The 230,686-nt window shown below is 58.9% G+C and carries 197 protein-coding genes, 3 tRNA genes, 7 pseudogenes and 2 riboswitches (2 of these 209 cut by a window edge); of the genes and pseudogenes, 121 read left to right on the top strand and 86 right to left on the bottom strand.

All coding sequences use genetic code 11. The features are described 5' to 3' along the window. Both ACA072_RS14120 and ACA072_RS14115 read right to left on the bottom strand, forming a co-directional pair. Positions 1 to 391, bottom strand: partial view of an NAD(P)/FAD-dependent oxidoreductase gene (locus tag ACA072_RS14120; protein ID WP_497624825.1) — the 5' end (the start) only. Its footprint begins 1,016 nt before the window's first position; the window shows 391 of its 1,407 coding nt (coding positions 1-391); it begins with the start codon at positions 389 to 391; its stop codon lies beyond the left edge, outside the window. Between the two features lie 50 nt (positions 392 to 441). Continuing rightward, positions 442 to 1,257, bottom strand: coding sequence for a helix-turn-helix domain-containing protein (locus ACA072_RS14115; protein WP_497624824.1), 816 nt, complete (start codon positions 1,255 to 1,257; stop codon positions 442 to 444). A 263-nt stretch (positions 1,258 to 1,520) separates the two neighbouring features. Here ACA072_RS14115 and ACA072_RS14110 point away from each other — a divergent pair, with 263 nt between their 5' ends. Further along, complete coding sequence (locus ACA072_RS14110; RefSeq protein ID WP_027923219.1) at positions 1,521 to 1,796, top strand: DUF1652 domain-containing protein; 276 nt, start codon at positions 1,521 to 1,523, stop codon at positions 1,794 to 1,796. A gap of 69 nt (positions 1,797 to 1,865) precedes the next feature. On the opposite strand, the gene ACA072_RS14105 is transcribed toward ACA072_RS14110, so the two are convergent. After that, positions 1,866 to 4,340 (bottom strand): UvrD-helicase domain-containing protein, encoded by a 2,475-nt coding sequence (locus ACA072_RS14105; protein ID WP_497624823.1) that lies wholly within the window; start codon positions 4,338 to 4,340, stop codon positions 1,866 to 1,868. A 280-nt stretch (positions 4,341 to 4,620) separates the two neighbouring features. Between ACA072_RS14105 and ACA072_RS14100 the strand changes: the two genes are divergently transcribed. After that, complete coding sequence (locus tag ACA072_RS14100; protein WP_497624822.1) at positions 4,621 to 5,316, top strand: pirin family protein; 696 nt, start codon at positions 4,621 to 4,623, stop codon at positions 5,314 to 5,316. Positions 5,317 to 5,470: 154 nt separating this feature from the next. Here ACA072_RS14100 and pgm read toward each other — a convergent pair whose 3' ends face one another. From pgm to ACA072_RS14080, 4 genes are all read right to left on the bottom strand, one after another. Continuing rightward, complete coding sequence (gene pgm / locus ACA072_RS14095; protein WP_497624821.1) at positions 5,471 to 7,117, bottom strand: phosphoglucomutase (alpha-D-glucose-1,6-bisphosphate-dependent); 1,647 nt, start codon at positions 7,115 to 7,117, stop codon at positions 5,471 to 5,473. A 120-nt stretch (positions 7,118 to 7,237) separates the two neighbouring features. Beyond that, positions 7,238 to 8,638, bottom strand: a complete 1,401-nt coding sequence (locus ACA072_RS14090; RefSeq protein WP_497624820.1) for an aminotransferase-like domain-containing protein — start codon at positions 8,636 to 8,638, stop codon at positions 7,238 to 7,240. Positions 8,639 to 8,702: 64 nt separating this feature from the next. Further along, complete coding sequence (locus ACA072_RS14085; protein WP_497624989.1) at positions 8,703 to 10,181, bottom strand: hypothetical protein; 1,479 nt, start codon at positions 10,179 to 10,181, stop codon at positions 8,703 to 8,705. A 557-nt stretch (positions 10,182 to 10,738) separates the two neighbouring features. Next, positions 10,739 to 11,761, bottom strand: a complete 1,023-nt coding sequence (locus tag ACA072_RS14080) for a zinc-dependent alcohol dehydrogenase family protein (protein WP_219094102.1) — start codon at positions 11,759 to 11,761, stop codon at positions 10,739 to 10,741. 269 nt (positions 11,762 to 12,030) lie between these two features. Between ACA072_RS14080 and ACA072_RS14075 the strand changes: the two genes are divergently transcribed. From ACA072_RS14075 to ACA072_RS14060, 4 genes are all read left to right on the top strand, one after another. Beyond that, positions 12,031 to 12,948, top strand: coding sequence for a LysR family transcriptional regulator (locus ACA072_RS14075; protein ID WP_008026287.1), 918 nt, complete (start codon positions 12,031 to 12,033; stop codon positions 12,946 to 12,948). 311 nt (positions 12,949 to 13,259) lie between these two features. Continuing rightward, positions 13,260 to 14,513, top strand: a complete 1,254-nt coding sequence (gene mexE, locus ACA072_RS14070; protein WP_497624819.1) for a multidrug efflux RND transporter periplasmic adaptor subunit MexE — start codon at positions 13,260 to 13,262, stop codon at positions 14,511 to 14,513. Between the two features lie 15 nt (positions 14,514 to 14,528). After that, positions 14,529 to 17,711 (top strand): efflux RND transporter permease subunit, encoded by a 3,183-nt coding sequence (locus tag ACA072_RS14065; protein ID WP_497624818.1) that lies wholly within the window; start codon positions 14,529 to 14,531, stop codon positions 17,709 to 17,711. Further along, a complete protein-coding gene (locus tag ACA072_RS14060) occupies positions 17,708 to 19,129 on the top strand; it encodes an efflux transporter outer membrane subunit (RefSeq protein ID WP_497624817.1) in 1,422 nt (473 codons plus the stop codon). Before ACA072_RS14065 ends, ACA072_RS14060 begins: the two co-directional genes overlap by 4 nt. 148 nt (positions 19,130 to 19,277) lie before the next feature. Here the strand turns inward: ACA072_RS14060 and ACA072_RS14055 are convergent. Continuing rightward, positions 19,278 to 19,460 (bottom strand): annotated as a pseudogene (locus ACA072_RS14055) (HlyD family secretion protein); the annotation flags it as partial. A gap of 95 nt (positions 19,461 to 19,555) precedes the next feature. Here ACA072_RS14055 and ACA072_RS14050 point away from each other — a divergent pair. From ACA072_RS14050 to ACA072_RS14040, 3 genes are all read left to right on the top strand, one after another. After that, positions 19,556 to 20,611 (top strand): tetratricopeptide repeat protein, encoded by a 1,056-nt coding sequence (locus ACA072_RS14050; protein WP_497624816.1) that lies wholly within the window; start codon positions 19,556 to 19,558, stop codon positions 20,609 to 20,611. A gap of 127 nt (positions 20,612 to 20,738) precedes the next feature. After that, positions 20,739 to 22,241, top strand: coding sequence for an ATPase domain-containing protein (locus tag ACA072_RS14045; RefSeq protein WP_497624815.1), 1,503 nt, complete (start codon positions 20,739 to 20,741; stop codon positions 22,239 to 22,241). Continuing rightward, positions 22,238 to 23,908, top strand: a complete 1,671-nt coding sequence (locus tag ACA072_RS14040; protein WP_497624814.1) for an ATP-binding protein — start codon at positions 22,238 to 22,240, stop codon at positions 23,906 to 23,908. The genes ACA072_RS14045 and ACA072_RS14040 overlap by 4 nt, the downstream gene beginning before the upstream one ends. Positions 23,909 to 23,938: 30 nt before the next feature. Here ACA072_RS14040 and ACA072_RS14035 read toward each other — a convergent pair whose 3' ends face one another. The 5 genes from ACA072_RS14035 to ACA072_RS14015 all read right to left on the bottom strand — a co-directional run bounded on the left by ACA072_RS14035 (position 23,939) and on the right by ACA072_RS14015 (position 30,483). After that, positions 23,939 to 24,316, bottom strand: a complete 378-nt coding sequence (locus ACA072_RS14035; RefSeq protein ID WP_338923265.1) for a response regulator — start codon at positions 24,314 to 24,316, stop codon at positions 23,939 to 23,941. Positions 24,317 to 24,393: 77 nt separating this feature from the next. After that, positions 24,394 to 25,575 (bottom strand): hybrid sensor histidine kinase/response regulator, encoded by a 1,182-nt coding sequence (locus ACA072_RS14030; RefSeq protein WP_497624813.1) that lies wholly within the window; start codon positions 25,573 to 25,575, stop codon positions 24,394 to 24,396. Continuing rightward, positions 25,569 to 26,162: a chemotaxis protein CheB gene (locus ACA072_RS14025; protein ID WP_497624812.1), complete on the bottom strand. Its 594-nt coding sequence runs from the start codon at positions 26,160 to 26,162 to the stop codon at positions 25,569 to 25,571. The genes ACA072_RS14030 and ACA072_RS14025 overlap by 7 nt, the downstream gene beginning before the upstream one ends. Then, entirely contained in the window at positions 26,159 to 26,992 is an 834-nt protein-coding gene (locus ACA072_RS14020) for a CheR family methyltransferase (RefSeq protein ID WP_497624811.1), read from the bottom strand. Before ACA072_RS14020 ends, ACA072_RS14025 begins: the two co-directional genes overlap by 4 nt. Next, positions 26,992 to 30,483 carry a response regulator gene (locus tag ACA072_RS14015; RefSeq protein ID WP_497624810.1) on the bottom strand — a complete coding sequence of 1,164 codons (3,492 nt, stop codon included), beginning with the start codon at positions 30,481 to 30,483 and terminating at the stop codon, positions 26,992 to 26,994. Before ACA072_RS14015 ends, ACA072_RS14020 begins: the two co-directional genes overlap by 1 nt. Before the next feature lie 258 nt (positions 30,484 to 30,741). Between ACA072_RS14015 and ACA072_RS14010 the strand changes: the two genes are divergently transcribed. From ACA072_RS14010 to ACA072_RS13935, 16 genes are all read left to right on the top strand, one after another. Continuing rightward, positions 30,742 to 31,101, top strand: coding sequence for a response regulator (locus ACA072_RS14010; RefSeq protein ID WP_497624809.1), 360 nt, complete (start codon positions 30,742 to 30,744; stop codon positions 31,099 to 31,101). Positions 31,102 to 31,283: 182 nt separating this feature from the next. After that, positions 31,284 to 35,051, top strand: a complete 3,768-nt coding sequence (locus tag ACA072_RS14005) for a hypothetical protein (RefSeq protein ID WP_497624808.1) — start codon at positions 31,284 to 31,286, stop codon at positions 35,049 to 35,051. A gap of 108 nt (positions 35,052 to 35,159) precedes the next feature. Beyond that, complete coding sequence (locus tag ACA072_RS14000) at positions 35,160 to 36,455, top strand: glycosyltransferase (RefSeq protein WP_497624807.1); 1,296 nt, start codon at positions 35,160 to 35,162, stop codon at positions 36,453 to 36,455. Positions 36,456 to 36,604: 149 nt separating this feature from the next. Continuing rightward, positions 36,605 to 37,471, top strand: coding sequence for a phosphatidylinositol-specific phospholipase C domain-containing protein (locus ACA072_RS13995; protein ID WP_497624806.1), 867 nt, complete (start codon positions 36,605 to 36,607; stop codon positions 37,469 to 37,471). A gap of 189 nt (positions 37,472 to 37,660) precedes the next feature. After that, on the top strand, positions 37,661 to 38,548 hold the full coding sequence (locus ACA072_RS13990) for a phosphatidylinositol-specific phospholipase C domain-containing protein (protein WP_497624805.1): 888 nt from the start codon (positions 37,661 to 37,663) through the stop codon (positions 38,546 to 38,548). An 81-nt stretch (positions 38,549 to 38,629) separates the two neighbouring features. After that, entirely contained in the window at positions 38,630 to 39,535 is a 906-nt protein-coding gene (locus tag ACA072_RS13985) for an AraC family transcriptional regulator (RefSeq protein ID WP_497624804.1), read from the top strand. Between the two features lie 329 nt (positions 39,536 to 39,864). After that, the gene (locus ACA072_RS13980) at positions 39,865 to 41,175 is read left to right on the top strand and encodes an ABC transporter substrate-binding protein (RefSeq protein ID WP_497624803.1); all 1,311 of its coding nucleotides are present in this window, start codon (positions 39,865 to 39,867) and stop codon (positions 41,173 to 41,175) included. A 226-nt stretch (positions 41,176 to 41,401) separates the two neighbouring features. Beyond that, the gene (locus tag ACA072_RS13975; protein WP_461982061.1) at positions 41,402 to 42,328 is read left to right on the top strand and encodes a carbohydrate ABC transporter permease; all 927 of its coding nucleotides are present in this window, start codon (positions 41,402 to 41,404) and stop codon (positions 42,326 to 42,328) included. Between the two features lie 10 nt (positions 42,329 to 42,338). After that, positions 42,339 to 43,169, top strand: coding sequence for a carbohydrate ABC transporter permease (locus tag ACA072_RS13970; protein WP_007936731.1), 831 nt, complete (start codon positions 42,339 to 42,341; stop codon positions 43,167 to 43,169). Positions 43,170 to 43,202: 33 nt separating this feature from the next. After that, positions 43,203 to 44,306 (top strand): ABC transporter ATP-binding protein, encoded by a 1,104-nt coding sequence (locus ACA072_RS13965; RefSeq protein ID WP_497624802.1) that lies wholly within the window; start codon positions 43,203 to 43,205, stop codon positions 44,304 to 44,306. Positions 44,307 to 44,321: 15 nt separating this feature from the next. Continuing rightward, complete coding sequence (locus ACA072_RS13960; protein ID WP_497624801.1) at positions 44,322 to 45,794, top strand: mannitol dehydrogenase family protein; 1,473 nt, start codon at positions 44,322 to 44,324, stop codon at positions 45,792 to 45,794. A gap of 128 nt (positions 45,795 to 45,922) precedes the next feature. After that, entirely contained in the window at positions 45,923 to 47,419 is a 1,497-nt protein-coding gene (xylB, locus tag ACA072_RS13955) for a xylulokinase (RefSeq protein WP_497624800.1), read from the top strand. Between the two features lie 13 nt (positions 47,420 to 47,432). Continuing rightward, entirely contained in the window at positions 47,433 to 48,377 is a 945-nt protein-coding gene (locus tag ACA072_RS13950) for a carbohydrate kinase family protein (protein ID WP_497624799.1), read from the top strand. A 391-nt stretch (positions 48,378 to 48,768) separates the two neighbouring features. Beyond that, positions 48,769 to 50,964, top strand: coding sequence for a type VI secretion system Vgr family protein (locus tag ACA072_RS13945; RefSeq protein ID WP_497624798.1), 2,196 nt, complete (start codon positions 48,769 to 48,771; stop codon positions 50,962 to 50,964). A gap of 1 nt (position 50,965) precedes the next feature. Then, positions 50,966 to 51,526 (top strand): lysozyme family protein, encoded by a 561-nt coding sequence (locus tag ACA072_RS13940; protein WP_497624797.1) that lies wholly within the window; start codon positions 50,966 to 50,968, stop codon positions 51,524 to 51,526. Continuing rightward, on the top strand, positions 51,523 to 52,056 hold the full coding sequence (locus tag ACA072_RS13935) for a hypothetical protein (RefSeq protein WP_497624796.1): 534 nt from the start codon (positions 51,523 to 51,525) through the stop codon (positions 52,054 to 52,056). The genes ACA072_RS13940 and ACA072_RS13935 overlap by 4 nt, the downstream gene beginning before the upstream one ends. A 75-nt stretch (positions 52,057 to 52,131) precedes the next feature. On the opposite strand, the gene ACA072_RS13930 is transcribed toward ACA072_RS13935, so the two are convergent. Then, positions 52,132 to 52,428 (bottom strand): hypothetical protein, encoded by a 297-nt coding sequence (locus ACA072_RS13930; RefSeq protein ID WP_497624795.1) that lies wholly within the window; start codon positions 52,426 to 52,428, stop codon positions 52,132 to 52,134. 533 nt (positions 52,429 to 52,961) lie between these two features. Here ACA072_RS13930 and ACA072_RS13925 point away from each other — a divergent pair. Both ACA072_RS13925 and ACA072_RS13920 read left to right on the top strand, forming a co-directional pair. Then, a complete protein-coding gene (locus ACA072_RS13925) occupies positions 52,962 to 53,228 on the top strand; it encodes a DUF2790 domain-containing protein (protein ID WP_497624794.1) in 267 nt (88 codons plus the stop codon). A gap of 90 nt (positions 53,229 to 53,318) precedes the next feature. Next, a complete protein-coding gene (locus tag ACA072_RS13920) occupies positions 53,319 to 53,714 on the top strand; it encodes a hypothetical protein (protein WP_497624793.1) in 396 nt (131 codons plus the stop codon). On the opposite strand, the gene ACA072_RS13915 is transcribed toward ACA072_RS13920, so the two are convergent. Continuing rightward, entirely contained in the window at positions 53,711 to 53,986 is a 276-nt protein-coding gene (locus ACA072_RS13915) for a DUF1652 domain-containing protein (protein WP_497624792.1), read from the bottom strand. The genes ACA072_RS13920 and ACA072_RS13915 overlap by 4 nt on opposite strands. 386 nt (positions 53,987 to 54,372) lie before the next feature. On the opposite strand from ACA072_RS13915, the gene eco reads away from it, so the two are divergent. Further along, a complete protein-coding gene (gene eco, locus ACA072_RS13910; RefSeq protein ID WP_497624791.1) occupies positions 54,373 to 54,855 on the top strand; it encodes a serine protease inhibitor ecotin in 483 nt (160 codons plus the stop codon). A gap of 33 nt (positions 54,856 to 54,888) precedes the next feature. On the opposite strand, the pseudogene ilvA reads toward eco, so the two are convergent. Continuing rightward, positions 54,889 to 55,890 (bottom strand): annotated as a pseudogene (gene ilvA, locus ACA072_RS13905) (threonine ammonia-lyase, biosynthetic); the annotation flags it as partial. A 199-nt stretch (positions 55,891 to 56,089) separates the two neighbouring features. Here ilvA and ACA072_RS13900 point away from each other — a divergent pair. Then, a pseudogene (locus tag ACA072_RS13900) lies at positions 56,090 to 56,275 on the top strand (DUF2834 domain-containing protein); the annotation flags it as partial. Positions 56,276 to 56,400: 125 nt separating this feature from the next. Here the strand turns inward: ACA072_RS13900 and ACA072_RS13895 are convergent. Further along, positions 56,401 to 57,324, bottom strand: a complete 924-nt coding sequence (locus ACA072_RS13895; RefSeq protein WP_497624790.1) for a magnesium transporter CorA family protein — start codon at positions 57,322 to 57,324, stop codon at positions 56,401 to 56,403. Between the two features lie 7 nt (positions 57,325 to 57,331). Further along, the gene (locus ACA072_RS13890; protein ID WP_497298982.1) at positions 57,332 to 58,906 is read right to left on the bottom strand and encodes a RimK family ATP-grasp domain-containing protein; all 1,575 of its coding nucleotides are present in this window, start codon (positions 58,904 to 58,906) and stop codon (positions 57,332 to 57,334) included. A 92-nt stretch (positions 58,907 to 58,998) separates the two neighbouring features. Here ACA072_RS13890 and ACA072_RS13885 point away from each other — a divergent pair, with 92 nt between their 5' ends. After that, on the top strand, positions 58,999 to 60,093 hold the full coding sequence (locus ACA072_RS13885) for a peptidase C39 family protein (RefSeq protein ID WP_497624789.1): 1,095 nt from the start codon (positions 58,999 to 59,001) through the stop codon (positions 60,091 to 60,093). Positions 60,094 to 60,215: 122 nt separating this feature from the next. Here the strand turns inward: ACA072_RS13885 and ACA072_RS13880 are convergent, their stop codons facing one another. Both ACA072_RS13880 and ACA072_RS13875 read right to left on the bottom strand, forming a co-directional pair. Further along, positions 60,216 to 61,367, bottom strand: coding sequence for a PQQ-dependent sugar dehydrogenase (locus ACA072_RS13880; protein ID WP_497624788.1), 1,152 nt, complete (start codon positions 61,365 to 61,367; stop codon positions 60,216 to 60,218). 50 nt (positions 61,368 to 61,417) lie between these two features. Continuing rightward, a complete protein-coding gene (locus ACA072_RS13875; protein WP_497624787.1) occupies positions 61,418 to 61,765 on the bottom strand; it encodes a hypothetical protein in 348 nt (115 codons plus the stop codon). Positions 61,766 to 61,958: 193 nt separating this feature from the next. Between ACA072_RS13875 and ku the strand changes: the two genes are divergently transcribed. After that, positions 61,959 to 62,831 carry a non-homologous end joining protein Ku gene (gene ku, locus ACA072_RS13870; RefSeq protein WP_497624786.1) on the top strand — a complete coding sequence of 291 codons (873 nt, stop codon included), beginning with the start codon at positions 61,959 to 61,961 and terminating at the stop codon, positions 62,829 to 62,831. A 136-nt stretch (positions 62,832 to 62,967) separates the two neighbouring features. Here ku and lpxO read toward each other — a convergent pair whose 3' ends face one another. Next, positions 62,968 to 63,867 (bottom strand): lipid A hydroxylase LpxO, encoded by a 900-nt coding sequence (lpxO, locus tag ACA072_RS13865; RefSeq protein ID WP_497624785.1) that lies wholly within the window; start codon positions 63,865 to 63,867, stop codon positions 62,968 to 62,970. Positions 63,868 to 64,361: 494 nt separating this feature from the next. Between lpxO and ACA072_RS13860 the strand changes: the two genes are divergently transcribed. Together ACA072_RS13860 and ACA072_RS13855 are read left to right on the top strand one after the other, a co-directional pair. Further along, entirely contained in the window at positions 64,362 to 65,951 is a 1,590-nt protein-coding gene (locus ACA072_RS13860; RefSeq protein ID WP_080943075.1) for an ABC-F family ATPase, read from the top strand. 261 nt (positions 65,952 to 66,212) lie between these two features. Further along, on the top strand, positions 66,213 to 67,400 hold the full coding sequence (locus ACA072_RS13855; protein ID WP_497624784.1) for an MFS transporter: 1,188 nt from the start codon (positions 66,213 to 66,215) through the stop codon (positions 67,398 to 67,400). 175 nt (positions 67,401 to 67,575) lie between these two features. On the opposite strand, the gene ACA072_RS13850 is transcribed toward ACA072_RS13855, so the two are convergent. Both ACA072_RS13850 and ACA072_RS13845 read right to left on the bottom strand, forming a co-directional pair. Further along, entirely contained in the window at positions 67,576 to 68,613 is a 1,038-nt protein-coding gene (locus tag ACA072_RS13850) for an alpha/beta hydrolase family protein (RefSeq protein ID WP_497624783.1), read from the bottom strand. A 168-nt stretch (positions 68,614 to 68,781) separates the two neighbouring features. Beyond that, the gene (locus tag ACA072_RS13845) at positions 68,782 to 69,393 is read right to left on the bottom strand and encodes an FMN-dependent NADH-azoreductase (RefSeq protein ID WP_497624782.1); all 612 of its coding nucleotides are present in this window, start codon (positions 69,391 to 69,393) and stop codon (positions 68,782 to 68,784) included. A gap of 130 nt (positions 69,394 to 69,523) precedes the next feature. Between ACA072_RS13845 and ACA072_RS13840 the strand changes: the two genes are divergently transcribed. Both ACA072_RS13840 and ACA072_RS13835 read left to right on the top strand, forming a co-directional pair. Beyond that, on the top strand, positions 69,524 to 70,432 hold the full coding sequence (locus tag ACA072_RS13840) for a LysR substrate-binding domain-containing protein (RefSeq protein WP_497624781.1): 909 nt from the start codon (positions 69,524 to 69,526) through the stop codon (positions 70,430 to 70,432). Continuing rightward, on the top strand, positions 70,429 to 70,788 hold the full coding sequence (locus ACA072_RS13835; protein WP_497624780.1) for an MmcQ/YjbR family DNA-binding protein: 360 nt from the start codon (positions 70,429 to 70,431) through the stop codon (positions 70,786 to 70,788). The genes ACA072_RS13840 and ACA072_RS13835 overlap by 4 nt, the downstream gene beginning before the upstream one ends. Here the strand turns inward: ACA072_RS13835 and ACA072_RS13830 are convergent. Both ACA072_RS13830 and ACA072_RS13825 read right to left on the bottom strand, forming a co-directional pair. Next, a complete protein-coding gene (locus ACA072_RS13830; RefSeq protein ID WP_497624779.1) occupies positions 70,785 to 71,216 on the bottom strand; it encodes a DUF1294 domain-containing protein in 432 nt (143 codons plus the stop codon). The genes ACA072_RS13835 and ACA072_RS13830 overlap by 4 nt on opposite strands. Then, complete coding sequence (locus ACA072_RS13825; RefSeq protein ID WP_497624778.1) at positions 71,213 to 72,043, bottom strand: undecaprenyl-diphosphate phosphatase; 831 nt, start codon at positions 72,041 to 72,043, stop codon at positions 71,213 to 71,215. The genes ACA072_RS13830 and ACA072_RS13825 overlap by 4 nt, the downstream gene beginning before the upstream one ends. Before the next feature lie 196 nt (positions 72,044 to 72,239). On the opposite strand from ACA072_RS13825, the pseudogene ACA072_RS13820 reads away from it, so the two are divergent. The 10 genes and pseudogenes from ACA072_RS13820 to fapF all read left to right on the top strand — a co-directional run. Beyond that, a pseudogene (locus tag ACA072_RS13820) lies at positions 72,240 to 73,109 on the top strand (cache domain-containing protein); the annotation flags it as partial. A gap of 123 nt (positions 73,110 to 73,232) precedes the next feature. After that, positions 73,233 to 73,967 carry a methyl-accepting chemotaxis protein gene (locus tag ACA072_RS13815; RefSeq protein ID WP_497624988.1) on the top strand — a complete coding sequence of 245 codons (735 nt, stop codon included), beginning with the start codon at positions 73,233 to 73,235 and terminating at the stop codon, positions 73,965 to 73,967. 237 nt (positions 73,968 to 74,204) lie between these two features. Further along, positions 74,205 to 74,768, top strand: coding sequence for a nicotinamide riboside transporter PnuC (pnuC, locus tag ACA072_RS13810; protein ID WP_497624777.1), 564 nt, complete (start codon positions 74,205 to 74,207; stop codon positions 74,766 to 74,768). Further along, the gene (locus ACA072_RS13805) at positions 74,765 to 75,289 is read left to right on the top strand and encodes an AAA family ATPase (protein WP_497624776.1); all 525 of its coding nucleotides are present in this window, start codon (positions 74,765 to 74,767) and stop codon (positions 75,287 to 75,289) included. The genes pnuC and ACA072_RS13805 overlap by 4 nt, the downstream gene beginning before the upstream one ends. Before the next feature lie 331 nt (positions 75,290 to 75,620). Next, entirely contained in the window at positions 75,621 to 76,058 is a 438-nt protein-coding gene (gene fapA, locus ACA072_RS13800) for a functional amyloid chaperone FapA (protein WP_497624775.1), read from the top strand. A 1-nt stretch (position 76,059) separates the two neighbouring features. Continuing rightward, entirely contained in the window at positions 76,060 to 76,632 is a 573-nt protein-coding gene (gene fapB, locus ACA072_RS13795; RefSeq protein WP_497624774.1) for a fibril amyloid subunit FapB, read from the top strand. Positions 76,633 to 76,683: 51 nt separating this feature from the next. Further along, positions 76,684 to 78,114, top strand: a complete 1,431-nt coding sequence (gene fapC / locus ACA072_RS13790) for an amyloid-like fimbrin subunit FapC (protein ID WP_497624773.1) — start codon at positions 76,684 to 76,686, stop codon at positions 78,112 to 78,114. A gap of 62 nt (positions 78,115 to 78,176) precedes the next feature. Beyond that, positions 78,177 to 78,857 carry a fibril amyloid maturation endopeptidase FapD gene (fapD, locus tag ACA072_RS13785; RefSeq protein WP_497624772.1) on the top strand — a complete coding sequence of 227 codons (681 nt, stop codon included), beginning with the start codon at positions 78,177 to 78,179 and terminating at the stop codon, positions 78,855 to 78,857. A 33-nt stretch (positions 78,858 to 78,890) separates the two neighbouring features. Then, a complete protein-coding gene (fapE, locus tag ACA072_RS13780) occupies positions 78,891 to 79,637 on the top strand; it encodes a fibril amyloid subunit FapE (protein WP_497624771.1) in 747 nt (248 codons plus the stop codon). A 46-nt stretch (positions 79,638 to 79,683) separates the two neighbouring features. Next, positions 79,684 to 80,964 (top strand): fibril amyloid transporter FapF, encoded by a 1,281-nt coding sequence (fapF, locus tag ACA072_RS13775; RefSeq protein ID WP_497624770.1) that lies wholly within the window; start codon positions 79,684 to 79,686, stop codon positions 80,962 to 80,964. Between the two features lie 173 nt (positions 80,965 to 81,137). Here the strand turns inward: fapF and ACA072_RS13770 are convergent, their stop codons facing one another. Continuing rightward, entirely contained in the window at positions 81,138 to 82,463 is a 1,326-nt protein-coding gene (locus ACA072_RS13770) for a sigma-54 dependent transcriptional regulator (protein ID WP_497624769.1), read from the bottom strand. Between the two features lie 343 nt (positions 82,464 to 82,806). Here ACA072_RS13770 and ACA072_RS13765 point away from each other — a divergent pair, with 343 nt between their 5' ends. The 3 genes from ACA072_RS13765 (at position 82,807) to nhaB (ending at position 86,234) form a co-directional block, all read left to right on the top strand. Continuing rightward, complete coding sequence (locus ACA072_RS13765; RefSeq protein ID WP_497624768.1) at positions 82,807 to 83,073, top strand: DUF1652 domain-containing protein; 267 nt, start codon at positions 82,807 to 82,809, stop codon at positions 83,071 to 83,073. A 291-nt stretch (positions 83,074 to 83,364) separates the two neighbouring features. Continuing rightward, entirely contained in the window at positions 83,365 to 84,678 is a 1,314-nt protein-coding gene (locus ACA072_RS13760; protein ID WP_497624767.1) for an NHL repeat-containing protein, read from the top strand. A gap of 53 nt (positions 84,679 to 84,731) precedes the next feature. Continuing rightward, complete coding sequence (gene nhaB / locus ACA072_RS13755) at positions 84,732 to 86,234, top strand: sodium/proton antiporter NhaB (RefSeq protein ID WP_497624766.1); 1,503 nt, start codon at positions 84,732 to 84,734, stop codon at positions 86,232 to 86,234. A gap of 116 nt (positions 86,235 to 86,350) precedes the next feature. Here nhaB and ACA072_RS13750 read toward each other — a convergent pair whose 3' ends face one another. The 3 genes from ACA072_RS13750 to gnd are packed head-to-tail and all read right to left on the bottom strand — an operon-like array spanning position 86,351 to position 89,669. Then, positions 86,351 to 87,172, bottom strand: a complete 822-nt coding sequence (locus tag ACA072_RS13750; RefSeq protein WP_497624765.1) for an HAD family hydrolase — start codon at positions 87,170 to 87,172, stop codon at positions 86,351 to 86,353. Beyond that, a complete protein-coding gene (gene zwf, locus ACA072_RS13745; RefSeq protein WP_497624764.1) occupies positions 87,169 to 88,692 on the bottom strand; it encodes a glucose-6-phosphate dehydrogenase in 1,524 nt (507 codons plus the stop codon). Before zwf ends, ACA072_RS13750 begins: the two co-directional genes overlap by 4 nt. After that, entirely contained in the window at positions 88,689 to 89,669 is a 981-nt protein-coding gene (gene gnd, locus ACA072_RS13740) for a phosphogluconate dehydrogenase (NAD(+)-dependent, decarboxylating) (RefSeq protein WP_497624762.1), read from the bottom strand. The genes zwf and gnd overlap by 4 nt, the downstream gene beginning before the upstream one ends. 270 nt (positions 89,670 to 89,939) lie before the next feature. On the opposite strand from gnd, the gene ACA072_RS13735 reads away from it, so the two are divergent. The 4 genes from ACA072_RS13735 (at position 89,940) to ACA072_RS13720 (ending at position 94,921) form a co-directional block, all read left to right on the top strand. After that, positions 89,940 to 90,122, top strand: coding sequence for a DUF6026 family protein (locus ACA072_RS13735; RefSeq protein WP_109630878.1), 183 nt, complete (start codon positions 89,940 to 89,942; stop codon positions 90,120 to 90,122). A 203-nt stretch (positions 90,123 to 90,325) separates the two neighbouring features. Beyond that, a complete protein-coding gene (locus tag ACA072_RS13730) occupies positions 90,326 to 92,071 on the top strand; it encodes a phosphoethanolamine transferase CptA (protein WP_497624761.1) in 1,746 nt (581 codons plus the stop codon). 305 nt (positions 92,072 to 92,376) lie between these two features. Then, entirely contained in the window at positions 92,377 to 94,614 is a 2,238-nt protein-coding gene (locus ACA072_RS13725) for a TonB-dependent siderophore receptor (RefSeq protein WP_497624760.1), read from the top strand. Between the two features lie 97 nt (positions 94,615 to 94,711). After that, positions 94,712 to 94,921, top strand: a complete 210-nt coding sequence (locus tag ACA072_RS13720; protein WP_461981970.1) for a hypothetical protein — start codon at positions 94,712 to 94,714, stop codon at positions 94,919 to 94,921. A 56-nt stretch (positions 94,922 to 94,977) separates the two neighbouring features. On the opposite strand, the gene chrA is transcribed toward ACA072_RS13720, so the two are convergent. The 6 genes from chrA to ACA072_RS13690 form a co-directional block, all read right to left on the bottom strand. Further along, the gene (chrA, locus tag ACA072_RS13715) at positions 94,978 to 96,186 is read right to left on the bottom strand and encodes a chromate efflux transporter (RefSeq protein WP_497624759.1); all 1,209 of its coding nucleotides are present in this window, start codon (positions 96,184 to 96,186) and stop codon (positions 94,978 to 94,980) included. Positions 96,187 to 96,191: 5 nt separating this feature from the next. Further along, complete coding sequence (locus ACA072_RS13710; RefSeq protein ID WP_497624987.1) at positions 96,192 to 96,683, bottom strand: GNAT family N-acetyltransferase; 492 nt, start codon at positions 96,681 to 96,683, stop codon at positions 96,192 to 96,194. 102 nt (positions 96,684 to 96,785) lie between these two features. After that, on the bottom strand, positions 96,786 to 97,367 hold the full coding sequence (locus tag ACA072_RS13705; protein ID WP_497624758.1) for a DinB family protein: 582 nt from the start codon (positions 97,365 to 97,367) through the stop codon (positions 96,786 to 96,788). 18 nt (positions 97,368 to 97,385) lie between these two features. After that, positions 97,386 to 98,504, bottom strand: a complete 1,119-nt coding sequence (zapE, locus tag ACA072_RS13700) for a cell division protein ZapE (protein WP_497624757.1) — start codon at positions 98,502 to 98,504, stop codon at positions 97,386 to 97,388. 170 nt (positions 98,505 to 98,674) lie between these two features. Then, positions 98,675 to 99,016 (bottom strand): nuclear transport factor 2 family protein, encoded by a 342-nt coding sequence (locus tag ACA072_RS13695; protein WP_497624756.1) that lies wholly within the window; start codon positions 99,014 to 99,016, stop codon positions 98,675 to 98,677. A 52-nt stretch (positions 99,017 to 99,068) separates the two neighbouring features. Continuing rightward, entirely contained in the window at positions 99,069 to 99,785 is a 717-nt protein-coding gene (locus ACA072_RS13690) for a helix-turn-helix transcriptional regulator (protein WP_497624755.1), read from the bottom strand. A gap of 200 nt (positions 99,786 to 99,985) precedes the next feature. Here ACA072_RS13690 and ACA072_RS13685 point away from each other — a divergent pair, with 200 nt between their 5' ends. Beyond that, positions 99,986 to 101,038, top strand: coding sequence for an aldo/keto reductase (locus ACA072_RS13685; RefSeq protein ID WP_497624754.1), 1,053 nt, complete (start codon positions 99,986 to 99,988; stop codon positions 101,036 to 101,038). Positions 101,039 to 101,152: 114 nt separating this feature from the next. On the opposite strand, the gene speB is transcribed toward ACA072_RS13685, so the two are convergent. Together speB and ACA072_RS13675 are read right to left on the bottom strand one after the other, a co-directional pair. Then, entirely contained in the window at positions 101,153 to 102,112 is a 960-nt protein-coding gene (gene speB, locus ACA072_RS13680) for an agmatinase (protein ID WP_497624753.1), read from the bottom strand. Positions 102,113 to 102,129: 17 nt separating this feature from the next. Continuing rightward, positions 102,130 to 103,221 carry a polyamine ABC transporter substrate-binding protein gene (locus ACA072_RS13675; protein WP_497624752.1) on the bottom strand — a complete coding sequence of 364 codons (1,092 nt, stop codon included), beginning with the start codon at positions 103,219 to 103,221 and terminating at the stop codon, positions 102,130 to 102,132. Positions 103,222 to 103,322: 101 nt separating this feature from the next. On the opposite strand from ACA072_RS13675, the gene ACA072_RS13670 reads away from it, so the two are divergent. The 4 genes and pseudogenes from ACA072_RS13670 to ACA072_RS13655 form a co-directional block, all read left to right on the top strand. After that, positions 103,323 to 104,216, top strand: a complete 894-nt coding sequence (locus ACA072_RS13670) for a LysR family transcriptional regulator (protein WP_497624751.1) — start codon at positions 103,323 to 103,325, stop codon at positions 104,214 to 104,216. A gap of 112 nt (positions 104,217 to 104,328) precedes the next feature. Next, positions 104,329 to 105,801, top strand: coding sequence for a nucleobase:cation symporter-2 family protein (locus tag ACA072_RS13665; RefSeq protein ID WP_497624750.1), 1,473 nt, complete (start codon positions 104,329 to 104,331; stop codon positions 105,799 to 105,801). A gap of 58 nt (positions 105,802 to 105,859) precedes the next feature. Further along, positions 105,860 to 106,162: pseudogene (locus tag ACA072_RS13660) on the top strand (LEA/WHy family protein); the annotation flags it as partial. Further along, positions 106,161 to 106,259, top strand: a pseudogene (locus tag ACA072_RS13655) (IS110 family transposase); the annotation flags it as partial. The pseudogenes ACA072_RS13660 and ACA072_RS13655, both read left to right, overlap by 2 nt. A 36-nt stretch (positions 106,260 to 106,295) precedes the next feature. Here the strand turns inward: ACA072_RS13655 and ACA072_RS13650 are convergent. Beyond that, positions 106,296 to 107,219 carry a carbon-nitrogen hydrolase family protein gene (locus tag ACA072_RS13650; RefSeq protein WP_497624749.1) on the bottom strand — a complete coding sequence of 308 codons (924 nt, stop codon included), beginning with the start codon at positions 107,217 to 107,219 and terminating at the stop codon, positions 106,296 to 106,298. A gap of 85 nt (positions 107,220 to 107,304) precedes the next feature. Here ACA072_RS13650 and ACA072_RS13645 point away from each other — a divergent pair, with 85 nt between their 5' ends. Then, positions 107,305 to 108,213: a LysR family transcriptional regulator gene (locus tag ACA072_RS13645; RefSeq protein WP_497624748.1), complete on the top strand. Its 909-nt coding sequence runs from the start codon at positions 107,305 to 107,307 to the stop codon at positions 108,211 to 108,213. A gap of 8 nt (positions 108,214 to 108,221) precedes the next feature. Here ACA072_RS13645 and ACA072_RS13640 read toward each other — a convergent pair whose 3' ends face one another. Beyond that, a complete protein-coding gene (locus ACA072_RS13640) occupies positions 108,222 to 108,473 on the bottom strand; it encodes a hypothetical protein (protein WP_008155229.1) in 252 nt (83 codons plus the stop codon). 164 nt (positions 108,474 to 108,637) lie between these two features. On the opposite strand from ACA072_RS13640, the gene ACA072_RS13635 reads away from it, so the two are divergent. Beyond that, complete coding sequence (locus ACA072_RS13635; RefSeq protein ID WP_497624747.1) at positions 108,638 to 108,955, top strand: ElaB/YgaM/YqjD family protein; 318 nt, start codon at positions 108,638 to 108,640, stop codon at positions 108,953 to 108,955. Between the two features lie 79 nt (positions 108,956 to 109,034). Here the strand turns inward: ACA072_RS13635 and ACA072_RS13630 are convergent, their stop codons facing one another. After that, positions 109,035 to 110,075, bottom strand: a complete 1,041-nt coding sequence (locus ACA072_RS13630) for an Ldh family oxidoreductase (protein WP_497624746.1) — start codon at positions 110,073 to 110,075, stop codon at positions 109,035 to 109,037. Positions 110,076 to 110,298: 223 nt separating this feature from the next. Here ACA072_RS13630 and ACA072_RS13625 point away from each other — a divergent pair, with 223 nt between their 5' ends. Together ACA072_RS13625 and ACA072_RS13620 are read left to right on the top strand one after the other, a co-directional pair. Next, positions 110,299 to 115,167, top strand: coding sequence for a dermonecrotic toxin domain-containing protein (locus ACA072_RS13625; RefSeq protein ID WP_497624745.1), 4,869 nt, complete (start codon positions 110,299 to 110,301; stop codon positions 115,165 to 115,167). A 96-nt stretch (positions 115,168 to 115,263) separates the two neighbouring features. Further along, positions 115,264 to 116,265 (top strand): FecR family protein, encoded by a 1,002-nt coding sequence (locus tag ACA072_RS13620; RefSeq protein ID WP_497624744.1) that lies wholly within the window; start codon positions 115,264 to 115,266, stop codon positions 116,263 to 116,265. Positions 116,266 to 116,322: 57 nt separating this feature from the next. On the opposite strand, the gene pvdQ is transcribed toward ACA072_RS13620, so the two are convergent. Beyond that, on the bottom strand, positions 116,323 to 118,668 hold the full coding sequence (pvdQ, locus tag ACA072_RS13615; protein ID WP_497624743.1) for a bifunctional acylase PvdQ: 2,346 nt from the start codon (positions 118,666 to 118,668) through the stop codon (positions 116,323 to 116,325). Between the two features lie 244 nt (positions 118,669 to 118,912). On the opposite strand from pvdQ, the gene ACA072_RS13610 reads away from it, so the two are divergent. Beyond that, positions 118,913 to 119,284 carry a fe2+ zn2+ uptake regulation protein gene (locus ACA072_RS13610; protein ID WP_497624742.1) on the top strand — a complete coding sequence of 124 codons (372 nt, stop codon included), beginning with the start codon at positions 118,913 to 118,915 and terminating at the stop codon, positions 119,282 to 119,284. 19 nt (positions 119,285 to 119,303) lie between these two features. Here ACA072_RS13610 and ACA072_RS13605 read toward each other — a convergent pair whose 3' ends face one another. Next, complete coding sequence (locus ACA072_RS13605) at positions 119,304 to 119,492, bottom strand: hypothetical protein (RefSeq protein ID WP_028620074.1); 189 nt, start codon at positions 119,490 to 119,492, stop codon at positions 119,304 to 119,306. Between the two features lie 157 nt (positions 119,493 to 119,649). Here ACA072_RS13605 and ACA072_RS13600 point away from each other — a divergent pair, with 157 nt between their 5' ends. The 6 genes from ACA072_RS13600 to ACA072_RS13575 all read left to right on the top strand — a co-directional run bounded on the left by ACA072_RS13600 (position 119,650) and on the right by ACA072_RS13575 (position 127,139). Next, positions 119,650 to 119,787, top strand: a complete 138-nt coding sequence (locus ACA072_RS13600) for a hypothetical protein (protein ID WP_165557409.1) — start codon at positions 119,650 to 119,652, stop codon at positions 119,785 to 119,787. Positions 119,788 to 120,063: 276 nt separating this feature from the next. After that, a complete protein-coding gene (locus ACA072_RS13595; protein WP_497624741.1) occupies positions 120,064 to 121,305 on the top strand; it encodes an MFS transporter in 1,242 nt (413 codons plus the stop codon). Between the two features lie 22 nt (positions 121,306 to 121,327). Continuing rightward, positions 121,328 to 122,458 carry a LuxE/PaaK family acyltransferase gene (locus tag ACA072_RS13590; protein ID WP_497624740.1) on the top strand — a complete coding sequence of 377 codons (1,131 nt, stop codon included), beginning with the start codon at positions 121,328 to 121,330 and terminating at the stop codon, positions 122,456 to 122,458. A 1-nt stretch (position 122,459) separates the two neighbouring features. Further along, a complete protein-coding gene (locus ACA072_RS13585; protein ID WP_497624739.1) occupies positions 122,460 to 124,862 on the top strand; it encodes an aldehyde dehydrogenase family protein in 2,403 nt (800 codons plus the stop codon). A gap of 52 nt (positions 124,863 to 124,914) precedes the next feature. Beyond that, entirely contained in the window at positions 124,915 to 126,204 is a 1,290-nt protein-coding gene (locus tag ACA072_RS13580; protein ID WP_497624738.1) for a phenylacetate--CoA ligase family protein, read from the top strand. After that, positions 126,204 to 127,139 (top strand): GNAT family N-acetyltransferase, encoded by a 936-nt coding sequence (locus tag ACA072_RS13575; RefSeq protein ID WP_497624986.1) that lies wholly within the window; start codon positions 126,204 to 126,206, stop codon positions 127,137 to 127,139. Before ACA072_RS13580 ends, ACA072_RS13575 begins: the two co-directional genes overlap by 1 nt. Here ACA072_RS13575 and ACA072_RS13570 read toward each other — a convergent pair. After that, positions 127,128 to 127,342: pseudogene (locus tag ACA072_RS13570) on the bottom strand (LysR family transcriptional regulator); the annotation flags it as partial. The gene ACA072_RS13575 and the pseudogene ACA072_RS13570 sit on opposite strands and share 12 nt — an antisense overlap. 160 nt (positions 127,343 to 127,502) lie before the next feature. Continuing rightward, positions 127,503 to 128,036: a hypothetical protein gene (locus ACA072_RS13565; protein WP_497624737.1), complete on the bottom strand. Its 534-nt coding sequence runs from the start codon at positions 128,034 to 128,036 to the stop codon at positions 127,503 to 127,505. Between the two features lie 368 nt (positions 128,037 to 128,404). Here ACA072_RS13565 and ACA072_RS13560 point away from each other — a divergent pair, with 368 nt between their 5' ends. From ACA072_RS13560 to rarD, 6 genes are all read left to right on the top strand, one after another. Beyond that, a complete protein-coding gene (locus ACA072_RS13560) occupies positions 128,405 to 130,396 on the top strand; it encodes a methyl-accepting chemotaxis protein (protein WP_497624736.1) in 1,992 nt (663 codons plus the stop codon). Positions 130,397 to 130,664: 268 nt separating this feature from the next. Then, positions 130,665 to 131,111 (top strand): DUF411 domain-containing protein, encoded by a 447-nt coding sequence (locus tag ACA072_RS13555; protein ID WP_403097981.1) that lies wholly within the window; start codon positions 130,665 to 130,667, stop codon positions 131,109 to 131,111. After that, entirely contained in the window at positions 131,111 to 131,545 is a 435-nt protein-coding gene (locus tag ACA072_RS13550; RefSeq protein ID WP_403097983.1) for a YqaA family protein, read from the top strand. The genes ACA072_RS13555 and ACA072_RS13550 overlap by 1 nt, the downstream gene beginning before the upstream one ends. Before the next feature lie 85 nt (positions 131,546 to 131,630). Further along, positions 131,631 to 132,656 (top strand): alpha/beta fold hydrolase, encoded by a 1,026-nt coding sequence (locus ACA072_RS13545; protein ID WP_497624735.1) that lies wholly within the window; start codon positions 131,631 to 131,633, stop codon positions 132,654 to 132,656. 13 nt (positions 132,657 to 132,669) lie between these two features. Continuing rightward, positions 132,670 to 133,623, top strand: coding sequence for a D-2-hydroxyacid dehydrogenase family protein (locus ACA072_RS13540; RefSeq protein ID WP_497624734.1), 954 nt, complete (start codon positions 132,670 to 132,672; stop codon positions 133,621 to 133,623). Positions 133,624 to 133,732: 109 nt separating this feature from the next. Continuing rightward, on the top strand, positions 133,733 to 134,614 hold the full coding sequence (rarD, locus tag ACA072_RS13535) for an EamA family transporter RarD (RefSeq protein ID WP_497624733.1): 882 nt from the start codon (positions 133,733 to 133,735) through the stop codon (positions 134,612 to 134,614). Between the two features lie 127 nt (positions 134,615 to 134,741). On the opposite strand, the gene hppD is transcribed toward rarD, so the two are convergent. Further along, a complete protein-coding gene (gene hppD, locus ACA072_RS13530; RefSeq protein WP_219093983.1) occupies positions 134,742 to 135,818 on the bottom strand; it encodes a 4-hydroxyphenylpyruvate dioxygenase in 1,077 nt (358 codons plus the stop codon). 249 nt (positions 135,819 to 136,067) lie between these two features. After that, entirely contained in the window at positions 136,068 to 137,006 is a 939-nt protein-coding gene (locus ACA072_RS13525; protein ID WP_497624732.1) for a DMT family transporter, read from the bottom strand. A gap of 78 nt (positions 137,007 to 137,084) precedes the next feature. Here ACA072_RS13525 and ACA072_RS13520 point away from each other — a divergent pair, with 78 nt between their 5' ends. The 3 genes from ACA072_RS13520 (at position 137,085) to ACA072_RS13510 (ending at position 140,195) form a co-directional block, all read left to right on the top strand. After that, positions 137,085 to 137,957: a LysR family transcriptional regulator gene (locus ACA072_RS13520; RefSeq protein ID WP_497624731.1), complete on the top strand. Its 873-nt coding sequence runs from the start codon at positions 137,085 to 137,087 to the stop codon at positions 137,955 to 137,957. A gap of 114 nt (positions 137,958 to 138,071) precedes the next feature. Beyond that, entirely contained in the window at positions 138,072 to 139,598 is a 1,527-nt protein-coding gene (locus tag ACA072_RS13515) for an EAL domain-containing protein (RefSeq protein ID WP_497624730.1), read from the top strand. 234 nt (positions 139,599 to 139,832) lie between these two features. Then, positions 139,833 to 140,195, top strand: coding sequence for a histone-like nucleoid-structuring protein, MvaT/MvaU family (locus ACA072_RS13510; protein ID WP_497624729.1), 363 nt, complete (start codon positions 139,833 to 139,835; stop codon positions 140,193 to 140,195). Positions 140,196 to 140,371: 176 nt separating this feature from the next. Here the strand turns inward: ACA072_RS13510 and ACA072_RS13505 are convergent, their stop codons facing one another. Continuing rightward, complete coding sequence (locus ACA072_RS13505) at positions 140,372 to 140,896, bottom strand: DUF4946 domain-containing protein (RefSeq protein ID WP_497624985.1); 525 nt, start codon at positions 140,894 to 140,896, stop codon at positions 140,372 to 140,374. Between the two features lie 145 nt (positions 140,897 to 141,041). On the opposite strand from ACA072_RS13505, the gene gloA reads away from it, so the two are divergent. After that, on the top strand, positions 141,042 to 141,563 hold the full coding sequence (gloA, locus tag ACA072_RS13500; RefSeq protein WP_497624728.1) for a lactoylglutathione lyase: 522 nt from the start codon (positions 141,042 to 141,044) through the stop codon (positions 141,561 to 141,563). A gap of 86 nt (positions 141,564 to 141,649) precedes the next feature. Here the strand turns inward: gloA and ahpF are convergent, their stop codons facing one another. The 3 genes from ahpF to ACA072_RS13485 all read right to left on the bottom strand — a co-directional run bounded on the left by ahpF (position 141,650) and on the right by ACA072_RS13485 (position 144,993). After that, positions 141,650 to 143,212: an alkyl hydroperoxide reductase subunit F gene (ahpF, locus tag ACA072_RS13495; protein ID WP_497624727.1), complete on the bottom strand. Its 1,563-nt coding sequence runs from the start codon at positions 143,210 to 143,212 to the stop codon at positions 141,650 to 141,652. A 128-nt stretch (positions 143,213 to 143,340) separates the two neighbouring features. Beyond that, positions 143,341 to 143,904: an alkyl hydroperoxide reductase subunit C gene (ahpC, locus tag ACA072_RS13490; protein ID WP_010460707.1), complete on the bottom strand. Its 564-nt coding sequence runs from the start codon at positions 143,902 to 143,904 to the stop codon at positions 143,341 to 143,343. Positions 143,905 to 144,054: 150 nt separating this feature from the next. Further along, complete coding sequence (locus ACA072_RS13485; protein ID WP_497624726.1) at positions 144,055 to 144,993, bottom strand: site-specific integrase; 939 nt, start codon at positions 144,991 to 144,993, stop codon at positions 144,055 to 144,057. 178 nt (positions 144,994 to 145,171) lie between these two features. Here ACA072_RS13485 and ACA072_RS13480 point away from each other — a divergent pair, with 178 nt between their 5' ends. Next, a complete protein-coding gene (locus tag ACA072_RS13480; RefSeq protein ID WP_497624725.1) occupies positions 145,172 to 146,191 on the top strand; it encodes a DNA-binding protein in 1,020 nt (339 codons plus the stop codon). Here ACA072_RS13480 and gorA read toward each other — a convergent pair. Then, entirely contained in the window at positions 146,188 to 147,546 is a 1,359-nt protein-coding gene (gorA, locus tag ACA072_RS13475) for a glutathione-disulfide reductase (protein ID WP_497624724.1), read from the bottom strand. The two genes, ACA072_RS13480 and gorA, sit on opposite strands and share 4 nt — an antisense overlap. 130 nt (positions 147,547 to 147,676) lie before the next feature. Beyond that, on the bottom strand, positions 147,677 to 148,516 hold the full coding sequence (gene galU / locus ACA072_RS13470; protein ID WP_010460715.1) for a UTP--glucose-1-phosphate uridylyltransferase GalU: 840 nt from the start codon (positions 148,514 to 148,516) through the stop codon (positions 147,677 to 147,679). A gap of 258 nt (positions 148,517 to 148,774) precedes the next feature. Here galU and ACA072_RS13465 point away from each other — a divergent pair, with 258 nt between their 5' ends. Together ACA072_RS13465 and ACA072_RS13460 are read left to right on the top strand one after the other, a co-directional pair. Further along, on the top strand, positions 148,775 to 148,963 hold the full coding sequence (locus ACA072_RS13465) for a hypothetical protein (RefSeq protein WP_497624723.1): 189 nt from the start codon (positions 148,775 to 148,777) through the stop codon (positions 148,961 to 148,963). A 140-nt stretch (positions 148,964 to 149,103) separates the two neighbouring features. Beyond that, the gene (locus ACA072_RS13460) at positions 149,104 to 149,385 is read left to right on the top strand and encodes a hypothetical protein (RefSeq protein ID WP_497624722.1); all 282 of its coding nucleotides are present in this window, start codon (positions 149,104 to 149,106) and stop codon (positions 149,383 to 149,385) included. 11 nt (positions 149,386 to 149,396) lie between these two features. Here ACA072_RS13460 and ACA072_RS13455 read toward each other — a convergent pair whose 3' ends face one another. Both ACA072_RS13455 and ACA072_RS13450 read right to left on the bottom strand, forming a co-directional pair. Next, positions 149,397 to 149,627, bottom strand: a complete 231-nt coding sequence (locus ACA072_RS13455; protein WP_497624721.1) for a hypothetical protein — start codon at positions 149,625 to 149,627, stop codon at positions 149,397 to 149,399. 72 nt (positions 149,628 to 149,699) lie between these two features. Continuing rightward, positions 149,700 to 150,056 carry a hypothetical protein gene (locus ACA072_RS13450; protein ID WP_109631865.1) on the bottom strand — a complete coding sequence of 119 codons (357 nt, stop codon included), beginning with the start codon at positions 150,054 to 150,056 and terminating at the stop codon, positions 149,700 to 149,702. A gap of 212 nt (positions 150,057 to 150,268) precedes the next feature. On the opposite strand from ACA072_RS13450, the gene ACA072_RS13445 reads away from it, so the two are divergent. The 6 genes from ACA072_RS13445 (at position 150,269) to ada (ending at position 153,944) form a co-directional block, all read left to right on the top strand. Beyond that, positions 150,269 to 150,571 carry a DUF1883 domain-containing protein gene (locus tag ACA072_RS13445; protein WP_007946189.1) on the top strand — a complete coding sequence of 101 codons (303 nt, stop codon included), beginning with the start codon at positions 150,269 to 150,271 and terminating at the stop codon, positions 150,569 to 150,571. Between the two features lie 28 nt (positions 150,572 to 150,599). Further along, positions 150,600 to 150,776: a hypothetical protein gene (locus ACA072_RS13440; protein WP_497624720.1), complete on the top strand. Its 177-nt coding sequence runs from the start codon at positions 150,600 to 150,602 to the stop codon at positions 150,774 to 150,776. Between the two features lie 137 nt (positions 150,777 to 150,913). After that, the gene (locus ACA072_RS13435) at positions 150,914 to 151,417 is read left to right on the top strand and encodes a methylated-DNA--[protein]-cysteine S-methyltransferase (RefSeq protein ID WP_497624719.1); all 504 of its coding nucleotides are present in this window, start codon (positions 150,914 to 150,916) and stop codon (positions 151,415 to 151,417) included. Continuing rightward, the gene (locus ACA072_RS13430) at positions 151,417 to 152,121 is read left to right on the top strand and encodes a 2OG-Fe(II) oxygenase (RefSeq protein ID WP_497624718.1); all 705 of its coding nucleotides are present in this window, start codon (positions 151,417 to 151,419) and stop codon (positions 152,119 to 152,121) included. The genes ACA072_RS13435 and ACA072_RS13430 overlap by 1 nt, the downstream gene beginning before the upstream one ends. After that, positions 152,111 to 152,791: a DNA oxidative demethylase AlkB gene (gene alkB / locus ACA072_RS13425; RefSeq protein ID WP_497624717.1), complete on the top strand. Its 681-nt coding sequence runs from the start codon at positions 152,111 to 152,113 to the stop codon at positions 152,789 to 152,791. The genes ACA072_RS13430 and alkB overlap by 11 nt, the downstream gene beginning before the upstream one ends. 88 nt (positions 152,792 to 152,879) lie before the next feature. Then, positions 152,880 to 153,944, top strand: a complete 1,065-nt coding sequence (gene ada / locus ACA072_RS13420) for a bifunctional DNA-binding transcriptional regulator/O6-methylguanine-DNA methyltransferase Ada (protein ID WP_497624716.1) — start codon at positions 152,880 to 152,882, stop codon at positions 153,942 to 153,944. On the opposite strand, the gene acuI is transcribed toward ada, so the two are convergent. Then, entirely contained in the window at positions 153,945 to 154,928 is a 984-nt protein-coding gene (gene acuI / locus ACA072_RS13415) for an acrylyl-CoA reductase (NADPH) (protein ID WP_497624984.1), read from the bottom strand. It lies immediately after the preceding gene. 236 nt (positions 154,929 to 155,164) lie between these two features. On the opposite strand from acuI, the gene ACA072_RS13410 reads away from it, so the two are divergent. The 8 genes from ACA072_RS13410 (at position 155,165) to ACA072_RS13375 (ending at position 161,377) form a co-directional block, all read left to right on the top strand. Then, positions 155,165 to 156,229, top strand: coding sequence for an NAD(P)H-dependent flavin oxidoreductase (locus ACA072_RS13410; RefSeq protein WP_497624715.1), 1,065 nt, complete (start codon positions 155,165 to 155,167; stop codon positions 156,227 to 156,229). A 270-nt stretch (positions 156,230 to 156,499) separates the two neighbouring features. Continuing rightward, positions 156,500 to 157,267 (top strand): molybdate ABC transporter substrate-binding protein, encoded by a 768-nt coding sequence (gene modA, locus ACA072_RS13405; RefSeq protein WP_497624714.1) that lies wholly within the window; start codon positions 156,500 to 156,502, stop codon positions 157,265 to 157,267. Then, positions 157,268 to 157,948: a molybdate ABC transporter permease subunit gene (gene modB / locus ACA072_RS13400; protein WP_497624713.1), complete on the top strand. Its 681-nt coding sequence runs from the start codon at positions 157,268 to 157,270 to the stop codon at positions 157,946 to 157,948. 3 nt (positions 157,949 to 157,951) lie between these two features. After that, entirely contained in the window at positions 157,952 to 159,031 is a 1,080-nt protein-coding gene (modC, locus tag ACA072_RS13395; RefSeq protein ID WP_497624712.1) for a molybdenum ABC transporter ATP-binding protein, read from the top strand. A 77-nt stretch (positions 159,032 to 159,108) separates the two neighbouring features. Then, on the top strand, positions 159,109 to 160,149 hold the full coding sequence (locus ACA072_RS13390; protein ID WP_497624711.1) for a DNA topoisomerase IB: 1,041 nt from the start codon (positions 159,109 to 159,111) through the stop codon (positions 160,147 to 160,149). Between the two features lie 72 nt (positions 160,150 to 160,221). After that, a complete protein-coding gene (locus ACA072_RS13385) occupies positions 160,222 to 160,443 on the top strand; it encodes a hypothetical protein (protein ID WP_109631885.1) in 222 nt (73 codons plus the stop codon). A 115-nt stretch (positions 160,444 to 160,558) separates the two neighbouring features. After that, the gene (locus tag ACA072_RS13380) at positions 160,559 to 160,789 is read left to right on the top strand and encodes a hypothetical protein (protein ID WP_010460746.1); all 231 of its coding nucleotides are present in this window, start codon (positions 160,559 to 160,561) and stop codon (positions 160,787 to 160,789) included. A 303-nt stretch (positions 160,790 to 161,092) separates the two neighbouring features. Next, positions 161,093 to 161,377, top strand: coding sequence for a hypothetical protein (locus ACA072_RS13375; RefSeq protein WP_109631887.1), 285 nt, complete (start codon positions 161,093 to 161,095; stop codon positions 161,375 to 161,377). 45 nt (positions 161,378 to 161,422) lie between these two features. On the opposite strand, the gene ACA072_RS13370 is transcribed toward ACA072_RS13375, so the two are convergent. Beyond that, positions 161,423 to 162,088, bottom strand: coding sequence for a TetR/AcrR family transcriptional regulator (locus ACA072_RS13370; protein ID WP_497624710.1), 666 nt, complete (start codon positions 162,086 to 162,088; stop codon positions 161,423 to 161,425). Between the two features lie 180 nt (positions 162,089 to 162,268). On the opposite strand from ACA072_RS13370, the gene ACA072_RS13365 reads away from it, so the two are divergent. Continuing rightward, positions 162,269 to 163,105 carry an NAD(P)H-binding protein gene (locus ACA072_RS13365; RefSeq protein WP_497624709.1) on the top strand — a complete coding sequence of 279 codons (837 nt, stop codon included), beginning with the start codon at positions 162,269 to 162,271 and terminating at the stop codon, positions 163,103 to 163,105. 86 nt (positions 163,106 to 163,191) lie between these two features. Here ACA072_RS13365 and ACA072_RS13360 read toward each other — a convergent pair. The 8 genes from ACA072_RS13360 to ACA072_RS13325 form a co-directional block, all read right to left on the bottom strand. Beyond that, positions 163,192 to 163,278: transfer RNA gene (locus ACA072_RS13360), tRNA-Leu, on the bottom strand. Positions 163,279 to 163,440: 162 nt separating this feature from the next. Continuing rightward, positions 163,441 to 163,514: transfer RNA gene (locus ACA072_RS13355), tRNA-Cys, on the bottom strand. A 46-nt stretch (positions 163,515 to 163,560) separates the two neighbouring features. Next, positions 163,561 to 163,636 (bottom strand) — tRNA-Gly (locus ACA072_RS13350). Between the two features lie 63 nt (positions 163,637 to 163,699). Continuing rightward, a complete protein-coding gene (gene pgsA / locus ACA072_RS13345) occupies positions 163,700 to 164,260 on the bottom strand; it encodes a CDP-diacylglycerol--glycerol-3-phosphate 3-phosphatidyltransferase (RefSeq protein WP_109632018.1) in 561 nt (186 codons plus the stop codon). Between the two features lie 32 nt (positions 164,261 to 164,292). Then, the gene (uvrC, locus tag ACA072_RS13340) at positions 164,293 to 166,116 is read right to left on the bottom strand and encodes an excinuclease ABC subunit UvrC (RefSeq protein WP_109632020.1); all 1,824 of its coding nucleotides are present in this window, start codon (positions 166,114 to 166,116) and stop codon (positions 164,293 to 164,295) included. Positions 166,117 to 166,118: 2 nt separating this feature from the next. Beyond that, on the bottom strand, positions 166,119 to 166,760 hold the full coding sequence (gacA, locus tag ACA072_RS13335; RefSeq protein ID WP_008015884.1) for a response regulator transcription factor GacA: 642 nt from the start codon (positions 166,758 to 166,760) through the stop codon (positions 166,119 to 166,121). 127 nt (positions 166,761 to 166,887) lie between these two features. After that, on the bottom strand, positions 166,888 to 167,331 hold the full coding sequence (locus ACA072_RS13330; protein ID WP_497624708.1) for a GNAT family N-acetyltransferase: 444 nt from the start codon (positions 167,329 to 167,331) through the stop codon (positions 166,888 to 166,890). Next, positions 167,331 to 168,089, bottom strand: a complete 759-nt coding sequence (locus ACA072_RS13325; protein ID WP_497624707.1) for a carbon-nitrogen hydrolase family protein — start codon at positions 168,087 to 168,089, stop codon at positions 167,331 to 167,333. Before ACA072_RS13325 ends, ACA072_RS13330 begins: the two co-directional genes overlap by 1 nt. Positions 168,090 to 168,716: 627 nt before the next feature. Between ACA072_RS13325 and ACA072_RS13320 the strand changes: the two genes are divergently transcribed. From ACA072_RS13320 to ACA072_RS13270, 11 genes are all read left to right on the top strand, one after another. Next, a complete protein-coding gene (locus ACA072_RS13320; protein WP_497624706.1) occupies positions 168,717 to 169,805 on the top strand; it encodes a 3-deoxy-7-phosphoheptulonate synthase in 1,089 nt (362 codons plus the stop codon). Positions 169,806 to 170,092: 287 nt separating this feature from the next. Further along, positions 170,093 to 170,974 (top strand): esterase/lipase family protein, encoded by an 882-nt coding sequence (locus ACA072_RS13315; RefSeq protein ID WP_497624705.1) that lies wholly within the window; start codon positions 170,093 to 170,095, stop codon positions 170,972 to 170,974. Between the two features lie 83 nt (positions 170,975 to 171,057). Then, a complete protein-coding gene (locus ACA072_RS13310) occupies positions 171,058 to 171,339 on the top strand; it encodes a peptidylprolyl isomerase (protein WP_008150918.1) in 282 nt (93 codons plus the stop codon). A gap of 135 nt (positions 171,340 to 171,474) precedes the next feature. Next, positions 171,475 to 173,343: an extracellular solute-binding protein gene (locus ACA072_RS13305; protein WP_497624704.1), complete on the top strand. Its 1,869-nt coding sequence runs from the start codon at positions 171,475 to 171,477 to the stop codon at positions 173,341 to 173,343. Continuing rightward, entirely contained in the window at positions 173,343 to 174,404 is a 1,062-nt protein-coding gene (locus ACA072_RS13300) for a microcin C ABC transporter permease YejB (protein ID WP_497624703.1), read from the top strand. Before ACA072_RS13305 ends, ACA072_RS13300 begins: the two co-directional genes overlap by 1 nt. After that, positions 174,404 to 175,426 carry an ABC transporter permease gene (locus tag ACA072_RS13295; RefSeq protein WP_497624702.1) on the top strand — a complete coding sequence of 341 codons (1,023 nt, stop codon included), beginning with the start codon at positions 174,404 to 174,406 and terminating at the stop codon, positions 175,424 to 175,426. Before ACA072_RS13300 ends, ACA072_RS13295 begins: the two co-directional genes overlap by 1 nt. A 14-nt stretch (positions 175,427 to 175,440) precedes the next feature. Next, positions 175,441 to 177,015: an ABC transporter ATP-binding protein gene (locus ACA072_RS13290; RefSeq protein WP_497624701.1), complete on the top strand. Its 1,575-nt coding sequence runs from the start codon at positions 175,441 to 175,443 to the stop codon at positions 177,013 to 177,015. Positions 177,016 to 177,140: 125 nt separating this feature from the next. Next, positions 177,141 to 178,556 (top strand): sigma-54 interaction domain-containing protein, encoded by a 1,416-nt coding sequence (locus ACA072_RS13285; protein ID WP_497624700.1) that lies wholly within the window; start codon positions 177,141 to 177,143, stop codon positions 178,554 to 178,556. A gap of 297 nt (positions 178,557 to 178,853) precedes the next feature. After that, positions 178,854 to 180,245, top strand: coding sequence for a GntP family permease (locus ACA072_RS13280; RefSeq protein WP_497310374.1), 1,392 nt, complete (start codon positions 178,854 to 178,856; stop codon positions 180,243 to 180,245). 7 nt (positions 180,246 to 180,252) lie between these two features. Further along, a complete protein-coding gene (locus ACA072_RS13275) occupies positions 180,253 to 181,038 on the top strand; it encodes a 3-hydroxybutyrate dehydrogenase (RefSeq protein WP_497624699.1) in 786 nt (261 codons plus the stop codon). 188 nt (positions 181,039 to 181,226) lie between these two features. Next, complete coding sequence (locus ACA072_RS13270; protein ID WP_497624698.1) at positions 181,227 to 183,182, top strand: acetoacetate--CoA ligase; 1,956 nt, start codon at positions 181,227 to 181,229, stop codon at positions 183,180 to 183,182. 113 nt (positions 183,183 to 183,295) lie between these two features. Here ACA072_RS13270 and ACA072_RS13265 read toward each other — a convergent pair whose 3' ends face one another. Beyond that, positions 183,296 to 184,405, bottom strand: coding sequence for a PilT/PilU family type 4a pilus ATPase (locus ACA072_RS13265; RefSeq protein ID WP_497624697.1), 1,110 nt, complete (start codon positions 184,403 to 184,405; stop codon positions 183,296 to 183,298). Positions 184,406 to 184,526: 121 nt separating this feature from the next. Here ACA072_RS13265 and ACA072_RS13260 point away from each other — a divergent pair, with 121 nt between their 5' ends. Then, complete coding sequence (locus tag ACA072_RS13260) at positions 184,527 to 187,064, top strand: hybrid sensor histidine kinase/response regulator (protein ID WP_497624696.1); 2,538 nt, start codon at positions 184,527 to 184,529, stop codon at positions 187,062 to 187,064. Between the two features lie 52 nt (positions 187,065 to 187,116). Beyond that, positions 187,117 to 187,392 carry a peptidylprolyl isomerase gene (locus ACA072_RS13255; protein WP_007898282.1) on the top strand — a complete coding sequence of 92 codons (276 nt, stop codon included), beginning with the start codon at positions 187,117 to 187,119 and terminating at the stop codon, positions 187,390 to 187,392. A 144-nt stretch (positions 187,393 to 187,536) separates the two neighbouring features. Here ACA072_RS13255 and ACA072_RS13250 read toward each other — a convergent pair whose 3' ends face one another. From ACA072_RS13250 to ACA072_RS13215, 8 genes are all read right to left on the bottom strand, one after another. Beyond that, complete coding sequence (locus ACA072_RS13250; RefSeq protein WP_497624695.1) at positions 187,537 to 188,469, bottom strand: sugar kinase; 933 nt, start codon at positions 188,467 to 188,469, stop codon at positions 187,537 to 187,539. A gap of 131 nt (positions 188,470 to 188,600) precedes the next feature. Beyond that, positions 188,601 to 189,818 (bottom strand): amino acid deaminase, encoded by a 1,218-nt coding sequence (locus ACA072_RS13245; RefSeq protein ID WP_497624694.1) that lies wholly within the window; start codon positions 189,816 to 189,818, stop codon positions 188,601 to 188,603. A 39-nt stretch (positions 189,819 to 189,857) separates the two neighbouring features. Next, positions 189,858 to 190,622: an IclR family transcriptional regulator gene (locus tag ACA072_RS13240; protein ID WP_497624693.1), complete on the bottom strand. Its 765-nt coding sequence runs from the start codon at positions 190,620 to 190,622 to the stop codon at positions 189,858 to 189,860. A 162-nt stretch (positions 190,623 to 190,784) separates the two neighbouring features. Next, entirely contained in the window at positions 190,785 to 191,174 is a 390-nt protein-coding gene (locus ACA072_RS13235) for a RidA family protein (RefSeq protein WP_497624692.1), read from the bottom strand. 30 nt (positions 191,175 to 191,204) lie between these two features. After that, entirely contained in the window at positions 191,205 to 191,996 is a 792-nt protein-coding gene (locus ACA072_RS13230) for an amino acid ABC transporter ATP-binding protein (protein ID WP_077747698.1), read from the bottom strand. Further along, positions 191,993 to 192,655: an amino acid ABC transporter permease gene (locus ACA072_RS13225; protein ID WP_497624691.1), complete on the bottom strand. Its 663-nt coding sequence runs from the start codon at positions 192,653 to 192,655 to the stop codon at positions 191,993 to 191,995. The genes ACA072_RS13230 and ACA072_RS13225 overlap by 4 nt, the downstream gene beginning before the upstream one ends. Positions 192,656 to 192,663: 8 nt before the next feature. Then, positions 192,664 to 193,326, bottom strand: coding sequence for an amino acid ABC transporter permease (locus tag ACA072_RS13220; protein WP_109636084.1), 663 nt, complete (start codon positions 193,324 to 193,326; stop codon positions 192,664 to 192,666). A gap of 52 nt (positions 193,327 to 193,378) precedes the next feature. Beyond that, entirely contained in the window at positions 193,379 to 194,227 is an 849-nt protein-coding gene (locus ACA072_RS13215; RefSeq protein ID WP_497624690.1) for a transporter substrate-binding protein, read from the bottom strand. Positions 194,228 to 194,572: 345 nt separating this feature from the next. On the opposite strand from ACA072_RS13215, the gene ACA072_RS13210 reads away from it, so the two are divergent. Beyond that, positions 194,573 to 195,004, top strand: a complete 432-nt coding sequence (locus tag ACA072_RS13210) for a thioredoxin family protein (protein WP_497624689.1) — start codon at positions 194,573 to 194,575, stop codon at positions 195,002 to 195,004. 30 nt (positions 195,005 to 195,034) lie between these two features. Here the strand turns inward: ACA072_RS13210 and ACA072_RS13205 are convergent, their stop codons facing one another. Next, entirely contained in the window at positions 195,035 to 196,591 is a 1,557-nt protein-coding gene (locus ACA072_RS13205) for a TerC family protein (RefSeq protein ID WP_497624688.1), read from the bottom strand. Between the two features lie 267 nt (positions 196,592 to 196,858). Next, entirely contained in the window at positions 196,859 to 197,725 is an 867-nt protein-coding gene (locus ACA072_RS13200) for a LysR family transcriptional regulator (protein WP_497624687.1), read from the bottom strand. A gap of 164 nt (positions 197,726 to 197,889) precedes the next feature. Here ACA072_RS13200 and ACA072_RS13195 point away from each other — a divergent pair, with 164 nt between their 5' ends. Both ACA072_RS13195 and ACA072_RS13190 read left to right on the top strand, forming a co-directional pair. After that, positions 197,890 to 199,428 (top strand): MFS transporter, encoded by a 1,539-nt coding sequence (locus ACA072_RS13195; RefSeq protein ID WP_497624686.1) that lies wholly within the window; start codon positions 197,890 to 197,892, stop codon positions 199,426 to 199,428. A 63-nt stretch (positions 199,429 to 199,491) separates the two neighbouring features. Continuing rightward, positions 199,492 to 199,749, top strand: a complete 258-nt coding sequence (locus ACA072_RS13190; RefSeq protein ID WP_497624685.1) for a DUF2790 domain-containing protein — start codon at positions 199,492 to 199,494, stop codon at positions 199,747 to 199,749. On the opposite strand, the gene ACA072_RS13185 is transcribed toward ACA072_RS13190, so the two are convergent. Then, positions 199,746 to 200,150 carry a MerR family transcriptional regulator gene (locus ACA072_RS13185; protein ID WP_403098155.1) on the bottom strand — a complete coding sequence of 135 codons (405 nt, stop codon included), beginning with the start codon at positions 200,148 to 200,150 and terminating at the stop codon, positions 199,746 to 199,748. The two genes, ACA072_RS13190 and ACA072_RS13185, sit on opposite strands and share 4 nt — an antisense overlap. Before the next feature lie 77 nt (positions 200,151 to 200,227). On the opposite strand from ACA072_RS13185, the gene ACA072_RS13180 reads away from it, so the two are divergent. Then, positions 200,228 to 201,451 carry an NADH:flavin oxidoreductase/NADH oxidase family protein gene (locus ACA072_RS13180; RefSeq protein WP_497624684.1) on the top strand — a complete coding sequence of 408 codons (1,224 nt, stop codon included), beginning with the start codon at positions 200,228 to 200,230 and terminating at the stop codon, positions 201,449 to 201,451. A gap of 81 nt (positions 201,452 to 201,532) precedes the next feature. Here ACA072_RS13180 and ACA072_RS13175 read toward each other — a convergent pair whose 3' ends face one another. The 5 genes from ACA072_RS13175 to cobW all read right to left on the bottom strand — a co-directional run bounded on the left by ACA072_RS13175 (position 201,533) and on the right by cobW (position 210,058). Further along, positions 201,533 to 203,179, bottom strand: a complete 1,647-nt coding sequence (locus ACA072_RS13175) for a phospholipase D-like domain-containing protein (protein ID WP_497624683.1) — start codon at positions 203,177 to 203,179, stop codon at positions 201,533 to 201,535. Between the two features lie 126 nt (positions 203,180 to 203,305). Next, positions 203,306 to 203,917, bottom strand: coding sequence for a vWA domain-containing protein (locus tag ACA072_RS13170; protein ID WP_497624983.1), 612 nt, complete (start codon positions 203,915 to 203,917; stop codon positions 203,306 to 203,308). Positions 203,918 to 203,970: 53 nt separating this feature from the next. Then, positions 203,971 to 204,969 (bottom strand): magnesium chelatase ATPase subunit I, encoded by a 999-nt coding sequence (locus ACA072_RS13165; protein WP_497624682.1) that lies wholly within the window; start codon positions 204,967 to 204,969, stop codon positions 203,971 to 203,973. Between the two features lie 157 nt (positions 204,970 to 205,126). After that, positions 205,127 to 208,993, bottom strand: a complete 3,867-nt coding sequence (gene cobN / locus ACA072_RS13160; RefSeq protein ID WP_497624681.1) for a cobaltochelatase subunit CobN — start codon at positions 208,991 to 208,993, stop codon at positions 205,127 to 205,129. A 3-nt stretch (positions 208,994 to 208,996) separates the two neighbouring features. After that, complete coding sequence (gene cobW, locus ACA072_RS13155) at positions 208,997 to 210,058, bottom strand: cobalamin biosynthesis protein CobW (protein ID WP_497624680.1); 1,062 nt, start codon at positions 210,056 to 210,058, stop codon at positions 208,997 to 208,999. A gap of 98 nt (positions 210,059 to 210,156) precedes the next feature. Beyond that, positions 210,157 to 210,370: riboswitch (cobalamin riboswitch) on the bottom strand. Positions 210,371 to 210,565: 195 nt separating this feature from the next. Continuing rightward, positions 210,566 to 210,793, top strand: a riboswitch (cobalamin riboswitch). Positions 210,794 to 210,912: 119 nt separating this feature from the next. Here cobW and ACA072_RS13150 point away from each other — a divergent pair. The 4 genes from ACA072_RS13150 to cobM all read left to right on the top strand — a co-directional run bounded on the left by ACA072_RS13150 (position 210,913) and on the right by cobM (position 213,075). Then, positions 210,913 to 211,104: a CbtB domain-containing protein gene (locus tag ACA072_RS13150; RefSeq protein ID WP_084322810.1), complete on the top strand. Its 192-nt coding sequence runs from the start codon at positions 210,913 to 210,915 to the stop codon at positions 211,102 to 211,104. 11 nt (positions 211,105 to 211,115) lie between these two features. Continuing rightward, the gene (locus ACA072_RS13145; protein ID WP_497624679.1) at positions 211,116 to 211,820 is read left to right on the top strand and encodes a CbtA family protein; all 705 of its coding nucleotides are present in this window, start codon (positions 211,116 to 211,118) and stop codon (positions 211,818 to 211,820) included. Further along, positions 211,817 to 212,230 (top strand): cobalamin biosynthesis protein, encoded by a 414-nt coding sequence (locus tag ACA072_RS13140; protein WP_497624678.1) that lies wholly within the window; start codon positions 211,817 to 211,819, stop codon positions 212,228 to 212,230. The genes ACA072_RS13145 and ACA072_RS13140 overlap by 4 nt, the downstream gene beginning before the upstream one ends. Positions 212,231 to 212,328: 98 nt before the next feature. Then, positions 212,329 to 213,075, top strand: a complete 747-nt coding sequence (gene cobM / locus ACA072_RS13135; RefSeq protein WP_497624677.1) for a precorrin-4 C(11)-methyltransferase — start codon at positions 212,329 to 212,331, stop codon at positions 213,073 to 213,075. 160 nt (positions 213,076 to 213,235) lie between these two features. Here the strand turns inward: cobM and nfuA are convergent, their stop codons facing one another. Then, positions 213,236 to 213,820, bottom strand: a complete 585-nt coding sequence (nfuA, locus tag ACA072_RS13130) for a Fe-S biogenesis protein NfuA (RefSeq protein WP_008035804.1) — start codon at positions 213,818 to 213,820, stop codon at positions 213,236 to 213,238. A gap of 205 nt (positions 213,821 to 214,025) precedes the next feature. Continuing rightward, the gene (locus tag ACA072_RS13125) at positions 214,026 to 216,323 is read right to left on the bottom strand and encodes a fatty acid cis/trans isomerase (RefSeq protein ID WP_497624676.1); all 2,298 of its coding nucleotides are present in this window, start codon (positions 216,321 to 216,323) and stop codon (positions 214,026 to 214,028) included. Positions 216,324 to 216,478: 155 nt separating this feature from the next. Here ACA072_RS13125 and metH point away from each other — a divergent pair, with 155 nt between their 5' ends. Both metH and ACA072_RS13115 read left to right on the top strand, forming a co-directional pair. Further along, positions 216,479 to 220,189, top strand: coding sequence for a methionine synthase (gene metH, locus ACA072_RS13120; protein ID WP_497624675.1), 3,711 nt, complete (start codon positions 216,479 to 216,481; stop codon positions 220,187 to 220,189). 329 nt (positions 220,190 to 220,518) lie between these two features. Then, positions 220,519 to 220,737, top strand: a complete 219-nt coding sequence (locus tag ACA072_RS13115; protein WP_497624674.1) for a DUF2970 domain-containing protein — start codon at positions 220,519 to 220,521, stop codon at positions 220,735 to 220,737. On the opposite strand, the gene ACA072_RS13110 is transcribed toward ACA072_RS13115, so the two are convergent. Further along, the gene (locus ACA072_RS13110; protein ID WP_497624673.1) at positions 220,734 to 221,807 is read right to left on the bottom strand and encodes an ABC transporter substrate-binding protein; all 1,074 of its coding nucleotides are present in this window, start codon (positions 221,805 to 221,807) and stop codon (positions 220,734 to 220,736) included. The two genes, ACA072_RS13115 and ACA072_RS13110, sit on opposite strands and share 4 nt — an antisense overlap. A gap of 523 nt (positions 221,808 to 222,330) precedes the next feature. Here ACA072_RS13110 and ACA072_RS13105 point away from each other — a divergent pair. Further along, positions 222,331 to 223,989, top strand: a complete 1,659-nt coding sequence (locus ACA072_RS13105; protein ID WP_497624672.1) for a nitrite/sulfite reductase — start codon at positions 222,331 to 222,333, stop codon at positions 223,987 to 223,989. Beyond that, complete coding sequence (locus tag ACA072_RS13100; protein ID WP_497624671.1) at positions 223,973 to 224,467, top strand: DUF934 domain-containing protein; 495 nt, start codon at positions 223,973 to 223,975, stop codon at positions 224,465 to 224,467. Before ACA072_RS13105 ends, ACA072_RS13100 begins: the two co-directional genes overlap by 17 nt. A 47-nt stretch (positions 224,468 to 224,514) precedes the next feature. Here ACA072_RS13100 and ACA072_RS13095 read toward each other — a convergent pair whose 3' ends face one another. Next, a complete protein-coding gene (locus tag ACA072_RS13095) occupies positions 224,515 to 228,324 on the bottom strand; it encodes a dermonecrotic toxin domain-containing protein (RefSeq protein ID WP_497624670.1) in 3,810 nt (1,269 codons plus the stop codon). Further along, a protein-coding gene (locus ACA072_RS13090; RefSeq protein WP_497624669.1) for an NEL-type E3 ubiquitin ligase domain-containing protein crosses the window boundary here: on the bottom strand, positions 228,321 to 230,686 show its 3' end. 2,494 nt of this gene lie beyond the right edge of the window; 2,366 of the gene's 4,860 nt are visible here — the last part of the coding sequence; the start codon falls outside the window, past its right edge; it ends in the stop codon at positions 228,321 to 228,323. The genes ACA072_RS13095 and ACA072_RS13090 overlap by 4 nt, the downstream gene beginning before the upstream one ends.

Below are 230,686 nucleotides of genomic sequence, written 5' to 3'. Positions count from 1 at the left end.
AGTACAGTACGCCGCCTTTACGGTAATCGCAGTCGATACCCTCACGTTCGATGACAATCTCTACTTCATCAGGAATGCTGTGCAGCAGATCGAAAGATGCGCGGCGCTGTTCCGGCGGTAAACCGGCCAGCAGACGGTCCTCGCCCAGCAAGTTACCCATCAGCCAGCCGCCGTTACGGCCCGACGCGCCAAACCCGGCGGTTTGCGCTTCGATGATGGCGATGTCCAGGCCTGGCGCCAGGCGCTTGAGGTAATACGCGGTCCAGAGCCCGGTGTAGCCGGCGCCGATGATGGCCACATCGACGTCCAGGTCGTGCTCCAGCGCAGGACGTGCCAGCAACGGCTCGTCGAGTTGATCCATCCACAAACTGATAGTGCGCCACGCCGACATGCCAGACTCCGCCACTCAAACTTCGATGGCGTCGATCCTAGTGCGTGGGCTCAGGGGCTGTCGTGCGCGCGTGCACGCAAAGAAATGTGTTTGACGTAGGCCTTGGGCGACATCCCCGTGTGCTGGCGGAAACAACTGTAGAACGCCGATAACGAATTGAAGCCGGCGGCAAACGCCAGTTCATCAATGCGCAACGGTGGCGTGGCGGCGTCCAGAGCGGCGAGCAAATGCTGCAGTCGCGCCTGGTTAACGTAGCGATAGAAGCTCTGGCCCAGCACTTGATTCAGCAGGTAGGAAATCTGATTGCGGCTGTAACCGCACTCCTTCGCCACCCGCTGCAGGTCGAGTTCGGGGTCCAGATAAGGCTGCTGGCGCTGGAAATACTGTTGCAGGTCCTCAGCCATGAAACTCAGCTGGCGCGGTGAAAGCCCGAGGCGACTGGCGGCCGGACGCAAGTTCGCAACGGTATTGCTCTGCGGCTGTTCACGCACCAGGGATGCGTATTCGTTGACTCGCCAGATCAAACCGTCGCGCACTGTGATGGCCTCACTGGAGCGGAACGACACCAACCCTTCACCACCACGCAGGGTCATCTGGTACTGGATGAACGCGGTGTTGCCGTCCAGACGTATGCGATCCGAATGCTCCAGCGCTTCGTCCGGGTTACGCGGCATGCTGCCGCGAACGTACTCGCGCAACTCGTCCAGGCCCATGACCCGGTTCTGGAAAAAGTCGTTGTACTGAATGTCCGGGTGATAAAGCGCCATGACTCCGTCCAGATCCCGGTGTTTCCAGCACAGGTGGTAACGCATGACCGTCTCGCCCGTGGCCTGGGTTTGCAGGGGGCCATCATCCTCGGCGTGCATAAAGAACTCGACGAAAAAAAACCGAGCTTGCCGAAGTTCGGCCACGGCTTCAATGACCAGACCGAATCGGCGCTGCCTCGAGCCAGGCCCGGCACGTGACCCACATCAAAAAAACGTGACCAATCGCCAAACGGACTGAAAAAAATCACATGGTTTTCACATCCGGATGCTACTTTTAAAGGCAGTCACCGGTTGAGCCATTGAAGGCTCTTCCCTCCTAACATGAGCTAAAGGAAGCGCTCGATGAAGAAGGCGGGCAACACATGAATAAAGGGTCATTCAGTAAAGTCACCTTTCCAAACGCCTGCCAGCTGATGCGCTGGCATTTTCATCCCATGGGATTCGAGGCAAGCATGGATGCGCCGGGCAGCATGATTGCCCGCCTGTTTGACCGCGCCAGTGGCGAGACCATGATCGCCATTGCAGGCATTCCTTGCGCTACCGTGATGAATGCTGCGGACGTAGAACGAATAATCGAAGCCGTGGAAGACGAACTTGAGGCTTTCATTCCTCCAGTGGCCCTCAGGAGTTATGCCTGAAGGTCAGACGCGCAGCAAAAAGCCCACATCATGTGGGCTTTTTTGTGGGTGTCTCGTCCTGAATAAGGTTTACACCAGTTTCTGACTCTGTCGGTGATCGGCGAAGAAGGGTTTGTCCTTGCTTACCCGGTCAGACGCCTTGGGCATATTCGCCGACTGAGTGTCCTGGCCATCGACATACCAATAGCAATGACTCACTGCCCGTGTGATGCCGACGTACGCCAGTCGCAGGATTTCGTCTTTCTGTGCGTTATCGTAAGGCTCGTTGTCGCCTGCCTTGCCAAGTTCCGCCATGCGATACACCTGGTTCTTGTAAGGAGAACTGGTCAAGTGCTGGCAGTCACCGAGCAAGAACACCGCGTCAGCCTGCAAGCCCTTGGCGCTGTGATACGTCAACTGTTTGATGCGGCGAGCGTCGTACGACAAGTTAGAATCCACATTAACTACAGATTGAATATGCCGCTCAATCAATAGCTTATCGCTGCTTTTTCGATAAAGCATCAAGATGGAATCGCCCTGTCGGTAGTGCTGGATCAGGCGCTGGGCCATGCCCTGATCATCCCGATCCATGACGTTTACCGGTAACAAATCCTTGGGCTCCCCGCTGGCTTTGGCCTTCTTCCCTGCGATCGATGGCGCTGCACGGACGATATGCTCGGCAGCGTCAATGATGTGCTGATGGCTGCGGTAGTTGTCGCTGAGCATCACTTTCGTCGTGCTCGGCGACGGGAATTCCTTGTTGAACTCCATGAAATATGACGGCGAACTACCGCGCCAGCCATAAATGGACTGCCAGTCATCGCCGACGCAGAGCAAGGACGAGCGTTGCGCGCCACGCCCCACGTGCATCGCCGGGCCGCGACTGCGGATCTCGACGAGACTGGCGCGGATCCAGGAGACAATCTGCGGCGATACGTCCTGAAATTCGTCGATCATCAAGTGAGACAAAGGCCTGAGCAGCTCATCACTCAGCAATTTCAGGTTTTCCGGGGAATGCTCGCTGAATAAGGCAAACATCCGGTTGTAGGTCATTACCGGCGGCTTCTGGTCGAGCAAGTGATCTTCCAGGGCGCGCCAGAACAGGCTAAGGGCCTCGAAGAAAAACCGGTCCGGGTCATCCTTGGCGAAACTCATCTGGCCGACGGCATTCGGCACATCCAGCCCCAGGTTCTCGATAAACCCGGCGGCAGCCACAAAACAGTCCAGCAAGGGAGCCGATCCCAGCTCCCCTTTGACCTTGTAATCGAAGCCCGGCCCGGCGCTCGCATCGCCTGCCAGGGAGGCCAGCACGCGCTTCGACGAATCGTAACTGTCCATCCATATCAAAGGCTTACGACAGAAAGCTTGAAACAGGGTGCGCTTTACTGCCCATTCCGCACGAACGGTTAACTTGGCATTCGGGCGGCTGACTTGCGGATTTTCCCGAGGGTCAAACCCCAGCACCACCCAGGCATCCAGTGTCGGGATGTAGCCGTGACAATGGAAGGTCGAACCATTGATGTCGAAGGTCTGCCGATTGGGCTCGATGCCATTGATCGGCCAAGCGCCGGCGCGAAACCACAGATCTTCAACGGTGTCGCAGAGTTCCTCGTCACGCTTAGCCGCCAATTCGGTCACTGCCATGCGCTTCTGCACATCGGGGTGATCGCGCTCAAGTTCCTTGAGCTGCAAGGCGTGCCGCGACAACGGCTTGATCAGTTCGCGAAAACGCTCATCGCGGGCGTGCAGGCTGTGAAAGCAGGTATTGAGTTGCTGACGCTGGGCGTCGTTGATGCGCAGGTCGAAGGGGTTGCTGTCGACCTCCTCGTCGCCGTTCTGCGTACGATTGCTCAGGTTTTCGAACGCTTGCAGACGCTCGAAGCCCGGCAGGCTGCGAACCATGGGCAAAATACGCGAGTGGAAGGTGCGCACGAGGTCACGTGCCTCTTTGAGGCTCAGCGTCCGGCTCCACAAGGCAAACAATTCGATCAGCTTATTAATGAAGTCCTTTCGCGACTCGCGGGTGAAGGTCACCACGGTCATCGAACTCAGCTCGAACCCCAGGTAATGGGTCAGCAGCAGGATACGGAGTACCAAAGTCGTCGACTTGCCCGCACCGGCCCCGGCAATCACCGACGTTGAGGGCGTGTCGCTGAAAATCATCTTCCACTGGGCGGCGCTGGGCTGAGCGTGAGGCGGCAGCAATCGGGCGACATCGGCCTTCATGCGCTTCTTCAGCTCGGCGCTCAGGGGCAGGCGCCAATCGTCGAACAAATTGTCGTCAACGTTAGGTGGCCGGTGCTCGGTTGAGCGCGAATCGCGGATCAACAAAACCTGCCGACCTTCTTCCAACCCCTCAAGCTTCCCTTCTTTGTAGCCGTAATCGACCCCGGCGCTGTGGCCACTGCGAAATCCGTCGGCTTGCCCGTGAAGCCACGACGCGCGGTGTTGTGCACGAAGACGGGTCAGGCCATGCCCAAAGAAACGCGCTGCAAGACGCTTGAGCAATGGCATCTCGGCCAAGGGACGAAGTTCGGGAGGAAGATCGGGGGTGTGTTGCGGCACGCGGGCTGACTCCAGGGTGTGAGGCTGACGAGGGCTATGGTGTCCGTATTTGCCGTTGAGTTCTAGTGAAATGCTTACAGGTCATTGGCTTATACGATGAAGTGAAGGCTGGATGAGAACGTTTCGAGGTTATTTGATATCAAATTATTCGATCATGATGAGGCATTTTTTACGCTTTTTATCGATTGGTGCCTGATAGATGATGCCCGCCATCAACCACCGGTTCTTGTTTCGTGGCTCAGGCGCTCTGCCCCATGACGAACCTTTTCAGGAGACGATCATGCTTGAACTCAGACCTTTCAAATCCTTGGGCGGCGCCCACCATGGCTGGTTGGATGCCCATCACCACTTTTCGTTCGCCGAGTACCACGACCCGAAACGCATGAACTGGGGCAACCTTCGGGTATGGAACGACGACGTGATTGCCTCGGGCACCGGGTTCCCGAAACACCCGCACCGGGACATGGAAATCATCACCTACGTGCGTGAAGGTGCAATTACCCACGAAGACAACCTGGGTAACAAGGGCCGCACCGAAGCGGGCGACGTTCAGGTCATGAGCGCCGGTACCGGGATCGCACACAGCGAATACAACCTGGAAGCAGGCGAAACCAGGATCTTCCAGATCTGGATCATCCCGAACGAGTCCGGTCTGGCCCCCTCCTGGGGCGCCAAGCCTTTCCCGAAAGGTCAGCGCGAAGGTTTCGTGACCCTGGCCAGCGGCAAGGCTGGGGACGATCAAAGCCTGCGAATCCGCGCCGATGCGCGACTGGTGGCGGCGAACCTGAAGGCCGGTGAATCCGCCGAATATCGCCTGGATAGTGGCCGTCGCGCTTACCTGGTTCCGGCAACCGGTGTCATTGAAGTCAATGGCTTGCGTGCACAAGCTCGAGACGGCGTAGCAGTCGCGGATGAGCAAGTGTTACGAGTGACTGCGATTGAGGACAGTGAGATCGTGTTGGTGGATCTGGCTTGATGCAGTAAACGCAGGGCAAAAGGGGCGACCAGTAATGGCCGCCCCTTTTTCATGATCGTAGGTGACTGCACTGACGCCATCGCGGGCAAGCCCGCTCCCACAAGGATTGCGCAAAACCCTGTGGGAGCGGGCTTGCCCGCGATGAGGCCGTCACTTACTTCGCAGAAATAGCGCCATCCACCAGGGTCTGGGCTTCTGCAACCAACTGCTTGAGGTGGTCATCACTCACAAAACTCTCAGCGTAGATCTTGTAGATGTCTTCAGTCCCCGAAGGTCGTGCCGCAAACCAGCCGTTCTCGGTCATGACTTTCAAACCGCCGATGGCCTGGTCGTTGCCCGGCGCATGGCTGAGGATGCTCTGGATCGCTTCACCAGCCAGTTCGGTCGAGGTGACCTGATCCGGTGACAGCTTGCTCAGCAAGGCTTTCTGTTCAGGATTAGCCTTGGCGTCGACACGCACCGAAAACGGTTCGCCGAGTTCGTCGGTCAACGCACGGTAGGCCTGGCTCGGATCACGACCGGTGCGAGCGGTCATTTCTGCAGCCAGCAATGCCGGAATCAAGCCGTCCTTGTCGGTGCACCAGACGCCGCCGTCCTTGCGCAGGAACGAGGCTCCCGCGCTTTCTTCGCCGCCAAAACCCAGCGAACCGTCGAACAGACCGTCAGCAAACCATTTGAAGCCGACCGGCACTTCGTACAGGCGACGGCCCAGGCGCTTGGCCACGCGATCGATCAAGCCGCTGCTGACCACGGTTTTGCCCACGGCAGCGTCGGCGCGCCACTGCGGACGGTTCTGGAAAAGGTAGTCGATCGACACGGCGAGGTAGCTGTTCGGCGCCAGCAGGCCGCCGGACGGGGTCACGATGCCGTGGCGATCATGGTCCGGATCGCAGGCGAATGCGACGTCAAAGCGTTCTTTCAGACCGATCAGGCCTTGCATGGCATGGCTCGACGACGGGTCCATGCGGATTTGCCCGTCCCAGTCGACGGTCATGAAACGGAACGTCGGATCGACCTGTTTGTTGACCACTTCCAGGTCCAGGCGGTAGTGCTCGGCAATCGCCGACCAGTAGCGTACCCCTGCTCCGCCCAGCGGATCGACACCCAGACGCAGCTTGGCGTCACGGATAGCGTCGAAATCGATCACGTTGATCAGGTCGGCGACATAAGTGTTGAGGTAATCGTGGCGATGGGTCGTGCCGGCCTTCAGCGCCTGCTCGTAGCTGATGCGTTTGACGCCGGCCAGCTTGTTGCTCAGCAGCTCGTTGGCCTTGGCCTCGATCCACTTGGTGATGTGGGTATCGGCCGGCCCGCCGTTGGTGGGGTTGTATTTGTAGCCACCGCTTTGCGGCGGATTGTGCGATGGAGTGATCACGATGCCGTCCGCCAAGCCCGAAGTACGGCCGCGGTTGTAGCAAAGAATCGCGTGGGAAATGGCCGGGGTCGGCGTGTATTCGTCACCCTCGGCGATCATCACGGTGACGCCGTTCGCCGCCAGCACTTCCAGGGCGCTGGCGCCGGCCGGAGTGGACAACGCGTGGGTGTCGATGCCGACGAACAGCGGGCCGTCGATGCCCTGGGCTTCGCGGTACAGGCAGATCGCCTGGCTGATCGCCAGAACGTGCCATTCGTTGAAACTCAGGTCGAACGAGCTGCCTCGGTGTCCGGACGTGCCGAAGGCAACGCGTTGGGTCGAAATGGCGGCATCAGGCTGGCCGGTGTAATAGGCCGTTACCAGTCGCGGGATGTCGACCAACAATTCTGCCGGTGCCGGTTTGCCCGCAAAAGGACTGAGTGTCATGCAAAACCTCTGGAATAGAGTGGTTCAGGAATAGGAACGCAGTTTACTGGCAGTTTGACCGCAGCGCGACGTTATCGATCCCGATCGAAATGTTATCAATCGCCAGAGCCCCGGCCCTGCTCAATCGATTGATTCCAGACGCAAGGCATCACCCAGCAACCCCATTGCCGCTGCCAGGTCGTGGTCGCCGCCGAAGGTATGGCTCAGGCGCAAGTGTTGCGCGTGCAGCCCGTGGAGGCTGAACAGTTCCCCTGGTGCGATCACCACCTGATGCCTGAGCAGACGCTGGAACACCCGACGCACATCGACCTGACGCAAAGACCGCACCCAGATCGTCGCACCGCCCAGGGGGTCGACGAAATGCAGGGCATCACCCAGGCGCTCCTGCAACAGCTGGGTCATGTGCGCCTTGCGGTCCTTGAGCAGCCGGCGCAATACCAGCAAGTGCTGATCGATTCGTCCATTGCTGTATAGCCGTGCGATGGCTTTCTGGCGAATCGGCGACAAGCGGAACGAACGCAACAAAAAGTGCCGCTGCAATTCAACGCTCAGTTGCCGCGAGAGCAGATAGCCATAAGGCGCCTCCGGCCCGATGGATTTTTCGAAGGTGGAGAAAACGATCAGCCGGTCCGGATTCAGCAGATCACGATACCGCAAGCCGTCGGGCTCGAATTCGAGTTCGCCGTAGCAGTCGTTCTCCAGCACCCAGCTGCCATGACGTTCCAGCAGCTGGGCGGTTGCCTGCCTGTTGCTGTGGGAGGCCACGCTGCCGCGCGGCATGTTGAGGCCGGAGGAAAGCATGATAAGCCGCACCGGCTCGGTCTCCAGCAGTTGTTTGAGCTGCTCAAGGTCCAGGCCGCCATTGGCTTGCAAAGGCAACTCGATGACATGGACGTCAGCCTCCTGAAGCAAACGCAGAATCGTCCAGTCACAGGGCGATTCGACGACAACCGTCGCATCTTTGAGACACAACACGGCGATCAGTATTTCCAGGACGCCACGCAAATCGGCGCCGATATAGACATCATCGGCGTGCCAGCAACGTGCCGGAGACGAGGTATAGCGTGCGGCCAGGGCGGCGCGCAGCTCCAGTTCACCGCAAGGTTGGGAAGTCGTTTGGGGCTGGCGCGGGTACTGACGCAGCAATTCTCTTTCGAGCAGCAATAACGGGCTGTCCAGGGGCTGCAGCAACGCCGGCTCATCCGCGCTCAACACCAGCATTCCCGGACGCCTGGCGTTTACATAGACCGTCTCGAGCAGGTCATTGCCGCTGCTGAGCGGGCGAATGGACGACACGGGCAGCGCGTAATAACCGGATTTGGCGACTGAATATACCCGCCCTTCCTTTTCCAGCAGCGAATAGGCGTACTGGATGGTCGAAATCGACACGCTCAAACGGTCCGCCAATTGCCGCAATGAAGGGAGGCGGACTCGCGTGTCGCTGACCGGTTCGTTGATGAGGTTAGTCAGGTAACGGTAGACCGCCTGATAGGCGAAGTCGGTTTCGCGTGGTCCTTTCATGGGTAGCGACCAAACACGCCAAGCACAGGGTGCTTGCGGGTGAGCGCGGTAAAATCCGGCACCCTCAACGCCCCGTTGACCTTTCGCCATTTACAGCGGCGCCCGCGTCAAGGTCCGGCGTTTGCTCATCCGTGTTGGCGATTTCCTGGCCAGGCTCCTCGCTCCTGGCCACAGGCCTCATGCGGTAGAGCGTGCCGATCAGACTGACGGGCAGCCCGCTGACGTCGACCATCCATTGCAGAACCTGCTCGGGCGCTGGCTTGCCCTGCATCGCCCGGTGCAGATCGGGCAACGCCACGAGCATGCCGGGATGACACTGGCGCAGAAAACGCTCAAGCGAGGCGCCATTCTCGACGAAGGGTGCGAAGAGCAAGCACACCAGCTGAGCCTCGCTCAAGCCGAGGTTTTTCTGGGCCTCCGCTTGAGCCAATGCACGCTGGTCTGACAGGGTTGTGGGGCTGCCAAACACCTCCATTGCCTGCTCGCAAAAGCGCTCGGGGAGTTGCTTGCGACGCATCATCACCAAGGTCCGCTGTACGTATTCGGCAACACCCGCTTCATACGTGCGACCGTGAACATAACAGGACTCCAGCCCCCGAACGTGCGCGGAAATCGAAAGGCTGACGAATTCGTCATCACTGAGCTGGGCCGCCAATTCGTCAGGTTTAAACCCGAGGAAGTCGGTGAGCAATGGCCAGCGATCTTCCAGGTTGCTGACCAGCATGTCGTGAATATCGATGAAGGTCGTGCGCCGACACGCCTCAAATGATTCCGCCGGGCGCCACTCGGCCTGACTATGTTCAGAATAAAACTCGCGGTAGCAACCGCTGCCCAGCTCATCCACTCGCGCGAATAGCTCTTCGTAACCGGATTGAGGGTAACTCGATGGATTGAGACCGGCTTTTTGCGCCGCACGGGTCAATCCATCCATGAACTGCTTTTGCTGACGAGGCGTGTCGCTGCTGACCAACGCATCGACGCCCCGGTCCCAACGGGAGATCTGCCCATAAAACTCGCCCGCTGCCAGGTAGCCGTCATCCCATAGGTCGAGCGGTCCGTTCCAGGTTCGCCGGTGGCCAACCATCAATAGATTGAGACGATTCGACTCGCGGCCCTCTTCCGAAACCGGCGCAAGGTGGTTGAATGGCAGGACTTCCCGGTTATCGACCATGACCACTTCGACCCGAGGATCGTCCAGGAGAAACAACGCGCTGCAACTGCGATGGATGTTTTCAAGGGCCGTCGAGCTTGCCGCGTTCGTGCGTAAGGTTGCCACTCGCAGCTGGAAGGTTGCAGGGGCCCGCCCGGCGATGCTCAGTTGCGCGGCACGCAGCAACGCGAGTGTGTAACAACTGTCACGAGTTCCGGACTGGATCGCCAACACTTTGTATTCACCGATACGCTCCATGCCCCCCGCCGCAACCACCAGGCGCTGAATCATCAGCTGCAATGCCGTGCGTTCGGCGCGCGAGAAAAAACTCAGTAATCGCTGCAATACTTGCTGATAAACATAGTTCATTGCCTGTTCATGGGTATGGGTCATCATTGTTTACCTGTTACTCATGGTTTCGATGTCACGCAAACAACTGTTGCACCGCGCAAACGGCTGCCTGACATGATTAAAGTGCTGTGCTTGATATCAAATGCTAACACTTAGTTTTTAGAAATTATTTGAAATGAAACGAGCTTACTTGTGACCCCATCAATGAGCACACCCAGCAAACCCCGGCAGAACAGGCGCCCTGCGACCGCTTGCGAGATCCTAGGAAATCTCCGACAGCGTCCCACAGACATGTAGCACGAGAAATAAAGAAAGAAGTCGCCATTAATTTTTCGGCAATTGATTGATAACGCGCTATTTGTCGAGTTTGTATTGCTGGAGCGCGATGAAAAGTATCTATCTGATACACAGCCATAGCTCATTCCTTGAGATGAAAGTAATCATTCAATTATCGGGGCTTACAGGGTGATTAGAAGATACAGATTGAGAGCAAAAACCAGTTCAGTTGCTGAACTGACCCATCGCAGATTGACGGGACGTCTCGGATTTTCGGAAGGACAATGAAAAAGTCCGTGCAAGCACGGACTTTTTCAGGAGCGTCAGGCCGGCTCGACCTGGAGGGCAACCCGCTCGCGGCACGGGCATTCGTCCATATAGCGGTGCGCCTCGACAAACTCGGAAAACGGGAAGACCCGAGTCTTGAGTGGCAGCAGCACGCGGTCGGCGGTCAGCTGGTTAATGTCGCGCAAGGCGCGTTGCAGTGCCACCTGATCCTGGATGATGCCCAGTTCCGGCTTGCCGGTGAAGTTACCGATACAGTGAACGAAGAACTGAATGTTCTTCTGGAACGCTGCACAGGCCGGGAACGGCGTCTGATTACCGCCTTGCAAGCCGTACAACACCAGGCTGCCACGAGGCGCGAGCACATCGCCGAGCAGTGACATCTGCGGGCCGCCAAGGCCATCGAACACCACGTCCACGCCGCGGTTGTCGGTGATTTTGTTGATCCGCATGAGCAGATCTTCTTCCTCGGTGACGATTACTTTTTCGGCACCCAGCGACAGCAGGTATTCACGTTCTTCAGCAGTCTTGGTGGCGGCAATTACCCGCACACCCAATGCCTTGCCCAGTTGCACAAAGGACGGACCGGCACAATGGCTCGCGTCGGTCACCAAGGCAAATTGCCCGGGTTTGACCCGTGCCAGGTCGACATAAGCGAAGTAGGCGATCAACAGCGGCGTGTAATGCACGCTGGCTTCAATCGGGCTGAGCACGTCCGGATAACGGGTCAGTGCCGAGCGTGGCAGAACGATCTGTTCGCCGTAGACCGGGTAGTCGTTGGGGCTTTCAGCCGGGAAGCTGGCGACCTTGTCACCGACTGCCAGGTCATCGACGCCCTCACCGACCGCCGTGACGACGCCGGACATTTCATGGCCAAGGCCTGAAGGCAGACGAGCGTGGGATGAGGCCAGGTTCTGGCGCCAGAGAATGTCGTACCAGCTGATGCCAATCGCCTCGACGCGCACCTGCACTTCGCCCGGTGCAGGGAGAGCGGCCGCATGCTCTTCGCATTTGAGCACCTCGGCTGGACCAAACTTGTGAAAACGGATCGTGCGTGACATCGCAAACCTCGTCAAAGAAACCTCTAATGCCCTGAACTCTATCTGGGCTTTCTACCCAAGACTATCAGTGGCTATTAATAGTCGACATGCCTGTCATTGATTCCGCAGCATCCATTGGATCAACGGTGATCGTGAAAATCCGGAGCATCCGTTCCAGGGAAACTGAATTATTCGGTGCAGAGTAGCAGCCTTTCCCCGTAATATTCATGCCGGCCATTGTTCTCATATGGCCGCTCTCGTCAAGCTTGATGACTCTGCCAGGACTCCAGATGAATCGTAATGACCTGCGTCGTGTCGACCTGAACCTGTTGATCGTTTTTGAAACATTGATGCACGAACGCAGTGTGACCCGCGCTGCGGAGAAATTGTTCCTCGGCCAGCCGGCCATCAGTGCGGCGCTCTCGCGCCTGCGCGGGCTGTTCGATGATCCGCTATTCGTGCGCACCGGTCGCAGCATGGAGCCTTCCGCCCGCGCGGTGGAAATCTTCGCCCTGCTCTCCCCGGCCCTGGATTCGATTTCCACCGCCGTCAGCCGTGCGGCGGAATTCGATCCGGCGACCAGTACGGCGGTATTCCGCATTGGCCTGTCGGACGATGTCGAGTTCGCGCTGTTGCCGATGCTGCTCAAGCGTTTGCGGGCCGAATCGCCGGGTATCGTGCTGGTGGTACGTCGGGCCAACTACATCTTGATGCCGAGCCTGTTGGCCTCGGGCGAGATCTCCATCGGCGTCAGCTACACCGCCGACTTGCCGGCCAACGCCAAGCGCAAAGTGCTGCGTCGCAGCATGCCGAAACTGTTGCGCGCCGACACGGTGCCGGGGCCGTTGAGCCTGGATGACTTCTGCGCCCGCCCTCATGCGCTGGTGTCCTTTGCCGGTGACCTGAGCGGCTTTATAGATGAAGAACTGGAAAAGCTCGGGCGCAAACGGCATGTGGTGCTCGCGGTGCCGCAGTTCAACGGACTCAGCACGCTCCTCAGCGGCACCGATATTGTCGCGACGGTGCCGGATTACACGGCTGATGCGTTGACCGCAGCCGGTGGTGTGCGGGCTGAAGATCCGCCGCTGCCGGTACGAAGCTTTGAATTGCACATGGCGTGGCGTGGGTCGCAGGATAATGACCCCGGTGAGCGTTGGTTGCGGTCGAGGATTCAGATGTTCTTTGGGGATCCGGATAGCCTGGCCTGATCCTGACCATGTGTTGGGATTGATGGCCCCTTCGCGGGCAAGTCTCGCTCCTACAGTTGATCGCATACACCTGTAGGAGCGAGGCTTGCCCCCGAAGGACGCGACTCGGTTTCAAGCCAGTCCTTTGCGATACCTGCAACACTGAATTGTCATGAATCCAATTGATTGCTCCTCGACGCAAGGTGCGTGCTAGAGGGCTGGCATCGGACTTATATCATTCCGAATGATAGTTACCTTCGCTTCATTCGATTCGTGCGATACCACCCTCCCGCTCATCATCCGCCCATCTCAATACATTGGCGGATGCATCCATGGAACAGTCACTCAAACATTTGCGCTTCCCATTGGCCATGTTGGCCGTACTGGTGATGAGCGCCTGCGGCAAGGCTCCGGAGTCTGCCGCTACCATGCCCGCGGCGAAAGTCAGTGTCGCCAAGGTCCTGGAACAACCGGTCAACGAGTGGGACGAATTCACCGGGCGCCTTGAAGCGCCAGAAACCGTAGAAATTCGTCCACGGGTCTCCGGCCAGATTGATGAAGTGGCCTTCACTGAAGGCGCGCTGGTCAAGAAAGGTGACTTGCTGTTCCAGATTGACCCGCGTCCCTTCCAGGCTGAGGTCCGCCGCCTCGAAGCACTGGTTGCACAAGGTCGCGCCAACGCCACCCGCAGCGAAAACGAAGCCCAGCGCGGCGAACGCCTGCGTACCAGCAACGCCATCTCCGCTGAACTCGCTGACTCGCGCACCAGTGCATCCCAGGAAGCCCGCGCTGCCGTCGGCGCCATCCAGGCTCAACTGGATCTGGCCAAACTGAACCTGAGCTTCACCCGTGTCACCGCGCCCATCAGTGGTCGCGTCAGCCGTGCGGAAATTACCGCCGGCAACCTGGTGACCGCCGATACCACCGCGCTGACCAGCGTCGTTTCCACCGACAAGGTCTACGCCTACTTCGACGCCGACGAACGTGTGTTCCTCAAATACACCCAGCTCGCTCGTCAAGGCAAACGCGGCGCCACCACTCCGGTTTACCTCGGCTTGTCCAACGAAGACGGCAACCCGCACCAGGGCGTGATGAACTTCGTCGACAACCAGGTCAACCCGAAAACCGGCACCATCCGCGGTCGCGCTGTCTTTGATAACGCCGACGGACAGTACACCCCTGGCTTGTATGCCCGTTTGAAACTGGTCGGCAGCGGCACCTATTCCGCCGTGCTGATCAACGACGAAGCGGTCGGTACCGATCTGGGTAAAAAGTTCGTGCTGGTGATGGATGCCGACAACAAAACGGTTTATCGCTCGGTCGAGCTCGGTCCGAAGATCGAAGGTTTGCGCATCGTGCGCAGCGGCCTGAACAAGGATGACACCGTCATCGTCAAGGGTCTGCAACGGGTTCGCCCTGGCTCGCCAGTCACTCCTGAAGTGATCCCGATGGCCAGTGAACAAACCCTCGCGGCACTCGCACAACAACGACAAGCGCTGGAAGCCAGCAACCTGCCCCAAGTCGCACCTGCCAAGGTCGCGCCGGGTTCGGTTGTGAAACTGGCTGCTGCGACTCCACGCGGTTAAGGGACGACAACTCCGATGAATTTTTCCCAATTCTTCATCTCACGGCCGATCTTCGCAGCGGTACTTTCGCTGCTGATCCTGATCGCCGGTGCCATCTCGCTGTTCCAGTTGCCGATCAGCGAATACCCGGAAGTGGTGCCACCGACCGTTGTGGTCCGTGCCAACTTCCCCGGCGCCAACCCGAAAGTCATCGGTGAAACCGTGGCCGCTCCCCTGGAGCAAGCCATCACCGGCGTCGAGAACATGTTGTACATGTCCTCGCAGTCCACCGCAGACGGCAAAATCACCCTGACCATCACCTTCGCCCTGGGCACCGACCTGGACAACGCGCAGGTACAGGTTCAGAACCGCGTGACCCGGACCGAGCCGAAACTTCCAGAAGAAGTGACGCGCATCGGTATCACCGTCGACAAGGCCTCGCCCGACCTGACCATGGTTGTGCACTTGACCTCGCCGGACAAACGCTACGACATGCTCTACCTGTCCAACTACGCCTTGCTCAACATCAAGGATGAGCTGGCGCGTCTGGGCGGTGTCGGTGACGTGCAGCTGTTCGGTATGGGCGACTACTCGCTGCGGGTGTGGCTCGATCCGAACAAGACCGCTTCGCGTAACTTGACCGCCACCGATGTGGTGACCGCAATCCGTGAACAGAACCGTCAGGTCGCCGCCGGTGCACTGGGTGCCCCGCCTGCGCCGAATGCCACTGCGTTCCAGCTGTCGGTCAACACTCAGGGCCGTCTGGTTTCTGAAGAAGAGTTCGAGAACATCATCATTCGCTCCGGCGACAACGGTGAAATCACGCGCCTGAAAGACATCGCTCGCGTCGAGCTGGGCTCCAGCCAATACGCCTTGCGCTCGTTGCTGAACAACCAGCCGGCGGTGGCGATCCCGATCTTCCAGCGCCCTGGCTCCAACGCGATCGAGATCTCCAACGAAGTTCGCGACAAGATGGCCGAACTGAAGAAGAACTTCCCGGAAGGCATGGACTTCAGCATCGTCTATGACCCAACGATCTTCGTGCGCGGCTCCATCGAGGCGGTGGTTCACACCCTCTTCGAAGCGCTGATTCTCGTTGTTCTGGTGGTTATCCTGTTCTTGCAAACCTGGCGTGCCTCGATCATTCCGTTGGTGGCGGTGCCGGTTTCGCTGATCGGTACCTTTGCGGTGATGCACTTGTTCGGCTTCTCGCTGAACGCCTTGTCGCTGTTCGGATTGGTACTGGCCATCGGTATCGTGGTGGACGACGCCATCGTGGTGGTGGAGAACGTGGAAAGGCACATCGAGCTGGGAGAAACGCCCGTCGAAGCCACCAAGAAAGCCATGCGAGAGGTGACCGGGCCGATCATCGCGACGGCGCTGGTGCTGTGTGCGGTATTTATCCCGGCGGCGTTCATTTCCGGACTCACCGGCCAGTTCTACAAACAGTTTGCCCTGACCATTGCCATCTCGACCGTGATCTCGGCGTTCAACTCGCTGACTCTGTCCCCTGCCCTGGCCGCCGTGCTGCTCAAGAGCCACAGTGCGCCGAAAGATCGCTTTACCAGAGTGCTTGATAAACTACTGGGCGGCTGGCTGTTCCGTCCGTTCAACCGGTTCTTCGAACGCGCCAGCCATGGCTATGTCGGCACCGTAGCGCGGGTTATCCGTAGCAGCGGAATTGCCCTGCTGTTGTACGCAGGCCTGATGGTGCTGACCTTCTTCGGTTTCGCCCACACCCCGACCGGTTTCGTACCCGGCCAGGACAAGCAATACCTGGTGGCCTTCGCGCAACTGCCTGACGCCTCGAGCCTGGACCGTACCGAAGACGTGATCAAGCGCATGTCCGACCTGGCCCTGAAACAGCCTGGCGTGGAAAGTGCGGTGGCCTTCCCCGGCCTGTCGATCAACGGCTTTACCAACAGTCCTAACGCCGGCATCGTGTTTGTGACCCTGAAACCGTTCGACGAACGCAAAGATCCGAGCATGTCTGCCGGTGCGATTGCCGGTGCCTTGAACGGCCAGTTTGCCGGGATCCAGGAAGCCTACATGGCGATCTTCCCGCCGCCGCCCGTACAAGGCCTGGGCACCATCGGTGGTTTCCGTCTGCAGATCGAAGACCGGGGCAACCTGGGCTACGACGAGCTGTACAAAGAAACCATGAACATCATCACCAAGAGCCACAACGTGCCGGAACTGGCCGCCCTGTTCACCAGCTACACCGTGAACGTGCCGCAGGTCGATGCAGCCATCGACCGGGAAAAAGCCAAGACCCACGGCGTAGCCGTCAGCGACATCTTCGACACCCTGCAAATCTATCTGGGTTCGCTGTATGCCAACGACTTCAACCGCTTCGGTCGCACCTATCAGGTCAACGTTCAGGCTGAACAGCAGTTCCGTCTCGAACCGGACCAGATCGGTCAGCTGAAAGTGCGTAACAACAAAGGCGAGATGATCCCGCTGGCGACCTTCATCAAGGTCAGCGACACCTCGGGCCCGGACCGCGTGATGCACTACAACGGCTTCATCACTGCTGAAATCAACGGTGCGGCAGCCCCAGGCTACAGCTCCGGCCAGGCTCAAGCGGCCATCGAAAAACTGCTCAAGGAAGAACTTCCGAACGGCATGACCTACGAATGGACCGACCTGACCTTCCAGCAGATTCTGTCCGGCAACACTGCGCTGTTCGTGTTCCCGCTCTGCGTATTGCTGGCGTTCCTGGTACTCGCGGCTCAGTACGAAAGCTGGAGCCTGCCACTGGCGGTGATCCTGATCGTACCGATGACGCTGCTGTCGGCCATCACCGGTGTGATTGCTTCGGGAGGCGACAACAACATCTTTACCCAGATCGGCTTGATTGTACTGGTGGGACTTGCGTGTAAGAACGCGATTCTGATCGTCGAGTTTGCCAAGGACAAACAGCAGGACGAAGGCCTCAGTCCGCTTGCCGCAGTATTGGAAGCGTGCCGTCTGCGTCTGCGTCCGATCCTGATGACCTCCTTCGCGTTCATCATGGGTGTTGTGCCTCTGGTGTTCTCCAGCGGTGCCGGTGCCGAAATGCGTCACGCCATGGGTGTGGCGGTGTTCTCCGGGATGCTCGGGGTGACCTTCTTCGGTCTGTTGCTGACGCCAGTGTTCTACGTATTGATCCGTAACTTTGTGGAGCGCGGTGAAAAGCGCAAAGCGGCCAAGGCCCTGAAACTGGAGGCGCAACAATGAGTCCGAAAGCCTTCCTGCCGAGCCTTCTGGTACTGGCCCTGAGCGCCTGTGCCGTCGGCCCGGACTACAAGACTCCAGCCACTGAACCGGCGAACATCACCACCGCTACTGATGGCGCTGCTGGTCAGAAAAACTTCGACCGCACGCGGTTCGAAGGCATCTGGTGGCAGCAGTTTGAGGACCCGACTCTCAACCAGTTGGTGACTCAATCGCTGCAAGGCAACCGTGATCTGCGCGTCGCCTTTGCCCGTTGGAAAGCGGCCCGGGCGATTCGCGATGACGCCAGCAATGACGCCATGCCCACCATCACCAGCCGCGCCAGCAGTGACTTGGGTAAAGGCCAGATTCCAGGCCAGACCACCAAACGGGTCAACAGCGAACGCTACGACCTGGGCCTGGACATGGCCTGGGAACTGGACCTCTTTGGCCGTATCCAGCGCAACCTGGAATCCAGCGACGCCGAACAGCAAGCGGCCGAAGCCGATCTGTACCAACTGCAAGTCACCATGATTGCCGAACTGGTGGATGCCTACGGTCAACTGCGCGGTGCTCAACTGCGGGAAAAGATTGCCCTGGCCAACCTGAACAACCAGCAGGAATCGCGCAAGATCACCGAAAGCCTGCGTGATGCCGGTGTCGGCGATCAACTCGACGTGGAGCGTGCCGATGCACGCCTCGCCTCGGTCGAAGCCAGCGTGCCGCAGTTGCAGGCCGAACAGGTTCGGCAGAAAAACCGTATCGCCACCCTCCTGGGTGAACGTCCGGACAAGCTGACCGTCAACCTGAGCCCAAAAGACTTGCCGGCGATTGCCAAAGCACTACCGATCGGTGATCCGGGTGAATTGCTGCAACGTCGTCCGGACATCCTCAGCGCCGAGCGCAAACTGGCTTCCGCCACTGCCCGTATCGGCGTGGCCAAAGCTGATTTGTTCCCTCGGGTCAGCCTCAGCGGCTTCCTTGGCTTTACCGCCGGGCGTGGCTCGCAAATCGGCTCCTCGGCAGCCAATGCCTGGGCGCTCGGCCCAAGCATTACCTGGGCAGCGTTTGACCTGGGCAGCGTGCGGGCCCGTTTGCGCGGCGCCGATGCCGAAGCCGAAGGCGCGCTGGCGACCTACGAGCAGCAGGTGCTGCTGGCGCTGGAAGAATCGGAAAACGCGTTCAGCGATTACGGCAAACGTCAGCAACGGTTGATTTCGCTGATCCGTCAAAGCGAAGCGAGTCGTGCCGCCGCAGACCTGGCTGAGATCCGCTACCGCGAAGGCACCGTGGACTTCCTCGTCCTGCTGGATGCCCAGCGTGAGCGTTTGGCGGCCGAAGACACCCAGGCCTCGGCGGAAACCGATCTTTATCGCGGCATTGTCGCGATTTACAAAGCCCTTGGCGGTGGCTGGCAACCAGAGACCGTCGCCACCAAGTAAGTTTTTAAAGAGCTCCTTTGGTTGGCCGCAACCAACCAATTTTTTAGCCCTGCGCCTCATTCGGTCGCGGGGCTTTTTTTATCGGTCGAGAAATCAATACAAATCCCCTGTGGGATCGCCGCACTGCCGCTCCCACAGGGGGGCAGGGTTGGTTTTGAGATTTGTGGTTTTCCAGGATGGTTACGGTGGCCGTCGTCCCCGCCCGCAGCTTGTCTTTGCCGGCATAGTCGGCATCGATCTGAATCCGCACCGGCACCCGCTGCGCCAGTTTGACCCAGGTGTAAATGGGGTTGATGGTGGCCAGCAGGCGGCAGACGCGACCTGTAGGCAAAATCATCGATATTGAATTGAGCCAGGGTTTGACTCACAGGCCCACCTGACCGAAGCTGACAGCTTTGCACAAGCTGCCAGCCCCCGGATTCCTGCATGCCCCAGTCCCGCCGCTACTTGCTCATCAGCCTCTGTGTCCTGTTCGCCATCGCCCTTGCCTGGTTTTTCCTGCGCAGTACGACACCCGTGGTGCCGGAAGCCATCAAGCGCGGCTACAGCGAAGCGTTGACCCAAGCGCGCGCCGGACAACCGGGGGCCGCGCGGGTTTTGTACCAGCAACTGGGTCGCCCTGACCTGTCGCCCAAACGCCGTGTCTGGCTGCATGCCGAACTGCCTAATTACCCGAGCCCGCAAGCCCTGAAACTGGCAGACGCAGACCTGCAAAACCCTTCGGCCGACGTGCGCATTGCGGCGATCAAAAGCATCAGCGGACTGGTGCCCAGCGGGCAGCGCAGCCTGCTGATCGGACCGTTGCTCGATGACAGCGAACAAAGCGTGCGGTTTGCCGCGATCAACGCACTATTGGGCCTGTCGCCAGATGACCTCGGCTTGTATTTCGGACCGTTGCAACAAGCCATCGATGCCTGGGAACAGGTGCTGAAGAGTCAACCTGCCAGCGCCGAAACCCAATACCAACTGGCCCGCCTGCACCTGCACAATGCCGAACTGAAAGAGGCACAACAGGCGCTGGAACGCACGTTGCAGCTAGACCCCGGCAATCTGCCGGCGCTGGTGATGCAGATTGATGTCCTCGACAGACAGGGTCAAAGCGACGCCGCGCGGCAATTGCTGGCGAAACAGTTGAAGACGCAGCCCGACTCGGCCTACCTGCAACATGCCTTGGGCCTCTGGTTGCTGCACCACGGGCAAAGTGAGTTCGCCCTGCTCGGTCTGTCCAAGGCGGTCGAAATCGAACCGAACAACAAAGACTATCGCTACGACCTGGCGACTACGCTGCACGGTGAGCAAGAACTGGAAGCAGCGCAAAAACAGCTGCAGGAAATCGTCCAGCGCCACCCGGCCGATCGCAAGGCACGGGTGTTGTTGATCAATTACTGGAAAGAAAGCGGACAACTGCAGAACGTACAGATCCTTCTGGCGCAGCTTGAACAGCTCAACCCGGACGACCCGGCGTTGCAGCAAGGCTTGTAAAGGCACCCTCAGTTACGCCAACAAAAAGGTTGAACCGTCGCCACGGCAAAAGGTCAAGTGATCAGGCAGTCCATTCAGGCACTTCAGGCCTGCTGCCTCGCTTCCCCTAGTCATGAGAGGGTTTTTTTTGTCTACATCTAACGAGTTGTTCAGTGCAAAAGCCGCCACCGGCATTGAAGGTCTGGATGACATCCTGGCCGGTGGATTGTCACGCGGCCATGTGTTTTTGCTTGAGGGTGAACCCGGTACCGGCAAAACCACCGTCGCCTTGCATTTTCTGTTGGCCGGCGCCCGTGCCGGCGAGCGCTCGTTGTACATCACGCTTTCAGAAACCGAGCGCGAACTGCGCCAAGGGGCGTTGTCCCACGGTTGGGAGCTGGATGAAAACATCCACATCTTCGAACTGACTCCGCCAGAAAGTCTGCTCAATGCCGACCACCAGCAAAGCCTCCTGTATTCCTCGGACCTTGAGCTGGGCGAAGCGACCAAGCAGATTTTCGAAGTGGTCGAACGGGTCAAGCCGACCCGGGTAGTCCTCGACAGCCTCTCCGAAATCCGCTTGCTGGCCCAGAGCTCTCTGCGTTATCGCCGGCAGATTCTGGCGATCAAGCACTACTTCGTGCGCTACGACGCCACCGTACTGTTGCTGGATGACCTGACCACCGAGTCCCTCGACAAGACCGTGCACAGTGTGGCGCACGGGGTGGTTCGCCTTGAAGAATTGACGCCCAATTACGGCGCTGAACGCCGGCGTATTCGAGTCGTGAAGTATCGCGGTCAAAAGTACCGTGGCGGTTATCACGACTTCACCATCATGGGCGACGGCGTTCATGTATTCCCTCGCCTCGTTGCGGCCGAACACCGCAGCGGTTACATCCGCCAGCAGTTGACCAGCGGCATCAAGGAAATGGACGCGCTGCTCGGCGGCGGCATCGAGACCGGTTCCAGCACGCTGATTCTCGGCCCGGCCGGGACTGGCAAGTCGCTGATCTCGATGATCTTCGCTGCCGCAGCCGTTGCGCGAGGTGAGAAAGCCGCGCTGTTTATCTTCGACGAGGAGCTGGGCCTTCTGTTCGAACGCATGAAAAACATGGGCATCGACCTGCAGGCGCTGCAAGACACCGGCAATCTTTTGATCGAGCAAGTCGACGCCGCCGAACTGTCTCCCGGCGAGTTCTCCCACCGGGTTCGTCGTTGTGTCGATGAGCGCAATATCAAAACCGTGGTTATCGACAGCATCAACGGCTATCAGGCGGCGATGCCCGAGGAAAACGCGCTGGTGCTGCACATGCACGAGTTGCTGCTGTACCTCAATCGCCGTGGCGCCGCGACGTTCATGACCGTGGCCCAACATGGGCTGGTCGGGGACATGCAGGCGCCAGTCGACATTACTTATCTGGCCGACACGGTGATTCTGTTGCGTTACTTCGAAGCCCTGGGCCAGGTTCGCCGGGCTATTTCAATCATCAAGAAACGCACCGGCAGCCATGAATCGACCATTCGCGAATACCGCATCGGTAGCACGGGCATGACCATCGGTGAGCCTTTGGATGCGTTCCAGGGCGTATTGCGCGGCGTGCCGACTTATATGGGCGCCAACCAGCCGCTCCTTCAGGATGATGTCCGGTGAATGCTTTCGAGGCGACGTCGGAGCGAGCGCTTATTCTCGCGCCGCTGGGACGTGACAGCCAGATTGCGCTGATGATGCTCAACGAGGCGGGATTCGAAGGCCTGGTGACCCGCGATCTGGTGGCGCTGTGCAGCGAGCTGGCGTTAGGTGCCGGTCTGCTGGTGATTTCTTCGGAAGCCTTGCTGGGGTGTGATCTCGAACCGCTGCTGGGCTTGATCGACGAACAACCGGCCTGGTCCGACCTGCCGATCGTACTGCTGACCCACCACGGCGGCCCGGAGCAAAACCCCGCGTCACGCCTTGGTCCGCAGTTAGGCAACGTCACCTTCCTCGAGCGCCCGTTTCACCCGGTGACGTTGATCAGCCTGGTGACCACCGCATTGCGTGGGCGACGACGACAGTATGACGCCAGGGACCGGTTGATTGACCTGAGCCTAAGCGAACTGCGACTGCAAAACACCCTGGAAACCCTTGAGCAACAGGTCGAGGAACGTACCGCCCAACTTCGACACAACGAAGAAGCCCTCAGGCAGTCGCAGAAAATGGAAGCGGTCGGCCAACTCACCGGCGGCATCGCCCACGACTTCAACAACATGCTGACCGGCATCATCGGCAGCCTCGAGCTGCTGCGTCGACGCCTGGCCCGAGGCCGCACCGAGGACCTGGACGGCTTGATCGATCTGGGGGTGACCTCGGCCAATCGCGCGGCGGGCCTGACGCATCGTCTGCTGGCGTTTTCCCGACGTCAGTCGCTGGATTCCAAACCCGTGGAAATGAACACCCTGGTGGTGTCCATGGGCGAACTCTTGCAGCGCAGCATCAACGAAAGCATTCAACTGGACATGCAGTTGAGCGAGGACTTGTGGGTAGCCGAGGCCGACCCCAATCAACTTGAAAGCGCCCTGCTCAACCTGGTGCTGAACGCCCGCGATGCCATGCCCGAGGGCGGGAAACTGATGGTCAGTACTTCAAATCAACATCTGGACAAAGGCTTCACCCAAGTTCACAGCAACCTGCAGCCGGGTGATTACGTCGTGCTGCGCGTGACCGACACCGGCTGCGGTATGCCTGAAGGCACCATCAGCAGGGCCTTTGATCCGTTCTTCACCACCAAGCCGATTGGCCAGGGCACTGGTCTGGGCTTGTCGATGATTTACGGTTTCAGCAAGCAGTCCCACGGCCACGTGACCATCGAGAGTGAAGTGGGCAACGGCACGACGGTGAGCCTGTATCTGCCACGCTACAACGGTGATGTGGTCGAGGACATGCTGGTGGATATCGCCCACACACCTCATGCCCAGGACGGAGAAACCGTGCTGATCGTCGAGGACGATCCGGCAGTCCGGGTGCTGGTCAGTGCGGTATTGAGTGAATTGGGCTACGCCTTCGTCGAAGCAGGCGATGCCTACAGCGCGGTGCCGATTCTCGACTCCGGTCAGCGTATCGATTTGTTGATCAGCGACGTCGGGCTGCCTGGCATGAATGGCCGGCAACTGGCGGAAATCGGTCGGCAGTACCGGCCTGATCTGAAAGTGCTGTTCATTACCGGTTATGCCGAACACGCGGCAGTGCGCGGCGGATTCCTGGACCCTGGCATGCAGATGATCACCAAGCCGTTCACCTTCGACCTGTTGACGGCCAAGGTGCGGGAGATGATCCGCATCTGATAGCCCCCATGGCGGGGGCTTCGGGGTCGCTTACGACAGCATTTCCTGCATCAGCTCTTGCAACACATCCAGATCGAATGGCTTGGCCAGGATCGGCGCCTTGCGCGTGATCGGGCTGTCGGTCTCACGGATTTCCTGCGGATAACCGCTGATAAAAATCACCTTGAGTTCCGGTCGCAGCTTCACGGCAGGCTCGGCGATTTGCACGCCGGAGATCCCGCCCGGCAGGCGAAAGTCGGTGATCATCATGTCCAGGTGCGGTTTGCTCGCCAGTATTTCAAAGGCCTGCTCGCCGTTTTCGGCCTGCAGCACCCGGTAACCCTCACCCGACAAGTAAGCGGACAATACCATCAGGATCGAGGGGTCATCCTCGACGATGAGTACTACATCTTGTGCATCTTCACTCATGGGAAGCCTTTGTTCGGTCAATAGCTGCTGATACGACCATAGGGTCGATCAGAGGTTGCGTTTATCCGGCTGTTTTCCTACAGCGGCAGACAAACGCGAAATAAGGCGCCCTCGTTGATCTTGCTCTCGACGGCGATGGAGCCGCCATGGGCGGCGACGATCTGTTCGGAAATAAACAGCCCCAGTCCCAGCCCCGCGACCACGGTCTTGGCTGACACCCGTTCGAACTGCTGAAAAATACGCCTCTGGTTTTCTTCACTGATACCGATCCCGCGATCCTGCACTTCGACCCGTGCCTGACCCTCGTGGCAGTAGACCCTGACATCGATCCGGCTCTTGCCACCATAACGCAAGGCGTTGGTCAGCAGATTTGAAATCACTTGCTCGATACGAAATTCGTCCCAGTTGCCGACCACTGGCTGTTCTGCGGTAAACGTCACGGAACACTCGGCGGCGTCGACCTGCGGCGCGAAGTTTTGCAACAGGTTGCTGACCAATTGCACGAGGTCAAATCGGGTCGTGCGGATCGACAACTTGCCGGTGCGGATGCGTGAAACATCCAACATGTCTTCAATGAGACGGATCAGGCTTTTGATCTGCCGCTCGTCACGGTCGACCATGGCGTGCATCTTGTCGAGGGTGAACGCTGACGCGTTGTCACGGGCCAGGTGCATCTTGCGCAACTGGGTTTCGAGGATCAGGCCATTGAGCGGTGTACGGACTTCGTGGGCGACGATCGACATGAAGTCATCACGCATGCGCACCGCTTGTTCCAGCTCGTTCTGGGTGGTCTGCAATTGCTTGAGCAGTGCTTCCTGTTCGCGGCGAGCCTGTTCCAGTTCTTCGACCTGTTGCTTCATCGCCTTGCTCTGGCGATACAAGTCGACGAAGACATTGACCTTGCTTTTGACCGCGTGAATATCCAGCGGCTTGTGCAGGAAGTCCACGGCACCGCTTTCGTAGCCCTTGAACGCGTAGTTCAACTCGCGGCCGGCGGCACTGACGAAAACGATCGGGATGTTCTTGGTTTTTTCCGTGCCGCGCATTAACTCGGCCAGTTCAAAGCCGTTCATGCCCGGCATCTGAACGTCGAGAATGGCCATGGCGAATTCGTGCTGCAGCAGCAGCGACAAGGCTTCGTCGGCGGATAATGCCTTGTAGACCACGCGGTCTTCACGCTTGATCAGCGCCTCAAGCGCCAGCAGGTTCTCCGGCAGATCGTCGACAATCAGCAGTTTGGCTTGGATGTTACTTAGCATGCTATTCGTTCCAGCTCGACAAGCAGACGGCCGATGCCGCGTATAGGGAGAATGTGGTCTGGGTGATGTAAAGCCAATGCTGACCGAGGCATGGTGGCGACCTGGGCTTCGTCCGGGTCCTGAACGATGGTCAGGCCCCCGCGACGTTTTACCTGAGCCAGACCGCTGGCGCCGTCGCGATTCGCGCCAGTCAGCAGCACGGCCGCCAGGTGCTCGCCGTAGGCATCGGCAGCCGACTCGAACAGGAAGTCGATGGCAGGCCGCGAATAATGCACGCGGTCCTCCAGGCTCAGGGAAAGGGTGCGGTCATGCTCCACCGACAGGTGATACCCGGGCGTCGCGAAATACAGCGTTCCCGCTTCGACCTGCGTCTTGTCACGGGCTTCCTGAACACGCATGGCCACGCGCCGATCGAACACTTCGGCCAAGTGGCTACGACGCTCGTCGGGCAGGTGCAGCACCACAATGATCGGCAGCGAGAAGCCTTCGCGCAGAGGACTGAGAATACCCAGCAACGCCTCCACGCCACCGGCCGAAGCACCGATCACGATAGCCTCCACAGTAGGCAAATCCGCTGCGTTGTTCATGATTTACGGTAGATCCGTTCTTGTTTGACCAAAGGCACAAACTGGTTGCCGAAGGCCGAAAAATCCGGGGTTTCCTTGCTGCCCAGCACCAGGAATCCACGGTGGCAAAGGGATTCATGGAACAAACCGAACGCACGGTCCTGAAGCTTTTTATTGAAGTAGATCAAAACATTACGACACGAAATTAATTGGGTTTCTGAGAACACGCTATCCGTCGCCAGACTGTGATCGGCGAAGGTCACGTTCTCACACAAGGTCTTGTCAAAAATCGCGTAGCCATACGCCGCCGTGTAGTAGTCGGCGAACGAACGCTGGCCACCTGCCTGCTGGTAATTATGAGTGTAGGCGCGGACGTTCTCCATGGAGAAAATCCCCTGTTTGGCCTTCTCCAGCGAGCGCGGATTGATGTCGGTGGCGTAGATGATGGTGCGATCGAGCAAGCCTTCTTCGCGCAGCAGGATCGCCATCGAATAGACCTCTTCACCCGTGCTGCAACCGGCAATCCAGATCTTGATCGACGGATAGGTCTTGAGCAGCGGCACGACTTCCGTGCGGATCGCCAGGAAATGCGAAGGGTCGCGAAACATTTCGCTGACCGGGATCGTCAGCAGTTGCAGTAATTGCATGAACGCAGTCGGATCGTGCAGCACCTTTTCTTGCAGGGCCGAAATGGTATTGCACTCAAATTGCACCAACGCATGATTGACCCGGCGCTTGATCGAAGCGCCAGAGTAATCGCGAAAATCGTAGCTGTACTTGAGGTAAATCGCCTCGATCAACAACCGCAATTCGATTTCGCTGCTTCGCTCCACTGAATCAATGCGTTCCACTAAATGCGTTCCATCTTTGGTAACCACACGCGAATCAGCGAGAACAGGCGATCCAGGTCGATGGGCTTGGCCAGGTAATCGTTGGAGCCGGCTTGCAGGCAGCGCTCCTGATCGTCCTTCATGGCTTTGGCCGTCACCGCAATGATCGGCAGCTTGCGCCAGCGCGGGTCCTTGCGGATCTCGATGGTGGCTTCGAAACCATCCATCTCCGGCATCATCACGTCCATCAACACCAGATCGATGTCCTCGACTTCATTCAGTTTTTCAATCGCTTCACGACCGTTCCGGCCAATGACCACGACTGCACCCTTTTGCTCCAGTGCGCTGGTCAGGGCGAAGATGTTGCGCACATCGTCGTCCACCAGCAGCACCTTGCGGCCCTCGAAGACTTTGTCGCGGCTGCGCGCGGTCTTGAGCATCCGTTGGCGATCATGGGACAACCTGGATTCGACTTTGTGCAGAAAGAGTGTGACCTCATCCAGCAACCGCTCGGGTGAACGTGCGCCCTTGATGATGATTGAGCGCGAATACTTGCGCAGTTCGGCCTCTTCGTCCCGGGTCAGGTTGCGTCCGGTATAGACGATGACCGGCGGGAACGAGCAGATATCTTCGGTCGACATACGCTTGAGCAGCTCGTTGCCGAGCATGTCCGGCAGCTTCAGGTCGATGACCATGCAATCGAAAATGGTCGTACGCAGCAGATCGAGCGCTTCCTGGGCCAGGCCGACGGCGGTGATCTCGATGTCGTCGTCGCCAATCAGACGGGCAATGCTGTCGCGCTGCAAATCGTCGTCCTCGACCAACAGCACCCGCTTGACCTTCTGGGTCAGCTTGGCTTCGAGACGGGCAAACACGTCCTTGAGCTCTTCGCGTGTTGTCGGCTTGACCGCATAGCCGATGGCGCCCATGTGCATGGCAGCCTCGACCCGATCTTCCACCGAAATCACGTGCACCGGGATATGGCGGGTTTCGGCATGTTCTTTCAAACGCTGCAACACGGTCAGCCCGGAATGATCCGGCAGGCGCATGTCCAGCAGAATGGCGTCGGGAATGAACTCCTTGGCCAGGTCGTAACCTTCATCGGCACCGTGGGCAACCAGGCAGTGATAACCCAGTTCGTGGGCCAGATCGTAGAGGATGCGGGCAAAATTCGGCTCGTCTTCCACCACCAGGATGCAACGGGTGGTGAACGGCGCCTTGCTGCGGTCATCGTCGAAACGCGGGATGTCGACTTCGGCAATCAGGGGCGCCAACGCAGGCGTTGCGGCTCTCGGGGCCATAGCGACCGGTGTGGCCTGCATCGGTGCGACCGGCACTTCGTTCGGTTCGACGTATTGCTGCGGCAGCACCAACGTGAAGACACTGCCCTGCCCCGGTTCGCTGGTGACGCTGATCGAACCGCCCAGCAACGCGGCCAGGTCCCGGGAAATCGACAAGCCCAGGCCCGTGCCGCCATACCGGCGATTGGTGGTGCCGTCGGCCTGGCGGAAGGCTTCGAAAATGCTTTCCTGCTGGTGGGCGGCGATGCCGATCCCGGAGTCACGGACGATAAAGGCGATGCCGTCGTTTGGCTGGGACGCCACAGTCAGGCTGACCGTGCCTTTTTCGGTAAATTTAACCGCGTTCGACAGCAGGTTCTTGATCACTTGCTCCAGACGCTGGCGGTCGGTGAACAGCATCATCGGCGAACCGGGCTGCAAGTCGACCTCGAACGTCAACTGCTTGTCAGCGGCCATCGGTTCGAACATCCCACGCAGCCCGTCTACCAGACGCGCAACACTAGTATTTTCAGGACGCATTTCCAGCTTGCCGGCCTCGACCTTGGAAATATCGAGAATGTCATTGATCAGATTGAGCAAGTCGTTGCCGGCGGAATAGATCGACTCGGCGAACTTCACCTGCTCGGCGCTGAGGTTTTCCTGCGGGTTTTCCGCCAGCAACTTGGCCAGGATCAAAGAACTGTTCAACGGCGTGCGCAACTCGTGGGACATGTTGGCAAGGAACTCGGACTTGTACTTGCTCGAGCGCTGCAACTCTTCGGCGCGCTCTTCAAGCTGGACCTGGGCCTGGTTGAGCTCGGTGTTCTTCAGGTCCATCGCATCGCGCTGGTCGGCCAGGATCTGCGCCTGATCGGCGAGTTGTTCGTTGGTCTGCTCCAGCTCGACTTGCTGGGTTTCCAGGTGAGCCTGGGACTCCTTGAGAATCCGCGACTGCTCTTCGAGCTCTTCGTTGGCAGTCTTCAGTTCTTCCTGCTGAACTTGCAGCTCTTCGTTGAGTTGCTGGGTTTCGGCAAGTACTTCCTGCAAACGTTGACGATAGCGAGCGGCCTCGATCGACGTACCGATGTTGCCGGCAATCAGCTCAAGCAGCTCGATATCGCGGTCGTCCAAGGGGCGCAGGAAGCCCAGTTCGATCACACCGTTGACCCGGTCATCGTCGCTGGTTGGCACCACGAGTACGCTGTGCGGCAGGCCTTCGCCCAGACCGGAACTGACTTTGAAGTAGTCGCTTGGCACGTTATCGAGACGAATCAGGCGGGCCTGCTGCGCCACCTGGCCGACAATCCCTTCATCACTGTAAATCTGCTGGTCGCGCTCTTCCTGCTCACGAGAAAAACCGTAAGACGCCACTCGCGTGAGGCCACCATGTTCTTCGCGTACATAAATAGCGGCGACGGCTGAGCCCAGATATTGGGCGCAGAACTGCAAGATGTTGCGCCCCAACAGATTGAGGGACAGTTGCCCCAACACCTGCTCGGCCAGTTCGGTCTGGCCATTGCGAAGCCACGCTTGCTGTTCCAGACGCGAGGCGCTGGCCTGTTGCGCCGCGAGGTTGGCGCTGTAATTTTGCGAAAGGTTGAGCAAATCACGACGGCCGATATAGGCCAGCAAGCCGCTGATACCGAGGATGAATAACAGGTAAAGAGTGATGCTCCAGATCGTGGTGCGACGCACTTCTTCGTTGCGCGTGGTACGCAACTGTTGCTCCATGTCGATCACGTCTTCGAATTGCTTGCGGATCTCGTCGGTCAGCCGCTTGCCGCGCCCGGCCCTGACGGCACTGCGATAATCGCCGCTGGTGCGCTGCAAATCGATCATCGATTGCGCATAGTTGGCCCATTCCTGCTGCAAGGCCTGGAGCCGGTGCAGACGGTCGGTTTGAACCGGGTTATCGGCGGTGAGTTCGAGCAAGGTATTAAGTGCGACCGCGATTCTCGGCTTGGCGGTTTCATACGGGTCGAGGAAATGCTCATCGCCGCTGAGCAGAAAGCCACGCATCCCGGTTTCCAGATCAACGGTCAGCTTCACCGCTTCATTGGCGTTATTGATCACCCGGTCGGTGTGTTCGACCCACTGGATCACCGACAGCAGGTAGGTGATCAGCGAAACAAAGAACACTGCGCTGAGCACACCGACACCCAACGGCAGGCTGATGTTGCGGCTCAGGAGTTTACGGAATCGTTGCTCATCAACCGAAGACGCAGGGGTCATGGGAAGGCCTTGTCGAACTGTTCAAAACCAGGGAGTTTGCCCCAAAACTGGCACATTGATCCAATTTTCTGAGGCGTATTCAAGCAAATCCCTGCATTTAGCTGTTCTCGGTCAAAGGAGCGGTTATCCTGCCGCGTCTTGTACAGCTATTCTTTTTTGCACAACGCTGGGAACTTGTCGGGTTCTGCCACTTACTCATGCTAGAGCGCGGCGATTTCGATCGACCGGCGACCCTGAATTTTACTTGAGAGCCCTCTTATGTCCTCCGCCCCGTCCATCATCCTGGTAGTAGAAGACGATGCCATTGTGCGCATGCTGATCGTCGACGTCTTGGAGGAGCTGGAATTCAAGGTCCTTGAGGCCGATGGCAGCGAACAGGCGCTGGTGTTTCTCAACGATGAAGACCAGCACATCGATTTGATGATGACCGATGTGGGTCTGCCGGTGATGGACGGCCGAGAACTGGCGACGCAGGCCCGGATGTTGCGCCCTGAGTTGCCGATTCTGTTTGCCAGTGGTTATGCCGAGAGCATTGATGTGCCGGAAGGCATGTCAGTCATCGGCAAGCCGTTTTCCATTGATCAGTTGCGGGACAAGGTAAAGAGCATTATTAAATAGATATATCGACAATAAAACCCCTTCAAATGGCAATGAAGGGATCACCTTCCATAGGCAATTAATAAATGACATAACTCAAAATTAACACCACCAGCAAAACGCACTTACACAGCAACTCTTGATTAACGCCAGATAACAAAAGAGGATCTCTCAAACACCAATCCAAAACAACGGATCTAATCATGACCCTCAAATATGCAAACTCTCCAGATCAACGTTTCTTATCCCGATCTGTTCCCGACACCACCATTCAATATCGCCATGTTCAAAGCGACCTCAATGAGCGGATGGAAGTTGTAGGCAAACTAAATCAGCGAGCAGAAGAACTTAGCCCTTCGCAAGCCATCAACTTGAAAGGTGCCGTCATTTCCCTGGAGGCCGGGTCGACGCTTGATGACGCTCTGCAACCCGGTAGGGACTTGCTGCAGAAAATGTCCGAACAAAACTCATTCAAAAAATTAATGGCAACCTTCAACATTCCCGAGCACTCACTGTTCGAGGTAACTTCCGAAGGCGAAGTAAACGCAAGATACTCTGGCAAAACAGTTGGCTTTGCGAACGCATTCAAACTTGCACCGGATCTGACAGATGATCTTCATGCATTGGTTGAAATGGCGCAATTGACCGGTGGCGTCATCTCTCTCGCTGACCATGTCGAATTGGCGCAATGGCTGAAATTCCATGATTACATCATTCCCCAAACTGCCGCCGAAGTTTCCAGGCTGACAGCATTCATGGAACTGAAGCCACCAGTGAGTCCACCGCTTGGTAACTATTGGGAAATGATCAAAGTCGGGGGAGAGCATTCAGTCACTCTTTCAGCCGTTCAGCGCAGTGAATTCCGCACACTCATCACCAGTTACATCAAAGATCAGTCGTTACTTGAGCATCTGGTCAATAGCATTTTGGGAGGACGGTCTATCCCCTTCAAACGCTCGGAGGCTGAAAGCGTTCTTGAAAAACTTGTTTCCAGTCCCATCGCTTTTGACTGGGCCAACGCTTACGTGCGGGATCTGGGCTGGTATGGGGCGCAAGAAAACCAACCCCAATCAGATGAGTCGCTCAAGCAAATAATGCTGACTTCGCTCTTGCTCGATCTACACCCGGGCGTCGGCGAACAAGAGCCTCGCAATCATGTGGCAGGTTTCAACTTGTATGCTGTCGAGCACATGGAAAAATCCTTCGCCGACATTCAATCGGAATTCGAAAGGCACCTGATCGAGAACCACCGGATTACCGAAAGCAATGCGGCACTGGCCGCTCACCTGTTGCTGGCAGAAGCCGCACCGGAATTTCTGGTAAGAGATCTGCCTTCCACCCTGTCATTGGGCACGCCGCAATGGGTCGAATTTTGCCGGATCGTCTCGGTGCAGGAAATCATTGCGCCGGGATCGACGCGCTCGATGACTTATGCAGAGCTACGCCAACTGTTGAAGTTTGACTCGGTCTCCGAGTCGCGAAAGACGCTTGACGCTCTGGCTGCCGTGGACCCGGTGATTGATTGGGGGCTGCTCAACAAAATCATCACGCCGGATGACGTAGAGAAGTCGGTCACGGACTCGCTTGAAGTGGCATTAGGCGCGTACGCCCGACATGCCAAGACGCTTGCCGAAACCGCTGAAACATTGTCTCGCCCCCTGCCAACTCGCAAAAACGTCTCACTGGACATCCTCACGCAGGTCGCCAAAGGATGTACCTATCTTGAAAACGACGTCCTTCACCAACAGAAAAATCGGCCGCTGGAGGACGCTTACGCCGACCCGTTTCCCGTATCGCCTGTCGAACTGCACATGTCCAATGATCTGGGGACCGGTGACTGGGATCTGAAGAATGGCGAAAGCATTTACAAAGCGTTTCCCCAAATGCTTCCCAACCTGATTTCTCCTGACGGTGAGTTTCACCGTCAATTCAATCGCGACTATGTGGTGCATGTACAAGCAATGAACATGCATTTGAAGCAGGCTTTTTCATCAATGCCACTGCCTGATCGGACACGCCTGCTAAAAGGCAAGGTGACGATGTTCACCGTCAGACCATCAGTCGCGAAACTCCAATCGATCACCAGCCTTCCCACAAACCCCATCGCTTCGACCATTGAAGCGGTCCTGAAGGTAACCGAGCGCAAACCCACTGAAAGTCATAAGGACATAGATGAGGCAAAGGGTCGCTACGGTGTAGTTATCTGTTCACACTTTGAAGGCCGAGTGACGTGTTACGAATTATTCACCTTGCACGGAACCTGTCGCGAGAACACCAGGCTGGCAGCGCTTATCCAAGAGGAAAACCTTTTAAACACTACCGTTCGCAGCAGTGAAAAAAAATACTCGCCTCCAGCGAAAGTGCTTCAGCTGCCCACGAACATCGAGTGTTATACCCATGGGGTAACGCCCGGCCTCGTCAACGTCAGTCCTGGTGTGATCGAAAAAGCCGGTGAATTGTCAGCGTCTCCACTGGCGCCGGGAATCAACGGTTACTACCAGAGTTTCTATTCCACAGAGTTCGACCCATTGGTGAACTTCGTACTCAAGCACAGACCCATTGCGACCTACGACGAATTGGTGAAAGAGTGCTGGGGACAGACCAGGCTGGAGGCATTGCGCGCAAAACGGGAAAAGGATCTGGATACGTTTCTCAACGTTGTCGTGCCCTTCAAATCCTGTATCGAAGACCTGAGCTCAGACGATCTGGATCGACAATACCAAGGGTTTGCGGCCTGTACTTTAGAAGTCGCGATGACCGTTTTGTTAGTCGTCGGAGCCGTCGCTCAGGTTGCCAGTCTTGCCGCCAAAAGCATGAGCATTGCGACCAAGGCCGGCAAGTTCGCTTCGACGGGACTCGGATTGGTGAGCAACCTGATCAATCCGCTAGACGGAGCATCCGACTTGTTTTTACAGGGCGCAAAACTGTTGCGCAAAACGTGGCGCAGCAGCGTGGCCGCGTTGGATAACGCGATTTTCGACGCCCGCAAATGGGCGGGCGTAACGCCACACAGCCAACTGGCCGCAACCGTCGACCCTGACACTATTCGCCTGGGAACCTGGCGTCCCGCGCAAACTTCCCAGGATGCCTTCCAGGTATGGGGGATACGCCGCAATGACGAATGGTACGCTCTGAACCGATCGGGCGAGCCTTGGGGAGCCAAACTGAAGGGATTTGATTTCAAACTCAAACTGCCCATCCCTCACTGGCATAAAGTCATGCCTAAAAGCTACGCTCGTACAGTGATCAAAGAAGGTTTACCACTCGCCAGCAGAAAAGTAGACGATGCCATCCACGTATTGAATGATCCTGCGCTGATTCAGGAATCGAATGCGGTTCTTGACCTTCTGCTTGCGGATAACTCTTCTGCAGCCCGAGGTACTTACCGAGATTACCTGATTGCAGTCAGAGAGGATCTTTCAAATATCAAACCCGCCAACTTCATAATCGACAGCGGTAAAGAAAGCGACGCAATAGCCGAGCTGCATTGGGGGCTATACAACGACTGGAAGACCGGCAACAAGGCGCAAAATGCCAATAACGAATTCATCCACGTCTACAGCAACAACTTCAACGAAGCCTATCGCAAGGATCATTTTAACCCGGGCACCACTGCCGATACTTTCGTTCATGAAATTTTCCACGGTACGCCGAAAACCAAGGATTTCGCCTACGCCGAACACAGCGGAATATATCAGCGTGGTTCTCAGCAATTGGATGTCAGTCCACTCCTGAATCTCGCCAACGGCAAGATATCCATGGGCCTGCCGAGCTTTCCAAACACCAACTACAACCGCGGTACGGCGTTTAAAAATGCCGACTCGTTTGCATTGACGACATCACTGCTAAGCCAATTGAAGACCAACAAGCAAGCGTATCAGCAGAATATAGCGGTCATGAAAGCGGCCCTAAAAAATGCCAACCATGAATACATCAGCGGGCAGACACTGGTAAAAATCAACACTCTCTGAGTTTCAAACGTACCGAGTGACTCAAACAGGGCGCATGCGACCACTACTGTACTGTGGTTTAATTGCGCCCTTTTTTACCCCCTCGCTTGCTGCAAAGGATCTCTGTTCATGACTCAGCCGCCCGCCACCAAAGTCCTGGTCATCGGTTACGTCTGGCCCGAGCCTCGCTCCTCGGCGGCCAGTGGGCACGTCATGCAAATCCTCGATACGTTCCTGCAGCAGGGCTGGGACATTACGTTCAGTAGCCCCGCCGGCACTGGCGAGCATCGGGCCGACCTGACGGCGTTGGGTATTCGCGAAGTGCCGATCGAGTTGAACAACAGCAGTTTCGACACGTTTATCAGGGAACTGGCGCCGGATATCGTGCTGTTCGATCAGTTCATGATGGAGGAGCAGTTCGGATGGCGTGTAGAGAAACACTGTCCTGACGCGTTGCGTGTGCTTGAAACCTCGGATTTGCAAAGCCTGCGACAGGCGCGGCATCAGCGCCTCAAGGATCGCTTGAAGGCCAGTGACGACAATAACGATTTCAACGAACTCTTTGCGCCAGCGTTGCGTGAAGAGTTCGAATTGATGGCCGATACCGATCTGGCTAAACGAGAGATCGCGGCGCTGTATCGGTGCGATTTGAACCTGATGATCTCTGAAGTGGAAATCGAGTTGTTGGTCGAGCAGTTCAACATGCCACGCAATTTGCTGCATTGGTGTCCGCTGATGGTCGAACCGCCGAGCGTGCCACCGCCTGCCTTTGAGGATCGGGCGCACTTCCTCAGCATCGGCAATTTTCGACATGCACCGAACTGGGATGCAGTGCTCTGGATGAAAACGACGATCTGGCCGTTAATCCGCCAACAGCTTCCCAGCGCCCAGCTGCACATCTATGGCGCATACACTCCCCCCAAGGCCACTGCCCTGCATAACCCGGCTCAGGGTTTTCATATCATGAACTGGGCGGAAGATGCCTTGCAAGTAATGTCGGCGGCGCGCGTTTGCTTGGCACCGCTGCGTTTCGGTGCGGGAATCAAAGGCAAGATAGTCGACGCCATGGTGTGTGGCACGCCCACCGTTACAACGCCTGTAGGTGCAGAAGCGATGTACGGTGAACATCGCTGGCCAGGCGACGTGGCCCGGACCGCACAGGAATTCGCCGATTGCGCCGTTCAGCTATACAAGGATGAAACGCTTTGGACAGTCGCCCAATCGCTGGGGCGGACGTTGCTGGCCGATAGGTATGGAAAGTCGAAACATGGTCCGGCACTGATCGACAAGTTGTTGTATTGCCAACAACATTTGGCACACATCAGAAGCTACAACTTCACCGGCAGCATGTTACGCCATCATCACAATAAAAGTACGCAATATATGGCGCAATGGATAGAAGCGAAGAACCGAAAACCACTGTAAACACGCGCATCAACTCTAAACATTCTGCATTAACACTATTATTGACCAACGTTAACACTCGCCCTATAACTACCCCACCAAACACAAGCCTCGCTAGTTGAGCGAGGCACTACCACACTCACTTATAAATTAATGCAGGGATGCTTTAAATGGACAACCTCGCTCAAAATAACTTCACACTAAATAACTGGATGGCTGACAGTCCGACGATTGACACATTGTCACTCATTGAATTGACACTGCCAGGCACCCATAACGCCGGGAGCGACTGGAACGCATCTTGGCCGACGATTCCAGGAGCCCATTGGCTGGCCTGTCAGCACCAATCGTTTTATTCCCAGCTGTGCAACGGCGCCCGAGCGCTGGATATCCGAATGATGTTCGACAAAGATGCACCAGGGCTTGGAAAATTCCGAATGCATCACAACGGTTATCGCAATGCTCGCTACTTGGGAAATCTGTTAGACGACGTGAACCAGTTTTTGCGTGAAAATCCCGATGAATTCATTATTCTCGACTTTCACGAACTGACCGGGGACAGGTTTGATTTCACTTACTTCAACAACATGATGATCCATCTTCTTGGCCACCGCATTATCCCCACTAAAAACCGGTCTCTGAGCCTGGGCCAACTCAAACGAATCAGTACTGAACATAGAGTTTTGCTCGCGGCCCCAGGGAATTGGGCACTTGAACGAAACGTGTTCCTTGAGCAAATAGAACACAAATGGTCTGGCAGCGGTATCACCAGCGCCACCGACTTGAAGAAGCACATTACTAATGTACTGACAAGCCCTCCGGGGACATGGGCGCCTTGGTCACTATCCGCCACCAGCTACAGCGCCCTCGGCGGTCCCGAAGATATTCATAAAGAGCTTGATTCGTGGTTTGATCCGAAAAAAAGCGATTGGGCGCAAAAGTGCAACATCATCAACGTCGACTTCATTGAAGAGACGCAAATTGTTTCGTATTGCCGAACCGTGAACTTGAATAAGGCCGCCAAGCGAGCCTATTAACCGCCGTGTCATTAAATGGCTATTTTTGTGCAAATATTTCCGTGACTGGACATACCGTCGCGTACTTCTATGCTGGGTCATGTAAGCCTTTCTACGTGGGCGAGCAATACGGGTGTAGCACTCAGGCACATCTGACACCTTTACTTCGTCGCCCCACGGAAGGGGCGAGACAACGACAAGGAACTTGTCATGACCCATAACACAGCAGGCACGTTAGACAAACAAAAGTGGATGAGTAACGTCCACGACATCGATCGTATAAAACTGACCGATGTCGTCTGGCCCGGCGCCCATAACGCCGGCATGGATAAACAGGCGCCTAATTATGAAGTCGTCATTGGCAATTGGACGACGTGTCAAAACGGTTCATTTGCCTGGCAACTGTCCAATGGCGCACGTGCCTTTGATATCCGCTTGGGCTACAGGGAGGGTGCTGACCAGTCGATCTTCTATTTTCATCACAATGGACACCAGTCCCATCGCGTCCTCGATGAACTGATCACGGCTGTTTTAGCGTTCCTTGATCGAAATCCGGATGAATTCGTTGTGCTGGATTTCCACCAGCTCGAAGACGGGTCCAAACCCTTTGATTATCAAAAACTCAATGATCTTCTGGTGAGTCGACTCGGACAGCGGGTCATACCGCCCGACAACGACACAAAAACCATCGGCGAGCTCAAGCGGATCAGCACTCGCCGCAGGGTGGTGTTGTCGGCGCTTGCACATCCGGAACTGGATGAGGATTACTTCTGGCCACGCATTACACACAAATGGAGCAGCAAGCGATTTACCGATACCGAGGACCTGAAGACCCATATTTCCAACACACTCGAAAAGCCGCCTTTCGGAACATTTCTATGGTCGTTATCGGCCACCAGCTACGCGTTTCTGGGAGGTCCTCAAGACATCAAAAACCAGATCAATGACTGGTTCAATCCCACCCGGGACTGGGTGACGCGCTGCAGCATCATCAATACCGACTTTTTTGATGAGTCAGAGATCGTACGTTACTGCTGGACGGCCACCAGCATGAAAGCCGTTTACGGTCATGCCTTGCATGCTCGGGAACCGGCGTAACGCTCGCAGCGTTGCAAGCTGGCATTACAGGTCAGTAAAGAGGCATGATCAGGGCGCAATGACAATAAGAAGCGCCCTGACATGACCCGAACCGCCAGAGTTACCGATCCTTCCTACGAACTGATGGACGACCACAACGGGTTGTCGATCATCTATCGCCAGCATGGATTCCCCTGCCCTTTGGTGCGCTGGCATTTCCACAAGGAATACGAACTGCACCTGATCGTCGCCAGCTCCGGCAAGGTGTTCATCGGCGACTACATCGGCAACTTTTACCCGGAATCCCTGTTCCTCACCGGCCCCAATCTGCCCCACAACTGGATCAGCCAGGTGGCCGAAGACGAGGTCGTGCCCAAACGCGACATGCTGGTCAACTTCACGGATGAGTTATTCGAAAGCGGTCATCAGGTATTCACGGAACTCAAGACCCTGGCGCCCCTGCTGGAGCGCGCGCAGTACGGCATCGAGTTTCGTTGCAAACGCACCATTCACCAGTCCATGACGTTGATGCAACGCATCGCCGACACGAAAGGCGTAACCCGGCTCGGGCATTTTTTCATTCTGCTGGAGCTGCTCGCGGCGTCTGACGATTTTCAGCTGCTGTCAGGGGCCACCACGCCGCAACTGGCGGACGAACACAACATCGATCGCACCAACCGGGCGGTGGATTACATTTTTGCGCATTACGCCCGGGACCTGTCCCTCGAGGAAGTCGCCGAGCACCTGGGCATGAAACCAACCTATTTCAGCCGGGTATTCAAACAGGCGACCGGCCGCTGCTTCATCGAATTCGTCAATCGCCTGCGCATCAGCAAATCCTGCGAGTTGTTGGCCGATGGCGACAAGCCGGTGACTGATGTGTGTTTCGAATCCGGCTTCAACAATATTTCCAATTTCAATCGGCGTTTTCAGCAGCTCAAAGGCATGACGCCTTCGCATTACCGGCGGCTGGCGGTGCAGCGGTTGACTGAGCAAAATCAGCACTGATGCCTGTCCCTTTAGCAGCTGCCGAAGGCTGCGTTCGACTGCGCAGCAGGCGCCAAACCCACGACCACAACCTTCCGAAATCACTCTGTGCTCCGCTCCAGCGAGGGCTACGCCCTCGAACGCAGCCTTCGGCAGCTGCTACAGGGCGCCAGGCGTTAAATTCTGCCTTTTCAGATTCCAGTGCAAAATAGTATCGATTCAAGTGCGATGGATGATTTGTCTCATCCTCGATTGAAGGCTGTAATCAGTGCACATTCTTCCTGCCGTCGGAAGACACAAAAACAATAACTGTCCTTCTGTCCCCACCGGGTGCAGAAAAGGAGTGCACGATGCAACCTTCTGTAAAAGCTCTGCTTGCCCTCACCTGCATGACCCTCAGCAGCGTCAGCCTCGGCGCCCAGACCCTGACCATCGCCACCGTCAACAACAGCGACATGATCCGCATGCAAAAGCTTTCGAAGACCTTCGAGGCCGAGCACCCGGACATCAAGCTCAATTGGGTGGTGCTGGAAGAAAACGTCCTGCGCCAACGCCTGACCACCGACATCGCGACCCAGGGCGGGCAGTTCGACGTGCTGACCATCGGCATGTACGAAGCTGCACTCTGGGGGGCCAAGGGCTGGCTGGAGCCGATGAAGGACTTGCCGGCCACCTACGCCCTCGACGATGTCTTCCCTTCGGTGCGTGAGGGCCTGTCGGTCAAAGGCTCGCTCTACGCCCTGCCGTTTTACGCGGAAAGCTCCATCACCTATTACCGCACCGACCTGTTCAAGGACGCCGGGCTGACCATGCCCGAGCATCCGACCTGGACCCAGATCGGTGAATTCGCCAGCAAACTCACCAATAAGGACAAAGAGCAGTACGGCATCTGCCTGCGTGGCAAGGCCGGCTGGGGCGAGAACATGGCGCTGATCACCACCGTCGCCAATGCCTATGGCGCACGCTGGTTCGATGAACAATGGAAGCCGGAATTCACTGGCCCCGAGTGGAAAAACGCCCTGAACTTCTACGTCGAAACGATGAAGAAGTCCGGCCCGCCGGGTGCCTCCAGCAACGGTTTCAATGAAAACCTGGCGCTGTTCAACAGCGGCAAGTGCGCGATCTGGGTCGACGCCAGCGTTGCCGGTTCCTTCGTCACCGACAAGACCCAAAGCAAGGTCAGCGAGCACGTCGGCTTCACCTTCGCGCCGCATGAAACCACCGATAAAGGTTCGGCCTGGTTGTACTCCTGGGCACTGGCGATCCCGACCAGTTCCAAGGCCAAGGACGCGGCGAAAACCTTCAGTGCCTGGGCCACCTCCAAGGAATACGGCGCGCTGGTTGCCGAAAAAGGCGGCATCGCCAACGTACCGCCCGGCACGCGCGCCTCGACCTACAGCGAGGCTTACATGAGCGCTGCGCCGTTTGCCAAGGTGACGCTGGAATCGCTGAAAGCGGCGGACCCGAGCAAACCGACGCTCAAACCGGTGCCTTACATCGGCATCCAGTTGGTGACCATTCCTGAATTCCAGGCAGTGGGCACTCAGGTCGGCAAGTTGTTCTCGGCAGCGCTGATCGGCCAGACCACGGTCGACCAGGCGTTGACGGCCGCCCAGCAAACCACCGAGCGCGAGATGAAGCGCGCCGGTTATCCCAAGTAGCTAACGGCGCGGTGGCTGCAACGGTCCTGGCTTGTCTTGATACCGAGTTGCCGCCATCGCGGGCAAGCCACGCTCTCACAGGTACGACGACATCATTGTGGGAGCGGGCTTGCTCGCGAAGAGGCCGGGACATCCGATGCCTCTTCAGCGACTGGAACACCGCTTTCGCGAGCAAGCCCGCTCCCACAGTGGATCTTCACAGGTCTGCATGAATCGGTTAAATGCCATGAATATTTCAACTGCCAAAGCTCACATGGACATCCCCCAGCCGGTGCGTAAAAGCCGGCTGGCCAATCCCGGCTGGTTTCTGGTCAGCCCCTCGGTAGCGCTGTTGCTGCTGTGGATGATTGTGCCGCTGGGCATGACCGTTTACTTCTCGATGATCCGCTACAACCTGCTGTACCCCGGCGAAAACCAATTTGTCGGGCTGGAGAACTTCACGTACTTCCTGACTGACTCCGGGTTCATGCCCGGCGCCACCAACACCCTGTTGCTGGTCGGCAGCGTGCTGCTGATCAGCGTGGTGCTGGGCGTGCTGATCAGCGCCTTGCTGGAGGCCAGTGAGTTTCTCGGTCGCGGCATCGTCCGGGTAATGCTGATCTCGCCGTTTTTCATCATGCCCACCGTCGGCGCGCTGATCTGGAAGAACCTGATTTTCCACCCGGTCTCGGGGATTCTCGCCTACGTCTGGAAACTGTTCGGCGCGCAACCGGTGGACTGGCTGGCGCATTACCCGCTGCTGTCGATCATCATCATCGTGTCCTGGCAATGGCTGCCCTTCGCGATCCTGATCCTGATGACCGCCATGCAGTCCCTCGACCAGGAACAGAAAGAAGCCGCGCGCCTCGATGGTGCCGGGCCGATCGCGATTTTCTGGCACCTGACCCTGCCGCACCTTGCCCGGCCAATTGCGGTGGTGGTGATGATCGAAACCATCTTCCTGCTGTCGGTGTTCGCCGAAATCTTCACCACCACCAACGGCGGTCCCGGCTATGCCTCGACCAACCTCGCGTACCTGATCTACAACCAGGCGCTGGTGCAGTTCGACGTCGGCATGGCGTCCGCCGGCGGCCTGATCGCGGTGGTGATCGCCAACATCGCGGCCATCGTGCTGGTGCGGATGATCGGCAAAAACCTGACAGACAAAGCCTGAGGCCTGCGCCATGACTCTTCAACAATCCCGTCGCCTGCAAAGCCTGCTGCTCGGCACCCTGGCCTGGGCCATCGCGATCCTGATCTTCTTCCCGATCTTCTGGATGGTGCTGACCAGTTTCAAAACCGAAATCGACGCCTTCGCCACGCCTCCGCAGTTCATCTTCACGCCGACGCTGGAGAACTACCTGCACATCAACGAGCGCAGCGACTACTTCAGCTTCGCCTGGAACTCGGTGGTGATTTCCTTCAGCGCCACGGCCCTGTGCCTGCTGATCGCGGTGCCGGCGGCCTACTCGATGGCGTTCTACGAGACCCAGCGCACCAAAGGCACGCTGCTGTGGATGCTCTCGACCAAAATGCTGCCGCCGGTGGGCGTGCTGATGCCGATCTACCTGCTGGCCAAGAGTTTCGGCCTGCTCGACACACGTATCGCACTGATCGTGATCTACACCCTGATCAACCTGCCGATCGTGGTCTGGATGATTTACACCTACTTCAAGGACATCCCCAAAGACATCCTCGAAGCCGCACGCCTCGACGGCGCCACGCTGTGGCAGGAAATGGTCCGGGTGCTGCTGCCGATCGCCAAGGGCGGACTGGCTTCCACCGTTTTGCTGTCGCTGATCCTGTGCTGGAACGAGGCGTTCTGGTCGCTGAACCTGACCTCATCGAAAGCCGCACCACTGACCGCGTTGATCGCCTCCTACTCAAGTCCCGAAGGCCTGTTCTGGGCCAAGTTGTCGGCGGTGTCGACGCTGGCCTGTGCGCCGATCCTGATCTTCGGCTGGATCAGCCAGAAACAACTGGTCCGCGGCCTGTCGTTTGGCGCCGTGAAATAGCCCTCAAAGAATAAGCACAAAAGGAGCGCCACCATGGCCAACCTGAAAATCAAGAATCTGCAAAAAGGCTTCGAAGGCTTTTCCATCATCAAAGGCATCGACCTGGAAGTGAACGACAAGGAATTCGTGGTCTTCGTCGGCCCGTCGGGCTGCGGCAAATCCACGTTGCTGCGCCTGATCGCCGGGCTGGAAGAAGTCAGCGGCGGCACCATCGAACTGGATGGTCGCGACATCACCGAAGTCAGCCCGGCCAAGCGTGACCTGGCGATGGTGTTCCAGACCTACGCCCTGTACCCGCACATGAGCGTGCGCAAAAACATGTCGTTTGCCCTCGACCTGGCCGGCGTGCCGAAAGCAGAAGTCGAGAAAAAAGTCGGCGAAGCAGCGCGCATCCTTGAACTGGGGCCGATGCTGGAGCGCAAACCGAAGCAGCTGTCCGGCGGCCAGCGTCAACGCGTAGCCATCGGCCGCGCCATCGTGCGCAACCCGAAAATCTTCCTGTTTGACGAACCGCTGTCCAACCTCGACGCCGCGCTACGGGTGCAGATGCGCCTGGAGTTGTTGCGCCTGCACAAAGACCTGCAGGCGACGATGATCTACGTGACCCACGACCAGGTCGAAGCCATGACCATGGCTGACAAAGTGGTCGTCCTCAACGGCGGCAAGATCGAGCAGGTCGGCTCGCCGCTGGATCTGTATCACCAGCCGGCCAACCTGTTTGTCGCCGGGTTCCTCGGCACGCCGAAAATGGGCTTTCTCAAGGGCAAAGTTACCCGCGTCGACAGCCAAAGCTGTGAAGTCCTGCTGGACGCCGGCACCCGCATCACCCTGCCGCTGACCGGCGCCAATCTGAACGTCGGCGGCGCGGTGACCCTGGGCATTCGTCCGGAACACCTGAACCTCGCGCAAACCGGCGACTGCACCTTGCAAGTCACCGCCGACGTCAGCGAGCGCCTGGGCAGCGACACCTTTTGCCACGTCGTGACCGCTTCCGGCGAAGCGCTGACCATGCGCGTTCGCGGCGATCTGGCCAGCCGCTACGGCGAAGCCTTGAGCTTGCACCTGGACGCCGAACACTGCCATTTATTCGATGCCGACGGCGTGGCGCTGACCCGCCTGCTACGCGCAGCGGCCTGATTTAGAGAGCCTGTGATGAAACTCAATAAACACAACCTGAACCGCCTCGCCCCCGAGGTGGTCCTGCCCGCCTACACCCTGAGCGATACGCGCCAGGGCATCGCCCACATCGGCGTCGGCGGTTTTCACCGTGCCCATCAGGCGTATTACACCGACGCGCTGATGAATACCGGCGAAGGTCTGGACTGGGCGATTTGCGGGGTTGGCCTGCGCGCTGAAGACCGCCGCGCCCGGGACGATCTGAAGGAGCAGGACTACCTGTTCACCCTGTTCGAGCTGGGCGACACAGACGACACCGAAGTCCGGGTCATCGGTGCGATTCGCGACATGCTGCTCGCCGAAGACGGCGCGCAGGCGTTGATCGACAAACTCGCCAGCCCAGAGATCCGCATCGTCTCGCTGACCATCACCGAGGGCGGTTACTGCATCGACGACAGCAACGGCGAGTTCAAGGCCCACTTGCCGCAAATCCAGCACGACCTGGCCAACCCGAACGTACCGAAAACCGTGTTCGGTTTTCTCTGCGCCGCACTGGCCAAACGCCGCGCCGCAGGCACCCCGGCCTTCACCTTGATGTCGTGCGATAACCTGCCGCACAACGGCGCGGTCACCCGCAAGGCCTTGCTAGCCTTCGCCGCGCTGCGCGATGCAGATCTGCGCGACTGGATTGAGTGCAACGTCAGCTTTCCCAATGCCATGGTCGACCGCATTACCCCGATGACCAGCACCGAACATCGGCTGCAACTGGCCGACCAACATGCGCTGGACGATGCCTGGCCGGTGGTCTGCGAACCGTTTGTACAGTGGGTGCTGGAAGACAAATTCGTCAACGGGCGCCCGGCGTGGGAAAAGGTCGGCGTGCAATTCACCGACGACGTCACGCCCTATGAAGAGATGAAGATCAAGCTGCTCAACGGCAGTCATCTGGCCCTGACGTACCTGGGGTTTTTAAAGGGTTATCGCTTCGTTCACGAGACCATGAATGACCCGCTGTTTGTGCGCTACATGCGTGCCTACATGGACCTGGATGTCACGCCGCAGCTGTCGCCGGTGCCGGGGATTGATCTGACGGATTACAAAAACACGCTGGTCGCGCGCTTCTCCAATCAGGCGATTGCCGATCAGCTGGAGCGGGTGTGTTCGGACGGATCGTCGAAGTTTCCCAAGTTCACTGTGCCGACGATCAATCGCCTGATTGCCGATGGTCAGGAGACCAAGCGCGCCGCGTTGGTGGTGGCGGCCTGGGCGTTGTATTTGAAGGGGGTGGATGAGAATGGGGATACCTACTCGATTCCCGATCCGCGAGCGACGTTCTGCCAGGCATTGGTGGCGGATGATGTGTTGATTACCCAGCGGTTGCTCGAAGTCGAGGAGATTTTCGGGACCGCGATTCCGCGCTCGCCGGAGTTTGTGGCGGCGTTTGAATGGTGCTGTAACAGCTTGCGGGAGGTGGGAGTGACGCGGACGCTGGAGCGGGTGTTGGCGTAAGTTGATCGTTCCCACGCTCTGCGTGGGAATGCAGCCCGGGACGCTCCGCGTCCCATTCAGAAGCGGACGCAGAGCGTCCATTGCAGCATTCCCACGCAGAGCGTGGGAATGATCTGTGCGGGGCACACATGACAAAACAACACTTATTCCTCGGCATCGACTGCGGCACCCAAGGCACCAAAGCCGTGATCCTCGACGCCCACAGCGGCCAGGTCCTCGGACAGGGCGCCGCCGCGCACAGCTTGTTCAGCGGCGCCAACGGTCGTCGCGAGCAAGACACCAGTCTGTGGCTCGAAGCGTTCACCCTGGCCACCCGCCGTGCATTGCTCGCCGCGAACGTCGACGGTCAGGACATCCTCGGCATCGGCGTCTCCGGCCAGCAACACGGCCTGGTGCTGCTCGACGATCAGGGCCAGGTGCTGCGTCCGGCCAAGCTGTGGTGCGACACCGAATCCACCCCGGAGAACGACCGCCTGCTGACCCACCTCGGTGGAGAAAAGGGCTCTCTGGAACGACTCGGCGTGGTCATCGCGCCGGGCTACACCGTTTCCAAGTTGCTGTGGACCAAAGAACAACACCCGGACATTTTCGCCCGAACCGCCCGCATCCTCCTGCCCCACGACTACCTGAACTACTGGCTCACGGGCCGCAGTTGCAGCGAATACGGCGACGCGTCAGGCACCGGGTATTTCAACGTGCGAACCCGCCAATGGGACTTGCAGTTGCTGCGCGACATCGACCCGACCGGCCGCCTGCAAGCCGCGTTGCCGGAGTTGATCGATGCCCATCAAGCGGTCGGCACGATCCTGCCAAGCATTGCCGAACACCTGGGCATCAACCCGCAGGCACTGGTCTCCAGCGGAGGCGGTGACAACATGATGGGCGCCATCGGCACCGGCAACATCAAGCCCGGCGCGATCACCATGAGCCTCGGGTCTTCGGGAACGGTGTACGCCTATTCCGACCAGCCGAAAGTCAGCCCGGATGCGTCGGTCGCGACGTTCTGTTCGTCCAGCGGTGGCTGGCTGCCGCTGATCTGCACCATGAACCTGACCAACGCCACGGGGGTCATCCGTGAGCTGTTCGACCTCGATATCGAGCAGTTCAACGACTTGGTCGCGCAAGCGCCCATCGGCGCCGAAGGCGTGTGCATGCTGCCGTTCCTCAATGGCGAGCGCGTCCCTGCCCTGCCCCACGCCACCGGCAGCCTGCTGGGCTTGACCATGACCAACCTGACCCAGGCCAACTTGTGCCGCGCCGTGGTGGAAGGCACGACCTTCGGTTTGCGTTATGGACTGGACCTGCTGCGCCAGAATGGCTTACAAAGCCGCAGCATTTGCCTGATCGGCGGCGGCTCGAAAAGCCCGGTGTGGCGGCAGATAGTCGCCGACATCATGAACACCCCGGTCATCTGTACCGAGCAAAGCGAAGCCGCCGCCCTCGGTGCGGCGATTCAGGCAGCGTGGTGCAAGTCCTGGGCAAACGGCCACGAGGACAGTCTGGCGGACCTTTGCGAGCGTTGCGTCAAGCTCGATCCAGCCAGTGAAACCTTGCCGATTGCCGAGAATGTGGCGGCCTGTCAGCAGGCCTATGAACGCTATCAACAGCATGTCGCAACCCTTTAAAGAGTGAACAATTATGTATCTGGTGTGTGGCGAAGCGCTGTTCGATTTCTTCAGTGAAGACGACGCCAGCGGCCTGGCTTCAAAAGTGAATTTCAAGGCGATTGCCGGCGGTTCGCCGTTCAACGTCGCGGTTGGACTGCGGCGATTGGGTGTCGAGTCGGCGCTGTTTGCCGGGTTGTCGACTGACTACCTTGGCCGGCGTTTGCAGCAAGTGCTTTCAGATGAAGGCGTGCGTCCTGACTATTTGGTCGAATTCGCCGCACCTACGACTTTGGCGATGGTTGCCGTCGGTGCCAATGGCTCGCCGCACTACAGCTTTCGCGGTGAAGGGTGCGCGGATCGCCAGCTCAAACCTGAGCATCTACCTGAGCTGGGGCCAGAAGTGCGCGGTTTGCACATCGGCTCGTATTCGCTGGTGGTGCAGCCGATTGCCGACACGCTGCTGGCGTTGGTGCAGAGGGAAAGCGGTAAACGTTTGATCAGCCTTGATCCGAATGTGCGACTCAATCCTGAGCCGAACATCGATCTGTGGCGTTCGCGTGTTGCGACGCTGGTTGAGTTGGCTGACTTGATTAAGGTCAGCGATGAAGATTTGAGCCTGTTGTACCCCGAGCAGGATCCGCAGCGGGTGATTGAAGGCTGGCTGCAGCATCGCTGTCAGTTGGTATTCCTGACCCGGGGTGGCGAAGGGGCGACGGTGTTCAGCCGCAGTCATGGTTCGTGGTCGGTGCCGGCCTGCGCGGTGAAAATCGCTGACACCGTCGGCGCAGGCGACACGTTTCAGGCGGCTTTGATTACCTGGTTGACGGAGCAGCAGCTCGATTCGGTTGAGGGTGTGCAATCGCTTGAGCGCGAGCAAATCGACGGAATGTTGAAGTTTGCAGTGCAGGCAGCGGCGCTGACCTGCAGCAAGACCGGGCCGGATTTGCCGTATCGGCAGCAGTTGGAAATGCGCTGAATCTGACAGATCGTTCCCACGCTCTGCGTGGGAATGCAGCCCGGGACGCTGCGTCCCAAAAGCGGACGCGGAGCATCCAATGAAGCATTCCCACGCGGAGCGTGGGAATGATCAGTAGGCAATGACGGCAGAGGGGTTTTAAGGAGTTTTAAGCGCTTTGAACGACTTAAGTCTGAAAATGACTATCGATTCTTGGTCACCACGGGGGTGTGACGCGGTGAAGTTCGGCAAAGGATGACCAAACATCCCCCGCAATCATTGGCCGAAACCCTGTATCTAAGGGTTTCCCCGATAGCACAACGCATCCACGCCTACGGCATTTGCGCCTTGAACGGGGCGGTTTAATGCTGCACCATCCGCACCAGCTTATTCAAAGGACGGAATTAAAGGCATGCTGGACGCGAACGCAACCCATATTTCCCTGACGCTGGAAGGCGTTTCCGTTGACCTGCAAGTGCTCAGCTTCGTCGGTCGCGAAACCCTCAACCAGCCGTTCTGTTTCGACATCGAACTGGTCAGCGCCCGTCCCGACCTGAAACTCGAAGAGTTGTTGCACAAGCCAGGCTGCCTGACCTTCGGCGCTACCGGCAAAGGCGTCATCCACGGTCTGGTCTATCGCATCGAGCAAGGCGATTCCGGCAAGAGCCTGACGCGTTACAGCATCAGCCTGGTCCCGCAACTCGCCTACCTGCGTCACAACCATGACCAGCAGATCTTCCAGCATTTAAGTGTGCCGAAAATTATCGCCCAGGTACTTGAGGCGCGCGGCATCCTGGCTGACGCCTACAGTTTCCAGCTCGGCGCGATCTACCCCGAACGCGATTACTGCGTGCAGTACGACGAGTCCGACCTGCATTTCATCCAGCGCTTGTGTGAAGAGGAAGGCATTCACTTCCACTTCCAGCACAGCGCCAGCGGCCACAAACTGGTGTTCGGCGATGACCAGACGGTGTTCCGCAAACTGTCGCCCGTGGCCTACCAGCAAGACTCCGGCATGGCCGCCACGAAACCGGTGATCAAGCGCTTCAACCTGCGCCTGGAAACCCGCACCTCCCGCGTCAGCCGCCGCGATTACGACTTCGAAAAGCCACGCATCCTGCCCGAAGGCGCCGCCAAGAGCACCTTCGCACCGGATCTCGAAGACTACGACTACCCCGGCCGCTTCACCGACCGTGCACGCGGCAAACAACTGGCGACCCGCGCGCTGGAACGTCACCGCAGCGACTACAAACTGGCCGAAGGCAAGGGCGACGAGCCCACCCTGGTCAGCGGCCACTTCATGGCCCTGAGTGAACACCCGCGCTCTGAATGGAACGACCTCTGGCTGTTGCTCGAAGTGGTGCACGAAGGCAAGCAGCCGCAAGTACTCGGCAAAAACGTCACCAGCGACGTCACCCACAACAAAGACGATTTCCATCAGGGCTACCGCAATACCTTCCTCGCCACCCCGTGGGACGCGCACTTCCGCCCTGCCCTCGATCACCCGAAACCGAAAGTCCTGGGCAGCCAGACTGCCATCGTCACAGGCCCGCCGGGCGAAGAAATCCACTGCGATGAATACGGCCGCGTAAAAGTGCAATTCCACTGGGACCGCGACGGCCAGGCCAACGACAAGACCAGTTGCTGGCTGCGCGTCGCCACCGGCTGGGCCGGCAGTGCCTACGGCGGCATTGCCATCCCGCGCGTCGGCATGGAAGTCCTCGTCACCTTCCTCGAAGGTGACCCCGACCAACCGCTGATCACCGGCTGCCTGTTCCACAAGGAAAACGTCGTCCCCTACGACCTGCCGGCCAACAAGACCCGCAGCACCTTCAAGACCCTGAGCTCACCGGGCGGCAAGGGTTACAACGAGTTTCGTATCGAAGACAAGAAAGGTGCGGAACAGATCTACCTGCATGCCCAGCGCGACTGGGACGAAAACATTGAGCATGACCAGAAGATCCGCATCGGCAATGAACGCCATGACACGGTTGAGGCCAATGTTTTCAGCGAGTTCAAGGTTGAAGAACACCGCATCACCCATCTGGACCGCAAGACCGAAGCGCGGGCGGATGATCACCTGACCGTGGCGGTGACCCAGCATGTGAAGGTGGGGACAGCGCAATTTGTCGAGGCGGGTCAGGAGATTCATTACCACGCGGGTAACAAGGTGGTGATGGAAGGCGGAATGGAACTAACGGCCAAGGCTGGCGGGAGTTTCGTCAAGGTGGATGCGGGGGGTGTGACGATCAGTGGGGCTGAGGTGAAGGTGAATACCGGGGGCTCGCCGGGAGTGGGTTCAGGTATACAAGCGTTAATCCCTTCGATTCCGCTCGCTGCTGCAATCGCTAGTGCCGGCCAACTTTTAGAGCGAAAAATAGTCCCGGAGAAAACGGATCACGATCTGGATTTTTTGATTACTGATCAAACCTCAGGTTTGCCGTTGAAAAATTTCCCTTATGTGATCAAAACGTCTTCCGGTAAAAGCCTCACGGGACGCACCAACGATGAAGGTAGAACGGCAAAAATCAAAAGTACAGAAGCAGAAATGGCTGTAGTTGAGATTTATGACGACATTCCCCCAATCAACCCAGGATGGGATGCTTGATATGCCCAAACAAAAACCGTTGGCCACAACTCAAAAAGCGTTGACTCCGGCAGCTGACAAAAAACCAGCCTTAGTCATGGTCGATGATAGTAAGCGCCTGAAGGAAATCAGAGCGCTTGTTGAAGCCAATAACAAGTCAACGATCGATACAAATACTGTTATATGCCAGATTTATATGGAGTCGCGCTTCGATGCGAAAGCCGGCGCGGGCCATAATGCTCGTGGTCTGCTGCAGATGCAGCTGGAGGGAGTACAGCAAGTTTACAAATATCGAAAAAAGAAAGAACTTGGTCATATGCCGAGCGACCCTCTGACAAAACAGGCTTTCGCTGATGGCGAGGCTTTTTACAAAAGCGGCGCTCTTTTCGATGAAGCCAAAAATATTCAAATAGGTACGGAGTACATGCAGTACTGGATAGATATTTCCAGCTCAATCGAAGAGGCTTATAAAAAATACCGCGGCCTTTCCAACGGCGTTTATTATAAAAAAATAAGTGCGTGCGCAACAAAGCTCGCGGCCAAGCCTGATTCAATGCAAGTGCTTAGGGACAACTTAAAGTGAACAAAGCATGGTTTTTTTTAATCGCCGCATTGTCAGGGCCTACCGCCTATGCGGGACAAAGCAAGTCTATTCTCAACTGCCCCTTGTCTGACGGGACAAGCGTATCTTTACTGGCCGAGACAGACGCTGAAGGCCAGCGATTAAGAGTCAACATCGATAAAAAAACACAAATTGCTTTCACCGACATGCCTGACTCCGATTTTGTCGGGGAAGTCGTCATGGCCAAGTGCGCGTCCTTGAGCCTGATATTTGTTATGAACTACGGCTCGCCCTATTTAAAGGGCGTTGTTTTACGCAAAAACCCGGTCAGCCATTCAATCGAGCGAATCGATTTTGCCGAGAAAGCCCTGCCCCGTTATCTCTACCTGGGACAGCAGCAGATGCGACTGGTCATTCCAAATATCGGGAATGAAGTGTCTACGAAGTTTTTGGTTTATGACTATGTGTCAGGCAAAGGTCAACCGGACGAGGCTGCCGGCAGTGACGTCGTGCCTAATGGCCGTGGATTCAAGGTCGTACGCCTCAAGTAGGCATCAAATAGAAAAACACCCTGCCATGAAAAATCCAGCGCTGCCGGACGCTGGATTGTCTGTAAACGTCAGAGGTCAGACAGGCGCCTTCCACCCCATCATCCGCTGCTGAGCCACCTGCAACAGATCAAAACCATCCTGAGTCAGCAGGTAAAGCGCATGGGTAATGTGCGGAATGTCTTGAACATCGCCGTGCTTGAAACATTGGCAATGCAGGGTTTCAAGTAACTGGCTGGCGGCCCGGACCCGCTGTAAGGCGGCTTCGAGAATGTCTTGGGGATTGGCTTCGGTGTCGATCACCAAAGGTTTCGAGTCGGTAACGCTGCTGTTGATTGAACGGTAGCGATCGGGAAACGGGTTTAGCGTAGGCATAGTCATTACTCGGGTATTAATTAGTAATCGCCAGCACCGTGACCAAACGATGGGGGGCGGCTGTGTGCAGGCTTGGTCAACCGACAACACCCAATCGGCTCGCCCGAAGGCGTCCCGCACACAGCCACCATTACAACGCACTACGAGGACGTAGAAGTCCGCAGCGCGAATGAGGGCACATATATGTGCGGTGTTATCAGGTGACCAAACCTGTCCGCTGATTTTGCAGCGAGTCCAAACAGTAAACGCTGCCCCCCATCCGGCGGAAGTCGACAAGGCAACTGACTTTGTAGGACCAAGCCGAAGATCCCGTAGATCGTTTCCCACATGAAACGTCTGACAGAAACGCTCTCGCGACAGGCGGCGTTCAGCCGGGTTAACCAAACGTTAACCCCGCGGTCCAAGACTTTACTGGACCGCACGCCCTCAGGTTCCTCTGACGCCCAGTCCCTCAGGTTCCTCTGACGCCCAGTGCGGCAGGTTCGACGCCCAATCCGTCGAGCTGACTCAACGTCTGCACTGGAGATCGCCCCATGAACATCCGCACGCTGCTGATCACTTCCGCCCTCGCCTGCACCGCGTTTACCGGTCTTGCGCAGGCCAACGAAACGTCGTCCTCGCAAGCCACCCCGTATCACTACGGCATGCCGCTGAACATCGACAAAGTGGTCGCCCTGACTGAGCCGAGCACGCCGGAATGCAAAGTGATAACGGCTGACATGAAGTACATCGATACGTCAGGCAAACCTGAAGAAATCAGCTACCGGAAGCTTTCTGACGCTTGCAGTTATCAGAACTGACCGAAAGGTCTGATTTTGCACTTTGCGGTACTCCTGTGAGGGATCAGACGCTATGCTTTGGCGCGTCCCTCACTGCCGCAAGGATCCGCCATGCAGTTATCGTTTCGCACCCTGTCGACCTTCACTTCCCTTCTGTGTTTTCTGCTGGCCCTGGTCTGGGGTTTGATGCCGGACGTATTGCTGGCGATCTGGAGTATTGAGTATTCGTCTGCGGCAGGTTTTGTCGCCAGGCGCAGTGCAGTGCTGTTCGCGGCGTTGGGCGTGATGTTTTATCTGGTTCGCAACGAGGCGCCGTCCGTCACCCGCCATGCGCTGAGCACCGGGTTTACCGTCGGCTGTATTGGTCTGGCAGTGTTGGGTTTCGGCGAATGGCTGAATGGCCATGCCGGGCCGGGCATATTGCTGGCGGTGGTGGTCGAGTCGGCGCTGGGACTGGGGTTTGTCCAGACCCGGCGCGTGTCAGCAGAACTCGAAACTGCGGGTTAAAGCGCTTTCCTGTCCAAGTGCAAAGGCTGGGCCTCGGCGTGGGACTGGTGCTCCATGTCTGAGCGCAGCCCTGCGATCAAGTCGCCGATCTCCCGGCATCCGTTGAGCTGTTTGGCATTTATTCCCGTCACGCACAGGTCGAGGTGATCGGTTTCACGATCTGAATACACCTTGATGGTCATCGACAGGTCCGGCGACAGCGTACATTGGCAGCGTTTCGGCAGAAAACTGCTTTCAATTATATTGCGTAGTTCCAAGGCAGAAAGAAACATGGCGACCCTCTCCTAATTGTGAGATTGCCAAATAAATTCAAGCGTTGGTCCGTGCTGAAATCACCCGCTTTTCTTCCTAAGGCGGGGTTTCTACGTCTCAAACACCAGACCGTCCTCGCGTTCCAAGCTGACTCAATACTGTCCCGGTCAACTCAAGACCTGAATGAGCATAAAACATGCCGCGAATTTCGCCGTGCAGCTCATCGGTAAATCAATGATTTAACGGACATGCCTATAAACGGCCTCATGCAATTTGCAAGAAAGGGCCGTTTGAGCCCTGCAATTTGCATACAACCCGAGCGGGGTTTGCATTAGCGGAGGTCGACAGTAAGAATGCGCCTGTCATTCCAGTATCCGCTGACTCTACTCACACGCAAGGAGGCTTCATGGGTTCATTGACCTGTATCACTACCGTCGGGCTGATTGTTGCCAGTCTTTCAAGCGTGGCTCATGCCGCAAAGCTTGAAACAGTCGCGCCGTTCCCCAAGCCTGAGAGCGGTTTTACCCGTCAGGTCATTCATGTAGCGCCGCAGCCCCAGGAGGAAAACTTCCAGGTTGAGGTGCTGGCCGGCAAGACCCTGACCGTGGACTGCAATCGCCAACGTCTGGGCGGTATCCTTGAAGAAAAAAACCTTGAAGGTTGGGGCTACCCCTTTTACCGCCTGGAAAAAGTCATCGGCCCGATGAGCACGATGATGGCCTGTCCCGACGGCAAGAGTAAAAAAGAGTTCGTGCCGGTGGTTGGTGACGGCTTCATGCTTCGCTACAACAGCAAGTTGCCGATCGTGCTCTACGTGCCCAAGGACGTCGAAGTCCGCTACCGGATCTGGTCGGCGTCGAGCAAGGTCGAGAAAGCTGTTCAGGAATAACCAAGCCACCTCTCCTCATGCTGAAACGCCGCTCAACGCGGCGCGCTCGGCGACATGCCGCAGACTGTCAAAGTTGATGTTGGCACCTGAGTCGATCGCCACCAGGGTTTGACCACGGGCACCGGTTTGAGCGATGTACTTCTTGATTCCGGCCACCGCCAAGGCGCCGGAGGGTTCGGTGATCGAGCGGGTATCGTCGTAGATATTCTTGATCGCGGCGCACAGCTCGTCGTTGCTGACGGTCAGCACTTCATCGATACAGAACCGACAGACCTCAAACCCATAAGCGCCGACCTGCGCAACGGCCACGCCATCGGCAAAGGTGCCCACATTGGGCAATACAACCCGCTCTCCTGCCTGCAACGCGGCGTACAAACACGCGGAATGTTCTGATTCGACGCCGATGATGCGCACTTCAGGTCGCAGGTATTTGACGTACGCCGCGATGCCGGCGATCAGGCCTCCGCCACCCACGGGGACAAAGATCGCGTCCAGCGGGCCTTGATGCTGGCGAAGGATCTCCATGGCGACGGTGCCCTGCCCCGCGATCACGTCCGGGTCGTCGAACGGCGAGACGAAGGTGCGACCGGTTTGCTCGGCCAGGCGCAGCGCGTATTCGAGGGCGAACGGAAAGCTTTCGCCATGCAGCACGGCGTCGGCACCGCGACTGCGTACCCCAAGCACTTTCAATTCCGGTGTCGTGCGAGGCATGACGATGGTGGCGGCGATCCCCAACTCACGCGCCGCCAACGCAACGCCTTGGGCGTGATTACCCGCTGAAGCCGTGATCACGCCGCGAGTCTTTTGCTCATCGCTCAGTTGCACCAGCTTGTTGTAAGCGCCACGGATCTTGAATGAAAAGGTCGGTTGCAAGTCTTCGCGCTTGAGCAGGATCCGGTTACCCAAAGCCTCCGACAGCGCCGGCGCCGGTTGCAACGGTGTTCGCACAGCCAGTTCATACACCGGCGCGGCGAGAATCTTTTTCACATAGCGCTCAAGCAAAGCCTGCTGGGCGGGGGTGCTGCTCATGGTCATCTCCTGACGTTGTTTGGGGCCCAGGAGACAGAAAGTAAAAACCCGCCTCTAGGGCGGGTTGGGTGCTGCAGTCGTGAGCTAGCCCGCCAGATAAGGAATGGCGGTAATAATGCTTGGCTGGCAGCGCAATACGGTGGAAGTCATGGCTGGAAATTAGCCGGGCGTTGATGGCAAGTCAATGGCCAATTTTCTTCGGCCTATGATGGCGACGCTGGCGGGAATCTGGATGTACAGGGATGCGCGCAAGCGTGGGCAGTCGAGGGTGTCGGTGATTCCGTATTTGTTGATCACGGCGATTTTCGTGTCTGTCGGGCCGTTGTTGTACCTCGTGGTTCGGGGGCTTAAGAACCGTGGGCATTGTGGTGATGCGCGTCAACAACGTTGATCCAGAAGTGGTTGCACTGTTGAGGACGCTTTCGCGAGCAAGCCCGCTCCCACAAGGGATTTGTGAACGACGCATACCCTGTGGGAGCGGGCTTGCTCGCGAAGGCGGCCTGAAAGACGACACCTTCATTTCGCCAGGCGCCTGAGCCCAAGCACCATGGCCCCCGCCCCTAGCATCATCGCCGTCAGAAACAACGGATACGACACCCACCACGGCGTGTCCCCGGTCATCATGCTGAACTCGGACATGCCGCCAATGCTCGCAATCAGGTTCAGAGGCAAAAACACCACGTTGATTAACGTCAGTTTGCGCAGCAGGTTGTTCATGCTGTTGTTCATCAGGTTGCCCCGGGCGTCGATCAGCCCGGAGAACACCGTGGAGTAGATTTCCGCCTGTTTGTAGCACTGGTTGTTTTCGATGATCAGGTCGTCGATCAGGCCGATGGCTTCGGTGCTGAAGTGCTCCTTGGCCGCGTGGTTGCGCAGCCGCGTCAGCACCGCGCCGTTGCTGTGAATTGCGTTGATGTAATAGATCAGGCTTTCGCTGAGGTTGAACATCTGGATCAAGTGCTGGTTCTGCATCGAGGCGTTGAATTTCTGCTGCAACTCCCGGGCAACCATCTTGATCACCTTCAAGTGACCCAAATAGTGATGGATGTTGTTGAACAGCAGGTCGAGCAACACATCCAGCGGCGTGTTCAACCGCTGCCGGGTGCCGAGCCCGTGCAGCGGTGCATCGTCGGTGGCGATCACCAGCAATCGCTCAGCAGAAAACAGCAAGCCACAGGACGACACTTCAAAGGCCAGACTGCCGGCGCCGGAGTAATTCTCCGGACGCTTCCAGATCAGGAACAGGTTGTCGGGATGGAACTCGATGCGCGATACCTCGTCAGGGTCCAGAGCCGAGGCCAGCGCATGTTCATCGAGCTTGAAGTGGCTGTGCAACAAATCTCGCTCGGCGGCATCGGGGTTGCTGAACAGCATCACTTCAGCGTCAAGCCGTTCGACCGATTGCAGGGCGCCACCGGCCAGTTGAAAGCTCCTGATCATCAGCCGCTCACCAGGCCTGGCCGCGACGCTTCAGTTCCAGTCGCCGGACGAACTCCTCAAGCACCAGCGAATACAAATCGTCCTGCAAGTACGCGTCTTCAATGCCGGCGTCCATGTTCGGGTTGTCGTTGACTTCGATCACCACCACCTTGTCGCCGGACTGTTTGAGGTCCACGCCGTAGAGGCCGTCGCCGATCAGGTTGGCGGTTTTCACGGCGAGGTCGACCACGGCTCGCGGGGCTTCGTGGACGGCCAGGGTGCGGCATTCGCCGTTGATGTCCTGCCCCTTGGCCTTGTGGTTGTAGATTTGCCAATGGCCCTTGGACATGAAGTATTGGCAGGCGAAGATCGGTTTGCGGTTGAGTACGCCGATGCGCCAGTCGTATTCGGTGTAGAAGAATTCCTGAGCCAGCAACAGCACCGAGTGTTCGAACAGTTCGGCCGTCGCTTCGAGCAAGGCTTGCTGACTTTCGACCTTGATCACGCCCCGGGAGAAACAGCCGTCGGGGATCTTCAGCACCAAGGGAAAGCCCAGGCGCTCGCCGACCCGTTCGAAATCTTCCGGTCGATCCTTGTAGAGGATTTCAGTGGCGGGCATGCCTAGTTGGTGACTCTTGAGCAGATCGGTCAGGTACACCTTGTTGGTGCAGCGCAGGATCGACGCCGGGTCGTCCATCACCACCAACCCTTCGCTCTCGGCTTTTTTCGCGAAGCGATAGGTGTGGTTGTCGACGCTTGTGGTCTCGCGGATCAGCAGGCCGTCGTATTCGGCGATGCGCGCGTAGTCCTTGCGTTCGATCAGCTCGACATCAATGCCCAAGGTCTTGCCGACGCGTACGAAATTATCCAGCGCTTTCGCGTTGGAGGGCGGCAAGGCTTCCTGCGGATCATGCAGGATGGCCAGGTCATAACGGGCCAGCCGTCGTGAGCGTGGCACACGCCAGATCTTGCGACTGAAACTGTCCAGAGAGTTGGCAAATTGATCTTCCTGGTCTTCACGCAACTTATGCAAGGCGCCGGACTTTATACCTTCGATGTGCCAGCCATTGGTTCTTCTAAACTCAACTAACAAGATCGGACACGGAAACACTTCAAATAACTGACGTGCCAAATCCTGCAACGGCTCTATATTGGTTTTGCCAAAGTACAACGTCAGGGTAAAGCCTTCGGTGTCGCTGTAAAGATGATTGCTTAGGGCTTTTTCCAGGGGTTTATCCAGGTCGTCCAGCGCCAGGCCGTACAGGGATTTTTTGGTCAACTCGCTGATGGTCCGCACCGACGGAATGACCTTGTGCCCCCGCGCTTCGGCCAGCAATGAGCAGTAATAGCCGTGCCCCAGGTACTTGTAGCTGCGGCACAGGTTGATCACCTGGACCCGTTTACCCTGTTCGTTGTCCCGCGTTTGTTCGAGGTATTCCTGGGCACTGACGATGTCCTCGCTGGGGAAATACGAGGCCCAGTCTTCTTTGCGCTCGACGATGATAATCAACTGACTGGAAGTTCTGCCTGCGTCATTTAAATAAGTTGCTGCCGGCAAAGTTTGCTCGGATACTTCGCGCCAATGACCTTGTACCGCTGACATAGTGATTGATCCGTTGGAGAACAAGACCTTTCCTATTAAGCACGAACTTTTTCGAAAGTCCCGTTTCGTTACGCAACTTTTACGGCGATCATATGAACACTGTCTTTCGCTTGGCGGTAGTTGAAGACTTACCGGCGCTGCTGGAACTCGAACAGCAATGTTTCACCACGGACCGGCTCAACAGTCGCAGTTTTCTGTGGATGATCACTCGGGCCCACGGCCAGCTGCTGGTGGCTCAGCGAGGCGATCAATTGCTCGGTTACGCGGTGGTGCTGTTTCACCGGGGCACTTCGCTGGCGCGGCTTTATTCGATTGCAATCGCGACCGGCGCACGTGGCAGCGGCCTGGGCAAGCAGCTGCTCGCACGCGTCGAGTCCTGTGCCCTTGAACACGATTGCGCCTACCTGCGGCTAGAAGTGCGTATCGACAACCCGGCAGCGATTGCCTTGTATGAGCGCAACGGCTATCGGCGTTTCGCGCTGATTCATGACTATTACCAGGACCACGCTGATGCGCTGCGCCTGGAAAAACGCATCCTTGAGCACCGGGATTCGCGCAACATCAAGGTCCCGTGGTACCGGCAAACCACCGACTTCACCTGCGGCCCGGCTTGCCTGCTGATGGCCATGGGCGCGCTGCAAGGCGATCAATGGCTGGACCGTCGCGAAGAATTGCAAATCTGGCGTGAGGCGACGACGGTGTTCATGACCTCAGGCCATGGCGGTTGCAGCCCTCAAGGCCTGGCGTTGGCGGGGTGGCGACGGGGTTTTCGGGTGCGGCTGCAACTGAGTATGGCGGGGCCGTTGTTTCTCGATGGCGTACGCGATGAGCATAAAAAGGACGTAATGCGTTTGGTGCACGAGGAGTTCACCGCACAGTTAGAAGAGACTGATGTGGAGCGAGTGATCGGCGGCCCGCTGGACCTTCCACGGTTGCTTGGCGATGGCGGACAACCGCTGGTGCTGATCAGCAGCTATCGGCTGACCCGCTCCAAGGCGCCCCATTGGGTGATCGTCACTGATTGCGACGATGAATTCGTTTACCTGCACGACCCCGATGTGGACCACAGCCAGCATCGTCAACCGATGGACTGCCAGCATCTGCCGCTCAGCCATGGAGAATTCGACAAAATGTGCAGCTTTGGCCGGGGAAAGCTTCGGGCGGCGGTGATCCTGTATGCCAGATGATCGTTCCCACGCTCCGCGTGGGAATGCCGCCATGGACGCTCTGCGTCCGCTCGTGATGTGACGCGGAGCGTCACGGGATGCATTCCCACGCAGAGCGTGGGAACGATCACTTCAAGAGCGGGTTATTTCAGGCCAATCTTGAAAAGCCCGCCATCGTCCTCATCGGTCAGCACATACAAGTACCCATCCGGCCCCTGGCGCACATCGCGAATGCGCTTGTTGAGCTCGCCAAGCAATCGCTCTTCGTGAACCACTTTGTCGCCATCAAACTGCAAGCGGATCAACTCCTGGCTGACCAGCGCGCCGATGAACACGTTGTGCTGCCAGACCTTGAAGCGATCAGCGTCGTAGAACGCCATGCCACTCAGGCCGGGGGACTTTTCCCAGACATGGCGCGGCGCCACGGCACCTTCAGCGGTCTTGCCCTTGGCTTCCGGAATTGGCTGACCGGAGTAGTTGATGCCGTGGGTCGCCAGCGGCCAGCCGTAATTGTTGCCGCGCTCGATGACGTTGATTTCATCACCACCCTGCGGGCCATGCTCGTTCTCCCAGAGAACGCCGGTCCACGGGTTTAGCGCCGCCCCCTGCGGATTGCGCTGGCCATAGGACCAGATTTCCGGGCGCACCCCGGACTGACCGACAAAGGGGTTATCGTCCGGCACCTTGCCGTCGGGATAGATCCGCACGACCTTGCCTTGCAACTTGTCGAGGTCCTGGGCCGTCGCTCGGTCATTGTTTTCGCCGAGGGTGATGAACAGATAGCCGTCGCGATCAAACACCAATCGTGAGCCGAAGTGGTTGCCGACCGAAAGCTTGGGCTCCTGACGGAAAATCACTTTGAAATCCTTGAGGGTTTTCAGGTCCTCGGACAATTGCCCTCGCCCCACCGCCGTGCCGGCCTTGTCGCCCGCGCCACCGCCCTCGGCGTAAGACAAATACACCGTGCGGTCCTGCTTGAAGTCGGGCGACAGCACCACGTCGAGCAAGCCGCCCTGCCCCTTGGCCCAGACCTTTGGCACGCCATCGATCGGCGCCGAAAGTTTGCCGTCGTAATCCACCACCCGCAGATTGCCGGGCCGTTCGGTGACGAGCATGCCCTTGCGATCGGGCAAGAACGCCAGGGCCCACGGATGTTCCAGGCCCTTGGCAACTTGCCAGACCTCAAGGGTGCCCTGCTCGCTTTTCATGTCCTGGGGCGCCGCCGCGAGAACGGGTGCCGTGGCGGTGATCAGTACGCTGGCGCAGAAGGTGGCCAAGAGGGTTTTACGCAACATGCACGATTCCTTTTGTCGTTCGAATGGCTGGCAAGAACCTGTCCTGCCGTTCAACGGTTGCTGGTGTCTGCGTCTCGATGAGGCGTATTGGGAATGAATTTGGGTGGGCTGGCGGGCACCGTTCGGTCCTGGGGATAGCGATTGCCGATGCCGCCGTTATCAAGCGTGGGCGGCCGCGGCACGGGAACGGTGTTCGGCCCGCGAATGACCGGAGCGCCGGGTTTCGTGCCCTGCATGCTATTGGGATTGGCCCGGCGGATCGGGCTGTTGTAAGGGTTGTTGTTGCCGGTGCCCGTCGGACTTTGGGCCAGCAGTAAAGAGGTAACGTCGGCCTGGGCCAGATTGCTCAACAGGCCACTGAATGCCAGTGCGGTGCAGGCGAGCACGAAACGGTTCATGGAAGGCCTCCGGGCGTCAGCGTAGATAGGATCTTCGATAGCACGCTACGCCGGGGGTTCGGATTTGTTAACTAAAACCTCTTTCACAACATGTAACACCAGTTGACGGCCCAGCAGGACCGGGCCGCAGCCCGCTGAAACTTTTGCGCCGCGCCGCGGGTCACCTGAACACATCACTTGCGAGTAGACGACCATGGCACGGGCAATCTGGAAAGGCGCAATCAGTTTCGGGCTGGTGCATATCCCTGTGGCGCTGGTCTCGGCGACGTCCTCGCAAGGCGTGGATTTCGACTGGCTCGACAGCCGCAGCATGGATCCGGTGGGTTACAAGCGCGTCAACAAGGTCACGGGCAAGGAAGTGACCAAGGAACACATCGTCAAAGGTGTGCAATACGAAAAAGGCCGATACGTGGTGCTCAGCGAGGAAGAAATCAAGTCGGCGCACCCGTTATCCACGCAGACCATCGACATCTTTTCCTTTGTCGACGCCGAACAGATTCCCCTGCAAAACATCGACACCCCCTACTACCTGGCGCCGGATAAACGCGGAGGCAAAGTCTATGCGTTGTTGCGCGAGACGCTCAGCAAGACCAACAAGGTCGCCCTCGCCCACGTTGTTTTGCATACCCGTCAGCATCTGGCGGCGTTGATGCCACTGGAATCGGCGATGGTGCTGGTGATGCTGCGTTGGCCCGCCGAAGTGCGCAGTCTGGATACGCTGGAGTTGGGCACTGAAGTGACCAAGCCCGAACTGGCCAAGGGCGAACTGGACATGGCCAAGCGTCTGGTGCAAGACATGAGCGCGGACTGGAAACCCGAAGATTACCGCGACAGTTTTGAAGACAAGATCATGGCGCTGGTCGAGAAGAAAGCCAATGAAGGGAAGATTGAGGATGTCGAGACGGCGACGGGTGAAGAGGAACGTAAGACGGCGGATGTGATTGATTTGACTGAGTTGCTGAAACGCAGTTTGGGGGGCAAGGCTGGCGGGAAGACGGCTGCGAAACCGAAGGCTGCGGAGAAACCGGCAGCAGCGAAAAAAGCCACGAAACGGTCGAGTGGTTGATCGATTACGGAGTGTCTGAGCGTTTTTCGGAGAATCTACCGGCCCCATCGCCAGCAGGCTAGCTCCCACAGTTGGAATGCATTTCATTGTGGGAGCCAGCCTGCTGGCGATGGCGTAAAAAGCGGCGACGCAGAATTCAGATCCAGACAAAAAACGCCAGCAACCCACCAAAAATCGCCCACTTCTCAAGGTAGTAAAGTTTGCGATTACGCTTCTTCAGCGCCTTGCCCCGCAAACGAATCTTGTAGATCTTGGCGAACAGGCGGTTGATGCCGCCAGTTTTGTCACCCGCATCATTCGGCGCGCCGGCCGCCGACATCACGTTACGGCTGAACCAGCCGTTGAACGCCGCCGCCCAGCGATACTTCATCGGACGCTCGACATCGCAAAACAGAATAATGCGGTTCTGCTGGGTGGTGTTTTCGGCGTAGTGGATGAAGGTCTCGTCGAACATCACTGCTTCACCGTCGCGCCAGTGGTAGTTCTCGCCATCGACGTTGATGTAGCAACCGGCATCGTTCGGCGTTTCCAGGCCCAGGTGATAACGGTAAGAACCGGCGTAGGGATCGCGGTGACGGACCAGTTTGGACCCCGGCGGCAACTCGGCGAACATCGCGGCTTTGATCGAACCGATGCTTTGCACCAGCTCAGTGGTACGCGGGCAGAGTTTCGTCGCCGAAGGATGGCTGTCGCCGTACCACTTCAGGTAAAAGCGCTTCCAGCCGGTCTTGAAGAACGAGTTGAAACCGACGTCGTCGTATTGGTTCGAGCGCTTGATCTCCCCGGCCCGAAGCAGGTTCTGGCCTTCCGCGCGAATTTCTTCCCAATGCTCCTGCAACGGACTCAGGTCCGGGAAATCCGCCGGGTCGAGATAAGGCTTGTTGGGTATTTTCGAGAACAGATAAAGGAAGCAATTGATCGGCGCGAGAAACGACGAGTGATCGCTCAGTTGGCGGCCCAGCTTGTGGCGCACCCGACCACGCAGGTGGACGTAGGCAATGGATACTACATAAATAGCGGCAATAATCAGTTTCACAGAAATCGTCACACGTCAGAGGTGAACAAACTGCTTCCCTCCAGGCCTCGAAGCCCTGGGATCTTGTGCAGCGTCTGAATACGAAAGAGCGTTCCCGAGTGGCCCGTCCTAGAGCCTGCCGATAGTCGGCATCAGGTAGAAAAATGGCATATTAGTCTCATTTTGTAACCAATAGTTAACCTTCAAATGTGAAAATCTGTCCGCTGATGCCGCCAAAGTGCCCGCGCGACCTCAACGCCCTATCGTTTAAAGAGCCAGACCAGTACAATCGCCGCCAAACATTACGCGCCCCCCTTGGTTGATGACGGGAATGAACCCCGCCTCAGCGCACTTCGACTCGGGCCAAGCGCTCCATATGCTGCTGTCCACTTATTGCCAGATGGACCTTCCGCTTCTGACCGGGATGCATTTCCCGTGGTTCGGATACCGGAAACGGGTACTGAATCGGTACTGCCGCAACCCTAGCTACTCTGAATGCTTCGCAGGAAAAACCTTTGATCTCTACAGCTAACATCACGATGCAGTTCGGCGCCAAGCCGCTATTCGAAAACGTTTCGGTCAAATTCGGCGCGGGCAACCGCTACGGCCTGATCGGCGCCAACGGTTGCGGCAAGTCGACCTTCATGAAAATCCTCGGCGGCGACCTCGAGCCGTCCGGTGGCCAGGTCATGCTCGAGCCGAACGTGCGCCTGGGTAAATTGCGCCAGGACCAGTTCGCCTACGAAGAATTCACCGTCATCGACACCGTGATCATGGGTCACGAAGAGCTGTGGAAGGTTAAAGCCGAGCGCGACCGTATCTACTCGCTGCCGGAAATGACCGAAGAAGACGGCATGGCCGTGGCCGAGCTGGAAACCGAGTTCGCCGAAATGGACGGCTACACCGCCGAATCCCGCGCCGGTGAATTGCTGCTGGGCCTGGGTATTGGCATCGAGCAGCACTTCGGCCCGATGAGCGAGGTTTCCCCAGGCTGGAAATTGCGCGTATTGCTGGCCCAGGCGCTGTTCTCCGATCCTGAAGTGCTGTTGCTCGACGAACCGACCAACCACCTGGACATCAACACCATCCGCTGGCTGGAAAACATTCTGACCCAGCGCTCCAGCCTGATGATCATCATCTCTCACGACCGTCACTTCCTGAACAGCGTGTGCACCCACATGGCTGACCTGGATTACGGCGAGCTGCGCCTGTTCCCGGGCAACTACGACGAGTACATGACCGTGGCGACCCAGTCCCGCGAGCAACTGCTGTCGGACAACGCCAAGAAGAAAGCGCAGATTTCCGAGCTGCAATCGTTCGTCAGCCGCTTCTCGGCCAACGCCTCGAAAGCCAAGCAGGCCACTTCCCGCGCCAAGGCGATCGACAAGATCCAGCTGGCCGAGGTCAAGCCTTCGAGCCGTGTGAGCCCGTTCATCCGTTTCGAACAAACCAAGAAACTGCACCGTCAGGCGGTCATCGTCGAGCGCATGGCCAAAGGCTTCGACGGCAAGACACTGTTCAAGGACTTCAGCTTCCAGGTTGAAGCTGGCGAACGCGTGGCGATCATCGGCCCGAACGGTATCGGTAAAACCACCCTGCTGCGCACCCTGGTCAACGAACTGACCCCGGATGCCGGTACCGTGAAGTGGACCGACGCCGCGGAACTGGGCTACTACGCCCAGGACCACGCGCACGACTTCGAAGACGACTGCAACCTGTTCGACTGGATGGGCCAATGGACCCAGGGCGGCGAGCAAATCGTTCGCGGCACCCTCGGCCGTATGCTGTTCTCCAACGACGAGATCCTCAAGTCGGTCAAGGTCATCTCCGGTGGTGAGCAAGGTCGCATGCTGTTCGGCAAGCTGATCCTGCAAAAGCCGAACGTGCTGATCATGGACGAACCGACCAACCACTTGGACATGGAATCCATCGAGGCGCTGAACCTGGCGCTGGAAAACTACCCGGGCACGCTGATCTTCGTCAGCCACGACCGTGAGTTCGTATCGTCGTTGGCTACCCGCATTATCGAACTCAGCCCAAGTGGCGTGATCGACTTCAGCGGCACTTATGATGACTACCTGCGTAGCCAGGGCGTTGTGTTCTAAGCGTTTGCTATAAATGAAAGCCCTGTCCTTGTGACGGGGCTTTTTGCATTTCAGGACTTAAGGATGTTCTGGTGCTGAAACCTTCGCGAGCAAGCCCGCTCCCACAAGGGAACGCATTTCAAATGTGGGAGCGGGCTTGCTCGCGAAGAGGCCCTCAGTAGCATCGCAAAATTCGAGGCTCGATATAGTTAGCCTGCTTCCTTTTATTTCACACCCAAGCCATGATGCAACTCTCCCACCGCCGCCCGCGAACGAGCCCTCATGTCTGCGCAGCAACTGCCACCGCAAAGCTCCATGGCGATCACCCTGCAGATCGTCTCCATCGTTTTCTATACCTTTATTGCCTTCCTCTGCATCGGCCTGCCGATTGCGGTGTTGCCGGGCTATGTCCATGAACAACTGGGTTTCAGCGCGATCATTGCTGGATTGACCATCGGCTCCCAATACCTGGCCACCTTGCTCAGCCGCCCGATGGCCGGGCGTATGTCGGACACCATTGGGACCAAACGGGCGATTGTTTACGGCTTGTCGGGGATCGTGTTGAGTGGCGTGTTGACGTTGATCTCAACGCTGCTGCAAAGCTTTCCACTGCTGAGCCTGTTGATCCTGATTGCCGGCCGCTTGTTGCTCGGCATTGCCCAGGGCTTGATTGGCGTGGGCACGATCAGCTGGTGCATGGGCCAGGTCGGTGCGGAGCACACCGCGCGTTCGATTTCGTGGAACGGCATTGCATCTTACGGCGCCATTGCGATCGGTGCGCCGCTGGGCGTGGTGATGGTCGCCGAGTACGGCTTTGCCAGCCTGGGGATCGCGCTGTCGCTGCTGGCCCTGGCCGCGCTGTTGCTGATCCGCAACAAACCTTCGGTACCGGTGATTCGCGGCGAGCGCCTGCCATTCTGGGCGGTGTTTGGGCGCATTGCGCCGTTTGGTGCGAGTTTGAGCCTGGCCTCCATCGGTTACGGCACCCTGACGACCTTTATCACTTTGTATTACGTCAGCCGTGGCTGGGCCGGCGCGGCCTGGTGCCTGACGGTCTTCGGGATCTGCTTTATTGTGTCGCGGTTGCTGTTTATCTCCGCGATCAGCCGCTTCGGTGGCTTCACCTCGGCCATCGCCTGCATGAGCATTGAAACCGTGGGCCTGGTGCTGCTGTGGCTCGCGCCCTCGACCGTTTATGCGCTGATCGGCGCGGGGCTGGCCGGATTCGGTCTGTCGCTGGTGTACCCGGCGCTGGGCGTGGAAGCGATCAAGCAAGTGCCCAACTCCAGTCGCGGTGCGGGTTTGAGCGCCTATGCCGTGTTTTTTGATCTGGCCCTGGCGATTGCCGGGCCGTTGATGGGCGCGGTGGCGTTGAACCTTGGGTATTCGTGGATTTTCTTTAGTGCGGCGATGTTGTCGGTGGCCGGACTCGGTTTGACCCTCTTGCTCAAACGCCGCGCAACAACCTGAGAGAGCGCTATTCCTGTAGCAGCTGCCGAGCTTGCGAGGCTGCGTTCGACTGCGCAGCAGTCGCAGAATCTGCATCTACATTTTGTCTGAAACACCGCGGAGCTCGATTTCACGACTGCTGCGCAGCCGAACGCAGCCTCGCAGGCTCGACAGCTGCTACACAAATCGGTGGCGATTACTGATCAGCGGTCTGCATCCCGGCCCGGGTGGGCTTGCCCAGCGCATGGGAGAAAAACCGCCCGGCTTCGGACACCATGTTGCGATGGATGTCCTCGCGGTCGACGCCGTCGGCATCGGTGCACAGCGCCGGCATGGCGGCGATCTGCTCTTCATTGCAAGGCGCCATGAACACGAAGTGCCCTGCCCCGGCCAGCAATTTGAAGTCGGGGGCAATCGGCAGTTTGCGCGCCAGGGCGGCGGCGTTTTTGTCGAACGCCACCAGTTTGTCGCCATCCCCGCTGTAGAGCAGCACCGGCACATGTACGTCGGCCAGTGTGTGGCGGCCGAACTTCAAACTCAGCGGCGCCATCAGCAGCAACGCGTGCACCCGTGGATCTGCCACCGGTTGCAAGTCGTCACGATCGACAATGAGTTCGCCTTGGGTGTTGCAGGCATCGCGGTCCTCCGGGCGTTCCTGGCAGTAGCGACGCAGACGATCCAGATCAGGCGTCGCGCCGGACAGGATCAACGCCGTCTCGCCCCCCGCCGAATAGCCGATCACGCCGACTTGATCGGCGTTGACGAACGGCGCGAGCATGCGATCGCCCAGGGTCGCGGTAATGGCTTCGGAAATCTGGATGGGCCGGCCGTAAAGGTTACTCAACGTACCGAGACGGCTGTGGTCTTTGGAGTTGTCACCGGGATGGATCACCGCCACCACCACAAACCCTTTGCGCGCCAGCGAGGTGGCGAGGTCGTGCAGCGCCAGCGGGGTTCCCGTGTTGCCGTGGGACAGCATCAGCATCGGGAAACGACCCATGGCGACGCGGGTGTCTTCGCCGGCTTCGACGGTGTAACCCTCGATTTTGCTGGTGTGTTCCCGGTCGCTGGAGGGATAGAACGCGATGGCGCGCATCGGTTGCAAATCCAGCGGGTCGAGGAAGCTCATTTCATGGAAGCCGACGCTCCAGTGAGGATGCGGCGCTGGCGCGGCGTGCACTGAATTCAGGCTGCTGAGCAGGCAAATCAGAAACGTTGCACAAAGACGCACCATGGGATGCCCCACCTTGTTACTGGACCGGAGTCGGTGACCCTCGACTGCATAACCTGGGCCACAATCTGTAATAGCCAGAAACAAAAAACTCCGTATCTGGCACTTGCGTGATCAGAATACAGAGTTTTTTGGGTGGTGCCTGAGCTGTTTGAGCTCTTTACGCAAGTCTTACGCAGCGGCGAACAATTGCTCGCTGATGTGCGTGTGAGCGTCGCTCATGGCTTTGGTGCGCACTTCGTCACCGTAGGCCAGGCCATGGGCGCGGACAAACTCGATGTCGGTGATGCCGATGAAGCCGAACAGCACCTTCAAGTACTCTTCGTGGGCAACGCCAGTCGCCTGACCGGCATGCAGACCGCCGGATGTCGAAACGATCACGACTTTCTTGCCACCGCACAGGCCTTCAGGGCCGGCTTCGGTGTAGCGGAAGGTCTGACCGGCAACGGCGATGCGGTCGATCCAGGCCTTGAGTTGGGTCGGGATGGTGAAGTTGTACATCGGCGCTGCGATGACAACGGCGTCGGCAGCGAGGAATTCGGCCAGGGTGGTGGCGCTCAGTTCAGCTTCGTGCTGTTGCGCGGCGTTGCGCAGTTCAGCGGTGGTGCCGGCGGCAACCAGGGTGGTGGCGGAGAAATGGCTGATGGCATCAGCGGCCAGGTCGCGGTAGGTCACCACGGCGGATGGCTCGGCGGCCTGCCAGGCTTGGACGACTTCGCTGCTCAGCAGACGGGAAGCCGAGTTGTCACCAAGAATGCTCGAATCGATATGCAACAGTTTCATAAGGGATCTCCAGGTGAGGATCGCCACCGGGCGATCTGATGGGGAGGATCCTACAGATGAAACCAATAGCTGATTAGCCTGCAACAATGCGATAGTTCGTCCCACTGATAGAACAATCGGATCTCCAATCATGCAAGACCTCAACGACCTCTACTATTTCGCCAAGGTGGTCGAAGCCGGCGGCTTCGCAGCGGCCGGGCGTTTGCTGGGGATTCCCAAGTCCCGGCTGTCGCGACGCATCGCCGAGCTGGAGGAACGCCTCGGCGCACGCCTGCTGCAACGCACGACCCGGCAGCTCAAGTTGACGGCAGTGGGCGAACGCTACTTGCGGCACTGTCAGGCGATGTTGCTGGAAGCCGAGATGGCCGATGAGGCCGTGGCCAGCATGTCCAGTGAACCCCGGGGACGCTTGCGGGTGTCCTGCCCCGTCGGCCTGGCTCACGAAATGCTGCCGACGGTGATCAGCAAATTCCTGGAAAAATACCCTCAGGTTCAACTGGAAGTCATGCTGATCAATCGCCGGGTCGATCTGGTCACTGAAGGCGTCGATGTCGCGTTGCGGGTCCGTGATTTGGGCGATGAAGATCCGCTGCTGGTGACCCGTCGCTTGCGTCAGGCACAGATGGCGATGGTCGCCAGTCCGGCGTTCCTGCACGAACGTGAGATCAAACACCCCGAAGACCTGAAGACTTTGCCGGTGCTCGGCGCGCTGGAGGCCGACCGCATGGTGCACATCCGCATGCTCGATCAACAGGGCAAAAGCTATGACTTGAGTCTGGAAGCGCGATTGGGCATCGACGATTTCATCGTGCGCAAGGCCTGCACGCTAGCCGGCCAGGGCTTTACGATGCTGCCGATGATGTATTGCGAACAGGAGCTGGAAAATGGCTCGCTGGTGCAGTTGCTGCCCGACTGGTCGTTGCCTGGCGGCTGGCTGCAAGCGGTCTACCCTCATCGGCGCGGGGTGATGCCGGCCGTGCGTGCCTGGATCGACCATTTGATCGAATCATTCAATGCCTGTGGGGACCGATTGATATGAAGGCTGGACGCATGAGCGAAGAGGACGTCGCGCAATTCTGTCTCGCACTACCCGGCGCGCGGGAAGACTATAAATGGGGAGGCGTTCGGGTGTTTTCGATTGCCGGGAACAAGATGTTCGCCTTGCAGAACCTGCGCGGCGATTCCCTGGCCTTCAAGGTCGACAAGGACCTGTTCCTCGGGCATTGCGACCGACCGGGCATCCACCCGGCGCCGTATCTGGCGCGGGCGCAATGGATCATCATGCAAACGCCCTACCCGCTGGGTGCCGAGGAGCTGCAGCAATTGTTGAAACGTTCCCACCAACTGGTGGTGAACAAGCTGCCCAAGCGCACCCAGGTCAGTCTGCTGCTTTAGAACAATGCAAACAGATGGGCGCCAAGGAACAGCTGGTCAATCCAGAACACCTGGTGCATCAGCACAATGAGCCAGAACACCAGCTGAAACGAAACCTTGCGGGTCTTGTGCCGAAACATCTGCTGGGCCAGCAAGGCACCCGGCCAACCGCCCGCCAGCTCCACCGCGTGCAACACGTTCTCCGGGGGCCGCCAGCTGTCGGCGCGCGCCTTGCGTTTGTCGCTCCAGTACAGAAAGAACGCCAGCACGCTGACGACGCCGTAGGCTGCCAGGGGAATCAGCGAAACCCCGTGAAGCCACAGCGACACCGAGCCCGTCAGCGGCAGCGCGCACAGGACCGCCAACACCAGCAGTTTCAACCGTGGATGCTGAAACCGCTCGCCCCCGGACCGGCGTCCGGAGTGGTTGCGCGCGCTGGAGTCATTCATGGGCGTGCAGCGGCCCAATCGACCCAACCGAACTGCCAGGTGGCCAGAATGAACAGGCCGAACGCGATGCGATACCAGGCGAACGCCGCGTAACTGTGAGTGCCGATGAACACCAGCAAACCTCTGACGGCAATCATCGCGAAGATGAACGCGGTGACGAAACCGATCGCGAACACCGGAAGATCAGCCGGCACGAACAGGTCACGGTATTTGTAGCCTGAGTACACTGCCGCACCGACCATGGTCGGCATTGCCAGGAAGAACGAGAACTCGGTGGCCGTCTTGCGCGACAACCCGAACAGCAAGCCGCCAATGATGGTCGAGCCCGAACGCGAGGTCCCGGGAATCATCGCCAGGCACTGGGCAAAGCCGACTTTCAGAGCATCTTTCCAGGTGATTTCGTCGACTGTGTGGGCATGCACTTCATGCTGACGCTTTTCCGCCCACAACATCACGACACCGCCTATGACCAATGCCGTGGCAACGGTGATCGGGTTGAACAGGTATTCGTGGATCAGATCGGCAAAAATCACCCCCAATACCACTGCCGGCAGGAAAGCGATCAGCAGGTTTGCGGTGAAACGGCGGGCGTTTGGTTGCGTCGGCAAGCCGACGACCACGTCAAAGATCTTGCGGCGAAATTCCCACACCACCGCCAGGATTGCCCCGAGCTGGATAATAATGTTGAAGGCCATGGCGCGCTCGCCACCGAAGTTGAGCAGGTCCGCCACAATAATCTGGTGACCGGTACTGGAAATGGGCAAAAACTCCGTCAGCCCTTCTACAACCCCAAGAATCAATGCCTGCAAGGCGGTCCAAAGTTCCATCAATCCCCCAAAGGCGATGCGCCAAGGCATGCCCCATTAGTTTTTTAAGCGTTCATCGCGCCAAGCGTAGCTGAAGTCCCGCGCGCAAAGGATCCAGACGGAGCCATAAAAATTCCGTGAAAAATCAACTTGGATTCAGGTTTTTCCGCGCGGGGCCGAAATCCTATCAGACAAGCCTCGATAACGCTGCCGCGTAATGAGACTTGGGTCGCATATGCCCGACCGGCAAAGCGTGGTTGGATGCTGGCAATCGTTTATTACAAGAAAAAGAAATCGGAGTGACAGCGTTATGAACAGCTTGCGCAGTGTGTCGATCAGCCGACGCTTGTGGCTCATCTTGATCGTGTCGGTGGTGATGTTATTGACCTTGGGCGTGTTGATGCTCAAGCAAATCCATGATGACCTTTACCAGGCCAAGGCCCAGAAAACCCAGCACGTGGTGCAGACCGCCAGCGGCATCCTGACTTACTACCACGGCCTGGAAACCGCCGGCACGCTCACCCGCGATGCCGCGCAGAAGCAGGCGCTGACCGCCGTGCGCGGGCTGCGATATGACCAGAACGACTATTTCTGGATCAACGACTTGACGCCGGTGATGGTGATGCACCCGGCCAACCCCAAACTCGACGGCCAGAACCTCTCGGCGATCCGCGACCCGGACGGTTTTGCACTGTTCAACGAAATGGTAGCCGTCGCCAAGGCCAAGGGCGCCGGCACGGTCAATTACCGCTGGCCTAAACCGGGCGCCAGCGATCCGGTTGAAAAAACCTCTTACGTCAAACTGTTCGAGCCGTGGGGTTGGGTCATTGGCTCCGGCGTGTATATCGATGACATGCAGGCGGAGTTCCATGCCCAGGTCTTGAAGGCTTCTTTCGTCGGCCTGGTGATTGCGCTGATCATGGCGTTGCTGGTGATCATGATTGCTCGCAGCATCGTGCGTCCGCTCCAGGCCACGGTGAACGCCATGGCCAATATCGCCAGTGGCGAAAGCGACCTGACCCGCAGCCTCGACACCCATGGCCAGGACGAAGTCACTCAGTTGGCCCGGCACTTCAATGCGTTCACCGCCAAACTGCGTGGGGTGATCAGTGAGTTGCAAGTGTCTGCGAGCGCCCTGGGCCAGTCGTCCAGCGAACTGGGTAACGACGCCGCCCAGGCCCAGCAACGCAGCCAGCAGCAATCCCAGCAAATGGAACTGGTGGCAACGGCAATTAACGAAGTGACTTACGGCGTGCAGGACGTGGCCAAGAATGCCGAGCATGCCGCCAGCGAAATGCGCGATGCCGAATCCCAGGCACAGCAGGGGCAGATCAACATTGATGGCAGCTTGCAGCAGATCGACAAACTGTCCGGCACCATTGATCAAGCGGTTGAGGTGATTCGTACCCTGGCGGCTGAAAGCAACCAGATTGGCAGCGTGCTGGAGGTGATCCGCTCCATCGCCGAGCAAACCAACCTGCTGGCCCTCAACGCAGCCATCGAAGCGGCCCGGGCCGGTGAGCAAGGTCGAGGCTTTGCGGTGGTGGCCGATGAGGTGCGCCTGTTGGCCCAGCGTACGCAGAAGTCCACGGCAGAGATCCAGTCGATGATCGAACGCCTGCAAACCCACTCCGAAGCGGCGGTCAAAGTGATCGGCGACAGCAGCCGGGCTTCGCAACTGACCATTGAACAGGCCGGCCTGGCCGGCGCCAGCCTGAATGCAATCGGCCAGGCGTTGCGCAACCTCAACGGGCTGAACGCATCGATCGCCAGCGCGACCCTGCAGCAAGCCCATGTGGTTGAAGACATCAATCAGAACGTCACCCAGGCGGCAGGCTTGTCCCACAGCACCGCGCTGGCGGCGGAGCAGTCGAGTGTGGCGAGCGTGCGGCTCAAGGACTTGAGCGAGCAGTTGAACAGCCTGCTCAAGCAGTTCCGCGTGTAAAAACGCCCTTGTAGCAGCTGCCAAGCAGCGCGAGGCTGCGTTCGGCGACGAAGTCGTCGTAAACCCAGCGAACACGGTTTTACTGATGCACCGCGGGGGCTGATTTCACGACGACTGCGTCGCCGAACGCAGCCTCGCGCTGCTCGGCAGCTGCTACAGGCCGCGTGAGTCGGTTCTACTTGGCGGCGTCTGTCGGTACAATCCGCCCCCCTCTTTCGTTTTCCCCAAGGAACCTCCATGTCCGGGCTTGAACTGTTTGCCGCTACCCTCGGCGTGATTGCCGTCTGGTTGACGGTCAAACAGAACCCCTGGTGCTGGCCGATCGGGCTGGTCATGGTGCTGCTTTATAGCTGGATCTTTTTTGAAGTGAAGCTGTATTCGGACATGCTCCTGCAAGTGATCTACGCCGCGCTGCAGATTTACGGCTGGTGGCAATGGACCCGCGCGGGTGAAGCGAATAGCGGTCGGCAGGTCAGCCGGCTCGATGGCAAATCGATCGCAACGGGCCTTGCGGCTGGCGCCATCGGCAGTCTGCTGCTGGGTGCCGCAATGGCGCACTGGACCGATGCCGCTCAGCCATGGCTCGACGCCGCGTTGACCGGGTTCAGCCTGGTGGCGCAACTATGGATGGCGCAAAAGCGCGTGCAATGCTGGCCGTTGTGGGTAGTCCTTGATGTGATTTTCGTCGGGCTGTTCCTTTATAAAGGCATGTACCTGACCGCTGCCCTCTATGCGCTGTTCCTGTTGCTCGCCGTACAAGGCTGGCGTGAATGGCGCGCTGACCCGGCCTTGCACGCATGAAGGTGTTGGTGCTCACTGGCCCGGAATCGAGCGGTAAAAGCTGGCTTTCGGGCGAGATTCACGCCAATTTTGGCGGCATATTAGTCAATGAGTACGTTCGGCACTTTATCGAAAGCGAAGCCCGAGAAACCCGCTACGATGACATTACATCGATAGCTCATGGCCAGCTTACGTGGGAGGACGAAGCACGTGCCCGGCAACCGTCACTGCTGATTCTCGATACGCACCTACTCAGCAATATCCTTTGGAGTCGCACGTTGTTTGGCGCTTGCCCGGCATGGATCGAACCTGCATTGCTGGCACGGCACTACGACCTGCATTTGCTGCTGAGCCCGGAAACCGTGGCCTGGCATGACGACGGTCAGCGTTGCCAACCGCAACTGGTAGAGCGCCAGGCGTTTTTCCAGGCCAGCCGCGATTGGCTTGACCTGCACCGCCTGCCTTGCCAGGTACTGCAAGGTGACTGGCAACAGCGCAAGGACGCGGCATTCGAGGCTGTGACGCGCTTGCTTAACACTTGATCGGGGCGCCTCGCCCCGCTGCAACTGTCCATTCCTGAAACATCCCTTCCTGCGCAAACCCCCGATCTAAAGCGGCCCGAGCGTTTGCGCAAGAAAACGTTAAGCCGGTGATACAACCTGCCTTCAATGCCCTTAGCGAGCACGGCTGCCCGCATGGACGGCGTTTTTGCGTGGCTCTGTCTCAGTGGCGTTACATAATTTTTTTGACCCCCCCGACAATTAAAGCCAACCAACTGTTTTTGAAAGAAAAACAGAAAGCGGCACACCTTCTGCTCTCTACCTCGCAACGCTGATAAGGGCCAGCGTTTCAATTACAGAAGGAATTGCCGCCGTGGGGAAATTTGATCGAAGCATCTATGGCCTACTGCTAATCGGATGTGCACTCGGATCTGGTGTTTGCCTGCCGGTACAGGCTGACAACGGCATCATTACTATCAAACGTGATGTCCAGACCCGCAACGCAACCATCCCGCCGGTCATCCCCGACCCTAACCCCACGACCGTCAATGCCAACCCGTCCAGACAAATCCTGCAGCAAACGAACGAGTTGAGCGACGGCGACTTTGCCAACGTCGCCAGTGGTGCAGGCATCAACCGCCTGGTGACTCAAAACACCAACAACCTGGGCGGCAATATCAGCAACCAGACCCAACTTTCCAACCTCCCTGCCGGACGTTCGGGAAATTCGGGCAATGGTATTGCCAACATGGTCAATTCCAACATCCAGCAAGGCCTGGGTGCTCTGAAAATCATAACGGGAGACCGTTAAGATGAATCGTACGCTGCTGATTCTCGCCATGTTTTGCAGTGCATCGACCTTTGCCCAACCTCCCGTCATCAATAACGCCGACATCGACGGTTCGGGCATGCAGTACCAAGGCAACCTCACGGTCAACCAGGCGGCGGGCGATTTTCAGCAACAGGCCAACGCCCGGGCCATCGCCATTGGTACCAATGCCAGTGCGACCACGCAAATTCGCCAGCGTTTGCGCACCGTTGTCGACCCCAGAATGGATGCCCAATCCAACATTCAGGGCGACTCCTTCAGTCACGGCAACGGCGTACTGGGTGTCAACCAGAGTGCGGGCGCCAGCAACCAGCAAGCCAACGCACTGCGTATCAGCATCAGTACGCAGCCGCAAAGCATCGACGACAGCGTCCTCATGCAACAGAACGTGGCGCTGCTCAACAACTCCGATCCAACTGACTCTGCACCAGGCTATCGCCAGGTCACTACCAGTGACCAGGCATTCACCGGTAGCCGTGGGGTGATCCAGCTGAATCAGAGCGCCGGGGTGGGAAACCGAACGGCCAACACCCTAAGCGTACGGGTCGCGAATTGACCCAAAAGGTAGGTAACAACACTTAACCTAAAATAAGTACGGAGAATCACCATGAAACCTTCGATGGCAATCAAGCCTCTGGTTTTCGCAATTGCTGCGGTCATGGCTGTTGCTGTACAAGCTGGGCAAAACGACCGTAATAATGGCCACCACAATGGTGGCCATCATAACGGTGGTCAACACACCCCTCCTCCAACAAAGATCCCTGTTTACGCGACTGCCAATGCCTGGGATAACCAGAGCAGCACCGGCAACCGCATCCGTAACGAAGGGACTGTCAACGACGCAAGTATGAGCAGCTCTGCCACGGGCACCAGCGGCAACGTCGGTGTCAACGTGGCAGCCGGCGCCGGCAACCAACAAGACAACGCGGCCGCCATCGCAAACGCTGCTTCAGACTCCAGTCTGGATAACAGCTTCGTGTTCGGCACTGCCTCTGCTACCGCTAGCGTCCGGCAATACAGCAACAACAACCGGGTGGACAACTACGGCGTCACAAACACTGGCGCGATGAGCGGATCGGGCAATAACGGCAGCGGCAATATGGGCATCAACATTGCCGGCGGCGACCTGAACCAACAGAAAAACACCATGGCCATTGCCAATACCAATGCTCCACTCGGTAACGCAACAGCCACCGCTTCTGCCGATCAACAAGGCCCTGGCCTGATTGTGAATAACAATGCAGACCGGACTTATCGTGTGGATACCATCACCGTTACCAATACGGCGAGCGGCAGTTTCTCCAAAGATAAGTCGTTTGAAGCAAGCGGCAGTCAAAGCGCTTCTTCCAGCTGGAACAAAGCCGGTTCCAAAAGCTATGACGCCAGCGGATCAAAAAGCGTTGATATAAGCGGTTCCAGCGCCAGCAATGCGAGCGGTTCCAACAGCAGTAATGCCAGCGGATCCAACAGCAGCAGTGCAAGCGGTTCTTCGAGTGCTTCGTTGAGTGCTTCGTTGAACGCTACGCTGGATGCTACTGCGGCGGCTTCCAACTCCTCTACCGTCAACAATGGCTGGGGCGACCGCACTCGCAGCAGTTCTTCCGACGCATCGTTTAACGCATCGCTCGACGCGACGCTGGATGCATCGATAGACAAATCGTACGACAGATCGCACGAATCCTCGTACGACAAATCGCGCGATTCCTCGTACGACAGATCTCGCGATTCGTCGTTCGAAAAATCGTACGACAAGTCGTACACGAAGTCGTCTGACTCCTCGTACGAAAAATCGGGCAGTCAATCGTCCGAGTCTGCGTATGACAAAGCGAAAAGCTACAGTGAAAGCAGCTCTTATGATTTGAGCAACACCTACTCCTATCAAGTGCTGACTCCAACTGGCTGGGCCAACCCTGTGACCAACACTGCAACCCTGACAGGTTCGGTGAATGGCGGCAGCGGCAACCTGGGCGTCAACGTGGCTGCCGGTGTGGGCAACCAACAAAGCAACTCGCTGGCCATTTCCAACAACTCGTTCTAATGGCTGTCTCTGGAGGCCCCCTTACGGGGGCCTTTTTCAACACCACCAGAGGGCGTCTCACCATGCGCATAATCGCCTTGGCATTTTTGCTTTGCTTGGCCAGCGTGATCGAAGCTGCACAAATGCCGCTTTCCATCCTTCCGGGCGGTGCAATTGTGTATAAGCCGATCCAGAGCGTACGCGAGCGTAAATTTTCCGACCTGGTGCAACAGAAAACCGACTTCAGTTGCGGCGCAGCGGCGCTGGCGACCATTTTGCGCCAAGCCTATTGGCTCGACGTGAATGAAGAACAGATCATCGAAGGCATGCTGGCTCACTCCGATCAAGACCTTGTCCGCGTCCAGGGCTTCTCCATGCTCGACATGAAGCGTTACGTGGAAAGTATCGGCATGCGCGCCCGCGGCTATCGGGTAGCACCGGAAACGTTGAGCGATATCAGAATTCCGGTCGTAGTACTCATGGATATCCGTGGCTACAAACATTTTGTGGTCATGCAAAGAGTCCATCAAGGCTGGGTCTATATCGGCGATCCGGTACTCGGCCATAAACGTTACAAAGTCGACGACTTCATAAAAGGCTGGAACGGCATCATCTTTGCCGTCATTGGCCAGGGCTACGACAAAACCAACGCGTTGCTCGACCCGCCCATGCCACTGACCGCCAGGAACCGCGTCAACGCCTTCAACCCGGTGCAGGACGCAGAGTTGATGGATTTTGGATTTATCCAAAGCGACTTCTTCTAATAACAAGCGAGCATGACGCTCCGGGAGCATCCAATGAAGACTCCATTCTGGCTGGCCGTGGTTTGCATGGCCGCCAGCCTGCCAACCCAGGCACAGACGTTCAAACCCATTGAATTGAAGGATCAGGAACTGGCGACTCTGCGAGGCCGCTATGTCATGCCGGGACGCATCATCAGCTTCGGCATTGCGATGACCAGCACCTGGCAAAATGCCAACGGTGAAGTGATCGGCGCAACTTCCACGATGCAAATTCAACAATCGACCATCAAGCCACAGTTCTATGTGTCGATGATCGATGAAAAAGGCAATGGCTCAGCGCGCTCGCAAAGCACCGGCACCGGTTCCGTCACTGGCGGCAGCGGCCTCAACACCACCGAAGGCGTCACCCAGGTCGTGCGGGCTGCCGGCGACAATAATACGGCCTACAACAACGTCGACATCAACGTCACAAAAGCCAATCAGGCGCCAGCCACCCAACAGCAGGGCCAGGCACTGGCCGCAGGCTCGACATTGATCGGCAACAATGGCGCGGGCTCAATGAGCGTTTCCTCGACCGGTACGGGTGTGCAATTCAACATCGTGGCCAACAACAACCAGGGCAGTACCGTACAACGCCTGGCCCAGGGTGGACTGATGCAGAACACGACTTTGCTCGGCAGTAGCAACCAGGTCCGCAACCTCACATCCTTCAATGTCGTGCTACGTGACAACGTGCCGTCAGCCGGGTCGGTGAGCGGCAATCTGGACCAGCTCAAAGGTCTTCGCACTCTCGGATTCTGATCTACGCTCAGTCTCATCAGATGTAGTCAGAAGGGACGGCTAACCCATGCAACGATCTTTAACGTTCAGAGCTTTGGTATGTTTGAGTAGCCTGGCCCCGGCCTCAATGCTATACGCAGCACCGGACCCCCAGGTCGAAATCCTAAAACAAGAACTCATGGAGCTGAAACAGCGTTACGAAGCACAACAGAACGCGTTGATGGTACTCGAGCAACGCGTTCGCCAAGTCGAAGAAGCACCGGCAACACCGGCTCCCAAACGCCTCACCAAATCCCCCGCCGAAGGCACCAAGGGTGGCCAGGCTGTGGCCGCCGGTGCGCCGGGCACCACTGGCAGTTCCTACGGCCAATCGCTCAAGGACGATTCGGAGCCTGCGCAAAGCGTTTCCAACCTGTATGACGAAGCCAGCGGCTTCTTCGGTGGCGGCAAGTTCAGCGTCGAAACCGGCCTGACCTACACGCACTACGATACCCGAGCCCTAACGCTCAACGGCTTCCTGGCACTGGACTCGATTTTCCTCGGCAACATCAACCTCGACCGCATCAAGGCCGACAACTGGACCCTGGACCTGACCGCCCGGTACAACGTGGCTCAACGTTGGCAGTTCGACATCAACGTCCCCGTGGTTTATCGCGAATCAACGTATTCCTCCGGTGGTGCCGGTGGCGCAGGCCCCGTGACATCGGACGCAACCGTTACCCGCGACCCGACCATCGGCGATGTGAACGTCGGCGTTGCCTACAAATTTCTGGATGAGTCGGCCAACCTGCCCGACGCGGTCGCTACACTGCGCGTCAAGGCACCGACAGGCAAGGACCCTTACGGCATCAAGCTGGTCAGCGACCCGACCAACGATAACCTCTCGGTCCCCGAGGATTTGCCGACCGGCAATGGTGTCTGGGCGATCACCCCGGGTATCTCGCTGGTCAAGACCTTCGACCCTGCCGTGCTGTTCGGCAGCCTGTCCTACACCTACAACATGCAGGACTCTTTCAGCGACATCAGCCCTCAGGTCGGTTCCAAGGTGAAAGGGGACGTGAAGCTGGGCGATTCCTGGCAGATCGGCGCCGGCATTGCCTTCGCCTTGAACGAGAAGATGAGTATGTCGTTCTCGTTCACCGATCAGTTCGCCCGCAAGAGCAAGATCAGGCCGGACGGTGGTGATTGGCAGTCGATCTCCAACAGCGACTACAACTCGGCCAACTTCAACATCGGCATGACCCTGGCCGCCTCCGACAACCTGACGATCGTACCCAACCTTGCCATCGGCCTGACCGATGACTCGCCAGACTTTTCCTTCAGCCTGAAATTCCCGTACTACTTCTGATCCACAACAACAAAGCCCCGCCGGGACTTCAATCCCGGCGGGGCTTTTATATGTTTGTGTGTGTGGAACCTAAAAAGCTCGCAGCCTCGTTTCACTCGACAGCGGCTACATGGGAATGCGTTCATCCTGTAGCAGCTCGAGTGAGACGAGGCTGCGACCTCTTGATCTTGCGTCTAACGGATCTGATGTTTGTGCAACAAACGGTAGAAGGTAGGCCTGGAGATCCCCAGCACCTTGGCGGCGATGCTCAGATTATCGCTGTGGCGGTTGAGTACATCGCACAACGCCTGGCGTTCAGCGCGGGTCTTGTAGTCTTCCAGCGTGCCCATCGGTGCGGGAATCGTGTGCTGGCTGAGCAACCCCAGGTCTCGCGCTTCGATCTGCCGGCCCTCGGCGAGTACCAACCCGCGACGGACCCGGTTGGCCAGCTCGCGAACATTGCCCGGCCAGTCATGTTTGCCCATGGCAATCAGGGCGTCGTCGCTGAAGCTGCGAGGGCGGCGGCCGGTTTCATGGCTGTAGAAATGGGAGAAGTGGTTGGCCAGCATCGATAAGTCACCATGGCGTTCGCGCAGTGGCGCAGTGACGACTTGCAGCACGTTCAGGCGATAGTACAAATCCTCACGAAAGCTTTTCTTCTCGACCGCCGCCTCAAGGTCGACATGAGTCGCCGCCAATACCCGCACATCCACCGGAATAGGCTGGCTGCCGCCGACATGCTCGATGTGTTTTTCCTGCAGGAAGCGCAGCAGATTGGCTTGCAATTCCAGTGGCAGGTCACCGATCTCATCAAGAAACAGTGTGCCGCCATTCGCCGCTTCGATCCGGCCGACCTTGCGTTGGTGGGCGCCGGTAAAGGCGCCTTTCTCGTGACCAAACAGTTCGGACTGGATCAAGTGTTCGGGAATCGCCCCGCAGTTGATTGCCACGAAAGGCCTGTTGTGACGCTGGGATTGTCGATGCAGCGTGCGGGCCACCAGTTCCTTTCCGGTACCGCTCTCGCCACGAATCAATACCGGAGACTCGGTGGGCGCCAGCTTGCTGAGTAATTTACGCAGTTCGCGGATCGGCTTGCTGTCGCCGAGCAGCTCGTGCTCTGGCTGATCGATATGAATCGTGCCCTGCCCGCGCAAGCGCGCCATGCCGAACGCCCGACCCAGCGTGACTTGCACCCGAGAGACGTCAAACGGCAAGGTGTGGAAGTCAAAAAACCATTCGCAGACAAAGTCACCGACATTTTGCAGGCGCAGGACTTCCTGGTTGAGGACGGCGATCCACTCGGTACCGCTGCGACTGATCAGTTCTTTGACAGCTTCCGGGCGTTCAAGATGAAAGGGTTGTAATCGCAACAGGCCAACGTCGCACGTTCGGTCGCCGGCATTTTCCAGGGAACAGCTGTCAACATCCCAGCCCACAGAGCGCAGACCCGGCAACAGACGATGACAGTCGTCGCAGGGGTCAACCACTAACAGACGTCGTAACGCAGGCGTTTCGATCATGACTGTTCCTTGACGCCAAACTTTAGGAAATATTATTAAAAACAGTCGTTTGGCGGATCTGGCTGTAACATTAGCAAGAATTTGACGCCACCTTGTACCGTTTGACTATAGGGACGTCGCGTTATTAGTTATAAGAAAGAGTTTGTTAGTTACCTAACGAGTTCAACCTTTCATTCAGCTTTCAAAAATCGCCCTGCATTGAGTATATGAAAGAAAGTTGAAATTTCTTTTGATTGAGGTGTGACCTGACCCCCGGTTGAGGGCATCAGTACAAGTAACCAGCCGAACGGTGAGCCCAACCGACGGCCTGTCACTTGATTGGGCATAATAGAGAGAAGATCCCATGACCGCCCCGCTCCGTATCAACGAAGCTCTTTTGATTGCCGACCGCGCATTTCAACCTTTTCAATGCGTAGCCTGGGCCCCACAAGACGGTAACGGCGAACTCTGCCTGACGGTGATCGATCGCACCAGCACCCCTCTCGGCCGCACACAAATACCATGCAGTGCGTATACCGACCCGGCGCAACTTGAACACATTCTTGAAGAAGCTCGCGCTGAACTGAGCGAGGATGGCTACACGCTGCAATCCTGGTCCATGCCGCACTAAGAGATTCGGCGTTTAAAGCGTAAAAAGATCGCAGCCTCGTTTCACTCGACAGCTCCTACAGGGAAAACGTATTCCATGTAGGAGCTGTCGAGTGAAACGAGGCTGCGATCTTTTGCTTTATTGCTTGGCAGGCTTGTCAGTGGTTCGAAAAGACACTGTTCTGGCACAAAGCGACCCTCCACCCGTTAGTTGTGACAGTTGTGCAATCGTGCGTTCAGGGATTGAATGTTTTGCACACGCAGTTGCCCTCCCGGTCCCCGGGTTTCGGTCAGCTCGCAAGGAGACGCGCGCATGCCAAACCAGACTGCTTTTGCCCTACCTGCGGCGCAGTACACGGCCGGCCACCTCGATAAAAGCTTCGCCGCCAACGGCAAAACCCAAGTGTATTTCGCCGCCAGCACGTCGAGCATCGCCAACAGCGTAGCGATCGACTCCAGCGGCCGCATTCTGGTGGCGGCGAAAGTCGGCACACGGGGCGGCCATTGCTTTGGCCTGGCTCGCTTGCTTGAAGACGGGTCGGCGGATCTGGCGTTCGGCACCTGCGGCAGTGTCATCGGGCAATTCCAGCGCGGGTTTGAGGCCATGGCGGGCAAGGTCCTGGTCCTGGACGACGGCAACATCCTGGTCGCTGGCCTGCACTATGAAGACGCTCACCGGACACTGCCGGCGCTGGCAATGTTCGACTCGCAAGGTCATCTGGTCAGGGGCTTTGGCGACAATGGGTGCTGCGTCATTCGTTTGCCGGGGAATCTGTCACGAGGCGTGCGCGACGCCTGGCTTCCTCCCGGCGTACCGGGGGCTGAAGCCTGCGATGTGCAGGTACAGGCTGACGGCCGCATCCTGCTGCTGGCCAATCACCATTTCGAACTGGCCGATCACGTGGGCCTGCTGATTCGTCTCACCGACACCGGCGAGCTCGATGACTCTTTTAATGGCCGCGGTTTTGTCATGGTCAGGCATTTGCTGATGAACTCCTGGCTCAGCAGCCTGATGGTGCAGCGAGACGGTCGGATCATGGTCGGCGGATCGATCAATTTTCCCGAAGAAGGCTTGCTGGCGCGTTACCTCTGCGACGGCAGCCTCGATGACCACTTCGCCGTCGATGGTTTCATGACCTTCAGTGTTCAGGGACACAGCGTTCAGGTCAGCCAGATCGTCCAGCAGGAAAATGGTGATTTGCAGTGTTTTGGCAGCTGTCGCGACCCGATGCAAAGCCTGGCGCTGAAACTGCACAGCAACGGTCGCCCGGACGTTCATTGCAACGGTGGCCAGCCACACCTGCTGAAAATCGGTCGCAGCGGTTGCCAGTGGAATGCCGCCCAGCTCCAGCCGGACGGCCGGGTACTGGCGGTAGGCGCCACGATTGGTGGAGTTGAAGCCGACTTCCTGTTGGCCCGCTATTTACCTGGCGGACAGCTGGACCCTGGCTTTGCCGAGGGCACTTGCTGGGTTCGCACCCGTCTGGGCCGCAGCCTGGACACCGCCACGTCGGTGGCTGTTCAGGCGGATGGAGGCATCGTCGTGGCGGGTTATTCGCTGGACGGCAACTACCGGGCAGTCGTCGTGCGCTACCTCGGTTCGGCCAACGACTTTTCCCACACTTGATCTTCCCCTCGGCTTACGGCAAGTTGCGCGCTTCTTAATACAAGGAGTAGCCGATGTCCGGTTCAATGGCCCAGGCTTTCGCGCACAACTTTCTCGGCCACTCACCCCGCTGGTACAAGGCGAGCATTGTCGGCTTCCTGATACTCAACGCACTGGTGTTGTGGACGATCGGTCCGGTGGTGACCGGTTGGCTGCTGGTGCTGGAGTTCATTTTCACCCTGGCCATGGCGCTCAAATGTTATCCGCTGATGCCCGGCGGGTTGCTGCTGGTCGAAGCGTTGCTGCTGAAAATGACCACGCCCCAGGCGCTTTACGACGAACTGGTGCACAACTTTCCGGTGATCCTGCTGCTGATGTTCATGGTGGCGGGCATCTACTTCATGAAAGACCTGCTGCTGTTTCTGTTCTCGCGCCTGCTGCTGGGGGTTCGTTCCAAGGCCCTGCTGTCCCTGATGTTCTGCTTTCTCTCGGCGTTCCTGTCGGCGTTCCTCGATGCCTTGACGGTGACGGCGGTGATCATCAGCGCTGCCGTGGGGTTTTATTCGGTGTATCACCGCGTCGCCTCGGGCAACGATCCGCGTCAGGACAGTGAGTTCAGTGACGACCAGCACCTGCCCACACTGCATCATGACGACCTCGATCAGTTCCGCGCGTTCCTGCGCAGCCTGCTGATGCACGGCGCCGTGGGCACGGCGTTGGGCGGTGTTTGCACGCTGGTTGGCGAGCCGCAAAACCTGCTGATCGGTCACGAGATGGGTTGGCACTTTTCCGAATTCTTTCTGAAAGTCGCGCCTGTTTCATTACCGGTATTGGTTGCCGGTCTGGTGACGTGCGTGTTGCTGGAGAAACTGCGCTGGTTCGGTTACGGCACGCTGCTGCCGGACAACGTGCGCGCGGTGCTGGCCAACTATGCGGCCGAAGACAACGCCGAGCGCACCTCGCGCCAACGCGCCTCCCTGATCGTTCAAGGGTTGGCGGCGCTCATTCTGATTGGCTGCCTGGCGTTTCACGTGGCTGAAGTGGGCCTGATCGGCTTGATGGTGATCGTGTTGATCACCGCCTTCACCGGCATCACCGACGAGCACCGTATCGGCAACGCGTTCAAGGACGCCATGCCGTTCACGGCATTGCTGGTGGTGTTCTTCGCAGTGGTCGCGGTGATTCACGATCAGCAGTTGTTCACGCCGCTGATCCAGTGGGTGCTGGCGCTACCGGCCGATCAGCAGCCGGGTATGTTGTACATTGCCAACGGTCTGCTGTCGGCCATCAGCGATAACGTGTTTGTGGCGACCATTTACATCACCGAAGTGAAACAGGCGTTTGTCTCCGGCCATATGAGCCGTGAGCACTTCGAAACGCTGGCCATTGCGATCAATACCGGCACCAACCTGCCGAGCGTGGCGACGCCAAATGGTCAGGCGGCGTTTCTGTTTTTGCTGACGTCGGCGATTGCGCCGCTGATTCGACTGTCGTACGGGCGGATGGTGTGGATGGCGTTGCCGTATACGGTGGTGATGGGTGTGTTGGGTTGGTACGCCGTGAGTTTCTGGCTATAACACAATCCTAAAATGTGGGAGCGGGCTTGCTCGCGAATGCGGTGTGTCAGTCAATATTTGTGCTGAATGACACACCGCATTCGCGAGCAAGCCCGCTCCCACATTGTTTTGTGTACTTACCTGGGGAGGATGTACCGCTCAATCGCCTGGGCCGCGCCGTCTTCGGTGTTGGCGCCTGTCACCACATCGGCCTGGCGCTTCACCGCCTCTTCCGCCTGCCCCATGGCAATCGACAACCCGGCGCAATGAAACATCGCCGGGTCATTGCCGCCATCGCCCATCGCGGCGGTCTGTTCCAGCGGCACACCGAGAAACTCGGCCAGTGTCGCCAACGCAGCACCCTTGTTCGCCTGCATCGCCGTCACGTCCAGATACACCGGCTGCGACCGCGAGACCTGCGCCTGGCCTTCCACTTTCGGCAACAGCTGCGCTTCCAGCTCGATCAACAATTGCGTGTTGTTGCTGGTGGCGACGATCTTGTCGATGCGCGTCAGAAACGGCTCGAAACTCTCGACCACCACCGGCGGATAGCCTAGGCCGTGCTGCTCGCGCGGGACCATCGGCCCGTTCGGGTCCTTGAGCAACCAGTCACCGCCACTGAACACCCAGACTTCAACGTCCGGCTGATCGGCAAACAGCGCCAACGCCGTCAGTGCAGCCGTGGCCGGCAAATAATGTGCGACCAGCAAGCTGCCGTCCGGATTGACGATCGTGCCGCCATTGAACGCCGCCGTCGGCAGGTCGACGCCGAGGGCTTCGATCTGCTGCAGCATGGCTTTGGGTGGACGCCCGGTGGCCAGGCTGAACAGCACGCCGGCCTCGCGTAATGAGCGAACTGCCTCGATGGTGCGCTGGCTGAGCGTGTGATCGGGCAGCAGCAAGGTGCCGTCCATGTCGCTCAGCAGAAAACGGATGGGTTGTTGCGGGACGTCACTCATCCGAGGCAGTGCCAGACGCGACCGTCACGGGCCAGCAGCTCATCAGCCGCCTGCGGGCCGTTCTCGCCGGCCGGATAACGCTGCACGCTCGCGTCCTGCTGCCAGGCGTCGAGGAATGGCTGCACGGCGCGCCAGCCGTTCTCGATGTTGTCGGCGCGCTGGAACAGCGTCTGATCGCCAGTCAGGCAATCGTAGATCAGCGTTTCGTAGCCGGTGGACGGCTGCATTTCAAAGAAATCCTTGTAGGCAAACCCCAACTCAATGTTGGCCATTTTCAGTGCTGGCCCGGGCCGCTTGGCCAACAGGTCGAACCACATGCCTTCGTTGGGTTGAATCTGGATTCGCAGATAGGTCGGTTGCAGCTCATCGACCTCGGTATCGCGAAACTGCGCGTATGGCGCCGGCTTGAAGCAAATGACGATCTCGGTGTCGCGCACGCTCATGCGTTTGCCGGTGCGCAGGTAGAACGGCACGCCAACCCAGCGCCAGTTGTCGATCATGACTTTCAGCGCAACGTAGGTTTCGGTGTTGCTGTCGGGCGCGACGTTGGCTTCCTCGCGATAACCGGCCAAGGGTTTGCCATCGCGTTCGCCAGCCGTGTATTGGCCACGGACCGAGTTGGCCCGCGCCTCTTCCGTGGACCACGGACGGATCGCGCCGACCACTTTGGCTTTCTCGCCACGGACCGCATCGGCGCCAAAGGCTGCCGGCGGTTCCATCGCCACCATCGCCAACAACTGGAACAGGTGATTGGGCACCATGTCCCGCAAGGCGCCGGTGTGCTCATAAAAACTGCCACGGGTTTCCACGCCGACGGTTTCGGCGGCGGTGATCTGCACGTGGTCGATGTAATGGTTGTTCCAGAACGCTTCGAACAGGCTGTTGGAGAACCGGCTGATCAGAATGTTCTGCACGGTTTCCTTGCCCAGGTAGTGATCGATCCGGTAGATCTGGTTTTCCGACATCACCTTGAGCAAACACGCGTTCAACGCTTCAGCGGTGTGCAGATCGGAGCCGAACGGTTTTTCGATCACCACCCTTCTGAAGGCTTCGGGTGTCTCTTGCAGCAAGCCGGCGGCGCCGAGGCGGCGCACCACTTCACTGAAGAAACGTGGCGCGGTGGCCAGGTAGAACACCGCATTGCCCGTGCCGCTGGCGGCGATTTTCGCCGCCAGCGCTTGATAAGTGCTGTCGTCCAGGAAGTCGCCCTGGACGTAGCTGATGCCTTTGGCCAGTTTGGCCCACAGCGCCGGATCAAGGGCTTCATCGCCCTTGCCGACTTTGGTGGCCGCTTCGGTCCGAATGAAATCTTCGAGCTTCTGCGCAAAGGCTTCGTCACTGATGGCGTTGTGGTCAACGCCGATGATCCGCAGTCCATCGCCAAGCAGACCGTCGCGACTCAGGTTGTACAGCGCCGGCATCAGCAAGCGCTTGACCAGGTCACCATGGGCACCGAACAAAAACAGCGTGGTCGGTGGTGCGGGTTCTGCCTTGGATTTATTGCGGATCAGACGCGTCATTTTTTCGAAGTCTCCACATGGCCGCCGAAGCCGAAGCGCTGGGCCGAGAGAATCTTGTCGCCAAAGGTGCCCTGGCCGCGCGAACGGTAGCGGGAGAACAGCGAGTTCGACAGCACCGGCACAGGCACCGATTGCTCCATGGCGGCTTCGATGGTCCAGCGGCCTTCACCGCTGTCAGCCACCGAGCCTGAGTAACCGTCGAGTTTCGGGTCGCTGGCCAGTGCGTCGGCGGTCAGATCGAGCAACCACGACGACACCACGCTGCCACGGCGCCAGACTTCGGCAATGTCGGCCACGTTCAGGTCGAAACGCTGGTCTTCCGGCAGGTTGGTGCGGGCCTTGGTCTTGAGGATGTCGAAGCCTTCGGCAAAGGCCTGCATCATTCCGTACTCGATGCCGTTGTGGATCATCTTCACGAAATGGCCAGAGCCTGCGGGACCTGCGTGGATGTAACCGCGCTCGGCGCGATCATCTTCCGACTTGCGGTCCTTGGTGCGCGGGATGTCGCCCATGCCCGGCGCCAGGCTGTCGAACAGCGGATCAAGGCGTTTTACGACCTCGCCTTCGCCGCCGATCATCATGCAGTAACCGCGCTCCAGGCCCCAGACGCCGCCGGAGGTGCCGACGTCGATGTAGTGCAGGCCTTTCTCCGACAGGGTTTTGGCCCGGCGGATGTCGTCCTTATAAAAGGTGTTGCCGCCGTCGATGATGGTGTCGCCGGCTTCGAGCAAGGTGCTCAGGGTGTCGATGGTGTCTTCGGTCGGCGCGCCGGCCGGCAGCATGACCCACACCGCACGTGGCTTGGCCAGGCCTGCGACCAGCGCCGGCAGGTCGATGACGCCCTTGGCGCCTTCTGCGGCCAGGGTATCGACGAAGGCGGTGTTGCGGTCGTAAACAACGGTGGTATGCCCGTTGAGCATCAGGCGACGCGCAATATTTCCGCCCATGCGGCCCAGTCCAATAATCCCGAGTTGCATGTGCTGATGCTCCCTACTACAAATAAAGTGTGTCAAAGGTTATAGCCCAACGCGACTAATGTGGGTTAGTCCAGAGCGCTGGCGTGAAGTTTCCGGGCATTGTGCCCGATCCTGACTGATAACGTCAGAAATCGAACTGAAGACACAACGACCATGAAAAATAAAAAAGTTCCCTTCAGGGGCAAAAGAAATCAAAATTGGCGCCGATAGTAAATAAGCACCGATGTCGGGGCGGATTTACAGTTGAGACAGCCATTTGCGAGGTGAGCAATGGGCACAGTACAAGCAGCACGGCCAGCACAAACCCTTTACGTCACGATCCGTCGTGATGAATTGCGCCAGTTGAAAGAAGAGCGCGACCTGCTCAAGCAGGAGCTCGCGCAGCTGCGCTTACTCACACAAAGCTCTTCGGCTCAGCCCTTGCCCGTCACCCAGCGCGCTCCTCACGCCTGATTCCCACGCTTGATCCGGAAACAGCCCTCTGCTGTTTCCGACACCGCTCCCCGCCTTGCCGTTTACGGCAACTCACAAAGTTTTCACATCGACTTGTTGATACTCCGGCTCATTATGGCCGCTCGGTATCCGCGCGGCTTCCGTTCGTCGGCAACATGGAAGGCTCCCGACGTGTCGACGTGATTTCTTGGCTGGAGCGCTGAATGACTGTGTTTAAACGCAGCACTACGACTGCGAAAGGTTTCGATTGGGCAGGATTTCTCTGGTTGTTCCTGTTCTTCTGGTATTTTTCCGGCATTACCCAACTGCTGATTCAACTGACGGGCACCTCCGGTTTCACCGGGTTCCGCCAGGCCTTTGTGATGAGCGCCATCTGGCTCGCGCCGATGCTGCTGTTCCCTAGACAGACACGGGTAATGGCCGCGCTGATCGGCGTGGTGTTGTGGGCCTGTTCGATGGCCAGCCTGGGTTACTTCTTCATCTATCAGCAGGAATTTTCCCAGAGCGTCATCTTCATCATGTTCGAATCGAACATCTCTGAAGCCGGCGAGTACATGACCCAGTATTTCGCCTGGTGGATGGTGGCGGCGTTCCTCGCCCACACGCTGTTCGCGTATTTCCTGTGGACCCGCTTGCGCCCGGTGTACATGCCCCGCGGTCGTGCGCTGGTGGCCGCGACCGCCATTTTGGTGGCCGTGGTCGGTTACCCGCTGATCAAGCAGACTGCGCGCACTGGCAGCCTGGCCGGCGGCTTCGAGAAATTCGAAACCCGTATCGAGCCGGCGGTGCCTTGGCAAATGGCGGTGGCGTATCACCGTTACCTCGATACCCTGGCCGGCATGCAAGACATGCTCGACAGCGCGAGCAAGATTCCACCGCTCAAGAACCTCAAGGACACGATGGCCAACCAGCCAGCGACCCTGGTGCTGGTGATCGGCGAGTCCACCAACCGCCAGCGCATGAGCCTCTACGGTTACCCGCGTGAAACCACGCCGGAACTGGACAAGCTCAAGGATCAGATGGCGGTCTTCGACAATGTCATCACCCCACGCCCGTACACCATCGAGGCGTTGCAGCAGGTACTGACCTTCGCCGACGAAGAAAACCCGGACCTTTACTTGTCCACGCCGTCCCTGGTCAGCATGATGAAACAGGCGGGTTACAAGACCTTCTGGATCACCAATCAGCAGACCATGACCAAGCGCAACACCATGCTCACGACGTTTTCCGAACAGGCCGACGAGCAGGTGTACCTGAACAACAACCGCAACCAGAACGCAGCGCAGTACGATGGCGACGTGATCGCGCCCTTCAACAAGGCACTGGCAGACGCCGCGCCGCGCAAGTTGATCGTGGTGCATTTGCTCGGCACGCACATGAGCTATCAGTACCGTTATCCGCCGACCTTCAACAAGTTCACCGATCGCAAAGGTGTGCCTGAAGGCGTGCGTGACGATCAGGTGCCGACGTACAACAGCTACGACAACGCGGTGTTGTACAACGATTTTGTGGTGTCGAGCCTGATCAAGGACTACGCCAAATCCGATCCCAACGGCTTCCTGATGTACCTCTCGGACCATGGCGAAGACGTCTTCGATTCCCCGGGCCACAGTACGCTGGGGCGCAACGAGGCCAAGCCGACCGCGCCGATGTACACCATTCCGTTCATGGCCTGGGCTTCGCCGAAATGGCGTGAAACCCACGACTGGAGTTTTGCCGGTGACCTGGGGCGGCCATACAGCAGTTCGCACCTGATCCACACCTGGGCTGATCTGGCGGGCCTGAGTTTTGATGAACTGGACCGCACCAAGAGCCTGGTCAGCGACCGCTTCACGCCGCGGCCGCTGATGATCGGCAATCCGTATGAACGTCAGTCGCGTCCATTGATCGACTTCAGCCTGATGAAACCCAAGGGCAAACCTGGCGATCCGGAAGTTGCGCATAATTAGACCATGGCTCTAGCGCACACCTTGTAGCAGCTGGCGAAGCCTGCGTTCGGCTGCGCAGCAGTCGTGAAACCTGTGCATGCGGTATTGCTGAAATACCGCATTGTCTGATTTTACGACTGCTGCGCAGCCGAACGCAGGCTTCGCCAGCTGCTACAGGTCTCGTGTTTCCAACTTTCTTCTGCATTCAAAGCCACTTCCGAAACATCGCAAAATAACAATAATTCTCGTTTAGACCTAAATCCCCTTCTCCCCCTTCGTCTTTGAACAAACGGAATTTTTCCCTCGAAGACAAGGAGTCGGCTGCGATGTTCGCGCCTATCACCCGTTCCATGACCTTGACCCTGGGCCTGTGCAGTGCTGCCCTGAGCCCCGATCTATTGGCCGAAACCACCCCGGATCAAGCACCGAGTCGCACCCTTGAACTGGGCGCCACCAGTGTGACCGCCCAGGGATTGGGCAGCACCACCGAAAACACCGAGTCGTACACCACCGGCGCCATGAGCACGGCGACGCGGCTGAACCTGTCGATCAAGGAAACGCCACAATCGGTGTCCGTGGTCACGCGCCAGCAGATGGATGACTTCAAACTCGGCACGCTCTCCGAAGCCATGAGCCAGACCACCGGCGTGGTGGTTCAGCACAACGATTCGGACCGCATCAGCTATTCGTCCCGCGGTTACTCGATCAACAATTTCCAGATCGACGGGATGCTCAACACCTTCGGCTACATGAAGTCCGATTCCGACACCATCATCTACGACCGCATCGAAGTGGTTCGCGGCGCGACCGGCCTGACCACGGGCGCCGGCGATCCGTCTGCGACGATCAACATGGTGCGCAAACGGCCGACCGCACAATGGGAGGCCCAGACCGGTGTCAGCGGCGGCAGCTATGACGATTACTACAGCTATGTGGACGTCGGCGGACCGCTGGCCTTCGACGGGCGCCTGCGCGGTCGCAGTGTGCTGGCCTATCGCGACAGCGGTTCCTACCGAGACAAGTACGCGCTGCAACGGGAAGTCGGCTACGGGATTCTCGAAGCCGACCTGACCGACGACACCGTGCTGGCCGTGGGTTACGACTATCAGGACAAACAGGTGCAAGGCACCTCCTGGGGCACCGTGCCGTACTGGAACGCTGACGGCAGCAAAGCCAACCTCGGACGCTCCACCAACATGGCCACGCCGTGGAGTTCCTGGCCGCTGAAGGACAAGACTGCGTTTGCCACGCTGGACCAGCAATTGGGCGCCGGCTGGCACCTCAAGGCGGCCTACACCCACCGTGAGAGTGACACCGACGGCAAGATTTACTACGGCGGTGGCGGTTTCCCCGAGGCGGATCGCAGCGGCATGTTCGCCAACGTCAGTCACATGATCGGCACGGAAAAAATGAAGGCCTATGACTTCAACGTGTCCGGCCCTTATTCGCTGTTCGGGCGCGAGCACGAAATGATGATCGGCTATGGCGAAGCCGAACGTCGCGAAGACAACCCTTACACCGTAGACGGCGCACGGTCGCCGGATTACGAGAGGGTCCCCGACTGGAAGTACATGGGCGGCATCCCCAAATTCCCCGACACCGTCACCAGCCTTAAAGGCTCCGATGAAAGCACCCGGCAAAAGGCCGGTTACCTGGCCACGCGCCTGACCCTGACCGACGACCTGCACGCGGTACTCGGCAGTCGCTACGGCAGCTGGGAGATCTCGAAAAACGCCTACAACTACGACCGCAACCTGCAACGGACCGGTGTCGAAACCACCAGCCAGCAGCACCACGACATGTGGACGCCTTACGCCGGGCTGCTCTACGACCTCACGCCTGAATACACGGTGTACGTCAGCTACACCGACATTTTCAAGCCGCAGGACGAACGCGACAGCAATCACAAATACCTCGAACCGGTGGTTGGCAGCAACTATGAGCTGGGGCTCAAGGGCAGCTTGCTGGAAGAGCGACTCAACCTCGCCACGGCGGTGTTCTGGAGCAAGCAGGACAACGTCGCCGAACGCGACGACTCGGTGCCACCAGACCCGGTCACCGGTGAGGAATTCTTCAAATCAGGCGGCAAAGGCAACAAGGTCCAAGGCTTCGAAGCCGAGGTCTCCGGCGAGGTCATGGCGGGCTGGAACATGACGGCCGGCTACACCTACACCCACTCGGCCGATGGCGAGAAGCAGCGCAACAACACCGCTCAGCCGTTGAACATGCTCCGATTCTCCACGGCCTATCGCCTGCCCGGCGACTGGCAGGCATTAACCGTAGGCGGCGCGGTGAACTGGCAAAGCGACGTCTACCGCGCCGCCAGACGTCCAGTCGGCCGGGGCGCCGATGGCGAGATCATCACCGCCAGCACCAACATCCGCCAGGAGGCCTACACCGTGGTCAAGCTGATGTCGCGGTATGAGTTCGACAAGCACCTGTCGGCGTCGTTGAACGTCGACAACCTGTTCGACAAGAAGTATTACGACAACGTCGGGTTCTACAACGGCGTCTATTGGGGCGACCCGCGCACGGTCACCCTGAGCCTTGACTGGAAGCTCTGACGCGGTTGATTCCCAATTCACGGAATCGGCGGATAATGACCCGGCAACATTGGCTCATGGATGAAAGGCACCCGATATCCGTAGTGGGAGGCAAACCATGAAACGTACTGCGTTGATCCTCGCCAGCCTGATGATGTTCGGTTCGACCGCTGCATTTGCCGAAGGCGGCGCCGAGCGCATGCGGTATTACTTCGAAACCCTGCATCTCAAACAACAGCAGGCAAACGGCGTCGAAACCAGATCTATTGAACTGAGGGTTCCGAACGATCAAACCGCACAAGTGACCGAAACCTATCGGCCGAAATAAACGATGGCAAACGGGCGTCCTGATGGACGCCCTTTTTTATGCCCGTTCAAATGGTTTCAAGCGCCGAGCAGCACGCCGCATAACCCGCCCAGCAGCACCAGCAACCACGGCGGGCATCGCCAGAACAGCAGCGCCATCAACGCCAGCACCGCCAACAGCCCATCCCGCGGGCTGAGAATCGAGGTGGTCCACAACGGCTGATACAACGCGGCCAGCAACAGCCCGACCACCCCGGCATTCACCCCGGCCAGTGCCGCTTGCACCCGGCCATTGCCACGCAAACGCTGCCAGAACGGCAGGACGCCGATCACCAACAGCAGCGACGGCAAAAATATCGCCAATACGCACACCAGCGCACCGCTCCAGCCGCTGATGGACGCGCCGAGAAACGCCGCGAACGTGAACAGCGGCCCCGGCACCGCTTGCGCGGCGGCATAACCGGCGAGAAACACGTCATTGCTCAGCAATCCCGAGTTCACCACCTGACTTTGCAACAGCGGCAACACGACGTGGCCGCCGCCAAACACCAACGCCCCCGTTCGGTAGAAGCCATCGAACAAGCTGATCAACGAGCCCGGCCAGCGGTGCGCAATCAGCGGCAAACCCAGAAGCAGAGCCACGAACAGACCGAGCGCCAGCCAGACAGCCACGCGACTGAGTCGAATCGACAGGCCCTCCTGTTGCGCTCCGTTTGCGTTATGTAGCAAGGCCAACCCAATTAACGCCGCCACGGCCATCACCGTCATCTGCCCCACAGACGTAGGCCAGAGCAGAACCCCGGCAGTCGCCACGAACATAATGCCCACGCGCACCGGACCTCGGCATAACGTGCGGGCCATGCCCCAAACGGCCTGGGCAACCACGGCGACGGCAACAATTTTCAGCCCGTGAATCAAACCCGCTGGCAACGCCCAGCCACCGTGGGTGATGCCGATTGCCAACAACGTCAGGATCAGCGCCGAGGGCAAGGTGAAACCCGCCCATGCCGCCAATGCCCCCGAATAGCCGGCGCGGGACAAGCCCAGCGCCATGCCCACCTGACTGCTCGCCGGGCCTGGTAGAAACTGGCACAGGGCGATCAGTTCGGCGTACGCCGCTTCGCTCAGCCAGCGCCGACGCGCTACTAACTCGCTACGAAAATAGCCAAGATGCGCGACAGGGCCGCCAAACGAGGTCAGCCCCAGACGCAGGAAAATCAGGAAAATCGCCCACGGTTTATCGGTTGTCACGGGTGCCCTGCCCTGCGCGCCATCGAGGCTGTTCATGGGCGTTAAAGCGCCTTGGTCCAGAACAGCATGCGGCCATGGGCCGGGTCGAACATGCCGGGCGCAAAACCGAACTTGCCGTAAGACGCCTGCGCGACGGCATTGCCCTCAAGCACTTCCAGGGTGATCTTGCAGCAGCCCCGTTGCCGGGCGATGTCCTCAACCTTTTGCAGCATCTTCTGGCTCAGCCCCAGTCCGCGAAATTTCGGCGCTACGGACACATCGTGCACGTTGACCAGCGGCCGGCAGGCAAACGTCGAGAAACCTTCAAAGCAATTGACCAGCCCGGCCGGTTCGCCACGGACAAACGCCAGTACGCTGAACGCATGGGGACGCTTGGCCAGTTCCCCCGGCAGTTGTTGCAGAGTGTCTTCGGGCAATGGCTGACCGCCGCCCATCGGGTCTTCGGCGTACGCATTGAGCACCACACCGATGGCCTCGGCATGCAGCGGATTGGTGTAGCTGGCTTGAAGTACCAGAATTTCTGCGGATTCCATTTCCATCGTCAACGTCCCGTCAAGTTGTCCCGGCGCGTCTCTCGCGCCGGGAGGTCGACGGACATTATCGCGAGGCGCAATTGTCGACAACCCGAACTTGCCTCAAACGCCCCAGATCAGCGCTTCGGTCCAGCCCAATTCGGCAAAATCCTCGGCTCTCAGGCGTGACTCACCGGCACAAAAAAACTCGTCCAGTTGCGGCGGTTTGACCGACGTACCGCTGAGCATCGCGTGCACCTGACCGCGGTGATGGAGCTGGTGCTCGAACAAGTGCGACAGCAGGCGCAAACGGCTGTCGTGTTGCGGCGTGTCGCGGGCGATGGTCACGATTTGCCCCAGTTCGGCATCGCGAAGTTGTTCGCAGTAGGCAATCAGGCGACGGTCGACATGCGCTTGTTCACGCTGCAGATCGGCGGCTGCCGAGAACGGTTCGTCCTCGGTGAAGAACACATAGCAATCAGGGTGCGGATCGTCACCGCGCAACTCCCGCTCCAGCGCATCCACGTAGAACCAGTCGCAGGTCAATATATGGTTGAGGGTGGCAATGAGACTTGGGAAGAAGCTGACGCGCGGTGCCGCCAGTTCGGCCGGGGTCAACCGATTCCAGGCCTTGGCGAGTCGGTAATTGGCCCAGGCATTCTGATAAGCCATGGTCAGCAAATGATGGGACAGGGGCTGATTCATCTTCGCGGCTCCCGGTTATTAGGCTTCGGCGAAACGTTGCAGCTGCATTTCCTGTAATCGGCTTAACGTGCGGCGGAACGGAAATTCCAGATAACCCTCGGTGTACAGCGCCGCCATCGGCACCTGCGCTTCCAGGTACAAAGGCACCTTGCGGTCGTAGCACTCGTCCACCAGGGCGATGAAACGCCGGACACCGTCGTCATGCACCGACAATTGCGGCAGCTCGCGATCACCGGCCACGACACGCTCGGCCCCGTCTTCGGTGCCTCGGGCGATGCGTCCTTCGCGTTTCTGCGCGCTGAGGTTGGGCACGTCACTCAACAGAATAGCGCTGAAGGTGTCGCACAGCGCCATGAAGTCCATGGCGGCGAACGGTTGTTCGCACAGGTCGGCGTAGCGGCACCAGAGCACCGTCGAACTGGCTTGCACCACGTTGATCGACCGATAACCAACCGTGATCGGCTCGCTGGACGTTGACTGCCCAACGGTCAACGCCTTGAACACTTCACTGAGCGCGCTGGGTTGCCCGGAATCCGCCACCCAATAACGTTGCAGGCTCGCGCCCGGATGCAGGCGATGGTCTTCGCTGCCATCCACCGCGACCACTTGCATGTGCTGTTTGATCGCCTCGATGGCGGGCACAAAACGGTCGCGGTTGAAGCCATCGGCGTACAACTGGTCCGGCGGCTGATTGGAAGTGCAGACCACCACCACACCCTGCTCGAACATCACTTGAAACAAACGCCCGAGAATGATCGCGTCGCCAATGTCGTTGACGAACAGCTCATCGAAACACAACACCCGCACTTCTTCGCTCAGCTCTCGGGCCAGCGCCTTCAAGGGGTCGGCGGTGCCGGTCAGCTGGAACGAGCGCTGATGCACCCAGCCCATGAAATGGTGGAAGTGTTGGCGCCGCGCCGGGACCTTGATGGTTTGGTAGAACTGGTCCATCAACCAGGTCTTGCCCCGCCCGACCGGGCCCCAAAGGTAAACGCCGGTGACCGGCGTGCGCCCTTCATGCAAGGCTTCGTGGCATTTTTGCAGCGCCCACACGGCATGTTCCTGGGCTTCGTCCTGGACGAAGCCCTTTTGTTCGATGGCGTGTTGCCAGGCGCTTAGGGGAGAGTCGACATTCATGCGCGGGAGTATACGTGCCTTATGTAGCAGCTGCCGCAGGCTGCGTTCGATCGTGAAGCGGTCGCAAATTCAGGCACTACGGTCTGTCAGATAATCTGCGGGACCCGGATTTACGACTGCTGCGCAGCCGAACGCAGCCTTCGGCAGCTGCTACAAAGGTTGCGTTCGGGTTATAGAGAGATGTCTAGCCGGGCGATCTTGCCCTGATCATTGAGACGGAACATGTAACGCAGTTCCAGGGGGCTGCCGGGAAAGGTCCCGGAAATCAGGTTGTGCACCAGCACTTTGCCGGTGCGCAGCTGAACGTCGAGCACTTCGACCCGGGGTTCATAACGTTGCGCAGTGTCTTGCATCCACTGGGCGATGGCTTGGGTGCCGATCCGGTGCTGGCCCTCATCGAACACGTTGGCATCCTCAGCGAAAAAACTGCCGACCCGCGAGGTGTCGCGGGCATTGGCGGCAGCAATGTAGGCGGCAATGGCGGGGGCCAGTGAAGAGGCTGGATTGGACATGGTTACGGCTCCTTGTTGTTTGGTTCTGGAGCCATGCTAGAACAGGTCTGTGTCAGTTCTTGTCAGGAGTGAAACGCCCGGCTTCATCCACTTGCATTTGCTTGCGCCAGGTGCGCAACAGGTCGCTGCGCCGCCCCGGATAACGCCCGCCCTGTTCATGGGCGGCGGAAATCCGGTCTGTGCGAAACGTGCGATAGGCTCCGCGCAATTCACACCAGGCGACAATGATCCGCACTTCATTGAGAAAGCCCAGCGCCAGTGGCCAGATCAGCCGCTGACTGGGCACTTGATGGGCGTCTGCATAGTCTATGCTCAGCCTGGACTGGTCGCGGATGGCTTGGCGAAACACACTCAACGGTACTGCATTTTGCGGATAACCGTAGCCACGCGGGCCCGGCAGCACCGTCGGGTTGCGCAACGCGTCCTGAGCTTCAGGCGCCAACACCGCAGCAATCTTCGCCAGGGCGTCGGCCGCGGCTTTGCTCAACACCTCATCGCCACGCTGATCGACGTAACGCAATCCGAGCACGATGGCTTCGGTTTCGTCAGCATTGAGCATCAAGGGCGGCAGGAACAGACCGCTGCGCAACACGTAGCCGACCCCTGCTTCGCCGAATATCGGTGCGCCCAGTGCGGTCAGCTCGGCGATGTCGCGGTACAGCGTGCGTTCGGAAATCTCTAGCTCGCCGGCAAGCACCGCAGCCGTGGCCGGACGACTTTTGCCTCGCAGCACTTGCAGCAACGTGAGTAAACGAGTGGTACGCGACACTATTTGTAGGCTCTTTCCTGAAAGTCGTCGGAGCTTAGCAGAGGCTGCTGTCAGAAACTGGCAGTAGAAAAATCTCCAGTGGTCGGCCCGTTTGCCCTGAATGAAAAAGCACCTTGACGGCCAATATTACTCGCATCATATTAAATACATGTTGCTAGACATTTAAATTCATCCCGGCGTCGTTCTTCAGGAGTCACCTCATGCATTACAAAGTCTTCGGCCGCAAAACCGGATTGCGGGTTTCGGAACTGGCGCTCGGCGCCGGTAATTTCGGCACCGGCTGGGGCCATGGCGCCGAGCGTGATGAAGCCAAGCGCATTTTCGACGGTTACCTGGAAGCCGGCGGCAACTTCATCGACACCGCCAACGGTTATCAGGCCGGCCAGTCGGAAGCCATGCTCAGCGAGTTCATCGCGCCGGAACGGGATCGTCTGGTCATCGCCACCAAATACACCATGGGTACTACGCCCGCCGCAGGCATTTCCCACACCGGCAACAGCCGCAAAAACATGGTTCGCGCCGTAGAAGAGAGCCTGAAACGGCTCAACATCGATCACATCGACCTGTTCTGGGCACACATCAGCGACGGCGTGACGCCGATGGAAGAAATTCTGCGTGGCTTCGACGATCTGGTGCGCGCCGGCAAGATTCACTACGCCGGGCTGTCGAACTTCCCGGCCTGGCGCATCGCTCGCGCCGACGTGCTGGCCGAAGTACGTGGCTTTGCGCCGATTGCAGCCATTCAGGCCGAATACAGTCTGGCCGAACGCACCGCAGAACGAGAATTGCTGCCGATGGCCGAAGCGCTGGGGCTGGCCGCTACTATTTGGTCGCCTTTGGGTGGTGGGTTCCTCACGGGCAAGTACCGCAGCAATGATGAAAACAACCGCGCCGCCAAACTCGGCATGCTGATCCACACCGAGAAAAGCGCCCACGAAACCGCCCTGCTCGACACGTTGCTCGCGGTGGCGACTGAACTTGGAGCCACGCCGACCCACGTCGCCATTGCATGGCTGCGGGAAAAGGCCAAGCGCTCGACGACGGCGTTGATTCCGATCCTGGGTTCGCGGACGCGTGAGCAACTGGATGCGACGTTGGGCGCGCTGGAGGTGCATTTAAGCGCTGAGCAACTGTCGAGGCTTGATGAGGTCAGCGGCGTGCCGAAGGGTGTACCGCATGAAACGATTGCCGGTTCGGCAGCGCGGTATACCGGGGCTGAGACCCTCGATCTGCCAATTATCCCGGTCGCCTGACACAGATCCAAACGTGGGAGCGGGCTTGCTCGCGAAGGGGCCCTGTCAGTCAACTTCAATGTTGAATGTTAGACCGCTTTCGCGAGCAAGCCCGCTCCCACATTGTTTTGTGTTTTACCGGTCGACTTTGTGTCTGGCCGCATACAGGCACAGCATCTCCATCGCCAACGTCGCCGCTGCCAGTGAGGTAATGTCCGCATGGTCGTAGGCCGGCGCCACTTCCACCACGTCCATGCCCACCAGATTGATCCCGCGCAATCCACCGAGAATTTCCAGCGCCTGCACTGTGCTCAAGCCACCGCACACGGGCGTTCCGGTGCCCGGTGCGAACGCCGGGTCGAGACAGTCGATGTCGAACGTCAGGTACACCGGGTTATCCCCTACCCGCGCCCGAATCGCCTCGACAATCGCCTCACACCCTTTCCGATGCACGTGCCGCGCATCCAGCACCTGAAAACCCTGGTTGTCATCATTGGTGGTACGCAAACCGATCTGCACCGAGCGCGACGGATCCACCAGACCTTCCTTCGCTGCGTGCCAGAACATCGTGCCGTGATCGACACGCTTGCCCTCTTCGTCCGGCCAGGTATCGCTGTGCGCATCGAAGTGAATCAACGACAGCGGACCATGTTTGCGCGCATGGGCCTTGAGCAGCGGATAGCTGATGAAGTGGTCGCCGCCGAACGTCAGCATCGCGCAACCGCCGTTCAGGATGTGCTCGGCGTGGGCCTCGATACTTTCAGGCACCGAGTGCGGCGAGCCGTAATCGAAGTCGCAGTCGCCGTAGTCGATGACCGCCAGATGATCGAACGGGTCAAAGGTCCACGGCCAGTGGCGTTCCCAGGCAATCCCGGTAGACGCGGCGCGAATGCCGCGCGGTCCGAAGCGCGCGCCGGGACGGTTGCTGGTGGCGGTGTCGAAGGGCACGCCGCTGACCACCACGTCGACGCCGCGCAAATCACGACTGTAGCGACGGCGCATGAAACTGGTGATACCGGCGTAGGTGCTTTCGGCGGCAGTACCAAAGAGGCTGTCGCGGGTGATGGCCTGATCGTTTTGCATCGGGACGTCCATGGATTTCTCCTTTTTATTTATTGGCGGCTACGGAAAGCGGTCCACAGGCGAGTGCGCGAACGCATGTCCTTGAGGCTCATGCTGCGGTCGGCGTACAGCCGTTCGCGAGTGTCGGCCAGTGGGTAGATGTCCGGGTCGGTGCGCACGGCTTCGTCCACCAACGGGGTCGCTGCCTGGTTGGCTGTGGCAAAGAACAACGTGTTGGTCAGCGCCGCCACGGATTCGGGGCGCAGCATGAATTCGATGAATGCCCGGGCCGCTTCGGGGTGTGGCGCGTCCTTGGGAATCGCCAGGTTGTCCTGCCAGACCAGCGTGCCCTCCTTCGGAATACGGTAGGCCACCTCGTACGGCTTGTTGGCCTTGCGCGCCTGGTCGGCGGCCATGCTGGCGTCACCGTTGTAGGTCAAGGCCAGGCACACGCTGCCATTGGCCAGATCGCTGATCTGCCGCCCGGTGGCGACGTACAGCACATTGGGTTGCAACTGATGCAACAACGCCTCGGCGGCTGTCAGATCAGCCTTGTCGGTGCTGTAGGGATCTTTACCGAGATAGTGCAATGCCAGGCCGATCACCTCTTGCGGCGAATCGAGAATCGCAATGCCGCAGTCCTTGAGCTTGCTGGCGTATTGCGGCTTGAACAGCAAATCGAGGCTGTTGAGTGGCACACCCGGCAAGCGCTTTTGTACCGCTTCGACGTTCATCCCCAAACCCAACGTGCCCCAGGTATACGGCACGCCAAAACGATTGCCGGGGTCGACGGCAGCGAGTTTTTCCAACAGGTCAGGATCGAGGTTGGCGTAGCCCTTGAGCCCTTCGTGCGGAATTTCCTTCAGCGCACCGGCCGCCAAACCACGAGCCAATACGCTGGATGACGGCACCACCACGTCATAGCCGCTGCCGCCGGTGAGCAGTTTGGTTTCCAGCACTTCCGAAGAATCGAACGTGTCGTAACGCACGTGAATGCCGGTTTCCTTTTCGAAACGCTGCAAGGTTTCAGGCGCCACGTAGTCGGCCCAACTGTAGAGGTTGAGGGTCTTTTCCTCAGCCTGGGCCGACGCGGCCATGGCGAGGAACAGCGCGGGTAAACACAGTTTGAATGCGGGAGCCATGACGAACACCTGACCAGAGGAAGTGGTTGCAGCGTGCGCGCTCGGATACATTGGCGAAATATCAAGTTTGTTAACCTGACTTTATTGCGGAGTAATGTTTGATGCTCGGTCAACTCCACGACCTCGACCTGCAACTGCTGCGCTTGTTTGTCCGCGTGGTGGAATGCGGCGGGTTCAGCGCAGCGCAAGGCGAACTGGGTTTGAGCCAGTCGAGCATCAGCCAGCAAATGGCCAAACTCGAAACCCGGCTCGGCTATCGCTTGTGCAGTCGCGGCAAGGGGGGATTCAGGATCACGCCCAAGGGCGAGCAGTTGCTGAGCGCGACACGCGGGTTGTTTGAATCCATCGAAGCGTTTCGTCATCAATCCAACGGCGTAGCGGGACGGTTGATCGGCGAAGTGCGCTTGGGCTTGTCCGAAGCCCTCGACCAATCGGTGCTGCAAAAGGTGGCGGATGCGATCCGGCGTTTTCGTGAGCGTGACGAGTCCGTGCGTATCGAGTTGATGAGCGCCATGCCCGGCGAAATGGAACGCCTGCTGCTGCAACAACGACTGGACCTGGCAATCGGCTATTTCTCCCAGGTGCAAAGCGCGTTTGACTACCGCGAACTGTTCAGCGAAACCCAACACCTGTATTGCGCCCCCGGGCATCCGCTGTTCACCGACGATGCGCCGGATGATCTGGCATTGCAGGCGTGTGACCGGGTTGATCACCCTTATCGTTTCCTGCGCAGCGACGAGCCGTTTCAAGGCAAATTATGTTCGGCACGGTCCGAGCAGGTCGAAGGCACCCTCGCCTTCGTACTGTCCGGTAAACACGTCGGTTATTTGCCCAGTCACTTTGCCCGTAGCTGGGAAGACAAAGGCTTGCTGCGCGCCGTGCGCCGGGATCACATGAGTTTTGATGTGGCGTTTCATCTGGCGCGCCATCGCGCTCAAGTACCGGGGGATGCGCAGAAGGCGTTTGAAGAAGACCTCCTCGCCGCGTTCGCCTGAAGAACACTTCACTCCCACAGGTTTGGTGTAAGTCCGAGATAAGGTTCCGACAACGTAATCTTTCTGGCATCCTGCGCCTCCATTTTTTGACCTGGCCCCTGGCGCTTTCCTCGTGACCTCTTCCGAACACGCAAAACCCCAGCCCCGTTCCGACCTGATCTACGGCCTCGACGACCGCCCGCATCTCACCGCCACGGTCTTCGCCGCCCTGCAACACGTACTGGCGAGTTTCGTCGGGATCATCACGCCAACCTTGATCATGGGCGGTGCCCTCGGTCTGCAAAGCGAAGTGCCTTACCTGATCAGCATGGCGCTGTTTGTCTCGGGCCTGGGCACCTTTGTTCAGGCGCGGCGCTTCGGTCCAATTGGTTCGGGCCTGTTGTGCCTGCAAGGCACCAGTTTCTCGTTCATCAGCGTGATCCTCAGCGCCGGGTTCATGGTCAAGGCCCGGGGTGGCGGCACCGATGAAATTCTCTCGACGATCTTCGGCGTGTGCTTTTTCGCCGCCTTCATCGAAGTGGTGTTGAGCCAGTTCATTGGCAAGCTGCGGATGCTGATTACGCCCGTGGTGACCGGCACCATCATCACCCTCATGGGCCTGTCGCTGATCAAGGTCGCCATGACCGACATCGCCGGCGGCTTCGGTGCTGCGGACCTTGGCGCAGCCAGTCATCTGGCGTTGGCGGCGCTGGTGCTTGGCACGATCGTGGTGCTGAACCGGGTCGATGTGCCGTTCCTGCGCCTGGGGGCAATCGTGATTGGCCTGACGTTGGGTTATGTCGTCGCCTGGCTGATGGGCGACGTCAATTTCGCCAGCCTGCCCGACGTGCCGTTGATGAGCGTGCCGGTGCCGTTCAAGTACGGCTTCAATTTCGACTGGGTCGCGTTTGTGCCGGTGGCGGTGATTTTCCTGGTGTCGCCGCTGGAAGCCGCTGGCGACCTCACCGCCAACTCGATGATTTCCCGGCAACCGGTCAAAGGCCCGATCTACATCCGCCGGATCAAGTCCGGCCTGCTCGCCGACGGCCTCAACTCGGCCATGGCGGCGGTGTTCAACAGCATGCCGATGGTGACCTTCGCGCAGAACAACGGCGTGATCCAGCTCACCGGCGTGGCCAGCCGTTACGTGGCGTTTTTCATCGCCGGTCTGTTGGTGCTGCTGGGGCTGTTCCCGATGATCGGCGCGGTGCTGCAATTGATGCCCAAACCGGTACTCGGCGGCGCGGAACTGGTGATGTTCGGCACCGTGGCGGTGGCCGGGATCAAGATCCTCGCCGAAGCCGGTTTGCATCGACGCAACATGCTGATCGTGGCGATTTCCATCGGCATGGGGCTAGGGGTCGCGGCGGTGCCGGAAGTGCTGCGTGAGCTGCCGAAAGCGCTGCACAACATCTTTGAATCACCGATCACCGTCGGGGCGTTGTGCGCTATCGTGCTGAATATCTTCCTGCCCGAGGAATTCATCGAGCTGGAAGAGGACGATTTCGACCCTGAAGCTTCAATCCTCCAGGTCATGGAAAACCCGGATGTGCCGGCCAAAGGTGAACCGGCGCGGCCTGCGGCGGCCGCACAGTTGAACCGCTAGAAAGGCTCGAGGGCTGAGCCGCTGGCGGTTCAGCCCTTTTCTACACGAGAGCTTGTCCATGCGCAGCGTCAACGCGGTCCTCCTTTCCCTGCTGTTGCTCTCCCTGAGCGCCTGCGCCCTCTTCCCCCATCGCGACCCGTTGAACATCAATGTGGTCGGCATCGAGCCACTGCAGAGCCAGGACATGGAAGTGCGCTTTGCCGTGAAGATTCGCGTGCAAAACCCTAACGAAACGCCAATCGAGTACAACGGCGTGGCGCTGGACCTGGAGGTCAATGGCCAGCCGCTGGCTTCCGGTGTCAGCGATCAGTCGGGCTCGATTGCACGCTTTTCCGAAACCGTGCTGAGCGTGCCGGTGAGCGCGAGGTAAGAGCGCGAAGGTCGCGCTCATTGCCTGCATGCGTGTACTGCTGATTAGGCTGAATGCAATGTTGCGAGATGGCACCGAGTGGCGGTGACGAATGGCATGGTGAAGACAGTTGCTCCCACATTAGTCATGTGTTGAAGCGCACGCCGGGTCTGGCGCGTTCGTCGACAGTCAGTTCAAACACATCCGGGCGCGCGTAGTGACCGACCACGTCGAAGTCGTAACGTGCGCGGATCAAGTCATCGGTGTCGATTTCAGCGGTGAGCAACCCCGGTCCGTCTCGCAATGGCCCCGCCAGAAGGTCACCCATGGGCCCGACAATCACACTCCCACCCGCAATCAGCGGCCGATCCGCCGGCCAGTTGGCGATCTCCACGCCCAAGGCCTGCGGTGAATCCTGAACCTGACACGCGCTGACCACGAAGCAGCGTCCTTCATGGGCGATGTGGCGCATGCTGACCTGCCACATTTCCCGCTCATCCACCGTCGGCGCGCACCAGACCTCGATGCCTTTGGCGTACATCGCGGTGCGCAGCAGCGGCATCATGTTTTCCCAGCACACCACCGCGCCGATCCGCCCGACCTGGCTGTCGATCACCGGCAACGTCGAGCCGTCGCCCTTGCCCCAGATCAAGCGTTCGGTGCCGGTGGGCATCAGTTTGCGATGCTTGGCGACCAGTCCGGACTGCGGATCGAACAGCAACGCCGTGCAATGCAACGTGCTGCCGGCCCGCTCGATCACGCCGATCACCAGATTGGCCCCAGTACGAGCCGACAGCCCGGCCAGCGCTTCAGTCTCGGCGCCAGGCACGTCGATGGCATTGGCAAAATACCGGGCAAACGCTTCGCGTCCTTCCGGCAAGCGGTAGCCCAGTTGCGTGCCAAAATTCTCGCCTTTGGGGTACCCCCCCAGCAATGCCTCAGGCATGACCACCAGCGCGGCGCCGGATTCGATAATCGCGTGTTCCCACGCAAGGATCTGTTCAAGGGTCTCGGCCTTGCCGCCGGGCAAGGCGCCGATTTGCAACGCTGCAACAATGGACTTGGGCATGGCGGTCACTCCGAAAGCAATGAGATGTTGCCCATTCTCCTGCGCCACGGGATCATGAATAAAGCCCGATTCACTGCTGAATGATATGAGCCTTATGAATATCGCCACCGTTGACCTCAACCTGCTCAAAGTCTTCGAAGCGCTGCATGAAGAGTCCAGCGCCAGCCGTGCGGCGTTGCGCCTGGGCGTGACGCAATCGGCCGTCAGCGCAGCGTTGCGAAGGCTTCGCGAGCTGTATGGCGATCAACTGTTCGTGCGCACTGGCCGTGGCTTGGCACCGACGCTCAGGGCCAACCAGTTGAAACCGGTGGTGAGTGACGCGCTGAACAAATGCCGTCAGAGCCTGGCGATGGTCGATCCGGCGGCCAATCATTACGATGGACGCTCGGTCACCGTGGGATTGTCGGATGATTTCGAAATCGCCTACGGTCGGCGGTTGATCGAGGCCATTGCCCGCAGTGCGCCGAAGTTGCGCCTGATCTTTCGGCAGACGCACAGCCAGATCGTCGCTCAGGCGCTGATGGAGCGCAGCATCGATCTGGCCATCACCGCGGGTGGGTTCACCGAGCGATTGCTCAGCCGTCAGGTGCTGGGTGAAGGGGGTTATCTGTGCCTGGTGGATCCGCTCAGCCTGGCGCCGGGGCAACAGACAATCACGCTAGAGGAGTTCGTCGCCCGCGAGCACATTCTGGTGTCATCGGGCGGCTTTATCGGGATCACCGATGAGGGCTTGGCATCGTTGGGACTGAATCGGCGGGTGTGCGCCTCGACCACGCACTTTGCGGCGTTGCCACACCTGCTCAAGGGCAGTCAGGCGGTGGCGACCATTCCTGCCCACGCCGCTGAAAGTATTGCGGCGCTCTGCGGACTGGCGCTGCTGCCCTGCCCTCTGGACTTGCCGCGTTACCCGATCGAACTGGGCTGGCGCACCAGCACGCAGCTCGATCCGGTGGTATTGAAAGTGCGCGAGGCCATTGTCGCAAGTTTTGCCTGAGGCTGGCCTTACTTGGCGGCCATCAAGCGATTGACTTCACTGCGAACCATGTTCGCAAATTCCGGCGGCGACATGCCGTCAAGTTCGGCACGGACCCATTCCGCCCATTTGCCTTTGCGCTTGGCCCGCTCGCCAAACAACCGCGCGGCCTCGCCCTTGGATTTACCGAGGTTGCTTTGCCAGAGGTCGAACAGACGGGATTTCTCATCTTCAAGCGCGGCGCGCTCAGCCAGGGGTTTGTCGGCCAGATTGAAGCTCATGGGAATTACCTGCTGCGTAAAATAGGCGACATCTTACACTGTAGGAGGAAATGTCCGACTCCGGATTTTTCCTCGGCACACAGTCAATACGAAAATTCGCTGCAACTTTTTCAGTCGCGCAAGACTCCATTGTTCACTGCCCATTTACCTGCAAGGAGTACCCAATGGCCCGGAAAACCGCCGCACAAGTCGCCAATGACCAGATCAAGGATCAGGCATTCAGCGAACTTCAATCCCTGATCGAAGAGTCGGAAAAACTGCTAAAAAGCAGCGCTTCACTGGTGGGTGAGGAAGCAGAAACCCTTCGCGGGCAAATCGCCCAGAAACTGCAGCAGGCCCGGGATTCGGTCACCAGTGTTCGTGATCGCACAAAACCTGTGGTCGACGCGACCGAGACCTACATCGGTGGACATCCATGGCAAACCGTGGCCATCTCCGCCGGTTTCGGCCTGGTGGTCGGGTTGTTGCTGGGCCGTCGTTAAACGGTCCCGCTTCAACAGCAACACAACAAAAAGGCGAGCATTGCGCTCGCCTTTTTCATGTCCGCGTTTTGCTCAGATCTCAGAGCCCTGCCAGTTCTCGCAGGTTCGCCAATGTTTGAGCATCCAGTTGAATGCCTTGGGCGTTCGACTTGGTTCGCTGGTGGTGACGTCGATCTCCCGGCAGTCGCTTGAGCCCCACGCTGTGCATCTGACGGACCAGTTCCTGGCTGCGCTCGGCGAAATTCTGCCCGGCCGCCTTGCTCGGATCGATCACGATCAGCAATTGCCCGGTCCAGGGCGTCTTGGCTCCCGGATGGTTCTTCCAATCGAACTCGAAAGAAAAATTGCCGCCGGTCAGTGCTGCCGCCAACAGTTCAACCATCATCGACAACGCTGAACCCTTGTGTCCCCCAAACGGCAGCAACGCGCCCCCCTCCAGAATCGCCTTCGGGTCCTGAGTCGGCTGGCCAAGACCGTCCACGCCCATGCCCGCTGGCAAGCGTTCACCTTTTTGCGCGGCAATCTGCACATCGCCATGGGCAATGGCGCTGGTGGCCAGGTCAAAGACAATCGGCTCGCCGCCAGCCCGGGGCGCGGCAAAGGCGATCGGGTTGGTGCCAAACAACGGCCGGTCGGCACCGTGGGGCACCACGCACGTCATGCTGTTGACCACGCTCAACGCCACCAGCCCCTCATAGGCAAACGGCTCGACATCCGGCCATAGCGCCGCGAAATGGTGAGAGTTGCGGATCGCCAGCACGGCAATCCCGGCACTGCGGGCTTTTTCCACCAGCAGCGAACGAGCGGCCGTCAGCGCGGGCTGGGCAAAACCATTACCGGCATCCACCCGGACAAAACCCGAGGCTACGTCCTCGACCACTGGCACGGCCTGGCCGTTGACCCAGCCGCTCTTGAGCGTCGAGACATAACCTGGGATACGAAACACGCCATGGCTGTGCGCGCCATCGCGTTCAGCGCCGGCGCAGTTGAGCGCCAGGGTTTTGGCAACATCGGCGGACGTGCCATGGCGCAGGAAAATTTGCTCAAGCAATAGAACGAGCGCGTCGAAATCGAGCGATGGGGTGGTCGAACTGACGGCCACTTCGGGCGTTGCGGTCATCTGAAGCTCCAGTTTTATTATTAAGTACGGGCACCAGGGAAACGAGGTTGCACGGCAACCAAAAGCAGACGTCGATTAAGCGCTGTTTTACCGGCTTCCTGTCAAGTCTCGGCTGTTCGGCTCAAGCAATATGTACCGCACCGAAACGCTCCGCTGACCTTAGTGTTTTTCCTCAACCAAAAACCTGCGCCAGGCCGCTGATCGCAGCACATGAGGAAATACCATGACTGAACCTGTAGAGCCCTACTTTTTCGACGAGGCAGAGCGTGCGTCCAATGCCAAACAGCCCGGTGACCGCGAAAAAGCACTGAACTTCACACTCGCCGACCTGAAATGGTTGAAGCACGTTTACCTGGCTACCCACGCTGCCCGCATCGCGCAAAAAACTCCGATGCACCTCTATCAACTGTTGCTGCAGGTGACGGGCAAACCGGATATTCCACTGGCCGGCGCCTTTGCCATGAGCCGGCCCAACGATGGGGAGGTCACGCTCTACACACCGTGGAAAGGCTTGATCAAGTTCGCGGGCATGGCCGACCTCAAAAGCAAGCTCAAGGAATGGCTGGTGCAGGCCACCGAGAAACGGGAGCTGTTGCGCTTTCTTTCCATCGAACAACGCAGCACTGTACCCGCCGCCACCGCACCCGACATTGCCACCAAAGACATCGAAGGCGCGGTCTTCCAGGACCAGCAACTGACCCTCGATGGCAATCAGGAACAGAACATCAAGACGATGAAGGAGGAACTGCTCAAGACGCCAACGCTGCAATCGATGCTGGACGACACCCTCAAGAACGCGTTGCACAAATCCTTTCCCAAACTGGACCAGCGCCTCACCAAACTGAAGAGCTTCGTGAAGACTGTGTCAGCCTTCGACGGCAACGAAGATCAGCACACGATTTCCTCGATACCGCTGAGCGATGCGCTGCTGCATTTCTACCTGACCAACCAGTGGCCAACCGGCGATTCAAGAGTCTTCGCCAATCCGGAGCATAGCGTGAGCAGCGACGCTGATAACGAAGCGTGGGAAAGCGCGGTGAAGAAGATCGCACAGAGCTTTACGCCGCACTTGCAACGCCTGCTCTCCTTGTTCTGGAACACCTCCATGAGCCTTGGCCTCACACGCCTGGAGTTTTTCACCGAAGGCTTGCGCGACATCTTCCACACGAAGTTGCTTCACCAGCGCCAGAACGGGATTTTAACGACACAGGAATACCTGCGACTGATGAAGGTCAGCCTCCCGCCCGACGCGCACGATCCCCTTCGCATCGAGAAAGTGCTTGTGTCCGCGCCCTTCAAGCACTTTGCGGAGCTGGCCTCGACCTTGATAATCGGGGGCACCAACACCTTGGGTTTTCTGTACACCCACTCCAGAGGCATCGAAGCGACGAGCAATCTGCCGGCGGTCAAGAAAATCGTGCTGGACATGATGAAAACCGAAGGGCATGAAGACACGCTGCTCAATTTCATGTCGCTGGGCGAACGCGCCACCTTTCTAGCCTTGGAGCCAGTTGAGCGCCTGATTGAAGGCAAACCGGTCATCGGCCCGGTATTTAAACATTTGATGGTCGACATCCTTGGCAAGCAGCAGGACAACCTGTCCCATGCGCTGAGCCGTTTTCGCGAAAGCGAAGGTACGATCGACGCCCATTCCTTGCTCGACAATGCGCTGGATGTCCGGGGATTGATCGATGACCGACTGTTAACGCCCGAACCCTCGGGCCGCTGGAGTACACGAGTAGATCGAGGCTGGGGCGCGCGACCAGCCACTATGCGCGCCGAGTCGGCCAAAGGGGAGCTATCGCTCCTCGACTCTGTCGAGCAGGCGCTCGATCAAGTTCTTGAAAAGCATCCGGTCATCTCCACGACAACCCGCTCCTTCGCCGACGCGGAGCGTGTCCTGAGTTCTTCCGTGGCGAGACTGCAATCGAATTTCACTCACACGCTGTCAACGGCATTGCGCAGTGAACTGAAGCTGCGTGCTGTCACGCGCACTCTGGGCACGACGGAACAGGCCATCATCAAAACCGTGCTCGATAACCCGACACACCAGCAGCGAGCGCCATTGAACGGTTTTTTTCCGGAGGTTTTTTCCCTCGCATTGAAGGCCGGCGACGCAGCGGTTCCGTTGAAACTGGCCAGTTGTTTTGTCCTGACTGAACGAGGCGGCCTGGACCCGGTGCATTCGGGCAAAGCGATTTTGTGGACGCCCGCGCTAGGGTTTGAAGCCTTCAAGGCGTTGACACCGTTGCTGACCGAACTCGGAGGACGCCTCGCAGACGTCAACCATCGCACGATGCTCCTGGAGAACCTTGGCCGCAGGGAGCGATTGCCTGGCTTGACTTACACGTTGGCGCCCCTGCAGCGGGTCTACGGGCATTTTCTGGATTATCTGCAAAAACCCTATGTACGTCTGGACTCGTCGTGCCTGACCGATGCGCTGGCGACGAAGCTCTCCGCCACGCCGCTGACCAGCCTCCTGAATCTCGTGTCGCTGCGTAAGCCGATGACCGGGCTCGACCGTGCGGTCGACATTGCGCGGTCACTGACGACGCAACAAAAACTGCCGGCATGGCTGGCCCAGGCGCCCGTCAAAGACCTGATCCTGCATGCCGAGTTGCTTCAGCAATACGTCAACAACGTTAAAAACGACCAGGATTACCTGACCGGCATACGCTCACTGCAACGCACGGCACACCATGAACTGGAAAAACAGCTCAAGGCCGACACCTTCAACATCAATCCGGACAACGTCCAGGTCCAGACAAGCGCCCGACCGACATCCGCAGCGCGCACTCAAACCCTGACTGACTTTGCTTTGACTCACCTCAACGAGCTGGATCATCTCCAACTCAAACTGGTGTCTCTGGATACCACCGTGATTCCCGAGGGAATGGACGAACGCTACGTCAAAGACCTGATACGAAACCTGAAACCGGGCGAGCATCAGCAGAAATTACTGAGCGAAGCCTTGGCAGACACCACGGCCAACGCGGAGCGCAGAAAGCGGTTTTATACACAATTACCCTGGCAGTTGATGCATTACGCCCACTCGGAAAAATTGCAGGAGCGCCTGAGCGACACTGGGTTTGATCTGATCCGGCAGGTCATGGACATGCCTGACGCCATCGCCCGCGCAGCTATAGACGGTGCCCACGCGATCATCCGCCCGCTTGAGTTTTTGGGGATCAAGAGTGACCAGACAATCAAAGTGCCGGGTGTTTACCTGATCGGCTCATCGGCTGATCGCGCCGCACCCCAGGTGCTGATTGCGCCTCACAGCCCTCGGCACGGGGTGAAGGAATATGAAAACGAAGCCCAACTGCTGACTGAACTGAAGACTCGCGGACCGCTGCTCGACTGGCTACTCCTGAACCTGCCGAACCCTGACCGGATACTGCTGGAAACCCGGATGGCGACGGCCAGTCAACGCGTTGCCAGGGCCACGCCGGTCAACACCGTTAATCGCATCACCGAGACCACGCTGGCGTCCGTTCCGATCAAGGGGAATCTGTTCAAACATCTGCTCCATGACAACGCTGCGTTGCTAGGCCGATTGCTCGGTTGCCAGTCCGATGACAAACGAGAGGGCGAATGGGCAACCATCAAACATGTACTGGGCGAAGACCTGCACGCGGTCTATACATTTTTCATGGGCAAACTCGACTACCCGGAGACGGTGTGGCGCAGCTACCGCCAAATCAAGCAATCTGCCGAAGACCTGCAAACCCATAAATGGGGCGCCGCCATAAAAGAATTCATCAGTGGCATGGCTGAACTCTCCACGCTACGCCAATCACTGGGGGATGAAACGCTGCTGTCTTCGACTCCCGCCACACCGGTGGCCGAGAAAGATACGAAAACGCCCGATACCCGGCTCAAATGGAAGGACATCGACGTCACCGCCCCCGATCGCACGAAATTGAAACGCCATGAAAGCATCAATGTCGATTTGGGTTCGCTGACATCAGACGCAACGCTTGGGCTCTACACCCATTCGACGACAAAACAACATTACGGACCGGTTGAAGGAAAGGTGTATCCGGTCGTGAAGCGCGGCACACACTGGCGTATCGGCGACACAAACACCCGTGGCCCGCTTATGCGCCAGAACGGATCGAAACAATGGGTGCTTGATGGACCCAAGTCGGCGCCTCGCTTCAGCCTGTTCGGACGATTGGAGGCCGCAAACTCGGTTTTTCAGGGCATGAACGTCGAAGCCACAGGAATGTCCGCCATCCGAAGACAGTTTCCGCAAAGAGCCCGTCAGATTGACGAAGCGCTCGACTTGGCAACGACCTATGCCTGGAACAGCTTTCGAAATCTGCAGCTGCTGAAGGCTTCCGACGACACCGTCACTCCCGTGCATCAACTCGTCATGGATTTCATGGGTGTGCAAGAAGTGCTGCCAGCGCATGTCGAGAAGATCGAAAAGGTCGTCGGCGACGTTTTCACAGCGCTGCTGGAGCCCTCACTCAGAAAGCCGAAGTCCAGCCGTTTTGCGGTCGGCCGGGTGACCGAAGATGCACAAAACACATTTGCTTTCATCGTGGCTTCAGACGCAAACCGCAGAATTCACCTCGCAGAAAGGTTCTTCGATCCCAGATTCGAACACTACCGCCAGCATCTTACCGACACGGCCTTCCCGATCCACACCCATGCCCGAGCGGTGACCTTGATTCATGAACTGTCGCACATGGCCTGTAAAACCGAGGACGTTTCTTACCTCGATCCTGGCAGACCGTTCACCGACCTGATTGGAACAGCCACCCCTACTGCTACTGAACTAAAAAGCGCCTTGACCGACGCCCAGACCACGGCACTCTCGATCAAAACGCCGATGACCCAGCTGTTCATGACCAGGGATCCTGATACCGGTGTATGGGAGGATCCGGGCAGTACGTCTTATGAAAATACTGACCGGGTGAAGGCGCATATTCTGGCGTTGACCGGCGCCGAAAACCTGAGTGGTGCCCGCCACACTTTTAAAAAAGATCCACTGGTCAGGCTGGCCGTGCAGCTGGGTAATGCCGACAGCGTTGCCTGGTTAGTCAGCCAACTGGGCCGAGAACTGCACGTCAGCACGCCCTGATGTCAAAAATTGTTCTCATTTGATATTTAATTGCCATGACGGCTGTTCTCGCATGCTTCCCCACAAGGTTAGAATGTGGGAAATCAGGATGAGTCAATGACAGACAATTCTCTCTCGCAAGCCGAATATGACGCCATCACCGATGCCGCTGCGCACTGGTGCATGCGTCTGCACGCCGTCGACTGCACCGCCGAAGAGCGGATCGACTTCGAGCATTGGCGTGAAGCTCATCCACTGCATGCGTTCGAGTACGAAGCCATGCTGGAGATCTGGGAAGTCGCGGGGGATTTGCCGCGTCCTGAAGCCGTCCCATCCGTTGCTCGCATCAAACCGGCCACGCCTTGGCGCACGGTCGGCATCGCTGCCGCCGTTTGCGCCCTGGCGTTGCCGCTGGCAGCGTACAGCGGCTGGAACATGGGCTGGCTACCGAATTCGTATCAACACTTCGAAGCGAGTGACACGGTTCGCCAGGTTACCCTGAGCGATGGCAGCCAGGTGGAACTGAACCTGGGCAGCGAGCTGACGTTCAGCAACTTCAAGGATCAGCGCCGGGTCACGCTGGGAAAAGGCGAGGCCTACTTCAGCGTCAGCCATGACCAGGCTCACCCTTTTGTCGTCAGGGCAGCGGACGGCAGGATTCGGGTTACCGGGACCAAGTTCAACGTCTGGATGTATGAGGATCAAGTGCGCGTCAACCTGATTGAAGGCTCGGTGCTGGTCAGCAGTAACGATGATCTTCCGGGGGATGGCTTGCGTCTCGGACCGGCGATGCAGGCGCGCTATAAACACGGCGACTTTACCCCGCAAATCAGTCAGACCTACTCCAACGACAATTCTCTGGCGTGGCGCAGTGGCAAACTGGTGCTCGATGATCTGGCGCTGAACGACGCCCTGCCGTTGATCAACCGTTACCTGAGCAAACCGGTCATGGTCGCCGACCACAGCACTGGCAAGATTCGTCTGGGCGGCATCTACAACATCAAGGAACTGAACAACCTGGTGGCTTCCCTGCCCAAGGTGCTGCCGGTCTACCTGACCCGTAACAAGGAAGGTAATCCGGTACTCAATTCGATCCCGCAACAACCCCCTAAAAGCTGAAAAGGCCACAACCCTTAAGGGGATGCGGCCTTCTTTACTGCTTGAACCACCCTTTTCTTATTGAGCGGCCACCTTCCCGGCTTTTTCATCCTGCTCGCGGATCGTCTGCGCCTGGTACTGCGGATCTGACGTGATCTGCTGCTCAGTGAACGGCAACGGACTCAGCTGTTTCTTCGAAAAGGCCAGAGTCTGGTCCCGGGAATACTCCGACGCCGGGTCGCTGGACAGCGAAAACGCCAGCAGACCCTGGGCGTGAGGGCCTTTGTCATCAAAGGTCACCACTTGCAAATAGCTGGTGCCACTGATGACTTCGAGTTTGCCATCGGTCCTCGGCACACTCTGGATAGCGTTGTACACGCCGAGCGTGCCCGGACCGCCGTGGATCGGCGTCTGTTGACCGCCGCTGCTGACCACCTGAATGTCGCCCCAGCGGCTGCCATCCTTGAGCCCAAGCTTTTTGACCTGTTCCACCGACGCCAGCATCGCTTCGCGTATGGCCTTGCCCACTAGCGGATTATCCAGCGCCAGCCCACGCGGGGTGTGTTGCGGATCTGTCGGGTCGAACGCCACTCGCCAGATGTCAGGGATTTGCTGCAACGGTTCCATCATGTTCTGGAAGTGTACAAAGCCGAGCCCACTGTCCAGGTTTGCGCTGCGGTCCCACGCCTTGAGGCTCGCACACACCGGAGCGAGCGTGGCGGCATCGGCGCCCAGATCGCTAGCGCAGAACTGCAACAGATCCGGCATCACTTGCCCGGCCTGATACACCTGATCGTCCATCACCATTCGTTGCAAATCCGCCGCCGAGATCGGGCCGGCCTTGCTCAGCGTGCTCAACCGGTCCAGGGCGAAACGCGAGCGCAGCCCCAATGCCTGGCCTTCCTGACTGATCAGGGGAGAGAAGCCGGTGAGTGGTTGCGCCGGGTTGGCCATCCACGCCGAATCGTTGGAGTGTTGTACGTAATCCTTGCGCAGCAGTTGCGGCAACTTGTCCGCCGCATAAATACCCTTTTGCGCTGCATTCGGATCGATGTCCCACGCGCAAGCGCTGTTGGAACCGTCGAGCACGATCATCTGCAATCCGATGCGCGGGTCGCTGCACTTGGCCAGCTTGTCGGCACTGACGTTCGGCACCACCGACAGGTTCATGTACAGCGTTTGCCCCTGGTTATCCACCGCCAGGGTGTTGACCCACGGGATGCCCTGAATCTTGTGCACCGAGGCCTGCAAATCCTTGAGGCTGGAGGCCTGGTTCATGGCATACCACTGCTGCAACACCCGGTCGTTTTCCAGGTTGGCATCGCGCAGGCTGTAGGCGTACTGATTGTCCCAGTCGAGTTTGCCGGGCCACTGCACAATTGGACCGAACTGCGAGCTGTAGACCTCATGGGACACCGCGTGAGTCTGGCCATCGGGTTGTTTCACGTTCACCGTCACGGTTTGCTTGTTCATCGGCAGAGACTTGCCGTCGAGCAGGTAACGGGTCGGATCCTTGGGATCAAGTTGCAGGCGATACAGGGTGAAATGCTTGGACGTGTCCACCGTATGGGTCCACGCCAGGTGCTGGTTGAAACCGATGTTGATCATCGGCAGCCCCGGCAACGCCGCGCCCATCACATCCAGCTTGCCTGGAATGGTCAGGTGCATCTGATAGAAACGCATCCCGCCAATCCACGGGAAATGCGGGTTGGCCAACAACATCCCGCGGCCATTGAACGACCGCTCGCTGCCGACCGCCACCGCATTGCTGCCACGATCCAGCGCGAACCGCTGCAGGCGCGTGGCCGCCAACTGAAATGACGATCCATCGCCCGCTGCCTGCGTGACGGGCTTGGGTGGCGTCGCCCCCGCCAGCGCTTCGGCAAACTGCCCTACTCCGCCTTCGACCAACAGACGGCGGGTCAACTTGACCACGTCCTGCGAGGTGATATCGCGTACCCATTCGCCCTGGCACTGTTGCGGCAGGCCTTGTGCGCGACGTTCGCTCAGCGAACGGTTGTACCCCGCGACATAACCTTCGACCAGGTCACGCACTGGCGGGGTTTGCGCCTTCCAGAACCCGGCGACGGCTTCAGGGGTATTGAGCCACGTGAAGAACAGGTCGCTGACCTGATTTTCGCGCTCCTCGACCGTCAGCTGATCCGGGCCGAAATAGCGCGAACGCTCGCCATTGACGGTGACAATCTCATTGGCCAGCAGGCACAGATTGTCCTGCGCGTAGGCGTAACCGATGCCATATCCGAGCCCGCGCTCGTCTGCGGCACGAATATGCGGTACACCGAAACTGGTGCGGCGAATATCGGCGTTCGCCTGCTCGGGCGTACTGCGCGCGTTTGCCGCAAGACTCAGCCCCACCAACATGCCCGCAAGGCTCAACCTGGTTAATTGCCTGGAAATAATCACGCTCGCTCCTGATCGAAAAGACAAACACCCTGCGTCAAACACGCACCGCGCCTTCCCCTGGAAACGAAATCAACGACAAAAATTTAGGCCCTGAAAGACGCTTTATCCGCCCATCTCACAGGCCACTGACGTGACGATGACGAATTTTCTACATTCGAGCCTTCATTATTTGCGGTGCTCGTACGTCTTATTGAATGAGAGCACCCATCACATTCCCTGGCTGGCTCGGAAAAGGAGTTTTTGCATGTACAACTCGCAACTGCCAACGGACGGTAGTCACGCGCCCAAGGGTTCAGCCATGAGCTCCGGGGTCTTCAGTCAACACGGCGAGCGCAATGGCAACGAGCGGATCAGGTTGCTGCTCAAAAGCTTTGGACTGCGAACCAGCCTGATCAGGCTCAAGGTCATCGACGCCTTGCTGACCGCCGCAGAAAGCGAGCGCAGCCTGGGCGTGCGCGGCGTGCACGGCCATTTGCTGGACCTGGATATCCCCCTGTCCTTTCTCAGTGTGCGAGAAGTGTTGAAACGCTTGTGCAGCGAAGGCGTAATCACGCTCAATGCGGACAAAAGCTACAGCCTGCATCCACAGGCTATAGCCCTGCTTAATCGCGACTGATCAGCTCAAGGTGCGTCGCTCAAGGCTTGACCTTGCGACGCATCACGCCATTGATCACCACCACGATCACCGCCACGCCGATGGCGATGTACTGAAACAGCTTCTCGCTGATGACGCCGGTGTTTTGCAGATACGAAAGGCCGAACATGATCCCCAACACCACCAGGGAGATCAGAATCGAGTATTTCAAACGTTGCGACTGAGTCATTGCGAGTTCCTGAACCTGAAAAATGTATCCGTTTTGTATCTGAAAGCATGCCAAGCCCCTACCTTTGTGCGGGAATGGGACGCTGCAAACGGGGTCTCATGTTACAGCCGATGAAGAGATTTGGCTTTATTGCGGCGATAACCATGAGGATTTCCAAATGTTCCGTCGAATCACACTGCTGATTCCCCTGCTCGCTCTGCTGACCTTGAGCGGTTGCATCGTTTTCCCCCACGGCGGCTGGCACGGCGACCACCATTATGATCGCGGTGGACCGGGTTACTACCAGCATCGATAACGGTTGCTCAGGTCATAGAGCGTAATTAATTGAACATCCACTTGTAAGAAAAAAATCATATCCAATCACATCTGACCAAATGCCCGCCCTGTCGCGGGCATTTTCCTACGCGCCTTTACACTTCCGCTTTTATTCCCTCCTCATATCGAAACTTGGCGAAAACAATTGAAGCTTTCAGTCTTAATAGTCTGTTTGAGGTATTCATACTTGTTTGATTATCTTGGTGCCTCGCAATAAGACCCGTTATTTAACTTCAGGAAGAAGAACAGGGATGCCATGCACAAACCTCTAATAAACATCAGCCCCTATCATGTGTTCGGCTTCTGCCTTGCAATTACGCTATTTGAACTTCTGACTTACATGGCAAGCGACATGATCATGCCCGCCATGTTGACCGTCACTGATGAACTGAATGCCAGTGCGCGTCATGTCCCCTACGCGTTCAATCTTTATCTGGCGGGCGGCATTCTCCTGCAATGGCTGATTGGCCCGCTGTCGGATCACTTCGGTCGCCGGCCGATATTGCTCATTGGTTGTGCGGTTTTCGCCTTGGCCTGCGGCGCAGCGTTCAGCGTGAACAACATCTATGCGTTCAACGGCTTGCGACTGATTCAGGGCATGGGATTGGGATTTGTCATCGCCGTCAGTTATCCGGCCTTGCAGGAAGTGTTCTGCGAAGCCGACGCGGTAAAAATCATGGCGTTGCTGGGTAACGTTGCGCTGCTCTCTCCGCTCTTGGGGCCGTTGCTCGGTAGCCTTTTGCTCGAATGGCTCTCCTGGCGGGAGCTGTTTTTACTGCTGGGTGTCGGCGGCCTGTTGGTCTGGCTGGGGCTTTATGTATTTATGCCGGAAACCGTGGGGACCTTGCGCCATGACGGTCAGCGACTGACGGCGGTGCCGTTTGAGTGGCGCGGCACCGTGCGCCGCTATGCCGCGTTGCTCAGCAACCCGCAATTCCTCAGTGCCTCTGTTGCGCTGGGGATCATGAGCCTGCCCCTGATTGCCTGGATCGGACTGGCGCCAATCCTGCTGATCCACAATCAGGGGCTTTCACCATTGCACTACGGCCTGTGGCAAATCCCGGTGTTTGCGGCAGTCATTCTCGGCAATCTGATACTCAACCGATTGATAGCCAACAATGGGTTGCCACAACTGATCCGATACGCGCTTTGGCCGTTTTGCGGCGGGCTTACCGCCCTGCTCGCCAGCAGTGTCTACGGTGCGTCGACGCCTTTGTTGATCGGTGCCCTGGCGCTTTACGCAATCGGTCTGGGCATGAGCAATGCCGCACTGTACCGGCTCGCGCTGTTTTCAAGCGACGACAGCAAAGGCCTGATCTCGGCCATGATCGGCATGATTTCGATTGCCGTCATGGGCGGTGGCGGCTCGCTGATGGCTGCGGCCGGCGCCGGCGACAGTCACGAATCCTTCGCCCTGATGGCGGGTGTCGCAGGCCTCATGTGCCTGCTGCCCTTACGCCTGTTTCTGCGGCGCTCCCTCCTCCCGCTTGCTGCCTGACCCCACCCGATAGGTCCTTTTGATGATCCACTTACCCCACACCGATGCGCTTTGCGCGTTATCGCATCCCTATTGCCTGGATTCCGTGCCTGAAGGCCTGTTCGACCGGGCCATGGGGGAAATTAGCCTGTTCCATTGCCACCACACGCCAGGCTATGAGCGCTGGCTCAACGCTAACGGTCTCGTGGCACAAGACCTGGAGACACTGGATGACTGGGCAAGACTGCCGCCGATTTTCGCCCACTATTTCAAACGTCACCTGTTGTTCGGTCCCTCGGGCGAAGGCGCGCTGGAGCTGACATCGTCAGGCACCAGCGGCCAGAAAAGTCGCCTGCGCTACGACACGCGCAGCATGGCCGCTGCCCAAGGCATGGTAAGCCACATTTTTCGCCATTACGGCTGGGACACACCCGATACCCCTTGCAACTACCTGCTCCTGAGCTATGAGCCCAAGGCTGCGATCACCCTGGGCACCGCCTACACCGACCAGTTTCTGTGCAGCTATGCGCCGGTGAACCGCGTTGCCTATGGATTGCGCCTGACCAACAGCGGTCATGCGTTCGATTTGTTTGGGGTGATCCGCGCCTTGCAGGCGTTTGCCGAAGAAGGTTTACCCGTGCGCATTCTCGGCTTCCCCGCGTTCCTTTCCCACGCACTGCAACACATGGAAGACACCGGCGTGGCGGATCTGCGGTTGCCGGCCGAGTCACTGGTGTTTCTCGGTGGAGGCTGGAAAACCCAGGCGGCGCAGGAAATCCCTTTGTCGCAGTTGTATGAACGGATCAACCGCCAACTGGGTATCGACCTGTCCCGCTGCCGGGACGGCTACGGCGCTGTCGAGCATGCCGTGCCCTACATCCAGTGTGCTCACCAGCATTTCCATGTGCCGGTTTATTCAAAAGTCTTCGTGCGCAATCCAGCCGACTTCACCGTCCAGCCCTACGGCCGGCGCGGATTGCTGGAGTTCGTATCGCCCTACATTTCTTCCAGCCCCGCGCACGCCGTGGTCATGGGCGACCTGGCGACGCTGCACCCCGGCGCGAGCTGCGGATGCGGCTTGCAGACCGACTGGTTTGAACTGCATGGACGCGCTGGCACGAGCGCCAGCCGAAGCTGTGCCATGGCCGCGTCTGAACTGATTGGAGGAGCCTGACATGTACTTGATCAATGGCGAACTGCGTGACGATATCACCCTCGAGACCGCCCTCGAGGAACTGTACCCACAACTGCCACGGCTGCTGAGTACGCCGATCGACAGCACCACCGTGATCGACGCAGCGGCCCGTTTTATCCTGCTATTGCAGGCTGACAGGCTGGATGTGCCCCTCGACAACGATCAACGACTGGGGCTTGGCGACTTCTGCCAACGTGAAAATCTCGTCACCAAGCTTGAGCGCGAGTTGGGTGTGCAACCCCGCTCGCTACGACGTATCGATTACCGGCAAGCGTGCTTTGAAAGCTGGCACCCGCTGGGACTGGTGGTGCACGTGACGCCGGGCAATGCGCCGATGCTGGCGTTCTGTGCTGTCGTGGAAAGCCTGCTGGCCGGCAACATCAACTGGCTGCGCCCCAGTTCCAGCGATGACGGATTGACCGCCCGGTTACTCGCGGCGCTGGTGCAGTGCGACACCAGTGGCCAACTGGCCGATTTCGTTGCCGTGCTGCCGGTCGGCACGGCTCAGATAGCGCAACTCTGCACCCACGCCGATGGCGTCGCCGCCTGGGGCGGTGAACAAGCGCTCAAGGCGATTCGTCAGCAGATCCCGGCCGGGTGTCGCTGGATCGATTGGGGCCACAGGATCAGCTTCGCTTACCTGTCACCTGATGCGGCGAGTCCTTCGGCGCTGGATACGTTGGTGGATGAGGTGTGCAGTCTGGATCAGCAAGCGTGTTCGAGCCCGCAATGGCTGCTGGTGGACAGCAACGATCCGGCAATTTTGCTGGACCTGGGTGAGCGGCTGGCTGAAGCCTTTACACGCCGCGCCTCACACTGGCCGGCGCTGGTACCTACCGACCAGGAGGCTTCGGAAATCACCACCCGCACCGCCATGGCGCGATTGGAACATTGCTTTGCAAACCAGACCGGCCAAGTCTGGGCCGCCTCCGGATGGAGAGTCATCTGGGATCACCACCAGACGCTCGCGCCCTCCCCACTGTTTCGTACGTTGCTGCTCAAACCGGTGCCGCAACACGTGATCGCCGAGACGCTATTGCCTTGGCGCAAGGTCCTGCAAAGCTGCGCGTTGATGTGTTCACCCGCACAGACGCCTGAGCTGGTACGCACGCTGGTCAATGCCGGCGTCACGCGTATCGCCCCCTGCGGATCGATTCATGATGGTTACCCCGGGGAGCCCCATGACGGCGTCTACGCGCTGTCACGCTTCAGTCGTCGTCTCTCGGTCAGTCTGGCGCCGGAGGCCGTCCCTGGGCGGGCAACGCTCGACGCACTACCCGAAGCGCCCGATACACGCCATGACCCGATCATGGACAAAAACGTATTCATGACCCAGCCGATCAACGCCGCCGCACAGCTGTATTTCCGTTCCGGGGGAAGCAGCGGCACGCCGGCCCTGGCCGGTTTCAGTTATCAGGACTTTCAACGGCAGATGCGCGCCGCGGCTGACGGTATGTTTGCCGCCGGCCTCGATCCATCGACGGACCGGGTGATGAACCTGTTTTACGGTGGCAGCCTGTATGGAGGTTTCTCCAGCTTCACCAAGGTCCTGGAACAGATGGGCGTTACCCATTACCCCATGGGCGCACCGCACCAGGATGACTTCAGCGAAATTGCCCAGCTGATTGTGGACCACGGGATTACCGTGTTGATTGGCATGCCGAGTACGTTGCATCGCCTGTTTTTCAACGAACAGAGCCGACTTCGCGCGTACGCCGGCATCAGCAAAGTGTTCCTCGGCGGTGAACATCCCGGCCAGGCCAGCCTGCGCCTGATGGAGAGCTGCGGGGTCTCGACGATTCGCTCGGCGATCTATGGCTCGGTCGACGCGGGCCCGCTGGGACATGCCTGCACGGCAACCGAGGACGGCGTCTTTCATTTGATGTGCGAGACCCAGCATCTGGAAATCGTCCATCTGGAACACGATGTGCCGGTTCAGGCCGATGAAGTCGGCCGACTGCTGTTCACCTCCCGGGCCCGGCAGGGCCAGAGCGTGCGCCGGTACGACGTTGGCGACACCGGGCGCTGGATACCCGGAGCCTGTCCTTGCGGGCTCGACTCACCGCGATTCGAATTGCTGCAGCGTCACGGCAAGCTGATCCGGATGGGCACCGAGTTCATTTCGCCGATGGCGCTGCAGGACAGCGTCGGCCTGCCGGTTCAACTGGTCCTGGACCATGCCCTCGATGGCCGGGAGCGGCTGACGGTTCTATCGAACCTGAATGCCGACAAGGCTTATGCAAACTTGTTGAACCATCAAGCACTGGCCAATGCCGTGAGCGCCGCACTGTTAACGGTGGAAGTTCACGAATGCACCGAAGCCGAATTCACTCGAAACAAACACAGCGGAAAAGTACCGTTAGTCATCGACAACAGAAAATAAATATATCAATAGTTTCAAAACCGTAGAAACGCCTGATAAAAAAGAGAACCCAGTGAACATAACTTATTCGCTTGAACAGCTCGTGCCTTATATAAGGCAACACTCAAACTTCTACCGTAAACACCTGCAACACTTGCCGTTGGACGGAAACACGTTAAAAGACCTTCCATTAACCAATGTTGCCGACTATTGGGCAAATAGCGACGATCTAACTGAATGGCCCGTGCTTTCCGGACAGATCAGTGACGGGCTGGTGTTCAAAACCGGGGGTTCAACCAGCCACGGCAAACTATCGGTGTATTCCACGGATGAATGGCAAACGCTGGTCAGCACGTTCGGCGACAGTATTTCCTGCCAACTGAAAGACGGCGACCGCGTCGCCAATCTGTTCTTCAGTGGCGATCTCTATGCCAGCTTTCTGTTCATCCACGACTCGCTGGCGCACGTCAAACGGTCCATCTGTGAATTTCCGTTCACCGGAGAAGTCAGCATGGATGTCCTGGCGGATGCGCTGGATCAGCACCGGATCAACGTACTGGTCGGCGTGCCGGCGCAGTTACTGCGCTTTGCGGCATACCTGACCCAGCATCAGCGGGTACTGTGTGGGGTTGAAACATTGCTGTACGGCGGCGAAAGCCTGTTCGGCCCGCAACTGGCAATCCTTACCCAGGTGTTTCCCAACGTACGCATCGCCTCAATCGGCTACGCCAGCGTCGATGCGGGCCTCATCGGGGCGACAAGCCGCGACTGCGCCCTGGGCGAGCATCGGGTGTTTGAACCGCAGACCTTGCTGGAAATCGTCGATGAGCTCACGGGTGAAGTCATCGAAGAATGCGACCGCACCGGAGTGTTAGTGGTGACCAACCTGACACGCCGACTGATGCCGCTGCTGCGTTATCCGGTGGGCGACCGCGCCTGCTGGCGTGAGCCTGAAACAACGCCGATGCGTAAATTCGCCCTCAAGGGACGTAGCGCTCATAGTCAGCGGGTTCGGGTGAGTTCACTGTCGTTGTTGATCGACGAAATACAGCAAATCGTCCAGCGCGTTGCCGATACCGATCAGTGGCAATTGCGCATCGAACATGACGGCTACAAGGACATCGTCAGTGTGAAATGGGTGCCCGGTGCTCGAACGCTGACCACCGCTCCGATGTGCCAGGCGCTGTATGCAGCGCTTGTGACCCACTACCCCGCGCTCGAGCAACTGAATCGCGAAAGGTTGCTGGAGCTGCGGGTACTCTCCTGCCCCGCCACCGAACTGGAGCTTCACCCTCGCTCGGGCAAACAGATGCGAGTCCTGGATTTGCGCACCTATGACGCGCCATCACCGGAGACTGCATGATGCCTAACCTGATTTTTCGACGCTTTCGCCCTTCCGACGCCCGCGACGTGAGTGAGCTGTTTCGTGAGGTCTATGGCGATCATTACGTTCAACCGGATGTTTACCTGCCGAACATGATCAGCCAACACATTGCCGACGGCCGCTGGAAATCGATGCTGGCGGTGGACGACGTACGGGTTCTCGGGCATGCCGCGTTGTGCCAGGAAGTGTTCCCGCACACTGCGGAACTGGCGCTTAGCGTGGTGCATCCCGCCGCGCAGGGGCAAAGTATCGCGACCCGTCTGGGCCGGGAGTTACTGATGCAGGCCGCACCACTGGGCTTCAAGAGTGTCGTGATCAAACAAGTGACCCACCACCCGTACACTCAACGCATGGCTGCAAACATCGGCTTCTACAGCACGGGCGTGCTTCCCGACTACGTCCCTTCGCCTTTCGGCGAGCCGCACCCGGAAACCATTGTGATGGGTTGTTACGTGGTTGAAGGCCACACGCGCCCGCTCCCCGACATTCCCTGGCCTGAGCGCTATCGGGGGTTTATGCAGCACCTGTGTTCGCTGTTCGGGACTCATCCGCAAGCGCCATCACCACCTTCGATGCCCTTGCAGATCAAGCAACATCATCACCGCTTCGACATGGTCGTTCAGCGCTTGAGCAAACGCCTGCTCGACCAGATCCGGCAATTGCCCGGTCATTGGATGGTCTCGACCCGAGTTGCGTTGTCGCAGCACTTCACCGAAGACCTGCGAAGTTTGACGCTGCTGGGTTTCACCTTTACCGGGTTGATGCCCGCACCTGGCAGTCATGGATGGTTCGCCCTGTTTCACCGAGGAGCGCAACCTCGATCCCTCAACCTGCATTGCCCCTACATGCAACAGTTGCACGACGACTTGCAGCGCCACACCGAATTACTGGGCAACGCTCGCTCAGCCGCTTGAGTCTTTTCGGTGAAAGTCATGCCCGGCTGCGCGCAAAGCTCTACCAGCCAGTCGACAACCCCCCTTACCCGCCAGGACATCTGGCGGTGTGGGGATAGAGGGCCGTCAACGGCATCAGGGGGCAGCGTCGATTTGATTACTTCGCACAGACGCCCTTCCTTCAATTGACGGGCAACGTGGCAGTACGGCGTCTGCACCAGCCCGTTGACTGGTCACCGAAGCGCCAGGCAACTGCACGCCGTCCGCCGCTTTGGCAAAACCGCCCATTGTGTCGGGGCTTCCTGGCCGGCGCACCCCATGAAGTTGCTTGAGCGGTAAACGAGCCCGGCCTACTCGGTCTGAGTGGGCCGGCACTACCGAGCGTCAGGCTTTGGAGCTGACGCCACCATCGGTAGGAGGCACCGTCGTCCCATTGCCCTTGCCGTAAGTCTGCAAGTTCTGCAATACGTAGATCGCCGTCTTGTATTCAGGGATCAAGCCAGTGGCGTACTTGTCGCCCCTGATACTGTTGTTCTGGATGGTATCCAGTTGCGTGGCGAAATACTCCAGCGCATTGAATTTTGCATCCGGGTCATTCTGAACCCCAAACCGGTCAAACTTGTCACCGGCATTCATCAACGTCATCCACGTAGTATCGGAAATCAGGCCTTTACCTCTAAGGAAGGCACTGAGGTTGCCCAGTTGTTTGGCGCTGACATTTTCCGGGTCGAAACCTTTTACGTTTCGATGGATTTTCATTGCATCCATTTTCGCCGTGCTCAGCGCGTTGGGATTGGTCCCCACCAATGCCAGCATCTGCTTGATCCGGGCGCTTTGCTTGATAGGCTTGCCGCCGCCCGTATCCTGAACCAATAAACCTGCCTTGGACGTCCAAGCCCCGGCATAGCCGATAGTCATGACTGAACTCCCGACTGCGTGACCATAAAAAACTCCTTGTTGACCCGATTTAGAGCGGCCAAGTATCAGCGTGGCAACTTGCCATACCAACAAGTATTTCCGGTTTTTACAATTTTCGTACATTTACGATACAAAGAACCAAGTGCCTGGATTCATTGGCCTATACAAACTTCCCGCCATTGGACTGGCAACTGATCAGCCTCGTTTGTATCCACAATGACACTGCCAAGCCCCGACCGTCCGTCACCCTGCCCAAATCTTGTACGTTCGTACCTAAAGCTCGTCTCCAGCAGGCCGATAGCACTACGAAGCGCCGATCTTTCGATCGAAAACCACTATAAAAAAAACGCTGCACAAGGACCGGTCCCATGCCCGCATTCCGCACCATCCAGGCTCGCTACACGCTGTTTCTGGTCCTGTTCATCCTGCTGTTGTTCGTTCTGACAGTGGTCGGCATCAGCCAGTTGGTCGCCCCCAAACTCCGCCACACCGAAGAGCAGGTGGCCCTCAACCGCATCGCCGAAGTGGCCGAGCATATCCAGGGCGAACTGAACAAGGTTCAGGCGCAACAGCGCAGCATCACCCAGACCATTCCATTGCTCGACAGCGGCGCCATCGACACGGTGTTGCCTGGCCTGGTCGATCAGTACGGCGAATTGAAAGTGTTCGGCGGCGGGATCTGGCCGTTGCCCGGCCAGCGCGAAGCCGGGCGCAACAAGTTCAGCACCTTCTGGCACCGCGACGCCTCGGGCAAGCTGGCGGTCAATACGTTCTGGAACAGCGACGCAGCCCCCAACTATTACGACCAGACCTGGTACAAGGGCGGCATGCAAACCCCGCGCGGCCAATGCGCCTGGGCCGCCGCCTATAAAGATGACGCCAGCGCCGAGCCCCGGACCAACTGCGCCATGGCCATTCAGAAAAATGGTGCCGCGTATGGCGTCTCGACCATCGACGTGACCCTGGGCTTTTTCAATGACCTGATCGCGCGCAAGGAAAAAGACCTTGGCGCAGAAATGCTGATCGTCGAGGCCGACGGCAAGATCATCAGCAACAGCTCGCGGATCAGCGGGCCGATCGTGCTGAAGAACATCAGTGAACTGACCAGCAACTCGCCATTCGCCAACCAAGTGAAGGCCGGCCTGCAAAACCGTGATCAGTCGCAACGGGGCGAGTTCGACAACAACGGTGAAGCCAGCACCTTCTTCATGCGCCCGATCGAAGGCACGCCGTGGTTCCTCGCCACGGCCCTGCCGACCAAGCTGATCACCGCCCAGCGTGACGACGTTCTCAGCACCTTGAGCCTGCTGCAAATCCCGATGGTGATCCTGCTGGTGCTGCTGCAGATCTACGCGATTCGCCAACTGATCCAGCGCATGAAAATCCTCAAGGCCAACATAGACGCCCTGTCCGCTGGCGATGCCGATTTGACCAAGCGCATCACCATCCGCGCCGAAGACGAACTGGGCGCTATCGGGCACTCGGTCAACGCCTTCATCATTTACTTGCAGAACATGATCGGCGAAGTCACCCAGGCCACCGGCGCCATGGCGTCCAGCCTCGACAATCTGCAACGCACCTCGGCCCACACCAGCCAGATTCTGGTGCGTCATGCGTCTGAAACCGATCAGACGGTCACGGCGATCACCGAGATGAGTTCGACCGCTGAAAGCGTCGCGCAAAACGCCGCTGAAACGGCGGCCTTCACCCAGCGCGCCAATGAAAACGCAGACCGTTCCCGGGTCGTCGTCGGCGAAGCGTCGAGCAGCGTGATTGCCTTGATCGACGAGGTGGCAAGCGCTACTCATAAAGTCGAAAGCATGCAGGAGGATGCACAACGCATCACCGAGATTCTCGGGGTGATTGGCGCGATTGCCGGGCAGACTAACTTGTTGGCACTCAACGCTGCGATCGAAGCGGCCCGGGCCGGTGAGCAAGGTCGCGGTTTCGCGGTGGTCGCCGATGAAGTCCGCGCCCTCGCCGCCCGCACCCAGGCCAGCACGTCGCAAATCAATGAAATGCTCAAGCGCCTGACCCAAGGCGTGAGTTCGTCGGTGAGCGCCATGGAAAACACCCAGGCCAGCTGCCAGTCTGCCGCCGATGCCACGGCGCGGGTCAACACGGGTCTGGATGAGATGGCCGGCTCGGTCAGCCACATCAACAGCCTGAGCACGCAGATCGCCACCGCCGCCGAGCAGCAAAGCGCGGTGACCGAAGAGATCAACCGCAGCATGGTGCAGATCCGCCACATGGTGGATGAGCTGGTGAAAAGCGGCCAGGCCAGCGAGCTTAATACCCAGCAACTTTTGCAAGCCAATGCGCGCGTCAGCTCGATCATGGGGCGGTTCAAGGTGCGTTAATATGCGCCCATCGCTAAACCTGTAGCAGCTGGCGAAGCCTGCGTCCGGCTGCGCAGCAGTCGTAAAATCTGAACCCGCGGTGCAACAGACAGACCGCACATTCCGGATTTACGACTGCTGCGCAGCCGGACGCAGGCTTCGCCAGCTGCTACAAGGAATGCGGTGCAACTTGGTTGCGCGGTATTACTTCGAAACAACCTGATATCTCTTCGCAGCGAAAAATGGTCAAAATGCATCTTTTTGGCCGCAACCCGAGACGAGATTCCCCATGCGAACCCACCTGCGTCTGGTCGCCCTGAGCGCCCTGTTTATCTCCTCCCTGGCCCAGGCCGCCGACCTGATCCCGATCGAAGTCCACCGTGACGCCAACTGCGGTTGCTGCAAAAAATGGATCAGCCACCTGGAAGCCAACGGCTTCAAGGTTGAAGACCACGTCGAATCCAACATGAGCGAATTCAAGCAACAGCACGGCGTGCCTCCGCGTCTGGCGTCCTGCCACACCGGCCTGATCAACGGCAAATTCGTCGAAGGCCATGTGCCAGCGGATCAAGTCCTGGCCTTGAGCAAACGTGATGACTTGCTCGGTGTTGCGGCGCCGGGCATGCCCATGGGTTCGCCGGGCATGGAAATGGACGGCATGAGCGACGCTTATCAAGTGATCGGCCTGAAAAAGGACGGCACTGATGTGGTGGTGGCGGACTACCCGGCCCATTGATCGGCGGCGCCTACATAGGGCTGTTTTTCGCGGCATTCGGTGCCGCGACCTTGTTGCCGTTGCAATCCGAAGCGTTGCTCGTGGGGCTGCTGCTCAGCGAGCAGTATTGGCTGTGGTCGCTGCTGGCCGTCGCGACGCTGGGCAATGTCCTCGGCTCCGTGGTGAATTGGTGGCTAGGCTGTCGCATCGAGCGGTTTCGCGACCGACGCTGGTTTCCGGTCAGCCCGCGCCATCTGGAACAGGCCCGAAAACACTACCAACGCTACGGTCATTGGTCATTGCTGCTGAGTTGGGTGCCCATTATTGGTGACCCGCTGACGCTGGTGGCCGGGGTCATGCGCGAGCCGCTTGGGCGGTTCCTGCTGATCGTGACCCTCGCCAAAGGTGCTCGCTATGGCGTGCTGGCCTTGGCCACGCTCGGCTGGATCGGTTGAACGATCAGCTGCTGCGATTGCCTGTGTTTAATATCGCCCTAATCATGTCGATCCAGCATCGGCTGTTTTCCAACGGAGTGCTCTCATGTCCCTTGCTCTTTCGCGCTGGCTGCCCGGCCTGTTTCTGACAGCTGCATTGCCTGTTCTGGCCCATGCTGAAGGCCCGGAATACGGACCGGAACTGCAAGGCTTCGAGTACCCCTACACGGTCAAGCACTTCGCATTCGAGTCCCAGGGCAAATCCCTGCAGATGGGTTACATGGACGTCGCCGCACACGGCAAGGCCAACGGGCGCAGCGTGGTGTTGATGCATGGCAAGAATTTCTGCGGTGCCACCTGGGACAGCTCGATCAAAGCCTTGAGCGAAGCCGGTTACCGGGTCATTGCGCCGGATCAGATCGGCTTTTGCACCTCCAGCAAACCGGACAACTATCAGTACACGTTCCAGCAGTTGGCGACCAATACCCAGCAACTGCTCAAAGCCCTCGGCATCCAGAAAGCCAGCTTGCTCGGGCACTCCACCGGCGGCATGCTCGCCACGCGCTATGCCCTGCAGTATCCCGATCAGGTCGAGCAACTGGCGCTGGTCAATCCCATTGGCCTGGAAGACTGGAAAGCCCTTGGCGTGCCGTATCGCACTGTCGATCAATGGTATGAGCGCGAACTCAAACTCAGCGCCGACGGCATCCGAACTTACGAACGCAACACCTATTACGGCGGCCGCTGGAAGCCGGAATTCGATCGCTGGGTCGATATGCTTGCCGGTCTGAACAAAGGCCCCGGGCACACGCAAGTGGCATGGAACTCAGCGCTGATCTACGACATGATCTTCACCCAGCCGGTGTTCTACGAATTCAAGGACCTGAAAATGCCGACGCTGTTGCTGATCGGCACATCCGACACCACAGCCATCGGCAGTGACATTGCCTCCCCGGAGGTCAAGGCGAAGCTCGGTCATTACGACGTGCTCGGCAAGCAAGTGGCAAAACTGATTCCCCAGTCCACACTGGTTGAATTCCCCGGCATGGGCCACGCGCCGCAGATGGAAGAGCCGGCGAAATTCCACCAGGCATTGCTCGACTGGCTGAACAAAACCAATCCCGTGCGTTGATGAGGTAAGGCTGATGGCTGTGCAGATTGCGGTGATCGATGATTGGCAGGACGTGGCGCGTGACGTGGTCGACTGGTCAATGCTGGACAACCTCGGCGAGGTGAGTTTTATCCATGACTACCCCGCCGACAACGCAACCCTGGCTGAACGCCTGGGCAAATTTGAAGTGATCTGCGTCATGCGCGAACGCACCCGGTTCGATGAGGACCTGCTGCGCCAGTTACCGAAACTCAAACTGCTGGTCACCGGCGGCATGCGCAATGCCGCGCTGGACCTCAAGGCCGCTGCAGCACTGGGTATCCAGGTCAGTGGCACCGACAGCTACAAACACGCCGCTCCCGAGCTGACCTGGGCGCTGATCATGGCCGCGACCCGCAATCTCGTGGTCGAAGCCAATGCCTTGCGCGCAGGGAAATGGCAGCAAGGCCTGGGTGGCGACTTGCACGGCAAGACGTTGGCGATCCTTGGCCTCGGCAGCATCGGCCAACGTGTCGCGCAGTTCGGTCAGGTGTTTGGAATGCGGGTGATCGCGTGGAGCGAAAACCTCACGGCCGAGCGGGCCGCTGAAGTGGGCGTGACCTATGTCAGCAAGCAGGAATTGTTCGAGCAGGCCGATGTGCTGTCGGTTCATTTGGTACTCAGCGACCGCAGCCGAGGGCTGGTCGACGCCCAGGCGCTGAACTGGATGAAACCTTCGGCGCTGCTGGTCAACACCGCCCGCGGGCCGATTGTCGATGAGGCCGCGCTGATCAAGGCGTTGCAGAAGAATCGTCTGGCGGGGGCGGCGCTGGACGTGTTTGACGTGGAGACATTGCCAGTGAATCACCCATTCAGAACGCTGGACAATGTGTTGGCGACGCCCCATGTCGGGTATGTCAGTCAACAGAACTACCATCAGTTCTTTTCGCAAATGATCGAGGACATTCAGGCGTGGTCGGCCGGTGAGCCGATTCGGCTTCTGAGCTAAGCCGCACCGCCGCTCTCGCACTCGATCGATGTAGATCGGTTAGTCAATACTGAACGCGAAAACCACGTATCCTCTGCGCCCGTTTCACGTCCAACCTCGCGAGGGCAGTTTGTCTAAAGGTATCGCTTTATCGGTCTCGGCCTCGGTGCTGTTTGCCGTCATGTATTACTACACCTCGTTGCTCACGCCCCTGAGCGGCGTGGAGATTTTCGGCTGGCGCATGCTGCTGACCGTACCGTGCATGACCGTGTTCATGGTGGTCTCCGGCGAATGGAAGCGTGTGCTCGAAATTTTCCAGCGCATTGCTGGCAACCGGAAATTGATGGCCGGCCTGGTCGCCTCTTCGGCCCTGCTCGGTGTACAGCTTTGGCTGTTCATGTGGGCGCCACTCAACGGCTACAGCCTGGATGTGTCGCTCGGGTATTTTCTGTTGCCGCTGACCATGGTGCTGACCGGTCGGATTGCCTATGGCGAGCGCCTCTCCTACTTGCAAAAAATTGCCGTGGTGCTGGCCTGCCTCGGCGTGATCAACGAGGTGTATCAGGTCGGTGGTTTTTCCTGGGCAACCTTGCTGGTCTGCATCGGCTATCCCCTGTATTTCATCCTGCGCAAGCGTCTGGCAGCCGACAACCTTGGCGGTTTATGGCTGGACATGGCGTTGACGCTGCCGGTGGCGTTCTGGTTCGTGCAGAGTGGTGAACAGGGTTTCGGCGTGTTTGATCAACATCCGTGGTTGTCGCTGCTGATCCCGATTCTCGGGGTGATCAGTGCGTCGGCGCTGGTGGTCTACATCATCGCCAGCCGCCTGTTGCCGTTCAGCCTGTTCGGGCTGTTGAGTTATGTGGAACCGGTTTTGCTGCTGGGCGTGGCGTTGCTGCTTGGGGAAAGCATCAAGCCCGGGGAATGGCTGACTTACATTCCGATCTGGTTGGCGGTGGTGGTGCTGGTGTTTGAAGGGTTCAAACACCTGATGCGGCATCGCAGACCTTAGATACAGCACAAGCAAATGTGGGAGCCAGCCTGCTGGCGATTGCAATCTGTCAGTCAACATCAATGTTGACTCTGAAGACGCTATCGCCAGCAGGCTGGCTCCCACAGTTTCTTAGCGATGAAGCGGGTTACTCGGTGGCGAGCACGCCACGACGAACCTGATCACGCTCAATCGATTCGAACAGCGCCTTGAAGTTGCCCTCACCGAAACCATCGTCGCCTTTACGCTGGATGAATTCGAAGAACACCGGGCCCATCAGGGTTTCCGAGAAGATCTGCAGCAACAGGCGCTTGTCGCCCGACTCAGACGAACCGTCCAGCAGGATCCCGCGCGATTGCAGCTGATCGACCGGCTCGCCGTGGTTCGGCAAACGGCCTTCAAGCATTTCGTAATAAGTTTCCGGTGGCGCGGTCATGAAGCGCATGCCGATGCTTTTCAGGTGATCCCAGGTCTTGATCAGGTCATCGCTGAGGAAGGCCACGTGCTGGATGCCCTCACCGTTGAACTGCATCAGGAACTCTTCGATCTGCCCGGCGCCCTTGGACGATTCTTCGTTCAACGGGATGCGGATCATGCCATCCGGCGCGGTCATGGCCTTGGAGGTCAGGCCGGTGTATTCGCCTTTGATATCGAAGTAGCGGATCTCGCGGAAGTTGAACAGCTTCTCGTAGAAATTGGCCCAGTAAGCCATGCGACCGCGATACACGTTGTGGGTCAGGTGATCGATGATCTTCAGACCCGCGCCGACCGGGTTACGGTCCACACCTTCGATGAACACGAAGTCGATGTCGTAGATCGAGCTGCCTTCGCCGAAACGGTCGATCAGGTACAGCGGCGCGCCGCCGATGCCTTTGATCGCCGGCAGGTTCAGTTCCATCGGGCCGGTTTCGATGTGGATCGGCTGGGCGCCGATTTCCAGCGCACGCTTGTAGGCCAGTTGCGAATCCTTGACGCGGAACGCCATGCCGCACACCGACGGACCGTGCTCGGCCGCGAAGTACGAAGCAACACTGTGCGGTTCGTTATTGAGGATCAGGTTGATCTGGCCCTGGCGATACAGGTGCACGTCTTTGGAGCGGTGGGTCGCGACCTTGGTGAAGCCCATGATCTCGAAGATCGGCTCCAGCGTATTGGGGGTTGGCGATGCGAGCTCGATGAATTCAAAGCCCATCAGGCCCATTGGGTTTTCGTATAAATCTGCCATTTTGGCGCCTCATCATTTTTTAGAATTAACGGAACGTTAGTCGCTAAGAATGCTGAAGCCGGCGGGTGGCGCGCAGGAGATGCCCCGCACGCTGCGGGCGAGGAAGTCACCGTAGATCAATTGAAACCCAAAACTTTTCATTGTCGACCCAAGGCTGATGCGGGCGAGTCTTCTGCTGCCAAAAGACGTTTATTATTGTATGCGTAACCCGATTCTACACAGCGTAAATAGGTTTGTCCGCCTTCTGTATCAAATCCCCTTTTTCCCTGCTCGCGCAAGGGGTTTGTTGCACAGGAAAATCCCCGCGAGAATCAGCCCTCCTCCCAAGCACATGGCCAGCGTCAACTGCTCGCCTAACAGCAGCGCACCGAGGATCACGGCGGTCAGCGGATTCAAGGCAATGAATACCCCCGAACGCGTCGCGCCAATCTGGCGAATGCCGTCGTAATAGCCGATGTAGGCCAGCGCCGAGCCCAACACGCCCAGGTACATCAGACTCAACCATTGTTGCGGACCGAGGCTGATAAGCGCGCTGACACTCAGCTCACCACGCACCGCACTGACCACCCACAGCATCAGCGTGCCCAGCAGAATCGAATACGTCACCGTCTGCACCGGCCCCAGCGAGTGGTTCAGCTCTTTGGAGCACAGCGAGTAAATCCCCCAGCCGAGCACGCAGCCGAAAATCAGCAGGTCGCCAATCCAGGCGTCGGCATTGTCGGCCAGCAACTGCGGGTTGCGGCTGACAATCACCACGCTCGCCCCGGCGATGCACACCGCGATCCCGATAACTTTCGCCCGACTCAAGCGCTCCTTAAAGAGCAGCCACGAGGCCAGTCCGATCACGGCGGGGTTCAGCGCCACAATCAATGACGCTCGCGACGCATTGATGTAATGCAGTCCATAAAAGAAGCACAGGTTGTAGAAAAAGATCCCGAAGAACCCCAGCAGCGCCAACTGCAGCCATTGCCTGGGGCTCGGTTTCGCCAGTGGCACCCGGGCAAGCAGTAAAAACAGCAGCAACGCCATGCTGGCCAGCAAGAATCTCAGGCTGGCGGCGAACAACGGACTGAGGCTGTCCGCGAGAAACCGCCCAGCCACGAAGGTCCCGCCCCAGATCATGGTGACGGCGGCGAGTTTCAGATAAACCGGCACGTCCGATGAGGTGGTTGGCGCATAAGTATTCATAAGGTGTCTGGGCTTCAATCACGATGGATAACGTATCATTCGACTAATGTCCGATCATCGTAAAATGAGTAAAGACTCATGACCCTGACACAACTCGAGATTTTCTCGCTGGTCGCCGAACTGCGTGGCTTTACGGCGGCGGCCAATCGGTTGGGAATTTCCCAATCGGCGGTGTCGCATGCCCTTAAGTCCCTGGAACAGGAATTGGGCGTCGAACTGCTCCGGCGCCACCAGTCTCAAGTCGAACTGAGCGACATCGGCCAACAGCTCCTGTCGCGCGCTCGGGCGATGCTCGGGTTGGCCAACACGTTGCGCCAGGAAGCCGCCGACGCTCGCGGAATGAGGAGCGGTACCCTGCGGATCGGCTCGTTTGGTCCCACCTCTTCGATCAAACTGCTGCCGCAGATCCTCCAGCATTACCGCGTCGCTCACCCTGGCATCGAAGTCCACATCGACGAAGGTCCGGACCGGCAGATTATCCAGTGGCTGGAAGAGCGGCGAATCGATATCGGCTTCGTGGTGCTGCCCGAAGATCGCTTCGACACCTTCGCGCTGATCGAAGACCGGATGGTTGCGCTGCTGCCCTGCGATCATCTGCTGGCGGGTCGCGACAACCTGAGCTTGAGCGACTTGTGTGACGACCCGTTCGTGCTGACCGAAGCCGGTTCATCGGAGCTGGTTTCCCGGCTGTTCGGTGCTGCCCGGCTGACACCGAACATCCGTTATCGCTGCTCACAGTTGCTCAGCACCCTCGACACGGTGGGCCGTGGCGATGCTGTGACCGTGGTCGCCGAAGGCTCATTGCCCGACGACAACGACCGCCGCTACGTGAAGAAACCGCTGTCGCCACCCGTCAATCGACAGGTCGGTCTGGCGGTGCTCGACCAGCGACAGTCGTCGCCCGCAACGCTGGCGTTTATCCAGCTGGCTTCAAGCCTGAACTATCGTTGAGCGGCATAAGCATCAGCGGCCATCTATCATGCCCACTACCTGAACTCTTTATGGGAGCCGTGCCGTGTCCTCCCAGCATCTGAGAGCCGTCCCTCATCGTCACAGGCTTTGCGAATGCCACTGAACGCCAAAAACCGCGGCAAACGAATGGCTGTTACCGTTTTGAGCGGGTTGCTTCCGCTGTTGTTGGGGAGCGTCATCCTCTGTATGCAGGCTGAACGCACACTCCAGCAAAGCAACGAACTGACGGCCGAAGAGGCCATCCGCCAATTCGAATTGATGCTCGACAATAACGCCCAGGCCGCACGGGAACTGCTGCCGTTGGCCGGCCAAAGCTGCAATGACGTCAAACTGGCCCTGCGTGAACAGGTCACCCGCCGTCCGTTCGTACGCGCGACGAATCTGGTGTGGGACGACGCTATCTATTGCAGTTCCTTGTTCGGTGACTACCAGGAAAAGCTCAGTGCCGGCGACTACTCCAAAGGCCGGTTGTTGCTGATGAAAGGTAACCCGGTCACGCCCGACACCGCGGTATTGGTGTATCGGCTCAGTGAAGGACAACAGGGGGCGCTGAGTACGCTCGATGGGCATCACTTGAGCAACGCGCTGCGCATGATTGGCCGCAAGACGATGCTGTTCCTGCAAGTCGGTCCCACCTGGTTATCCGGCGACGGCAAGGTTCACGAAGATGCCCTGCCCGTCCTGCCCGTGGCCGAAAGCAAACTGACGTCCACGCGTTATGGCTTTACGGTCGCGGCCGGTTTTCCCGAGGGTGAAACCTGGCGTTACATGAGCAGCGAGTACCCGCCGCTGTTCAGTTTGCTGATCTTCTTTGGCGTGGTCTCGAGCGCAATCGGGCATGTCTTGCAGCAGCGTTCGTCGTCCCCCAGCCACGAGTTGCAGCGCGCGCTGGGGGCAGAGGAGTTTGTTCCGTATTTTCAGCCCGTGGTCTATGGCGATACTAAAACGTGGTCCGGGGCCGAAGTGCTGATGCGCTGGAATCATCCGAAGGAAGGCCTGGTGCGCCCGGACCTGTTCATTCCTTTTGCCGAACATTCCGGTTTGATTGTGCCGATGACTCGCTCGTTGATGCGACAGACCGCGACGTTGCTGGCGCCTGCTGCTGCTTCCTTCGACGGAACGTTCCACATCGGTATCAACATCACCGCCAGCCATTGCAAGGACCTGGAGCTGGTCGAGGACTGCCGGGAGTTTCTCAGTGCCTTCGCGCCGGGTGCCGTCAACCTGGTGCTGGAATTGACCGAGCGCGAACTGATCGAACCGACGAGCATCACGCACCAATTGTTCGAGCAGCTTCATGCCCTGGGCGTAATGATCGCTATCGATGACTTTGGCACGGGTCACTCAAGTCTTGGTTATCTGCGCCAGTTCAATGTGGACTTCTTGAAAATCGATCAGAGTTTTGTCGCGATGATCGGCGTAGACGCGCTTTCCCGGCACATTCTGGACAGCATTATCGAACTGTCCGCCAAGCTTGATTTGGGAATCGTCGCCGAAGGCGTGGAAACCGAAGAGCAAAGTGACTATCTGACCGCCCAAGGCGTGAACTTCCTGCAAGGTTATTTATTCGGCCGACCGATGCCCGGCGCAGAATTCATTAATGCATTAAGGCACCATTAACCTTTGGTTTTAAGCGACGAGGCAACCAAGCGGCGCACCAAATTGAATCAAAAGACTACTGTAGTTACATGAAGAAAAAGTCAGGATTTACTCTTGGCCAATTAACTACTACAATTTTTCTTGCCTGTGCAAGATTGGCAGGTGAGCCACTTATCACCGAGTCGCTTCAAGGCTCTTGGCTTATAGCTTTGTTTGCGGTTGGTATCAGCCAAACACACTATTGGAGTAATGAATTTGTCCAGACTCGCTGAATTTCGTGCCGCTGAAAAGGCCCTTCAAGAACAGCTCAAGCAGCTGGAATCGCTGAAGAATGATGCCGGGCTCAAGAAAGAAATCGAATTCGAAGAAAAGCTCCAGGGGTTGATGAAAACCTACGGCAAAAGCCTGCGCGACATCATCGCCATTCTCGATCCGAACCCGACAAAATCCGGTCTGCAGACAGCAGCTCCGAAAACCCGCCGCGCTCGCGTGGTCAAGGTTTATCACAACCCACACACCGGCGAGCTGATTGAAACCAAGGGCGGCAACCACCGCGGCCTGAAAGCCTGGAAGGAACAGTACGGTGCCGCTACCGTGGATTCCTGGCTGCGAGGCTAAACGCTCGCGGTGATAAAAAAATGCCCTGCCAATGCAGGGCTTTTTTATGGGCGCCTTTGAATTCAACGAGGTCCGCCGATCAACTCGCTACTTGCCGACTGAACTTTAGGCTTAATCCGTTTGGGTATCTAAAGATTTCGGATCGCGCCGAAATCTGCAGTCACGCAAACCACCCACTAAAGTTTCAAGCTGTTACGAGCAGCCGTAATTTCGTCCTGACTTGCCTTATAAGCCTCGGCCTGCCCCGCGTAGGAAAGAACATAGGCTTTATCCGCGTCCACCGCTGCGACCAATGTTTGCGACAGCACATGTCGACCATTTTGTGTAATCGTGCAGGTAGTTTCCAGTCCCGCCAAGCGGCTCAGGGGCGCCGGATGAATTTTGTTGCAGACACTTTGATAGCCGCCTTGAAAAAAGTCCTTCTGCACCGACTTGCGCATTTCCAGCAACACACCCTCCAGATTGACCTGATGACCGCTTTCTACTTGAGTCATGGTCAATTCCATCACCAACACCGGCGTTCCGCCCTGGTCGACTTTTACCGCGCGCTGCCGAAAAATGCCTGGTTTGGCCTCATCCTGCGGCACGGCTTCGACCTCCCAGCCATTCGGCCAGGTCACCACTGGCGTATCTGCATGAGCGCTGGCAACAACTGACAGCAGGCACAACAGGGCGAAGGTCGATTTACAGAATCGGATCATTGCAATGAACACTCACAGATTGAACCGTAAAGTCTGAGCCTCACCCGTCCGTCAGGCAATAGCCGACTGTTTGAGTTTGGTGATGTCCCAGCCCTTGCGTATCATTGTTGCCATTCGTTAGCCCCACTTATTTTCCGGAGGGCCCATGAGCCTGCACGAATTGAACACTTTCCCCGGCGTAACCGCTCAACCAGACACTGCCACCCAAAAGTTCGTTTTCAACCACACCATGCTGCGGGTCAAGGACATTACCAAGTCCCTGGATTTCTACACACGCATCCTGGGTTTCTCGTTGGTGGAAAAGCGCGACTTCCCGGAAGCCGAATTCAGTCTGTACTTCCTGGCGCTGGTCGATAAAAACCAGATCCCGGCCGACGCTGCCGTCCGTACCGAATGGATGAAATCGATCCCCGGCATTCTCGAACTGACCCACAACCACGGCACCGAGAACGACGCGGATTTCGCCTACCACAACGGCAACACCGACCCGCGTGGCTTCGGCCATATCTGCATCTCCGTGCCGGACATCGTCGCCGCCTGCGAGCGCTTCGAAGCGCTGGGTTGTGATTTCCAGAAACGCCTGAACGACGGCCGCATGAAGAGCCTGGCGTTCATCAAGGATCCGGATGCGTACTGGGTTGAAATCATCCAGCCTGCCCCGCTTTAAGCCACACCACACCTCTCTGCAGGAATGTGCAAGACACAAAAAACCCCATGATCACTCATGGGGTTTTGTGTTTTCAGCGTCAGCGTTTATGCCGGCGCGGAGGTGCGGATCAAGTGATCGAATGCGCTCAACGAAGCCTTGGCACCCTCGCCTACCGCAATCACGATCTGCTTGTACGGTACGGTAGTCACGTCACCGGCAGCGAACACACCCGGCATCGACGTTTCACCACGGGCATCGACGATGATCTCGCCGCGCGGTGAAAGCTCGATGGTGCCTTGGAGCCAATCGGTATTGGGCAGCAAACCGATCTGCACGAAGATCCCTTCCAGTTCGACATTACGCAGTTCATCAGACTGACGATCCTTATAACGCAGGCCGTTGACCTTCTGACCGTCGCCCAACACTTCAGTGGTTTGCGCACTAGTGATCACGGTGACGTTCGGCAGGCTGTGCAACTTGCGCTGCAAGACCGCATCGGCGCGTAGCTGTACGTCAAACTCCAGCAACGTGACGTGAGAGACGATGCCTGCCAGGTCAATAGCCGCTTCGACGCCGGAGTTACCGCCGCCAATCACCGCCACACGCTTGCCTTTGAACAGCGGACCGTCACAGTGCGGGCAGTACGCCACGCCTTTGTTGCGGTATTGCTGCTCGCCCGGGACGTTCATTTCACGCCACCGCGCACCGGTCGCGAGGATTACGGTCTTGGCTTTCAGTGTCGCGCCGCTGGCGAAGTGGACTTCGTGCAACTCGCCACTCTTGCCCGGCACCAGTTTGTCGGCGCGTTGCAGGTTCATGATATCGACGTCGTATTGCTTGACGTGTTCTTCCAGCGCCACCGCCAGTTTCGGCCCTTCGGTTTCCTGCACGGAGATGAAGTTCTCGATGGCCATGGTGTCGAGCACCTGCCCACCAAAACGTTCAGCCGCCACACCGGTGCGAATGCCTTTACGAGCGGCGTAGATCGCGGCCGAAGCACCGGCCGGGCCACCGCCGACGACCAATACGTCAAAGGCTTCCTTGGCGCTGATCTTCTCGGCTTGACGCTCGATACCGCTGGTGTCGATCTTGGCGAGGATTTCTTCCAGGCCCATGCGGCCCTGACCGAAATTGACGCCGTTCAGGTAAATGCTGGGCACGGCCATGATCTGACGATCATCGACTTCGGCCTGAAACAACGCGCCGTCGATGGCGACGTGGCGGATATTCGGGTTCAGTACCGCCATCAGGTTCAGCGCCTGGACAACATCCGGGCAGTTCTGGCAGGACAGCGAGAAGTAAGTCTCGAAGCTGAACTCGCCTTTGATCGAACGGATCTGCTCAATCACTTCAGCACTGGCCTTCGATGGGTGGCCGCCGACTTGCAGCAGCGCCAGCACCAACGAAGTGAATTCGTGGCCCATCGGGATGCCGGCGAAACGCAGGCTGATATCGGCACCCGGGCGGTTGATCGAGAACGATGGTTTGCGTGCATCGTCACCGTTGTCGAGCAACGTAATCTGGTTGGAAAGACTGGCAACGTCTTTGAGTAATGCGAGCATTTCCTGGGATTTCGCACCGTCGTCGAGGGAGGCAACGATCTCGATCGGCTGGGTGACCCGTTCCAGGTACGATTTCAACTGGGCTTTAAGAGTGGCGTCCAACATACGGGCGATTTCCTTTTACTTTACTTGAGACGAAAAAAAACGCCCGAGCGAATCTCGCCCGGGCGTTTTTGAGGGCGGTTGCAGCTTACTTAGGTGCGGAAACCCGCCCTGATAATGCTTTCACAGACTTAGATCTTGCCGACCAGGTCCAGGGACGGAGCCAGAGTAGCCTCGCCTTCTTTCCACTTGGCTGGGCAAACCTGGCCTGGGTGAGCAGCGACGTATTGAGCAGCCTTGATTTTGCGCAGCAGCTCGGAAGCGTCACGGCCAACGCCGCCATCGTTCAGTTCAACGATTTTGATCTGGCCTTCAGGGTTGATCACGAAGGTGCCACGGTCAGCCAGGCCAGCGTCTTCGATCAGCACGTCGAAGTTGCGGGAGATGGCGTGAGTCGGGTCGCCGATCATGGTGTACTGGATTTTGCCAATGGCTGGCGAAGTGTTGTGCCAGGCAGCGTGGGCAAAGTGGGTATCGGTGGAAACGCTGTAGATCTCGACGCCAAGTTTCTGGAACGCGTCGTAGTTGTCAGCCAGGTCTTCCAGTTCGGTCGGGCAAACGAAGGTGAAGTCGGCTGGGTAGAAGAACACGACAGACCACTTGCCTTTCAGGTCAGCGTCCGACACTTTTACGAAGTCGCCATTTTTGAAGGCGTCAGCTTTGAACGGTTTAACTTGGCTGTTGATGATAGGCATCGATGACTCTCCGTCAGGGTTGAAATGTTTGGTTGAGAAGTTGATGGAGTGAATCCTACCCACTCGCTCGCCGCCTGGCTCATTGGCAAAGCTCATGCTGCTGATTGGTTTTCGCTATTAGCAGACAGTATTAATAGAAGAAAACGGTATCTAGAGCACCAACGGCTTTTCAGCGACTCGGGCCATCCCGAGAAATGGGCTGGCTTCAACATAGCGCATGGCTGACTTCACATCTTTCCAACCCACGTAATTCATCAACGATTTCAAATCCCAACCGCTCTGATGGGCCCAGCTGGCAAAGCCGCGTCGCAGGGAATGGCTGGTGTAGTGGTCGGCGGAGATGCCGGCACGTTCCAGGGCCTGACGCAGCAAGGGGATCACGCTATTGGCGTGCAAGCCCTCCTCGCTCAAGTGGCCCCAACGATCGATACCGCGGAACACTGGTCCGCGGACCAGCGCTGCTTCCGTGATCCATTGGATGTAAGCGTTCACAGGGCAGAGTCGCTGCAAGGCCGGGGTCTGGTAGGTCTTGCCGAGGTATTCGCGATCGCTCTTGCTGCGTGGCAGGTAGAGGGTGATGCCTGAACCGGCGCTCGCCTGCACGTGCTCGATCTGTACGCGGCACAACTCATCGCTGCGAAAGCCACGCCAGAAGCCCAGCAAGATGAGCGCGGTGTCGCGCCTGGCGCGCAGCAAGCCCGGCTGATCGTCTTGCGCCTTGGCGGTTTGCGCCTCCTGTTCCAGCCACGCCACCACTTGCTCCAGATGCTGAAGCTGCAAGGGCTCAGCCTGTTTTTCCTGGGCCGGGTGCAGTGCTCGGATGCCCTTGAAGACCTTGCGCACCACCGGCGACTTGGTGGGATCGGCAAACCCCTGGCTGTTGTGCCATTGCGCCAGCGCTGATAACCGCAGCTTCAACGTATTGATCGACAGCACGCCCGCATGGGCCACGAGATAACGCGCGACGCTGTCGCTCGTCGCCGGCAGAAAACCACCCCAGTTGACTTCGAAGTGCTCAATGGCCGCCCGATAACTGCGACGCGTGTTGTCGCGAGTGGCGGCTTGCAGGTAGCGATCCAGATCGGTCATGGGCTCATCTCTCGAAAACGTACCGCTTTAGCGGTGTAAAAGCTGCTGCACGACGCATCACACGGGGTAATACCAGTATATCCCGCATTACGAACTTACATTTTTTATCTTTTTTCTGAAGATGGTACACTGCGTACTTTAGTGGCATGTACCACAGTACGAAATCGTAGGAGAACACATGGCTCGTGGCGGCGTAAATAAAGCGGTAGTGCAGGCAGCACGTTTGGCAATCCTTGCCCGTGGCGAAAACCCCAGCATCGATGCAGTACGAATCGAGATGGGCAATACCGGCTCGAAAACCACCATCCACCGCTATTTGAAGGAACTGGATGACGGCGGCGAACGCGTCGAAACACCTTCAGAGCCCATTGATGACGAGCTGGCAGGGCTGGTCTCGCGCCTGGCGCAACGCCTCAAGGAGCAGGCACAAGAACCCATCGACCAGGCACGCACGCAGTTCGATCAGCAACGAAAAGAGCTGGAAATCCAGCTGACTGAAGCCCGGCAAGCCAACACCGAACTGCACCAGCAATACGAAATTCAAAGCCTGGCCCTGACTCAAGAGTCCGAGGCTCTGCAAGAAACCCGCACCATGTTGCAGACCGAGCAAACCCGCAACGCCGGACTGAACCAGGCACTGGCCGATTTCGAACTGCGCTTGCAAGACAAGGATGAGCAGATCCGCTCACTGGAAGAAAAGCATCTGCACGCACGCGACGCCCTGGAACACTACCGCAACGCCACCAAGGAACAGCGCGAGCAGGAGCAGAGTCGCCACGAGGGCCAGGTACAGCAGATTCAGATGGAATTGCGCCAGGCCCAGCAAAGCGCATTGGTGCGTCAGGATGAGATCACACAATTGCATCGCGACAACGAGCGCTTGCTCACCGAGAACCGTGGAACGCTGCGGGAACTGGGGTTGTTGCAGGAGCAACTCAAACACACCCATGGCCGTCAGGATCAATTGCTGGAGCAGGTCAATCGCATTGACAGTGAACGCACCCTCCTCCAGGAACGCTTGCGCGCCGCCCTGCTGGAAAGTCAGTCGCTCAAGCAGAGCGTCGACGAGCAGACGCAGATCAACAAAGGGCTGGAGATTGAATTGCTCAAGACCCAGGCGAGCCTCGATGAAAGCCTGCGCCTGGCGGCTGTCCTTGCAACAGCGCCAGACGCATCAGAGAGCGAAAAGAGCGATTAACCGCTAACCGGCGTACGCATGGTGACGAACTCTTCGGCGGCAGTAGGATGCACGCCGATGGTTTCGTCGAAGTCGCGCTTGGTCGCGCCAGCCTTCAAGGCAATCGCCAGGCCCTGGACGATCTCACCGGCATCCGGCCCGACCATGTGGCAACCCAGGACCTTGTCGGTCTTGGCATCGACCACCAGTTTCATCAGCGTGCGCTCCTGGCATTCGGTCAGGGTCAGCTTCATCGGGCGGAAACGGCTTTCGTAAATCTGCACGTCGTGGCCGGCTTCGCGCGCTTCTTCCTCGCTCAAACCGACAGTGCCGATGTTCGGCAAGCTGAACACGGCGGTCGGGATCATCTTGTAATCCACCGGGCGATATTGCTCAGGCTTGAACAAACGACGCGCCACGGCCATGCCCTCAGCCAGGGCGACGGGCGTCAGCTGAACACGGCCGATCACATCGCCAAGCGCCAGGATCGACGGCTCTGCGGTCTGATACTGATCATCGACCTCGACGAAACCTTTCTTGTCGAGTTTGACGCCAGTGTTTTCCAGCCCGAGATTGTCGAGCATCGGACGGCGACCGGTGGCGTAGAACACACAATCCGCCTCCAGCTCGCGACCATCCTTGAGCGTCACCTTCAGGCTGCCATCAGACTGTTTGTCGATGCGCTCGATGTCGGCGTTGAATTGCAGGTTCATGCCACGCTTGGTCAGCTCTTCCTGCAGATGCTTGCGTACTGCACCGTCGAAGCCGCGCAGGAATAGCTCGCCGCGATACAACAACGTGGTCTCGGCGCCCAGCCCGTGGAAGATCCCGGCGAATTCGACAGCGATGTAACCGCCACCCACCACCAGAACGCGCTTTGGCAGCTCTTTGAGGAAGAACGCCTGGTTGGAACTGATCGCATGCTCGTGCCCCGGAATCTCCGGGATCTGTGGCCAGCCGCCGGTAGCAATCAGGATGTTCCTGGCTGTGTGGCGCTCGCCGTTTATGTCTACCGTGTTCGGGTCGATGATCTTGGCGTGGCCTTCATGCAAGGTCACACCGCTGTTGACCAGCAAATTGCGGTAAATGCCATTCAGACGATTGATCTCGCGATCCTTGTTGGCGATCAGCGTTGCCCAATCAAACTTTGCTTCGTCCAGTGTCCAGCCAAAGCCTGAAGCCTGCTCGAAGTCTTCGGCGAAGTGCGCGCCATAGACCAGCAATTTCTTCGGCACACAGCCGACGTTCACACACGTACCGCCCAGATAGCGGCTCTCGGCCACAGCCACTTTCGCGCCATAACCGGCAGCAAAACGCGCAGCCCGCACACCGCCGGAACCGGCGCCAATCACATAAAGGTCAAAATCGTAGGCCATTTTCAATCTCCTCGGCAGGCAACCAGCATACCCGCAGACGTCCGTTGGGCAAGCGCTGCAAGCGATATGGGGGCGGAAAATGAAAAAGCCACCCGAAGGTGGCTTTTCAATACAAGTAGGTCAGGCGCTATCAGTAAGCCTTGCCAGTCTTGTAGAAGTTCTCGAAGCAGAAGTTGGTCGCGTCGATGTAGCCTTCGGCGCCACCGCAGTCAAACCGCTTGCCTTTGAACTTGTAGGCCATGACGCAACCGTTCTGAGCTTGCTTCATCAGGGCGTCGGTGATCTGGATTTCACCACCCTTGCCTGGCTCGGTTTGTTCGATCAGGTCGAAGATGTCCGGGGTCAGGATGTAACGGCCGATGATCGCCAGGTTCGACGGTGCATCTTCAGGCTTTGGCTTCTCGACCATGCTGTGAACACGGTAGATGTCGTCGCGGATCATTTCACCGGCAATAACGCCGTACTTGTGAGTTTCTTGCGGATCGACTTCCTGGATGGCAACGATCGAGCAGCGGAACTGCTTGTACAGCTTGACCATCTGGGTCAGTACGCCGTCGCCTTCAAGGTTGACGCACAAGTCATCCGCCAGGACTACGGCGAACGGTTCGTCACCGATCAACGGGCGACCGGTCAGAATCGCGTGGCCCAGGCCTTTCATTTCGGTCTGGCGGGTGTAGGAGAACGAGCAGTTGTCGAGCAACTTGCGGATCCCGACCAGGTATTTCTCTTTATCGGTGCCCTTGATCTGGTTTTCCAGCTCGTAGCTGATGTCGAAGTGGTCTTCCAGGGCGCGTTTGCCGCGACCGGTGACGATGGAGATTTCAGTCAAACCAGCGTCCAGTGCTTCTTCGACGCCGTACTGGATCAGTGGCTTGTTTACCACCGGCAGCATTTCTTTGGGCATGGCTTTAGTCGCTGGCAGGAAGCGAGTACCGTAACCGGCTGCTGGGAACAAGCATTTCTTGATCATATAAGTCCTTGAAAGGGCTGTGTGTACGAGTTTCGGCGCAGTCTAATCAGGCGGCGTGCACCTTACAATGCCCCGCGCTGGCTAACCGATGCCATCATAGAGAAATATTCCCGCGGATAGTTCCCTCCGGATTTTTGCGCGGTCAAATCAGCGTAGCTCAAAGAGGCCGGCAAACTGGACCACCATACGCTTATCGCCCCCCAATGCGAGCATTTGCCGGTATCATGGCGACTTTGAACCAGTGAACGAGACAGATAGATGACCGTAGCAAAAATCATCAACGGGTACACGGTCGACAAAGGAAAAGATGGCCAGTGGCACATTACCGCCACCAATGGCGAAGACGTTTCCGGGCCGTTACCCACCGAAGCGATGGCGATTGAAGTGGCATCGGTGCTCGACTACACACCTCCCGCGCCGAAGCGACGCGGCAAGAGTCAGGACTGATCTCCTGCGGCACTTGCAGAGCCCTGCCATCCAGCAGGGCTTTTTTGTGCCCAGGTGCAAACAAGTGGCCAATCGCTATAACCTTTTCACACTGGCGCTGTCAGAGCGTCTAGCCCCCCTCGCTGAAGACGACTATGAACATGAACAGATTTTTGCCCCTGATTGCGGTATTGGCCCTGAGCGGCTGCGCCACCTCCGAAAAGATGTACCTGAACAACGGCGAGCAAGGCCTGGCGATCGACTGCTCCGGTGAAGCCAATTCCTGGGCCACGTGCTACGAAAAAGCCGATGCCTCTTGCGCCGGCACCGGCTACCGGATCGTCGGTACCGACGGCACGCCTTCCACCAAGGAAAGCGACAAGACCCTGGGTGTCGACGTCGGCAACTTTAAAAACCGTAGCGTCGTGGTGGTCTGCAAGTAAGGCGCCCTGCCCTACATGTGAATTTCCGCGAATTTGATCCCGAGGCCGCGCACGGTCTCGATCAAATCGTCGAGACGGCCAAACGATTCGACCTCATCGTTATCATCCACCAGGAAATAACTGCGCCCGGCGCTTTTCTTGAAAAACACGATCCATTCCCCGGGGTTCGCCGGATTTTGAATGATGTGGGTGGCAGAGATCAGCCCCTCTGCATGGCGTTCCCGTACCTGCTCTCGCTTCATGCTCGACTCCAGAAATGACAATGCCGCCAAAGCATGACTTTGACGGCATCAGTATGAACGGCGACCAGTCTATCAGCCGGAAATACACGCGTTGGCGGCTTTCTGCACGTCTTTGGGACGCACCGGCACATTGGACATGCGCTCATGCAGCTTGATACCGCTGCCACCCGAGCGGTCTTCGATGTCGAACACGGCTGCCGGGGCCGACGAGAATTTCGCTGGCACGATCACACGCATCCCGTCCTTGTGCGACTCCACTTGCAGGGCGCCACGACTGTCGGCCAGTTTTTCAACCAGGCATTGCGCGTATTCATTGGGCTTTTTGCCTGAGATCACGTTCATGGTAGGCAGCGTCTCGTTAATCTCCGAGACATTCGCACAGCCACTCACTACCAATGCCAACGGCAATACCAACACGCCCCACTTCATACAAAACCTCCGATAAAGACCCTCCGACAGCACAAATGCTGATTTTCTCCGAGGCTCGTTGCGTTTATCGCTCATAGAATTCCGAATAACTGTTTTTAATTGTCAAAGCGAACCCTGACGATCGGATAATAACCTGTTCGGGCTGATAAACTGCGTCAATCGCCCATGCTATCGTTTTGATTTTGTAGAAAAAGCCCTTCTGGAGGCGCCTCATGAAATTTATCCACCAGCGCGAGCACCTCAATGAAGACGACATTGTCGTCATCCAGTGCTCCCAAACCTGCAACATTCGCTTGATGAACGACGCCAACTTCCGCAGTTTCAAGAACGGCGGTCGTCACACTTATCACGGCGGTGCGTTCGACACGTTCCCGGCGCGGATTACTGCACCGAGCACCGGCTTCTGGAACATCACCATCGACACGGTCAACCGCCGGCCGATCAGCGTGACCCGCAAACCGACCCTGACGCACTCGATCAAGATCATCCGTCGCTCCAGCACAAAACTGAGCTGAGTGACGTTCCCACACGAATAAAGCAGGTATGACCGTGGCCCAAACGACCAAATACGTCATCAAATACAAACTCAACGGCGAACGCCGCTTCGAATTTGCCCAGCTTGAAAACGGCACCGAAGAAGAAGCCAGAGCTGCGCTGGATGCCATTCATGGTTCGAGCGAAGACGTCATCAGCGAAATCAGTGTCAGCAAAGCGCTGTAACGCGACTCGGCATCCGGAGCGACAACAAGGACGTCATGCTCCGCGCCCGTTTCGAATTCGACCGCAAGCGCCGGAGTGTTCACTCCCTTGGCGCTCCCTAGACTGGCTTCCTCGACCTTTGGTTAAGGAGTCAGAACATGCCTACTTCCTCGATTCGCTACATCAGCGGCACTTCCAGCCTCGGCGTCCTGTTGCTGGCATTCAGCACCGAGGGCCTGTGCGCGTTGCTGCTCGGCGACGACTTGATCACGCTTGAACAGGATCTGGCGCGGCGTTTCCCTGGCCAGCCAAGCCCCCAGCTCGATGAAGGTTTGATGCCGGCACTGGAGCAAACCCTGCGCCACCTCGAAGACCCACGCACCGCGCTCGATCTGCCACTGGACCTGACCGGCAGCGTATTTCAACAGCGGGTCTGGGAAGTCCTCCGACAAATCCCCGTCGGCGAAACTGCCAGTTACCGCGAAATTGCCCAACGCCTCGGCCAGCCCGACGCTTTCCGGGCGGTGGCGAATGCCTGTGGGGCGAACCCGGTGGCCGTTATCGTGCCTTGCCACCGGGTGCTGCGCCAGGACGGCAGCCTTGGCGGCTATCGCTGGGGTTTGGAGCGCAAACGTCAGTTACTGGATCGTGAGGTTCAATGATGAGCGAGCGAACATTCGATGCTTTTGACTGGACAACCCTGTCGCAACAACTCGATCAGGATGGCTGCGCCGTCATCAAGTCGCTTTTAAATACACAGACGTGCGACGAAATCAGCGCCCTCTACGCTCAGTCAGCGCCCTTCCGCTCTCAAGTGATGATGGCGCGCCACGGCTTTGGTCGTGGCGAATACAAGTACTTCAAATACCCGTTGCCGTCCCCGGTCGCCCGCCTGCGCAGTGCGCTCTATCCTCAGCTGGTCCCGATCGCCAATCGCTGGTATGACTGCATGGACCTGCCGTCCCGTTTTCCTGAAAGCCACGAAGCGTTCCTGCAACGCTGCCATGCCGCCGGTCAGGAGCGCCCGACGCCGTTATTGCTGCAATATGGCCCGCAGGACTACAACTGTTTGCATCAGGATCTGTACGGCGAACACGTATTCCCGCTGCAAGTGGCGATTCTTCTGTCAGAACCGGATGAAGATTTCACCGGCGGCGAGTTTGTGCTGACCGAACAACGCCCGCGAATGCAGTCACGCCCTCAGGTTATCGGCCTGAAAAAAGGCGATGGGTTGATCTTTGCGGTCAGCCAGCGCCCGGTCAAAGGCGTTCGTGGCTATTACCGAGTGACGATGCGACACGGCGTGAGTCGCCTGCACAGTGGAAAACGACATACCCTTGGAATCATCTTTCACGATGCGTTATGACCCCATGACCCCGACCACCTTCGATCTGTTTGCCAATGCTGAACCTGAGCAAAAGCCCAGGCGCGAGCAGATCGGTGAACAGTCCTACGTTCTGCGTGGCTTTGCCCTGCCCTGGCTGGACCAGTTGCTGCCGGCACTGAAAGCGGTTCTGACCGCTGCGCCGTTACGGCAGATGATCACGCCCGGCGGCTTTACCATGTCGGTGGCCTTGAGCAGTTGCGGCACCTGGGGCTGGACCACGGATCGCAGCGGTTACAAATACACGCGCAACGACCCACAGACCGGGCAACCCTGGCCCAGGATGCCCGAGGTGTTTTTCGAACTCGCACAAGCGGCGGCCCGGGAAGCTGGATTTTCGGACTTTGTTCCTGATTCCTGCCTGATCAACTGCTATGTCCCCGGAGCCAAGATGTCATTGCACCAGGACAAAGACGAAGATTCCTACGCCGCACCCATCGTTTCGGTGTCGTTGGGATTGCCTGCCATCTTCCTGTTCGGCGGCTTTGAACGAAGCGATAAAAGCCAACGCGTATCGCTGCTGCATGGCGATATCGTGGTCTGGGGCGGCGTCGATCGTTTGCGTTATCACGGCGTGCTGCCGATCAAGGACGGTCATCACCCGCACCTGGGCGAACAACGGATCAACTTCACCTTTCGAACCGCCGGATGAAACCCTCGAATTCAACCGCAAGACTCGGGGTGCATCGCTGTTGCTGGCTGGTTAATCTGAAGGAAACGGGGTCAACGGACATGAAGCCATGACAACTCATTCGACCAAGCTTGCCACCGAGAACGATCCTCGCTGGGCCGCCGTCGTTGCACGGGATCCCGGCGCCGACGGGCAGTTTGTCTACGCCGTGAAAACCACCGGAATCTATTGCCGCCCCAGTAGCCTGGCGCGTTTGCCGAAACCGCAGAATGTCGAATTTTTCGACACGGCGGAACAAGCCCAGGCGGCGGGTTATCGCCCGAGCAAGCGGGCCACAAAGGATCAAAGCGACGTCGCCGCACAACACGCGGCAACCGTAGCAGCCGCCTGCCGACACATCGAATCCGCCGACAATCTGCCTGCGTTGAATGAGTTGGCGGACGCAGCAGGGCTGAGCAGCTTCCACTTCCATCGAGTGTTCAAAGCCGTGACCGGCCTGACACCCAAGGGCTATGCCACAGCCCATCGCTCACGCAAGGTTCGCGAACGTCTGGCCGACGGCGGTTCGGTAACCGACGCCTTGTACGACGCCGGCTTCAACTCCAACAGTCGCTTCTATGAATCGGCCGATCAGCTGCTGGGCATGAAGCCCGGCGATTACCGCGCGGCGGGCCAGAACACCGACATCCGTTTTGCCGTCGGTCAGTGTTCCCTGGGGGCGATTCTGGTGGCGCAAAGTGAACGTGGCGTTTGCGCGATTCTGTTGGGGGACGATCCGCATCAACTGGTCTGCGATCTGCAGGACAAGTTTCGGCGTGCGAATCTGATTGGCGCCGATCATGAGTTCGAACAGCTGATCGCCAAAGTGGTCGGTTTTATCGAAGCGCCGGCGATTGGTCTGGACTTGCCGCTGGACGTGCGCGGCACTGCGTTTCAGGAGCGAGTCTGGCAGGCGCTGCGGGAAATTCCGGCAGGCAGCACTGCCAGCTACGCCGATATCGCTCAGCGTATCGGCGCGCCCAAAGCGGTGCGCGCCGTGGCCCAGGCCTGCGGCGCGAACAGCCTGGCGGTAGCGATTCCGTGTCATCGCGTGGTGCGTAGCGACGGCAATCTCTCGGGCTATCGCTGGGGTGTGGAGCGCAAGCGTCAGTTGCTGGAACGCGAGACTGTGTAATCAGCGATTCACATCGACCACAACCCGGCCACGCAATTGCCCGGCGAGTAGTCGCGGCGCGGCGTCGATGGCTTCGCTCAAGCCGATTTCATGGCTGATCAGCGGCAGCAACGCGAAGTCCAGATCCTTGGCCAGCCGATTCCAGGCTTCTACTCGCCTGGCTTTGGGTTGGGTCACGCTGTTGATCCCGGCCAAGGTCACGCCGCGCAAAATGAACGGCGCGACGGAGGCCGGAAAGTCCATCCCTTGTGCCAGCCCGCAAGCGGCGACTGTGCCATTGGCCTTGGTGCTGGCGCAGGCGTTGGCCAACGTGTGGCTGCCAACCGAGTCGATCACCGCAGCCCAACGCTCCTTGGCCAAAGGTTTGCCCGGCTCGGACAGCGTGGCGCGATCGATGATCTCGCTGGCACCCAGTTGCTTGAGGTAATCATGCTCGGAGGTGCGGCCCGTGGACGCTACAACCTTATAGCCAAGCTTGCTCAGCAGCGCGATGGCGAAACTGCCTACTCCGCCATTGGCCCCGGTGACCAGGACTTCGCCCTGCTCAGGCGTGACGCCGTTATGTTCCAGCGCCTGGATGCACAGCATCGCCGTGTAACCGGCCGTGCCGATTGCCATGGCTTGAGCTGCGGTAAATGCCTTGGGTAGCGCAATCAGCCAGTCGCCCTTGAGGCGCGCTTTTTGCGCCAGGCCACCCCAATGCCCTTCACCCACGCCCCAGCCATTGAGCAAAACCTGGTCACCGACCTTGTAGTCCGGATGGCCACTGACTTCGACCGTACCCGCCAGATCGATCCCCGGCACCATCGGAAATTTCCTGACGACCGGGCTGCTGCCGGTGATCGCCAGACCGTCTTTGAAGTTCAGCGTACTGTACGCCACGCGCACCGTCACATCGCCCTCGGGCAGTTGATCGTCATTGATCTCTTGCAGTGTCGCCCGGTAACCGCTGTCGTCTTTGTCGATCAAAATACCTTTGAACATCATCGCCTCTCAATGGAATCAATCAGTGGGTGGGGCCATTGAAATACCACAAAGAAACATCTGGCCGTACAAGACTTTAGACAAACGAGTAAGGCGCCGAGCGTTTCCATGCCGTGCGGTTTTGCTTTTTTTTGCGGTCCTGGAATACAGGAAAACGTCCCGGATACAAAAGTCGACTGGCCCTGCGTCAGCCATTGCTGGTAAAAAACCGGTCTACCCGTCGGAGAATTATTCAAATGAGCCAATGGCCAGACACCCGCATTCTTGACCTGCTTGGCATTGAACTGCCGATCATCCAGGCCCCCATGGCCGGAGCAACCGGTTCGGCCATGGTCATCGCGGCGAGTAACGCCGGCGGTCTAGGCTCGATGCCTGCGGCAATGCTGAGCATCGAACAGCTGCGCGAAGAGCTGAAGACCATCCGTCAACACAGCCAGCGCCCGTTCAACATCAACTATTTTTGCCATCAGACGCCAGCCGCCGATGAGCAACGCGCTCGGGACTGGAAGCATTTGCTGGAACCTTATTACCGGGAACTGGGCGTCGATTTTGATGCACCCACGCCGGTATCCAATCGCGCCCCTTTCGATAACGCCGCCTGCGAAGTGCTCGAAGAATTTCGCCCCGAAGTCGTGAGCTTTCACTTCGGCCTGCCGGAAAAATCGCTGCTGGATCGAGTAAAAGCCACGGGGGCGAAAATTCTTTCTTCGGCGACTACGGTCGAAGAAGCCATCTGGCTGGAACAACAGGGCTGCGACGCGATCATCGCCATGGGCTACGAGGCGGGCGGACATCGCGGGATGTTTCTCAGCGATGACTTGAGCAGCCAGGTGGGCACATTCGCCCTTGTGCCTCAGGTCGTCGATGCGGTGAAAGTGCCGGTGATTGCAGCGGGCGGGATCAGTGATGCCCGGGGCGTTGCGGCGGCGTTTCTGTTGGGCGCTTCAGCGGTGCAGGTGGGGACGGCTTATCTGTTCACGCCGGAAGCCAAGGTCAGCGCGTCTCACCACAAAGCGTTGCGCACAGCCAAGGAAAGCGAAACCGCGGTGACCAACCTTTTCACCGGCCGCCCGGCGAGGGGGATTCTCAATCGGGTGATGCGCGAAATCGGGCCCATGAGCGATAAAGCCCCGGCCTTCCCGCTGGCTGGCGGTGCGTTGATGCCGTTGCGGGCCAAGGGTGAGGCAGATTTCAGCAACCTCTGGGCCGGGCAGGCGTTTACGCTTGGCGTTGAAATGACCACGGCGGAGCTGACCCGACGCCTGGCGGAGGAAGGCTTGACCAAATTGCTCCGCCGCTAAGACACGCTGTTGTAGCAGCTGCCGAGCAACGCGAGGCTGCGTTCGGCTGCGAAGCAGTCGTCAAGTCAGCCACTGCGGTCGTTCAGGTTAACCGTGGCGCCTGGATTTACGACTGCTGTGCAGCCGAACGCAGCCTCGCGTTGCTCGGCAGCTGCTACAGGTCGTGCGCGACTTCAGCATCCAACACGTTCCGTTTGCAGGCATTTCGCTATATATTCTTATATACAGCGTTTACCCCCTCGTTGCACTCGCCTATAACGGAGCCGTTTCATGACCATTCGTGCCTCACGTTTTGCCCCCACCTGCCTCGCAAGCCTTCTCGCCGTATTCGCTTTCGGGTCCGCCCAGGCGGACGAAGTCCAGGTGGCTGTCGCCGCCAACTTCACCGCGCCGATCCAGGCCATCGCTGCAGATTTCGAGAAAGACACCGGGCATAAACTGGTCACTTCCTTTGGTGCAACCGGGCAGTTCTACACCCAGATCAAGAATGGCGCGCCGTTCGAAGTGTTCCTCTCGGCGGACGACACCACCCCGCAAAAACTTGAGGCTGAAGGCGACACCGTCAAGGGTTCGCGTTTCACCTACGCTGTCGGCACGCTGGCGTTGTGGTCAGCCAAGGAAGGTTACGTCGATGCCAAGGGCGATGTGCTGAAAAAGAACGAGTACAAGCACCTCTCCATCGCCAACCCGAAAGCAGCGCCTTACGGCCTGGCCGCCACTCAAGTGCTGGCGAAGCAGGGCCTGACCGACAAGGTCAAAGACAAGATCGTTGAAGGCCAGAACATTACCCAGGCCTATCAGTTCGTTTCCACCGGCAACGCAGAACTCGGCTTCGTGGCCTTGTCGCAGATCTACAAAGACGGCAAAGTCACCGGCGGCTCGGCCTGGATCGTCCCGGCCGACATGCACGACCCGATCAAACAAGATGCGGTGATCCTCAACAAGGGCAAGGACAACCCCGCTGCCAAGGCGCTGGTTGACTACCTCAAGGGACCGAAAGCCGCCGCTGTTATCAAATCCTACGGTTACCAACTCTAAATGACGCTGACGAGTGCCGATTTTTCCGCCATCTGGCTGACCCTGAAACTGGCGTCCCTGACGACGGTCATCCTGTTGATCATCGGCACTCCGATTGCGTTATGGCTGTCGCGCACCCAATCCTGGTGGCGCGGCCCCGTCGGGGCGATCGTCGCCCTGCCCCTGGTGCTGCCGCCCACGGTGATCGGCTTTTATTTGTTGCTGGCGCTCGGGCCTAACGGCTTTATCGGCCACTTCACCCAGTCGCTGGGACTCGGCACGCTCACCTTCAGTTTTGCGGGGCTTGTGATCGGTTCGGTGCTGTACTCGATGCCGTTCGTGGTCCAGCCACTGCAAAACGCTTTTTCCGCCATCGGCACTCGCCCGCTGGAAGTGGCCGCGACCTTGCGTGCCAATCCCTGGGACACCTTCTTCAGCGTGATCCTGCCGCTGGCTCGACCCGGCTTCATCACCGCGGCCATTCTTGGTTTTGCGCATACCGTCGGCGAGTTTGGTGTGGTGCTGATGATCGGCGGCAACATTCCTGACAAAACCCGCGTGGTCTCGGTGCAGATCTACGATCATGTGGAAGCCATGGAATATGCCCAGGCCCATTGGCTGGCCGGGGCGATGCTGGTGTTCTCCTTTGCCGTGTTGCTGGCGCTCTACTCCAGCCGTAAAACCAAAACAGGCTGGAGCTGACCGATGATTCATATGCGTTTGAAACTGCGTTATTCGGGATTCGCTCTGGAGGTGGATCTGCAACTGCCCGGCCGTGGAGTGACGGCACTGTACGGTCATTCCGGCTCGGGCAAGACCACGTGCCTGCGCTGCATCGCCGGTCTGGAACAGGCCGAACTGGGATTTATCAAGGTCAACGATGAAGTCTGGCAGGACAGCGACAGGAAGATTTTCGTACCGCCGCATAAACGCGCGATGGGTTATGTGTTTCAGGAAGCCAGTCTGTTTCCCCATCTGTCGGTGCTGGCCAATCTGGAGTTCGGCCTCAAGCGCATTCCGAAGCATGAACGCCGGGTCGACATGGCGCACGCCACTGAACTGCTGGGCATTGGTCATCTGCTGGATCGCCATCCCCAGCACCTGTCCGGCGGTGAACGGCAACGGATCGGCATCGCCCGCGCGCTGCTCACCAGCCCAAAACTGCTGCTGATGGATGAACCGCTGGCGGCGCTGGACAGCCAGCGCAAAAACGAAATCCTGCCTTACCTGCAACGCCTGCACGATGAACTCGACATCCCGGTGCTGTACGTCAGCCACTCGCAGGATGAGGTCGCTCGGCTGGCTGACCACATCGTCCTGCTCAGCGACGGTAAGGCACTGGCCAGCGGTCCCATCGGCGAAACCCTGGCGCGTCTCGACTTGCCTCTGGCGTTGGGCGACGATGCCGGCGTGGTGATTGAAGGGCATGTCAGTGCCTACGACCCGCACTATCAGTTGCTCACGTTGCAACTGCCTGCTACCGACCTGAGCATTCGCGTGACGCATGCGCCGATGACTCCGGGCCAGCTTTTGCGCTGCAAGGTCCAGGCGCGTGATGTGAGCCTGAGCCTGCAAGGCGTCGAGCACAGCAGCATCCTCAATCGCTTGCCGGTGACGGTGATCAATGAAATCGGCGCCGACAATGCCGCCCACGTGCTGATCCGCCTCAATGCTGACGGCACGCCGCTATTGGCACGCATCACCCGTTATTCCCGGGACCAGTTGGGCGTGCACCCCGGCCAGCAACTCTGGGCGCAGATCAAAGCGGTGGCCGTCCTGGCGTAAATCTGTCGGCACCACGGCGAACGGGCGCGGTCAATGGCTGTACAGGCCCCCTGACTTGATCGCCAAGGATTTTCGCCATGTCCGACACCGCGCTGCCCGATGTGCTGCCACCCGACCTGCATTATGTCGATGACACGCAGCCTGGAATCACCCGCAAACTCTTGCGTGGCAAATTCTGCTACTTCGACCCGGCGGGCCAGCGCATTACCGATCCCGACGAAATCAAACGCATCAATGCCCTCGCCGTGCCGCCGGCCTATACCAACGTGTGGATCTGCGCCGACCCGCGCGGCCATCTGCAAGCCACCGGGCGTGATGCTCGCGGTCGCAAACAATACCGTTATCACGCCCGCTGGCGCGAAGTGCGCGATGCCGACAAATACTCGCGGCTGCGGGACTTTGGCCTGGCATTGCCGAAACTGCGCAAACAGCTTGAAGCACTGCTGGACGCTCCGGGGTTCAGTCGAGACAAAGTCATGGCCACCGTCATTACCTTGCTCGATGCGACGCTGATCCGGGTCGGCAACACGCAGTACGCGCGGGAAAATCGCTCCTACGGCCTGACCACCCTGCGCAGCCGTCACGTCGAGGTCAACGGCAGTGCGATCCTGTTCCAGTTCCGCGGCAAGAGTGGTGTCGAGCACCAGATCACCGTAAAGGACCGGCGCCTGGCCCGAATCATAAAGCGCTGCCTGGAGATTCCCGGGCAAGACCTCTTTCAATACCTGGACGAAAATGGCGAGCGGCACACCGTCAGCTCCTCAGACGTCAATGCCTACCTGCAAACCCTCACCGGTGCCGATTTCACCGCCAAGGATTACCGCACGTGGGCTGGAAGCGCGCTGGCATTGTCGGTGCTGCGCGAATTGCAGTGGGAACCCGAATCCGACGCAAAGCGGCATGTGGTGGAGATGGTCAAGAACGTCGCCAGGCAGCTCGGCAACACCCCGGCGGTGTGCCGCAAGTGCTATATCCACCCGGCGGTGCTCGAAGGCTTCATGCTCGGCGCCTTGGCGCAACTGCCGCGACCGAGACTGCGCAAAGGGCTCAGGGCAGAGGAAGTCGGGCTGGCCATGTATCTGGAGAAGATGATCGCGGCGACCGAATCGACGAAATGACCCGTCCATTTTTTGCACGATCGCCAGGAACTTCTATAGTTGATGTGGACATGAATCAGCCGCGGTGACGCCATGGAAGACATTTTCGTTGTGAAGCGTTGCAACAAGATCATCATTCATGGCCGCCGGGCCGGAGAAGCCGGCCACCCGCCACCCGACGCTGCGGAGTTTTATCGAATCTTCGACACCCGCACCTTGGGCTTCTGCGGTGACGACTACGATTGTGAAGAAGATGCCCAACGTAAATGCCTACAGCTCAATGCCAAGTCACAAGTGACGGCCCGACAAGCCTGAAGTCCGGGTCTATACTGAAAACTGCTGAAGGATCAGCGACCCCATCGGCAGAAAGCTCGCACCCAGCGGGCTTTTTGCTGCTATTTGTCAGGTTTCTTGAACGGAGGTGTTTGCCATGTCCGAAAAAGAGTCCATCACCACCCTGCTCACCCTGCTCGATTCCCGCCAGGCTCGACTTGCCGCTGCGTGCAAGGAGATTGCCGACTGGGTAGATCATCAAGGAGGGCACCCGACAGCCCTCAGAATTCGTGACCGCCTGAACGACATCGAGAAAGACGCGCCACTGATTCGCAACACCCTGTCTTCGTTGAAACCTGTCGACCCACCTCTTCCGCGGTTCAGATGATTCGATCTGGACGCGCGATTCGAGAAAGGGCCTATTCAGGACGCTTGAACGGCGACCTCATCGTCACCGTGTCCGTGCCTGTCTGATTACCTGCGCTCCACACCCACCCGGCCTGGCGCTGGGCTTTTTTTTGCGGCCCTCTTTTCACGTAATGTTCACAACACACGCCTTACAGTGGGTTCACTCCTTTGATGAACCCCTTGGCCTGCCCGCATGCAGGCCATTTTTTTGTCCGTCGGGCAGCTGGCGAACGTCACGAGTGGCTGGAGGTCAAACGATCACACGTCGCGAAGGAGACGTTCCATGGTCACCCACTTCAAAGTCGGCGGGCATCTGGCCTGCGGTCACAAAGGCAGCAATCTCACTTCAAGCAGCGAGTTGACCCGCGTCAAGTGCAGAAGCTGCCGCAACACCGACGCGTTCAAGGACGCGCGCAAAGCCGAGCGAAATGCAGCACGCCGTGCTGCTCGCAAGGCCAAAGTCACTCACACCGCCAACGACTGGCGCGCAGCCTGGGTAGAACGGCTTACCGCCATGGCCGGGTTGCAAAGATTACCCCGTGGTTTTACCGGCCAGCCTTTTGTTTAGAGGGCTGATTCTATCGCTGGGTCGACTTTGCTCGGCCCAGTCTTGTTATGACTTTGAAGCATTGAGGCACGCCGGCTCCATGATTTTGGTGAGCGACATGCGCTTGAACGCTTCAAACAACCGCCGCCCCTCTTCGGGCGCACAGGAAATGGCCAGTCGCATGGTCGCTTCGCCAAGCTGCCAGATCAGAAAGGCAGAGTCAGCAACCTGCTGAGCATCGCTGCCTGGAAACACTCGCAACATCGCATCGGCCAGTAAGCCGCCCGCCACACGACTCTCCTCCAGCTCCAACGCCAGCAAATGCTTGTCCGCCTGCATACCTGACCAGATATCACGCATCGCAGGCTCGGCCTGAACGATTTCGTAATACTGATCCAGCAGGCCCGAATAGGCATCGGCCAACCCTTGCGCATCCTCCACCGCCACCAGAGCCTCTTCGATACAACGACGGCTGGCAGCGTTATAGCGCTCGGCGAGCGTGCGAATGACTGAGCTCTTGTCGGGAAAGTATTGATAAAGCGATCCGATCGAGATCTCCGAGCGCTCGGCAATTTCGCTCATCTTGACTTGGTCGCTGCCCTTGGTCGCGATCAGTTGCGTCGCCACGGCAAGAATCCGCTCCTGCCGCTCGCGACTGCGTTGTTGCGTGGGATTGCGTCGGCTCGGCTCTGAAACAGATGGCTCAAGCCCGGCGGCTGCTTTCTTTGGCACTGGCGAAATTCCCGATTAATAACATGACAAGCACTCACCTTATCACCAGCCACGAACGCCCCCAAGTGGTCGCGTCCGTACGTCGGTTTTCTCTCTAACCTTGGTTGACGGCATAACGTGAGGGCTTATCATCTTTTTAACGTGAGCATCACTCACATTAACCCGATGGAGATGAACGTGATGAAAACAACTCAAGACAGCATCCTCGTTCTCGGCGCGACCGGCAAAACAGGACGCAGGATCACACAACGTCTCAAAGCGGCGGGAATGCCCGTGCGCCAGGGATCTCGCGAGGCGAATCCACCCTTCGACTGGGAAGACCGGACGACTTGGGATGCGGCGCTTGATGGCGTTCACGCCGTTTATATTTCCTATCAGCCGGACCTCGCCGTTCCGGGTGCCGTCGAGACGGTGCAGGCGTTTACCGACCTGGCCGTCAAAAGTGGTGTAGACAAACTGGTGCTGCTGTCCGGGCGCGGCGAGGTCGAAGCGGAACAAGCAGAATGCGTCATACAGAACAGCGGCGTCGACTGGACAATCCTGCGGGCCAGCTGGTTCTTTCAGAACTTCAGCGAGGCACATTTTCTGGAACCTATTCTTCAGGGAGAACTGGCCCTTCCCGTCGGCAATATCGCGGAGCCCTTCGTCGATGTGGAGGACATTGCAGAAATTGCCGTCTTGGCACTGACCCAGCCCGGACACTCACGGCAACTCTATGAATTGACCGGGCCACGGGCGCTGACCTTTGCCGAAGCCGCCGATGAGATTGCCAAGGGGACCGGGCGCGATATCCGTTTCGCTGCGGTGCAGGCGCAAGACTATCGTCAGGCGCTGGAACAGGCGCAACTTCCAGCCCAGCTGATAAGCCTGGTGCTGTATCTCTTCACGACGGTACTCGACGGTCGTAATACGCCAGTGGCTGATGGCGTTCAGCGCGCACTTGGCCGGCCCGCGCGAGACTTCAGCGATTATGTTCGGCGCACCGCAGCGACGGGCGTCTGGCAGAACCAGGATTGAGGTCGATGAGGATCATCTGTCAAAAATTGCGGAGCGGAAACGACAAAGGCCTGCATGAGAAAACTCATGCAGGCCTTTGATAGGTATGGTGCCCGAAGCCGGAATCGAACCGGCACGCCCTTACGAGCGGGGGATTTTAAGTCCCATGCGTCTACCAGTTTCGCCATTCGGGCGGTAGCGCGGTGAAGCGGTCTGGCTTGTGCAACAGAGGACGAAATATATACATCCCGTCCCGGTGAAGCAAGTTCGCAGAGACCCTTTTCAAGACAAAATCTTGCAGGACTGCGGAAATAAAAAAGCTCCGTAAATCATAGATCTACGGAGCTTGTTTATAGTGGAGGCCGAGGTCGGAATCGAACCGGCGTAGGTGGATTTGCAATCCACTGCATAACCATTTTGCTACTCGGCCTCAAACATCTGCTGTCATGTAGCACGACATCAAATGCATACAAACTTGGAGCGGGAAACGAGACTCGAACTCGCGACCCCGACCTTGGCAAGGTCGTGCTCTACCAACTGAGCTATTCCCGCGTCTTGGTGTGGCGCATTCTATAGAATCCAGAAGCCCCGTCAACCCTTTGATTCAAAAAAGTTTTATTTCTTTTCCACGTCAGTCTTCAGATGCGGCCAGGCAGCCCGCAGGTATTGGACCATGGACCACAATGTCAGTCCTGCGGAAACCAACAGCAAGGCATAACCGATCAAGACCCAGAAGGTGAAGTCCGAAGGATTGGCCAGCAGGATCACCAGCGCCAGCATTTGCGCGGCGGTTTTCCATTTGCCCAGGTTCGACACGGCGACGTGAGCGCGAGCGCCGAGTTCGGCCATCCATTCGCGCAGTGCCGAGACGACAATTTCGCGACCGATGATGACGGCGGCCGGCAGCGTGAGCCACAGGTTGCCGTGTTCTTGCACCAGCAGCACCAGCGCAACGGCCACCATCAGCTTGTCAGCCACGGGATCGAGGAAAGCCCCGAACGGTGTGCTTTGCTCCAGACGACGGGCCAGATAACCATCCAGCCAGTCAGTGGCGGCGGCAAATGCGAAGACCGAGGCAGAAGCCAGGTAGCTCCATTGGTAAGGCAGGTAGAACAGTAAAATGAAGATCGGGATGAGCAGGACGCGTAGAACGGTAATCAGATTAGGGATATTCATCGGCACAACTGGCTACGAGGTGAGGTGGCATTCTACTCGCTGTGCAGATTTGCATAAATCAACTCTGCGAGCTTTTTACTGATCCCAGGTGCTTTGGCGATCTCTTCGATGCTGGCACGAGACAGCTCCTGCAATCCACCAAAATGTTTTAACAAATCGCGCCGTCGTGTCGGTCCGACGCCGGCAACCCCCTCAAGCGTCGAGGTGCGACGGGTTTTGCCACGGCGCGCGCGGTGCCCGGTAATTGCGAAACGGTGGGCTTCATCGCGTATCTGTTGAATCAGATGCAGCGCGGGGGAATCACCGCGCAAGGTGAATTCGTGGGCCGCGTCGTTGAGGTACAGGGTTTCAAATCCGGCCTTGCGCGTTGCGCCCTTGGCCACGCCCAGCAGAATCAGGTCAGGCACTGCCAGTTCATTGAGCACGTCGCGAGCCATCGACAGCTGTCCCTTGCCGCCATCCACCAGCAGAATGTCCGGCAGCTTGCCCTCCCCGTCCTTCAGTTTGCTGAAGCGCCGGGTCAGTGCCTGGTGCATGGCCGCATAGTCGTCGCCCGGAGTGACGCCTTCGATGTTGTAACGACGATAGTCGGACTTGATCGGACCTTCCGGACCGAACACCACACAAGAGGCCACAGTCGCTTCGCCGCTGGAATGACTGATGTCGTAGCACTCAAGACGCTGCGGCGGCTCGTCAAGGTTCAACACTTCTGCCAGGGCATCGAAACGTGCGGCGACGTGCTGACGGTTGGCCAGCCTCGCGCCCAACGCTTGCTCGGCATTGGTGACCGCCAGTTGTTGCCAGCGCGCTCGGGTACCGCGCACCCGATGGCTGATGGTCAATTCGCGACCGCGCAGCTCTTCGATGGCCGTAATCAGGGTCGGGAAGTCTTCGTGAACCACGTTGACGATCAGCTCGCTCGGCAAGTCGCGCTCGGGACTGGTAATAAAGTACTGACCGAGAAAAGCAGCCATCACCTCGGAAACGTCTTCGTCGATACCGACCTGAGGAAAAAAGTTCTTGCTGCCCAGCACCCGCCCACCGCGCACGCTGATCAGGTGGACACAGGCACCACCCGGATTGACGAACGCCGCGATCACATCGATATCGCCGGTGCCGCCCTCCATGCTTTGCTGATCCTGGACCCGGCGCAACAGTGAAATCTGATCACGCAACTCGGCAGCGCGCTCGAATTCGAGGTTGATCGCGGCCTCTTCCATGCCGGCGGACAACTCGTCCGTCAGCGCATTGCTGCGGCCTTCGAGGAACATCACCGAGTGGCGAACGTCCTCGGCATACACCTCAGGCTCCACCAGTCCGACGCACGGGGCCTTGCAGCGTTTGATCTGGTATTGCAGACACGGGCGCGTCCGGTTCTTGTAATAGCTGTCTTCGCACTGGCGAACAAAAAAGGTCTTCTGCAGCAGACTCAGGCTTTCGCGAATGGCGCCCGCGCTGGGATACGGACCGAAATATTTGCCCTTGGCCTTTTTCGCACCGCGATGAATGCTCAGGCGAGGAAACTGCCCATCCGAGAGAAAGACGTAAGGGTAGGATTTGTCGTCGCGCAGCAGGATGTTATACGGCGGGCGCCACTCCTTGATCAGCGTCTGCTCAAGCAGCAAGGCTTCCGTTTCGTTGGCCGTGATGGTGGTTTCGACCTGGGCAATACGGGCGACCAGTGCAGCCGTCTTGGGCGCGAGACCGGATTTTCGGAAGTAGCTCGACAGGCGATTCTTCAGGTTCTTGGCTTTGCCGACATACAGCAGGCGTGCATCGCTGTCGAACATGCGATAGACGCCCGGACGCCCACTGACCGTGGACAGAAAAGCGCCTGGATCGAAGACTTCAGTCATTTTCAGAGGCTGGCATCGACCATGCCGTGACGCACCGCCAACAGCGTCAGCTCGACATCACTGCTGATCGAAAGCTTCTCGAAAATGCGGTAACGGTAAGTGTTGACCGTTTTGGGCGACAGGCAGAGCTTGTCGGAAATGATCTGGACTTTCTGACAGCCGACAATCATCAAGGCGATCTGAATCTCGCGTTCCGACAGCGCGTCGAACGGAGAATCATTGGTCGGCTGAAAGGACTTGATCGCCAACTGCTGGGCAATCTGCGGGCTGATGTAGCGTTGCCCGGCAAACACTAGACGAATCGCCTGGACCATTTCCGGCAACCCGGCGCCCTTGGTCAGATAACCTGCGGCACCGGCCTGCAACAGCCGCGTGGGGAACGGATCTTCCTCGCACACGGTGACCGCGACGACTTTGATGTCGGGATGGCTGCGCAATAACTTGCGCGTGGCCTCAAGACCGCCGATCCCGGGCATCTTGACGTCCATCAGCACCACATCGGGTTTCAACTCACGCGCCTTAAGCAGGGATTCCTCCCCCGACTCAGCCTGGCCGACTACTTGCAGGCCATCGATGTCAGCCAGCATTCGTGTAATGCCTGTACGAACGAGATCATGGTCATCGACTACTAGCACCCTAATCAAGCAGACACCTCGCGATATGGTCTTATTGGGTTGCCGGACACCTTAGCAAAAAGCGACTGGCAGACCTAGCGGCAAGCGCTATATAAAAAGTTTCAATACATCTTGAAAGGCTTGCGCCAAGCGTGTTTCAGCCATGGAGCTGACCGACATCGCGCTGCATTCTCAGGAAACACTCGTCTTGGCCGACTACCCTCAGCCCTTTTCGCTCGTACAGTGCCCTGGCTGGATTCGTTTCAAAAACTGTCAGTCGTAACGCCGGACGCCGTTCATTGCATGCCATGGCAAATACCTGATCGATCGCCCAGGAACCGGCACCCTGCCCCTGAAACGCTTCGAGCACGTGCAATTCGCGGATGTACAACGCTCTGGCGTCACGACTGAGGCTCAGATAACCCTGCAAGACATCGTCACGGACGATCAACCAGTTCTCGCGCCCGACCCAGGCCACATCGAAGGCTTCGTCCTGCCATAACAAATCATGTCGAATGTAGTAGCCGAGCATGGTTCGACAGGTCAGGTCGCGAGCGAACTCCAGATCCCGGGACGTTGCCGGGCGCAATTCGAAGCCCATCAAGCCTCCACGACCGTCACAACTTCCCCCTTCCAGCCGCCAGTGTCTCGGCGAGCCACGACCAGCAGGTTGCCCGTACCGGGTGCCGCTGCAACGAGCGATCCGTCCGCCGCCCAGATTGCACTGCGCCCCGCCGACTCCCAACCTCCGGTCACCCCGCCATGATTAGCCATCAGAACAGCCATCGAATGAGTGCCAGCATAGCCTTGCAGGAGGGCAGTATCCGGCGAATAGCCCTTTTCGGTGATCAGTACGCCGGCGGCATAAAGGTCAGCGCCTTGGTCCGCTGCCGCGGCAGCGTGACTGGCGTGGGAAAAATCGGCGCACACCGCCAACGCGACCGTGTCACTGCCGATGGTCAATGTCGAACCACCCGTACCTGGCGCAAACGCCACCTCTTCGCCCGGGTGCAAGTGCTGCTTGCTGTACACTCCGAGCGAACCATCAGCGCCCAGCACCAACGCGCCGATCAGTACCGGCGAATGATCCGACAGACGAATCGGCATCCCGACCACACTCGTCACGCCCACTTCCTGCGCGTAGTCTCGCAATGGTTGCAGCACCTCGGCATTCGGGGCGATCGCCAACTCTGCCGCCAGTCCACGCTCGTACCCGGTCAGCGACAATTCGGGAAAGACCAGCAACTGCACGCCCTGCTCGGCCGCAACCTGCATAAAGCGCTGATGCCAGGCCATATTGGCGGCGAGGTCTCCGGCGATGGAGATCGATTGAGCGGCGGCGATGGTCAGGGTCGTCATGTTTCGTCCTTGTGATGTGACAGGTTGGGCGGAACGCGAAGTGTGTCATAAACCCCGGCACGCTCAAGTGATAGAAAACGCCGTCGGAGATCCATAGCAATTTCTGATTGAAACAGCGCACCGGGCTCTAGTAAGCTCGGCGCATCCATCGGAGACAGACCATGTTCAACGCCCTCTCACCGCTTCGTACCGCCAGCGCCTCGCGCTCGGTTGCGGCTGGCCGGGCGACTGACGTTTGTGCTCCGGTCAGCTTTTATTTTGGGTATTGGTTTAGCCACTGGCGCGCCTGATACCCACACGGCGCCCACTTTGAACGGGTCGCCACCAGAGAATTCTCAACCCCCGGTCGGCCTCCCGACCGGGGGTTTTGTTTTTTCAGCCCCACACATTTTTAGCGACACACCAGACAACCAGAGGATTCACGAAATGAACTACGCCACTTATTACCGTTACGACCGCTTTTCCGCCTGGCGATTTAGCAGCCTCCGCTCGGGACAGCCTGCCGCCTCCGATCGGTCACCCACTGGTGGCAAGCACGCCCACGCGGCCAACCCGGCCAATTGTCGAACACCCCAGTAGGGCCGAGCGCGCGGGAACGAACCCGCCGCCAGCCCAGGAAGCTTGAATATGAATTCGTCCGTCTCTGCTCTGCCGCTGTCCACCTTGAGCCCTGCCAATGAAGCGCTGACCCTTCGTCTGCCCAGTTCGTTGCAACTCAAGCAGCAACTGCCCCTCAACAATGCCCTGACCCAACAAGTCGCTGCCCACCGCGATGCGGTCCGCGCGATCCTCGACGGTGAAGATTCCCGTCTGCTGGTCATCGTCGGCCCTTGCTCGATTCACGATCCCCAATCCGCCCTCGAATACGCGGCGAATCTCTCTCGCCTCGCGGCAGAAGTCCGCGATGAAATGCTGCTGGTGATGCGCGCCTACGTCGAAAAACCCCGCACCACGGTTGGCTGGAAAGGCTTGGCCTACGACCCGCAGCTTGATGGCAGCGATGAAATGGCCGCCGGTTTGACGCTGTCGCGCGAACTGATGCGCGAAATGCTGCGCCTCGGCTTGCCGATTGCCACCGAACTGCTGCAACCGATGGCGGCCGGCTACTTCGACGACCTGTTGAGCTGGGTCGCTATTGGCGCCCGCACCACCGAGTCGCAAATCCACCGTGAAATGGCCAGCGGCCTGAGCATGCCGGTCGGTTTCAAGAACGGCACCGATGGCGGCGTGGCCGTTGCCAGCGACGCCATGCGTTCGGCTGAACATCCGCATCGCCATTTCGGCGTCGACAGCCAGGGGCATCCAGCGATCATTCAAACCCCGGGCAACCCTGACACCCATCTGGTGTTGCGCGGTGGTCATCGCGGGCCGAACTACGATCGTGACAGCGTCGCCCAAGTGAACAGCGACCTGAAACGACTCAAGATCCCGGCACGGATCATGGTCGACTGCAGCCACGCCAACAGCGGCAAAGACCCTGCACGTCAGCCAGCCGTGTTCAACGATGTGTTGGAACAACGCCTGCAAGGTGATCGATCGCTGATTGGCATGATGATCGAGAGCCATCTGTTCGAAGGCTGCCAGCCCTTGAGTCCATCGCTGCGCTATGGCGTATCGGTAACGGATGGCTGCCTTGGATGGACCGCAACTGAACAACTTCTGCGCCAGTCCGCAGAACGGCTGCGTGCACAGAACGGCGTTCAACAACCGGCGTAACATTGTTGACCTTCCAGCCCTCGGTCGAGGGCTGGGCGTCTGAAAAGCGAATCGGCTTACAGGTAAACGGCGTCCGCATGGTAGGCCGTTGCGATGATGTGCGCTGCGAACGACAAAAAGATGTCCAAATATTCCGAACCGGACCTCATGCTCTTTCGAACTTTCCTACGTTTTCTATGCCTTTTTCATCAGGTTACAGCGGATTTGTCATACATCGCCGAGCCGCCGGTGTGCTTTAGAGTGAGCTCATATTCACACCTCTGACCCACCGCGAAAAAGGAAAGAACATGCTACGGAATGCAACTACCCAGTATCCAATCCTGCTGATCCACGGGCTCTTCGGCTTTGATCGCATTGGTAAAGTCGAACTCTTCCATGACGTCAAGCAGGCTCTCAGGAGTGCCGGCGCAAGAGTGTTTATCCCCTACCTCTCGGCTACCCAAAGCAACGAAGTGCGCGGTGAACAACTGTTGGCACAGATCGAACGGGTGCTGGAAGGAACCGGCGCCCAGCAGGTCAACTTGATCGGTCACAGCCAGGGGGCACTCGCGGCACGTTACGCCGCGGCCATCGCGCCGGACATTGTCGCGTCGGTGACCTCGGTCAGCGGCCCGAACCACGGCTCGGAACTGGCTGATTTCCTGCGCAAGGCACTGACACCCGGACGCCTGCCGGAACACGTCGCGGACACGGTTGCCACGCTGTTTGCGGACTTTCTGTCGTTGCTCAGCGGCCACCAGGCCCTGCCGCAAAATGCCATCGCCGCGCTGAATGCGTTGACCACCGAAGGTGTGGGCGCTTTCAACGACAAGTACCCGCAAGGGCTGCCGAAAACCTGGGGCGGCAAGGGCCGCGAGCTGGTTAATGGCGTGCGTTATTACTCCTGGAGCGGGACATTGCAGGGCGATCTGCTCGACAAAGGGCTGGATGCGGTCGATCCGCTGCACGGTTTCCTCCAGGCCTTTTCGCGCTATTTCACCACCGAAGCGGAGCAGAATGACGGCATGGTTGGCCGCTACAGCTCCCATCTGGGCAAGGTTATCCGTTCCGACTATCCGCTGGATCATCTGGACAGCCTCAGCCAAACCGCAGGAGCACTGCGCAAGGGCATCGATCCGATTGCCTTGTATGTGCAGCATGCCGAGCGTCTGAGAAATGCCGGCCTATAATCCGTGCGGAACTTTGACGAGAAATAGCCCACTGAATCCGGTAGGCTCCGCACTTTACTGAATATTGAAAGGAGTATTTTTCCATGGCTAAAGCCACTGCCCGTCACATCCTGGTTGCCTCGGAAGCCAAGTGCAACGAACTCAAAGCCCAGATCGAAGGCGGCGCCGATTTCGCCGAAGTTGCCAAAGCCAACTCCACTTGCCCATCCAGCCGTCAGGGTGGTGACCTGGGTTCGTTCGGTCCAGGCCAGATGGTCAAAGAGTTCGACACCGTCGTCTTCAGCGCACCGATCAACGTCGTGCAAGGCCCGGTGAAGACCCAGTTCGGTTATCACCTGCTGGAAGTGACCAGCCGCCAGGACTGATCAGCGACCTGGTTTTATGCATGACGGCCCGCCTTTTGGTGGGCCGTCGTGTTTCGGATACGTAATACGGCTGGCGAGGGACGCGCTGCTAGCGTACAAATTGCGGTTATCGACCACCCGGCTCTAAGGCTGACAATGCGACTGGCTTTCCCCACTTTGTTGTTCACTGCCGTGGCCCTGCTGTTGGGCGCCGCTGGTGTGAATGCAGCACCGCAACAGGCGTTGACCGTGTACGGCGAACCGGCGAAGTACCCCGCCGGCTTCAGTCATTTCGCCTACGCCAACCCGCAGGCCCCCAAGGGTGGCACGATGCGTCGCTCGGCCATCGAGATCGGGCATTTCGACCATATATTGCCTTACATCGACAAAGGCATTGGCGTCACGCAAATCGACGGCTTGCTTTACTCGCCCCTGGCCCAGCGTTCGCTGGACGAACCCTATACCGTGTACGGCCTGGTCGCGCAGACGATGGAGCGCTCGGACGACGGTATGTCGCTGCGCTTCTACTTGAACCCGAAAGCACGCTTCGCCGACGGCACACCGATCACCGCCCAGGACGTGCGCTACACCTTCGACCTGCTGATGACCCAGGGCAGCCTGCGTTATCGCACCCAGTTCGCCGACGTCAAAAGCGTCGAAGTCGAAGCGCCACTGACGGTTCGGTTCGACTTCAAGAGCAACGAAAACCGAACCCTGCCTCTCGACATAGCCACCTTGCCGGTATTTCCCGAGCACTGGTGGAAGACCCGTGACTTCGCCAACGGCGGTGGTTATGAGGCGCCATTGGGCAGCGGTCCTTATAAGGTGGGCAAAGTCGATTCCGGTCGCAGCATCACCTTCGAACGCAACGCCACCTGGTGGGGCAAGGATCTGCCGGTCAGCCGCGGCCTCTATAACTTCGATCACTTCAGCATCGAGTACTTCGGCGACACCGACGTCGCGCGCCAGGTCCTGCGGGGCGGCGCCTACGACTACAACCGCGAGTTCTCCGCGACCGGCTACTCGATCGGCTACGAAAGCCCGGCCCTGAGCGACGGCCGCCTGCAAAAAGCGCATCTGGCCAAAGAAGCCCCGCAATCGGCCCAAGGCTTTGTCTTCAACCTGCAAAACCCGATGTTCCAGGACCGCCGCGTGCGCCAGGCCCTGGCCATGCTCTGGGATTTCGAGTGGAGCAATCGGCAGATGATGCGCGACCTGTACATCCGCCAGCAGAGCTTCTTTTCCAACACCGACCTCGCCGCCCGCAAACTGCCGGATGCTGGCGAATTGGCGATTCTCGAGCCACTGCGCGGGCAGATCCCCGACGAAGTCTTCACCCAAGTCTTCGAAGCACCGAAAACCGATGGCAGCGGCCTGATTCGCGACAAGCAACTGCAGGCGCTGGACTTGCTTGAACAGGCCGGCTGGAAACCCGATGGCGACCAACTGGTCAACGCCGAAGGCACGCCGCTGAGTTTCACCTTCCTGGTCAGCCAGAACGGCATGGACCGATTGCTGCTGCCGTATAAGCGCACCTTGAAACAGATCGGCATCGACCTGAACATTCGGCGCATCGACTCATCGCAGTACGTGAATCGCCTCATGAGCCGCGATTACGACATGATCGTCACCGGATACCCGGTCACCACTTCACCGGGTGGCGAGCTGTTCAACTACTTCGGCTCGAGCTCGGCCAACGACCCTGGCGCCAATAACTACATGGTGCTGAAGAACCCGGCGGTCGACACCCTGATCAACGGGCTGGTCCGCGCCAACACCCAGCCGGAAATGCTGCGTTACGCCCACGCGCTGGACCGGGTACTGCAATGGAACTACTACTGGATTCCCAACTATTACCCGCCGGGCACTTCGACAGTGTGGTGGAACCGGTTCGGCATGCCCAACGAGCAGGCCAGTAATGACGAAGCCATTGAGAGCTGGTGGGAAGTGAGCACCACGCCGCTGACCAACCAGCAGATGACGGCCGAGAAAATCCGTCGTGGCAAACCCGGAGGGCCGCATTGATGTGGGCTTATATACTGCGGCGCCTGCTGCTGATCATCCCGACGCTGGTGATCATTCTTCTGGTCAACTTCATCATCGTCCAGGCCGCGCCGGGCGGTCCGGTGGAACAGGCCATCGCGCACTTGCAAGGCATCGGCGGCGCGAGTGTCGGCGGCGGCTCCGGGGAGACCATGTCCAGCACCTCCCGGGCCAGTCGCGGCCTCGACCCGCAATTGATCAAGGACATCGAAAAGCAGTATGGCTTCGACAAGCCCGCGCACGAACGCCTGTGGCTGATGCTCACCAGCTACGCGCGCCTGGACTTCGGCAAAAGCTTCTTCCGCGGCGCGACCGTCACCGACCTGATCCTGGAAAAAATGCCGGTGACCATTTCCCTCGGGCTCTGGGCCACGCTGATCACCTATCTGGTATCGATCCCGCTGGGCATCCGCAAGGCCGTTCACCACGGCAGCCATTTCGATATCTGGAGCAGCACGGCCATCATCATCGGTTACGCGATGCCGGCGTTCCTGTTCGCAATGTTCCTGATCGTGGTCTTCGCCGGCGGCACCTCGCTGAACTGGTTTCCGGTGCGCGGACTGGTCTCGGACAATTTCGAATCGCTGTCGACCGTGGGCAAGATCGCCGACTATTTCTGGCACCTGGTGCTGCCGGTGACGGCGCTGGTGATCGGTGGTTTCGCCACCCTGACGATCCTCACCAAGAACTCGTTCCTCAATGAGATCACACGCCAGTACGTGGTCACCGCACGGGCCAAAGGCTTGAGCGAACGACGTGTGCTGTACGGCCACGTGTTCCGTAATGCGATGTTGCTGGTGGTGTCGGGCATTCCCCAAGCGTTCATCAGTGTGTTTTTCGCCGGCTCGCTGCTTATCGAGGTGATCTTCTCGCTCGATGGCCTGGGGCGCATGAGTTATGAGGCCGCCGTATCCCGGGACTATCCAGTGGTGTTCGGCTCGCTGTTTATCTTCACGCTGTTCGGGCTCCTGATAAAACTGATCGGCGACCTCTGCTACACCCTGGTCGACCCGCGTATCGACTTCGCCGCGAGGAACGCCTGATGTTCAAGCTCTCGCCGTTAGGCCGTCGCCGCTTTGAACGCTTCAAGAAAAACCGCCGGGGCTGGTGGTCGCTGTGGCTGTTCATCGGCCTGTTTCTGCTGACGCTGGGCGGCGAGTTGATCGCCAACGACAAACCGCTGGTGGTCAGTTATCAGGGGCAGTGGTATTTCCCTGTGCTCAAGCGCCACACCGAGCAGGAGTTCGGCGGGCAACTGCCATTTCAGGCCGACTATCGCAGCGACTACGTACAGAAGCTGATTCAAAAGGACGGCGGCTGGATGCTGTTCCCGCCGATCCCGTTCAGCGATGACACGCCCAACTATGAACTTAATAAGCCTGCGCCGAGCCCGCCCTCGAGTGTCAACTGGCTGGGCACCGACGATCAGTCCCGGGACGTCATGGCCCGGGTGATTTTCGGGGCGCGGGTGTCGATCCTGTTTGCGTTGATGCTGACCTTCGTCAGCGCGTTGATCGGCATCGCCGCCGGCGCGTTGCAAGGCTATTACGGCGGCTGGGTCGACCTGTTGGGTCAACGCTTGCTGGAGGTCTGGTCCGGGCTGCCGGTGCTGTACCTGCTGATCATTCTGTCGGGGTTCGTCGAGCCGAATTTCTGGTGGTTGCTGGGGATCATGGCGCTGTTCTCCTGGCTGGCGCTGGTCGACGTGGTGCGCGCCGAGTTCCTGCGCGGGCGCAACCTGGAATACGTCAAGGCCGCCCGTGCGCTGGGCCTTACGGACCGAAAAGTGATTGTCCGGCATATCCTGCCCAATGCCATGAACGCGACCTTGAGCTACCTGCCGTTCATTCTCACCGGGGCGATTTCCACCCTCACGGCCTTGGATTTCCTCGGCTTCGGCATGCCGGCCGGTAGCGCATCGCTAGGTGAGCTGATCGGGCAAGGCAAGCAGAATCTTCAAGCGCCGTGGCTCGGGCTGACGGCGTTTTTTACCTTGGCGCTGATTCTTTCCTTATTGGTGTTTATCGGCGAGGCGCTGCGTGATGCCTTTGACCCCCGATCCTGACGCGGACTGTAGACATGAGTACCAACCTGATCGAAATCCGTGACCTCAGCGTGGCCTTCAATGGCCAGACGGTGGTGCGTAACCTGTGCCTGGACATCCGTCCTGGAGAATGCCTGGCATTGGTCGGCGAGTCGGGTTCCGGTAAATCGGTGACCGCCCACTCGATCCTGCAACTGCTGCCCGAGACCGGCACACAAACCACTGGCAGCATTCGCTATCGCGGCAAGGAACTGCTCGGCGCCCCGCCCCAGGTGTTGCGTGAACTGCGCGGCAACCGGATCGCGATGATCTTCCAGGAACCGATGACCTCGCTCAATCCGTTGCACAGCATCGAAAAACAGATCGGCGAAACCTTGCTGGTGCACAAGGGCCTGACGGGCAAAGCGGCGCAAGCGCGGATTCTGGAATTGCTGCAACTGGTCGGTATCCAGAAGCCCAAGGAACGGCTCAAATCCTATCCCCATCAACTGTCCGGTGGTCAGCGGCAACGGGTGATGATCGCCATGGCCCTGGCCTGTGAGCCGCAGTTGCTGATCGCCGACGAACCCACCACGGCGCTGGACGTGACGGTGCAGCGCAAGATTCTGATTCTGCTCAAGTCCCTGCAACAGCGGCTCGGCATGTCGCTGCTGTTGATCAGCCACGACCTCAATCTGGTGCGCAGCATCGCCCAGCGTGTGTGCGTGATGAAGGCCGGGGAAATCGTCGAAGAGGCTACCTGCGAAACCATCTTCACCGAGCCGAAACACCCCTATAGCTGCGTACTGCTGAACGCCGAACCGGAAGGCGAAGCCCTGCCCCGGGATGAGCGCGAGAACGTGCTGGAAGTGGATAATTTGCGCGTGCAATTCGCCCTCGGGGGCGGGCTGTTCCAGCGCAAGACGTACCTGAACGCAGTGGACGGCATCAGCCTCAACATCCAGCGCGGCAAAACGCTGGGCATCGTTGGCGAGTCCGGCTCGGGCAAGTCGACACTCGGCCAGGCGATCCTGCGTTTGCTCGATTCCGAAGGCAGCATTCGCTTTCAGGGCGAGGCGCTGGACGGCCTCACGCAAAAGCAGCTGCGGCCATGGCGCAAAAAGATGCAGGTGGTGTTCCAGGACCCCTTCGGTAGCCTCAGCCCGCGTATGTCCGTAGCGCAGATCATCAGCGAAGGGCTTGAAGTGCATAGCCAGTTGACCGCTGATGAATGCAAAGCCGAAGTGATTCGTGCCCTGGAAGAAGTTGGCCTCGATCCGCAAAGCCGCAATCGCTACCCCCACGAATTCTCCGGCGGCCAGCGCCAGCGCATCGCCATCGCCCGGGCCCTGGTGCTGAAACCGGCACTGATTTTGCTCGACGAACCGACTTCGGCACTGGATCGCACGGTACAGAAACAAGTGGTCGCCCTGCTCCGCCAGCTTCAGGAAAAACACGGCCTGACCTACCTGTTCATCAGCCACGACCTGGCGGTGGTGCGTGCCCTGGCCCACGACATGATCGTGATCAAGGATGGCAAAGTGGTGGAAAGCGGTGCCAGCCATGACGTATTTGAATCGCCGCAGCATCCGTATACCAAAGAGCTGTTGGCGGCGGCGCATACGCGGTAGGCATAGGACCGCGTCGCCTCAATCGCTAGCAGGCTAGCTCCCACATTGAATCGCGGTCCACTGTGGGAGCTAGCCTGCTAGCGATAGGGCCCGCCAAGACAATACATAATCTGGATCTGACCTCTATGAACACCACCGAAAGCCTCAAGGATTACCAGCGCGTTCGCCTGCTGGCGATCCGTTCGCTGTTCGAAATCATCGAGCAATCGAGCGAGGGCACGGTGATTGTCGACCGCGACGCGAACATCGTCTGGATGAACGAGCGCTACGCCCGGCGTTTCGGCCTGGAATCGGCCGAAGTGGCCATCGGCAAGGCCTGCGAAAGCGTGATCCCGGGCAGCCTGTTACGTGAGGTGGTACGCACGGGGCGCCCAATCTTGCTGGACATGCAAGACACGCCGAAAGAACCGCTGGTGGTGATGCGCCTGCCCATCCACGACGATGCCGGTGCGGTGATCGGTGCGATTGGTTTTGCGCTTTTCGACGAACTGCACAGCCTGTCGCCGATGCTCAAACGCTACCTGAGCATGCAGGAAGAACTGGCCTCCACCCGCTCATTACTGCGGTCGCGGCAGACCAAGTACAACTTCGCCCACTTCATCGGCACCAGTGCCGCCAGCCTTGAAGTCAAACGCCGCGCCCGGCGCAGCGCCAGTGCCGAGTCACCAGTGCTGTTGCTCGGAGAAACCGGCACCGGCAAGGAGTTGCTGGCCCAGGCGATCCACGGCGCATCGCCCCGGGCACATAAAGCCTTTGTCAGCATCAACAGCGCGGCGATTCCCGAGTCGCTGCTGGAAGCCGAGTTCTTCGGCACCGCGCCCGGCGCCTTCACCGGCGCCGATCGCAAGGGCCGCGCCGGCAAGTTGCAGATCGCCCAGGGCGGTACGCTGTTTCTTGATGAAATCGGCGACATGCCACTGCCACTGCAAAGCAAATTGCTGCGCGTGTTGCAGGAAAAGGAGTTCGAGCCGGTCGGTTCCAATGAAGTGATCCAGAGTGATGTGCGAGTGATCGCGGCTACCTCTACGGATCTGGAAGCGGCGATCAAGCGCGGTGAGTTTCGGGCCGATTTGTACTACCGCCTCAACGTGCTGCCGATCAACGTGCCGCCGTTGCGCGATCGACTCGATGACTTGCCGGCGCTGAGTGAAGCGATTCTTGAGGAACTGCGCAGCCAGCATGAGTTGAACACCGAAGCCTTGGATCTGTTGGGGCAGCATGCCTGGCCGGGGAATATCCGCGAACTGCGCAACGTGTTGGAGCGCGCGGCGCTGCTCAGTGATGACCTGGTATTAAATGCGGGAGATATCCGCGCGGCGATTGGTACGTTTACGCCGGTTGAGCGTGTGGTACCGAGGGTGATCGAGTCGGCTGTGCATCAGACATTCAATGAAGCGCGGGAGGCGTTTGACCGGCAGTTGATTGAATCGGCCCTGGCGCAATGCGGGGGCAAGGTCATTGAAGCGGCGGCGCGGTTGGGGCTGGGGCGGTCTACTTTGTATAAGAAGATGGTGGCGTTGGGGATTGCCGAGTCTCTATAACGAGACACTGATCTCTATTGGTAGACAAGGCCTCTTCGCGAGCAAGCCCGCTCCCACAGGGCTAGCGTCGAGCCATAATTCAGCGCGGTAACCACAAAACCTGTGGGAGCGGGCTTGCCCGCGAAGACGTCGGAACAGTCACTAGAAATCTCAAAATAGAGACAAATAATTCAAAATCGCCTCGCAAATCAATAAATATCCTTCCATTTCAACATGTTGCATGTCTGGCACGAATCTCGCTATAGCCCTCTCCCACAAAAGATCCACCCTACAAAAATAACAATCCAGGAGACACACATGAGTGTGATCATTGCCTTGGCAGCCCTCACGCTGCTGATGCTGGCTGCTTACCGTGGCTACAGCGTTATTCTCTTCGCCCCGATTGCCGCCCTCGGCGCTGTCTTGCTCACCGACCCGTCCGCCGTCGCCCCTGCCTTCACCGGGGTGTTCATGGAGAAAATGGTCGGCTTCATCAAACTGTATTTCCCGGTGTTCCTGCTCGGGGCGGTGTTCGGCAAGCTGATCGAGTTGTCGGGTTTCTCGCGCTCCATCGTCGCGGCAGCGATTCGGCTGCTCGGCACCCGCCAGGCGATGCTGGTCATCGTTTTGGTCTGCGCACTTCTGACTTACGGCGGCGTGTCGCTGTTTGTGGTGGTGTTTGCGGTCTATCCGTTTGCCGCTGAAATGTTCCGCCAGAGCAACATCCCCAAGCGTCTGATCCCGGCGACCATCGCCCTCGGTGCCTTCTCGTTCACCATGGACGCCCTGCCCGGCACCCCGCAGATCCAGAACATCATCCCCAGCACCTTCTTCAACACCACCGCGTGGGCGGCGCCGTGGCTGGGTGTGATCGGCGCGATCTTCGTGTTTAGCGCCGGCATGCTGTTTCTCCAGCGCCAGCGCAACAAGGCCCAGGCCGCCGGCGAAGGTTATGGCACCGAACTGCGCAACGAGCCGGAAACCGCGCCCGACATCAAACTGCCAAACCCGTGGATCGCCCTGTCACCGCTGCTGGCCGTGGGCATCATGAACCTGCTGTTTACCCAGTGGATTCCGCAGTGGTACGGCAAGACCCACAGCCTTGCACTGCCGGGCATGGCCGCGCCGGTGACCACCGAAATCGCCAAGCTCACGGCGATCTGGGCGGTTCAGGCAGCCTTGCTGGTGGGCATCATCATGGTGCTGGTGTTCGGCTTCAAGGCGATTCGCGGCAAGCTCGCCGAAGGCAGTCGCAGTGCGGTCGGCGGTTCGTTGCTGGCGGCGATGAACACTGCGTCGGAATACGGCTTTGGTGCGGTGATCGCTTCCTTGCCGGGCTTCCTGGTATTGGCCGACTGGCTCAAGAGCATTCCCAACCCGCTGGTCAACGAAGCAATTACCGTGACCCTGCTGGCCGGCATCACCGGTTCTGCGTCGGGCGGCATGAGCATTGCGCTGGCAGCCATGGCCAATGACTTCATCGCCGCGGCCCATGCCGCCAACATTCCGCTGGAAGTCCTGCACCGGGTGGCCTCGATGGCCAGTGGCGGCATGGACACCCTGCCGCACAACGGCGCGGTGATTACCCTGCTGGCGGTGACCGGTCTGACCCACCGCGAAGCCTACAAAGACATTTTCTGTATTACGCTGATCAAGACCCTGGCGGTCTTTGTGGTGATCGGTACTTTCTACGCCACTGGCATTGTGTGAGGTATTCATGACAACTCTTTCGGGCAAGACTGCACTGGTCACCGGCTCCACCAGCGGCATTGGCCTGGGCATCGCCTTGAGCCTGGCCAAGGCTGGCGCCAATCTGATCCTCAACGGTTTCGGCGATGCTTCCAAGGTGATCGCCGAGGTCGAGCTGCTCACTGAAAAAAGCGGTGGCAAGGTCGGCCATCACCCGGCCGATGTCAGCGACCCGGCGCAAATTGCCGATATGATCGCCTACGCCGAGCGTGAGTTCGGTGGCGTGGACATTCTGGTGAACAATGCCGGGATCCAGCATGTGGCGGCGGTGGAAGACTTCCCCATGGAGCGCTGGGACTCGATCATTGCGATCAACCTGTCGTCGGTGTTCCACAGTACCCGTTTGAGCCTGCCGGGCATGCGCGCCAAGGGTTGGGGGCGGATCATCAACATCGCCTCGGTGCACGGCCAGGTCGGTTCGGTGGGTAAAGCCGCGTACGTGGCGGCCAAGCATGGTGTGATTGGCCTGACCAAAGTGGTCGGGCTGGAAACGGCAACGACCAATGTCACCTGCAACGCCATTTGTCCGGGCTGGGTGTTGACGCCGCTGGTGCAGAAGCAGATTGATGATCGCATTGCCAAGGGGATCGACCCGCAGCAGGCGCAGCATGATTTGCTGGCCGAAAAGCAGCCGTCGCTGGAATTCGTCACGCCGCCGCAATTGGGTGAGCTGGTGTTGTTCCTGTGCAGCGAAGCCGGCAGCCAGGTGCGTGGCGCGGCGTGGAATATTGATGGTGGGTGGTTGGCGCAGTAATCAGTCAACACCCCTGTGGCGAGGGGCTTGCCCCCGTTGGGTGGCGAAACCGCCCTGAAATGGTCGCGACAACCGATTTGCGACTGCTTCGCAGCCGAACGGGGCGATGCGGCGATCCGACAAGCCCCCTCGCCACAGAAGCCCACTCCACAGTAGTTTTGTGTAGGCATAAGAAGAAGAGGCAAACCATGTCCGACATCCTCTGGCAACCCAGCGCCAATCGCATCAGCAAAACCCGCATGGAGGCCTTTCGGCGCTTCATCATCAAGCGGCACAACATCCACCTCGACGACTACCCCGCCCTGCACCAATGGTCCATCGATCAGCGGGTCGCATTCTGGCAGGCGATCGTCGACTTCTTCGACATCCGTTTCCACGACCAACCCGACGCGGTGCTGCTGAAAGGCTTGCAGATGCCCGGCGCCCAGTGGTTCCCGGGCGCGACCCTGAACTTCGCCGAACACCTGCTGCGTCGTCGCGACGATGCCATCGCGGTGATTGCCATTGGCGAGAACGGCCAGCGCGAACACCTGACCTGGGCTGAACTGGCCGAGCATGTCGCCGGTTTTCAAAACAGTCTGAAAGCTGCCGGTGTCGGCCTCGGCGACCGCGTTGCCGCGTGCATGCCCAACACCTGGCAAACCCTGGTGGCCATGCTCGGCACCACCAGCCTGGGCGCGATCTGGTCCTGTTCATCACCGGATTTCGGCACTCAGGGTGTCATCGACCGCTTCGGCCAGATCGAACCGAAAGTGCTCATCACCTGCGCCGGTTACCGCTACGCCGGCAAGGACATCGACCAGACCGCCAAGGTCAATGAGATCCTCGAACGCCTGCCATCCTTGCAACAGTTGATCGTGGTGCCATATGCCCGGCCGCAGGCACACATCGAGCAGTTCCACACCCGGGCCAACGTGACGCTGTGGGATGATTTCTACGACGTCGGCGGCGAACCGGATTTCGTCCCTGTGCCTTTCGCCCATCCGCTGTACATCCTCTATTCCAGCGGCACCACCGGCGTGCCGAAATGCATCGTCCACAGCACCGGCGGCGTGCTGCTGCAACACGTCAAGGAACACGGACTGCATTGCGATCTCGGCCCCGGCGACCGGCTGTTCTACTACACCACCTGCGGCTGGATGATGTGGAACTGGCTGGTCTCGGCCCTGGCCGTGGGCAGCGCGGTGGTGCTGTACGACGGCTCGCCGTTCCATCCAGAGCCCCAGCGCTTGATCGACCTGATCGACGATGAACGCATCAGCGTCTTCGGCACCAGTCCCAAGTTCCTCGCGACCCTGGAAACCAACGGCGTCAAACCGCGCGAGAGCCATGACCTGAGCAGCCTGAAAATCCTCCTCTGCACCGGATCCGCGCTGTCGCCGCAGAGCTACGATTACGTCTACCGCGACTTCAAGAGCGACCTGTGCCTGGCCTCGATGTCCGGCGGCACCGACATCGTTTCCTGCTTTGTGAACAGCAACCCTTTTGAGCCCGTGCGTCGTGGCGAAATCCAGGGCAAGAGCCTGGGCATGGCGGTGGAAGTCTGGAACGACGACGGCAAACCTGTGATCGGCGAGAAAGGCGAGCTGGTCTGTACCCGGCACTTTCCGGCGATGCCCATTGGTTTCTGGAACGACCCGCAGCAAGAGAAGCTGCACGCTTCCTATTTCAGTCAGTTCCCCGGCGTGTGGGCCCAGGGCGATTACGCCGAACAACTGCCCCACGGCGCGATGATGATCCACGGGCGTTCAGATGCCGTACTCAACCCGGGCGGCGTGCGCATCGGCACGGCGGAAATCTATCGTCAGGTCGAAAAGGTGCAGCAGGTGCTGGACAGCGTGGCGATTGGTCAGCAGTGGCAGGATGACGTGCGGGTGGTGCTGTTCGTGAAGTTGCGTGACGGCGTCGAACTGGATGAAGGATTGCAACAGCAGATCCGCCAGGTCATCCGCGCCAACACCACGCCGCGGCATGTGCCGGCGAAGATTGTCGCAGTGACCGATATTCCGCGGACCATCAGCGGCAAGGTGGTTGAGCTGGCCGTGCGCAATGTGGTGCATGGGCAGAAGGTGAAAAACACCGATGCACTGGCCAACCCCGAAGCGCTGGAACACTTCCGAAACCGCCCCGAGCTCAACGACTGAAGAGGTACAACTGTGGGAGCGGGCTTGCTCGCGAAGGCGGAGTATCAGTCAACATCAACGTAGGCTGACACACCGCCTTCGCGAGCAAGCCCGCTCCCACAGTGGAATGGGTGTCAGTCCATTAGCCCCCATTCCCCGGAGGACGATTGAGGCGGCGGTGACGAATCGCTGTGCAACTTCAGCCTCAGGCGCAAATTGTTCACCGAATCTGCATGTTTCAACGCTTCTTCCTCATTGATCGCCCCTTCGACAACCAACGCGTACAGCGCACCGTCAAACGTCTGCATCCCCAATTCCAGCGATTTCTCCATGATCCCCTTCAGCTCGGCAAACTCATTGCGCCGGATCAGGTCACCGATGGTCGGTGTCCCGAGCATCACTTCCACCGCCGCCCTGCGTTGACCATCACGGGTATGCACCAATCGTTGGGAAACGAACGCTTTCAGGTTGTTACCCAGGTCATGCAGCAACTGCGTCCGCCGCTCTTCCGGGAAGAAATTGATGATGCGGTCCAGCGCCTGATTGGCGTTGTGCGCGTGCAACGTAGAGATCACCAGATGACCGGTATCGGCGAACGCCAGTGCGTGTTCCATGGTTTCGCGGTCGCGGATTTCGCCGATCAAGACGACGTCCGGTGCCTGGCGCAGGGTGTTTTTCAACGCGGCATGAAAACTGCGGGTGTCGACGCCGACCTCACGCTGGTTGATGATCGACTTTTTGTGCCGATGGATGTATTCGATCGGGTCTTCGATGGTGACGATATGGCCACTGCTGTGACGGTTGCGGTAATCGATCAGCGCTGCCAGGGAAGTCGACTTGCCGCAATCGGTGGCGCCGACGAACAGCATCAATCCTTGTTTGAGCATCACGGTTTCGAGCAGCACCGCCGGGAGCTTGAGGTCTTCGAAACGCGGGATGTCGAGCTTGATGTTGCGTGCCACGATTGACACGTCGTTGCGTTGCTTGAAGATATTGACCCGAAAGCGCCCGACACCCGCCAGGGAGATCGCCAGGTTCATCTCCAGTTCGCGATCGAACTCCAGACGTTGCTCGGCGTCCATGATGGACACGGCAATGGCCGCGACTTCCCCCGGTTTGAACGGTTGATCGTTCAGCGTTTTGAGCACGCCGTCGAACCGCGCACTGGGTGGCGCGCCGGTGGAGAGATAGAGGTCGGATCCGTTCCGGTCAGCCAGTATCTGCAACAGTGCATCGATTTCCATGGCAAAAAGCACCCGCGAAGCATTCAATGAAAAAATAATGACCCCAAACAGGTCATCCAGCGTCTACCGCCCTGCAAGGATAGTAGACGCCGCCACACCGACTTAAGCGCAGGACAATTTGATGAACGCATCACCGACGGGCAGCGATGCCCAGGCCTTGATCGCCAGACTGGACTGGACACGCACCCCGCTGGGCGCTGCCAGTACCTGGCCACAGAGCCTGCGTACCGCCGTGGACATCGTGATTCATTCACCGATGCCCATGCTCTTGCTGTGGGGACCGCACCTCACGCAAATCTACAACGACGGCTTCGCCCTGCTCGCCGGCAGCAAGCATCCACACGCTTTCGGACAACCGACGCACCAGATCTGGCCAGAACTCCAGGACTTTACCGACCCCATTTACAGCGCCGTACTACAAGGCCAGGTGCGAACCTACAGCGAACAACGCTTTACCTTGCAGCGCGACGAAGGTGATTCCGACTTCTGGCTCGACCTGACCTACAGTCCGATCCGCGACGAAAGCGCTCAGGTCGCCGGAATACTGGTCACCGCCATTGAAACCAATGAACGCCGACGTATCGCGCTGGAACTCGAACAGCGTTCAGCCGCCAGCCTCAAGGCCCAGCACGAAACCGAAGAGCGCCTGCAACTGGCGCTGGCAGCCACCGACGCCGTCGGCACCTGGGATTGGGACATTGGTGAAGACCGCTTCATTGCCGACACCCGCTTCGCCGAACTGCACAACATCGACCCACTGCTCGCCAGTCAGTTGCCCATCAGCGCCTATCTCCAGGCCGTGCACCCGGAAGACCGCGCGATGGTCGCCCGCAGCATCAAACATTCCATCACCCACGGCACCGAATACGCCGAGGAATATCGCCTGCTGCAACCCGGCGGCCACCTGCGCTGGGTGTTTGCCCGGGGTCGATGCTACAAGGACCACCATGGCCGGCCGATACGGTTTCTGGGCGCCGCGCTGGACCTGACCGAACGCAAACTCACCGAGCAAGCCCTGCGCCAGAGCCAGACCGAGTTGCAACTGATCATCAACGCCATGCCCATCCTGATCAGCTACGTGGACAGCGAAGAACGCTTTCGCTTGAACAACGCGGCTTATCTCGACTGGTATGGCCTGACGCCCCAGGAGCTCTACGGCCGGACCATTTGTGAAGTGCTGGGCGAAGAAGCGTATGCCTTGCGCGCCGAACACATCGCCCTGGCACTGACGGGCAAGCCCTGCTGTTTCAGCATCAGCACGCCGCACCGGGACGGCAGCATCCGCCATGCACTGATGAATTATTTGCCGCGCCACGGTGCCGACGGGGCGGTAAATGGTTTCTACATCTTCGTGATCGACGAAACCGAGCGCAAACAGACCGAAGAAGCCCTGCGCAATCTCAACGAAACCCTTGAAGAACGGGTTACCGCCCGTACCCAGCAACTGGCCGAAGCCAACCAGCGCCTGCAAAACGAGATGTTCGAGCGTGAGCGCGCCGAAGACGCCCTGCGCCATGCGCAGAAAATGGAAGCGGTCGGGCAGCTCACCGGCGGCATCGCCCACGACTTCAACAACATGCTGACCGGGATTATCGGCAGCCTCGACCTGATGCAGCGCTACATCGCTGACGGTCGCTCCGCCGAGATTGGCCGTTTTACCGAAGCTGCGGTGTCCTCGGCCAATCGCGCCGCCGCCTTGACCCATCGCCTGCTGGCGTTCTCCCGGCGTCAGTCGCTGGACCGCAAGCCGCTGAATGCCAATGCGCTGGTGCACTCCCTGGAAGATTTGTTCAGCCGCACCAAGGGCGACCACATCGAGCTCAAACTGCTATTGGCCGACGAGGTGTGGCCGGTGAGCACTGACGTCAGCCAACTGGAAAATGCCCTGCTCAACCTGGTGATCAACGCCCGGGACGCCATGCCCGACGGCGGCGAGTTGCTGATCGAAACCGCCAACGTTTACCTCGACGGCAGCGACATCACCACGCTGGAACCGGTCAAGGCCGGGGATTACGTGATGATCGCCGTCAGCGATAACGGCAGCGGCATGACGCCTTCGGTGCTGGCCAAGGCCTTCGACCCCTTCTTCACCACCAAACCCATCGGCCAGGGCACCGGCTTGGGCTTGTCGATGATTTATGGGTTCGCCCAGCAATCGGGTGGGCACGTCAGCCTGTTCAGTTTGCCGGCCAAGGGCACCAGCGTTCGTTTGTACCTGCCGCGGCTGCACGTCACAGAACCGGAAAATGTGCTACTGCCGCTGACGGGCGAGGCGCCGCCGGCGATTGCCGGTGAAACCGTGGTGCTGGTGGAGGACGATCCGGCAGTGCGCATGCTGGTGCTCGACCTGCTCAACGAGCTGGGTTATCACGCCCACGAAGCCGAGGATGCGAAGGCCGCCCTGCCCTTGCTGGAATCGGATCTGCGGGTCGATTTGCTGGTGACCGACGTCGGCCTGCCGGGCATGAACGGCCGGCAACTGGCGGAAATTGCTCGTCAGCACCGTCCCGAGCTCAAGGTGCTGTTCATGACCGGTTACGCGGAGAAAGCCGCCGAGCGCCAAGGCTTCCTGGAAGAAGGCATGGACATGGTGGCCAAACCGTTTTCCATCGACCTGTTGGCGAACAAGATTCGCACGATGATCGGCCAACCGGAGTGAGTTGAGGCATAATCGCGCGCCTCGTTGTCACGACCGTTGCAAGGTATGCCCCATGAAAGCTCAAGCCCGCCACATTCTGGTGAAAACCTCGGAAGAAGCCGAACAGCTCAAACAACGCATCGCCAAGGGCGAAGCCTTTGATGTGCTGGCCAAGAAATACTCCACCTGCCCGTCCGGCAAACGCGGCGGCGACCTGGGTGAAGTGCGGCCTGGGCAGATGGTCGGGGTGATCGATGCGGTGATCTTCAAAAAGCCGTTGCGAGTGGTGCACGGGCCGATCAAGAGCAAGTTCGGGTATCACCTGGTGCAGGTGTTTTACCGGGATTGATTGGGTTGGCTTGAGGGACCCTTCGCGAGCAAGCCCGCTCCCACATTTGGCCGGGGGTGTTCACAAATCATGATTCCACTGGAGATCCAATGTGGGAGCGGGCTTGCTCGCGAACCGACTGCGAAGCAAACGGCCATTCACTGCTTATCTCGGGATGAGTGCTCCTGGCACTTGAATCACCCGACTCGCCAACCGATGCCCCGCTTCAGCCGCCTCAACCGCGCTTCCGCCCTTGAGCCGACTGGCCAGATACGCCGCACTGAACGAATCCCCCGCCGCCGTTGTGTCCACCACCCGCTCGACCTTCTGCGCCGGCACCTCGAACGACTCGCCAGCACAGCGAATCAAACACGCCTCGGCTCCGCGCTTGAGTACCACTTCAGGGGTGCCAATCTGCTCATAAGCGTCAAACACCGCCTCGCAATCGGAAAAATGAAACAGTGCCTGCTCGTCATCAACCGTCAACAATGCCAGATCGACGTAGGGCAAGACGCTGCGATAAGCCGCCCGCGCCTCTTCGACTGACGCCCACAAACGTGGCCGGTAGTTGTTGTCGAAGACAATCCGCGCATCCCGTTGCCGGGCCTCGATCAGGGTCACCAGCAACTTCTCCCGACCTTGCACGCCGAGCACCGCCAGGGTGATGCCGCTGAAATACAGCACATCGTAATCCGGCAGCGCCGCCAGGATCGGCGCGGCGGCTGGCGTGGTGAAGCAATCGCGCACGGCCGCTTCGTTGCGCCAATAGAGGAAGCGACGTTCGCCGGCCGCGTCAGTCTGGATGCAGTACAAACCGGGCAGGCGGCCGGGCAGGCGCTGGACCATGCCGAGCCCGATGTTTTCATCGGCCCAGGTCTGGCACATGGCATCGCTGAAACTGTCGTCGCCCAGCGCGGTGACGTAATCGACGACGCCACTCGTGCCCAGCTCCCGGGACAGGTACACCGCAGTGTTCAGGGTATCGCCACCGAAGCTTTGTTGCAGCGTGCCGTCGGCGCGTTGTTGCAACTCGATCATGCACTCGCCGATCAGGGCGATGCGCGGGGTGTTGGGGCCGAGGGTGTTGATGGTGTTCATTGTTTTTGTCGTCTCTGGTGTTTCTGTGTTGTCTGTGAGGCCGCCTTCGCGAGCAAGCCCGCTCCCACAGGGGAACGCATTCCATTGTGGGAGCGGGCTTGCTCGCGAAGGCCACGCCTCGCTCTCAAGCCTTAGAAACAGGTTTCCATGGTTTCGATGACGTTCAGCTGCTCATCCACCAGACACCCCGTGCGCCACTTGTCGAACGTCAGGCACGGGTGTGAAGTGCCGAACGAAATGATATCGCCCACCCGCAACTCAACCCCCGGCGCCACCGTCATGAACGCGTGCTGGTCCATCACCGCCGTTACCTTGCAGGCGCTGACATCGTCGCCGTTCGCAGGCACCATGCCGGCCTTGTAACGCAGCAGCGGCACCGGCAAACCTGCGTCATAGGCCACGTCGCGTTTACCCAGGGCGATCACCGCAAAACCCGGTTCCGGCAGCGATTGCACATGCGCCCAGACTTCCAGCGCCGGACGCAGGCCTTCGTGCAGATCGCTGCGCCGGTCGAGCACGCAGCATTGCGCTTCCTTGTAGATGCCATGGTCGTGGGCCACGTAGCTGCCGGGGCGCAACACGCTGAGGAAACGCCCACCCGCGTTCTGCGCTTCGAATTCCTCGGCAATCAAGTCATACCAGGCCGAACCCGAGGCGGTGATGATCGGCTTGGGAATCGCAAACGCGCCGCTGTCCTGCAACTGCACGGCCAAGCGCACCAAAGATCCCGCGAATGCGCGGATGCCCGTGACGGCATGATCACCGTGGATCACGCCTTCGTAGCCTTCGATACCGGTCAGCGCCAACGAAGGTTGCGCGTTGATGGCTTTGGCCAGAGCGATGACTTCATCTTCAGTGCGGCAACCGCAACGCCCGCCGACCACGCCGTACTCGATCATTACGTTCAGGCGCACACCCCGCGAGGCGAAATACGCGCCGAGGTCTGCGACGTTGTCCGGGTGATCGACCATGCAATGGAAGTCTAAGGTCGGGTCCGCCAGCAGATCGGCGATCAGCGCCATGTTCGGGGTGCCGACCAATTGGTTGGCCATCAGCACTCGACGCACGCCATGGGCGTAGGCCGCACGGGTTTGCGTGGCGCTGGCGAGGGTGATGCCCCAGGCGCCGGCGTCCAGTTGGCGGCGGAACAGCGCCGGGGTCATGCTGGTTTTGCCGTGGGGCGCGAGTTCGGCGCCGCTGTTGCTGACAAACGCCTGCATCCAGCGAATGTTGTGCTCCAGCGCTTCGCGGTGCAGCACTAGCGCAGGCAGGCTGACGTCGCGTACCAGGTTGGCGCCGGTCTGGGCAAAGCCCTTTTCCACGGCGGCAGTGTTTTGGGTAGAAGACATGGTCGAACTCCTCACAGTCGCGGCTGCAGCCAGCCGCTGTTATTCGTTGATACGCCGGGCCAGGCTATTGGCGCTGTCGATCAACACTCGGCGATAGTCGTTGTAATTGTTCTTGGCGTCGTCCCGTGGGGCGACGATGCACAGGGTCGCAATGGCCACGCCGCCGGGGTCTTTGACCGGGGCGGCGAAGCAATGGGTAAAGGTGTCGGCAACGCTATCGAAAGAGAAAAAGCCATCGATGCCGGCCTGACGGATTTCCTTGAGAAACTGCTCCAGCGGCAGACGCTCGCCGTCGGGCAGAATGAAGTCATCGTGGTCGATCAGGTCGACGATCTCCTGGTCGCTCAAGTGCGCCAGCAGCAGGCGCCCGGACGCGGTCCAGGGGATGGGCGCGTTCTCGCCGATGTCTGAGGAAATGCGGAAATGCCGCTCGCCCTCTTTCATCAGCGCCACGGTGTATTTGCGTCCGTTGAGCAGGCACATCTGCGCGGTTTCATGGGTCTGGCTGACGATTTCCTGCAAGGCGTGATCGGCCTCGCGAGTCAGGTCGAAATGACGCAGATGCGCCTGCCCGAGGAAGTACAGCTGACGGCCAAGGTAGACGTGACCGTCCTTGCCCACGGGTTCGAGAATGCGTCGCTCCAGCAGGGAAGCAACCAGTTCGTAGATCGTGGATTTCGGGCTGTCGATGCCGCTGGCGATTTCATTCGGGCGCAGCGGTTTGCCGACTTCCTTGAGGAAATCGAGGATATCGAACGCCCGGTCCAGACCGCGAGCCCGGCGCTTGATGGTGTCTTCGGTCATGTCATCAGGTTCCCATTCAAAGTGGCCGGGAGTTTACCGCTAATGATCGTTCCCACGCTCCGCGTGGGAATGCAGCCAAGGACGCTCTGCGTCCCAGAAGCGGACGCGGAGCGTCCAGTGAGGCATTCCCACGCAGAGCGTGGGAACGATCAGTGCTCAGGTTCAGGCCTTTTTCTTGTACGCGATGCAGTCAATCTCAACCTTGCAATCGACCATCATGTTCGCCTGCACACAGGCCCGGGCCGGTGCGTGCTCGCTTTTGAAGTACTCGGAGAAGACCTTGTTGAAACTGGTGAAATCCCGCGGATCCTCCAACCACACACCCGCACGCACCACATCTTCCAGGCCATAACCGGCCTCTTCCAGAATCGCGATCAGGTTTTTCATGGTCTGGTGAGTCTGCTCGACGATGCCGCCGACAATAATCTCGCCATCCAGCGCCGGCACCTGGCCAGAAACGTGCAGCCAGCCATCGGCTTCAACGGCGCGGGCGAAAGGACGAGGCGTACCGCCAGCGGCGCTGCTGCCGGTGCCGTAACGAGTAATGCTCATGAGTGTTTCTCCTGATTGAAAAGATAAAAATTAAAACCGCGTGTTCTTGAGGAATTCAGCCAAACGCGGTGATTGAGGACGTTCGAACAGTTCCTTGGGAGGCCCCTGCTCTTCGATGCGCCCCTGATTCATGAAAACGATCTTGTCCGACACCTCGAAGGCAAAACGCATCTCGTGGGTGACCAGCAACATGGTCATGCCTTCATCGGCCAGGCCCTTGATCACGTTCAGCACTTCGCCGACCAGTTCCGGGTCGAGGGCCGAGGTCACTTCGTCGAACAGCATCAGGCTCGGGTTCATCGCAATCGCCCGGGCAATCGCCACGCGCTGTTGCTGACCGCCGGACAACTGACCGGGATAGTGATCGCGTCGCTCCAGCAAGCCGACCCGTTCCAGCCATTTTTCCGCCAGCGCCACGGCTTCGTCCTTGTGCAGCTTCTTGACCTTGAGCAAGCCGAGGGTGACGTTCTGCAACGCGGTCAGGTGCGGGAACAGGTTGAACTGCTGGAACGCCATGCCGGTCATCGCACGATGCCGAGCGATGACTTTTTCCGGGTGACGCACGCGCTTGCCGTTGACCTCGTCATAACCGATGGACTCGCCATCGAGCACGATCTGCCCGCCCTGGAATTCTTCGAGCATGTTCACGCAACGCAGCAGCGTGGTCTTGCCCGAGCCGCTGGAACCAATCAGCGTGACCACGTTGCCGCGCTGCATGGTCAGGTCGACGCCCTTGAGCACTTCAAGCTTGCCGTACTGTTTGTGCAGGCCGCGAATGTCCAGCAGGGCCTGGTTTTGTGTCGAAACTTGAGGTTGAGTCATGGCAAGGCCACCCGCTTTTCAATGTGCCGGCCGAGTAATTCGATGGCGTAGTTGATGACGAAAAACAGAAATCCGGCGAACAGGTAAAACTCCAGCGTCATGAAGGTGCGGGCAATAATCTGCTGCGTGCTGAGCAGCAATTCCGCCACACCGATGACCGACAGCAAGGTCGAGGCCTTGACGATCTCCGTGGAGGAGTTGACCCAGGTCGGCAGGATCTGCCGCAACGCCTGGGGCAACAACACGTATCCGAGGGATTGATAAAAAGTCAGGCCGATGGCCTTGCTCGCCTCCATCTGACCGCTGGGCAACGCTTGCAGCGCGCCGCGCACGATCTCGGCGACGTGGGAGCCGCAAAACAGCGTCAACCCCAAGGCACCGGCCTGGAACGCACTGATCTGCCAGCCCAACGCGGGCGCCATGTAAAAGCAGGCCAGCACCAGCACAAACACCGGCGTGCCGCGAATAATATCCACGTAGAACCGGAACGGTGCGCGCATCCAGAACTTGCCGTAGGTCAGCACCAGACCAGCGACAATGCCGACTATCGTGCCCAGCAAAATGGCCAGGGCCGAAACCTGCACACTCGTCAGAAAACCTTGCCACAGCACTTCGCGGGCAACCCATAACTCATGCAACCAACTGGGTGATTCGTACATGGGGCCTCCTATCGGCGGATCGCCAGACGCTGTTCGAGGTAACGCAGCATCATGGCAATGAGGTAACAGGCCGCCACATAGAGCGCTGTGGTCACCATCCAGGTTTCGATCACCCGGTAGCTCTCGACATTGATCTTGCGCGCGTAATAGGTCAGCTCCGGCACCGCAATCGCGGCGGCCAGCGAGGTGTCCTTGAACAGCGAAATGAAGTTGTTCGACAAGGCCGGCAGCACATTGCGCAGCATCACCGGCACGGTGACGTACGCCTTGACCTGCCATTCGCCGAGACCGATGGCCAGCCCGGCTTCACGCTGTCCTTTCGGGATGCTCAACAAGCCGCCGCGGAATACTTCAGTCAGGTACGCCCCGGCATACAGCGACAGCGTGATGATGAACGACGGGATCTTGTCCAGCCGGATCCCCAGGCTCGGCAAGGCGAAGTAGATCAACAGAATCAACACCAGAATCGGCGTGTTGCGGATCACCGTCACATACACCGACGCCAGCACCCGCAATGCGCGGTGCTTTGACAGCAAAGCAAACGCCATCATCAGGCCGATCACGCAACCGATGGCGATCGACACCAGCGCCAGTTCGAGGCCCAGACCGAGCCCCGCCAGCAAGGTGTCGAAATCGCGCCACACGGCGGCAAAGTTCAACTGATAGTTCATGGTCAGCAGTACCTTGAACGGGGCGATTCATCACCGCCCCGCTCTCACGGGATCATTTGAATTCGACAGGGAAACCGATGGCCGGGGTCGGCAGATCGACACCGAACCACTGCTTGAAGGACGCCGCGTAAGTCGGGAATTCAACTCCCGTCATGGCTTCATGCAAGGTGGTGTTAACGAAGTTCAGCCAGTCCTGATCGCCGCGTTTGACCGCGCAGGCGTAGGTCTGAGGGCTCCACGCATAAGCCGGGCTGCGATAGCGGCCAGGGTTCTGCACCATCAGGTATTTCACCGACGACTGATCGGTAGCCGCCGCATCGGCACGGCCGGAGTTGACGGCCTGATACATCAAATCAACGCTGTCGTACTGATCGACCTTGGCTTTGGGCAAGGCCTGATGCACCAATTCTTCGGCGTACACGTTCTGCAGCACCGCCACGGTCACGCTGTCGTCGGCGGCCTTGAGGTCTTCGATTTCCTTGTACTTGCTGTTGGCCGGCAACAGCAGGCCGACGCCTTCGCGGTAGTACGGCAGGGTGAACGCCACCTGCTGCGCACGGCTGGCGGTCACGGTGATGAACTGGCAACTGATGTCGACCTTGTCAGTCAGCAAGTTGGGAATCCGCGCATCGGAGGACTGCACCACGAACTCGACCTTGGTCGGGTCGTTGAACAACCCCTTGGCAATCATTTTCCCGATATCGATATCAAATCCCTGCAACTTGCCGTCCGCTCCCTGGAAGTGCCACGGCGCATTGGTGCTGCCCGTGCCCACAAGCAGTTTCCCGCGGGCCAGCACGCTATCGAGCTTGCTGTCCGCCGCCTGGGCCACGCCCATGGCAGCAGCCGAAGCTGCAACAAGAAAAACACACGCTTTAAACAAGGAAGGTCGGCGATGCATGGCAAGCACTCCAGGGTGATGTTTATTCCGCTATACCGGACGTCGGTATGTAACAACGGAATAGACAGCAGAAAGTGTGCCACAGGTTGTGGGGGGTGTGTTGGGGAGATTGAAAACTGTTTTGAATCAAATGGATGGACAAAAATGAAAAACGGACGTTACCAAACGCACAGGTGAATGAACGCTACCGTTGGCTACAACGGTTCGGGTACTTGCACCACATTCGCAAAGAAGCGATTCAAAATGGAGCAGCGGGTTACCTGTAATTTCTGACAGTAGACCGACCTGCCTCGCTCCTTTACCGTCGACACACTCTTCAATGCACAGTGAAAAAAGGAGGTTTCAATGCGCTCGGCAAACACCCACAACGCGCTGGCTCCGGTCTACCGCAAGGCCCTGAAAACCTGGCGCCCGGTGATTTTGTATTTCGGCAGTCCGCACTGCCCAGCCTGCGATTGGGCCGGGCCGATCTTTCGCCAGATCGCCGAGGCTTATCGGCATCACGCGCACATCTACATGCTGGACACCAATGAATCGCCTCGGCACCCGAAAGTCAACGGCACCCCGACAGTGCTGTTTTACAAAGACGGGAAGCTGCTGAAAAAGCTCAAGGGCATCGGCAATGAGCAAACCCTGCAGGAAGACTTCGCCAGGCACATCGGCAAGGTGAAACCGGCAACAGTGGCCCGTAAGCCGGTTCACGATCTGGCGTGGTTACGCCAGACCCTGCGCAGAATTCGCACTGTTCCTCGGGCGCACACGTTGATCGGAGTTTGAGAGATGATCGTTCCCACCCACGGGAACGATCTAAACCGCGCGCACCAGCAACACCCGCGTCACCCGCCGCTCCTCAACCGCCGCCACCGTGAGCCGCCAGCCTTCCCACTCATGGCTGTCACCGATCATCGGCAGGCGATCCAGCAGGCTGACCACCAGCCCGGCCAGGGTTTGATAGTCATCGGTAGGCGCTGCCGCAAAACCGGTCCGCTGTCGCACCCGCGCCAGGTTCAACGCGCCGCTGACCATGAAGCCACCCTGCTCCTCGACCACATCCGGACCCTCGATTTCGCTGGCATCCGGCAACTCGCCGGCAATCGATTCGAGAATGTCAGTCATGGTCAAGACACCGACAAAATCACCGAACTCATTGACCACGAACGCAATGTGAGTCGAGGCTTTGCGCATCTGTTCCAAGGCATTGAGGATCGAGTAACTGTCGAGCAAGTTGATGGTCTTGCGCGCCAGAGAATCAAGACCGGGTTGGTTGCCGGCCAGGTATTCCTTGAGCAATTCCTTCTTGTGCACGAAACCCAGCGGCTCATCCACCGCGCCATCGCGAATCAGCGGCAGGCGTGAATAGGACGAATTCATCAGGCGCGTGCGAATGGTTTCGGCATCATCGGACAGGTCAATGTGATCGACATCGGCGCGCACCGTCATCAAGGTGCGGATCGGGCGCTCGGCGAGTTGCAGCACACCACTGATCATCACCCGTTCGCGCCGGTCGAACAGACCTGTGCCCGGTGCTTCAACGTTGTCCAGCAGGTCGGCAATCTCCTCGCCAACCTCTTCCACCGCGAGCGTGCGGCCACCCAGCAAACGCATCACGGCGTGGGCCGTGCGCTCACGTATCGGTCGCAGACCCTGCATCGATTTTTTACGGCGAGCCCGGGCAATCTGGTTGAAGATCTCGATCAGGATCGAGAAACCGATGGCCGCATACAGATAGCCCTTCGGAATGTGGAACCCCAAGCCTTCAGCGGTCAGCGCGAAGCCGATCATCATCAGAAAGCCCAGACAGAGCATGATCACCGTCGGGTGTTCATTGACGAAACGGGTCAGCGGCTTGCTGGCGACGATCATCAGGCCGATGGAAATAATCACCGCGATCATCATCACGGCCAGTTCATCGACCATGCCCACGGCGGTAATCACCGCATCCAGAGAGAACACCGCATCGAGCACCACGATCTGCGCCACGATCGGCCAGAACATCGCATAAGTTGCGTTAGAAGTGCGCTGGCCGACATGGCCTTCGAGTCGCTCGTGCAATTCCATGGTGGCCTTGAACAACAGGAACACACCACCGAACAGCATGATCAAATCGCGGCCGGAGAAGCTCTTGTCGAACACCTCGAACAACGGCTGAGTCAGGGTCACCAGCCACGAAATACTCGCCAACAGGCCCAGGCGCATCAGCAACGCCAGGGACAAACCGATGAGCCGCGCACGGTCGCGTTGTTCGGGCGGCAGCTTGTCGGCCAGGATGGCGATAAACACCAGGTTGTCGATGCCCAGCACCAGCTCCAGCACAATCAGAGTCAACAGGCCCAGCCATGCGGTGGGGTCAGCTATCCATTCCATAAAAACGTCTCGATCTCTTCAGTGAATTCAGAAAGCCGGGCACGGCAAGGCGCAGCGCAGAGGCCGTGGCAGTGAAGTGACAAGGGGATTCGGAAGTCGGAAAACCGGATGTTTCGCGTGCATCAAGACCGCGCGGTAGCGCGAAGAGAAAGGATAACCGGGAGGCTCCAAAAGGGTGTTCATGCAAGTCCTGAAAGGAATATGGCCTTGGAGCGTACAGGCGAAAGCGACATTTCCTACAGCCGGAAATCATTACAAAATCTGTAATCAGCGCTTTTTGACTTGTTCGATGTACCTGACCACCGCAGCCGATTTCTCGAACCGCCGATGAATCAACGACAACCACGATGTCGCCTCGCAGCCCTTGATCGCCCGGTACAACACGCCCGGCAAACCGACATGCCCGACCACCGACTCCGGCACGACCGCTACGCCCTGCCCCAATGACACCAGGGCAATCACCGCCACCAGTCCGCCCGGCTGCGCCCCCAGTTTCGGTGCAAACCCGCCCTCGGCGGCGACTTGCAACGTGCCACTGATTTGTTCCGGCAGGATGAACGTCTCGTTTTGCAGATGCTCCGGACTGATGTCCGGCAGATGACACAGCCACGACTCGGAAGACAGCGCCAGCACGAAGCCTTCCGAGTCCAGGCGAATGGCCTCCAGACCGTCAGGCAGGGTCATGGGTGAGCGGACATAACCGATGTCGAATCGCCCCTCGACCACCATGGCCGGCAATGACGCCATGGGGCTTTCCCGCACATTCAGACTCACGTCCGGACACTCGCGACTGAAGGCCTGCACCTGCCTTTGCAGTACGCCCGAGTACACCGCCGACGCCACGTAACCGAGTTCGATATGACCGATATCGCCGCGTCCGGCGCGCTGGGCATTTTGCTGGGCGTATTCGAATTGCCGCACCGTCGCCTCGGCCTCGATCATTAACGCGGCACCGGCCTCGGTCAGGCTGACCTCTCGGGTCTGGCGCACGAACAGTCGCGTGCCGAGTTCGTTCTCCATGTCCTGGATCTGCCGAGTCAAGGTCGGCGGTGCGATACCGAGTTGTTCGGCGGCGCGGGTGAAGTTGCCTTGCCGGGCAACGGCCAGAAAGTAGCGGAAATGCCGTATGTCCATGGGTGCATTAGCTCAAAGGTAATGAAGTCCCGATACCGGGCTAACGAAGCCCGTAATCGATCGCGATAAGCTCATTGCCAATCACAGTAGAGAGCCAATGTCATGTACGTCAAACCCCTTTTCACCGCTGCGACCAACGCTCTTGCCCAAAAGGCAATCACGCCATGAGCCGGGTCAGTCCGCGCCTGACACTGCTGACGGCCTCCGGCGTTTGCTCGCTGATCGTGCTCGACACCAACATCGTTGCCGTGACCCTGCCGACCATCGCACGGGACCTGGGCGCGAACTTTGCCGACATCGAATGGGTGGTCAGCGCCTACATGCTGGCGTTCGCGGCCTTATTGCTACCCGCAGGCAGCATCGCCGACCGCTTTGGCCGCCAGAAAACCATGCTCTGGGGCCTGGGCATTTTCATCCTCGCCTCCATCGGTTGCGGCGCCGCGCCCACTGCGTTGTTCCTCGACATCACACGGGCGATCAAAGGTGTCGGCGCGGCATTGCTGCTGACCTCGGCTTTGGCCGCCATCGGCCATGCCTTTCACGATGAAGTCGAACGGGCCAAGGCCTGGGCGTTCTGGGGCGCGTGCATGGGCGTGGCGATGACCGCCGCGCCGACGGTCGGCGGACTGATCACCGAATATGTGGGTTGGCGCTGGATTTTCTACCTCAACCTGCCGGTCGGGCTGTTCTTGATGGTCATGGTCTGGCGCGCCGTGCCGGAATCGAGGAATACCCAATCGGCGCGCCTCGACCCCTGGGGCAGCCTGGCGTTCAGTGCGAGCTTGCTGTGCCTTATCTGGGGCTTGATCGAAGCCAACCGGATCGGCTGGAGCAACCCGCTCACCTACGCCAGGCTTATCGGTGGCGCCCTGCTGTTGGGGTTGTTTGTGCTGATCGAGCGGATGCAACAGCGACCGATGGTCGACCTGCAATTGTTCAGACATCCGCGTTTCATCGGCGCCCTGCTCGGCATGTTTGCCTATGCCGGTTGCGCTCAGGTGATGATGACGCTGCTGCCGTTCTACCTGCAAAATGGCCTCGGTTTCTCGGCCATTGCGTCGGGGTTGGGGATGTTGCCGTTTGCCGCGACCATGTTGATTTGTCCGCGAATCGGCGCTCGGCTTGCCCATCGATTTGCCCCGGCGACGCTGATGGCGGCGGGTTTGACTCTGGTCGGCAGCGGCAATCTGCTTAGCGCCTGGGCGGTCAGCAGCGGCGGCTACCTGCCTTTCGCCCTGGCCATTGCCGTGACGGGCGCCGGGGCCGGCCTGCTCAATGGCGACACGCAAAAAAACATCATGGCCTGCGTCCCTCGCGAACGCACCGGCATGGCCTCGGGCATGAGCACCACCATGCGTTTTAGCGCCATCGTATTGGCCATCGGCGTCTTCGGTGCGTTGCTGTCCAGCCATACCGAATTGCTGTTGCGCACCAGCTTGTCGGCGCACGACGCGCAATGGCTCGAACAGTCCAAGGGCATTGCCTCACGGGTGGTCGCCGGAGACATGACGGCGGCGATGAACCTGCTTCCGGAAGCCGCGCGTGCGTTGGTCGAACCGTTGGCGCGTCAGGCGTTCGTTGGTGGCTTCAGCCTGCTGCTTCTGGTCGCCGGTTTGCTGGCCTTGCTGGGGGCACTGGTGGTCGGCACGCTGATGCGCAATCCGATCCCGGCGCAGAAAAGTTTTTCACTCAGCCTGGAATAAACCCCGACGGGGCTCGTCGTACTGCCACTGAAATCGTTCAGTAGCCACTACGAGAGCCCCATCATGAAACGCATTCTGTCCGCCCTGTTTCTCATCAGTCTGAGCGGTGTTGCAGCGGCCGCTTCCATCGACAATTCCAGCACGCCGAAAGTCGAGGACTACACGTATTCGACGCCGCTCCACATCGCCAAGGTGCTCAACATGACCAGCAGCGATGGTTGCGGCCCCTTGCCTCGGGAGATGACCTACATTGACACCGCGGGCACCACCCATGTCCTGCGTTACCAGGCTTTTGGCGAAAACTGCCTCGGTCAGAACTAATGCTTGATCGACGCCAGCACCCGCTCGGCATTCTCGCCGCAGGCCATTCCTTCGGGCCGTGCCTGAATGTTCTCGATCAACCCCAGCAACTGCGCCTTGCTCTGTGCCAGGTGCAGTTGCATCGCTTCGATCTGTTCGACTTTGCGCCCTAGGCTCGCCACCAGTTCATCGTGCTTGAACTCGCCTGTCACCGTGTCCGGCAACAAAAGCTTCAGCTCTTCGAGGCTGAACCCGGCCTGCTGCGCGCACTGGATAATCTTCAAGGTTTGCAGGACTTGCGGCGGGTAGCGCCGATAGCCGTTGGCCAGGCGCTCCACCTGCCGAATCAGGCCCTGAGCCTCGTAAAACCGAATGCGCGACGCGTTCAACCCGCTCAACTGCGCCAATTCACCAATCTTCATCCCGGCCTCATTCGTCTGCTTGACATTAAAGTTAACTTTAAGCTTAGCCTCTACGCTTTACTGATGAGGAGTCAAGCATGTCGCCCTTCCAAACGCTGAATTTGCCCAACGGCCAGACCCTCGGCAATCGCATCGCCAAAGCCGCGATGGAAGAGAACCTCGCGGACACTGGACAAGCACCGTCCAACGCGCTGTTTCAGCTGTATCAAGCCTGGGCCGAGGGCGAAACGGGTCTGTTGCTGACCGGCAACGTGATGATCGATCGCCGAGCCATGACCGGCCCTGCAGGCGTGGTGCTGGAGGACGAACGGCATCTCGAGCAGTTCCGACAGTGGGCAACCATTGGCCGGTCCGGTGGCGCGCATTTCTGGGTGCAACTCAATCATCCCGGTCGCCAGACCATGGCCAACCTCGGCCAGCAAGCCTGGGCACCGTCAGCCGTGGCGCTGGATCTGGGTTCATTCTCCAAGATGTTTGCCGAACCCAAACCGATGTCGGAAAGCAATATCGCCGAGGTCATCCAGCGCTTCGCCACCAGTGCGGCCCTGGCGGAAAAAGCCGGTTTCACCGGCGTGCAGATTCATGCGGCGCACGGCTACCTGCTCAGCCAGTTTCTCTCGCCCTTGACCAATCGCCGCACTGACCGTTGGGGCGGTTCGCTGGAGAATCGCGCCCGTCTGCTGCTGGCCGTGGTCAGCGCCGTTCGCCAAGCCGTGTCGCCACAGTTTTGCGTGGCGGTAAAACTCAACTCCGCAGACTTCCAGCGCGGCGGTTTCGACGCGGACGACGCCCGGCAAGTGATCCTGTGGCTCAACGACCAGAAAATCGATTTGCTGGAGCTCTCCGGGGGCAGCTACGAAGCACCGGCCATGCAAGGCGAAGCCCGCGACGGCAGGACCTTGGCGCGGGAGGCGTACTTTCTGGAAATGGCCGGCGAATTGGCCAGCGTAGCGAGCATGCCAGTGATGGTGACCGGCGGGATTCGACGCCTGGCCATCGTCGAGCAGGTGCTCGACAGCGGCATCGCCATGGCCGGCATCGGCACGGCGCTGGCCATCGAACCGCAACTGGTCAAACGCTGGCGCGAAGGCCAGAACAGCCACCCGCAATTGCCGCCGATCCGCTGGAAACGCAAACCACTGGCCGCCCTGGCGAGCATGGCCGTGGTGAAGTTCCAGCTGCATCGCCTGAGCCGTGGGCGCAAGACCCGGCCAAAGGTGTCGGCGCTATGGGCGTTGATTGTTGATCAGCTGTACATCGCCCGACGCACACGGCAGTACCGACAGGCGATGGGTAAGTAATACATAAAACCGTATCGCCCCCATCGTCGGAACGCCGCCCCGGAGCGAGCCTGCTGGCAATGGGGCCCGTGAGGCCGACGATTACTGCCCGGAAAACCGCAACCTCGACAACTGACGCAAATTCCCCTCGACATAATAATCATCAGTCCAGCTGTCATCCGCCGCCAACGGCTGCACCTGCTTGAGCGCCAGTTTTTTCGCGTAATAGCGAAACCGGTAATGCTCATAAAACCGCAGCAACTCCAGGCCATAACGATCGGCCAGATCGGTATCGCCGCGGATGATCAGATAGTTCTCGTCATTGCTGTTGCTGGCCGCCGCACTGAGGTTATGACTGCCGCTGATGATCGTCGGCGTATCGCTGGTGAAATCCGTGACGATGGCTTTGGTGTGCACCAGCAGGTTGCCCTTCTGACCTTCCTTGCTTTCCAGGAGCCAACCTTCCAGGCCGGTATTGAGCAGCGCAACCGTGGTGAACTCGGCTGTGCGGTCGGCATGAAATCCGGTGATCTTGCTCGCGGAGTTTTGCAGTCCGTAGCGCAAAATGTCGTCGTGGGGCTCGCCGAGCAACGCGTTGAGGATGGCGTCGGGCAAGGTGAACGCGGTGACGAACAGCAGGTCTTTCTTCGCCGCATTGATGATGTCGACGAACTCATGCAAATCGCCCTGCCCCGAGCGCGGTGAGAACCCGGCAAACAATGGTTGCGTCGGGTCCATCGGATTGTGTTGCGTGATCCATTGCCGAGTGGCGCCGACATCTGCCGGTGTGTTCCAGACCTGCTCGAACATTTGCAGGTAGCGGGCGCCGACCTTAGGATCGTCCAGCACATGCACCACGTTGGCCTGACGGTAAATGCCGTTAGGGGTGAAGTTGGTGCTGCCGCAGAGCACGGCTTCTGGCTGGCGCAGACCCGCTGCATCGAGCCGGCTGAGGACCATGAACTTGTTGTGGAAAATGCTGTGGGTGACGCGCCCGCGCTTGTTCGCCGCCGGGATCTTTTTCAGGCTCGCCTCGTTCATGGCGGTCGTGTCTTCGTCCGGTTGCGCGTGATAAAGGACGCGAACCTTCACGCCGCGTTCGTGCGCCGCGTTCACTGCATCGACAATCACCGGCAACTGGTACTCGTAAATAGCGATATCCAGCGCCCACTGACCATCGACGGCCCGCTCGATAAACCCCAGCAAGCGCCCGAGCAAACCGTTCTCCAGCCATCGGCGCGGGGCATCGGGCCAGGCTTCGATGGGCAGTCTGTCTTTGCCGTTGAGGAGCGTGTCAAGTTCGGGAAACTTGCGCTGAAATGCCTGGCTGGCAGCCACGGCGCGATTGAAATTGACGCTTTGGTTGCCGGGATGACCGTCATCGGAAATGACCGTCACCTCCAGGAACTCACCCAGTTGCGGCGCATCGGCGCTGCCGTAGGTCAGATAGATCCGATAATGGATCGTCAGCCCCGGATTGACCGCGTAATCGGCCCAGCGAAATTTCTGTAACGGCGCGATATCGCTCGGGGTGGCGTGGTATTGGGGGAAGGTATGAGCCTTGCCCGGGAACGTCAGGCTATTGAACAAAAACAGCCAGGGCTTGCTGCCCTGCTGCTTTTCGATGGCGAAACCCAGCAGGCCTTTGCGCCGGGGTTCGGCCAGATCCATGGCCAACAGCACGCCGTTGGTGCCGGCATAGGCTTTGACGTGGAAGTCGTTCTGAGGGTTAACGGCAAGTGCGCGCATGATTCACTCCTTTGATCGAATGCACCTCAGAGCATAGGGTAGCGATGCCGATTCTCCATGATTATCCGGAATCGGGGTGATGCCATCGCGGGCAAGTCGAAGGGGCCCTTGCAAACAACACAGCTTTCAGCCCGAAACCAGCTCATCAATGTGCCGATAATCCGCCTGCAACTGCGCCGCCATCTGTCTGGCTCGCCCTAACCGAATCGGCCCGCGCTCGATATCAATCAACAACCCTGGGCAATCCAGCACCGGCAACCCCGGCCATTCCTTCAATCGCCCATCAGTCACCAGCAGCAGCCTTTGCTGTTCCGCCGGAAAGCGTTTTTGCCTTATCGCCAGCCAGTGCCCGGCTTCGCTCAGCGCCGCCAACAATGGCGTACCGCCGCCCGCGCCCAGGCCATCGAGCCAGACACGCAACCCCGTCGACGCTTTCAATCCCTGCACCTGCCACTTCGGCGCCTGGCCGCTAGCGGTCAGCAAAGCCAGGCGCGCCCGCTGGCGATACGCGTCGTCGAACACTTGCGCGAGCAACCCCTTGGCATCGCTCAACGCCTGATGACGGCGAGTCGAGGCCGACGCGTCGACGATCACCAGCCACAGTTCATGTGCGGAACGCGTGCGCAGGTGAAACAGCACCTCTTCGCGCTGACGGGGCCGGCCATTGAGCAAGGTGCCGGGCCAGTTGATCGAGCCACTGCGCGCGGCGTGACGCTTGCCCTGTTTGCCGTTATCCAGCCGTCCTGCCCGGGGTCTGGCATTCGCCCCCGCGTCAGATCGAGGGCGAATGCCTAGGGCTTTTTTGGCCAGCTCGGCACTTCGCGACGGGCACCGACCGGCAGCGCCTGGGCCGGCATTTCACCCCATTGCCCCTGCCCCTCGCTCGGACTGGACGGTTGCGCAGCAGGCGACTGATTGTGTTGCGGCGCCGGGTGCGATGGCTCGCGACGACGATGGCGCAGCGCAAACTCGGCGACGGCGTCGATATCTTCTTCACTGATCGCTCTCCCCCCTCGCCATGCGGCGTGGGCACGCGCCGCGCGCAACCAGACCAGATCGGCGCGCAGGCCATCGACACTGGCGGCAAAACAGCGCTCGGTGATCTGCGCCAGTGCTGCATCATCCAGAGGGATGCTCGCCAATGCGCTGCGCGCTTTCTGGCAACGCTCACGCAGCGACTGCTGCTGGCTTTCCCATTCGGTGCAGAACCCTTGGGGATCGCTGTCGAAATCCAGACGCCGGCGGATGATTTGCCCGCGTTCAGCCGGAGCGGTGTGGCCGCTGAGGGCGACGTTCAAGCCAAATCGGTCAAGCAGTTGCGGCCGCAGTTCGCCCTCTTCGGGGTTCATGGTGCCGATCAATACAAACTTCGCCGAATGCCGATGGGAGATGCCGTCGCGCTCGATCAGGTTGGTGCCGCTGGCGGCCACGTCGAGCAACAGGTCGACAAGATGATCGGGCAGCAGATTGACTTCATCGACGTACAGCACACCGCCGTCGGCCTTGGCCAGTACGCCGGGGGAGAATTGTGCGCGTCCTTCACTCAGGGCAGCGTCGAGGTCGAGGGTGCCGACCAGCCGTTCTTCGGTGGCGCCGAGGGGCAGCGTGACGAATTGGCCGCTGGCGAGCAGATCCGCGAGACCCCGGGCCAGGGTGGATTTGGCCATGCCGCGCGGGCCTTCGATCAGCACGCCGCCGATTTTCGGGTCGATGGCGGTCAGGTAGAGGGCGAGCTTCAGATCGTCGGCGCCGACCACGGCGGAGAGCGGGAAATGCGGGGTGTCGGTCATATCGAGGTCTCATCATGGTCGGGTGAGTGATCTTTCACAGGCGCAGCTATACCTGTGGGAGCGGGCTTGCCCGCGAAAGCGGTGTGTCAGACGACATAAATGATGAATGTGCCGCCGCCTTCGCGAGCAAGCCCGCTCCCACAGGTTTTGCGGTGTATCAGCCGTCTTCTTCTATATCCAGCAGCAAATTCTCCAACGCCTCGCGATACGCGCCCGGCTCCTGCCACATCCCGCGCTGCTGCGCCTCGAGCATGCGCTCGGTCATGTCGCGCAGCGCGTGGGGATTATGCTCGCGCACAAAATCCCGGGTCGCCGGGTCGAGCAAATACGCATCCGCCAGCAATGCATATTGATGATCGTCGATCAGCTGGGTCGTGGCGTCGAACGCGAACAGATTATCCACCGTCGCCGCCAATTCGAAGGCGCCTTTATAGCCGTGACGCTTCACGCCGTCGATCCACTTCGGATTGGTTGCCCGGGAGCGGATTACCCGGTTCAGCTCTTCCTTCAAGGTGCGGATCCTCGGCAGGTCCGGCTGACTGTGGTCCCCATGGTAACTGGCCGCTGCTTCGCCGCTGAGGCTTTCCACGGCGGCGAGCATGCCACCCTGGAATTGGTAATAGTCGTTGGAGTCGAGCAAGTCATGCTCGCGGTTGTCCTGGTTTTGCAACACGGCCTGAACCTGGCTCAGGCGTTGGACAAATTGTTCGCGGGCGGCGGTGCCTTTATCGGACCCGCCGTAAGCGTAGCCGCCCCAGTTCAGGTAAACCTCGGCCAGGTCCTCGCGGCTTTGCCACAGTCGACCGTCGATGGCGCCCTGCACGCCTGCGCCATAGGCACCGGGTTTGGCCCCGAAGATGCGCCAGCCGGCCTGACGCCTGGCCGCGTCTTCATCGAGGCCTGATTGCATTAACGCTTCACGCTCGGCGCGCACTTTGGCGGCCAAAGGGTTCAGGTCGTCTGGTTCATCCAGCGCGGCGACCGCTTGTACGGCGGCGTCGAACAGGCGGATCAGGTTGGCAAAGGCATCGCGGAAGAATCCGGAGACCCGCAATGTCACGTCAACGCGAGGACGGTCGAGCAAGCTCAGCGGCAGGATCTCAAAGTCGTCGACCCGTTGACTGCCGGTGGCCCAGACCGGACGCACGCCCATCAACGCCATGGCCTGGGCGATGTCATCGCCGCCGGTGCGCATGGTCGCGGTGCCCCAGACGGACAGGCCGAGCTGGCGCAAGTGATCGCCGTGGTCCTGCAAATGGCGTTCGAGAATCAGGTTCGCCGACTGGAAACCGATGCGCCAGGCAGTGGTGGTCGGCAGGTTGCGCACGTCCACCGAGTAGAAGTTGCGGCCGGTCGGCAGCACGTCCAGACGACCGCGACTCGGCGCACCGCTGGGGCCGGCCGGTACGAAACGGCCGCTCAGGGCGTCGAGCAGGCCGCGCATTTCTGCGGGGCCGCAGGCGTCCAGACGTGGGGCGACGACTTCGCGCAGGCTATCAATAATGGCGCTCACTTCAGACCAGCGCGCCTCCTGTGGGAGCGGGCTTGCTCGCGAAAGCGGAGTGTCAGTCGATATTGATTTATCTGACCCGCCGCTTTCGCGAGCAAGCCCGCTCCCACAGGGGTCGGGGTTGGCTTGAGGCGGGTTTAGTGTCTGCGAGATCAATTGAGTGGCAAACAGCTCCAGGCGTTCTCGGGTATCCCCGGCGGTGCGCCAGACTTCGTCGCTGATCGACATCAAGGCATCCGGTCGAGGCCCGACCCACGGCTCGGCCAACGCACAATCCAGCGGATCAAACCCCAACTCAAACGCCTTGGCCAACGCCCGCAACAGACTCGATTGCGCCCCACGACCATCGCCTCGGGGAATACGCAACAGCGCCAACAACGTATCGATGCGCAAGCGCCCGGTCGGTGACTCGCCAAAGATGTGCAGGCCATCGCGGATCTGCGACTCTTTCAAGTCGCACAGGTATGTGTCCAGACGCGGCAGCCAGATCGCCGCATCGGCGTCGCTGTTGAGCTTTTCATCCAGTTGCAATTCACGGTCGATGTGGGTGTCGCGCACCAGTTGCAGGATGTCGCGCTGCAATTCACGGGCGCGGCGCGGATCGAGCAACTGCGCTTCGTAATATTCGTCCGCCAGCAACTCAAGGTTGCGCAAAGGGCCATAGGTTTCGGCGCGGGTCAGTGGCGGCATCAGGTGATCGATGATCACCGCCTGGGTGCGACGCTTGGCCTGGGCGCCCTCGCCCGGGTCGTTAACGATGAACGGATAGATATTCGGCAGCGGCCCGAGCAACGCGTCTGGCCAGCAGTTTTCCGAGAGCCCGACACCTTTGCCCGGCAGCCATTCGAGGTTGCCGTGCTTGCCGACGTGGATCACACCGTGGGCGCCGTAGGTGTTGCGCAGCCAGAAGTAGAACGCCAGATAGCCGTGGGGCGGCACCAGGTCCGGGTCGTGATACACCGCGCTCGGATCTGCCTGATATCCCCGCGCCGGTTGAATGCCGACGAAGGTCAGGCCAAAGCGCAGCCCGGCGATCATCATGCGTCCGTCACGGCACATCGGATCGCTGTCGGGCGTGCCCCAGCGCTTCAGCACGGCTTGCTGATTGGCTTCGGGCAATGTGTTGAACATCAGCCGATAGTCGTCCAGCGCCAGGCTTTGGTGACAGGGACGCGGGTCAATGGTGTCGAGGTCGTTGCTGACGCCACCGAGCAATTGTTGAATCAACGCAGTGCCGCTTTCCGGCAACTCGGCAGGCAGCGGATAACCTTCGGTGTGCAGCGCGCGCAGGATGTTCAGCGCAGCCGCGGGAGTATCAAGACCTACGCCATTACCAATGCGTCCATCGCGAGTCGGGTAGTTGGCGAGGATCAGGGCGATGCGTTTTTCACTGTTCGGCACGCGCGCCAGATCGATCCAGCGCCGCGCCAGTTCGGCGACGAAATCCATGCGCTCCGGCTGCGCCCGGTAGCACACCACGTCCGACTGACTACGCTCGCTGCGCCACGCCAGGTCCTTGAAGCTGATCGGCCGACTGATGATCCGCCCGTCCAGCTCCGGCAATGCGATGTGCATCGCCAGATCACGCGGGCCGAGGCCCTGTTCGCTGGCGAGCCAACCCGGCTCGTTGTCCTGAGCGCAAATCGCCTGAATCACCGGAATGTTTCGTCGAAACGGTCGCAAATGTGGCGCTTCAGGACTGGATTGTGCGAAACCGGTGGTGTTGAGAATCACCCCCGCCTCGACTTCGTCCAGCAAATCCTCGACCACCGTCAGGCAGCCGGGTTCTTTCAAACTGGCCAGCGCAATCGGCAACGGATTCAAACCCGCCGCCTGCAAACGCTGGCAGAAAACATCGATAAACGCAGTGTTCGCCGCCTGCAAATGCGAGCGATAAAACAGCACCGCCGCCACCGGTTGACCGGCCTGCCAGTCGGCTTGCCAATCGCTCAGTTCAGCGGGGCTTTTCTGCGGATGATAAATCGCCGTGCGCGGCAGGGTTTGCGGCTCAGCCCAGGCGTAATCGCGATCCAGCCAGCGATTGGCCAGACAACGGAAAAAATCCAGGGCATTGGCCATGCCGCCCTGACGCAAAAACTGCCAGAGCCGGTCGCGGTCGTCGGCAGACACGGTGCTCAGGTCGCTGAGCTCCGGGTCCGGACGATCATCGCCTGGCACCAGAATCAGCTGCACACCGCGTTGGGACAGCTCCACCAGACGTTCGACCCCGTAACGCCAATAGGCGATGCCGCCGTGCAGCGAAATCAGAATCACCTTGGCATGGCGCAACACTTCGTCGACATACAAGTCGACCGACGCATGATTCTGCACCTGCATCGGGTTGGCCAGACGCACGCTGGGGTAATCGTGCGGTAACTGCTGCGCCGCTTCGGCAAGCAGCGCCAGGCTTGAATCACCGCTGCACAGGATCACCAGCTCGGCGGGGGTTTGTCCAAGGTCGGCGATGTTGTCATCCGACACGAAACCGCCGGGCTGGGTCCTGAGCAGGTGCATGGCTTAAACGCTGAGCGCGGCGCGCAATTGCGCTTCGAGCAGAGCGGCATCCAGTTCCTGGCCGATCAGCACCAGACGCGTGGTGCGCGCTTCATCGGCGCCCCACTGACGGTCGAAATGCTTGTCGAAACGCGTGCCCACGCCCTGGATCAGCAAGCGCATCGGTTTGTTCGGGATCGCCGAGAATCCTTTGACGCGCAGGATGCCGTGCTGGACTACGAGTTGGGTCAGCGCGTCGAGCAGCAGGCTTTCGTCAGCTTGCGGCAGTTCGATTGAGATCGAATCGAAGGCGTCGTGATCGTGATCGTCTTCACCTTCATGGTGGTGATCGTGATGGCTGTGACGGCTGTCGATGTGTTCTTCGGAACCGGCACCGAGGCCGATCAGCACGTCCAGTGGCACACGGCCGCTGCTGGCTTCGATGACTTTGACGGCGGGCGGCAGCTCTTCGGCGACTTCCAGGCGCACACGGGCCAGGTCTTCAGGGCTGATCAGGTCGGCCTTGTTGAGAATCACCAGGTCGGCGCTGGCCAGTTGGTCGGCGAACAGCTCGTGCAGCGGCGATTCGTGGTCCAGATTCGGGTCGAGTTTGCGCTGGGCATCCACTTGATCCGGGAACGCGGCGAAGGTGCCGGCGGCGACGGCCGGGCTGTCGACCACGGTGATCACCGCGTCAACGGTGCAGGCGCTGCGGATTTCCGGCCACTGGAAGGCTTGAACCAAAGGCTTTGGCAGGGCCAGACCCGAGGTTTCGATCAGGATGTGGTCGAGGTCGCCGCGACGGGCGACGAGTTCGCGCATCACCGGGAAGAACTCTTCCTGGACGGTGCAGCACAGGCAGCCGTTGGCCAGTTCGTAGACGCGGCCGTTGGCCTCTTCTTCCGTGCAGCCGATAGAGCACTGTTTGAGGATTTCGCCGTCGATGCCCAGTTCCCCGAACTCGTTGACGATCACCGCGATGCGGCGGCCTTGTGCGTTGTCGAGCATGTGCCGCAGCAAAGTGGTTTTGCCCGAACCGAGGAAGCCGGTAACGATGGTGACGGGGAGTTTGGCCAGTGTTTTCATCGGATGCCCTTTGGCAAGGTGGCGGGCATACGGGACGACAATCGCAGCGACGGGCGCGCGCGGAAGAGTTCGCCACCGGATCACCCCGCCCGGTTGTAGTGAGAATCTGTGTCGAGGCAGGTCTCCTGGCTGACGGTGTGCCGGGCGGTTGGCCTGGCGTTGGCTGCGCCTTCCCGCGACCCCGTTGGACAGGGCTTGCAGTGGCGTGGCAGCGAACATCACCGTTCACAGTTGCGGGGGCAGCCGCGGCATCGACCGCGTTCCCTTCTTAGCTTCGGCCGATGCCGAAGAACCTCGAAAGCGCAAGGCTACGCATCGTGTGGGGGCGGGTCAATGTTCACATGACATCGGCGGCGCTCCCTTCGCGAGCAAGCCCGCTCCCACATTTGACCAAGTTCCTTCAGAGAGATGCGGTCGAATGTGGGAGCGGGCTTGCTCGCGAAAGGGGCTCATCGGTTCCGAGTTGAGAACCCCTGCCAATTGACGCCCAACCCCCGCCCATGCTCTCCTACACGCCTTGTTACGGGTGCCCTTCACAGGGTGAAACGGGAAACCGGTGAATCATGTGCTTTACTCAAAGCCATGTCAGTCCGGTGCTGCCCCCGCAACGGTAAGCGAGCGAAGCGTCAAATCCACTGTGCCAGCAGTTCGGCATGGGAAGGTGATGCTTGCAGGTTCAGGCGCAAGCCTTGGCCCCTCGTGAGCCCGGAGACCGGCCCGCAACACAAAGTGACCACTACGATCACTGAATAACAAACCCGCGGTGGGCGGGCGCTGTTGAACCTCTGCGTGCCCGACTCGCAGGGGTCTTCCATGCGCTCTATTCACCCGCTGACAGACCAGAGGGAAGCGCCATGTCGATCATCAGCAGCACCGGCCACAGCACCGCCAGCACCACCACAACCCTGAGCCAACGCCTGACCGCCGCCGTGTGTGCGTCGATCCTTGGCGCGTGCCTCGTCTATTTCGCCGGTTTCTCGCACATCGAAGCGGTACACAACGCCGCGCACGATACCCGTCACAGCTCCGCCTTCCCGTGCCATTGAGACCTGCCGACATGATCAAGCGTATCGCGCAAACCGCAGGTTTCACCGGGCTGCTGGCCGCCCTGTTGCTGACCCTGCTGCAAAGCTTCTGGGTTTCTCCGTTGATTTTGCAGGCGGAAACCTACGAAAAATCCGAGCCGGCCGCGGTTGAAGTTCACGAACACGCCGCCGGTGTCGCCGCTCACACTCACGACGCCGAAGCCTGGGAGCCGCAAGATGGCTGGCAGCGCGTGCTGTCGACCACCGGCGGCAACCTGGTGGTAGCCGTCGGTTTCGCCCTGATGCTCGCCGGTCTCTACACCTTGCGTGCACCGACCAAGACCTCTCAGGGCTTGCTTTGGGGCCTGGCGGGTTACGCGACCTTCGTACTGGCGCCGACCCTCGGCCTGCCGCCTGAATTGCCGGGCACTGCCGCCGCTGATCTGGCCCAACGGCAACTCTGGTGGATCGGCACGGCCGCCTCCACGGCTGTCGGCATTGCGTTGATTGTGTTCAGCCGTCACTGGCTGATGAAGATCCTCGGCGTGGCGATTCTCGCCGTTCCGCACGTGATCGGCGCGCCACAACCGGAGGTGCACTCGATGCTGGCTCCGGAAGCCCTGGAAGCGCAATTCAAAATCGCTTCACAGCTGACCAACGTCGCGTTCTGGCTGGCTCTGGGCCTGATCAGCGCCTGGTTGTTCCGTCGCAAAAGCGATGGCCAATACCACGCATGATTGATCCCCGCACAGCGCCGACGTTAGTGGTCGGCCTGGGCTGCCAGCGCGGCTGCCCCGCCAGCACGCTGCGGGCGCTGATCGATCAGGCTTTGCAAGCTCATAAAATCGAACTTCATCAGATCAAGGCCCTGGCCAGCATCGACCTGAAGCGTAATGAGCCTGGCCTGATCGAACTCGCCGAACAACTCGCGTTGCCGCTGATGTATTTCAGCAGCGAGCAATTGAAAGGTTATAAACCGCAACTCAGCCACCATTCGGACATCGCGTTCGAACGCACCGGCTGCTACGGCGTGGCGGAAAGTGCCGCCCTTGCCTTGGCCGAACACCTGGCCAACGCACCGGCGAAACTGCTGATTTTGCGACAAAAATATGCCCAGGCCACCCTGGCGTTGGCCTGCGTTGCGTAAGATCCCCGATAATCCCCACCTTCGATCATGAGCAATCTTCATCTGAAGCCTTGCCCAAGCCCCTGTTCTGACAGACTCTCTATTCAAAGGAACGGACGATGACCGTCTACTTCATTGGCGCAGGTCCCGGCGACCCGGAACTGATCACCGTCAAAGGCCAACGGCTGATCCGCAGTTGCCCGGTGATCATCTATGCCGGCTCTTTGGTACCCGCCGCCGTGCTCGAGGGCCATTGCGCCAAACAGGTGGTCAACAGCGCCGAGTTGCACCTTGAACAGATCATCGAACTGATCAAGACCGCCCATGCCAAAGGCCAGGACGTCGCGCGGGTGCATTCGGGTGATCCAAGTCTATATGGGGCGATTGGTGAGCAGATTCGTTATCTGCGCGAACTCGGGATTGCGTTTGAAATCGTTCCCGGGGTCACGGCGACTGCGGCGTGTGCGGCGCTATTGGGGGCAGAACTGACGTTGCCCGACATTTCACAGAGCGTGATTCTGACCCGTTATGCCGACAAAACCGTGATGCCGGCCGGTGAGGAACTGGGCAGCCTGGCGCAGCATGGGGCGACGATGGCGATTCATTTGGGCGTGCAGCATCTGGAAAAGATCCTCACCGAATTACTGCCGCATTACGGCGCGGACTGCCCGATCGCGGTGATTCATCGGGCAACGTGGCCGGATCAGGATTGGGTGGTGGGGACGATTGAAGACATTGCCGGGAAGGTTGCGACGAAAGGGTTTCGGCGTACGGCGTTGATTCTGGTGGGTCGGGTGTTGGGGAGTGATCAGTTCAGCGAGTCGTCTTTGTATCGCGCCGGGCATGCGCATCTCTACAGGCCCTGATCGTTCCCACGCTCTGCGTGGGAATGCCTCAACGGACGCTCTGCGTCCGCTTTTGGGACGCGGAGCGTCCCTGGCTGCATTCCCACGCGAAGCGTGGGAACGATCAAAAAAAACGGCACTCACGGGTGCCGTTTTTTTATATCTGCAGCGAACACCTTACTTAGTAGTAGGCGTTTTCTTTCTGCGTATGGTCAGTTACATCGCGAACACCCTTGAGCTCGGGAATGCGCTCGAGCAAGGTGCGCTCGATGCCTTCGCGAAGGGTGACGTCTGCCTGGCCACAGCCCTGGCAACCACCGCCGAACTTCAACACCGCGATGCCGTCATCGACCACATCGATCAGGCTGACCTGACCGCCGTGGCTCGCGAGCCCCGGGTTGATCTCGGTTTGCAGGTAATAGTTGATGCGCTCGTTGATCGGGCTGTCGGCGTTGACCATCGGGACTTTGGCGTTAGGCGCCTTGATGGTCAGTTGGCCGCCCATGCGGTCGGTGGCGTAGTCGACAACCGCATCGTCCAGGAAAGCTTCGCTGAACGAGTCGATGTACGCAGTGAAGCTTTTCAGCCCCAGCGCGGTGTCTTCAGGTTTTTCTTCGCCCGGCTTGCAGTAGGCAATGCAGGTTTCGGCGTACTGGGTGCCAGGCTGGGTGATAAAGACGCGGATGCCGATACCCGGGGTGTTCTGCTTGGAGAGCAGATCAGCCAGATAATCGTGGGCGGCGTCGGTGATGGTAATAGCGGTCATGGAAACTCCTCGCAGGCTTGGGCGCAGTTTACGCCAATCATCGCGCCGTACAAAGTCCTAGTATTTTTGTCGGGAAAGAGCCGGATCAACGTTGAGTGCCGATTCGCCGCAAATCCAGCCTAAAAGCCAACCGAAACCACCACACATCCTCAGTTGGAGCGGCGGCGCCTAATAGATCTGACACCGGCCAGCAATCAACGGTCGATCAAAGATTCTCGTACCGGTTCATGTCCAGCACGCCCTCTTCCACCGGCTCGGTTTCGTGGAGGTAGCGGCTCAGGTCATGGAAGTAAAACCAGAACTGCGGATGGCTGCGGCGAATGCCCCAGCGCTCGACGATTTTCTCGAAACGGTGCGCGTCCTTGGCGTTTTCCATGGCATCGACGAACGCCGGTACCTGGTCGGCGGGAATGTTGAACATGAAATTCGGGTAGCTGCTGAGCACGCCCGGAAAAATCGTCACGGTGTCGAGCCCTGGCTGATAACGCCGCGATTCACCGAGCAGGAACGCCACATTGCTGTGGGCCCGGTTGCGCAGCAGGCTGTAGACCTCGCGCTTGCCTCTCGCCGTCTCGATGCGCAGCATGGTCGCTTCCGGCAACTGGTCGATAACCTTCAGGCCAGCCGCCGGGCGTGAAGTCAGGCGACTCAAGGCCTGTTCGGCACTCTGCAACGCCGGGTCGATGTTCGGTCGCGAGCAGTACGCGCCGTCGCAGCGGTTGATCGGATCGGGCCTGGCGTTGAGTTCACCGTAACGGGTCAGCAACTGCATCGCGAAGTCGCGCTTGGGGTCTTTCTCGTCCAGTTTCAACGCCGTCGGCGTGTCATTATCGATGGCCTCGTAATCCAGCCACATCTTGAATTGGCCGCCGGCCTGGTACCAATCATTGAGGTAATCGTCTCGCGAATCGGCCGGCATCAGGCGCAGGAAATTCTGCTCGGCACCGTTGCGGATCAGGTCGAAGTACAGGCGCGTCTGCGCCTGGTGGGACACGTTACCGAACACGTCGAAGTTGACCGCCAACTGATAATACGTGCGCTCCAGCAGCGGGAAGTCGAACAGCCAGATTGTTTGCGGCACGTCGCCGATCAGGCCCTTGTTCACCGAAGCACTGTCGAAATGCCGAAAGATGCTCAGCAGCGCGTTGTCGTTGCCGGCCCACAAGGTCGACCAGCTCGGCGCTGGCAGTTCGGCGTAGTTGTCTCGACGCAACGCTTCGTACTCGTTGCGTTTGTTGCGGTAGTCGTGCCACAGGCTCAGGACGCTGCCGACGTCGTCGTTTTGCCCCGGCATGGCCAGCAACGGCGTGGCCTGGCCGCGATAGTTCGGGTCGGTGATGTAGAGGTCGTGTTCCGGCGCCTGGAACAGCGCCCAGAAGTTATCGCGAATCACATCGGTGGCGATCTGGCCGCGGCAGACCGGGCCGCGAATGAAGGTGCGCACGAAGTATTCGGCGTTATCGAGCATGAACTGATAACGCGCCTGTGCGGGGATCGCTTCGAAGGTGGTGAACGGGTTGGCCCGGTGGTCAGGTCCGTATCCCGGCAAGGCGTTGACCTGCCATTGACCGTTGTAAAACAGGCTTTTGATCCGCGCCATCTTGGCCGCGCTCAGCGGATAGGTGATGTGGGTCTTGTGCACAATCACGCCCTGCACCGGCCACAAGCGGTAATACACTTGAGTGCCTGGATCGTCGTTCGGACGTCGGGTATTGATCAGGTCGATAGGCTGCCCGGTCGGGGTTCGCGAGCGCACCCACTGGAAGTAGTGCCCCGGCTCGCCGTCTTTGAAGTAGAGATGGGCAAGGAACCAATGCTCGAACAACCAGCGGCCGACCAGGCTTTGCCGCGCACCCGGGGCGTTGAGCAGATTTTCCCACTGCACCACCTGCAAGGCTTCCTTCGCACTCGGCACCAGGCCTTGCTCGTCAATGGGCGCACCGGAGGCCAGCCAGCGTTGCAGCGTCTGGTATTGCTGGTCGGTCAGGCCGGTGACCGCCAGCGGCATGCCTTCTTTCGGGTGGGTACTGGCGTAGCCGTCGAACTCCGCCGGCATGGCGCACATGTTGTCCCGGTTCAGGCCCAGGACGATGTCTTCCGGCAACTTGGCATTGGGTTGCAACGGCGTTGTGTGGCCCAGTTCCAGCATTCGTGCCATCAACGCTGCCTGACTGCCTTGGGCGTCGAGGACCGAATAGAAGCCCTTCTGCTGCCAGGCGCGTTTACCGAACGCGTCATAAAACAGCCGGGTCGGCGCAGCGGCCTGGCTGCGCTCGCCGTCGTAGACCGGGGTTTTGGTCGCGCCACGCGCCACCCCTTCGCCGCTGCCCAAATTGAGCTGACAGGCGGAGTCGTAGCACGCATGGCAGGCCACGCACTTTTCGGTGAAGATCGGCTGGATATCCCGGCTGTAGGAAATGGCAGGGGAAATCGCGGGATCTTGCGCAGCGGCATCCCAGCTTAAAAGCAGCACAAAAATGCTGGTGATGACGCGATACGACATGTCCCTGGTCCCGATCATGAAAAAACGCCGCGATTCTACCGGTCCGGCACCCGCACCAACATGAGCGATATTCATGCAAAACCGGCACATGCTCTAAAACCGCACAGGTTTGCTATGATTCCGGCCCTTCGTCATGGTCTTTCCGAGTAGTCCCAATGTCCGATCGCAGTGTTCGCCTCCAAGCTCTCAAGCACGCCCTCAAAGAGCGCATCCTGATTCTCGATGGCGGCATGGGCACGATGATCCAGAGCTACAAGCTCGAGGAGCAGGATTACCGTGGCAAACGCTTCGCCGACTGGCCGAGCGACGTCAAAGGCAACAACGATCTTCTGATATTGACCCGCCCTGACGTGATCGGAGGCATCGAGAAAGCCTACCTGGATGCCGGCGCCGACATTCTGGAAACCAACACCTTCAACGCCACCCGGATTTCCATGGCCGATTACGGCATGGAAGAACTGGCCTACGAACTGAACGTAGAAGGTGCCCGCCTGGCGCGCAAGGTCGCCGACGCGAAAACCCTCGAGAACCCGGACAAGCCACGCTTCGTCGCCGGCGTGCTCGGCCCGACCAGCCGCACCTGCTCGCTGTCGCCGGACGTAAACAATCCCGGTTACCGCAACGTGACGTTCGATGAACTGGTGGAAAACTACACCGAGGCCACCAAAGGCCTGATCGAAGGCGGTGCCGACCTGATCCTGATCGAAACCATTTTCGACACCCTGAACGCCAAAGCCGCGATCTTCGCCGTGCAAGGGGTTTACGAAGAACTGGGCGTCGAATTGCCGATCATGATTTCCGGCACCATCACCGACGCCTCTGGCCGTACCCTGTCCGGCCAGACCACCGAAGCGTTCTGGAACTCGGTGGCCCACGCCAAGCCGATTTCCGTCGGCCTGAACTGCGCCCTCGGCGCCAGCGAATTGCGCCCGTACCTGGAAGAGCTGTCGAACAAGGCTGGCACCCACGTTTCGGCGCACCCGAACGCCGGCCTGCCGAACGAATTCGGCGAATACGACGAGCTGCCGTCGGAAACCGCCAAGGTCATCGAAGAATTCGCCCAGAGCGGTTTCCTCAACATCGTCGGCGGCTGCTGCGGCACCACGCCGGGCCATATCGAAGCCATCGCCAAAGCCGTGGCCGGTTATGCGCCGCGCGAGATTCCGGACATTCCAAAGGCTTGCCGCCTTTCTGGCCTGGAGCCGTTCACGATTGATCGCAGCTCATTGTTCGTCAACGTCGGCGAGCGGACCAACATCACCGGTTCCGCCAAATTCGCCCGGCTGATCCGTGAAGACAACTACACCGAGGCGCTGGAAGTTGCCCTGCAACAGGTTGAAGCCGGCGCCCAGATCATCGACATCAACATGGACGAGGGGATGCTCGATTCGAAGAAGGCCATGGTGACCTTCCTCAATCTGATTGCCGGTGAACCGGACATCTCCCGCGTCCCGATCATGATCGACTCCTCAAAGTGGGAAGTGATCGAAGCCGGCCTCAAGTGCATCCAGGGCAAGGGCATCGTCAACTCGATCAGCATGAAAGAAGGCGTCGAGCAGTTCATTCATCACGCCAAACTGTGCAAGCGCTACGGCGCCGCAGTCGTGGTGATGGCCTTCGACGAAGCCGGCCAGGCCGACACCGAAGCGCGCAAGAAAGAAATCTGCAAACGCTCCTACGACATTCTGGTCAATGAAGTCGGCTTCCCGCCGGAAGACATCATCTTCGACCCGAACATCTTCGCCGTGGCCACCGGTATCGAAGAGCACAACAACTACGCCGTGGACTTTATCAACGCCTGCGCCTACATCCGCGACGAACTGCCGTATGCGCTGACCTCGGGCGGCGTGTCCAACGTGTCGTTCTCGTTCCGAGGCAACAACCCGGTGCGTGAGGCCATTCACTCGGTGTTCCTGCTGTATGCGATCCGCAACGGCCTGACCATGGGTATCGTCAACGCCGGTCAGCTGGAGATCTACGACCAGATCCCGGCCGAACTGCGTGACGCCGTGGAAGACGTGGTGCTCAACCGCACGCCGGAAGGCACCGACGCCCTGCTCGCCATCGCCGATAAGTACAAGGGTGATGGCAGCGTCAAGGAAGCCGAGACCGAAGAGTGGCGCGGCTGGCCCGTCAACAAGCGTCTGGAGCATGCGCTGGTCAAGGGCATCACCACGCACATCGTGGAAGACACCGAAGAATCGCGGCAGTCGTTCACGCGTCCGATTGAAGTGATTGAAGGCCCGCTGATGTCAGGCATGAACATCGTCGGCGACCTGTTCGGTGCCGGCAAAATGTTCCTGCCGCAGGTGGTGAAATCCGCCCGTGTGATGAAACAGGCCGTGGCCCACTTGATTCCGTTCATCGAACTGGAAAAAGGCGACAAGCCAGAAGCCAAGGGCAAGATCCTGATGGCCACGGTGAAAGGCGACGTGCACGACATCGGCAAAAACATTGTCGGCGTGGTGCTCGGCTGTAACGGCTACGACATCGTCGACCTCGGCGTGATGGTCCCGGCAGAAAAGATCCTGCAAGTGGCCAAGGAGCAGAAGTGCGACATCATCGGCCTGTCCGGTCTGATCACGCCTTCGCTGGATGAAATGGTCCATGTGGCGCGCGAAATGCAGCGTCAGGATTTCCATCTGCCGTTGATGATCGGTGGCGCGACCACCTCCAAGGCGCACACCGCGGTGAAGATCGAGCCGAAGTACAGCAACGATGCAGTGATCTACGTCACCGACGCTTCCCGCGCCGTGGGCGTGGCGACTCAGTTGCTGTCCAAGGAACTGAAACCGGCGTTCGTCGAGAAGACCCGCCTGGAATACATCGACGTTCGCGAGCGCACCGCCAACCGCAGCGCCCGCACCGAACGCCTGAGCTACCCGGCCGCCATCGCCAAGAAGCCGCAGTTCGACTGGAGCGCTTATGAGCCGGTGAAACCGACTTTCACCGGCTCCAAAGTACTGGACAACATCGACCTGAAAGTCCTGGCCGAATACATCGACTGGACGCCGTTCTTTATTTCCTGGGACCTGGCCGGCAAGTTCCCGCGCATCCTCACGGACGAAGTGGTCGGTGAAGCTGCCACCTCGCTGTACGCCGACGCCCAGGAAATGCTGGCCAAACTGATCGACGAAAAACTCATCAGCGCCCGTGCGGTGTTCGGCTTCTGGCCCGCCAACCAGGTGCGTGAGGATGACATCGAAGTCTACGGCGATGACGGCAAGGCGATTGCCAAACTGCATCACTTGCGTCAGCAGATCATCAAGACCGACGGCAAGCCGAACTTCTCGCTGGCCGACTTCGTTGCACCGAAGGACAGCGAAATCACCGACTACGTGGGTGGCTTCATCACCACCGCCGGGATCGGCGCCGAGGAAGTGGCCAAGGCTTATCAAGACGCTGGCGACGATTACAACTCGATCATGGTCAAGGCCTTGGCCGACCGTTTGGCCGAGGCGTGTGCCGAATGGCTGCACCAGCAAGTGCGTAAAGACTACTGGGGTTATGCCAAGGACGAGACGCTCGACAACGAGGCGCTGATCAAAGAGCAGTACACCGGCATCCGCCCTGCTCCCGGCTACCCGGCCTGCCCGGATCACACCGAGAAAAGCACCCTCTTTGCCTTGCTCGACCCTGAAGCCAGCGAAATGCAGGCCGGCCGCAGCGGCGTGTTCCTCACCGAGCACTACGCGATGTTCCCTGCGGCAGCAGTCAGCGGCTGGTACTTCGCTCACCCGCAAGCGCAGTATTTTGCGGTGGGCAAGATCGACAAGGACCAGGTGCAGAGCTACACGTCGCGCAAGGGGCAGGAATTGAGCGTGACCGAACGCTGGTTGGCGCCGAACCTCGGGTACGACAACTAACCCCCCAACTGGCCGCAATACCTGCGGCCAACAAAGATCCCCTTGTGGGAGCGAGCCTGCTCGCGATGAGGCCATGACAGTCGATATCAATGTGACTGTCAGGCCGCCATCGCGAGCAGGCTCGCTCCCACAGGTGTTTTGGGTCGTTCACAAGTATCCGGTTCAACCCGATCAAGTGTGGGAGCGAGCCTGCTCGCGATGGCGGTGTAACAGTCAACGACACTGTTGAATGTTATGGCCCCTTCGCGAGCAGGCTAGCTCCCACATTTGGTTTGTGCATGCCGTGGATTGTCTATGCTTAGCTCTCACACATAAGTGACGAGGGATTTATGGACGATCCAGTCGACAACAAGCCGCCGACGTTCTGGCAGATGCTGCACAGTGTCATGGCGGCGGCGTTCGGGGTGCAGAGCGGGAAGAATCGGGCGCGGGACTTCACCCACGGCAAACCGAGTCATTTTGTGATTCTGGGGATTCTGTTCACGGCGGTGTTTGCATTGACGCTGTTCGGCATCGTGCAGTTGGTGGTGCATCTGGCGGGACGTTAGCGCATCAGGGTTTGCAGGCTGAACGGATAGCGATAGGACGTTGGCCGGCCCTTGGCCGACAGGCGACGGAAGTTCACCTCGTAATTCGGTGATGCGCCCAAGGCCAGTAATCGTTTGGCCTGGGCCTTGTCGATCAGTTGCGGTAACGGAATCAGCCGGTCACGCCCGCCGTACTGGTCCAGGTCCACGCCCATTTCAAGGTCATGCAACTCCACCAGCGCCCAACCGCCCAACGTGAAGTGCCCGCCCAACAACACGCTCATGCGGCCGTCAACCAGCGCCTGCAACGAGGCTGGCGACGCGTTCACCGCGCTGAACAACGCATCTTTGCCAGGCACTCCACCCGTCTCCGAATACGCCTGCATGGCGCCAAAGGCCATTTCGTCGTTGGCCGACCACACCAGCGAAACCTTCGGGTAACGCCGGAACAGTAATTTGGCTTGTTCATAGGCCCGACCCCGGGTCCAGCCGCCGTAAACCAGTTGGCGCAAACGCACTTCAGGGTGTTCGGCCAAGGCGCGCATCATGCCTTGCTCGCGCAGCTGCGCCGACGGCGTGATCTTCAGGCCGGAAAACGCCAACAGCTCGATGACCTCACCGGGCGCCACCGGTGGATGCTGGCGAATCAGCTCCTTGAGCATCAGGTAGCCGCCCTCCTCATCGTTCGGCACCAGGCTGCCCAATCGATCAGCACGTTCGCCCAGCAGGCTCAGCTGGTTGGCCGTCAGCGCAGCATTGACCGTAAACAGCTTGACCCCGCTGCCTTGGGCCAGACGCAAAATCTGCGGGGCGACGTACTGTTCGTTGACGAACACCAGATAGTCCGGACGATCAGGACCTTGCAGCGCAAGGCGGGCTTGCGCCACGGTGAGCTCGGGCATGCGTTGGGAATAGAGAATTCGCAGGTCAATGCCCAGATCCGTGGCAGCCGCCTGCATGAATTGCGAATAGCTGAGCCAGAAGGCTTCGTCCGTCTTCCCGGGATTCAGGAACAACACCGACTCCGCGCGCGCAGCAGGGCCGTAAGCCGCACCCAGCATCAGCAGGAAGGGGTAGAAAAACTTCAACATTAACGTCCGACCCCCCGGAAATTTCGCCGCGCATTATAGCCAGCGAAGTCCCGGCAAACGGCGTTTATTCCGGTTTTTGTCCGACAATCGTCGGAACCGGGCCCGGACGGGGTCGGTTATTGATGGCTGACCCAAAATACCGCAGTGCCCACGACCAGGATGATCAGAAACAGAATCGCCCAAGCATCGACCGTGCTGTCAGGCTTTGTCGCTTTGGTAGGGTTGCTCATTGCATCGCCTCTTGTCGGTTTTATCGGTGATTGCATAAAGACTCGACCACAGTAAAGACGACGATTGCCCGTACGACAAATACGGGTTTATCAATAACGGTTCTCGTTAGTCGATTTGGTTCTTTACATATACTCAAACATCACTTTTGCGCATAACTGCAAACTGGTATCTTGCCCCGGCTCCGTAGGGAGTGCGCGGCCGTGCGCGCAGAATTGCCGAGGCAGTATCGGAGACTTCAGCAAGCGAAAAACGCCACTGATCCGACCGGCCCAAGCCTGAGAACAGGACTTATATGTACGTATACGACGAGTACGATCAGCGGATCATCGAGGACCGCGTCAAGCAGTTCCGAGATCAGACCCGACGCTATCTGGCAGGCGAGCTGAGCGAAGAAGAATTCCGCCCCCTGCGCCTGCAAAACGGGCTTTACATCCAACGCTTCGCGCCAATGTTGCGGGTGGCGGTGCCTTACGGCCAACTGACTTCGCGCCAGACGCGGATGATGGCCAGGATTGCCCGCGACTACGACAAGGGCTATGCCCACATCAGTACCCGGCAGAACGTGCAGTTCAATTGGCCGGCGCTGGAAGACATCCCGGACATTCTCGCTGAGCTGGCTACCGTGCAAATGCACGCGATCCAGACCAGCGGCAACTGCCTGCGCAACGTCACCACCGACCAGTTCGCCGGTGTCGCTGCCGACGAGCTGATCGATCCGCGCCCGTGGTGCGAGATCGTCCGTCAATGGACCACGTTCCACCCGGAATTCGCTTACTTGCCACGCAAGTTCAAGATCGCAATCAACGGTTCGACGTCCGACCGTGCGGCCATCGAAGTCCATGACATCGGCCTTGAGCCGGTGCACAACGCCGCAGGCGAGTTGGGCTTCCGTGTGCTGGTGGGCGGTGGCCTCGGCCGTACGCCGGTGGTGGGCGCGTTCATCAATGAATTCCTGCCGTGGCAAGACCTGTTGAGCTACCTCGACGCCATCCTGCGGGTCTACAACCGCTATGGCCGTCGTGACAACAAGTACAAGGCGCGGATCAAGATTCTGGTCAAGGCGCTGACGCCTGAAGTCTTCGCACAGAAAGTCGATGCGGAAATGGAACACCTTCGCGGTGGCCAGACCACGCTGACCGAAGCCGAAGTGCATCGCGTCGCCAAACACTTCGTCGATCCGGACTACAAGGCCCTGGATAACCAGACTGCCCAACTGGCCGATCTCGACAAAGAACACCCGGGTTTCGCGCGCTGGCGTACCCGCAATACCCTGGCTCACAAGAAGCCAGGTTATGTGGCCGTGACCCTGTCCCTGAAGCCGACCGGTGTTGCACCGGGCGACATCACCGACAAGCAGCTCGATGCCGTGGCCGACCTGGCCGATCGTTACAGCTTCGGTCAACTGCGCACCTCCCACGAGCAGAACATCATTCTGGCCGACGTAGAACAGACCCAACTGTTCGCGATGTGGGGCGAGTTGCGCGAACAAGGTTTCGCCACGCCGAACATCGGTCTGCTGACCGACATCATCTGCTGCCCCGGCGGTGATTTCTGTTCGCTGGCCAACGCCAAGTCGATCCCGATTGCCGAATCGATCCAGCGTCGTTTCGAAGACCTGGACTACCTGTTCGACATCGGCGAGCTGGACCTGAACATCTCCGGCTGCATGAACGCCTGTGGTCACCACCACGTCGGCCACATCGGCATTCTCGGGGTGGACAAGAAAGGCGAAGAGTTCTACCAGGTGTCCCTCGGTGGCAGCGCGAGCCGCGACGCCAGCCTGGGCAAGATCCTCGGCCCGTCCTTCGCCCAGGAAGCCATGCCTGATGTGATCGAGAAACTGATCAACGTGTACATCGAACAACGTACCGAAGACGAGCGTTTCATCGACACCTATCAGCGTATTGGCATCGACCTCTTCAAGGAGCGCGTCTATGCAGCGAATCATTAAGAACAACGAAATCGTCGACGAAACCTGGCACTTGCTGCCCAAGGATTTCAACATCGACGAGATCAGCAACTGCGACGACCTGATCGTCCCGCTGACGCTGTGGCGTGAACACAGTCGCATGCTCAAGGCCCGCGATGGCGGTCTGGGCGTGTGGCTGGATGCCGATGAAGAAGCCGAAGAAATCGGTGACGACGTGGATCAGTTCAAGGTGATCGCCCTGAACTTTCCGGCCTTCACCGATGGCCGCAATTACTCCAACGCCCGTCTGCTGCGCGACCGCTATGGTTTCAAAGGCGAACTGCGGGCGATCGGCGATGTGCTCCGCGACCAGCTGTTCTACATGCACCGCTGCGGGTTCGACGCCTTTGCCATTCGCGCCGATAAAGACCCGTACGAAGCCCTTGAAGGTCTCAAGGACTTTTCGGTGACCTATCAGGCCGCCACCGACGAACCGCTGCCGCTGTTCCGTCGCCGCTGATTGGCAAACCTTGAACCCCGTCCGGGGTTCAAGGCCCCCTCCTTCGCTCAGAAACCGGCACGCTCCTCCAGCGCCCTGAACGCCACCATTGGGTGATCAAAGCGCCCGCTGCCGCGAATCATCCGCCCCCACATCTCGTCCGTGGTATCTGCTTCTTGCAAGAGTCGCCAGACCCGCACCTGAAGTGGCAGGTAACTGACCCGAAAGTCGGCCGTCAGGCTCAGCCGGTCTATTACCGCTAGAAACCGCGTGCCGGAGGGTTTACTTGCCAGGCGCTGCCAAACGGCTTGCCGGGACTCTCGCAACCCTTCGTCGCAGTCTCGTAACCACACCGTCGGCGTGCCATAGTCTGCGCCCGGCGCGCTCAACCACAGATTGATTCCCGTTTGTTCACGATGACTGACCAGCCGGCGCAATGTGTCCTCGTCGGTCAACGGATTCCCCCAGAGCAGCAAGCGGTCGTCTGCCACCCCCTGATTCATTACCGCTGGTGGAACCCGCGTAATGTGGTTGTCGCGCAGGTCCAGCAGCGTCAGATACGGATCATCCTTGATCCCGACCGGGCAGCGGGTAATCCCGGTATTCCTCAGGTTGAGCTGACGTAATTTGTCCATGCCCAGCACCATAGGCGGCACACCCAACGGGTTGTCGCTCAGGTCCAGCGTTTGCAAGTGAGCCAGATCACTCAGTTGTGAAGCGGCGCGTTCAGTGAACACCAGCTCCGTGGCTTGCAGGTTGAGTGTGGTCAGTTTGGGCAACTGGCCCATGACTGACGGCAAGGCGCGCCCGGTGGCACCTCCCACGAAGAATGGACGCAAGTCGAAACGTTCCAGGTTCAACACTTCAAGGTTTGGAAAATTCGCCAGGAACCCGTTCAAACTGTCGTGCACGGTCAAGTGAAAACCTCGCATCGACAATTCGATCACATCGTTGAGCCTGACATTCAGGGCGGGTAACCGGTGATAGTCCTCGAACGTCAGATCCAGCCTGACACCACGCAGTTGTCCGCCTTCATAGAGACGATCCTGCAGCGGCCCGCGTTTTTGCCAGATGGCGACAAGCTCCTCTGCAAGCTCTGTCCTGACCCCTCGCTCTTGTTGCAGGGCGGTGTGCAGAACATGGGCATTGTGCACGGCGATTTGCGCATGATTCATACCCTCCGCTTCCTCATCCCCCATGGCTACGAAGGGGACATCCATGTCGGCAATGTCTTGCGCTGCTTGATCGATCCAGTCGCTCAGTTCGGTATTGAGCTGAAGCAGTTGCTGATTCAGCTGGTCGATATACGCCTGCACCCTGCCCTCCGCGAGTTGCATCACCTGATCAATGCCTGCATCGCTGATGTCCGGATAAATCTCCTTGAACTGCAACTTGATCGCTTGCAACTTCATGGCTTCGCCCTGAGGAGTCGTCGGGTAGCCGCCGCCGCGCAGCCCCTGTGGTTCGAAGGTCATTCCACTGTCCATCCGTTGCAAACCGAGCAGCGTTTCAGAGCGGGACAATGCCCGTTCGCCGAGGTTGAGCCGCAACTCGCTGGCCGGATCCGATGAAGTGAGATGCAACGCCGAGCGTTCCTCGTTCGTCAGCACGCCGAGCATCGCATCGTAGAAATCCGTTTGCCGGCCTTGCCGCAGGTAACGGCTTCCCACCTTGATCACATTTCGACAATGAGCGGTATCAAGGGGGCCGCAACGGTCAAGCACCCGGCCAGTGGAGGAGCCGTCGAGGACCTCGATTCGCAGATCCTTCGGCCAGCCGGGCAGGTTTTTCAGGGAGTGCAATGCCAGTGTGTCTGTCTCGGCGCTCACGACCGAGCGCAGATAAAAGCCTTCATAAGCTCGGTCGAGTCGTACGTGCTGCTGGTATTGCCGTGCCTTGCCGTCCAGACGTGCGAATAGTTGACGTGCCTGCGCACTATCGGGCGCTTGCAGGATGTCCACCCCATAGCGGTCAAGCATTTGCTCGATGGCAATCGTTGGCAGGTCCGGGTATTGCTGCTGAAAAATCCGGACCCACTCATGCTCCGACTGTTGAAGCGCTTCGTAATGTTGATTGAATAGCGCAGGGTCCCCGGCCGGGGCGAGATCCTGATCGATCTTGAAACGGCTGATCGTGTCCGCCAGCAAGGGCGTCGGTGGCCGGCCCGTGTTCATCAACCGCAGCATGTCGTCGTCAATCGCGCTGACCTTGGCGATCTGCGCCAGGACCTCATCACTAAAGGAGGCCACCGAGGGACCGATTCCCCGGACGAGTTCAACCCGGTTGTTCAAGGGCGTGGGGGCAACGGTTGGTTCCGATGCAGGCCGGGGCCCGTGCTCTCCTGGATCAGCCTCGGTTTCGCGGGTACGCTCTGCGATGGTCTCGGCCTCGGCAGCTTCACCCTTCAGCGCCGACTCTGCCCCCAGCATCGGCAACGCATTAAGCAAGCTGAATACCGTACGCGTCCGACCCTCCGAGCGTTGGCTCGGCGTTTCGCCGTTGACAGCCTGATCCAGGCCATAACCGCCGTCAATGAGCCCGGCCAATGCCAACACCCCCTCACCTGCGGGGACGAACAAGGCGAGCGGGCCAAACCGGTTCACCCATTGCACAACGGGTTCGACGACGGCACTCAACTGATCCCGGTTGACCTGCGCGTCGTCACGGATAGTCTGGATGTTCGACCGTGCAGCCTGCTTCATCGTCAGCACCAAGCGGGCAAACGGATCGGTGCCGGCGTCCGGATCGTTGTAGCCGATGTACTCGTTCGGATCCCAGTAGCCGTCGTTGTTGAAGAATCCGGCGTTGTGGCTCAGCCAGTGTTTTGCAGGATAAAGCGCCATGCCATCCAGCGCCGTCAGCACACCGGCGTGAAACATACCGTCTTGGCGATCGTCCTCAGCGAAGTGGCGGGCCAATGCCTGCCGGCGCTCGCTGGACTTGCCCTGCACGACAATCCATTGGTGCAGTTGTGTGACATCGGTGAATTCGTGTAGCGGGGAAGAATTGCCAGGGATGTACATCAGCACGCGGGCACAGGTGGTGTCACGAAAGACCCAGATGTCGGTCGCGGTGTAACGGTACAGTTTCAGAAGGCCGAACCTGACGGTTGACGGAACGCGAACCGTTGCCTGCAGTTGGTCGAGGCTCAGCGTTTCCCACGGCTGATCGCCCGGCAAACTTGCCGCCCGCATCGCCAGCGCCAGCCCTTTTTGCGTCAGGCGCTTTTCATGAAGCTGCAACCAGGCGGCCATGACAAACGCCGCTTTGACCGACGTTCTCAACCCGTAAGGCCTGGCTGCAACGAGCACTTCATCGGCCGGCCAGGCCTGGGCGAGATACGCTTGGTACAAGTCCTTCAACTCCAGCTCCCAGACCCATTTCTTGAAATCGGCGGGCCTCAGATTGATCTGGGTCAGCGGTCCATAAGCTTGCGGTGTGGTTTTGCGGTAAATGCCTTCGTACGTCTGGTGATTGCCGCTGCCGTGATCGGCGAATTCGTCGACGTTATCGACTATCCGAACCGACGGCCCGACGTCCGGCGGCGTGTACAGACCGAACGCGGTTTCAGCGAAGCGACCGTCACCCACGGTCTGATAGTTGGACAACAGCGCTTGCAGCAGCGAACGGGAATTCGCCACCCGCCCCTGCTCGATACCGTTCTCTGCTGGATAGCCCTTGTAGTTGTAATCGAGGGTGACCAGCAAGGCCGTCTGCGGATCAATATCCGCCCCCCACTTTTCCTTGATCAAGCGTTCGCCAAACTGGCCAGGGGATTGTGGCAAGGCGAGATCGACAACGACTTTCAATTCGTCACGCCATTTCGGGATTGCCGACGGAGACAGGCTGTCAGCCGTATCGGGAGGCAGATCGTTCATTGGGCTGCTCCCGATTGGGTGCTGGAACCCGGGACCGGGGGTGCGGGATTGCGTGTCAATGCCGCGCCAGTGAGTTGCCTGATCAATGCCCTCCGTTCATTTTTGAAGTTGTCAAAAATGGCATTCATACGTTCGGTGGCAACCGCGCGGGCGAGTTCAACCTGCCCCTCCAGCCGCGCATACTCCTGCGCTGACCGGTCGACGATCGCCAGGAACCGGTCTGCATGTGAGGTCTCCAGGTATTCCACCCAAAACCGTTGAATGATGATCCACTCCAGCAACGCGCTGGTGCGCTCCGTTGTAAGGACTTTCTCACCAGCCCGATCCAGCGCTGCTTGAGTCACCTCGACATTCCACGCCGAAGCCATCGCCCTTGGCTGAGCGGGCAAGCCCAGGCGTTCGGCCAGACCCACGCGATACGCCAGACTGATCTCCAAGGCATGCTCGTAGCTTGGGGACTGGGCGCCGGTCCGCGTATTGATATCCGCCAGCGCGAGCCCCTCGACCTCATGTAGCCGGAACAATCCCCTGAGCAGGGTGATCAGTTGCTGCTCCAGAGAAGCAGCCCCGGTGATGGTTGCGGCCATGGCACGATAAAACAAGACCTGCACTTCCATCTCACTGAAGAGTGCCGAGTAGCCATCCGCACTGAACCTGCCGACCTGAGCCGAACGAAACAGCGAGCGCCGCAAGCGATCATCTTCAGCCGCAGCCTCAAGGACATTCCAGACCCGCTGGCTGAAGTGATTGAAAAGATGTTTGTAATCGGCGGTCTCGGACAGCCGCGCAAGCACATTGAACAACCCCCTGGAGTCCGGATAGGCTCGCAAAGAATCCCACACCCCACGCTTGCGCTGGGTTTCAGCCGAGCCCAGCCCTGCGAGCCAAACTGAACTTTGCGCTTCGGTCGGCGAATATACACCTGAGCGACGATACTCCGACGCAATGACCCCAAGACTCACGCCGGTTTTCTGTTGATGCGCAGCGACCTTCTTCAACGTGTCGGCTGACAAAGGGTTGCCATGAAGGTTGGTGCCCTTGTTCGGGACCGCATGGCCCTTGAATACATCCTCCGGAAGGGTGTCTATCTGATTGTCGCGTAGATCGAGCTCTCTTAGCCGGGGCAGACTGGAGGCGCCCGAAGGCCAGGTTTTAATTCCGGTCCCTTGCAGGTTCAGGTGCTCCAGGTGTTGCAGCTTGCTGACATCGGGAACCCTCGTGAGGTGCGGATTAAAGGCCAGGTTCACCGATTGCAGGCTGGTCATGTCCGCCAATTGCGTCACCGACTCAGCCGTCAGTTGAATCAGGTTGTCGCTCAGATCCAGATGAACCAGCCTGGACATCGAGCCCAGCGCCAGCGGCAACCTCGTCAGGTGATTACCTCTCAATGACAGGCTGCGAAGGTTTTTGAAGTTTTGCAACAAAGCGTTGAGTCCGGCGCTGGCTCCCACACCGTCCATCACCAGCCTCTCCACATGACTGAAGTCGGCAACGATGACCGGTAATTCTCCCAGAGGCTCGGCGTCGAACTCGAGGGTGGTGAGAAGCTTTTCGCCCGATTCAGTCGCCTCGGGCTCGTTGCGCCAGCAACGAATGATCGCCTGAGCGGTGCGGTATTTGCTGAGCCGCTTGACTTCCAGCCTTGAGCCATCCGGCTGCTGATGCCAAGTTTGTCGAGCCACCCATTGACTCAATACCTGCCTGACGGTCTGAAATTGCAACCTGAGCGCTTCCAGCTTCTTCAAAACGTTTGTCACGTTCCTCCCCAGCGCATTCACCAAGGCGTGAATGTCTGCCGGAGAATGCATCGGATACAGTTCCAGCGCCCGGCGTACCAGGACGTCGTGGGTATTTTTGATGACCAGAGGCTCCGAAAAACCTGGAGAAGGCGACGTAACGGTTCTGTCAGCCAGCTTCATGGGAGAGGCATAGCCCGCCCGCGAAGGCTGAGCCTCGATCAGTTGCGCAATGGCTGTGCGCCGCGTCAGGGCGAGCTGCGTTATCTTCTGTCGCAACGCCGCCCCACCATCGTCCAGATTCACGCCCAGCGCGGTTTTGCGCTGCGCCGAAAGTCCATGCCAGAGTGCTTTGAAATAATGTTCGCGGGTACGTTTCTGGAATGTGGTCGCTGGTTTGCTGACGTCGACAGACACGCTATATCGATCGGGATGAACGCTGACCTGCAGCTTCTCCGAAGCGCTCGCCAATCCAATACTGGTCGACTCGCTGCTGGTACCTGAGGAGGCCTGTATCTGAACCCTGGCATTACCGGTCCATCCGGGCAGTTGCTCAAGGGTGTCGAGTACCAGACGGTCCGTGGAGAGTCCACCCACCGCGTTAAGGTACAACCCTTCGTATGCCC

This window comes from Pseudomonas sp. LBUM1656 (assembly GCF_059716065.1).
The sequence above is the reverse complement of the archived record's forward strand: the minus strand, read 5'-3'. Positions and strand labels throughout refer to the sequence as shown.

Excerpts from the sequence above, each read along its gene's own strand:
- ACA072_RS14115 (WP_497624824.1), bottom strand. The coding sequence starts at position 1,257 with ATGCACGCCGAGGATGATGGCCCCCTGCAAACCCAGGCCACGGGCGAG.
- ACA072_RS14110 (WP_027923219.1), top strand. The coding sequence starts at position 1,521 with ATGAATAAAGGGTCATTCAGTAAAGTCACCTTTCCAAACGCCTGCCAG.
- ACA072_RS14100 (WP_497624822.1), top strand. The coding sequence starts at position 4,621 with ATGCTTGAACTCAGACCTTTCAAATCCTTGGGCGGCGCCCACCATGGC.
- pgm (WP_497624821.1), bottom strand. The coding sequence starts at position 7,117 with ATGACACTCAGTCCTTTTGCGGGCAAACCGGCACCGGCAGAATTGTTG.
- ACA072_RS14090 (WP_497624820.1), bottom strand. The coding sequence starts at position 8,638 with ATGAAAGGACCACGCGAAACCGACTTCGCCTATCAGGCGGTCTACCGT.
- ACA072_RS14085 (WP_497624989.1), bottom strand. The coding sequence starts at position 10,181 with ATGACCCATACCCATGAACAGGCAATGAACTATGTTTATCAGCAAGTA.
- ACA072_RS14080 (WP_219094102.1), bottom strand. The coding sequence starts at position 11,761 with ATGTCACGCACGATCCGTTTTCACAAGTTTGGTCCAGCCGAGGTGCTC.
- ACA072_RS14075 (WP_008026287.1), top strand. The coding sequence starts at position 12,031 with ATGAATCGTAATGACCTGCGTCGTGTCGACCTGAACCTGTTGATCGTT.
- mexE (WP_497624819.1), top strand. The coding sequence starts at position 13,260 with ATGGAACAGTCACTCAAACATTTGCGCTTCCCATTGGCCATGTTGGCC.
- ACA072_RS14065 (WP_497624818.1), top strand. The coding sequence starts at position 14,529 with ATGAATTTTTCCCAATTCTTCATCTCACGGCCGATCTTCGCAGCGGTA.
- ACA072_RS14060 (WP_497624817.1), top strand. The coding sequence starts at position 17,708 with ATGAGTCCGAAAGCCTTCCTGCCGAGCCTTCTGGTACTGGCCCTGAGC.
- ACA072_RS14050 (WP_497624816.1), top strand. The coding sequence starts at position 19,556 with ATGCCCCAGTCCCGCCGCTACTTGCTCATCAGCCTCTGTGTCCTGTTC.
- ACA072_RS14035 (WP_338923265.1), bottom strand. The coding sequence starts at position 24,316 with ATGAGTGAAGATGCACAAGATGTAGTACTCATCGTCGAGGATGACCCC.
- ACA072_RS14030 (WP_497624813.1), bottom strand. The coding sequence starts at position 25,575 with ATGCTAAGTAACATCCAAGCCAAACTGCTGATTGTCGACGATCTGCCG.
- ACA072_RS14025 (WP_497624812.1), bottom strand. The coding sequence starts at position 26,162 with ATGAACAACGCAGCGGATTTGCCTACTGTGGAGGCTATCGTGATCGGT.
- ACA072_RS14015 (WP_497624810.1), bottom strand. The coding sequence starts at position 30,483 with ATGACCCCTGCGTCTTCGGTTGATGAGCAACGATTCCGTAAACTCCTG.
- ACA072_RS14010 (WP_497624809.1), top strand. The coding sequence starts at position 30,742 with ATGTCCTCCGCCCCGTCCATCATCCTGGTAGTAGAAGACGATGCCATT.
- ACA072_RS14005 (WP_497624808.1), top strand. The coding sequence starts at position 31,284 with ATGACCCTCAAATATGCAAACTCTCCAGATCAACGTTTCTTATCCCGA.
- ACA072_RS14000 (WP_497624807.1), top strand. The coding sequence starts at position 35,160 with ATGACTCAGCCGCCCGCCACCAAAGTCCTGGTCATCGGTTACGTCTGG.
- ACA072_RS13995 (WP_497624806.1), top strand. The coding sequence starts at position 36,605 with ATGGACAACCTCGCTCAAAATAACTTCACACTAAATAACTGGATGGCT.
- ACA072_RS13990 (WP_497624805.1), top strand. The coding sequence starts at position 37,661 with ATGACCCATAACACAGCAGGCACGTTAGACAAACAAAAGTGGATGAGT.
- ACA072_RS13985 (WP_497624804.1), top strand. The coding sequence starts at position 38,630 with ATGACCCGAACCGCCAGAGTTACCGATCCTTCCTACGAACTGATGGAC.
- ACA072_RS13980 (WP_497624803.1), top strand. The coding sequence starts at position 39,865 with ATGCAACCTTCTGTAAAAGCTCTGCTTGCCCTCACCTGCATGACCCTC.
- ACA072_RS13975 (WP_461982061.1), top strand. The coding sequence starts at position 41,402 with ATGAATATTTCAACTGCCAAAGCTCACATGGACATCCCCCAGCCGGTG.
- ACA072_RS13970 (WP_007936731.1), top strand. The coding sequence starts at position 42,339 with ATGACTCTTCAACAATCCCGTCGCCTGCAAAGCCTGCTGCTCGGCACC.
- ACA072_RS13965 (WP_497624802.1), top strand. The coding sequence starts at position 43,203 with ATGGCCAACCTGAAAATCAAGAATCTGCAAAAAGGCTTCGAAGGCTTT.
- ACA072_RS13960 (WP_497624801.1), top strand. The coding sequence starts at position 44,322 with ATGAAACTCAATAAACACAACCTGAACCGCCTCGCCCCCGAGGTGGTC.
- xylB (WP_497624800.1), top strand. The coding sequence starts at position 45,923 with ATGACAAAACAACACTTATTCCTCGGCATCGACTGCGGCACCCAAGGC.
- ACA072_RS13950 (WP_497624799.1), top strand. The coding sequence starts at position 47,433 with ATGTATCTGGTGTGTGGCGAAGCGCTGTTCGATTTCTTCAGTGAAGAC.
- ACA072_RS13945 (WP_497624798.1), top strand. The coding sequence starts at position 48,769 with ATGCTGGACGCGAACGCAACCCATATTTCCCTGACGCTGGAAGGCGTT.
- ACA072_RS13940 (WP_497624797.1), top strand. The coding sequence starts at position 50,966 with ATGCCCAAACAAAAACCGTTGGCCACAACTCAAAAAGCGTTGACTCCG.
- ACA072_RS13930 (WP_497624795.1), bottom strand. The coding sequence starts at position 52,428 with ATGCCTACGCTAAACCCGTTTCCCGATCGCTACCGTTCAATCAACAGC.
- ACA072_RS13925 (WP_497624794.1), top strand. The coding sequence starts at position 52,962 with ATGAACATCCGCACGCTGCTGATCACTTCCGCCCTCGCCTGCACCGCG.
- ACA072_RS13920 (WP_497624793.1), top strand. The coding sequence starts at position 53,319 with ATGCAGTTATCGTTTCGCACCCTGTCGACCTTCACTTCCCTTCTGTGT.
- ACA072_RS13915 (WP_497624792.1), bottom strand. The coding sequence starts at position 53,986 with ATGTTTCTTTCTGCCTTGGAACTACGCAATATAATTGAAAGCAGTTTT.
- eco (WP_497624791.1), top strand. The coding sequence starts at position 54,373 with ATGGGTTCATTGACCTGTATCACTACCGTCGGGCTGATTGTTGCCAGT.
- ACA072_RS13895 (WP_497624790.1), bottom strand. The coding sequence starts at position 57,324 with ATGATCAGGAGCTTTCAACTGGCCGGTGGCGCCCTGCAATCGGTCGAA.
- ACA072_RS13890 (WP_497298982.1), bottom strand. The coding sequence starts at position 58,906 with ATGTCAGCGGTACAAGGTCATTGGCGCGAAGTATCCGAGCAAACTTTG.
- ACA072_RS13885 (WP_497624789.1), top strand. The coding sequence starts at position 58,999 with ATGAACACTGTCTTTCGCTTGGCGGTAGTTGAAGACTTACCGGCGCTG.
- ACA072_RS13880 (WP_497624788.1), bottom strand. The coding sequence starts at position 61,367 with ATGTTGCGTAAAACCCTCTTGGCCACCTTCTGCGCCAGCGTACTGATC.
- ACA072_RS13875 (WP_497624787.1), bottom strand. The coding sequence starts at position 61,765 with ATGAACCGTTTCGTGCTCGCCTGCACCGCACTGGCATTCAGTGGCCTG.
- ku (WP_497624786.1), top strand. The coding sequence starts at position 61,959 with ATGGCACGGGCAATCTGGAAAGGCGCAATCAGTTTCGGGCTGGTGCAT.
- ACA072_RS13855 (WP_497624784.1), top strand. The coding sequence starts at position 66,213 with ATGTCTGCGCAGCAACTGCCACCGCAAAGCTCCATGGCGATCACCCTG.
- ACA072_RS13850 (WP_497624783.1), bottom strand. The coding sequence starts at position 68,613 with ATGGTGCGTCTTTGTGCAACGTTTCTGATTTGCCTGCTCAGCAGCCTG.
- ACA072_RS13845 (WP_497624782.1), bottom strand. The coding sequence starts at position 69,393 with ATGAAACTGTTGCATATCGATTCGAGCATTCTTGGTGACAACTCGGCT.
- ACA072_RS13840 (WP_497624781.1), top strand. The coding sequence starts at position 69,524 with ATGCAAGACCTCAACGACCTCTACTATTTCGCCAAGGTGGTCGAAGCC.
- ACA072_RS13835 (WP_497624780.1), top strand. The coding sequence starts at position 70,429 with ATGAAGGCTGGACGCATGAGCGAAGAGGACGTCGCGCAATTCTGTCTC.
- ACA072_RS13830 (WP_497624779.1), bottom strand. The coding sequence starts at position 71,216 with ATGAATGACTCCAGCGCGCGCAACCACTCCGGACGCCGGTCCGGGGGC.
- ACA072_RS13825 (WP_497624778.1), bottom strand. The coding sequence starts at position 72,043 with ATGGAACTTTGGACCGCCTTGCAGGCATTGATTCTTGGGGTTGTAGAA.
- ACA072_RS13815 (WP_497624988.1), top strand. The coding sequence starts at position 73,233 with ATGGAACTGGTGGCAACGGCAATTAACGAAGTGACTTACGGCGTGCAG.
- pnuC (WP_497624777.1), top strand. The coding sequence starts at position 74,205 with ATGTCCGGGCTTGAACTGTTTGCCGCTACCCTCGGCGTGATTGCCGTC.
- ACA072_RS13805 (WP_497624776.1), top strand. The coding sequence starts at position 74,765 with ATGAAGGTGTTGGTGCTCACTGGCCCGGAATCGAGCGGTAAAAGCTGG.
- fapB (WP_497624774.1), top strand. The coding sequence starts at position 76,060 with ATGAATCGTACGCTGCTGATTCTCGCCATGTTTTGCAGTGCATCGACC.
- fapC (WP_497624773.1), top strand. The coding sequence starts at position 76,684 with ATGAAACCTTCGATGGCAATCAAGCCTCTGGTTTTCGCAATTGCTGCG.
- fapD (WP_497624772.1), top strand. The coding sequence starts at position 78,177 with ATGCGCATAATCGCCTTGGCATTTTTGCTTTGCTTGGCCAGCGTGATC.
- fapE (WP_497624771.1), top strand. The coding sequence starts at position 78,891 with ATGAAGACTCCATTCTGGCTGGCCGTGGTTTGCATGGCCGCCAGCCTG.
- fapF (WP_497624770.1), top strand. The coding sequence starts at position 79,684 with ATGCAACGATCTTTAACGTTCAGAGCTTTGGTATGTTTGAGTAGCCTG.
- ACA072_RS13770 (WP_497624769.1), bottom strand. The coding sequence starts at position 82,463 with ATGATCGAAACGCCTGCGTTACGACGTCTGTTAGTGGTTGACCCCTGC.
- ACA072_RS13765 (WP_497624768.1), top strand. The coding sequence starts at position 82,807 with ATGACCGCCCCGCTCCGTATCAACGAAGCTCTTTTGATTGCCGACCGC.
- ACA072_RS13760 (WP_497624767.1), top strand. The coding sequence starts at position 83,365 with ATGCCAAACCAGACTGCTTTTGCCCTACCTGCGGCGCAGTACACGGCC.
- nhaB (WP_497624766.1), top strand. The coding sequence starts at position 84,732 with ATGTCCGGTTCAATGGCCCAGGCTTTCGCGCACAACTTTCTCGGCCAC.
- ACA072_RS13750 (WP_497624765.1), bottom strand. The coding sequence starts at position 87,172 with ATGAGTGACGTCCCGCAACAACCCATCCGTTTTCTGCTGAGCGACATG.
- zwf (WP_497624764.1), bottom strand. The coding sequence starts at position 88,692 with ATGACGCGTCTGATCCGCAATAAATCCAAGGCAGAACCCGCACCACCG.
- gnd (WP_497624762.1), bottom strand. The coding sequence starts at position 89,669 with ATGCAACTCGGGATTATTGGACTGGGCCGCATGGGCGGAAATATTGCG.
- ACA072_RS13735 (WP_109630878.1), top strand. The coding sequence starts at position 89,940 with ATGGGCACAGTACAAGCAGCACGGCCAGCACAAACCCTTTACGTCACG.
- ACA072_RS13730 (WP_497624761.1), top strand. The coding sequence starts at position 90,326 with ATGACTGTGTTTAAACGCAGCACTACGACTGCGAAAGGTTTCGATTGG.
- ACA072_RS13725 (WP_497624760.1), top strand. The coding sequence starts at position 92,377 with ATGTTCGCGCCTATCACCCGTTCCATGACCTTGACCCTGGGCCTGTGC.
- ACA072_RS13720 (WP_461981970.1), top strand. The coding sequence starts at position 94,712 with ATGAAACGTACTGCGTTGATCCTCGCCAGCCTGATGATGTTCGGTTCG.
- chrA (WP_497624759.1), bottom strand. The coding sequence starts at position 96,186 with ATGAACAGCCTCGATGGCGCGCAGGGCAGGGCACCCGTGACAACCGAT.
- ACA072_RS13710 (WP_497624987.1), bottom strand. The coding sequence starts at position 96,683 with ATGGAATCCGCAGAAATTCTGGTACTTCAAGCCAGCTACACCAATCCG.
- ACA072_RS13705 (WP_497624758.1), bottom strand. The coding sequence starts at position 97,367 with ATGAATCAGCCCCTGTCCCATCATTTGCTGACCATGGCTTATCAGAAT.
- zapE (WP_497624757.1), bottom strand. The coding sequence starts at position 98,504 with ATGAATGTCGACTCTCCCCTAAGCGCCTGGCAACACGCCATCGAACAA.
- ACA072_RS13695 (WP_497624756.1), bottom strand. The coding sequence starts at position 99,016 with ATGTCCAATCCAGCCTCTTCACTGGCCCCCGCCATTGCCGCCTACATT.
- ACA072_RS13685 (WP_497624754.1), top strand. The coding sequence starts at position 99,986 with ATGCATTACAAAGTCTTCGGCCGCAAAACCGGATTGCGGGTTTCGGAA.
- speB (WP_497624753.1), bottom strand. The coding sequence starts at position 102,112 with ATGGACGTCCCGATGCAAAACGATCAGGCCATCACCCGCGACAGCCTC.
- ACA072_RS13675 (WP_497624752.1), bottom strand. The coding sequence starts at position 103,221 with ATGGCTCCCGCATTCAAACTGTGTTTACCCGCGCTGTTCCTCGCCATG.
- ACA072_RS13670 (WP_497624751.1), top strand. The coding sequence starts at position 103,323 with ATGCTCGGTCAACTCCACGACCTCGACCTGCAACTGCTGCGCTTGTTT.
- ACA072_RS13650 (WP_497624749.1), bottom strand. The coding sequence starts at position 107,219 with ATGCCCAAGTCCATTGTTGCAGCGTTGCAAATCGGCGCCTTGCCCGGC.
- ACA072_RS13645 (WP_497624748.1), top strand. The coding sequence starts at position 107,305 with ATGAGCCTTATGAATATCGCCACCGTTGACCTCAACCTGCTCAAAGTC.
- ACA072_RS13640 (WP_008155229.1), bottom strand. The coding sequence starts at position 108,473 with ATGAGCTTCAATCTGGCCGACAAACCCCTGGCTGAGCGCGCCGCGCTT.
- ACA072_RS13635 (WP_497624747.1), top strand. The coding sequence starts at position 108,638 with ATGGCCCGGAAAACCGCCGCACAAGTCGCCAATGACCAGATCAAGGAT.
- ACA072_RS13630 (WP_497624746.1), bottom strand. The coding sequence starts at position 110,075 with ATGACCGCAACGCCCGAAGTGGCCGTCAGTTCGACCACCCCATCGCTC.
- ACA072_RS13625 (WP_497624745.1), top strand. The coding sequence starts at position 110,299 with ATGACTGAACCTGTAGAGCCCTACTTTTTCGACGAGGCAGAGCGTGCG.
- ACA072_RS13620 (WP_497624744.1), top strand. The coding sequence starts at position 115,264 with ATGACAGACAATTCTCTCTCGCAAGCCGAATATGACGCCATCACCGAT.
- ACA072_RS13610 (WP_497624742.1), top strand. The coding sequence starts at position 118,913 with ATGTACAACTCGCAACTGCCAACGGACGGTAGTCACGCGCCCAAGGGT.
- ACA072_RS13605 (WP_028620074.1), bottom strand. The coding sequence starts at position 119,492 with ATGACTCAGTCGCAACGTTTGAAATACTCGATTCTGATCTCCCTGGTG.
- ACA072_RS13600 (WP_165557409.1), top strand. The coding sequence starts at position 119,650 with ATGTTCCGTCGAATCACACTGCTGATTCCCCTGCTCGCTCTGCTGACC.
- ACA072_RS13595 (WP_497624741.1), top strand. The coding sequence starts at position 120,064 with ATGCACAAACCTCTAATAAACATCAGCCCCTATCATGTGTTCGGCTTC.
- ACA072_RS13590 (WP_497624740.1), top strand. The coding sequence starts at position 121,328 with ATGATCCACTTACCCCACACCGATGCGCTTTGCGCGTTATCGCATCCC.
- ACA072_RS13585 (WP_497624739.1), top strand. The coding sequence starts at position 122,460 with ATGTACTTGATCAATGGCGAACTGCGTGACGATATCACCCTCGAGACC.
- ACA072_RS13575 (WP_497624986.1), top strand. The coding sequence starts at position 126,204 with ATGCCTAACCTGATTTTTCGACGCTTTCGCCCTTCCGACGCCCGCGAC.
- ACA072_RS13565 (WP_497624737.1), bottom strand. The coding sequence starts at position 128,036 with ATGACTATCGGCTATGCCGGGGCTTGGACGTCCAAGGCAGGTTTATTG.
- ACA072_RS13560 (WP_497624736.1), top strand. The coding sequence starts at position 128,405 with ATGCCCGCATTCCGCACCATCCAGGCTCGCTACACGCTGTTTCTGGTC.
- ACA072_RS13555 (WP_403097981.1), top strand. The coding sequence starts at position 130,665 with ATGCGAACCCACCTGCGTCTGGTCGCCCTGAGCGCCCTGTTTATCTCC.
- ACA072_RS13545 (WP_497624735.1), top strand. The coding sequence starts at position 131,631 with ATGTCCCTTGCTCTTTCGCGCTGGCTGCCCGGCCTGTTTCTGACAGCT.
- ACA072_RS13540 (WP_497624734.1), top strand. The coding sequence starts at position 132,670 with ATGGCTGTGCAGATTGCGGTGATCGATGATTGGCAGGACGTGGCGCGT.
- hppD (WP_219093983.1), bottom strand. The coding sequence starts at position 135,818 with ATGGCAGATTTATACGAAAACCCAATGGGCCTGATGGGCTTTGAATTC.
- ACA072_RS13525 (WP_497624732.1), bottom strand. The coding sequence starts at position 137,006 with ATGAATACTTATGCGCCAACCACCTCATCGGACGTGCCGGTTTATCTG.
- ACA072_RS13520 (WP_497624731.1), top strand. The coding sequence starts at position 137,085 with ATGACCCTGACACAACTCGAGATTTTCTCGCTGGTCGCCGAACTGCGT.
- ACA072_RS13515 (WP_497624730.1), top strand. The coding sequence starts at position 138,072 with ATGCCACTGAACGCCAAAAACCGCGGCAAACGAATGGCTGTTACCGTT.
- ACA072_RS13505 (WP_497624985.1), bottom strand. The coding sequence starts at position 140,896 with ATGATCCGATTCTGTAAATCGACCTTCGCCCTGTTGTGCCTGCTGTCA.
- gloA (WP_497624728.1), top strand. The coding sequence starts at position 141,042 with ATGAGCCTGCACGAATTGAACACTTTCCCCGGCGTAACCGCTCAACCA.
- ahpF (WP_497624727.1), bottom strand. The coding sequence starts at position 143,212 with ATGTTGGACGCCACTCTTAAAGCCCAGTTGAAATCGTACCTGGAACGG.
- ahpC (WP_010460707.1), bottom strand. The coding sequence starts at position 143,904 with ATGCCTATCATCAACAGCCAAGTTAAACCGTTCAAAGCTGACGCCTTC.
- ACA072_RS13485 (WP_497624726.1), bottom strand. The coding sequence starts at position 144,993 with ATGACCGATCTGGATCGCTACCTGCAAGCCGCCACTCGCGACAACACG.
- ACA072_RS13480 (WP_497624725.1), top strand. The coding sequence starts at position 145,172 with ATGGCTCGTGGCGGCGTAAATAAAGCGGTAGTGCAGGCAGCACGTTTG.
- gorA (WP_497624724.1), bottom strand. The coding sequence starts at position 147,546 with ATGGCCTACGATTTTGACCTTTATGTGATTGGCGCCGGTTCCGGCGGT.
- galU (WP_010460715.1), bottom strand. The coding sequence starts at position 148,516 with ATGATCAAGAAATGCTTGTTCCCAGCAGCCGGTTACGGTACTCGCTTC.
- ACA072_RS13465 (WP_497624723.1), top strand. The coding sequence starts at position 148,775 with ATGACCGTAGCAAAAATCATCAACGGGTACACGGTCGACAAAGGAAAA.
- ACA072_RS13460 (WP_497624722.1), top strand. The coding sequence starts at position 149,104 with ATGAACAGATTTTTGCCCCTGATTGCGGTATTGGCCCTGAGCGGCTGC.
- ACA072_RS13455 (WP_497624721.1), bottom strand. The coding sequence starts at position 149,627 with ATGAAGCGAGAGCAGGTACGGGAACGCCATGCAGAGGGGCTGATCTCT.
- ACA072_RS13450 (WP_109631865.1), bottom strand. The coding sequence starts at position 150,056 with ATGAAGTGGGGCGTGTTGGTATTGCCGTTGGCATTGGTAGTGAGTGGC.
- ACA072_RS13445 (WP_007946189.1), top strand. The coding sequence starts at position 150,269 with ATGAAATTTATCCACCAGCGCGAGCACCTCAATGAAGACGACATTGTC.
- ACA072_RS13440 (WP_497624720.1), top strand. The coding sequence starts at position 150,600 with ATGACCGTGGCCCAAACGACCAAATACGTCATCAAATACAAACTCAAC.
- ACA072_RS13435 (WP_497624719.1), top strand. The coding sequence starts at position 150,914 with ATGCCTACTTCCTCGATTCGCTACATCAGCGGCACTTCCAGCCTCGGC.
- ACA072_RS13430 (WP_497624718.1), top strand. The coding sequence starts at position 151,417 with ATGAGCGAGCGAACATTCGATGCTTTTGACTGGACAACCCTGTCGCAA.
- alkB (WP_497624717.1), top strand. The coding sequence starts at position 152,111 with ATGCGTTATGACCCCATGACCCCGACCACCTTCGATCTGTTTGCCAAT.
- ada (WP_497624716.1), top strand. The coding sequence starts at position 152,880 with ATGACAACTCATTCGACCAAGCTTGCCACCGAGAACGATCCTCGCTGG.
- acuI (WP_497624984.1), bottom strand. The coding sequence starts at position 154,928 with ATGTTCAAAGGTATTTTGATCGACAAAGACGACAGCGGTTACCGGGCG.
- ACA072_RS13410 (WP_497624715.1), top strand. The coding sequence starts at position 155,165 with ATGAGCCAATGGCCAGACACCCGCATTCTTGACCTGCTTGGCATTGAA.
- modA (WP_497624714.1), top strand. The coding sequence starts at position 156,500 with ATGACCATTCGTGCCTCACGTTTTGCCCCCACCTGCCTCGCAAGCCTT.
- modB (WP_497624713.1), top strand. The coding sequence starts at position 157,268 with ATGACGCTGACGAGTGCCGATTTTTCCGCCATCTGGCTGACCCTGAAA.
- modC (WP_497624712.1), top strand. The coding sequence starts at position 157,952 with ATGATTCATATGCGTTTGAAACTGCGTTATTCGGGATTCGCTCTGGAG.
- ACA072_RS13390 (WP_497624711.1), top strand. The coding sequence starts at position 159,109 with ATGTCCGACACCGCGCTGCCCGATGTGCTGCCACCCGACCTGCATTAT.
- ACA072_RS13385 (WP_109631885.1), top strand. The coding sequence starts at position 160,222 with ATGGAAGACATTTTCGTTGTGAAGCGTTGCAACAAGATCATCATTCAT.
- ACA072_RS13380 (WP_010460746.1), top strand. The coding sequence starts at position 160,559 with ATGTCCGAAAAAGAGTCCATCACCACCCTGCTCACCCTGCTCGATTCC.
- ACA072_RS13375 (WP_109631887.1), top strand. The coding sequence starts at position 161,093 with ATGGTCACCCACTTCAAAGTCGGCGGGCATCTGGCCTGCGGTCACAAA.
- ACA072_RS13365 (WP_497624709.1), top strand. The coding sequence starts at position 162,269 with ATGAAAACAACTCAAGACAGCATCCTCGTTCTCGGCGCGACCGGCAAA.
- pgsA (WP_109632018.1), bottom strand. The coding sequence starts at position 164,260 with ATGAATATCCCTAATCTGATTACCGTTCTACGCGTCCTGCTCATCCCG.
- uvrC (WP_109632020.1), bottom strand. The coding sequence starts at position 166,116 with ATGACTGAAGTCTTCGATCCAGGCGCTTTTCTGTCCACGGTCAGTGGG.
- ACA072_RS13330 (WP_497624708.1), bottom strand. The coding sequence starts at position 167,331 with ATGGGCTTCGAATTGCGCCCGGCAACGTCCCGGGATCTGGAGTTCGCT.
- ACA072_RS13325 (WP_497624707.1), bottom strand. The coding sequence starts at position 168,089 with ATGACGACCCTGACCATCGCCGCCGCTCAATCGATCTCCATCGCCGGA.
- ACA072_RS13320 (WP_497624706.1), top strand. The coding sequence starts at position 168,717 with ATGAATTCGTCCGTCTCTGCTCTGCCGCTGTCCACCTTGAGCCCTGCC.
- ACA072_RS13315 (WP_497624705.1), top strand. The coding sequence starts at position 170,093 with ATGCTACGGAATGCAACTACCCAGTATCCAATCCTGCTGATCCACGGG.
- ACA072_RS13310 (WP_008150918.1), top strand. The coding sequence starts at position 171,058 with ATGGCTAAAGCCACTGCCCGTCACATCCTGGTTGCCTCGGAAGCCAAG.
- ACA072_RS13305 (WP_497624704.1), top strand. The coding sequence starts at position 171,475 with ATGCGACTGGCTTTCCCCACTTTGTTGTTCACTGCCGTGGCCCTGCTG.
- ACA072_RS13300 (WP_497624703.1), top strand. The coding sequence starts at position 173,343 with ATGTGGGCTTATATACTGCGGCGCCTGCTGCTGATCATCCCGACGCTG.
- ACA072_RS13295 (WP_497624702.1), top strand. The coding sequence starts at position 174,404 with ATGTTCAAGCTCTCGCCGTTAGGCCGTCGCCGCTTTGAACGCTTCAAG.
- ACA072_RS13290 (WP_497624701.1), top strand. The coding sequence starts at position 175,441 with ATGAGTACCAACCTGATCGAAATCCGTGACCTCAGCGTGGCCTTCAAT.
- ACA072_RS13285 (WP_497624700.1), top strand. The coding sequence starts at position 177,141 with ATGAACACCACCGAAAGCCTCAAGGATTACCAGCGCGTTCGCCTGCTG.
- ACA072_RS13280 (WP_497310374.1), top strand. The coding sequence starts at position 178,854 with ATGAGTGTGATCATTGCCTTGGCAGCCCTCACGCTGCTGATGCTGGCT.
- ACA072_RS13275 (WP_497624699.1), top strand. The coding sequence starts at position 180,253 with ATGACAACTCTTTCGGGCAAGACTGCACTGGTCACCGGCTCCACCAGC.
- ACA072_RS13270 (WP_497624698.1), top strand. The coding sequence starts at position 181,227 with ATGTCCGACATCCTCTGGCAACCCAGCGCCAATCGCATCAGCAAAACC.
- ACA072_RS13265 (WP_497624697.1), bottom strand. The coding sequence starts at position 184,405 with ATGGAAATCGATGCACTGTTGCAGATACTGGCTGACCGGAACGGATCC.
- ACA072_RS13260 (WP_497624696.1), top strand. The coding sequence starts at position 184,527 with ATGAACGCATCACCGACGGGCAGCGATGCCCAGGCCTTGATCGCCAGA.
- ACA072_RS13255 (WP_007898282.1), top strand. The coding sequence starts at position 187,117 with ATGAAAGCTCAAGCCCGCCACATTCTGGTGAAAACCTCGGAAGAAGCC.
- ACA072_RS13250 (WP_497624695.1), bottom strand. The coding sequence starts at position 188,469 with ATGAACACCATCAACACCCTCGGCCCCAACACCCCGCGCATCGCCCTG.
- ACA072_RS13245 (WP_497624694.1), bottom strand. The coding sequence starts at position 189,818 with ATGTCTTCTACCCAAAACACTGCCGCCGTGGAAAAGGGCTTTGCCCAG.
- ACA072_RS13240 (WP_497624693.1), bottom strand. The coding sequence starts at position 190,622 with ATGACCGAAGACACCATCAAGCGCCGGGCTCGCGGTCTGGACCGGGCG.
- ACA072_RS13235 (WP_497624692.1), bottom strand. The coding sequence starts at position 191,174 with ATGAGCATTACTCGTTACGGCACCGGCAGCAGCGCCGCTGGCGGTACG.
- ACA072_RS13230 (WP_077747698.1), bottom strand. The coding sequence starts at position 191,996 with ATGACTCAACCTCAAGTTTCGACACAAAACCAGGCCCTGCTGGACATT.
- ACA072_RS13225 (WP_497624691.1), bottom strand. The coding sequence starts at position 192,655 with ATGTACGAATCACCCAGTTGGTTGCATGAGTTATGGGTTGCCCGCGAA.
- ACA072_RS13220 (WP_109636084.1), bottom strand. The coding sequence starts at position 193,326 with ATGAACTATCAGTTGAACTTTGCCGCCGTGTGGCGCGATTTCGACACC.
- ACA072_RS13215 (WP_497624690.1), bottom strand. The coding sequence starts at position 194,227 with ATGCATCGCCGACCTTCCTTGTTTAAAGCGTGTGTTTTTCTTGTTGCA.
- ACA072_RS13210 (WP_497624689.1), top strand. The coding sequence starts at position 194,573 with ATGCGCTCGGCAAACACCCACAACGCGCTGGCTCCGGTCTACCGCAAG.
- ACA072_RS13205 (WP_497624688.1), bottom strand. The coding sequence starts at position 196,591 with ATGGAATGGATAGCTGACCCCACCGCATGGCTGGGCCTGTTGACTCTG.
- ACA072_RS13200 (WP_497624687.1), bottom strand. The coding sequence starts at position 197,725 with ATGGACATACGGCATTTCCGCTACTTTCTGGCCGTTGCCCGGCAAGGC.
- ACA072_RS13195 (WP_497624686.1), top strand. The coding sequence starts at position 197,890 with ATGAGCCGGGTCAGTCCGCGCCTGACACTGCTGACGGCCTCCGGCGTT.
- ACA072_RS13190 (WP_497624685.1), top strand. The coding sequence starts at position 199,492 with ATGAAACGCATTCTGTCCGCCCTGTTTCTCATCAGTCTGAGCGGTGTT.
- ACA072_RS13185 (WP_403098155.1), bottom strand. The coding sequence starts at position 200,150 with ATGAAGATTGGTGAATTGGCGCAGTTGAGCGGGTTGAACGCGTCGCGC.
- ACA072_RS13180 (WP_497624684.1), top strand. The coding sequence starts at position 200,228 with ATGTCGCCCTTCCAAACGCTGAATTTGCCCAACGGCCAGACCCTCGGC.
- ACA072_RS13175 (WP_497624683.1), bottom strand. The coding sequence starts at position 203,179 with ATGCGCGCACTTGCCGTTAACCCTCAGAACGACTTCCACGTCAAAGCC.
- ACA072_RS13165 (WP_497624682.1), bottom strand. The coding sequence starts at position 204,969 with ATGACCGACACCCCGCATTTCCCGCTCTCCGCCGTGGTCGGCGCCGAC.
- cobN (WP_497624681.1), bottom strand. The coding sequence starts at position 208,993 with ATGCACCTGCTCAGGACCCAGCCCGGCGGTTTCGTGTCGGATGACAAC.
- cobW (WP_497624680.1), bottom strand. The coding sequence starts at position 210,058 with ATGAAAACACTGGCCAAACTCCCCGTCACCATCGTTACCGGCTTCCTC.
- ACA072_RS13150 (WP_084322810.1), top strand. The coding sequence starts at position 210,913 with ATGTCGATCATCAGCAGCACCGGCCACAGCACCGCCAGCACCACCACA.
- ACA072_RS13145 (WP_497624679.1), top strand. The coding sequence starts at position 211,116 with ATGATCAAGCGTATCGCGCAAACCGCAGGTTTCACCGGGCTGCTGGCC.
- ACA072_RS13140 (WP_497624678.1), top strand. The coding sequence starts at position 211,817 with ATGATTGATCCCCGCACAGCGCCGACGTTAGTGGTCGGCCTGGGCTGC.
- cobM (WP_497624677.1), top strand. The coding sequence starts at position 212,329 with ATGACCGTCTACTTCATTGGCGCAGGTCCCGGCGACCCGGAACTGATC.
- nfuA (WP_008035804.1), bottom strand. The coding sequence starts at position 213,820 with ATGACCGCTATTACCATCACCGACGCCGCCCACGATTATCTGGCTGAT.
- ACA072_RS13125 (WP_497624676.1), bottom strand. The coding sequence starts at position 216,323 with ATGTCGTATCGCGTCATCACCAGCATTTTTGTGCTGCTTTTAAGCTGG.
- metH (WP_497624675.1), top strand. The coding sequence starts at position 216,479 with ATGTCCGATCGCAGTGTTCGCCTCCAAGCTCTCAAGCACGCCCTCAAA.
- ACA072_RS13115 (WP_497624674.1), top strand. The coding sequence starts at position 220,519 with ATGGACGATCCAGTCGACAACAAGCCGCCGACGTTCTGGCAGATGCTG.
- ACA072_RS13110 (WP_497624673.1), bottom strand. The coding sequence starts at position 221,807 with ATGTTGAAGTTTTTCTACCCCTTCCTGCTGATGCTGGGTGCGGCTTAC.
- ACA072_RS13105 (WP_497624672.1), top strand. The coding sequence starts at position 222,331 with ATGTACGTATACGACGAGTACGATCAGCGGATCATCGAGGACCGCGTC.
- ACA072_RS13100 (WP_497624671.1), top strand. The coding sequence starts at position 223,973 with ATGCAGCGAATCATTAAGAACAACGAAATCGTCGACGAAACCTGGCAC.
- ACA072_RS13095 (WP_497624670.1), bottom strand. The coding sequence starts at position 228,324 with ATGAACGATCTGCCTCCCGATACGGCTGACAGCCTGTCTCCGTCGGCA.